203 protein-coding genes, 1 tRNA gene and 1 riboswitch (2 of these 205 running past the window's edge) are annotated in these 229,686 nt (G+C 57.6%); of the genes, 102 read left to right on the top strand and 102 right to left on the bottom strand.

The genetic code is table 11. The annotated features are described in order from the left end of the window. From ORG26_RS05140 to ORG26_RS05120, 5 genes are all read left to right on the top strand, one after another. Positions 1-2,721 carry the 3' portion of a SusC/RagA family TonB-linked outer membrane protein gene (locus ORG26_RS05140; RefSeq protein WP_266367457.1) on the top strand. Its footprint begins 681 nt before the window's first position, so only the last 2,721 of its 3,402 coding nucleotides appear in the window; the start codon falls outside the window, past its left edge; it ends in the stop codon at positions 2,719-2,721. 24 nt (positions 2,722-2,745) lie between these two features. Next, positions 2,746-4,278: a RagB/SusD family nutrient uptake outer membrane protein gene (locus tag ORG26_RS05135; protein WP_266367456.1), complete on the top strand. Its 1,533-nt coding sequence runs from the start codon at positions 2,746-2,748 to the stop codon at positions 4,276-4,278. Between the two features lie 86 nt (positions 4,279-4,364). After that, entirely contained in the window at positions 4,365-5,435 is a 1,071-nt protein-coding gene (locus ORG26_RS05130; RefSeq protein WP_266367455.1) for a glycoside hydrolase family 43 protein, read from the top strand. A gap of 197 nt (positions 5,436-5,632) precedes the next feature. Continuing rightward, positions 5,633-6,802, top strand: coding sequence for a galactokinase (gene galK / locus ORG26_RS05125; protein WP_266367454.1), 1,170 nt, complete (start codon positions 5,633-5,635; stop codon positions 6,800-6,802). A gap of 150 nt (positions 6,803-6,952) precedes the next feature. After that, the gene (locus ORG26_RS05120) at positions 6,953-8,002 is read left to right on the top strand and encodes a glycoside hydrolase family 43 protein (RefSeq protein WP_266367453.1); all 1,050 of its coding nucleotides are present in this window, start codon (positions 6,953-6,955) and stop codon (positions 8,000-8,002) included. 102 nt (positions 8,003-8,104) lie between these two features. Here the strand turns inward: ORG26_RS05120 and glgX are convergent, their stop codons facing one another. The 3 genes from glgX to ORG26_RS05105 form a co-directional block, all read right to left on the bottom strand. Then, complete coding sequence (gene glgX, locus ORG26_RS05115) at positions 8,105-10,201, bottom strand: glycogen debranching protein GlgX (RefSeq protein WP_266367452.1); 2,097 nt, start codon at positions 10,199-10,201, stop codon at positions 8,105-8,107. Between the two features lie 183 nt (positions 10,202-10,384). Further along, positions 10,385-10,840, bottom strand: coding sequence for a ferritin-like domain-containing protein (locus ORG26_RS05110; protein ID WP_266367451.1), 456 nt, complete (start codon positions 10,838-10,840; stop codon positions 10,385-10,387). Between the two features lie 86 nt (positions 10,841-10,926). Next, complete coding sequence (locus ORG26_RS05105; RefSeq protein WP_407704826.1) at positions 10,927-11,634, bottom strand: YiaD family glycine zipper/OmpA-like lipoprotein; 708 nt, start codon at positions 11,632-11,634, stop codon at positions 10,927-10,929. Between the two features lie 770 nt (positions 11,635-12,404). On the opposite strand from ORG26_RS05105, the gene ORG26_RS05100 reads away from it, so the two are divergent. Continuing rightward, positions 12,405-12,692 (top strand): hypothetical protein, encoded by a 288-nt coding sequence (locus tag ORG26_RS05100; RefSeq protein WP_266367449.1) that lies wholly within the window; start codon positions 12,405-12,407, stop codon positions 12,690-12,692. 140 nt (positions 12,693-12,832) lie between these two features. Here ORG26_RS05100 and ORG26_RS05095 read toward each other — a convergent pair whose 3' ends face one another. From ORG26_RS05095 to ORG26_RS05085, 3 genes are all read right to left on the bottom strand, one after another. Next, positions 12,833-14,113 carry a beta-propeller fold lactonase family protein gene (locus ORG26_RS05095; protein WP_266367448.1) on the bottom strand — a complete coding sequence of 427 codons (1,281 nt, stop codon included), beginning with the start codon at positions 14,111-14,113 and terminating at the stop codon, positions 12,833-12,835. Positions 14,114-14,275: 162 nt separating this feature from the next. Further along, positions 14,276-14,971 (bottom strand): response regulator transcription factor, encoded by a 696-nt coding sequence (locus tag ORG26_RS05090; RefSeq protein ID WP_266367447.1) that lies wholly within the window; start codon positions 14,969-14,971, stop codon positions 14,276-14,278. A gap of 4 nt (positions 14,972-14,975) precedes the next feature. Then, positions 14,976-16,214, bottom strand: a complete 1,239-nt coding sequence (locus ORG26_RS05085; protein WP_266367446.1) for a sensor histidine kinase — start codon at positions 16,212-16,214, stop codon at positions 14,976-14,978. A gap of 174 nt (positions 16,215-16,388) precedes the next feature. Between ORG26_RS05085 and ORG26_RS05080 the strand changes: the two genes are divergently transcribed. The 9 genes from ORG26_RS05080 (at position 16,389) to ORG26_RS05040 (ending at position 26,504) form a co-directional block, all read left to right on the top strand. Then, on the top strand, positions 16,389-16,772 hold the full coding sequence (locus tag ORG26_RS05080; protein ID WP_266367445.1) for a DUF1573 domain-containing protein: 384 nt from the start codon (positions 16,389-16,391) through the stop codon (positions 16,770-16,772). A 159-nt stretch (positions 16,773-16,931) separates the two neighbouring features. Next, entirely contained in the window at positions 16,932-17,426 is a 495-nt protein-coding gene (locus tag ORG26_RS05075; RefSeq protein WP_266367444.1) for an Lrp/AsnC family transcriptional regulator, read from the top strand. 78 nt (positions 17,427-17,504) lie between these two features. Next, positions 17,505-18,635 carry an ABC transporter substrate-binding protein gene (locus ORG26_RS05070; protein ID WP_266367443.1) on the top strand — a complete coding sequence of 377 codons (1,131 nt, stop codon included), beginning with the start codon at positions 17,505-17,507 and terminating at the stop codon, positions 18,633-18,635. Between the two features lie 148 nt (positions 18,636-18,783). Then, entirely contained in the window at positions 18,784-19,650 is an 867-nt protein-coding gene (locus ORG26_RS05065) for an ABC transporter permease (RefSeq protein ID WP_266367442.1), read from the top strand. An 11-nt stretch (positions 19,651-19,661) separates the two neighbouring features. Continuing rightward, complete coding sequence (locus ORG26_RS05060) at positions 19,662-20,531, top strand: ABC transporter permease (RefSeq protein ID WP_266367441.1); 870 nt, start codon at positions 19,662-19,664, stop codon at positions 20,529-20,531. Positions 20,532-20,720: 189 nt separating this feature from the next. Then, entirely contained in the window at positions 20,721-21,827 is a 1,107-nt protein-coding gene (locus ORG26_RS05055) for an ABC transporter ATP-binding protein (RefSeq protein ID WP_266367440.1), read from the top strand. 73 nt (positions 21,828-21,900) lie between these two features. Next, a complete protein-coding gene (locus ORG26_RS05050; protein ID WP_266367439.1) occupies positions 21,901-23,436 on the top strand; it encodes an aldehyde dehydrogenase family protein in 1,536 nt (511 codons plus the stop codon). A gap of 45 nt (positions 23,437-23,481) precedes the next feature. Next, positions 23,482-24,840, top strand: a complete 1,359-nt coding sequence (locus ORG26_RS05045) for an NAD-dependent succinate-semialdehyde dehydrogenase (RefSeq protein WP_266367438.1) — start codon at positions 23,482-23,484, stop codon at positions 24,838-24,840. Positions 24,841-25,178: 338 nt separating this feature from the next. Then, a complete protein-coding gene (locus ORG26_RS05040; RefSeq protein ID WP_266367437.1) occupies positions 25,179-26,504 on the top strand; it encodes an aspartate aminotransferase family protein in 1,326 nt (441 codons plus the stop codon). Here the strand turns inward: ORG26_RS05040 and ORG26_RS05035 are convergent. Next, positions 26,421-27,419, bottom strand: a complete 999-nt coding sequence (locus ORG26_RS05035; RefSeq protein WP_323134361.1) for an alpha/beta fold hydrolase — start codon at positions 27,417-27,419, stop codon at positions 26,421-26,423. The genes ORG26_RS05040 and ORG26_RS05035 overlap by 84 nt on opposite strands. Before the next feature lie 187 nt (positions 27,420-27,606). Between ORG26_RS05035 and ORG26_RS05030 the strand changes: the two genes are divergently transcribed. The 3 genes from ORG26_RS05030 to ORG26_RS05020 all read left to right on the top strand — a co-directional run bounded on the left by ORG26_RS05030 (position 27,607) and on the right by ORG26_RS05020 (position 29,204). Further along, positions 27,607-28,431 (top strand): metallophosphoesterase family protein, encoded by an 825-nt coding sequence (locus ORG26_RS05030; protein ID WP_266367435.1) that lies wholly within the window; start codon positions 27,607-27,609, stop codon positions 28,429-28,431. Between the two features lie 117 nt (positions 28,432-28,548). Beyond that, complete coding sequence (locus tag ORG26_RS05025) at positions 28,549-28,761, top strand: hypothetical protein (RefSeq protein WP_266367434.1); 213 nt, start codon at positions 28,549-28,551, stop codon at positions 28,759-28,761. 98 nt (positions 28,762-28,859) lie between these two features. Then, positions 28,860-29,204, top strand: coding sequence for a hypothetical protein (locus tag ORG26_RS05020; RefSeq protein ID WP_266367433.1), 345 nt, complete (start codon positions 28,860-28,862; stop codon positions 29,202-29,204). Positions 29,205-29,267: 63 nt separating this feature from the next. On the opposite strand, the gene ORG26_RS05015 is transcribed toward ORG26_RS05020, so the two are convergent. The 4 genes from ORG26_RS05015 to ORG26_RS05000 form a co-directional block, all read right to left on the bottom strand. Further along, on the bottom strand, positions 29,268-30,641 hold the full coding sequence (locus tag ORG26_RS05015; protein ID WP_266367432.1) for a hypothetical protein: 1,374 nt from the start codon (positions 30,639-30,641) through the stop codon (positions 29,268-29,270). Between the two features lie 204 nt (positions 30,642-30,845). Further along, positions 30,846-31,436 (bottom strand): CAP domain-containing protein, encoded by a 591-nt coding sequence (locus ORG26_RS05010; protein WP_266367431.1) that lies wholly within the window; start codon positions 31,434-31,436, stop codon positions 30,846-30,848. A 161-nt stretch (positions 31,437-31,597) separates the two neighbouring features. Beyond that, entirely contained in the window at positions 31,598-32,209 is a 612-nt protein-coding gene (gene recR / locus ORG26_RS05005) for a recombination mediator RecR (protein ID WP_266367430.1), read from the bottom strand. A 113-nt stretch (positions 32,210-32,322) separates the two neighbouring features. Continuing rightward, positions 32,323-32,601, bottom strand: coding sequence for an ATP-dependent Clp protease adaptor ClpS (locus ORG26_RS05000; protein WP_266367429.1), 279 nt, complete (start codon positions 32,599-32,601; stop codon positions 32,323-32,325). Between the two features lie 112 nt (positions 32,602-32,713). Between ORG26_RS05000 and ORG26_RS04995 the strand changes: the two genes are divergently transcribed. The 6 genes from ORG26_RS04995 to ORG26_RS04970 all read left to right on the top strand — a co-directional run bounded on the left by ORG26_RS04995 (position 32,714) and on the right by ORG26_RS04970 (position 39,475). Beyond that, positions 32,714-34,213, top strand: coding sequence for a sodium:solute symporter (locus ORG26_RS04995; RefSeq protein WP_266367428.1), 1,500 nt, complete (start codon positions 32,714-32,716; stop codon positions 34,211-34,213). Positions 34,214-34,276: 63 nt separating this feature from the next. After that, positions 34,277-35,050: a DUF2490 domain-containing protein gene (locus tag ORG26_RS04990; protein WP_266367427.1), complete on the top strand. Its 774-nt coding sequence runs from the start codon at positions 34,277-34,279 to the stop codon at positions 35,048-35,050. Positions 35,051-35,140: 90 nt separating this feature from the next. Continuing rightward, positions 35,141-35,701: a hypothetical protein gene (locus tag ORG26_RS04985; RefSeq protein ID WP_266367426.1), complete on the top strand. Its 561-nt coding sequence runs from the start codon at positions 35,141-35,143 to the stop codon at positions 35,699-35,701. 105 nt (positions 35,702-35,806) lie between these two features. Beyond that, positions 35,807-36,958 (top strand): hypothetical protein, encoded by a 1,152-nt coding sequence (locus ORG26_RS04980; RefSeq protein ID WP_266367425.1) that lies wholly within the window; start codon positions 35,807-35,809, stop codon positions 36,956-36,958. A gap of 72 nt (positions 36,959-37,030) precedes the next feature. After that, positions 37,031-37,924 (top strand): hypothetical protein, encoded by an 894-nt coding sequence (locus tag ORG26_RS04975; RefSeq protein ID WP_266367424.1) that lies wholly within the window; start codon positions 37,031-37,033, stop codon positions 37,922-37,924. A gap of 3 nt (positions 37,925-37,927) precedes the next feature. Continuing rightward, positions 37,928-39,475: a vanadium-dependent haloperoxidase gene (locus ORG26_RS04970; protein WP_266367423.1), complete on the top strand. Its 1,548-nt coding sequence runs from the start codon at positions 37,928-37,930 to the stop codon at positions 39,473-39,475. Between the two features lie 76 nt (positions 39,476-39,551). Here the strand turns inward: ORG26_RS04970 and ORG26_RS04965 are convergent, their stop codons facing one another. The 3 genes from ORG26_RS04965 to ORG26_RS04955 form a co-directional block, all read right to left on the bottom strand. Further along, the gene (locus ORG26_RS04965) at positions 39,552-39,818 is read right to left on the bottom strand and encodes a hypothetical protein (RefSeq protein WP_266367422.1); all 267 of its coding nucleotides are present in this window, start codon (positions 39,816-39,818) and stop codon (positions 39,552-39,554) included. Positions 39,819-39,875: 57 nt separating this feature from the next. After that, positions 39,876-41,255: a S8 family peptidase gene (locus tag ORG26_RS04960; protein WP_266367421.1), complete on the bottom strand. Its 1,380-nt coding sequence runs from the start codon at positions 41,253-41,255 to the stop codon at positions 39,876-39,878. 194 nt (positions 41,256-41,449) lie between these two features. Next, a complete protein-coding gene (locus ORG26_RS04955) occupies positions 41,450-43,027 on the bottom strand; it encodes a DUF6345 domain-containing protein (RefSeq protein WP_266367420.1) in 1,578 nt (525 codons plus the stop codon). A 271-nt stretch (positions 43,028-43,298) separates the two neighbouring features. Between ORG26_RS04955 and ORG26_RS04950 the strand changes: the two genes are divergently transcribed. The 4 genes from ORG26_RS04950 (at position 43,299) to ORG26_RS04935 (ending at position 50,214) form a co-directional block, all read left to right on the top strand. After that, the gene (locus ORG26_RS04950) at positions 43,299-45,296 is read left to right on the top strand and encodes a maltotransferase domain-containing protein (RefSeq protein ID WP_266367419.1); all 1,998 of its coding nucleotides are present in this window, start codon (positions 43,299-43,301) and stop codon (positions 45,294-45,296) included. Between the two features lie 157 nt (positions 45,297-45,453). Next, positions 45,454-47,106: a putative maltokinase gene (locus tag ORG26_RS04945; protein ID WP_266367418.1), complete on the top strand. Its 1,653-nt coding sequence runs from the start codon at positions 45,454-45,456 to the stop codon at positions 47,104-47,106. A 232-nt stretch (positions 47,107-47,338) separates the two neighbouring features. Further along, on the top strand, positions 47,339-49,255 hold the full coding sequence (gene glgB, locus ORG26_RS04940; protein WP_407704825.1) for a 1,4-alpha-glucan branching protein GlgB: 1,917 nt from the start codon (positions 47,339-47,341) through the stop codon (positions 49,253-49,255). Positions 49,256-49,470: 215 nt separating this feature from the next. Then, positions 49,471-50,214 carry a hypothetical protein gene (locus tag ORG26_RS04935; protein ID WP_266367416.1) on the top strand — a complete coding sequence of 248 codons (744 nt, stop codon included), beginning with the start codon at positions 49,471-49,473 and terminating at the stop codon, positions 50,212-50,214. A 94-nt stretch (positions 50,215-50,308) separates the two neighbouring features. On the opposite strand, the gene ORG26_RS04930 is transcribed toward ORG26_RS04935, so the two are convergent. Then, positions 50,309-51,265: an alpha-E domain-containing protein gene (locus ORG26_RS04930; protein WP_266367415.1), complete on the bottom strand. Its 957-nt coding sequence runs from the start codon at positions 51,263-51,265 to the stop codon at positions 50,309-50,311. A gap of 11 nt (positions 51,266-51,276) precedes the next feature. Next, positions 51,277-51,516: a hypothetical protein gene (locus ORG26_RS04925; RefSeq protein ID WP_266367414.1), complete on the bottom strand. Its 240-nt coding sequence runs from the start codon at positions 51,514-51,516 to the stop codon at positions 51,277-51,279. Between ORG26_RS04925 and ORG26_RS04920 the strand changes: the two genes are divergently transcribed. After that, entirely contained in the window at positions 51,515-52,273 is a 759-nt protein-coding gene (locus ORG26_RS04920) for an NIPSNAP family protein (RefSeq protein WP_266367413.1), read from the top strand. The two genes, ORG26_RS04925 and ORG26_RS04920, sit on opposite strands and share 2 nt — an antisense overlap. A 76-nt stretch (positions 52,274-52,349) precedes the next feature. Here ORG26_RS04920 and ORG26_RS04915 read toward each other — a convergent pair whose 3' ends face one another. The 12 genes from ORG26_RS04915 to ORG26_RS04860 form a co-directional block, all read right to left on the bottom strand. Next, on the bottom strand, positions 52,350-53,738 hold the full coding sequence (locus ORG26_RS04915; RefSeq protein ID WP_266367412.1) for a hypothetical protein: 1,389 nt from the start codon (positions 53,736-53,738) through the stop codon (positions 52,350-52,352). A gap of 94 nt (positions 53,739-53,832) precedes the next feature. After that, positions 53,833-54,918, bottom strand: coding sequence for a hypothetical protein (locus tag ORG26_RS04910; protein ID WP_266367411.1), 1,086 nt, complete (start codon positions 54,916-54,918; stop codon positions 53,833-53,835). A gap of 135 nt (positions 54,919-55,053) precedes the next feature. Continuing rightward, entirely contained in the window at positions 55,054-56,388 is a 1,335-nt protein-coding gene (gene eat, locus ORG26_RS04905) for an ethanolamine permease (RefSeq protein WP_266367410.1), read from the bottom strand. A 90-nt stretch (positions 56,389-56,478) separates the two neighbouring features. Next, complete coding sequence (locus tag ORG26_RS04900; RefSeq protein WP_266367409.1) at positions 56,479-56,766, bottom strand: hypothetical protein; 288 nt, start codon at positions 56,764-56,766, stop codon at positions 56,479-56,481. A gap of 1 nt (position 56,767) precedes the next feature. Next, positions 56,768-57,394: a hypothetical protein gene (locus tag ORG26_RS04895; RefSeq protein WP_266367408.1), complete on the bottom strand. Its 627-nt coding sequence runs from the start codon at positions 57,392-57,394 to the stop codon at positions 56,768-56,770. After that, a complete protein-coding gene (locus ORG26_RS04890) occupies positions 57,391-57,804 on the bottom strand; it encodes a hypothetical protein (protein WP_323134360.1) in 414 nt (137 codons plus the stop codon). Before ORG26_RS04890 ends, ORG26_RS04895 begins: the two co-directional genes overlap by 4 nt. Before the next feature lie 23 nt (positions 57,805-57,827). Continuing rightward, on the bottom strand, positions 57,828-59,054 hold the full coding sequence (locus tag ORG26_RS04885) for a sulfite oxidase (RefSeq protein WP_266367407.1): 1,227 nt from the start codon (positions 59,052-59,054) through the stop codon (positions 57,828-57,830). A gap of 144 nt (positions 59,055-59,198) precedes the next feature. Next, complete coding sequence (locus ORG26_RS04880; protein ID WP_266367406.1) at positions 59,199-60,482, bottom strand: adenylosuccinate synthase; 1,284 nt, start codon at positions 60,480-60,482, stop codon at positions 59,199-59,201. Positions 60,483-60,488: 6 nt separating this feature from the next. Beyond that, a complete protein-coding gene (locus ORG26_RS04875) occupies positions 60,489-60,890 on the bottom strand; it encodes an HNH endonuclease (protein ID WP_266367405.1) in 402 nt (133 codons plus the stop codon). Then, positions 60,874-61,098: a hypothetical protein gene (locus ORG26_RS04870; protein WP_266367404.1), complete on the bottom strand. Its 225-nt coding sequence runs from the start codon at positions 61,096-61,098 to the stop codon at positions 60,874-60,876. The genes ORG26_RS04875 and ORG26_RS04870 overlap by 17 nt, the downstream gene beginning before the upstream one ends. Positions 61,099-61,117: 19 nt before the next feature. Then, a complete protein-coding gene (locus ORG26_RS04865) occupies positions 61,118-61,681 on the bottom strand; it encodes a Fur family transcriptional regulator (protein WP_266367403.1) in 564 nt (187 codons plus the stop codon). Between the two features lie 129 nt (positions 61,682-61,810). After that, complete coding sequence (locus tag ORG26_RS04860; RefSeq protein ID WP_266367402.1) at positions 61,811-64,060, bottom strand: RelA/SpoT family protein; 2,250 nt, start codon at positions 64,058-64,060, stop codon at positions 61,811-61,813. Positions 64,061-64,319: 259 nt separating this feature from the next. On the opposite strand from ORG26_RS04860, the gene ORG26_RS04855 reads away from it, so the two are divergent. Next, positions 64,320-64,401: transfer RNA gene (locus ORG26_RS04855), tRNA-Leu, on the top strand. 113 nt (positions 64,402-64,514) lie between these two features. Next, positions 64,515-65,882 carry a trigger factor gene (gene tig, locus ORG26_RS04850; protein WP_266367401.1) on the top strand — a complete coding sequence of 456 codons (1,368 nt, stop codon included), beginning with the start codon at positions 64,515-64,517 and terminating at the stop codon, positions 65,880-65,882. Positions 65,883-66,026: 144 nt separating this feature from the next. Here the strand turns inward: tig and ORG26_RS04845 are convergent, their stop codons facing one another. Next, on the bottom strand, positions 66,027-66,413 hold the full coding sequence (locus ORG26_RS04845; RefSeq protein WP_323134359.1) for a helix-turn-helix domain-containing protein: 387 nt from the start codon (positions 66,411-66,413) through the stop codon (positions 66,027-66,029). Between the two features lie 206 nt (positions 66,414-66,619). On the opposite strand from ORG26_RS04845, the gene ORG26_RS04840 reads away from it, so the two are divergent. Continuing rightward, the gene (locus ORG26_RS04840; RefSeq protein ID WP_323134358.1) at positions 66,620-67,297 is read left to right on the top strand and encodes a ClpP family protease; all 678 of its coding nucleotides are present in this window, start codon (positions 66,620-66,622) and stop codon (positions 67,295-67,297) included. Between the two features lie 73 nt (positions 67,298-67,370). On the opposite strand, the gene ORG26_RS04835 is transcribed toward ORG26_RS04840, so the two are convergent. Beyond that, a complete protein-coding gene (locus tag ORG26_RS04835; RefSeq protein WP_266367399.1) occupies positions 67,371-69,485 on the bottom strand; it encodes a hypothetical protein in 2,115 nt (704 codons plus the stop codon). Between the two features lie 253 nt (positions 69,486-69,738). Here ORG26_RS04835 and clpX point away from each other — a divergent pair, with 253 nt between their 5' ends. The 6 genes from clpX (at position 69,739) to argB (ending at position 75,799) form a co-directional block, all read left to right on the top strand. Further along, positions 69,739-70,974 (top strand): ATP-dependent Clp protease ATP-binding subunit ClpX, encoded by a 1,236-nt coding sequence (clpX, locus tag ORG26_RS04830; RefSeq protein WP_266367398.1) that lies wholly within the window; start codon positions 69,739-69,741, stop codon positions 70,972-70,974. A 142-nt stretch (positions 70,975-71,116) separates the two neighbouring features. Continuing rightward, positions 71,117-71,743: a hypothetical protein gene (locus ORG26_RS04825; RefSeq protein ID WP_266367397.1), complete on the top strand. Its 627-nt coding sequence runs from the start codon at positions 71,117-71,119 to the stop codon at positions 71,741-71,743. Between the two features lie 124 nt (positions 71,744-71,867). Next, positions 71,868-72,587, top strand: coding sequence for an alpha/beta fold hydrolase (locus ORG26_RS04820; protein ID WP_266367396.1), 720 nt, complete (start codon positions 71,868-71,870; stop codon positions 72,585-72,587). Positions 72,588-72,758: 171 nt separating this feature from the next. Then, positions 72,759-73,886: an aspartate aminotransferase family protein gene (locus ORG26_RS04815; RefSeq protein ID WP_266367395.1), complete on the top strand. Its 1,128-nt coding sequence runs from the start codon at positions 72,759-72,761 to the stop codon at positions 73,884-73,886. Between the two features lie 74 nt (positions 73,887-73,960). Continuing rightward, positions 73,961-74,908, top strand: coding sequence for an N-acetylornithine carbamoyltransferase (locus tag ORG26_RS04810; RefSeq protein WP_266367394.1), 948 nt, complete (start codon positions 73,961-73,963; stop codon positions 74,906-74,908). Between the two features lie 105 nt (positions 74,909-75,013). Next, positions 75,014-75,799: an acetylglutamate kinase gene (gene argB, locus ORG26_RS04805; protein ID WP_266367393.1), complete on the top strand. Its 786-nt coding sequence runs from the start codon at positions 75,014-75,016 to the stop codon at positions 75,797-75,799. A 97-nt stretch (positions 75,800-75,896) separates the two neighbouring features. Here the strand turns inward: argB and ORG26_RS04800 are convergent, their stop codons facing one another. After that, entirely contained in the window at positions 75,897-76,415 is a 519-nt protein-coding gene (locus ORG26_RS04800) for a C40 family peptidase (protein WP_266367392.1), read from the bottom strand. 115 nt (positions 76,416-76,530) lie between these two features. After that, the gene (locus tag ORG26_RS04795; protein WP_266367391.1) at positions 76,531-77,334 is read right to left on the bottom strand and encodes a hypothetical protein; all 804 of its coding nucleotides are present in this window, start codon (positions 77,332-77,334) and stop codon (positions 76,531-76,533) included. Between the two features lie 135 nt (positions 77,335-77,469). On the opposite strand from ORG26_RS04795, the gene ORG26_RS04790 reads away from it, so the two are divergent. Further along, the gene (locus tag ORG26_RS04790) at positions 77,470-78,417 is read left to right on the top strand and encodes an NAD(P)/FAD-dependent oxidoreductase (protein WP_266367390.1); all 948 of its coding nucleotides are present in this window, start codon (positions 77,470-77,472) and stop codon (positions 78,415-78,417) included. Between the two features lie 54 nt (positions 78,418-78,471). On the opposite strand, the gene ORG26_RS04785 is transcribed toward ORG26_RS04790, so the two are convergent. Beyond that, positions 78,472-79,707, bottom strand: a complete 1,236-nt coding sequence (locus ORG26_RS04785; RefSeq protein ID WP_266367389.1) for an NAD(P)/FAD-dependent oxidoreductase — start codon at positions 79,705-79,707, stop codon at positions 78,472-78,474. 65 nt (positions 79,708-79,772) lie between these two features. Between ORG26_RS04785 and ORG26_RS04780 the strand changes: the two genes are divergently transcribed. The 7 genes from ORG26_RS04780 (at position 79,773) to ORG26_RS04750 (ending at position 85,839) form a co-directional block, all read left to right on the top strand. Next, complete coding sequence (locus ORG26_RS04780) at positions 79,773-80,381, top strand: anthranilate synthase component II (RefSeq protein WP_266367388.1); 609 nt, start codon at positions 79,773-79,775, stop codon at positions 80,379-80,381. 52 nt (positions 80,382-80,433) lie between these two features. Next, entirely contained in the window at positions 80,434-81,231 is a 798-nt protein-coding gene (locus ORG26_RS04775) for an alpha/beta fold hydrolase (RefSeq protein WP_266367387.1), read from the top strand. A 159-nt stretch (positions 81,232-81,390) separates the two neighbouring features. Further along, positions 81,391-82,059 carry a CBS domain-containing protein gene (locus ORG26_RS04770; protein ID WP_266367386.1) on the top strand — a complete coding sequence of 223 codons (669 nt, stop codon included), beginning with the start codon at positions 81,391-81,393 and terminating at the stop codon, positions 82,057-82,059. Positions 82,060-82,149: 90 nt separating this feature from the next. Further along, positions 82,150-83,025 (top strand): NAD kinase, encoded by an 876-nt coding sequence (locus ORG26_RS04765; protein ID WP_266367385.1) that lies wholly within the window; start codon positions 82,150-82,152, stop codon positions 83,023-83,025. Positions 83,026-83,244: 219 nt separating this feature from the next. After that, on the top strand, positions 83,245-84,252 hold the full coding sequence (locus ORG26_RS04760) for an outer membrane beta-barrel protein (RefSeq protein WP_266367384.1): 1,008 nt from the start codon (positions 83,245-83,247) through the stop codon (positions 84,250-84,252). 45 nt (positions 84,253-84,297) lie between these two features. After that, positions 84,298-84,969 carry a type IX secretion system protein PorG gene (porG, locus tag ORG26_RS04755; protein ID WP_266367383.1) on the top strand — a complete coding sequence of 224 codons (672 nt, stop codon included), beginning with the start codon at positions 84,298-84,300 and terminating at the stop codon, positions 84,967-84,969. A gap of 54 nt (positions 84,970-85,023) precedes the next feature. Then, positions 85,024-85,839, top strand: a complete 816-nt coding sequence (locus ORG26_RS04750; RefSeq protein ID WP_323134357.1) for a M23 family metallopeptidase — start codon at positions 85,024-85,026, stop codon at positions 85,837-85,839. Between the two features lie 93 nt (positions 85,840-85,932). Here ORG26_RS04750 and ORG26_RS04745 read toward each other — a convergent pair whose 3' ends face one another. Continuing rightward, entirely contained in the window at positions 85,933-86,553 is a 621-nt protein-coding gene (locus ORG26_RS04745) for a hypothetical protein (RefSeq protein WP_266367382.1), read from the bottom strand. A gap of 250 nt (positions 86,554-86,803) precedes the next feature. Between ORG26_RS04745 and ORG26_RS04740 the strand changes: the two genes are divergently transcribed. The 3 genes from ORG26_RS04740 (at position 86,804) to ppk1 (ending at position 93,915) form a co-directional block, all read left to right on the top strand. Beyond that, entirely contained in the window at positions 86,804-89,161 is a 2,358-nt protein-coding gene (locus ORG26_RS04740) for a PAS domain-containing protein (protein ID WP_266367381.1), read from the top strand. Between the two features lie 266 nt (positions 89,162-89,427). Further along, positions 89,428-91,431, top strand: coding sequence for a DNA topoisomerase (ATP-hydrolyzing) subunit B (gene gyrB, locus ORG26_RS04735; protein ID WP_266367380.1), 2,004 nt, complete (start codon positions 89,428-89,430; stop codon positions 91,429-91,431). 168 nt (positions 91,432-91,599) lie between these two features. After that, entirely contained in the window at positions 91,600-93,915 is a 2,316-nt protein-coding gene (ppk1, locus tag ORG26_RS04730) for a polyphosphate kinase 1 (RefSeq protein WP_407704814.1), read from the top strand. A gap of 169 nt (positions 93,916-94,084) precedes the next feature. Here ppk1 and ORG26_RS04725 read toward each other — a convergent pair whose 3' ends face one another. The 6 genes from ORG26_RS04725 to ORG26_RS04700 form a co-directional block, all read right to left on the bottom strand. Then, positions 94,085-95,755, bottom strand: coding sequence for a hypothetical protein (locus tag ORG26_RS04725; RefSeq protein WP_266367378.1), 1,671 nt, complete (start codon positions 95,753-95,755; stop codon positions 94,085-94,087). Further along, complete coding sequence (locus ORG26_RS04720; RefSeq protein ID WP_266367377.1) at positions 95,752-96,783, bottom strand: substrate-binding domain-containing protein; 1,032 nt, start codon at positions 96,781-96,783, stop codon at positions 95,752-95,754. The genes ORG26_RS04725 and ORG26_RS04720 overlap by 4 nt, the downstream gene beginning before the upstream one ends. Then, the gene (locus tag ORG26_RS04715) at positions 96,780-97,781 is read right to left on the bottom strand and encodes an ABC transporter permease (protein ID WP_266367376.1); all 1,002 of its coding nucleotides are present in this window, start codon (positions 97,779-97,781) and stop codon (positions 96,780-96,782) included. The genes ORG26_RS04720 and ORG26_RS04715 overlap by 4 nt, the downstream gene beginning before the upstream one ends. 181 nt (positions 97,782-97,962) lie before the next feature. Further along, positions 97,963-99,426 carry a sugar ABC transporter ATP-binding protein gene (locus ORG26_RS04710; RefSeq protein ID WP_266367375.1) on the bottom strand — a complete coding sequence of 488 codons (1,464 nt, stop codon included), beginning with the start codon at positions 99,424-99,426 and terminating at the stop codon, positions 97,963-97,965. Positions 99,427-99,477: 51 nt separating this feature from the next. Continuing rightward, on the bottom strand, positions 99,478-100,485 hold the full coding sequence (locus ORG26_RS04705; protein WP_266367374.1) for a Gfo/Idh/MocA family protein: 1,008 nt from the start codon (positions 100,483-100,485) through the stop codon (positions 99,478-99,480). A 26-nt stretch (positions 100,486-100,511) separates the two neighbouring features. Beyond that, positions 100,512-102,161, bottom strand: a complete 1,650-nt coding sequence (locus tag ORG26_RS04700; RefSeq protein ID WP_266367373.1) for a phosphogluconate dehydrogenase C-terminal domain-containing protein — start codon at positions 102,159-102,161, stop codon at positions 100,512-100,514. A gap of 219 nt (positions 102,162-102,380) precedes the next feature. Between ORG26_RS04700 and ORG26_RS04695 the strand changes: the two genes are divergently transcribed. Continuing rightward, complete coding sequence (locus ORG26_RS04695; RefSeq protein WP_266367372.1) at positions 102,381-103,622, top strand: NupC/NupG family nucleoside CNT transporter; 1,242 nt, start codon at positions 102,381-102,383, stop codon at positions 103,620-103,622. Between the two features lie 98 nt (positions 103,623-103,720). On the opposite strand, the gene ORG26_RS04690 is transcribed toward ORG26_RS04695, so the two are convergent. From ORG26_RS04690 to ORG26_RS04675, 4 genes are all read right to left on the bottom strand, one after another. Next, complete coding sequence (locus tag ORG26_RS04690) at positions 103,721-104,917, bottom strand: efflux RND transporter periplasmic adaptor subunit (RefSeq protein WP_266367371.1); 1,197 nt, start codon at positions 104,915-104,917, stop codon at positions 103,721-103,723. 18 nt (positions 104,918-104,935) lie between these two features. Further along, on the bottom strand, positions 104,936-106,156 hold the full coding sequence (locus ORG26_RS04685) for a TolC family protein (protein ID WP_266367370.1): 1,221 nt from the start codon (positions 106,154-106,156) through the stop codon (positions 104,936-104,938). After that, positions 106,153-109,332 (bottom strand): efflux RND transporter permease subunit, encoded by a 3,180-nt coding sequence (locus tag ORG26_RS04680; RefSeq protein WP_266367369.1) that lies wholly within the window; start codon positions 109,330-109,332, stop codon positions 106,153-106,155. The genes ORG26_RS04685 and ORG26_RS04680 overlap by 4 nt, the downstream gene beginning before the upstream one ends. A gap of 122 nt (positions 109,333-109,454) precedes the next feature. Then, entirely contained in the window at positions 109,455-109,844 is a 390-nt protein-coding gene (locus ORG26_RS04675) for a hypothetical protein (protein WP_266367368.1), read from the bottom strand. Between the two features lie 174 nt (positions 109,845-110,018). Here ORG26_RS04675 and ORG26_RS04670 point away from each other — a divergent pair, with 174 nt between their 5' ends. Next, positions 110,019-111,701: a fatty acid--CoA ligase gene (locus ORG26_RS04670; RefSeq protein ID WP_266367367.1), complete on the top strand. Its 1,683-nt coding sequence runs from the start codon at positions 110,019-110,021 to the stop codon at positions 111,699-111,701. 130 nt (positions 111,702-111,831) lie between these two features. Continuing rightward, positions 111,832-112,344, top strand: coding sequence for a metallophosphoesterase family protein (locus ORG26_RS04665; protein ID WP_266367366.1), 513 nt, complete (start codon positions 111,832-111,834; stop codon positions 112,342-112,344). Between the two features lie 102 nt (positions 112,345-112,446). On the opposite strand, the gene ORG26_RS04660 is transcribed toward ORG26_RS04665, so the two are convergent. The 10 genes from ORG26_RS04660 to ORG26_RS04615 form a co-directional block, all read right to left on the bottom strand. Continuing rightward, entirely contained in the window at positions 112,447-113,316 is an 870-nt protein-coding gene (locus ORG26_RS04660) for a YDG/SRA domain-containing protein (RefSeq protein WP_266367365.1), read from the bottom strand. A 60-nt stretch (positions 113,317-113,376) separates the two neighbouring features. After that, positions 113,377-114,375, bottom strand: a complete 999-nt coding sequence (gene bioB, locus ORG26_RS04655) for a biotin synthase BioB (RefSeq protein WP_266367364.1) — start codon at positions 114,373-114,375, stop codon at positions 113,377-113,379. Between the two features lie 493 nt (positions 114,376-114,868). Next, entirely contained in the window at positions 114,869-115,306 is a 438-nt protein-coding gene (locus tag ORG26_RS04650) for a hypothetical protein (RefSeq protein WP_266367363.1), read from the bottom strand. Between the two features lie 287 nt (positions 115,307-115,593). Further along, a complete protein-coding gene (locus tag ORG26_RS04645) occupies positions 115,594-116,784 on the bottom strand; it encodes an acyltransferase family protein (RefSeq protein WP_266367362.1) in 1,191 nt (396 codons plus the stop codon). Between the two features lie 63 nt (positions 116,785-116,847). Then, on the bottom strand, positions 116,848-118,068 hold the full coding sequence (locus ORG26_RS04640; protein WP_266367361.1) for a helix-turn-helix domain-containing protein: 1,221 nt from the start codon (positions 118,066-118,068) through the stop codon (positions 116,848-116,850). A gap of 199 nt (positions 118,069-118,267) precedes the next feature. Continuing rightward, positions 118,268-120,034, bottom strand: coding sequence for a signal peptide peptidase SppA (sppA, locus tag ORG26_RS04635; RefSeq protein WP_266367360.1), 1,767 nt, complete (start codon positions 120,032-120,034; stop codon positions 118,268-118,270). 239 nt (positions 120,035-120,273) lie between these two features. Continuing rightward, complete coding sequence (locus ORG26_RS04630; RefSeq protein WP_266367359.1) at positions 120,274-120,903, bottom strand: inorganic pyrophosphatase; 630 nt, start codon at positions 120,901-120,903, stop codon at positions 120,274-120,276. Between the two features lie 90 nt (positions 120,904-120,993). Continuing rightward, the gene (locus tag ORG26_RS04625; protein ID WP_266367358.1) at positions 120,994-121,980 is read right to left on the bottom strand and encodes a glycosyltransferase family 2 protein; all 987 of its coding nucleotides are present in this window, start codon (positions 121,978-121,980) and stop codon (positions 120,994-120,996) included. Between the two features lie 25 nt (positions 121,981-122,005). Next, positions 122,006-122,656 (bottom strand): tRNA1(Val) (adenine(37)-N6)-methyltransferase, encoded by a 651-nt coding sequence (locus ORG26_RS04620; RefSeq protein WP_266369315.1) that lies wholly within the window; start codon positions 122,654-122,656, stop codon positions 122,006-122,008. A 153-nt stretch (positions 122,657-122,809) separates the two neighbouring features. Next, complete coding sequence (locus tag ORG26_RS04615) at positions 122,810-123,439, bottom strand: ribonuclease H family protein (RefSeq protein ID WP_266367357.1); 630 nt, start codon at positions 123,437-123,439, stop codon at positions 122,810-122,812. A 268-nt stretch (positions 123,440-123,707) separates the two neighbouring features. Here ORG26_RS04615 and ORG26_RS04610 point away from each other — a divergent pair, with 268 nt between their 5' ends. The 6 genes from ORG26_RS04610 (at position 123,708) to ORG26_RS04585 (ending at position 127,514) form a co-directional block, all read left to right on the top strand. Further along, positions 123,708-124,235, top strand: a complete 528-nt coding sequence (locus ORG26_RS04610) for an RNA polymerase sigma factor (RefSeq protein WP_407704824.1) — start codon at positions 123,708-123,710, stop codon at positions 124,233-124,235. Between the two features lie 14 nt (positions 124,236-124,249). Then, positions 124,250-124,579 (top strand): hypothetical protein, encoded by a 330-nt coding sequence (locus ORG26_RS04605; RefSeq protein WP_266367356.1) that lies wholly within the window; start codon positions 124,250-124,252, stop codon positions 124,577-124,579. Positions 124,580-124,761: 182 nt separating this feature from the next. After that, positions 124,762-125,100: a hypothetical protein gene (locus ORG26_RS04600; RefSeq protein WP_266367355.1), complete on the top strand. Its 339-nt coding sequence runs from the start codon at positions 124,762-124,764 to the stop codon at positions 125,098-125,100. Positions 125,101-125,151: 51 nt separating this feature from the next. Further along, positions 125,152-125,493, top strand: a complete 342-nt coding sequence (locus ORG26_RS04595; protein ID WP_266367354.1) for a hypothetical protein — start codon at positions 125,152-125,154, stop codon at positions 125,491-125,493. A 310-nt stretch (positions 125,494-125,803) separates the two neighbouring features. Continuing rightward, the gene (locus tag ORG26_RS04590; protein ID WP_266367353.1) at positions 125,804-126,118 is read left to right on the top strand and encodes an Hsp20/alpha crystallin family protein; all 315 of its coding nucleotides are present in this window, start codon (positions 125,804-125,806) and stop codon (positions 126,116-126,118) included. Between the two features lie 148 nt (positions 126,119-126,266). After that, entirely contained in the window at positions 126,267-127,514 is a 1,248-nt protein-coding gene (locus ORG26_RS04585; RefSeq protein ID WP_266367352.1) for a chorismate-binding protein, read from the top strand. A gap of 94 nt (positions 127,515-127,608) precedes the next feature. Here the strand turns inward: ORG26_RS04585 and ORG26_RS04580 are convergent, their stop codons facing one another. Together ORG26_RS04580 and ORG26_RS04575 are read right to left on the bottom strand one after the other, a co-directional pair. Continuing rightward, a complete protein-coding gene (locus tag ORG26_RS04580) occupies positions 127,609-127,773 on the bottom strand; it encodes a hypothetical protein (protein ID WP_266367351.1) in 165 nt (54 codons plus the stop codon). Between the two features lie 15 nt (positions 127,774-127,788). Further along, positions 127,789-128,220: a hypothetical protein gene (locus tag ORG26_RS04575; protein ID WP_266367350.1), complete on the bottom strand. Its 432-nt coding sequence runs from the start codon at positions 128,218-128,220 to the stop codon at positions 127,789-127,791. Positions 128,221-128,295: 75 nt separating this feature from the next. Here ORG26_RS04575 and ORG26_RS04570 point away from each other — a divergent pair, with 75 nt between their 5' ends. Continuing rightward, on the top strand, positions 128,296-129,330 hold the full coding sequence (locus ORG26_RS04570) for an NHL repeat-containing protein (protein WP_266367349.1): 1,035 nt from the start codon (positions 128,296-128,298) through the stop codon (positions 129,328-129,330). 107 nt (positions 129,331-129,437) lie between these two features. On the opposite strand, the gene ORG26_RS04565 is transcribed toward ORG26_RS04570, so the two are convergent. Continuing rightward, complete coding sequence (locus ORG26_RS04565) at positions 129,438-130,304, bottom strand: aldo/keto reductase (RefSeq protein WP_266367348.1); 867 nt, start codon at positions 130,302-130,304, stop codon at positions 129,438-129,440. 123 nt (positions 130,305-130,427) lie between these two features. Beyond that, entirely contained in the window at positions 130,428-135,074 is a 4,647-nt protein-coding gene (locus ORG26_RS04560; protein WP_266367347.1) for a translocation/assembly module TamB domain-containing protein, read from the bottom strand. A 188-nt stretch (positions 135,075-135,262) separates the two neighbouring features. Here ORG26_RS04560 and tsaD point away from each other — a divergent pair, with 188 nt between their 5' ends. Then, positions 135,263-136,261, top strand: a complete 999-nt coding sequence (gene tsaD / locus ORG26_RS04555) for a tRNA (adenosine(37)-N6)-threonylcarbamoyltransferase complex transferase subunit TsaD (RefSeq protein ID WP_266367346.1) — start codon at positions 135,263-135,265, stop codon at positions 136,259-136,261. Positions 136,262-136,348: 87 nt separating this feature from the next. On the opposite strand, the gene ORG26_RS04550 is transcribed toward tsaD, so the two are convergent. Continuing rightward, on the bottom strand, positions 136,349-137,398 hold the full coding sequence (locus ORG26_RS04550) for a hypothetical protein (protein WP_266367345.1): 1,050 nt from the start codon (positions 137,396-137,398) through the stop codon (positions 136,349-136,351). Between the two features lie 225 nt (positions 137,399-137,623). Between ORG26_RS04550 and ORG26_RS04545 the strand changes: the two genes are divergently transcribed. Beyond that, positions 137,624-138,481, top strand: coding sequence for an MOSC domain-containing protein (locus ORG26_RS04545; protein WP_266367344.1), 858 nt, complete (start codon positions 137,624-137,626; stop codon positions 138,479-138,481). A gap of 26 nt (positions 138,482-138,507) precedes the next feature. Continuing rightward, a complete protein-coding gene (locus tag ORG26_RS04540; RefSeq protein WP_266367343.1) occupies positions 138,508-139,356 on the top strand; it encodes a hypothetical protein in 849 nt (282 codons plus the stop codon). Between the two features lie 49 nt (positions 139,357-139,405). On the opposite strand, the gene ORG26_RS04535 is transcribed toward ORG26_RS04540, so the two are convergent. Then, a complete protein-coding gene (locus ORG26_RS04535) occupies positions 139,406-139,630 on the bottom strand; it encodes a helix-turn-helix domain-containing protein (RefSeq protein ID WP_266367342.1) in 225 nt (74 codons plus the stop codon). 3 nt (positions 139,631-139,633) lie between these two features. Next, positions 139,634-140,338 carry a DUF2975 domain-containing protein gene (locus ORG26_RS04530; protein ID WP_266367341.1) on the bottom strand — a complete coding sequence of 235 codons (705 nt, stop codon included), beginning with the start codon at positions 140,336-140,338 and terminating at the stop codon, positions 139,634-139,636. A gap of 241 nt (positions 140,339-140,579) precedes the next feature. Between ORG26_RS04530 and ORG26_RS04525 the strand changes: the two genes are divergently transcribed. The 3 genes from ORG26_RS04525 (at position 140,580) to ORG26_RS04515 (ending at position 147,753) form a co-directional block, all read left to right on the top strand. Beyond that, positions 140,580-142,337, top strand: a complete 1,758-nt coding sequence (locus tag ORG26_RS04525; RefSeq protein ID WP_266367340.1) for a phospho-sugar mutase — start codon at positions 140,580-140,582, stop codon at positions 142,335-142,337. Positions 142,338-142,652: 315 nt separating this feature from the next. After that, positions 142,653-145,892, top strand: coding sequence for a SusC/RagA family TonB-linked outer membrane protein (locus tag ORG26_RS04520; protein WP_266367339.1), 3,240 nt, complete (start codon positions 142,653-142,655; stop codon positions 145,890-145,892). Positions 145,893-146,028: 136 nt separating this feature from the next. Then, on the top strand, positions 146,029-147,753 hold the full coding sequence (locus ORG26_RS04515) for a RagB/SusD family nutrient uptake outer membrane protein (RefSeq protein WP_266367338.1): 1,725 nt from the start codon (positions 146,029-146,031) through the stop codon (positions 147,751-147,753). Positions 147,754-147,892: 139 nt separating this feature from the next. Here ORG26_RS04515 and ORG26_RS04510 read toward each other — a convergent pair whose 3' ends face one another. Then, positions 147,893-150,301, bottom strand: a complete 2,409-nt coding sequence (locus ORG26_RS04510) for a TonB-dependent receptor (RefSeq protein WP_266367337.1) — start codon at positions 150,299-150,301, stop codon at positions 147,893-147,895. Positions 150,302-150,457: 156 nt separating this feature from the next. Next, positions 150,458-150,976, bottom strand: a complete 519-nt coding sequence (locus ORG26_RS04505; protein WP_266367336.1) for a hypothetical protein — start codon at positions 150,974-150,976, stop codon at positions 150,458-150,460. A 138-nt stretch (positions 150,977-151,114) separates the two neighbouring features. Between ORG26_RS04505 and ORG26_RS04500 the strand changes: the two genes are divergently transcribed. Continuing rightward, positions 151,115-151,696 (top strand): hypothetical protein, encoded by a 582-nt coding sequence (locus ORG26_RS04500; protein ID WP_266367335.1) that lies wholly within the window; start codon positions 151,115-151,117, stop codon positions 151,694-151,696. Positions 151,697-151,815: 119 nt separating this feature from the next. Then, positions 151,816-152,235: a hypothetical protein gene (locus ORG26_RS04495; RefSeq protein WP_266367334.1), complete on the top strand. Its 420-nt coding sequence runs from the start codon at positions 151,816-151,818 to the stop codon at positions 152,233-152,235. Between the two features lie 79 nt (positions 152,236-152,314). Here the strand turns inward: ORG26_RS04495 and ORG26_RS04490 are convergent, their stop codons facing one another. After that, positions 152,315-152,728, bottom strand: a complete 414-nt coding sequence (locus tag ORG26_RS04490; RefSeq protein WP_266367333.1) for a DUF4345 domain-containing protein — start codon at positions 152,726-152,728, stop codon at positions 152,315-152,317. Positions 152,729-152,815: 87 nt separating this feature from the next. Between ORG26_RS04490 and ORG26_RS04485 the strand changes: the two genes are divergently transcribed. Beyond that, positions 152,816-153,847, top strand: coding sequence for an AraC family transcriptional regulator ligand-binding domain-containing protein (locus ORG26_RS04485; RefSeq protein WP_266367332.1), 1,032 nt, complete (start codon positions 152,816-152,818; stop codon positions 153,845-153,847). A 4-nt stretch (positions 153,848-153,851) separates the two neighbouring features. Here the strand turns inward: ORG26_RS04485 and ORG26_RS04480 are convergent, their stop codons facing one another. Next, positions 153,852-154,514 (bottom strand): MarR family winged helix-turn-helix transcriptional regulator, encoded by a 663-nt coding sequence (locus ORG26_RS04480; protein ID WP_266367331.1) that lies wholly within the window; start codon positions 154,512-154,514, stop codon positions 153,852-153,854. 132 nt (positions 154,515-154,646) lie between these two features. On the opposite strand from ORG26_RS04480, the gene ORG26_RS04475 reads away from it, so the two are divergent. Beyond that, the gene (locus ORG26_RS04475) at positions 154,647-157,091 is read left to right on the top strand and encodes a TonB-dependent receptor (RefSeq protein WP_266367330.1); all 2,445 of its coding nucleotides are present in this window, start codon (positions 154,647-154,649) and stop codon (positions 157,089-157,091) included. A 63-nt stretch (positions 157,092-157,154) separates the two neighbouring features. Here the strand turns inward: ORG26_RS04475 and ORG26_RS04470 are convergent, their stop codons facing one another. Next, on the bottom strand, positions 157,155-158,819 hold the full coding sequence (locus ORG26_RS04470; RefSeq protein ID WP_266367329.1) for a DUF5060 domain-containing protein: 1,665 nt from the start codon (positions 158,817-158,819) through the stop codon (positions 157,155-157,157). Between the two features lie 249 nt (positions 158,820-159,068). Here ORG26_RS04470 and ORG26_RS04465 point away from each other — a divergent pair, with 249 nt between their 5' ends. The 4 genes from ORG26_RS04465 (at position 159,069) to ORG26_RS04450 (ending at position 163,683) form a co-directional block, all read left to right on the top strand. Then, positions 159,069-160,700 (top strand): ArnT family glycosyltransferase, encoded by a 1,632-nt coding sequence (locus ORG26_RS04465; RefSeq protein ID WP_266367328.1) that lies wholly within the window; start codon positions 159,069-159,071, stop codon positions 160,698-160,700. Positions 160,701-160,800: 100 nt separating this feature from the next. Continuing rightward, positions 160,801-161,775, top strand: coding sequence for a glycosyltransferase family 2 protein (locus ORG26_RS04460; protein WP_266367327.1), 975 nt, complete (start codon positions 160,801-160,803; stop codon positions 161,773-161,775). Between the two features lie 85 nt (positions 161,776-161,860). Next, positions 161,861-162,721, top strand: coding sequence for a lysylphosphatidylglycerol synthase transmembrane domain-containing protein (locus ORG26_RS04455; RefSeq protein WP_266367326.1), 861 nt, complete (start codon positions 161,861-161,863; stop codon positions 162,719-162,721). Next, positions 162,718-163,683 carry an SDR family NAD(P)-dependent oxidoreductase gene (locus ORG26_RS04450; protein ID WP_266367325.1) on the top strand — a complete coding sequence of 322 codons (966 nt, stop codon included), beginning with the start codon at positions 162,718-162,720 and terminating at the stop codon, positions 163,681-163,683. Before ORG26_RS04455 ends, ORG26_RS04450 begins: the two co-directional genes overlap by 4 nt. Before the next feature lie 53 nt (positions 163,684-163,736). Here ORG26_RS04450 and meaB read toward each other — a convergent pair whose 3' ends face one another. From meaB to ORG26_RS04435, 3 genes are all read right to left on the bottom strand, one after another. Beyond that, a complete protein-coding gene (gene meaB, locus ORG26_RS04445) occupies positions 163,737-164,711 on the bottom strand; it encodes a methylmalonyl Co-A mutase-associated GTPase MeaB (RefSeq protein WP_266367324.1) in 975 nt (324 codons plus the stop codon). Positions 164,712-164,726: 15 nt separating this feature from the next. Continuing rightward, on the bottom strand, positions 164,727-165,773 hold the full coding sequence (metX, locus tag ORG26_RS04440) for a homoserine O-acetyltransferase MetX (protein WP_266367323.1): 1,047 nt from the start codon (positions 165,771-165,773) through the stop codon (positions 164,727-164,729). A 128-nt stretch (positions 165,774-165,901) separates the two neighbouring features. Beyond that, on the bottom strand, positions 165,902-167,218 hold the full coding sequence (locus ORG26_RS04435; RefSeq protein ID WP_266367322.1) for an O-acetylhomoserine aminocarboxypropyltransferase/cysteine synthase family protein: 1,317 nt from the start codon (positions 167,216-167,218) through the stop codon (positions 165,902-165,904). Between the two features lie 179 nt (positions 167,219-167,397). Next, positions 167,398-167,527, bottom strand: a riboswitch (SAM riboswitch). A gap of 211 nt (positions 167,528-167,738) precedes the next feature. On the opposite strand from ORG26_RS04435, the gene ORG26_RS04430 reads away from it, so the two are divergent. The 3 genes from ORG26_RS04430 to ORG26_RS04420 all read left to right on the top strand — a co-directional run bounded on the left by ORG26_RS04430 (position 167,739) and on the right by ORG26_RS04420 (position 170,276). Beyond that, positions 167,739-168,065: a DciA family protein gene (locus tag ORG26_RS04430; protein WP_266367321.1), complete on the top strand. Its 327-nt coding sequence runs from the start codon at positions 167,739-167,741 to the stop codon at positions 168,063-168,065. 68 nt (positions 168,066-168,133) lie between these two features. After that, on the top strand, positions 168,134-169,156 hold the full coding sequence (locus tag ORG26_RS04425) for an ion channel (RefSeq protein WP_266367320.1): 1,023 nt from the start codon (positions 168,134-168,136) through the stop codon (positions 169,154-169,156). Between the two features lie 211 nt (positions 169,157-169,367). Continuing rightward, positions 169,368-170,276 carry a S66 peptidase family protein gene (locus tag ORG26_RS04420; protein ID WP_266367319.1) on the top strand — a complete coding sequence of 303 codons (909 nt, stop codon included), beginning with the start codon at positions 169,368-169,370 and terminating at the stop codon, positions 170,274-170,276. Between the two features lie 71 nt (positions 170,277-170,347). Here ORG26_RS04420 and ORG26_RS04415 read toward each other — a convergent pair whose 3' ends face one another. Further along, complete coding sequence (locus ORG26_RS04415; RefSeq protein ID WP_266367318.1) at positions 170,348-171,898, bottom strand: hypothetical protein; 1,551 nt, start codon at positions 171,896-171,898, stop codon at positions 170,348-170,350. Beyond that, positions 171,888-172,496, bottom strand: coding sequence for an RNA polymerase sigma factor (locus ORG26_RS04410; RefSeq protein WP_266367317.1), 609 nt, complete (start codon positions 172,494-172,496; stop codon positions 171,888-171,890). Before ORG26_RS04410 ends, ORG26_RS04415 begins: the two co-directional genes overlap by 11 nt. Positions 172,497-172,644: 148 nt before the next feature. Here ORG26_RS04410 and ORG26_RS04405 point away from each other — a divergent pair, with 148 nt between their 5' ends. Together ORG26_RS04405 and ORG26_RS04400 are read left to right on the top strand one after the other, a co-directional pair. After that, a complete protein-coding gene (locus tag ORG26_RS04405) occupies positions 172,645-173,109 on the top strand; it encodes a QcrA and Rieske domain-containing protein (RefSeq protein ID WP_266367316.1) in 465 nt (154 codons plus the stop codon). Positions 173,110-173,148: 39 nt separating this feature from the next. Continuing rightward, entirely contained in the window at positions 173,149-173,958 is an 810-nt protein-coding gene (locus ORG26_RS04400; RefSeq protein WP_266367315.1) for a PepSY-like domain-containing protein, read from the top strand. 65 nt (positions 173,959-174,023) lie between these two features. Here ORG26_RS04400 and ORG26_RS04395 read toward each other — a convergent pair whose 3' ends face one another. Further along, a complete protein-coding gene (locus tag ORG26_RS04395) occupies positions 174,024-174,899 on the bottom strand; it encodes a diacylglycerol/lipid kinase family protein (RefSeq protein ID WP_266367314.1) in 876 nt (291 codons plus the stop codon). A gap of 182 nt (positions 174,900-175,081) precedes the next feature. Here ORG26_RS04395 and ORG26_RS04390 point away from each other — a divergent pair, with 182 nt between their 5' ends. Next, positions 175,082-175,513 (top strand): YybH family protein, encoded by a 432-nt coding sequence (locus tag ORG26_RS04390; protein WP_266367313.1) that lies wholly within the window; start codon positions 175,082-175,084, stop codon positions 175,511-175,513. 89 nt (positions 175,514-175,602) lie between these two features. After that, the gene (locus ORG26_RS04385) at positions 175,603-176,016 is read left to right on the top strand and encodes a MaoC family dehydratase (RefSeq protein WP_266367312.1); all 414 of its coding nucleotides are present in this window, start codon (positions 175,603-175,605) and stop codon (positions 176,014-176,016) included. Between the two features lie 83 nt (positions 176,017-176,099). Here ORG26_RS04385 and ORG26_RS04380 read toward each other — a convergent pair whose 3' ends face one another. Together ORG26_RS04380 and ORG26_RS04375 are read right to left on the bottom strand one after the other, a co-directional pair. After that, on the bottom strand, positions 176,100-176,285 hold the full coding sequence (locus ORG26_RS04380) for a histone H1 (RefSeq protein ID WP_266367311.1): 186 nt from the start codon (positions 176,283-176,285) through the stop codon (positions 176,100-176,102). A gap of 282 nt (positions 176,286-176,567) precedes the next feature. Continuing rightward, positions 176,568-177,839 carry an aminotransferase class I/II-fold pyridoxal phosphate-dependent enzyme gene (locus ORG26_RS04375; protein WP_266367310.1) on the bottom strand — a complete coding sequence of 424 codons (1,272 nt, stop codon included), beginning with the start codon at positions 177,837-177,839 and terminating at the stop codon, positions 176,568-176,570. A 194-nt stretch (positions 177,840-178,033) separates the two neighbouring features. Here ORG26_RS04375 and ORG26_RS04370 point away from each other — a divergent pair, with 194 nt between their 5' ends. Further along, positions 178,034-179,533, top strand: a complete 1,500-nt coding sequence (locus ORG26_RS04370; RefSeq protein WP_266367309.1) for an acetyl-CoA carboxylase biotin carboxylase subunit — start codon at positions 178,034-178,036, stop codon at positions 179,531-179,533. Positions 179,534-179,725: 192 nt separating this feature from the next. After that, positions 179,726-180,373: a 3-keto-disaccharide hydrolase gene (locus ORG26_RS04365; RefSeq protein WP_266367308.1), complete on the top strand. Its 648-nt coding sequence runs from the start codon at positions 179,726-179,728 to the stop codon at positions 180,371-180,373. A gap of 98 nt (positions 180,374-180,471) precedes the next feature. On the opposite strand, the gene ORG26_RS04360 is transcribed toward ORG26_RS04365, so the two are convergent. Further along, complete coding sequence (locus ORG26_RS04360; protein WP_266367307.1) at positions 180,472-181,446, bottom strand: gluconolaconase; 975 nt, start codon at positions 181,444-181,446, stop codon at positions 180,472-180,474. Positions 181,447-181,641: 195 nt separating this feature from the next. Between ORG26_RS04360 and ORG26_RS04355 the strand changes: the two genes are divergently transcribed. The 3 genes from ORG26_RS04355 to ORG26_RS04345 all read left to right on the top strand — a co-directional run bounded on the left by ORG26_RS04355 (position 181,642) and on the right by ORG26_RS04345 (position 184,018). Then, positions 181,642-182,016: a hypothetical protein gene (locus ORG26_RS04355; RefSeq protein ID WP_266367306.1), complete on the top strand. Its 375-nt coding sequence runs from the start codon at positions 181,642-181,644 to the stop codon at positions 182,014-182,016. A gap of 183 nt (positions 182,017-182,199) precedes the next feature. Beyond that, positions 182,200-183,243: a tRNA preQ1(34) S-adenosylmethionine ribosyltransferase-isomerase QueA gene (gene queA / locus ORG26_RS04350; RefSeq protein ID WP_266367305.1), complete on the top strand. Its 1,044-nt coding sequence runs from the start codon at positions 182,200-182,202 to the stop codon at positions 183,241-183,243. A gap of 100 nt (positions 183,244-183,343) precedes the next feature. Beyond that, positions 183,344-184,018 (top strand): 2-C-methyl-D-erythritol 4-phosphate cytidylyltransferase, encoded by a 675-nt coding sequence (locus tag ORG26_RS04345; protein ID WP_266367304.1) that lies wholly within the window; start codon positions 183,344-183,346, stop codon positions 184,016-184,018. Between the two features lie 36 nt (positions 184,019-184,054). Here the strand turns inward: ORG26_RS04345 and ORG26_RS04340 are convergent, their stop codons facing one another. The 4 genes from ORG26_RS04340 to ORG26_RS04325 form a co-directional block, all read right to left on the bottom strand. Beyond that, the gene (locus tag ORG26_RS04340) at positions 184,055-185,605 is read right to left on the bottom strand and encodes a peptide ligase PGM1-related protein (RefSeq protein WP_266367303.1); all 1,551 of its coding nucleotides are present in this window, start codon (positions 185,603-185,605) and stop codon (positions 184,055-184,057) included. Between the two features lie 81 nt (positions 185,606-185,686). Beyond that, the gene (locus ORG26_RS04335) at positions 185,687-186,103 is read right to left on the bottom strand and encodes an acyl-CoA thioesterase (protein WP_266367302.1); all 417 of its coding nucleotides are present in this window, start codon (positions 186,101-186,103) and stop codon (positions 185,687-185,689) included. 44 nt (positions 186,104-186,147) lie between these two features. Next, positions 186,148-186,981: an ion transporter gene (locus ORG26_RS04330; protein WP_266367301.1), complete on the bottom strand. Its 834-nt coding sequence runs from the start codon at positions 186,979-186,981 to the stop codon at positions 186,148-186,150. 331 nt (positions 186,982-187,312) lie between these two features. After that, positions 187,313-188,950, bottom strand: coding sequence for an amidohydrolase (locus ORG26_RS04325; protein ID WP_266367300.1), 1,638 nt, complete (start codon positions 188,948-188,950; stop codon positions 187,313-187,315). Positions 188,951-189,133: 183 nt separating this feature from the next. On the opposite strand from ORG26_RS04325, the gene ORG26_RS04320 reads away from it, so the two are divergent. From ORG26_RS04320 to ORG26_RS04310, 3 genes are all read left to right on the top strand, one after another. Next, positions 189,134-190,429 (top strand): TolC family protein, encoded by a 1,296-nt coding sequence (locus tag ORG26_RS04320; RefSeq protein ID WP_266367299.1) that lies wholly within the window; start codon positions 189,134-189,136, stop codon positions 190,427-190,429. 111 nt (positions 190,430-190,540) lie between these two features. Further along, positions 190,541-190,783, top strand: coding sequence for a DUF2188 domain-containing protein (locus ORG26_RS04315; RefSeq protein WP_266367298.1), 243 nt, complete (start codon positions 190,541-190,543; stop codon positions 190,781-190,783). Next, positions 190,780-191,496: a DUF421 domain-containing protein gene (locus ORG26_RS04310; RefSeq protein WP_266367297.1), complete on the top strand. Its 717-nt coding sequence runs from the start codon at positions 190,780-190,782 to the stop codon at positions 191,494-191,496. Before ORG26_RS04315 ends, ORG26_RS04310 begins: the two co-directional genes overlap by 4 nt. Before the next feature lie 99 nt (positions 191,497-191,595). Here the strand turns inward: ORG26_RS04310 and ORG26_RS04305 are convergent, their stop codons facing one another. Next, positions 191,596-192,660: a DNA topoisomerase IB gene (locus ORG26_RS04305; RefSeq protein ID WP_266367296.1), complete on the bottom strand. Its 1,065-nt coding sequence runs from the start codon at positions 192,658-192,660 to the stop codon at positions 191,596-191,598. A 156-nt stretch (positions 192,661-192,816) separates the two neighbouring features. Between ORG26_RS04305 and ORG26_RS04300 the strand changes: the two genes are divergently transcribed. Continuing rightward, the gene (locus tag ORG26_RS04300; RefSeq protein ID WP_266367295.1) at positions 192,817-193,503 is read left to right on the top strand and encodes an alpha/beta fold hydrolase; all 687 of its coding nucleotides are present in this window, start codon (positions 192,817-192,819) and stop codon (positions 193,501-193,503) included. Positions 193,504-193,896: 393 nt separating this feature from the next. Here the strand turns inward: ORG26_RS04300 and ORG26_RS04295 are convergent, their stop codons facing one another. The 7 genes from ORG26_RS04295 to ORG26_RS04265 all read right to left on the bottom strand — a co-directional run bounded on the left by ORG26_RS04295 (position 193,897) and on the right by ORG26_RS04265 (position 197,578). After that, the gene (locus tag ORG26_RS04295) at positions 193,897-194,094 is read right to left on the bottom strand and encodes a hypothetical protein (protein ID WP_266367294.1); all 198 of its coding nucleotides are present in this window, start codon (positions 194,092-194,094) and stop codon (positions 193,897-193,899) included. An 84-nt stretch (positions 194,095-194,178) separates the two neighbouring features. After that, positions 194,179-194,637, bottom strand: coding sequence for an OsmC family protein (locus tag ORG26_RS04290; RefSeq protein WP_266367293.1), 459 nt, complete (start codon positions 194,635-194,637; stop codon positions 194,179-194,181). Between the two features lie 153 nt (positions 194,638-194,790). Next, positions 194,791-195,093 (bottom strand): rhodanese-like domain-containing protein, encoded by a 303-nt coding sequence (locus tag ORG26_RS04285; RefSeq protein WP_266367292.1) that lies wholly within the window; start codon positions 195,091-195,093, stop codon positions 194,791-194,793. Between the two features lie 77 nt (positions 195,094-195,170). Continuing rightward, the gene (locus ORG26_RS04280; RefSeq protein WP_266369311.1) at positions 195,171-196,073 is read right to left on the bottom strand and encodes a YitT family protein; all 903 of its coding nucleotides are present in this window, start codon (positions 196,071-196,073) and stop codon (positions 195,171-195,173) included. A gap of 129 nt (positions 196,074-196,202) precedes the next feature. Then, positions 196,203-196,568, bottom strand: a complete 366-nt coding sequence (locus ORG26_RS04275) for a hypothetical protein (protein WP_266367291.1) — start codon at positions 196,566-196,568, stop codon at positions 196,203-196,205. A 75-nt stretch (positions 196,569-196,643) separates the two neighbouring features. Further along, positions 196,644-197,129: a PAS domain-containing protein gene (locus ORG26_RS04270; protein WP_266367290.1), complete on the bottom strand. Its 486-nt coding sequence runs from the start codon at positions 197,127-197,129 to the stop codon at positions 196,644-196,646. Positions 197,130-197,197: 68 nt separating this feature from the next. Beyond that, positions 197,198-197,578 carry a DUF3471 domain-containing protein gene (locus tag ORG26_RS04265; protein ID WP_266367289.1) on the bottom strand — a complete coding sequence of 127 codons (381 nt, stop codon included), beginning with the start codon at positions 197,576-197,578 and terminating at the stop codon, positions 197,198-197,200. 88 nt (positions 197,579-197,666) lie between these two features. On the opposite strand from ORG26_RS04265, the gene ORG26_RS04260 reads away from it, so the two are divergent. The 5 genes from ORG26_RS04260 (at position 197,667) to ORG26_RS04240 (ending at position 201,746) form a co-directional block, all read left to right on the top strand. Beyond that, entirely contained in the window at positions 197,667-198,614 is a 948-nt protein-coding gene (locus tag ORG26_RS04260) for a sugar phosphate isomerase/epimerase family protein (RefSeq protein ID WP_266367288.1), read from the top strand. A 106-nt stretch (positions 198,615-198,720) separates the two neighbouring features. After that, positions 198,721-199,479 carry an OBAP family protein gene (locus tag ORG26_RS04255; RefSeq protein ID WP_266367287.1) on the top strand — a complete coding sequence of 253 codons (759 nt, stop codon included), beginning with the start codon at positions 198,721-198,723 and terminating at the stop codon, positions 199,477-199,479. Between the two features lie 68 nt (positions 199,480-199,547). Continuing rightward, on the top strand, positions 199,548-200,222 hold the full coding sequence (locus ORG26_RS04250; RefSeq protein WP_266367286.1) for an HAD family hydrolase: 675 nt from the start codon (positions 199,548-199,550) through the stop codon (positions 200,220-200,222). Then, on the top strand, positions 200,219-201,109 hold the full coding sequence (locus ORG26_RS04245; RefSeq protein ID WP_266367285.1) for an ROK family protein: 891 nt from the start codon (positions 200,219-200,221) through the stop codon (positions 201,107-201,109). The genes ORG26_RS04250 and ORG26_RS04245 overlap by 4 nt, the downstream gene beginning before the upstream one ends. A gap of 73 nt (positions 201,110-201,182) precedes the next feature. Beyond that, entirely contained in the window at positions 201,183-201,746 is a 564-nt protein-coding gene (locus ORG26_RS04240) for a D-sedoheptulose-7-phosphate isomerase (protein WP_266367284.1), read from the top strand. A gap of 98 nt (positions 201,747-201,844) precedes the next feature. Here ORG26_RS04240 and ORG26_RS04235 read toward each other — a convergent pair whose 3' ends face one another. After that, positions 201,845-202,555 (bottom strand): molybdopterin-dependent oxidoreductase, encoded by a 711-nt coding sequence (locus tag ORG26_RS04235; protein ID WP_266367283.1) that lies wholly within the window; start codon positions 202,553-202,555, stop codon positions 201,845-201,847. A 168-nt stretch (positions 202,556-202,723) separates the two neighbouring features. Between ORG26_RS04235 and ORG26_RS04230 the strand changes: the two genes are divergently transcribed. Further along, a complete protein-coding gene (locus ORG26_RS04230) occupies positions 202,724-204,877 on the top strand; it encodes a patatin-like phospholipase family protein (RefSeq protein ID WP_266367282.1) in 2,154 nt (717 codons plus the stop codon). A 63-nt stretch (positions 204,878-204,940) separates the two neighbouring features. On the opposite strand, the gene ORG26_RS04225 is transcribed toward ORG26_RS04230, so the two are convergent. The 3 genes from ORG26_RS04225 to ORG26_RS04215 all read right to left on the bottom strand — a co-directional run bounded on the left by ORG26_RS04225 (position 204,941) and on the right by ORG26_RS04215 (position 208,641). Continuing rightward, a complete protein-coding gene (locus ORG26_RS04225; RefSeq protein ID WP_266367281.1) occupies positions 204,941-207,472 on the bottom strand; it encodes a YfhO family protein in 2,532 nt (843 codons plus the stop codon). Positions 207,473-207,565: 93 nt separating this feature from the next. Further along, the gene (locus ORG26_RS04220) at positions 207,566-207,730 is read right to left on the bottom strand and encodes a hypothetical protein (protein WP_266367280.1); all 165 of its coding nucleotides are present in this window, start codon (positions 207,728-207,730) and stop codon (positions 207,566-207,568) included. A gap of 8 nt (positions 207,731-207,738) precedes the next feature. After that, a complete protein-coding gene (locus ORG26_RS04215; protein ID WP_266367279.1) occupies positions 207,739-208,641 on the bottom strand; it encodes an LEA/WHy family protein in 903 nt (300 codons plus the stop codon). Between the two features lie 79 nt (positions 208,642-208,720). Here ORG26_RS04215 and ORG26_RS04210 point away from each other — a divergent pair, with 79 nt between their 5' ends. Further along, positions 208,721-209,209: a hypothetical protein gene (locus tag ORG26_RS04210; protein WP_266367278.1), complete on the top strand. Its 489-nt coding sequence runs from the start codon at positions 208,721-208,723 to the stop codon at positions 209,207-209,209. Continuing rightward, entirely contained in the window at positions 209,206-211,023 is a 1,818-nt protein-coding gene (locus ORG26_RS04205) for a M64 family metallopeptidase (protein ID WP_266367277.1), read from the top strand. The genes ORG26_RS04210 and ORG26_RS04205 overlap by 4 nt, the downstream gene beginning before the upstream one ends. Before the next feature lie 71 nt (positions 211,024-211,094). Here ORG26_RS04205 and ORG26_RS04200 read toward each other — a convergent pair whose 3' ends face one another. Further along, positions 211,095-213,506, bottom strand: coding sequence for an endonuclease MutS2 (locus tag ORG26_RS04200; RefSeq protein WP_266367276.1), 2,412 nt, complete (start codon positions 213,504-213,506; stop codon positions 211,095-211,097). Positions 213,507-213,704: 198 nt separating this feature from the next. Here ORG26_RS04200 and ORG26_RS04195 point away from each other — a divergent pair, with 198 nt between their 5' ends. Beyond that, positions 213,705-214,547 carry a hydroxymethylglutaryl-CoA lyase gene (locus ORG26_RS04195; protein ID WP_266367275.1) on the top strand — a complete coding sequence of 281 codons (843 nt, stop codon included), beginning with the start codon at positions 213,705-213,707 and terminating at the stop codon, positions 214,545-214,547. 19 nt (positions 214,548-214,566) lie between these two features. Here the strand turns inward: ORG26_RS04195 and ORG26_RS04190 are convergent, their stop codons facing one another. Beyond that, positions 214,567-215,091 carry a DUF7935 family protein gene (locus tag ORG26_RS04190; protein ID WP_266367274.1) on the bottom strand — a complete coding sequence of 175 codons (525 nt, stop codon included), beginning with the start codon at positions 215,089-215,091 and terminating at the stop codon, positions 214,567-214,569. Positions 215,092-215,152: 61 nt separating this feature from the next. Here ORG26_RS04190 and ORG26_RS04185 point away from each other — a divergent pair, with 61 nt between their 5' ends. Both ORG26_RS04185 and ORG26_RS04180 read left to right on the top strand, forming a co-directional pair. Then, positions 215,153-215,479, top strand: coding sequence for an iron-sulfur cluster assembly accessory protein (locus tag ORG26_RS04185; protein WP_266367273.1), 327 nt, complete (start codon positions 215,153-215,155; stop codon positions 215,477-215,479). A gap of 174 nt (positions 215,480-215,653) precedes the next feature. After that, on the top strand, positions 215,654-219,430 hold the full coding sequence (locus ORG26_RS04180) for a sensor histidine kinase (RefSeq protein ID WP_266367272.1): 3,777 nt from the start codon (positions 215,654-215,656) through the stop codon (positions 219,428-219,430). Positions 219,431-219,485: 55 nt separating this feature from the next. On the opposite strand, the gene ORG26_RS04175 is transcribed toward ORG26_RS04180, so the two are convergent. Next, the gene (locus ORG26_RS04175) at positions 219,486-220,076 is read right to left on the bottom strand and encodes an HNH endonuclease (protein WP_266367271.1); all 591 of its coding nucleotides are present in this window, start codon (positions 220,074-220,076) and stop codon (positions 219,486-219,488) included. A gap of 278 nt (positions 220,077-220,354) precedes the next feature. On the opposite strand from ORG26_RS04175, the gene ORG26_RS04170 reads away from it, so the two are divergent. After that, on the top strand, positions 220,355-220,720 hold the full coding sequence (locus tag ORG26_RS04170) for a CoA-binding protein (RefSeq protein ID WP_266367270.1): 366 nt from the start codon (positions 220,355-220,357) through the stop codon (positions 220,718-220,720). An 80-nt stretch (positions 220,721-220,800) separates the two neighbouring features. Here ORG26_RS04170 and ORG26_RS04165 read toward each other — a convergent pair whose 3' ends face one another. The 8 genes from ORG26_RS04165 to selD all read right to left on the bottom strand — a co-directional run bounded on the left by ORG26_RS04165 (position 220,801) and on the right by selD (position 227,298). Continuing rightward, positions 220,801-221,802, bottom strand: a complete 1,002-nt coding sequence (locus ORG26_RS04165; protein WP_266367269.1) for a 3-oxoacyl-ACP synthase III family protein — start codon at positions 221,800-221,802, stop codon at positions 220,801-220,803. Positions 221,803-221,957: 155 nt separating this feature from the next. Next, positions 221,958-222,206: a phosphoribosylformylglycinamidine synthase subunit PurS gene (gene purS / locus ORG26_RS04160; protein ID WP_266367268.1), complete on the bottom strand. Its 249-nt coding sequence runs from the start codon at positions 222,204-222,206 to the stop codon at positions 221,958-221,960. A gap of 97 nt (positions 222,207-222,303) precedes the next feature. After that, positions 222,304-223,050 carry a CDP-alcohol phosphatidyltransferase family protein gene (locus ORG26_RS04155; RefSeq protein ID WP_266367267.1) on the bottom strand — a complete coding sequence of 249 codons (747 nt, stop codon included), beginning with the start codon at positions 223,048-223,050 and terminating at the stop codon, positions 222,304-222,306. Between the two features lie 3 nt (positions 223,051-223,053). Next, the gene (locus tag ORG26_RS04150; protein ID WP_266367266.1) at positions 223,054-223,791 is read right to left on the bottom strand and encodes a sulfite exporter TauE/SafE family protein; all 738 of its coding nucleotides are present in this window, start codon (positions 223,789-223,791) and stop codon (positions 223,054-223,056) included. Next, complete coding sequence (locus tag ORG26_RS04145) at positions 223,788-224,429, bottom strand: MBL fold metallo-hydrolase (protein ID WP_266367265.1); 642 nt, start codon at positions 224,427-224,429, stop codon at positions 223,788-223,790. Before ORG26_RS04145 ends, ORG26_RS04150 begins: the two co-directional genes overlap by 4 nt. An 86-nt stretch (positions 224,430-224,515) precedes the next feature. Further along, the gene (locus ORG26_RS04140; RefSeq protein ID WP_266367264.1) at positions 224,516-225,238 is read right to left on the bottom strand and encodes an SAM-dependent methyltransferase; all 723 of its coding nucleotides are present in this window, start codon (positions 225,236-225,238) and stop codon (positions 224,516-224,518) included. 136 nt (positions 225,239-225,374) lie between these two features. After that, a complete protein-coding gene (locus tag ORG26_RS04135; protein WP_266367263.1) occupies positions 225,375-226,142 on the bottom strand; it encodes an alpha/beta fold hydrolase in 768 nt (255 codons plus the stop codon). 106 nt (positions 226,143-226,248) lie between these two features. Then, positions 226,249-227,298: a selenide, water dikinase SelD gene (gene selD, locus ORG26_RS04130; RefSeq protein WP_266367262.1), complete on the bottom strand. Its 1,050-nt coding sequence runs from the start codon at positions 227,296-227,298 to the stop codon at positions 226,249-226,251. 233 nt (positions 227,299-227,531) lie between these two features. Between selD and ORG26_RS04125 the strand changes: the two genes are divergently transcribed. Further along, positions 227,532-229,686: the 5' portion of a TonB-dependent receptor gene (locus tag ORG26_RS04125; protein WP_266367261.1), read on the top strand. It continues 1,196 nt past the right edge of the window; 2,155 of the gene's 3,351 nt are visible here — the first part of the coding sequence; it begins with the start codon at positions 227,532-227,534; the stop codon falls past the right edge of the window.

The raw sequence follows: 229,686 nt of genomic DNA, 5'->3' as shown, positions 1-229,686 counted from the left end.
GGCACCCAGCGCCGCGGCGACCTGACCGGCGCCATCGGCATCGTGCAGCCCGAAGAAATCAAGAAAGTGCAGACGGCCACCGTCACCGAACAGTTGCAGGGCCGCATTGCCGGGGTCAACGTGACGACGACCGGACGGCCGGGCGGGCAGGCCGATGTCAAAATTCGGGGAATCGGCTCGTTTGCCAATTCTAACCCGCTGTACGTCATCGACGGATTACAGGTCGGCACGCCCGGTCAGGCGTTCAACCCGGCGGATGTAGAGTCGATTCAGGTGCTGAAAGATGCCTCGGCCACGGCGCTGTACGGCTCGCGGGGCATGAACGGCGTCATCATCATCACGACCAAACGGGGCAAAAGCGGCACGCCGCGCGTCGATTTTGCGACGTACGCGGGCGTGCAGAGCATCCCGAAACGACTCGACCTGATGAACGCCCAGGAATACATCGCCGCCAACCGGGTTGCCTACCAGAACGCCGGTCTCCGGCCCCAGGCGCTGCGGACGGATGTGGATACCGACTGGCAGAACGAGTTTTTCAAAAACGGGCTCATCAACGACAACACCGTGACCGTGTCGGGCGGCGGTACCAACGCCAACTACCTGATTTCGGCCAACTTCTTCAACCAGGACGGAACGGTGGAGGGACCGAATTTCAAACGCTACCAGATTCGGGCCAATACGGGCTTTACCAAAGGCCGCTTCCGGATCGGGCAGACGCTGAACATCGGGCGGACGTACGAAACCCGGCTGAACGGCAACCCGTTCATCGACCTCATGCGCATGCTGCCGACCATTCCGGTGCTGGACCCGACCAACCCCGGCGGCTACGGCATCGGCGACTCCCGCGGACTGGACGGCGCAACGGCCAGCAACGGGAATACCTTCGGGACCAACCCGATTGGAGCCCAGCGCCTCATCACCGACACCCGGCAGGCCAACCAGGTGCAGGGAACGCTGTACGGCGAGGTCGATATTCTGCCGTTCCTGACGTACCGGATTCAGGGCAGCCTCGAATATTATTCGTACTACGATAAATACATCCGCCGGTACGGCCGCCTGAGCCAGAACGCACCGCTGGACCCCAACCAACTGCGCGAACAGCGGGGCGAAATCTTCAATCCGCAGATCGAACACCTGCTGACGTTCAACAAGGATTTCGGCAAACACCATGTGGACGCGCTGGCCGGGTATACCTTCTACACGACCAACGACCGTTACACCCGGGCTACGGTCAGCGGGCTTTCCAACGATTTGTGGGTGCCGCGCCTGGGAACCATCTCGCCCCAGGTCGGCGGGGAGGAATTTGCCAGCACCCTGATTTCGTACCTCGGCCGGGTAAACTATTCGTACGACGGTAGGTATCTGGCGCAGGTCAATTTCCGCCGCGACGGTTCGTCGAATTTCGGGGCGAACAACAAGTACGGGAATTTCCCGTCGGTGTCGCTCGGCTGGCGGTTGTCGCAGGAGCCGTTTTTGCAGAATACCACGGCGGTGAGCGACCTCAAACTACGGGCTTCGTACGGCGTGGTCGGCAACCAGGCCATTCCGCCCTACGAAATCCAACAGTTTATCCGGTCCAACGTCAACTATGTGCTGGGGCCTAACCAGACGATTGTGCCGGGGGCCACGAACCTGCGGCTGACGAACCCGAACCTGCGCTGGGAAAGCAAACAGCAGATCGACTTGGGCGTGGACGCCGCTTTCCTGAGCAACCGTCTGACCGTCACCCTCGATTATTTCTACGCCAAATCGACGGACCTGCTGACCCGCGTGCCCATCCCGATTACGGCGGGCAGCACCGGCGACAACCCGTTTGAAAACATCGCCTCCGTCGAAAACAAGGGCATCGAACTGCAACTGGGGTACACTAACAAAACGACCACCGGCCTGCAATACGGCCTGACAGGAACTCTGGCGGCCGTCCGGAACAAGGTTCTTGGGCTGGTGCCGGCCAACAACAACCAGCCGATTTTTGGCTGGGGCAACGTTACGCGCACGGCGGTCGGGCGGTCCATCGGCGAATTCTTCATGCTGAAACAGGAAGGCGTTTTCCAGACCCAGGCCGAAATCGACAATTCGCCGCAGCGGGGGCAGGGCTTTACGCCGGGCGACATTCGCTGGGCGGACACGAACGGACGGGACGAAAACGGCAACCTGACCGGCCAGCCCGATGGCGTCTTCAACGCCGAAGATGACCGCACGTACGTCGGCAGTCCGTTCCCCAAATTCGAGTATAGCCTCAACGCCACGGCGGCCTGGAAAGGCTTCGATGTGACGGCTTACTTCTACGGCGTGCAGGGCAACTCCATTTTCAGCCCGATGGCGTACTGGCTCGGCCGCTACGACGACAACGGCAACTATTTCGCTGACGAGCCGTTCTGGACCGGAGCGGGCACGTCCACCACGAACCCGAAACCCGTTATCGGCGACCGGACGCCCAACGCCTTCTTCAACACCACGCGTTGGCTGTCGCCCGGATCGTACCTGCGGCTGCGGACTTTCCAACTGGGCTACACCGTTCCGGCGGGCCTGCTGCAAAAGACCCGGGCCATCAGCACGTTGCGGGTGTACGTGGCGGCGCAGAACCTGTTTACCATCAGCAAATACAAGTTCTACAACCCGGAAGTCGTCGGGCCGGATGGCACATTTGGCCGGGGCATCGACGACGGCAGTTATCCCGGTTCCCGCGTGATTACGGGCGGATTGCAGGTAAGTTTTTAGTCGGTTTAAACGTTTTCTATCTGTATGAAACGATTCTGGTATCCCATGACCCTGTTGCTGACCGGTGCGCTCACGCTCGCCTGTTCCGACAAGGCTCTTGATAAAGTAAGTCCCAATGCCCCGACCGTCGAGACGTTCTGGAAAACGGCCGACGACGCGATTCTGGGCGTGAACGCCGCCTACGGCAGCCTGCAGCAGTTCGGCGTAGACCGCTGGACCTTGTTCACGTTCGACATTCGTTCGGACGAAGGCTACAGCCAAAGCCCGTGGACGGAGTTGTCCAACATTTCGAAGTTTGTCACGCCGAATTACAATCTGGACCCGCTGGTGGAAGCCTGGCGCGACCATTACCGGGGCATTCACCGGGCCAACCAGGTGATTGCCTATGTGCCGCAGATTCAGATGGACGAGACGCTCCGCAACCGGATTGTGGGCGAAGCGAAGTTCATCCGGGCGGTGCTGTACTACAATCTGGCCCTGCAATGGGGCAATGTGCCGCTGGTGCTAACGCCGCAGGCCCCGAACGAACGCCCCGACCAGGTTCCCGAAGCGCAGATCTGGGCGCAGGTCGAGAAAGACCTGACCGAGGCCAAAGCCGTCCTGCCCGCGCAATATACCGGCGACAACATCGGCCGGGCTACGAAGGGCGCGGCCACGGCCATGCTCGGCAAAGCCCTGCTCCAGCAGCGCAAATGGCAGGCCGCCGCGGCGCAACTGAAAGAAGTGGTGGACCTCTCGCCCCAGATTTATGATTTGGTGCCGAATTACGCCGACAACTTCACGGCCACCAACGAAAACAACAAGGAGTCGGTCTTCGAGGTGCAGTATTCGAGCGCCAACCGGGGCGATGAGGACGAAGCGGGCGGCACGGAAGGCTCCGAACGGGCGCAGTTCTTCGGGGCCCGGGGCGTCGGCTGGTCGGATGGGCAGCCGACCAAGTGGCTGTATAATCAGTTCCAGAAAGAGAAAACCGTGACCGGTCAGACGGACCCGCGTCTTGACGCGACGATGTGGTACTACCGCCCGAACGACCCGACGAACCTCATCTACGGCCAGTCTTTCGAGCAGCGCGGCTTTGGTGCCGATGATCGTTTCTGGAGAAAATACCAGAACAACTACGCCACCGGCAGCGAAAACTATTTTTCGCCCATCAACAACCGCATGATCCGGTTTGCCGACGTGCTTCTGATGTACGCCGAAGCGCTGAACGAACAGGGACAGACGGCGGCGGCCATTCCGCTGGTCAACCGGGTGCGGGCGCGGGTCAACCTGCCTGCGCTGCCGCTGACGCTCTCGCAGGCCGACGCCCGCGAACGCATCCGCAACGAGCGGGTGCTCGAACTGGCGGGCGAAAGCGTCCGCTGGGCGGATATGAAACGCTACGGCATTCTCGGTCCCGAAATTGCCGGGCCGGATGCGGGCAAGAAACTTCCGGCCAACGTCTCTAACTTCGATACGGAATTTGAAAACTTCGTGAAAGGCAAGTCGGAACTGCTGCCGATTCCAACCCGGGAAATCGACGCGAACCCGAAGATTAAGCAGAACCCGCAGTGGTAAAACGACCTGAACCGCGGCTAGGACGGCACTGATGATACAGACTAATGAATTATAGTGAAGGAAACGACCGGCTTCGGCAATTACGTATGAAAAGAGTGGAATCTGGCCTAAAGCGGACGTTCCTGATTAATCTGTTAATCTGTGTCATCCCGGTTCTGACAGCCTGCCGGGACAGGAAAAGCGATACGCCGACGCCACCGGTGCCGTCGGCCAATACCTTTCTGAACCCGCTGCTCAACAGCGGCCCGGACCCGTGGGTGGTGCGGCATGACGGCTGGTACTACTACTGCCACACGGTCGGCAACGGGGTGCGGCTCTGGAAAACCAGGCGCATCAGCGAGCTGGCGGCGGCTGAGAACCGGCTGGTCTGGCAGCCCGCCGCCGGGGAGGCGTTCAGCCGCAATGTGTGGGCTCCGGAACTGCATCGGCTCGACGGCAAGTGGTACCTCTACGTCACGGCCGGGTCGGGCGACAACAGTACGCAGCGGCTTTGGGTCCTCGAAAATGGGTCCGACGACCCGTTGCAGGGCACCTGGACGATGAAAGGCCAGCTGACGCCGCCCGAGAACCGCTGGGCCATCGACGCAACGGTGGGCGAAGTGGCCGGGCAGCGCTACGTGGTCTGGTCGGGCTGGGAGGGAACCACCAACGTCCGGCAGGACCTGTACATCGCCCGGCTGGCCAATCCCTGGACCATCGACGGGCCGCGCGTGCGGATTGCCCTGCCGGAGTACGAATGGGAAAAAGTCGGCGACCCCGACGTGAACGAAGGACCAGAATTTTTGCAAAAAGGCGGAAAAACGTTTCTGATTTACTCAGCGTCCGGCTGCTGGACCGACGACTACGCGCTGGGTATGCTGTCGCTCCGCGCGGGTGCGGACCCGATGGATGCCCGGTCGTGGCAGAAAGCCGCCCAGCCGGTTTTTTCGAAAGCGCCGGAGTCCCGGGCCTTTGGTCCGGGACACGGCGGATTTTTTTCGTCGCCCGACGGCACCGAGGACTGGATGATCTACCACGCCAATCCGATGCCGGGGCAGGGGTGCAACGATACCCGTTCGCCTCGTATTCAGAAGATTAGCTGGACGACCGACGGCGTACCCCAGTTTGGCCGCCCCGCGCCGGTGCTGGAACGACTGGCGCGGCCGGGAGGGGAGTGATTGAATGACTGAATGACTGATTGACTGAATGACTGATTGACCGAATGACTGATTGACTGAATGTGTGAATCAGCAACCCGTCGCTCAATCAGTCATTCAGTCATTCAATCAATCAGTCATTCATTCAGGAATTGTCTGTTTTTTGAGGAATAAACTTTCTTTTTGTTGTTTTACGGAGACATCCGTATCCAAGTTACATGCAACAGAATCCCTACGTCGACCGCGTCACGGCGCGATTTGCTTCCCAGTTTGGTGCTCAGCCCCAGCTTGTCGTACGCGGCCCGGGCCGTATCAACCTCATTGGCGAACATACCGACTACAACGGCGGCTTTGTAATGCCCGCCAGTATCGACAAAGAACTCATTTTCGCCATTTCTCCGACGGAGGGCAATACCTGCGAAGTTATCGCCGAAAACCTGAACGACTCGTTTACGTTTAGTACCGACCGGCTGGAAAAGTCGCGGAAAGGCTGGCCGAATTACCTGATGGGCGTTGTGGACCAGATGCACAAGGCGGGTCGCCATCCGGGCGCGTTCCGGCTTGTTTTTGGGGGCAACATTCCCACCGGCGCGGGGCTTTCGTCCTCGGCGGCGCTGGAGTGTGGGCTGGCGTTCTGCCTGAACGAGTTGTATCGCCTCGGTCTGACCACGCTCGAAATGGTGAAGCTTTGCCAGGCGGCGGAGAATCAGTTTGTAGGCGTCGCCTGCGGCATTATGGACCAGTTTGCGTCGATGCAAGGTCGCGAAAACTCGGTCATTCAACTGGATTGCCGGTCACTGGATTTTAACTATTTCCCGCTCGAACTGAACGGGTACATGCTGCTGCTCTGCGACACGGCCGTCAAGCACTCGCTCGGCAGCAGTGAATACAACACGCGGCGGCAGGAGTGCGAACAGGGAGTTGCCATTATGCAGAAGAAATACCCGCAGGTACAGCTTCTGCGCGACGCCACGCCCGCGATGGTAGAAGAGTTTCGCTCCGAAATGCCGGCCAATGTGTATGATCGCTGTAAATATGTAACTGAAGAAATCGAACGGGTGCAAGTAGCTTCCGAGCTTCTGAATCAGAACGACCTGAAGGGGTTTGGTCAGAAGATGTACGAAACGCACGATGGCCTGCAGCACCTGTACCTGGTGAGCTGTCCGGAACTGGATTTTCTGGTTGATCAGACGCGTGACGACGAAACCGTACTGGGTGCCCGGATGATGGGCGGCGGCTTCGGCGGCTGTACGATCAACATTGTGCGGGAGGACGCCGCAGAAGCGCTGGTGGCCCGGCTCAGCGAGGCGTACCAGAACCAGTTCGGCATTACGCTCAAAACGTATCCTGTCCGGATTACCAACGGCACCGGCCCTGTCGGCGGATGAAAGCCCCGGCAGCGGCTCTTATAACGCAAGGCTGACACCCGGTCAGTGGCCTGCTTTGCCTTTCTCCTGAACCAAAAACGCTTTCCCTGAATCTTTAACATGGCCAGCCGCTGTCGGGGTCTGCGACCGCCGACAGGGCTTTTCAGATGTATGAAAAAAATCCTTTTTGCGCTTTTCATGGCGACGGCTTCGCTGTCCGCCCCGGCCCAGACAACAGCGCCGCAGTCCGGGACCTTCGCCAACCCCCTGCTGCCTATGGGCCCTGACCCCTGGAATATTTACCGGGACGGTTATTATTACTACACCCACACGACCCAGAACAACATCACGCTCTGGCGGACGAAGTCGCTGGCGGACCTGGCGACGGCGGAGAAGAAAGTCGTGTTTAGGCCCCCGGCCGGAACGGCCTATAGCAAGGAGCTATGGGCACCCGAGCTGCATTTTATCGACAACAAATGGTACCTCATGTTCGCGGCGGATGATGGGCGCAACCGCAACCACCGCCTTTGGGTGCTGGAAAATACCGCCGCTAACCCGCTCGAAGGAACGTGGACCCTGAAAGGGCAGGTGAAAACACCCGATGACAAATGGGCCATCGACGGGTCGCTGTTCTACCACAAAAACAAGCTTTATCTGGTCTGGTCGGGATGGGAGCGGGACGAGAACGGACAGCAGGACATCTACATCTGCCGGATGAAAAACCCCTGGACGGCCAAAGGCAAACGAACCCGCATTTCGACACCTACTCACGAGTGGGAACGCAACGGCACCATTCCGAGGCCCGGTCCGGACGACAAACCGGTGGTGCTGGTCAACGAAGGACCGCAGCCGCTGGTGCGCGACAACCGCCTTTTCATCATCTATTCGGCCTCCGGCTGCTGGACCGACAGCTACGCGCTCGGGATGATTTACACCAAAAAGAATAAAAACCTGCTCAAGGCCAGCTCCTGGACCAAGCATCCCGAACCGGTTTTCAAAGCCGTGAACGTGAAGGGAACGCACGCGGCGGGGCACAACTCATTCTTCAAATCGCCCGACGGCACGGAGGACTGGATTCTTTACCACGCCAACCCGGAATCGGGCCAGGGCTGCGGCATGCAGCGCTCCCCCCGCGCCCAGCGCTTCACCTGGACGGCTGACGGAATGCCGGATTTCGGCAAGCCCATCGCGGCAGGCGTCGCACTGCCGGTACCTAAATAAATGATTGAATGACTGAATTTTGAATGATTGATTGGCTTCGCAGTGCTTAAATCAGCGGAGCCAATCAATCATTCAAAATTCAGTCATTCAATCATTCAATCATTACGCTTTCAGCAGCACCAATGACCGGCCCGGCAGGGGGAATTTCCGTCCGGCGGGCAGGGTTTTGGGGGTGAGCCCTTCGGCGGTGTTTACCATGACTTTCCAGTTGCGGGATTCCGGAATTCTGGGCAGGTGGAACGAGACGGGTTCCCAGAAACTGTTGATGAGTAGCAGCAGGCGCTCGTCTTCCAGCACATGACCCATTTCGTCCTGCTCTTCTACGCGGGTGCCGTCGATGAACAGTCCGAAGCAACGGGTGATGCCGCTGTGCCAGTTCTCTTCGGTCATGACTTCTCCATCCGTGCGGAGCCATTCGATCTCGTCGGTCGTGTAGAACTTTCGGCGGCGGAGCAGTCCCAGGTCTTTCCGGAGGGCAATGACCTGACGGGCAAAGTCAAACAGTTCCTGCTGCTTTTCATCCCAGCTCCAGTTAAACCAGCTGATTTCGTTGTCCTGATTATAGGCGTTGTTGTTGCCGCCCTGAGTCCGGCCGCATTCGTCGCCCATCGTCAGCATCGGGGTGCCCTGGCTCAGGAACAGCGTCGCGAGGAAATTGCGCTTCTGCTGTTCGCGGAGGCTGATGATTTCCGGATCGTCCGTGGGGCCTTCGGCGCCGCAGTTCCAGCTCCGGTTGTCGTCGTGGCCGTCGCGGTTATCTTCGCCGTTGGCTTCGTTGTGCTTGTCGTTGTAACTGACCAGATCGTGCAGCGTGAAGCCGTCGTGCGCCGTAATCAGGTTGACGCTGTTGGCCGGCTGGCGGCCGTCGTTGCCGTACAGGTCCGGACTACCCAGCAGCCGAAGCGCCATTTCGTTCGCCTGTCCCTCGTCGCCTTTCCAGTACGACCGGATACAGTCCCGGTATTTGCCGTTCCATTCCGACCAGCCCACCGGAAAATAGCCCACGTGGTAGCCCTGAATATCCCAGGGTTCGGCGATAAGTTTTACCTGACGAAGAATCGGGTCCTGATGCACGGCATCGAGGAAGGCCGAAATCTGCCCGGCGGCATTGAGGCTATGCGACATGGCCGAAGCCAGGTCAAAGCGGAAGCCATCCACGTGCATTTCCGTCACCCAGTACCGGAGGCTGTCCATCACCAGTTGCAGCGTCCTCGGATGCGTGATGTTGACGGTATTGCCGGTGCCGGTATAATCCATGAAGAATTCGGGGTTCTGCTCCACCAGCCAGTAATAGACCGGGTTGTCAATGCCCTTCATCGACAGCGTCGGGCCGAAACGGTTACCCTCCGCCGTATGGTTGTACACCACGTCCAGGATGACCTCAATGCCCGCCTTGTGCAGGGCTTTCACCATTTCCTTGAACTCGTTCACCTGCTGGCCCCGGGCGCCGCTGGCCGAATACTGGCTGTGCGGAGCAAAGTAACCGATGGAGTTGTAGCCCCAGTAGCTTTCCTGCGTGTACTGGTGAACCGGCATCAGTTCCACGGCCGTAATGCCCAGCGCTGTCAGGTAGTCGATGGCTTCGGGCGAGGCCAGACCGGCGTATGTTCCGCGAATCTTCTTGGGCAGAGTCGGGTGCTGGGCTGTGAAGCCTTTGACGTGCAGTTCGTAGAAAATCGTCCGGTTCAGCGGGATGTCCGGCCGCTGGTCATCTTCCCAGTCGAACGAATTGTCGATGACGATGGACTTGGGCATGTGCGGCCCGCTGTCGGTCGTATCCTGAATGAGGTAGCGGTCGGGCGAATCACTCTTGCTGTTGTAACCGAGCATCGACGGATGGTGCTTCACCGGTCCGCTGATCGCCCGGGCGTAGGGGTCGAGCAGGAGTTTATGTTTATTGAACAGAAAGCCGCTGGCGGGGTCAAACGGGCCGTCGACGCGGTAGCCGTATAACTGGCCGGGCTTGATATCTTCCAGATAAATGTGCCAGACGAATTCGGTATGCTCCGTGAGGTCGATGCAGTGCGTAGGCTCCTTCAGATTGTCGGCATCGTAAAGGCAAAGCGTAACGCCCGTGGCGTGTTCACTGAACAAAGCAAAATTGACGCCTTCCTCATCACAGGTAGCGCCAAGCGGGTAAGGTTTACCGGGCCGCGAGCGGACCGATTCTTCCGTATTGACAGATATATTATTTTCCATAGTTGACAAAAATTGAATGGGGATTTATGGTTTATAGTTGCTCTGCTTTCTAGTATCGTTGTGTAAAGCAGAGCAACTATAAACCATAAACTGTAAACTATTTATTTTCTACAAAACAAGCCCTTGTTCCAGTGGAACAAGGGCTGTTCTCCCCACCTCCATTACTCCTCTGTTTTTTGGTACTTAGACTACGTTTGCCAGGCGCGTCATGGATGCATGCGCGGCCTCGATCCGTTCCTTCTGACGCAGCAGCAGCTCGCGGCTGCTGGCCATCAGGGTAGTGCTTTGCAAAATATCGTTATAGTCGTCGACCGCCACGCCGTCGCCGCGCTTGCATTCTTCCACCACGGCCTTGTCGTCGTTGCTCGAAAAGGACGATTTCAGGTTCAGCCAGGCGCGGTGTAGGTCCGAAGCCAGGCTGGTGCTGTCGTCGGGCTGGCCGCCAAGCGTCCGGATTTCCCGGTCGATTTCCATGGCAAATTCGCTGCGCTGCCGCGACTGAGCCAGAAACAGGCTTTTCAGTTCGGGGTCTTTGACGTTTTCAGAAGCTTCCTGGTAGCCCCGTTCGCCTTCGCGGGTACGGGTCAGCAGCTTGTTCAGCCGGTCTATCAGTTCGCTGTTGCTGTTATTGACGTTCATGATCTTATTTGGTGTGAATTGGTTCGTGTTTTAAAGCGCAACGGCTTTGCGAAGCCGTTGCGCGGACTCGTTCCGGAGAACGAAAGTTATAGATCGCCTTTTTCGGCGGCTTTCTTGAGCTTGTCGTTGGCGAAGATGGCTACCTCGACCCGGCGGTTTTTCGACCGTCCGTTTTCGGTTGAGTTGTCAGCCAGCGGCTGCGACTCGCCGTACCCTTTTTCTTCCAGGCGATTGTTGGCAATGCCTTTGCCCTGCAGGTACTTCACCACTTCTTTGGCGCGGCGCTCGGAAAGCTTCATGTTGTATTCATCCGAACCCTGCGCATCGGCATGGCCTTCGATGACGACGTTGGTGTCGTCGTATTTCTTCAGCGTTTCGGCCAGTTCATCCAGGTTTTTCTTCGTCGTCGGCTGCAAGTCCGATTTATTGACGTCGAAAAGCAGGTCAGAATCAAACGTAATCTTGATGCCTTCACCTACCCGTTCAACGCGGGCATTTTCGAGGCCCCGCCGCAGTTCTTCAGCCTGTTTATCCATCCGACGGCCGATCAAAGCCCCGGCTGCACCGCCCACAGTGGCTCCCAGAATGGCTCCGACGGCCGTGTTACCGGACCGACGACCAATGACGCCGCCCGCTACGGCACCGGCACCGGCACCAATAGCAGCTCCACGCTGGGTTTTATTCGTATTGTTCTTAACCGATTTACAACTTGTCAGCATATCGACCGACAGCATACTGCCGGCTAATGCAATTGCCACTGCCTTCACTTTCAGGGTATGGCTGCTCACTTTCATACGCTTCATAGGTTGGTTGTGTTTAATGACTGCCAAAATTGATACCAGACTGATTCTCAATACGAAAGGTGTTTTTGTAATCGTTTGTCGATCAGTCGGTTATTAGAGTAGGGGCGACAAAAATGGTTTAAAACGCCCTCCCAAATTTGTCTGATAGTGTAGACGCGGCAGCCGCAAAGTGGGGAACAGACTCTACAATCCAGCCTTTTTTCTTCCCGGTGTCAAGCCTGTCATCATCCGAACGAAGCGCTGGATAAATCTTGCTTGACAATCGCCTGTATATCCGGTTTATTTGTTACTATAGTTTGCATATAGGTCACTCGAACTTATAAGGGAATGTTCATAAGTAAGCCTGGTTCGCAAACAAAGCTCGATATTGCCCTGTCAGAAGCGCGCCGGTCCCAGTTCCCGACGCTGCATCAGGCAATCGAGTGCGCCAACCTTCGTTTCAGCACCGGCGAGAACCAGTGGATCGTCATTGGCGATAACGGTGCGTATTGGGTCGTCTCTCCTTCTTCCGCCCGCCAACTGGTTAGCGCGGGATATAGTCTGGCTTTCGGAAATTAACATCCGGCCCGTTTTCGCTCCTGTAGAGAGTACGCTGTACACCAGAAATGGAAAACAGCGCTACCTGCCGGAGCGGAAACGGGCCGAATGCTTTTGGGAATAATTTTTGCCCGAACGGGACTATACAGTAACGTTTCGACTATCCTACTGAACCAGTATAGACTAAGCCCGCTCTCCTGCCGTTTACCAGGAAAATCTGTAGTATGCGTTTACGAATTCTAACCCGGACTCTGGCGACCGTTGGTTGCCTGTATGCGCTCAGCAGTTGCATGGCCCCCAACTGCCCGATCAAAAGCTGTCATGTGCGGAAAGAACACCGGCACGGGGGCGTGGTGTACCGGGGCGTTCTGGTAGGTTCGATGCACGGCCCGGGCTGGTGGCTGTCCAACCGGCGCGGCGAAGGAGTCGCTTCCTCATCCGCCCGCGAAAGCAAAGGACCCAAGCAGAAGAAACCAAAATTCAAAAAGGTATTCGAGTGGGAGAAACAATAAACAGTTAAGAGTTAAAAGTTAAGAGTTAAAAGTTAAGAGTTAAAAGTTAAGAGTTAAAAGTAAGGCTCCGCTCCATCAGATACCTGACGAGGCGGAGCCTTACCGCGGCGGCGGACCGCTCTTAACTCTTAATTCTTAACTCAAAAAACTTTGACGGTGTGGACGCCGCGGGGGACGCTGATTTTGCCCGGCATGCGTTCCAGGGAGGGCTTGTCGCCTTTGTTGACTTTGAAGAATTCGATGCCGCCCATGCGGTCGCCGTAATCGACGTATTCCGATACCCCAACGGCGATGGCGTTGCCGCTCTTGTCGAAATCCACGCTTTGCGGCGCTACGCCTTCCAGCGGATACTCATTGGCCAGCGCCAGTTGTCCGTCTTTGCCGATGCTGTAAACCGAAATGGAGCTTTTGCCCGCCGCCGGATTGCCGTACGGCTGGTACGACTGGTTGGCGTTGACCACCACCAGCGTAGCACCATCCGGGCTGACGGCCAGCGCTTCGGCGCTCTCGCCCGCGGCCGTGGTGCCGACCAGTTTATGTTCACCCGGCGTATCTTCCGTGCTGAACTGCACCACCATGATCTCGCCTTTGCCCGCGCCCTGACCGCTGGCTTCTTTCTTGATGTCCGAAACGATGAAGAAATTCCCGTCCGGGGTAAAGCGGCCCGTAGCGGGCATCGTGCCGACTTTCACGGTTTTGCCGTGCGGCGCCAGGGTCGGCTTTCTGGTCTGGTCCAGCGTCATTTTCAACAGGCCCACTTCGCCGGTACCGGCCACGGTGTAGGCGATGAACTGGCCGCTGGGATGCCAGGCCAGGTCGGTGATTTTTTGTCCGGCAACGGGCGAGGCCGTCGTCAGGTTGCGGGTCGGTTTGCCCGTGTTGTCAAATTCCAGCAGACGGATTTCCTTGCCGGCGTCGCCCGAGCCAATGACGAGCATCGTGCCCTGCGGGTTCATCGACACCGCCGAAGGCGCACTGCTGAACGAGGCTACTTTGACAGCGGGTTTGAGCGGCTGGGTCATGTCCACGATGAACAGGCGGGCGGCGGCGGGATAGTCCTTCATGCCGTTTTTCAGCGTGGTGAGGCTGTCGGAGATTTGTCCGTACCCTTCCAGAACGAACGCAAGGCGCCCGTTGGGAGTGACCGCGGCGGCTTTGTCGTACAGCGCGGCGGAGTTGGATACGCCCAGAGAGGCCATGTTCTGCCCGTTCCGGTTCAGCGGGAACGTCACGATGGTCATCTGGTCGCGGTTGTTTTTCCCGCGGTACAGGTTGTTATCAACAAGGGCCGAAGGCGTCATGTCGGCATCCGACAGGGCCAGAATGCCTTTGGCCTGAAACTGAATCGGACCCTGCTGCGCAAAAGCACCGCCGGTCATTAAAGCCGCCAGAACGGCCGCACTAAAACGGAATTTTTTCATGCTGAAAAGTAAGGATTGTGTTACGTATTGATGTGCTTATCCGGAATTAGGTATCTCGCAAATATAACCGAATTAGGAAAAGAACATAGCACTAAACGCCGCGGGGACAGGCTTTATTTTAGGCAAAAAGCCCGCTTCGCGGCACAAATTGAGGGGAAACGGTCAGCAGAGAAATCGGAAGCCGACGCCGTGGTGATTCTCGATTCGCAGGGCCGGATCGTGGCGCAGGCGCTTGCGGAGCCGCGAGATGAAGACGTCGAGGCTGCGGCCCATGAAGTAATCGTTGTCGCCCCAGATGTCCCGCAGGATATCGTCGCGCCGGACCGTGGTGTTGCGGCGTTCGTAGAGGTACAGCAGCACCTCGGCTTCCCGGTGGGTCATCACCTCGGCCTCGTCGCCGCGGCGGAGGGTCAGGTTGAGCCGGTCGAAGCAATACTGGCCGAGCACAAGGCCGGAGGGCGGGGCCGTGGCCGGGGCGGCCGGTCGGCAGCGGCGGAGGAAAACGTCGATTTTCAGCAGCAGTTCCTCAATGCTGAAGGGCTTGGTCAGGTAGTCGTCGCCGCCCAGCCGGAAGCCTTTCAGTCGGTTGTCTTTATCGGATAAGGCGCTGAGAAACAGGATCGGAACCTGGGTGTCGTTTTCGCGGATGCGGCGGGCCAGCTCGAAGCCGTCCGAGCCGGGAAGCATCACGTCCAGAATGCAGAGGTCGTAGGTGTTCTGCCCGAAAGCCGCCCAGGCTTCGAGTCCGCTGGTGTGGTGCTCCACCTGAAACTGGGCCAGTTCGAGGTTATCTTTCGTAACAAAGCTCAGATTGACGTCGTCTTCCACGTACAGAATGCGGGCTCGGGGTGCGGACATGGTCTTAAATCGAAACAATCACGAATTCACTGCCTTTTCCTTCTTCGCTTTGCAGCCGGATTTGCCAGCGGTGCGCCTGAATCACTTTCCGGACGTAATAAAGCCCGATGCCAAAGCCTTTTACCGTGTGCATCCGGTCGGTCGGAATCCGGAAAAACTGCCGGAACACCTTTTCGTGGTACTCCTGCGCGATACCAATGCCGTTGTCGCGCACCGACCACAGGAGCTGGTTGCCTTCGTTGCGGGTGCGGATGGTGATGCAGGGAGTGCCGGTACAGTACTTGACGGCATTGTCCAGCAGGTTCCGGATGATATTTTCGAGATGATACGGATCGGCCTGAATGACGGGGCTGGGCGCGTCCAGTTGCAGAATGACGTGCGGCTGGTACAGCGCCGCGAGCCGGCGCAGCGTGTCGTGCAGATCGACCTCCTGCGGGTTAAGGGCGAACCGCATCCGTTCGGACCGGGCCAGCTGGAGCACGTCCTGCACCTGTTTCTGGAGCCGCAGACTTTCTTCGTGCAGCACCCGGGCGTACTGTTTCAGCCGCTCGGGCTGTTCGGCGATGCCTTCCGAGCGCAGCACGTCGGCGGCGATCCGAATGGTGGAAACCGGGGTTTGCAGCTCGTGGGTGATGTTGTTGATAAAATCCTGCTGGACATCAGCCAGCCGCCGCTGCCGCAGCACGATGAACAGGGTGTAGCCGAAGAAAAGGACCACCAGCAGCACCGCCACCGTGGAGATGATGAAGTTGTCGAGTCCCGAGGCGATGAACCGGGCCTGGTTCGGAAACCGGATGCCGAAGTGGTAGGTAAACTCCGGCGTTTGGAGCAGGGGCAGGGCCGAGGCCGTCCGCCGCGCATGGACCTGCGGGCTGACGTAGTTGCCGTAGATCATTCGGTTGCTTTCGCAACTGTAAATGCCGTATTCAAAATCCGTAATCAGGTTGTGCTGCCGCAGCGACTGGGTGATGAAGTGTTCCAGCGTAACGGGATCGACCGGCGAGTGGGTATTGACGATAAAATAGTCCGACGAAAGCTGGGAAACGGCGTCGCAGCCCAGCGTGACGCGGTTGAGGCGGGCGACCTGCTCGGCCACATCCTGCAAGGCGATAAAGGCCGTCTGCCGGAACTGCCGTTCGCCCAGGCGATAGGCTTTGACGACCCAGAGCGTCTGCATAGTCAGAATGCCGATGATGGAGATAACAGACAGCACCAGCAGCGTGCGGATTACCCGTCGGGACATGGGAGGTTGGCGGTTTAAGTCTCTGCAAATTTAACCGCCCCCGGCTTTCCGTCAACCCGTTAACATCTCATTAACAATTATTAGCGAGCCGTTAACAAGCCCCCGCAGGGCCAGCCCATACCTTTGTTTCCGTAAACCAAACCGGCTATGGCCGAACCGTTAAACACAAATCCCATGAAACGCATCCTGATCATCACCTCCGTACTCTGGCTCACGGCCGCTGCCCTGCTGCTGGCCGGTTCCATGACCGCCGCTTTCAAATGGACCGAAACCACCCATGATTTTGGCCGGATCAAACTCGGCAAGCCGGTGGTGGCCGAGTTCGTCTTTCAGAACCGGGGGCAGGCCCCGCTCATCATCACCAATGCCAAAGGCTCCTGCGGCTGCACCGGGGTAGAGTTCCCGAAAGAACCGGTCATGCCGGGCCGGGAGGGAAAAATCAAGGCCACTTTCAATGCCGCTTCGCCGGGCGCTTTCAACAAAACCGTCACGGTTGAGTCGAACGCCGAAGGCGGTACTACGTTTCTGACCATCAAAGGCGAAGTGCGGGCCGAGTAACCCAGACGAAAGCCCCGAGACGTCCGTATCCGCTCCCGCCGGGTACGGACTTTTTGTTTTTGCGAAAAATATTTTCAGCAGAGGTCGGCCGGTCGAAAAATTTTCGATATACGTCTTGACAATCGAAAATCTGTTTTTATTCTTTGTGAAAAACAGTTCATGAACGGAGCCGAGGTTCAGCCAGCCGAAACGTACATTCCCGACGAAACGGATTTCCAGATCATGCAGTCGCTGCAGCGCGACGGGCGGGAGTCCTTTTCGGACCTGGCCAAAAAGCTGGGCGTGGCGGTGAGTACGGTCAGCAAGCGGTACATGAACCTGGTGGAAAAAGGTGTGCTGAAGATCATCGGCCGGGTGGACCCCAACAAGGTGGGCTTCAACTCGTACGCGGCCATTTTTGTGCAGGTAGAAAGCGTGGAGGGCGTACCCCGCGTGGCCCGGAAAATCGCCGAACTGCCGGAAGTGAGTTTTCTGGCGATGCGCACGGGCGAATACGACCTGGAAGTCAACGTGATGTGTCGGGACAACAACCACCTGCTCGACCTGATGAATAATACCCTGCACCGGATTGAGGGGGTTCGGAAGACGGAAACGGTGATGTATCTGAAAGTGTATAAGTGGGGGCAGCCGGAGCTGTCGCTGATTCGGAAGTAAGCCCGCGAGGGTGGAAAGTGCCGCGTTTACCTGGATTACGCTTATCTATCCATACATTCCAACAAACCGCTTACCCACATGAAAAAACTCCTCCTTTCCGCGCTGACGGTAGCGCTGGCCGCGTCGTTCTGGAATTGCGGCGGCGAAAAAAAAGCCGACTCCACGGCTTCGACCGGCGACAATGCCGAATTCAAGTTTGCTTCCGATGTCAAAGGCAAAACCCTGAACATCCTCTGCTGGGAGGGGTATGCCGACAAGAAATTCACCAAGGCTTTTGAAGACAAATACGGCGTGACCGTCAAGGGCACGTATTTCGGCTCGTCCGACGAACTGATCGCGAAACTGACGGCCGGCGGCGGGGAGGTGTACGACCTGGTGACGCCCTCGCCCGATATGGCGCAGGCGCTCGTCGAACGCGACCTGGTGCAGCCGATCGACCTGAAAAGAATCAGCGCCTACGACAGTCTGGCCGAAAAGCTCCGGGCCATGCAGGACGTCGTCAAAAACGGCGAAACGTATGGTGTGCCCTTTACCTGGGGGCCGGACTATCTGGTGTACAATGCCGACGTGATCAAAACGGAGCCCAAGAGCTGGAATGAGTTCTTCAAGCCGGAATACAAAGGCAAGGTGGCGCTCTGGGACGATATTTCGAGCCTGTATCTGGCGGGCATGCTGCTGGGTTACGACAAACCCGATAAGGGCGGCATCTACAACATGACCGAACCGCAGCTGGCCGAGGTGAAGAAGAAACTCATGCAGCTGAAACCGCAGGTCCGCAAGTACTGGGTCACGGCCGGGGAGCTCGACAACCTGATGAAAAACAAGGAGGTGGTGCTGGCCGTCGGCTGGCCGCTGACCCCGGCGACGCTCAAAAAAGACGGCATGAACGTCAAGGGCCTCATCCCCGCGGAAGGCGCCACGGGCTGGATCGACCGCCTGATGATCACCAAAAACTCGCCGAACAAGGAACTGGCCGAAGCCTGGATCGACTACATCACCCGTCCGGAAAACATGGCGAAAGTCGGCGAAGTCACCAACTACTCGGTCGCTCACCCCGGTGCCAGACGCTTCATGTCGCCCGAACTGCAGGAGATCACCCAGATGAACAACACCGACTATTACTTCGAAAAACTGAACTTCTGGCAATACGTCAAAAACCGGAAGCGGTACAACGAAGTCTGGAACGAGGTGAAAAGCGGAGCGATGTAAACGAATGACTGAATGATCGATAGGTTGGCTCCGCATGGGGTTTGCATCCGGCAAAGCCAACCTATCAATCATTCAATCATTCAAAGTTTAACCACCACGGCGGCCCGCCTATCAGTCATTCAGTCATTCAATCATTCAAAATTCCCCCATGCTCCGCCTCCCGACCCGTTTCTGGCTCCTCTTCGCTCCGCTGGCGCTGTGGATGGTGGCATTTCTGATGCTGCCGTACGCGCGGGTGCTGGTGCAGAGCTTCTATACCGTGGATGATTTCGGACTGCTGCAACCGGGCTTTTCGCTGGACTCCTACCGGCGTTTTGCGACGGGTCCGCTCTATTACGGCACGCTGGGAAAGACGTTTGCCCTGGCGGCGGCGGTGATGCTGGGTTGTCTGCTGCTGAGTCTGCCGCTGGCCTACTACATCGCTTTCAAGGCGACCCGCAACAAAACGCTGCTGTACACGCTCATTATCCTGCCGCTCTGGGTGAGCTACATTGTGCGGGCGTATGCCTGGAAAATCATCCTGGGGGAGGAGGGCGTCCTGAACTCGGCTCTGCGGTACGTGGGTCTGACAGACGAGCCCATCCGCGTCCTGCTGTACAGCGATGTGGCGGTGTTCATCTGCATGGTCCATATCTACACGCCCTTTGTGCTGATGCCGGTGTATACCGCTTTTGAGCAGATTCCGCGGGCGCTGGTGGAGGCTTCGAAAGACTTGGGGGCGGGCCGCTGGACGACCTTCCGGAAGGTGGTCTTTCCGCTAAGTCTGCCGGGTATCATTGCGGGCGGGACGTTCGCTTTTGTGCTTTCGCTGGGGGATTTTCTCGCGCCGATTCTGCTCGGTGGGCCGGATACGCTGTTTATCTCCACGATTTTTCAGAATATGTTCGGCACGTCGAACGACAAACCGCTGGGGTCGGCCATCGGCATTGTGCTGCTGTTGGTGGTGCTGGCGGTGCTGGAGTTGTCGAGCCGGGCGGAAAAACGGTTTTCGAGTCTGGAATCAGCCCGAGCGTAAAAAAAGAGCGTATGCAAACCAGGATTTCACCGGCAATAGATTCCGAAACGGCGGCGGACGACGTGCGCCTGACGGCTCGGCCGTCTTCGGTCAATCTGCTGAACGGGCTGATCGGCGCGGCGGCGCTGGGGGTAATGACCTTTCTTTACTTTCCGATGGGGATGGTCGTGCTGTATTCGTTCAATCCAGATACGGTCAACTCGTTTCCGATGCGGGGCTTTTCGCTGAAATGGTACGGCATCATGACGCAGAACGAATCCCTGCAGCAGGCGCTGAAAATCAGCTTACTGGTGGCGGTCTGCGGAACGGTCGTGGCGCTGGTGATTGGCGTGACGGGCGCGCTGGCGATGCAGCAATATGACTTCCGGCTGAAACGGTTCTTCGAACGGGTGATGCTACTGCCGATCACGCTGCCGGGCATCCTGACGGGCGTGGCGATGCTGTCGTTTTTTCCGCTGCTGGGCATCCCGATTTCGCTGACCGCCGTGACCATCGGGCACACCACCTTCCTGATCTGCATTGTGCTGACGCAGGTATATGCCCGGCTCAAACGGCTGGACCCTTTTCTGGAAGAAGCCGCCGCCGACCTGGGGGCCACGCCCGTGCAGGCTTTTTTTCGGGTGGTGCTGCCCAATATCCGGACGGCCCTGATCGGCGCGGCGCTGCTGTCGTTCACGCTGTCGCTGGACGAAATTCCGGTGACGTTTTTCCTCATTGCGCGGGACAACACGCTGCCGATTGAAATTTACACGATGATGCGCCGGGGCATTACGCCGGAAGTAAACGCCATTTCGACGGTGATTTTTGCCCTTTCGCTGCTGGCTCTGCTGCTGACGGTGCGGTACGGAGAACGGGAGACGCGGCCGATTGCCGGAGCGTAAACCGTTTTAACGGTTCGCGGAATGACCATCAACCATTTCCAAACCCACGGTTTAAACCGTGGACTGGGGACGAACGGACCACGTAATGATAACCGTTTCCTAGCCTACGGTTTAAACCGTGAGTTAGTGTTCAAAGGTATTGATAACCATGCCATAGCCCACGGTTTAAACCGTGGGCCGGAAACGACGATGAACGCAACCAATCCAACCGTTTCAACGGTTTTGCCTCCCGGCCCGCCCGCGGACTACCTGGTCCGGCTGGAGCGCATTGAAAAATCATTCGGTTCCAACCGGGTGATTCCTTCACTCGATCTGGCGATTCACCGGGGCGAATTCCTGACGCTGCTCGGCCCGAGCGGCTGCGGGAAAACCACGCTGCTGCGGATGATTGCGGGCTTCGAAGCGCCTACGGCCGGGCGGGTGCTGCTCGATGGCGAGGACATCACGGACCGGCCGCCCTACCGTCGGAACGTCAATACCGTTTTTCAGAACTACGCCCTTTTTCCGCATCTGAGCGTCTTCGACAACGTCGCCTTTGGTCTGAAACAGAAAGGGTTGGGCAAAACGGAGATTGCCGGGCTGGTCCGGCAGGGACTGGCAATGGTGCGCATGGAAACCTTCGAAACCCGCAAACCGAAGGAACTCTCCGGCGGGCAGCAGCAGCGGATTGCCCTGGCCCGCGCCATCGTAAACCGGCCTAAAGTCCTGCTGCTGGACGAGCCGCTGGCCGCCCTCGACCTGAAACTGCGAAAGCAGATGCAGCAGGAACTGAAAAACCTGCACCAGCAGTTGGGCATCACGTTCGTCTTTGTCACCCACGACCAGGAGGAGGCGCTGACCATGTCGGACCGGATTGCGGTCATGAACCGGGGCGTCATCGAACAGCTGGACGACCCGCAAACGGTGTACGATCATCCCCGAACGCGCTTTGTGGCCGATTTTATCGGCGAAAACAACACGCTCTCCGGCGACTTCGACGGCCGGCATCTGCGAAAAGGGTCGGTGCCCGTTCCGGTGGCGGAGGCGGCAGTCGTCCCGCCCGGAAAAGCCTTCCTCTTTATCCGTCCGGAGCACGTTCTGATTCATCGACAGCGGCCCGCCGACGGATTTGCCCTGCCCGCCCGGCTGACCGGCCGGACGTTTCTGGGCCATCAGTGGAAAATCCACTGCGAACTGACCGAAACCGGGGATAAGGTAGATGTTTCCGTTCGGCCCGACGCCGTTGGAGCACTGGAAGACTGTTCGGAGGTCTTTTTAAACTGGCCCGTCGAAAAAGCGACCCTGGCGGAAGAATAGCGCCCGACAGGATCAGGCTTTCAACCCAAAATCAATCTGGCTTAACCACGTTGACAATCCCAACAACAAAGTCATGGATACCTTAGAAATTGGCACCGCGGCGGCGGATAGCACTCCCCGCCCGCAATCCGGCCCGGCCTCGTATGCGATGCTCATCAACGGCGAGTGGGTCGGGGCCTCAGACGGCGGCACCCGCACCATCACCGACCCCGGGAACGGCGACGTACTCGCCACGGTCCCCGAAGCCACCGCCGAAGACGTGGACCGGGCCGTGGCCGCCGCCCGGAAAGCGTTCGACGAAGGCACCTGGAAGGCCGACGACAACGCCCAGAACCGGGCAAAACTCCTGCTGGCGCTGGCCGCCTCCATTCGGGAAAACGCCGCCCGCCTGGCCGAACTCGATACCCGCAACAACGGCAAACCGCTGGCCGAAGCCGAAGCCGACGTCAGCGATTCGGCGGCCTGCTTTGAATACTACGCCGGACTGGCTACCAAAGTCATGGGCGAAACCGTGCCCGTGCCGATGAACATGCTGAGTATGGTGGTGCGCGAACCCGTAGGCGTCGCCGCCCAGATCATTCCCTGGAACTACCCGCTCATGATGGCCGCCTGGAAACTGGCTCCGGCCCTGGCGGCGGGCTGTACGGTCGTGCTCAAACCGTCGGAACTGACGCCCCTGAGCGCCCTCGAACTGGGCCGACTCATCACCAGCCTGGATTTTCCGCCGGGGGTCGTCAACATCGTCACCGGCGCTGGCGAGGTGGCCGGGGCGGCGCTGTCGGCCCATCCGGATGTGGACAAGATTGCCTTTACCGGCGGCACCGATACGGGCAGCCTGATTATGCAGGCGGCGGCCCGGAACATCAAGCGGGTCACGCTTGAACTTGGCGGCAAAAATCCGGTTGTCGTTTTTGCCGACGCCGACCTGACTAACGCCGCCGAATGGGTCGCCTTCGCGGCTTTTGCCAACCAGGGCGAAGTCTGCTCGGCGGGCTCGCGGCTGCTGGTCGAACGGTCGGTGCACGACGAATTTGTGGGCCGCGTGGCCGACATTGCCCGGAGCATCAAACTGGGGCACGGTCTTGCGGCCGACGTTCGGATGGGGCCGCTGGTATCAGCCGAGCACCGCGAAAAAGTGGAAAGCTATATCGAAATCGGCAAAGCGGAGGGCGCTACGCTGCTGACCGGTGGCAAACGTCCGGAAGGAGAAACCTTTGCGCAGGGAAATTTCGTGGAGCCGACCATTTTTACCGATGTTACCCCAGACATGAAAATTGCCCGGGAAGAAATCTTCGGACCCGTGCTGGCAGTTATTCCGTTTGATACGGAAGAAGAAGCCGTCAGACTGGCGAATGATACAGAGTATGGGCTGGCCGCGGGCGTCTTTACCAGAGACATCAGCCGGGGGCACCGCGTCATCCGGCAAATCCGGGCGGGCATTACCTGGATCAATAACTACCATCCGACGTTCAACGAACTGCCCTGGGGCGGTTACAAGAAAAGCGGCATCGGTCGGGAGCTAGGCAAGTACGGCATCGACGCCTATCTGGAAACGAAACAAATCAATGTGTATCTCGACGAAGCCCCGCTGGGGTGGTACGTCAGCTGATTTAATGGGGATCGCGACCCGGGTCGCGATCCAACCCCTTTTCTTATGAAGCAATTTAAAAGCATCAATCCTTTTACGCTCGACGTTATTCAGGAATTTACCGAGGAGACGCCGCCGCAGATCGAAACCAAACTGGCGCAGGCGGTTACGGCCCAGAGCCACTGGCGGGAGCTGTCGTTTGCCGACCGGGGCCAGTTCTTCAAAAATCTGGGCGCGTATCTGCGCACGCACAAGGACGAACTCGCCGACCTCATTACCGCCGAAATGGGCAAAATCCGGGCAGAATCGCTGGGAGAAATCGACAAATGCGCCGGTCAGTGCGATTACTACGCCGAGCAGGCCGAGCGATTGCTACAGCCCGAGGATATTCCGACCGATGCCCAGCGGAGCCGGGTCGTGTACGAACCGGTCGGGGTGGTGCTGGCCGTCATGCCCTGGAATTTTCCGTTCTGGCAGGTGTTCCGATACTCGGTGCCGGCGCTGATGGCCGGAAATGTCACCCTGCTGAAACACGCGCCGAACGTGTTTGGCTGCGCGCTGGCGATCGAAAAAGCCTACCGGGCGGCGGGCTTCCCCGAAGGCATTTTTCAGGCGCTCATCGCGGACACCGACGCCGTCGAACGGCTGCTCGCTGACGACCGGGTAGGCATGGTGACGCTCACCGGCAGCGAACGGGCCGGTTCGTCGGTGGCGGCATTGGCCGGAAAAAATATCAAAAAATCGGTGCTGGAACTGGGCGGCAGCGACCCGCTGATTGTGCTGGCCGACGCTGATCTGGACAAGGCCGCGGAGGCCGCCGTACAGTCCCGGATGATGAATGCGGGCCAGGTCTGCATTGCCGCCAAGCGGTTTCTGGTGGAAAAAGCGGTCAAACCGGCCTTCACCGAAAAAGTGAAAGCCCTGATCGCCGGGCTGCAACAGGGCGACCCGACGGCGGCGGAGGTCAAAATGGGGCCGCTGGCCCGGTTGGATCTGGCCGAAAATCTGGAAAAACAGTTGCAAACGGCCCTGTCGGAAGGCGCCACGCTGCTGGTGGGGGGCAAACGGCGGGATTGCAATTTCGAGCCAACGCTGCTGGACAATGTGGGGCCGGATTCGGTGGTGTTTCGGGAAGAAACCTTCGGGCCGATTGCCGCCATCACCGAGGTCGCGGACGAAGAGGAGGCTATCCGGCTTGCCAACCAGTCGCGCTACGGCCTCAGCGCCGCCATCTGGACTGGCGACATTGCCCGCGCCGAACGCCTGAGCCGCCGGCTCGAAGCAGGCAGTGTGTTCATCAACGCTGTCGTTCGTTCGGATTCCCGTCTGCCAATTGGCGGGGTGAAAAAATCGGGCTATGGGCGGGAATTGTCGGAGGCCGGAATCAAGGATTTCTGCACCACCAAAACCGTGTTCGTAGGCTAAGGTCCCAAAACCATTGAACCGGTTCGGCGTTCCGACGGTTCGGCGTTCCGACGGCTCGGTCGCTTCAATGGTCCCGCGGTTGAAACCGCGGGCTGATTCGAAACAACCCATTGACAAAACCATTGAACCGGTTCGGCGTTCCGACGGTTCGGCACCCTGACGGGCTACATGGCCTTTTTGCCCGCGGTGGAAACCGTGGGCTGATTGGATACCGAACCCTCAACCGGAATTGCTGAAACGCCGGATAGGGTCGTTTTAACCCCTTGCCCACGGTTTAAACCGTGGGTTCATTGAATTCCCAACCATCAACCAAAACCGTTTTAACGGTTTCGCAGGTCATGACTTCCCAGGAATTGTTACACCGCCGCAACGCCGTCGTTCCCAGGGCGATGGCTATGAGCCAGCCGCTCGACGCGGCCTATGCCAAAGGAGCCGTGTTTGTCAGCCACGACGGCCGCGAGTTTATCGACTTTTCGGGCGGCATCGGCGTGCTGAACGCGGGCCACTGTCCCGAACCCGTCGTGCAGGCCATTGCCGAGCAGGCCGGAAAACTGATGCATACGTTTTTCAACCTGCTGACGCACGAGCCGTACGTGCGGCTGGCCGAGAAACTGGTCGAACTCCTGCCGCACGGGCCGCAGACAAAGGTGATGCTGGTCAGCAGCGGGGCCGAAGCGGTGGAAAACGCCGTTAAGATCGCCCGGCAGGCCACCGGCAGGCAGGGCATTATCTGCTACACGGGCGGCTTCCACGGCCGGACGCTGATGGGCATGACGCTGACGTCCAAAGTGAGCTATAAAATTGGCTGCGGCCCCTTTGCGCCGGAGGTGTACCGCATTCCGTTCCCCGATTATTTTCACAACGGCGGCGGGCTCGATTTCGACGAATTTGTGGAGCAGGAGCTGAAAAACTTCCGGAAATACCTCAGTAGCGTGGTGGCTCCCGAAAATGTGGCGGCCGTGATTCTGGAACCCGTTCAGGGCGAAGGCGGCTTTTACGTCACCCCCAAACGCTACCTACAGGGACTGCGGCAGTTGTGCGACGAGTACGGCATTCTGCTCATCCTGGACGAGGTACAGTCGGGCTTCGGCCGAACCGGGCGGTGGGCGGCCTACGAACACTACGGGGTGGTGCCCGACCTCTCGACCTGGGCCAAATCGATGGGCTCGGGCATTCCCATCGCCTGCGTCATGGGCAAAGCGGACGTGATGGACAGAGCCCGCCCGGGGACCATCGGCGGTACCTACGCCGGAAACCCTGTCGCCTGCGCCGGTGCGCTGGCTACCCTTGAGTACATGCAGGCGATCGACATCAACCGCCTGGGCGAACGGGTCGGCAAAACGGTGTTTTCATTCTTTAAAACGCTACAGAACGAGTGCGCGGCCATCGGCGACGTGCGCGGACTGGGCGCCATGATCGGGATTGAACTGGTCCGGAACGGGGACCCCGACCAGCCCGACGCCGCCCTGACCCAGCAGCTGGTGGCCGCCTGCGCCGCGCGGGGGCTGTTTCTGATCAGCGCCGGAATCTACGGCAACGTCATTCGGGTGCTGTGTCCGCTGGTTATCGACGACGCGCTGCTAGAAAAGGGGCTGCAAATCATGCGGGAGGAGCTGCTGCGGCTCGTGGTAAAGGAGGTGGAGCAACCCTCCAAAACTGTGTAGATTGCGGCTTTCTGCCGAACTGAGGGCTTCCTGCAACAGCGACAGCCGAACCGCTTTTTTGTGCGAATTGGCAATCGGGCTGGCGTACGAAACCAGCACGTCCAGAATAACCTTTGTCATATACTCCCGTTTGTTGAAAACAATGTCGTGCCGGTTTTCGGGCAGCAGGTATTCTTTCACCCGGGCGTTGACGAGGCGTTTGCGGGCAAATTCGACATTCGAAGGATACACCAGATCGTCTTTCTGTCCGTGCAGAAACGTGACCCCCGCCGTAATCCTGTCCCAGTCGGGGGCGATTTCCTCCAGGGCTTTTTTGTGGGAAAGCTTCTCGTCGTTGGCGTTGAGCAGAATCTGCGGCACCATCCAGCGGAACAGCGGTTTATCGACCAGATAGCTGATGTCGTAGACCCGTTCCAGACCCGGCCCCAGGGCGGACGAAACAAAAACCACATGGTCGACCACGCCGGGGTTGTTCATGGCCAGCCGCGCCGCCAGCGGTCCGCCGTACGACGACCCGACCAGCACCAGAAACGGGGCGTCGCGGTAGCGATTGATGACCGGCTGAAGCAATTCGGCCTGCCGGGCAATGGACGGTTCTATTTTCCCAAAATCCGAAAAGCCGTATCCGGGCCGGTCAACGGCGACCAGCCGGGCGTGTTTCAGCAGAATAGGATCTTTGAAGAATTTCTCGAAAAAGGAAAGCGAACTGGGCGCACCGTGGAAGAACACAATGACCGGCAGCGAGTCGGAATCCGGGCGCGCCGATTCGATGTAGCGGATTGTACGCCCATCCTGTTGGTACCGAAAAACAACGGGCCTGACCGGCTCACCGCGGAACGCTTCGGCAATCTCCTGATCGCTTTTGCGCAGTTCGACAAACTGGGCGGCGATCAGCAATCCAACGATTAAAGTCAACAAACTAAAAAAAGCCCACTGCAATACTCTCCCAAGCGCTCTCATGTCCATATAACGGACTCAGCGATTGTGTGGTTTGGGAAAATGAGCCCCCGCCCGGTCGGGCGTAACAAAAAGACAATGAGGCTTAGTATCCGAAAAACGCCCCAGATACTTAGTTTTACGCCAAAACTACCGAACCAATGGCATGAATACTACCCGGCGTACTTTTCTGAAAAAATCCGGCGGAGCCGCGGCTCTGGTCGCCTCGCCCGCCATCCTGCTGGCCCATCCGCCCGCACCCGCCAAAGCCTCCCGCCGCGTCCTCCGGTTTGCGGTGGCCTCCGACGGCCACTTCGGCCAGCCAGATACGGAATATGCCCGCTTTTTTGCCGCGGTGACCGACAGCCTGAATGCCGAACGCGACCGCAGCGGGCTGGATGCGGCTTTCTTCAACGGCGACCTGATTCACGACCGGGGCGAGTTTATGCCCCAGGCAAAAGCCGCTTTTGACAAGCTGACGATGCCCTACTACGTGACCCGCGGCAACCACGACATGGTCAGCCCGCAGGAGTGGGAACGCATCTGGGGCTATTCCGAAAACCACGTGGTCGAACTGGGCGATACGGCCTTTCTGCTCGGCAGCACGGCAACGCCCGAGGGCAAATACGTCTGCGCCGACCTGCGCTGGCTCAAAAAATCGCTCGACAGCCAGAAGCGGAAGAAGCACGTGTTTGTCCTCCTGCACATCTCCCAGCGCAAATGGACGACCCACGGCATCGATTGCCCGGAGGTCATGTCCACCATCGAAAGCTACGCCAACGTCCGGGCTATTTTTCACGGACACGATCACGACGAAGACAACGTCAAGATGTCCGGCGGCAAGCCTTATCTCTACGACGGTCATTTCGGCGGCAACTGGGGAGCCAACTACCGCGGTTACCGGATCGTGGAAGTGTTTGAGGACGGCCGCATTTCGACCTATCAGGTCAATCTGGAACTGAACCCGGTGGTGAACGTGCGGGTGCTGTAGGAAGGGACGGGTGCACGACCGCGGGGCGGGTTCTTGCGGTCGCGTCACCCGAAACGGCGCGGTAAACATTCCCCGCTTCGGGCGGGTTAAGAAGGTATTCATCAACCTTCAGACCTTATGAAAAACAATCAGAAAACGACCCGGTCGGGGGCCAGTCAGGCCAGTACACTCAACCACCCCGGTTTTGAAGAAGACCATCCGGAAGGAAACCCCGTTCGCTACCGGACCACCGGCACGTCCGTCGGCAGCGAGGACATGGACGACCCCGCCCAGCCCCACACCGCCGGCGGCACCTCTTCGGCACATCCGAGGCGCGTGGATAATCAATAAAGGTTGAAGGTTTAAGTTGTAACGTGGCGCTGCAAGGCTACCGCTTCGCCACGTTAAACTTTCAACTTTACACGTATTTCAACCAATTTCAGCAACGTATGGAAAATCAGAAACTGAACAAAGGCGCGGAGCAGTATCCGAGCATGGACGATGCGGCGGCCGATATGGATTCCTCGACGGCGATGGATGCCGATCCGAACGTAGAGAAACCGGCAGGGGCCGCCGAACTGATGACGCCCGACACGGCTCCCGGCCCCGAAGATGATCCCAATAACCCGATGAATGCGGCGTCGAACCGCGACCAGAATCTGCCCCGCGACCACACCACCAGCGACCAGCTGCGCGACGTCCGGATGAAGAGCAGCCAGCCGGGCAGTGTCGATACCAACCACGGCGAAGGTGCCGGAACCGGAGACGGCACCGGGGCCAGTGAGGCGGGCTGAGGCCCAACCAAAAAAGGAACCCCGGACGGAGTTCCTTTTTTTATACCTGTGGGAATCGCCCGCTTACGGGTTGTTGTTCTGAATAACGGTTGCCGAATGGCCGCTGCCCGTCTGTTCGATCTGGATGAGGCCTTCCACGCCGGTCTGGAGGAGGTTCATTGAGTGCCCATCGCCAATCTGGCGAGTCGGTGACAGCGGCCCGTTCAGCCCTTCGATCACGTTCCCTTCACCGTTTTGCTCGATGGTAACATACCCGTTGGTGCCGTTCTGGCGCAGTTCGAAGTAGTTTTCTTCACCGGTCTGGGTCGCCGTGGCGTTCATGTTGTCGCCGCGCTGGCGGAACGAAGCGTAGTTGCCGCTGCCCGTACCGTTCTGAGTCAGGTTAACGTCATGGTTCGCTCCCCGCTGGTCAACGTAAGCGTCGTTGTTGCGGCCGGTCTGGATGACGTAGGCTTCGTTTTCTACAGAACCACCCTGCACGATGTTTACGTACTGGTTGCGGCCCGACTGATCGACACCGGCATTGTGGTCGCGGCCCGTCTGGTTAATGTCGGCCAGGTTGTTCCGGTTTTGCTGGAAGACTTCGGCCGAAAGGTTGTTGCCGTCCTGAGCGATGTACGTATCGTTGTCGTTGCCGCGCTGGTACACCGCAACGTCATTGCGGTTACCGATCTGATCGACATAGGCGTTCATGTTGTCGCCGCGCTGGCGGAAGAGGGCTTCGTTGCGGTTGCCGTCCTGGAGGAGGTTGATGTCGTGGTTGCCGCCGTCCTGCAGGGCGTTCACGCGGTTGCGGTTACCGAGCTGCTGCACGTAGGCTTCGTTCTGCACTTCGCCGTACTGCGTGATCTGGGCGGTGTTGCGGTCGCCGATCTGTTCTACATCCGCACTGTGGCTGACGCCTTCCTGAGTGACGGTGGCCTCGTTCAGCTCGCCCCGCTGGCGGAGTTCTGCATCCAGAAAATAGCCGCTCTGGTTGATGGTTGCGGTACTTCCGGCTCCGGCGCCGCCCTGCTTGATGCGGGCTTCGCTTTCTACCGCCCCAAGCTGGTTGATGTTGCCCGTGTGGTTCTCGCCGTTCTGACGGATGACGGCGCGGGAAGACTCCGTATAAGAACTGGACTGGTCAACATTCGCCGATCCGCCGTTGCCGTTCTGCTCCACACGGATGACGTTGCCCGGTCCGGCATTGTCGTCCTGTTTCAGATCAGCGGCGTTACCGTTGCCGTTCTGATCGACAAAGATACGCTGCTGGTAAACGCTGGTCTGGGAGGTGATAACGGAGTTGTCGTCGCCGGGCTGGCTGATGGTTACTTCCTGGTTCTGACCGGACTGGGAGACACTGGCCCCGTTGCCAACGCCGGGCTGGGAAATGGTGGTACTGTTGGTCTGGGCGTAGGCAGCCGTCAAAAACAGCAGCGCTGCACCCGTAAGCATGCATTTCTTCATGGTTTTGTAAAATGGTGAACAGAGAATTTATGGGTAACAGAGTATTCAAACCGGGCTTTCGTTGTCACCGGCTGTAAATTAAAGCGTGAATATATGAACTTATTATAAATTATTTAGAATAATTGAGGAAGCGTGCAGAGCGCAAAAAAAAGACGCTCATCGGAGCGTCCTGAAGGGGTAAAAAGTTTGTGCTTAACGGGTGCCGAAGTCTGTCACCCAGTAGTGTTTATACGTGCTGGCGGCCGAATAGGCGTACCCCAGACCCACTTCTTTGAAATTGGCACTCATCATGTTGGCGCAATGCCCCGGCGAGTTGCGCCACTGGTTGAAGGTAGCTAGCACCGTCGCGTTGCCAGCGGCGATGTTCTCCCCGGCATACCGCCAGACGTAGCCTTCCCGGCTCATGCGGTCCCAGGGTTTGGAACCGTCGCGGCCGGTATGGCTGAAGTAGTTATAATTGGCCATGTCGGCGGCGTGTTTGCGCGAAGCTTCGTTCAGCAGGGCGTTCAGTTGCAGCGGCGCGGCGGCCGGATAGGTCGTGGTGCCGCACTGGCAGGGCTTGGAACGCAGGTTGTTGATGTAGCCGAGCAGTTCGAGCTGCTGGGTCGAAAACGTGACCGTGGCCGTGGTGGAGGAAGTCGCCGTGACGCCCGAGCCGTCGGCTTCCGGAGCCGTGGAGACAGGTTCCGGCGTGATGACTTTATCCGTTTCGGTTTTACAGCCGGTAATCAGTCCGACCAGCAGAGTGGCCTGGAGCAGGTAAGATAAAAAGCGGTTTGCCATAGCGGTGAGTACAATGAATCAAATGTCTGATAAATAACAAAAATTGTGCTGGTTTATTGCTTGTGTCGTTTCATATGAATTAAAATTTGTAACCCGGTTGTCTGAAAACAAAAAGGCACTTCCGGAGAAGTGCCTAAAGATTCGGTCAAACGGACCGGCGATTAATCGTACGCAATCCGGCTCAGGATGCTGCGGCCGAGCGTTACTTCGTCGGCGTATTCGAGGTCGCCGCCGATGGGCACACCCCGGGCGATGGTGGACATTTTGACCTTGAACGGGCGCAGTTTTTTCTGAAGATAGAAGGCCGTAGTGTCGCCTTCCATGTTTGGGCTGAGGGCCAGAATGATTTCCCGGACCCGGCCGTCCTCGTCGCCGCGCAGCCGTTCGACCAGCGACTCGATGTTGAGGTCGCTGGGGCCGATGCCTTCGACGGGCGAGATGATGCCGCCCAGCACATGATACAGACCTTTGTACTGAGCCGTGTTTTCGATGGCCAGTACGTCGCGGATGTCTTCGACTACGCAGACCAGCGAGGCGTCCCGTTTGGGATTGGCGCAGATCGAGCACAGTTCTTCGTCCGAGAGGTTATGGCATTTCCGGCAGTACTGGACCTGCGTCCGCATCGCCTGAAGCGTTTCGGCCAGCCGCTGGGTTTGTTCTTCATCCCGTTTGAGCAGGTGCAGCACCAGCCGCAGGGCGGTTTTCTTCCCGATGCCCGGCAGTTTGGCTACCTCCTCCACCGCGTTTTCTATCAGTTTGGAAGGAAAATCCAACGTTAGTTGAGAGTTATGAGTTAAGAATTATGAGTTAAGAGTTATAAGTTGAAAGCGGGTAAGGCTGTAACCCCACTTTTCCAAACTCATAACTCATAACTCATAACTCATAATTATTTTAACACTTCGGCCGAGATACCGCGTCGGCAGATTTCGTTGCGCATCGGGACGAGGTCTTCCCAGGAACCGTTTTTGACGGTGCACTTGCCTTTATAGTGGATGATCAGCGTACACTGTTCCGCCTGTTCGGGTGTGTGTTCACAAACCTCGACCAGCGTATCGATTACGTAATCGAACGTGTTCACGTCATCATTGAAAACGACGAGGTTAAAAACGTCGGTTTCAATTACTTCCTCCAGTACCTCTACATCGTTTTCCCAGAACGGTTGCATCCCAGCTTATTTTAACTTTATTTAGCAAATTTACGAAAATCTGGCGTCTTCTGAAAGCGTCCCGGCACGTAGTAAGAACCACCATCAACCATTAAAAGTTGCCTTTTTCTGCATGAATCCTTCGATTGCGCTCTCCATTCTTGTCGCTTATTTTGCCATGCTGATTATCGTGTCCTGGTACACGGCGCGGGGGGCAGATACGAATACGTTTTTTACCGCCAACCGGCAGTCGCCCTGGTATCTGGTGGCTTTTGCCATGATCGGCACGTCGCTGTCGGGGGTCACGTTTATTTCGGTGCCGGGGGCCGTGGGCGGAGCCGTAAAGGGCTTTGAAGGCTTCAAGGCGTTCAGCTATTTTCAGGTGGTGCTGGGCTACATCGTCGGGTACTACGTCATCGGCACGGTCCTGATGCCGCTGTACTACCGGATGAACCTGATTTCCATTTACGGGTATCTCGAAAAACGCTTCGGATTCTGGTCCTACAAGGCCGGGGCGGGCTTTTTCCTGCTGGCCCGGACGGTCGGCTCGGCGGTGCGGCTCTACGTGGCGGCGGGCGTGCTGCAACTGGCGGTTTTCAACAGTCTGGGTATTCCGTTTGAAGTGTCGGTAGCCATCACGATTCTGCTGATCTGGCTGTATACGTTCAAAGGCGGCGTCAAAACCATCATCATCACCGATACGCTGCAGACCACTTTTCTGGTCACGGCGGTGATCCTGACCATCATCCTCATTTCCAGGGAGCTGGGCTTTACGTTCGGAGAAATGGTGTCGACGGTGAGCAAAAGCGACTATTCACAGATTTTCTTCTGGGACGGCAACGACCCGCGGAACTTCTTCAAGCAGTTTATCTCCGGAGCCTTTATCGCCATCGTGATGACGGGCCTCGATCAGGACCTGATGCAGAAAAACCTGACCTGCAAGAACATCGGCGAAGCGCAGAAGAACATGTTCTGGTTTACCATCACGCTGACCATCGTGAACCTGCTGTTTCTGGCGCTGGGTACGCTGCTGTACCTGTACGCCAACGAAAAAGGCATCACCATTCCAGCCAAAACCGACGATCTGTACCCGACGCTGGCCCTCAATCACTTCGGCACCGTGGTCGGAATTACGTTCCTGCTGGGCATTACGGCGGCAACCTACGCCTCTTCCGATTCGGCCCTGACGGCCCTGACCACCTCGTTCTGCATCGACTTCATGAACGTGGAAGGCCGCCCCGAGACCGAACGGGCCAAAATCAAGCACTGGGTTCACATCGGTTTCTCCGTGCTGTTTTACGTGGTGATCATCATTTTCAACAAGGTCAACAGCCAGGATGTGGTCACGGCCGTTTTCGATCTGGCGGGGTACACCTACGGTCCGCTGCTGGGGCTGTACGCCTTCGGGCTGTTTTCCAAACGGCCCGTGCGCGACGCCGTGGTGCCGTTTATCTGCATCGCTTCGCCTTTTATCACGCTGTACATCAATGACCATTCGGCCGAATGGTTCAACGGCTACAAGTTCGGTTTTGAGCGCCTGGTCCTGAACGGGCTGATTACCTACCTGGGCCTCTGGGCGGTATCGCGGAAAAAGACACCTGCGCAGGCGTACGAAGTTCCCGAAACAGTGTGAAAGCCTGAATAACAACTGGCACAATGATTGCTTATACAAATGAAGCAAGCGACATTTTAGCCAATGAAAAATGGGTTTCTTTTGCTACTGGGATTGATACTGGCCCGGCAAGGTACAGCGCAGCCGCTGCACTTTGCCGGGCTTTTTCCGGCTTACTCGCAGACGGGCATTCTGCATAAGAAACTGCTGTACAATTTTTACCTCTCCTCGACGATCGACGCCTTCAGCCAGACGGTGGAAAACGTGCATTACCCGGCCACCAACCTCCAGGTGTACCTGCAGCCGGGCCTGATCTACCGGCTGAAACCACATCTGCAAGTGGGGGCGGCCTACGCGTTTGTGAAGCACAATCTGTTTGGCCTGCGGGTGAACGAAAACCGACTCTTTGTGCAGGGCATTTATACGCATCGGCTTCCGTCCGGGACGCTGGCGCACCGCCTGCGGTATGAGGAACGCTACCCCTTCAACCTGAAGACGCAGCGGGGCTCGAAAGCCAGCCTGTTTCGCTACCAACTGGGGTATAACCTGCCTCTTTACGACCCGAAAACCCGGAAACACGGTTTCTACGCCTCGGCTTCGCACGAGTTTTTCCTCTGTCTGACGGGGGCTACCAACAGTCCTATCAGTTCAAAGAATGCGTTTAACGGGGAAAACTGGTCGTACGTGGGAGCGGGCTATACGTTCCGGAAAGCAGGCCGGCTTGAACTGGGGTATATGCTGCAGAATCTGGTGCGAAATGCCAGAAAAGAGCACCGGTACCTGCATCTGCTTCAGGTGTCGTACAACACTACGTTCAACCTGGAGGACTTTATGGTCTGGCTGTATACGCCCTACTGATTGTTCTTAAAAGACTGAAAAATTCGGGGAAAGAGTTGTCCTATTTTGGCAAATCCCTATCTTTGAGTAGAATTTACCAATACGTTCGTCGTGAAGCGGTTCGTCTCCATCGGATTGTGTCTGTTGCTGCTTTACCACGCGCTGGGTTCGCTCTTTGTGCTGCTCAGCGTTCGGGTACAGGAACAGTATGCCCTGTCGGAGCGGCTGCTGCTGTATCCTTCCACGGACAGCATGGTGGAATTTCACATTCCGCTTTACCAGCACCCCAACGAGGCCATCCTCACCCAGAAGCGCCCCGAGGGCTTCAACTACCGGAGTAACTATTACGAGATTGTCAGCCTGAACGTATCCGGCGATACGTTACACATCACGGGCTACCAGAGCACCGACCCTACGCTCTGGAAACAGGACCTGCTGTCGCTGCTTAAAACGCAGTTCGGGCACGCCTCAGACAACCAGAAACGAACCAGCGACCTGCTGAAATTACTCGGGAAAGAGTATTCTCAGTTCAACCGGGCGCGGCTCGTCTTTTTTCGCTACGAATGGATGCTGGCTGCCGCCTCCATTCGTTCCGTTACCCCGTCCGTGCTAACCCGGCACCTGCCGGTCTTCTCGCCCCCGCCCGAAGCGTCTGAACCGGGATTATGCTGACTACCGGATTCTGGATGATTGGATAAATCATCGAGCGGTAAGTCGTGCCTGATCCTGACCTCATTGCATAGTCCATTTTTCTTACACTGTGTAACTGACGTTCAGATGAAAACGCTATACCGTTTCTCACTGGTACTGCTTTGCCTTACCACCATTTCCTATCACCGGGTGTCGGCCCAGGGCTGCGTGGCCGTTCGGCACATGAGCTGCACCTCGCCCCTCGAAGCCCTGTCCGTTGGCCCGTCGGCCGGAACGGCTTCCACCAATTTTTTCAAACAACGTTCCGGCCACTGGCAGGTCAACGTTGGCTACCGGTATTTCCGCTCGTTCCGGCATTTCAAGGGAGATGTCGAGCAGAAGGAACGCCTCGAGCAGCATACCGAAGTGGTCAATATTTCGCACGGGGTCGATCTGGGACTTACCTACCTGGCGACGACGCGCCTCTCGTTTTCGATCAACCTGCCCGTTCAGTACAACGACCGTTCGTCGCTGTACGAGCATTACGGCAACAGCACCACGGCCAATCCTGAGCAGAGACGGTTTCATACCGGCTCACAGGGCATCGGCGACCTGCGCCTTTCGGGCAGTTACTGGCTGCGGAATCCGACCAAAGGAGCGAAGGCCAATTTTGCGCTGGGCGCGGGCATCAAACTGCCCACCGGCAATCCCGGCGTAGAAGACAACTTTCATAAGCTGAACCGGGAAGGGCAGGATTACATCGTGCGCAAGCCGGTTGACCAGTCGATCCAGCTGGGCGACGGCGGGGTCGGCTTCAGCCTGGAAGGGCAGGGCTACGCCCAACTGACCAGGGGCCTGTCGGCCTACGTGTCCGGCTTCTACCTCTTCAATCCGCGCGAAACCAACCGGGTGCTGCGGAGCCCGGAAGCCACAACGATCGACCTCGTAACGGGCTACTTCTCCGTAGCCGACCAGTTTGCCGCCCGGCTGGGCCTGAGCCAGACGCTGCCAATCGTATCCGGACTGTCCGTGATGCTGGGAGGCCGCGTGGAGGGAGTGCCGGCCAACGATGCCCTGGGCGGCAGCAAAGGCTTCCGGCGGCCCGGTTACATCGTATCCGTAGAACCCGGATTGAGCTACATGCGGGGCAAGTTTTCGGGGACGCTGTCCGTTCCGGTGGCGCTCTACCGCAACCGCATCAAGAGCTACTCCGACCGGCTCGACCCGTTGGGGCAGCGCCACGGCGACGCGGCCTTTGCCGACTACCTTGTCTCGCTGAACGTGAGCCGGTGGTTCTGAGTCAGTGAATGGTGATCTCGTTCGGTTTCGGGGCGGGATCACCCCTTTACCACTTATTTTCATTTCTTTTCTATGAAACTTTCCTTCATCCGGCTGCTGCTGCTGGGCCTGCTTCTGTCGACGGGAGCGAAGGCGCAGATGCCGCACGATGCCATTTATATGTCCAAAGGCCAGGTTTGCGTAGCGGCCCTGTACGGACAAAGCTCCTGGAATCAGTATTGGGAGGGCACCCTGAAGCGGCCCAACCTGAACATTGGTACCCACACCACCCACAACGTCATGCTGATGCCCGCCATCGGCCTTTCCAACCGCTTTAACCTGATTCTGTCGCTGCCCTACGTCTGGACCCAGACCAGCGCCGGTAACCTGATGGGCCAGCGGGGTATTCAGGATTTGGCCGTCTGGGGTAAGTACCGGGCCGTGGCGGTAGGCGGCTTTTCGCTGCACGCTGTCGCGGGAGCTTCCCTTCCGCTGGGCAATTATGTGCCGGATTTTCTGCCCATGTCCATCGGTCTGCAATGCCGGACGGCAACCGGGCGGCTCATCGCCAGCTACCGGCACCGCCCGTCCGGCCTTTACCTGACCGGCCACGGCAGCTACACCTGGCGCAGCAACATCCGGGTGGACCGCGACGCCTATCAGGCCGACGGCCGGGTCTACAACACCAACGAGGTCCGCGTTCCGAACGCCTTTGACTGGGGTGCCCGGCTGGGGGTTCTGCGTTCCAAATGGCAAACCGAGGTGTGGGCCGAGCACAACGCCTGCACCAGCGGCGACAATATCCGCCGCAACGACATGCCGTTTCCGACCAACAACATGCAGGCCACGATGGTGGGTTGGTACGGAAAAGTTCAGCCCCGCAACATCGGCGTCAACGCCCGCATCGGCTACGTGGTCGATGGGCTGAACATGGGACAGAGTACGAGCTATATGGTAGGAGTGTTGTATCAGTTTAAAGTGAAGTAACCGATGAAATTGTCATTTACATCCATAAAATCGGGTCTGACCGTAGCGGCCCTGGCCGTATCGTTCTGGTCCTGCAACAAGACCCTTGAAGAACCGCAACGGGTCGGCTATACGCCCGCCAGCACCGACGAAAAAGCCGGAACCTGGAAAACCTACGTTCTGACGTCTCCGACGGAAGTGACGATAGCTGCTCCGAAAATGCCCAATACCGCCGAATACGCGGCCGAACTGGCCGATTTGAAAGCCAAAGCCACCAATCTGTCTCCGCAGCAGCAGGAAGCCGTTGTGTACTGGGGGGCCGGAGCCGTTTACCGCTGGAACGAAATCGCGCGTGAGCTGGCCGCCCGCTACAACCTGGCCCCGGCCTCCAACGCGGAAGGCAAGTACCCCGTGCCCGATCCGGCCAATCCGCTGGCTGATCCGCGCTTCCCGTTTGCCAACCCGCCCTACACGGCCCGGATGCTGGCCTACCTGAACGTAGCCCAGTACGACGCCCTGGTCACGACCTGGCATTACAAATACCAGTTCAAACGGAATGCACCCTCGAAATACGATGCCGGGATTCGGGTGGCACTGCCCGTATCGACCATTCCGGCCTATCCGTCGGAGGACGCCGTGGTGGCGGCCGCTTCGGTGGCGGTGCTGAAAGCCATGTTCCCCGGCGAAGTGCCCTATCTGGAGCAGAAACTGAAAGAACACCGCGACAGCCGCCTCTGGGCCGGGATGAACGTGGAGAGTGACCTGCTGGCCGGAGCTGAACTGGGCACCGCCGTGGCGGCCAAAGTGATGGCCCGCAGCCGGACCGATGGCATGTCGGCCGCCAATAACCAGGTGCTGACGGCCGCCATGATCGAAGGGGCCAAAAAACTGGGCATGACGGACGTGTGGCTCAGCCAGGAATCGCCGGCCCGTCCGCCGATGCTGCCCAACTACGGGGCGGTTAAAAACTGGAATTTTGACGAGGCGACCAAAGTAAAGCTGCGCCCCGGCCCGCCGCCGGTTGCCGGAAGTGCGCAGTTTGAGAAGGAACTGGAGGAGTTGCGGACGATTCAGAAGGGCCAGACCCGCGAGCAGGCCCGCATCGCCAATTACTGGGCCGACGGGGCGGGAAGCTACACCCCGCCCGGCCACTGGAACCGCACCGCCGCCAACACGGCGCACGAGGAGCGGTACAGCGAAGTGCGCATGGCCCGGACGCTGGCGCTGGTGAGCACGGCGCTCATGGACGCTGGCGTGTGCTGCTGGGAAACCAAGTTTTACTACTACTCGCCCCGCCCGCAGCAGTATGGCGTGAAAACGTCGGTGGGGCTGCCGAATTTCCCGTCCTACACCTCGGGGCACTCCACGTTCTCCGGTGCGGCGGCCACCGTGCTAGGCTACGTTTTCCCGGGCCGGGCTGCCACGTTTGACAAGCTCGCCCAGGAAGCTTCCGTATCCCGGATGTACGGCCTGATCCACTTCCGCTCGGACTGCGAAGTCGGGCTCAGATGCGGCAAAAACATCGGCGCCTACGCCGTAGACCGCGGGAAAGCCGACGGCTCAGGGCTGTAGGACTGAGCGAATGGCATTGAATCAATGGGTGGGTCACGACGTGTTCACCACCCAGGGTTGGCTTTTCCGGTTCTGGTTAATTCAGGGCGTGGAAATCCTGATCGTCCGGGTCGATTGACTGCACCTGGGCGTCCTCGTTGAGCCGCAGGATGTCCTGGCCCGATAACGTGGCTTTGTAAAAACCTTCCAGTCCTTCGATAGGCTGAACATTGTCCGAACCCGCGAGCCGCCGGATGGTCCTTTCCGTTTCGGCGGCGTTGGGGCCCAGCGTGATGACGACGGTGTAAAAACCGTCCGGATTGGTGGCAAGCTGTTGCTGGAATTCAGAAGATAAGGTGGCCATAACGATTTGGGTTTAACCCCGGCCGGACGGTCCGGCCGGGGCTTTTTTTGACATTAATTAAAGAGTGGCAGCGTCGCAGTTGAGCAATCCGGAGCCATACACCGGGTCGTTGCCCGGTACGCCCAGATCGGAGGTGGTGCTGACCAGTTTGGTCCGGATCTGGCTCGGAGTGAAAGCCGGGAAGCGTTGTTTGATGAGCGCAACCGCCCCCGCCACGGCCGGACAGGCCATGCTCGTTCCCGACAGCACCCGGTACGAATTCGCCGGAGAATGGAAGGTCGAATTGATGCTGACGCCCGGAGCCGAGAGGGTCACCGGGTTGCAGGCGCCGCCCCGCGACGAGAAGGTCGCCACCTGACCGGACTGATCGACCGCCGCCACGGCAATGACGCCGGGGATACTGCCCGGAACGTTCACCAGCCGGTTCTGCGGATTCGGGTCGAGGAAGGAGTTTCCCGCCGCGGCCACGACCGTACAGCCCGCGGCGCGGAGCCGGTTGATGGCCGTCACCAGGGCCGCCGGGGCGTTCTGGCAGGGCATTACCGCGCCCAGACTCATCGAAACAACGTCCATTTTATTGGCCAGCGCCCAGCCAAGACCCGCCACGATGCCGCTGAACGGACCCGAACCGGCCGCGTTCAGCACTTTCACGGCAAACAGGCTGCAGCGTGGCGCCACCCCGACGACCCCGACCGTGTTGTTGCGCGCGCCGATGATGCCGGCGCAGTGCGTCCCGTGTCCGTTGTCGTCGTTGAAGCTCGCCACGCCCGAGATGAACGAGGCGCCGCCCGAAACAATCAGGTCGGTGTGGTTGGCAATGCCCGTGTCCAGCACGGCCACTTTAATGCCGAATCCGGTGATGCCCCGCCGCCACGCGGCCGGGGCTTTCACCATCTGGATATGCCACGGAATCGGCTGGGCAACGGCCTGAGCCGGCACCGGCTGCTCGGGCTGGAATTTGTCTTTTACGTCGCCGGGCTGGAGGTTGGGCAATTCCAGAAACGCGCGGATTTTTTCGGCCAGACTGTCCTGAGCGGCTTTCTGACCGGCCTTGAACCCGAGCATGTACATCTGGTCGCCGCTCATCTGATCTTTACTTTGCGGCAGCAGGCCCAGAATCGTTTCGGAGTCAAGGATTGGCGCGGCGCCATCCGTTTCCGGCATGTCGAGCGCGTACATTTCGAAATCTTCCACGACTTCCAGCACATCGCCGCGCTGTTCCAGTTCGACTTTCTGCTCGTCGGTCAGCGTGGCTACCGACACGTCCAGATTGTCGAAGTGCAGCACGTCGGCCTCGGTGATGCTCCGTTCGCTGGCCATTACGCTGATGCCGTCCTCGATGCTGCTGGTCGAGATGTGCAGCACGTCGCTGAGGACTTCTTTGGCGGAGGTATGATTGCTGTACGTGATGACGTACTTTTTGGGTGACTGATCCATGTTTGTGTGTGGAATTTAGAGTGGTCTCAGGACCGGACGCCGGGCACCCGACGCTTGACTTTTTTTGGGTTTAAAATCCAATGGAGCCGCTGAAGGGCCGGATGTTTTATCAAAAGTCAAACGTCAGGTGTCCAGTGTCCGGCACGGAGAAAATTGGTAAGGGAAAAAGCCTTTCTGCGCTGCCTGCGTTGGGATTACGCTACGGGAATCGGAACCCGGATGATGAACTGTTTCCGGATGTTCTGTCCGAAATCCGCCTCGAAGGTGCCCTGAGCGACCAGATTGCCGCTTTTGCCGGAATAATCGTAACCCACCCGGACGGTATCCGAAAGCAGCGTGATCCGGCTTTTGCCGTAGCGCCCTTTGGCGGCCGTTTTCAGCATTTTTTCGACATCCGTATTGGGCTTGGTCGTGCGCGGGCCGTTGTAGAGCTTGGCTTCCCGAATGTTTTCCACGGGCCGGGTGGTGTCGCGGATGGTCGTGATGCTGCCGTCGTTGTCCACCGTGACGCTGAAGTTGCCGTGGTCGTGGTTCACGTTGGAAACGCCCTCAATGACCGGCCGGAAGAGGACCGTGATGTCCGTGGCGTACTCCTTGTCCATCTTCCCGGAGCCTTCCTGCGTTCCGCCGCAGGTATAGCCAACCCGGTAGGTATCGACGCTGAGCTGCTGGCGGGAAGTGAGGTTAAGGTCGTTAAGGGCCTTCTGGGCGATGTCGATGGCCCGGTCAACGGAGATCGCCTTCCGGTTTTCGGTGTTGATGGATTTCAGCAAAAACTCCCGCCGTCCGTCCGAGCCGATAAAGGCGCGGCGGCCTTCCGATTCAACGATCAGATTCCCGGCCGGGTCGATGCCGACGTTGTTGAAGCTGTCGCGGGTGAAACCCAACTGGTAGGCCATTTCCTGCGCCCCGTCCGTGCGGCCGATCATGGGCGCAAATTCGAGTTTCGACAGCTTCTCCGGAATGCGGTTCATGGCCAGCGCGGTCCCGGCGGCCCGCTGCGCGTTGTACCACCGCCACTGGAACCAGTTGCGGGTGACCGCCTGGCGATTGAGGAAGCGTTCGTTGTAAAGCCGGTCGGTGGCTTCCGCCTGGTTGGCGCCCACGGCGACCACAGACGGTGCCTGCCCGTGCGAAATCCGCCAGCTGGCATCCAGCCAAGCCTGCCCCAGCGACTTGTTCTTGTTCCATTCTTCCCAGAAAAACTTTCCGTAATTGGGATTGTCGACGCTCACCGTTTCAAAACCGAACAGCATCCGGAAACCGAGGCAACGGTTCCACCACGTCCGGATGGGACTGTGGCCTTCCAGCACCCGCAACGAGAAGCAGGTGGACAGAAAAACGTACCGGGCCTCCTCGTTGCCCAGAGCCATCTGGTTGGAATTGGCCCAGGTTTCACTGCCCCAGGCGGAGCCCATCGGCATGAAAAACACGCCGTTGGCGTCCATACCGCCGTGGCCCGAGTGGTAAAAAGCCGTCACGGCGTCGGCGCCGAACGTGTCCAGATAGTTGTCGAAGGTTTCGCCGTACATCCAGGACTGGACGGCGGCATCCTTGTACCAGAAGTTGGCAGTACGGAAGCGGGTTGGATAATCTAAAAACCCGTAGGCGTCTTCGTGAGTTGCAAATAAATTACCGACGCCCGGCAGGAAGGTTTCAATGCTACAGGCTCCATACCAGTCGTCGGAGCCGCCAAGCTGGGGGGCGAGGATGGTGGGTTGCTGCGCGGCGGCAAACGGATTCTGGTTGGTCAGCAATCTGACATTTTCCATAACGAATCAGGATTGAGTGTGGATAAAAAAGAGCAGAAAACAAGAGACTGGCCGCAAAAGCCGTCTCCGGGGGCAGAGCAGAAAGACCTGACAAAGGTACAGGTTGTTGCCGCGAAGAAAGTAGAGTAGAACTACTGAAAATAAAGGATAAGTATAAAAACAAATAGTTTAAGTACAAATCCTTGACTGGGTGAACGGACGGTAATTTTATCAAAAGGTTCATCCCGCCCGGGCACCCGCTTACTTTGGATTTTCGTATTATTGCCGCACTATGAAAAGGTCAGTAAAGACGCAGAACGAGAAAAGCCGCGTGGTGAGAATACCAGCCCAGCTCGACGGGCAGGCGCGCACGGTCATCGAACGGGTAAGTCCGGAGGTGGACGGCGGTCGGTTTCCCATCAAGGCGGTTCCCGGTGAGGTCATCACCGTAGAAGCCGATATCATTACCGACGGGCATGACAAGATTGCCGCCCGTCTTCTGTATAAAGCCGCCGAAGCCGACGCCTGGCAGGAAGTGCCGATGCAACTGATCATCAACGATCGGTGGACGGCTTCTTTTCCGGTCGAAACCCAGGGCCGGTATCGGTACACCATCGAAGCCTGGGTGGACCACCTCGCTTCCTGGCGGCACGAAATTGAACTCAAAATCAGGGACGGGCAGCGGATCACCAGCGAACTGCTGGCCGGGGCGGTTCTGGTCGAGGGCATGGCCGCCCGGGCAGAAGGGGAGGCCCGGCAGGCGCTGGAATACATGACGGCCCTGTTCCGGGACGAGTCCCGCTACGACGAAGCCATCGGGCAGGCGCTGAGTCCGCAGTTTGTCCATTTTCTGAATCAATACCCCGAGCGCCAGCACCCGACGCGCTACCACCGCGAACTGGAGGTGGACGTGGATCGGGTCCGGGCCGGGTTCAGCACCTGGTACTGCCTCTTTCCGCGGTCGGCGTCCGAGGAGCCGGGCCGTCATGGCACGTTCAAGGATGTCGAACGGCTGCTGCCCCGGCTGGCGTCGATGGGCTTCGATGTGCTGTACCTGCCGCCCATTCACCCCATCGGGCACCAGTTCCGGAAGGGGAAAAACAACAACGTCATCTCGCAGCCGGGCGAACCGGGTGTGCCCTACGGCATCGGTTCCGAGCTGGGCGGCCACACGGCCATTCACCCCGAGCTGGGGACGCTGGAGGACTTCCGGCACCTGATCGAAATCTGCAAAAACTACGACATGGAAGTGGCGATGGACCTGGCGATTCAGTGCTCGCCCGACCATCCGTGGGCCAAAGACCATCCCGAATGGTTCAAACACCGGCCCGACGGCACCATCCAGTACGCCGAAAACCCGCCCAAAAAGTACCAGGACATTTACCCGGTTTACTTCGAAAACAGCAACTGGCCGAGCCTTTGGGAAGAACTGCGGCAGGTGATCACGACCTGGGCGTCGTGGGGCGTGCGCATGATTCGGGTGGACAATCCCCACACCAAGCCTTACTCGTTCTGGGAATGGGTCATTGCCGAGGTGCGACGCGAATATCCGGACATGATTTTTCTGTCGGAAGCCTTCACCAAGCCGAAGGTGATGCAGCAACTGGCGAAACTGGGCTTTGCGCAGTCGTACACGTATTACACCTGGCGGAACAACAAGCACGAACTTCAGGAATACCTGACCGAGCTGACCCAGAGCGAGATGCGGCACTATTACCGCCCGAATTTCTGGCCGACCACGCACGACATCAACCCGTACATCCTCCAGTCCGGGCACGAGCCGCAGTTTCTGATCCGGTATTTCATGGCCGCGACGCTCTCGTCCAACTACGGAATTTTCGGACCTTCCTTCGAGCTGATGGAGCATGTGCCGATTCCCGGCAAGGAAGAGTTTCTGAATTCGGAAAAATACGAAATCCGGCACTGGGACTGGAACCGGACCAACAAACTGACGTACCTGATCACGCTGGTGAACCGGCTCCGGAAGGAAAATGCCGCGTTGCAAAAAACCAACAACCTGACGTTCTGCCGCATCGACGACGATTTTCTGATGGGCTACCTGAAAGTAACGGGCGAAAACCGGGTGCTGGCCGTGGTCAATACCGACGCCTACAACCGCCGGGCGGCGATGGTGCAGGTGCCGATCTGGCAGCTGGGCCTCCGCGACGACCAGCCCTATACCGTCCGCGATCTGCTGACGGGGGCCGAGTACACCTGGCGCGGCGAGTGGAATTACGTCGAACTGGACCCGTACGTTCTGCCCATGCACCTCTTCAAGATTGAATTTTAAGCGTTCGGGCGGCATCCGGTCTTTCGGATGCCGCTTTTTGCTGCTCCCACCTAACCATTCCCTCGTCTTCTGCTTTTTTTGCCGTCTTTTGGCTTATCTCCCCAATCACTTTGTATTATTACAGGGTTAACCCTGTACCTAATCACTCAGCATCCGTATGACTGAAGCAGCCGTCCTCAATCTGGCGAATCTCCCGGATTGGGAAGACATAAAAAATAAAGCAGAATTGATTCAGCGCCTGGAAACGGAGGTTTTGCCGCCTTACGTGAATACCTGTCGCTGGTTTGCCGGGAAGGCCCGCCAGCCTATCCGGTTCCAGTTGCGGCAGATTCACCCCGTGCCGGTAGGGTCGTCCGTAGCGTACCTGACCATTCTTGGGGTGGAGTATTCCGAAGGGGATGCCGAAAACTACCTGCTGCCGCTGGGGCTGCTGGAAAGCGACCAGCCGGAAGCGCGCGATATTCCGCCCAAAGGCATCATGGCGAAGGTAAAGCTGGGCAACGGGCGCGGGCTGCTGATCGATGCGATGTACGATGAACGCTTCCGCGAAATGCTCTACGGCTTCATGGCTTCGCAGCATACGCTGGCCGGGCCGGATGGCGATCTGCAGTTCCTGCGCGGGCGCGGTCTGGCAGAAGAGGACCTGAACACCCGGCTGCCGAGTCGCGTGCTGCCCGTCGATTCCAGCAATTCGGCGCTGGTTTTCGGGAATAAATATTTTGTGAAGCTGTACCGGAAGCTGTTCAGCGAGACCAACCCGGAGGTCGAAACGGTCAGTTTTATCACCGAACACAGCAATTTTGACCATATTCCGGCCTATGCCGGCAGCGTAGTGCTGAAGCAGGAAGGTGCCCCCGACGTGACGCTCGTGATGATGCAGCTCATGGTCGAAAACCGGAAAGACAGCTGGGACCTGACGGGCGATTACCTCAACGATTTTCTTTACCAGGTGCCGCAGCGGATGTTCTCCATTCGGGAGGAGGTGTTCGACATGGTCGAGCTGCTGGGCCAGCGGACGGGCGAACTGCACTGCGCCCTCTACAACCAGCATGCCGGTCCGGAGTTTGCCCCGGAGCCGTTCACCGACGAATACCGGGAGTTTATCATCGGCCGCATCGAACACCTGCTCGAAGGCCGCTACAACCTGCTGATCGACAATTACACTCGCCTCGACCCGCTCGCCCAGCGGCTGGCCTGGGTGTTTATGGAAGCCAAAGAACTCATTGATGATTTCGTGGCCGATTTCCGCTGTCGCCCGATCGAGTCCCTGCGCATCCGCATTCACGGCGATTACCACCTGGGGCAAGTCCTGGCTACGCAGAACGATTTTGTCATCATTGATTTTGAAGGCGAACCGGAAAGCAGCATCACCGAGCGGAAAATCAAACATTCGCCGCTGAAAGACGTGGCGGGCATGGTCCGGTCGTATCATTACGCCGTGAGTGCCAAGCTGTTTGGCAGCGCCGAAACCGCCGGAATCGAGGCGGACCAGTTGCAGCGGGTGTCCGACCGCTGGTTCAAACTCATCCGGGATACGTTTATGGATGCGTATCTGGAAACCATCGGGAGTCCGCATCCCTTGTTCAAAGACAACGCCGAAATAAACTTTTTGCTCCTGATTTACTTATTGGAAAAGGCAGTATACGAACTGGGTTACGAAATCAGTTATCGTCCGCACTGGGTAAAGATTCCGCTGAAAGGCATTGTGGACGTGATTCGGGAGATTGAAAAAATCCGGATTGCCGACGGAAATCTGACCAACGAAGGCCGAGGGCTGCCCACCGGACTGCTGCAGACCAAAAAAGCGTAACTTCGTTTTTCTGACCTGACCATATAATTTGCAGGAATTTATTGACAATTAGCCTATGGCAAAGCGCAAAAGCACCACCGACAACCTTTCGGAAGAGGTAACCCCAGTGAACCAAACACCGCGGCGGGGTGTCGCGAAGACGGTAATCACGCCGGAACCTGCCGCGACGACTGAACTTGTTTCGCCCGAAGCTCCGGCCACCGCCGCCACGCCCGGACCCCTTCCGCTCGACATGAGCAAGCCGGTCTGGGGATACAGCCGCCTGACGGAGTTCGATATTTACCTGTTCCGCGCCGGCAAACATAGCCGACTGTACGAGAAGCTGGGCTCGCATGTGGTGGAAGTCAACGGCGTGGTAGGCACCTACTTTGCCGTATGGGCCCCCTCGGCCCGGCAGGTGGCGGTCATGGGGAACTTCAACGGCTGGAACCGGGAAAGCCACGCGCTTTTTGTCCGCTGGGACAGCTCCGGAATCTGGGAAGGCTTCATTCCGCACGTGGGCCGGGGCGAGGTCTACAAGTACGCCATCGCCGCGCAGAACGGCCGTCAGCTGGAAAAAGGCGACCCGTTTGCGCTGATGTGGGAAACGCCGCCGCAGACCGCTTCCATTGTCTGGGACACCTGGTACGAATGGAAGGACAAAAGCTGGATGAACACCCGGCACAACCATAACGGGCTGGATAAGCCCATTTCGGTCTACGAAGTGCACCTCGGCTCCTGGCAGCGCGACTCCGAAGACCCCAAACGCAACCTGACCTACGGCGAAATTGCGGACCGGCTCGTGCCGTACGTGAAGGAAATGGGCTTTACGCACATCGAGTTCATGCCCGTCATGGAGCATCCGTACGCCCCGTCGTGGGGTTACCAGATTACGGGTTACTTTGCCCCGAGCAGCCGGTTTGGGACGCCGCAGGAGTTTATGGCGCTCGTCGAACGGCTCCACTGCGAAGGCATCGGCGTCTACCTTGACTGGGTTCCGTCGCACTTCCCGTACGACGCGCACGGCCTGTACATGTTCGACGGCTCGCACCTCTACGAGCACCCGGACATGCGCAAAGGCTACCATCCGGACTGGAAAAGCTATATTTTCAATTATGGCCGCAACGAGGTTCGGGCGTTTCTGCTTTCCAACGCGCTGTTCTGGCTCGACCGTTTTCACGTGGACGGCCTGCGGGTGGATGCCGTGGCGTCCATGCTGTACCTCGATTACTCCCGGAATCATGGCGAGTGGGAGCCGAACGTCTTCGGCGGGCGCGAAAACCTGGAGGCTATTTCGCTCTTCAAGGAACTGAACGAGATCGTTTACAAGGAATTTCCGGATGTGCAGACGGTCGCCGAGGAATCCACGGCTTTTCCGGGCGTGTCGCGGCCGGTCTTCACGGGCGGACTGGGCTTCGGCATGAAGTGGATGATGGGCTGGATGAACGACACCCTGCGGTATTTCCAGCGCGACGCGTTCTACCGCCGCTGGCACCAGGACGAAATCACGTTCAGCACGGTATACGCCTTCACCGAAAACTTCATGCTGCCGCTTTCGCACGACGAGGTGGTATACGGCAAAAAATCGCTGGTGGGTAAAATGCCGGGCGACGAATGGCAGCGCTTCGCCAATCTGCGGCTGCTGTTTACGTACATGTTTACCCATCCCGGCACCAAGCTGCTGTTCATGGGCGGCGAATTCGGGCAGACCTCGGAATGGAACTTTGCGGCTAGTCTGGAATGGCACCTGCTCGAATTTGCCCCACATAAGGGCATGAAGGAATGCGTGAAGGCGCTGAACGGCCTTTACCGCAGCGAACCGGCCCTGTACGAACTCAACTTCTCGGCCGAAGGCTTCGAGTGGATCGACACCACGGACCGCGAAAACAGCATCATTGTCTATACCCGACGCGGCAAAAATCCCCAGGATTCGGTGCTGATAGTGATGAACATGACCCCCATTCCGCGGCAGAATTACCGTATCGGCGTCCCGACCGAAGGGACCTGGACCGAAATTTTCAACAGCGACCGAACGGAGTTCCACGGCAGCGGCATGGGAAATCCCGCACCTTTGGCTACGGAAAAGGAAAAATGGCACGGCCGCCCGGATTCCCTTCGGGTGACGATCCCACCGCTGGGCGCGGTGGTGCTGAAGGCAACCACCGTTTAAAAACAAATGCCATATCCCGGAGATATGGCATTTGTTTTTAAACGAATTTTTTTTGACCATAGTTGCCGCCGGGCTTCCGCAGCAACGCCTTCATAATGAGTGAAGAGCGGAATAATCCAATGGAAGACCGGAGCGCTGAATCAGTTTTTTGTCAGGAGGCCTTGCCGTCTTGTTTTTGCCACTAACTTTGCGTTACAAAGTACAACCTGTCTGGTATGAAGAAATTGCTTGCCGGTGTATTGTTTCTGTACACCGCCACTGCCTTTGCACAAACACCCGTTTCCACTCGTCTGAGCGGCGGAATTGATCTCGGTGCCGCCTTCGATTCGAAAATCATTTCGCCTTCGTTTACTTACTTTCAGATGCTGCACCTCGACCAGCGGAAGATTTTCCAAATCGGCTGGACGTTTAAGTTTCAGACTTTTTACGGTCAGAACAGCGTCGATTATTACACGGCTCCAGCCAAATTTACGCGCGAAAAAACCGGCTTCGCGGCCCTCTCGGCCCCGATTATCCCCGCTAACATCGACACGCTGACCATGCCTAAAACGTCGTTTACATCCGGCAACTTCGGGCTGCGGGTTCAGGTGCATCTGGGCGTCGTGGATCTGGGCGCTTCGGCTGATATTCTCGGCATTGGCGTCGGCAAAGGCCGGTACGGGTTCTACCGGGCTTCGACCGGCTTTAATTCGGCCGACAGCCTGAATCTGCACCGCACCAACCAGTACGCCCAGCCGCAACGGATCAACGTCCGGCTGCTGGGGGACAACGACATGGGTTTTCTGGCCACGGAGGTCTACGCCCGCCTGAACTTCAGCCGGCGACTGGCGGCCAAGATCGGCTACCAGTGGCTCACCACAGAATACCGGGCCAACAACCGCCTCGTGGAAGACAACCGCCGCTTCCGCCACCGCTTCGCCATGCCGTACGTCGCGCTGACGTTTCCGTTCTTCCGGTAAAAGGTAATGATAGAATGATTGATAGGTTGATTGGCTCCGCAAATTTTAACGCTGCGGAGCCAATCAACCTATCAATCATTCTATCATTCAATCACTATACTTCCACCGGCTTCAAACTGAAATACGTCTCATAAAGCGCGTGGTCGGCTTCGTTGCCGCGGATCTGGAGGCTGTCGAGGAAGCGGTGCAGGCCGGTGCGGAAGATGTCGGCCGTGTCGGTGAATTCGATGTCCGAGCGGAGTTTGCTGAGGGTCTTTTCGGCTTCGTTGCTGAATCCGTTGGCGACCGAAGAACCCGAAATTTCGTATAGGGAAAGCTCCGCCTGCCGGATGCAGTGCGCGATGGAGCGCGGGAAACGCTTGTCCAGAATCAGAAACTCGACGATCGTCGAGGGAGTAATCATCCGATATTGCTGCCGGTACATGTTATACGCGCTGACGGACTTCAGCACGGCCGTCCACAGCATCAATTCCAGCGTAGAGCCCATACCCTCAGAGGCGGGCAGGAGCGTAAAATACTTCACATCCAGGAAGCGCGACGTTTTGTCGGCCCGCTCGACAAACCGGCCCATCCGTCCGAAATGCCAGGCTTCGTTGCGGGTGATGGTCGCGTCGATGACCCCGTAGAACAACTGCGAGCCGGTTTTGACATGATCCAGAAATTCCTGTAAGTGATTCAGGTCTGTTTTGGGAGAGGCGTCCCGCACGTCGAGGTACAACTCGTTCAGCTTCTCCCACATTTCCTTCGAGATCGTTTCCCGAACCGTTCGGGCGTTTTCCCGGGCATTGTTGAGGCAGCTGACGATCGAGTTCGGATTCCGCTTGTCGAAGGCCATGAAGTCAATGACGTTCTCCCGCGTGGGCTGGTCGTAGTGGTTGTAAAACAGGTAATTATCGGCGGTCGCGATCAGCAGCGGTTCCCATTGCTCATCGACATTCGGCGGCAAGTCCAGTGCCAGATTGAAGTTGACACTCATAAAGCGGGCGTAATTTTCGGCCCGTTCAATGTATCGGTTCATCCAGTAGATGGAATTGGCGACGCGGCTAAGCATAGGGTTACGTTTTATATTGAAATATTGCAAAAAGAAGAAAGTTCCTGCCAGTTTAAGAGCGGTAATTCCGAAGATAAAGCGCAAAAAATCATTTTTTGCCAATTCTTCAGGATTTTTCTCGCAGTTTTTTCGGACCCGCAGATTTCCGGCAAGTTCCTGCCCGCTTCGGTGGACAGATATGAGTAGTTTTTTGCCGGATTGCCATTTGTGAGCAAAGAGGTATAATCTTTTCCAAAGTAACCCGTACTCATGAAAAAACAGTTTCTGCTGCTTCTTTTAATGACCACCAGTCTTTTTGCTGCTGTTGCCAAACCGGGCCGTAAACCCGATCCCCGTCTCTTCGAACTGCGCGTGTACTATGCCCCGCCGGGCAAGTTTGAGAACATTGTGGACCGATTCCGGCAACACACGCTCAAGCTTTTTGAAAAGCACGGCATGGAAAACGTCGGCTATTGGGTGCCCACCGACACGACGAAGCACATCATCTACTACATTCTCGCTTATCCCAACCGGGAGGCGCGCGACGCTTCGTGGAAAGCGTTTGGCAGCGACCCGGCCTGGAAGGAAGTCGTGGCCAAAACCGAAGCCAACGGCAAGATTGTGCAAAAAGTGGAAACCTATTTCATGACGACTACGGACTTTTCCCCGGCGTTGAAACTGAAGAAAAAATCCCCCGAACGGACGTTCGAACTCCGGACGTATACGGGCACGCCGGGTCATATCGAAGACGTGCTGGCCCGTTTCCGGAATCATACGACGAAGCTGTTCGAAAAGCACGGGATGGAAAACATTGTGTATTTCACGACCGTAGAGAAGGACGGAGCCCAGTCGAAACTGATCTATCTGCTGGCCCACAAGAGCGAACAGGCCGGAAAAGAATCGTTTGACAGCTTCCGGAAAGACCCCAACTGGATCAAGGTCCGCGACGAGTCGGAAAAGGCCGGCAAGATTGTAGAAAAAGTAGAATCGGTCTACCTGAAACCGACGGATTATTCACCGATGAAATAAGTCGTAAGTCAGTAAGTGGCTCCGCCGTTTCCTAACCTAGCGGAGCCACTTACGACTTACTGACTTACGACTTATTTTATTCTAATTCATCCGACAGATACTTCCGAACTGCCTGATGCGGACGGAGGCCGTCCTGGCGGACCCGGGAGTTGGTCGTCGAGCCCGGCCGTTCCGAAGCCGCCGAGCGGGCTTTGGCCGCCAGATTGGCGTTGGTAAACAGCCCGTTGCGGAACTGGTTGTATTCTTCTTCCGACATCGCCTGCCGGGCCACCTGCCCTTTTTCGTACCCATCGTTGTATGCCGCAATCCGGCTGTCGGTATGCGCCAGTTTGGCTTCGTAGAGCAGCTGGTCAATTTCGGCGTTCAGCTGGTCTTTCCGCTTTCTGAGGTCTTCGACCGGCGGGAGGCTTTCCAGATCATGTTCCAGAATGGCTTTCTGCGTCAGCTGTTTAGCCAGTTCGACCTGCGCTTCCCGGTGAATGTTATCCAACCTTTTGCGCCGACGTTTCAGCCGCCACAACTTGGGATCGGCCTGTAGCCAGCGAAACCAGTAGCTTTGCAGCACCGGCAGCGCGATACCCAGACAGACCGCCCCGGCCAGGGCAAAAAGCAGTCCGCTCAGCACGAATGACAAAAGCGCCATCGGGCTGTCGACCAGTTGCAGGTTCAGCTCGTCGGACTGCTGCAACTGCTGTTCGATCTTCCGCAAGGTCGCGGCGTCGGCTACCGGGTTCGGATTGGCGGGGTCCAGCGCATTCAGTTGGATGTTCTTGATGCTTTTGTTGATCGCCTCTTTCAGCTTGTCCGTCCGGTACGCCTCGTAGCGGAACCAGCCCAGCACCAGCAGGGTAATCACCGAAAGGGCGGCCAGACCCGTTTTGAACCAGCCGTAGCGACGCACGGCCTGCGGAGAAGCTTCCGTCAGGTAAGGCTCTTCAATCAGGCGGTCGTAAGCCGGTTTCAGCAGAATGGACACCATCGCCAGACCGACCGCAAACATCCACGCTTCCGTGTTGTTGCGGATGTTGAGGGCGTAGGCCACAATCTCGTGCGAAATGATCAGATCGCCGGCCACAAAGCTGACGCCCGCCGCGAAGAAAATCAGCCCGGCCAGGAGCGAGTACTCCGAAGCTTTCCGGGTGCGGCGCTCCCGCAGCTGTTCGCGTTCGCCTTCGACATCAGCAATGTCCTTTTCGATTTTCTGCGCTTCCTGTACGGCCAGGTTCGTACTCAGCAGGTGTTCCTGCAGGCGGTCGTAGGCGGCTTTGCGCGTCGTAGCCGCTTCGGTCAGGGTCTGGTCGATCTGTCGGATCTCGTCCTTCTTATCCTGCACCCGTTCCGCAAGCCATGTATCGTTGACGTGGCTGGACAGGTAGCCCTCGTAGGACTGCCGGTCGATGCCTTCCACGCCACTGGTATATCCGTGTTGAAAATCAGCACCCTGATTTGGCTGTTGCTCGTTCATTGAATTGTTCATCTGGTCGTGATGGACAGGTTCCTCATGCAAAGGGTGTTGGTGTACAATAGACTATAAACGAATTTGGCCCGAAAAAGATTTCCTAATCCCCCCGGATCAGGCGCCGCTGGCCCTCGGTGAGCCGGTTTTTCAGGCTCCGGGCAAGGCTGTACTCACTTTCAAAAATGTTGATCAGCATGTCGCGCCGGGCGTGCAGGGCGTGCAGTTCGGCCTCCAGCCGGGTCAGCTGCGGAAGCACCTGCCACTTCTGAACGCGCAGCCCGTCGATTTCCGTATTCAGCCGGGCTTTTTCCGTTTCCCATTCCACCGACCGGGTTAATTTTTCACGCTGCAGGGCGCGGCTGGCGGTCAGAAACCGCAGGTCGTTACGCAGAACGGTCAGCGTGCCGAGCAGCAGTTTTCCGCCAAGTAGAAACAGGAAAAAGAGAAAGATAAACAGCGCGGCCGCCCGAAGCGGCGGTTGCGTACCCAGCGCCTGAACAAACACAAACAGCGAGGCGGCAAACGGCAGAGCGACTTCTTCCAGCATCCGCCGGAAGGTCAGGCGGGTGTCGGCGTCATGAAAAACGGAAACCCGCCCGAAAAGGCTGAACATCCCGGCCAGAAACACGCCGATGGAAATCATGCGGCTTTCCTGAAAAGCCGGGCGAAGCGTTTCTTCCAGCAAGTAATACGTTCCGGTGCACATAACACCGGACAGCAGCAGGCCGGCAATCGTGCGGGGTAGCTGGTGTTCTCCGGGCGGTTGCCGGGCCGCGAGTTCGGCTTGCCGGGCGGCCCCTTCGCTGATGCGCTGTTCGCGTTCGCCGATGAACAGATTCAGTTCGCCGATCAGTTCGTTATGCTGTTCCACCTGCCGGTCGAGTGGGGCCGACAGCCGCTGGAAATAGTGCCGGATAGCGAGGATTTTCTCCTCCGGCCGGGATTCCGAAAGGCCGTAAAGCACGCCTTCGTCCCGGAGCAGGTCGAGGTCGGTAAGCCATCCCGGAACCGGTTCGTCGGTGAAGTGGGAGAACTGGGTGTCAATGTCGGGCAAGAGGGCGAGGGACGGCTGGATGGCTTCGGAACTACGAACCGTCGGCGCTTCCGGTTCCGCCGCGGGCATCGATTCCGAACGGGCCGGAGGGGTGGACGAACTAGCGGATGTAAACCGTTCAGATAAACGCATAAAAGCAAAAATGGACTAGGTAGGACGAGCCCGGAGCCCTTCGGCCACGATAGGGCACGGGCTTCCGGCTGGTTAATATGACAAAACCTTTGTTTAGTCGCAAATCGGAGACTGTTTTCCGGACCTGAATTGTGCTTAATTAAGGCGCGAGGCGGAAGGCGAGTCGATAAACCGGATGCCTATCTTCCAGAAAAAGAAGAGCGAAAGAGCCAGCAGTCCGGTAAATAGTAAACTAAGCAGCGGATTATAATACACGATGGCCAGCAGACAGACGAACGACAGAAACAGCGCCAGCAGGGGAACGAACGGGTAGAGCGGCGCCCTGAAAGGCCGGTCGAGACTTGGTTCTTTCCGGCGGAGGGCAAACAGGCTGAGCAGGCTGACGATGTACATCACAAGGGCACCCAGCGCCGAAAAAATGATAATTTCGTCGGTGGTACCGGAGAAAAGCGCCACAAAGCCCACCAGCCCGCCGACGATGAGCGCCCAGTGCGGAGTCTGGAACCGGGTGTTGACCTCCGCCAGAAATTCCGGCAGATACCCGCTCCGGGCCAGCGCATACACCTGCCGGGAATAACCGATGGTGTTGCAGTGGAAGGAAGCAATCAGTCCAAACAGGCCCAGACTGGCAAACGCTTTGGACCAGACGCTGTTTTTACCCAGCACCATCCCCAGCGTTTCGGGCAGCGGGTGGTCGATCTCGGTCAGTTGCCGCCAGTCGCCGACGCCGGCGCTCAGCACCATGATTCCCAGAGTCAGCAGAACCAGCGTGGCGATACTCAGCAGATAACCCCTGGGAATGGTCCGGGCGGGGTCTTTCACCTCTTCCGCTACCATAGCTACGCCTTCAATCGCCAGATAAAACCAGATGGCAAAGGGAATGGCGGCAAAAATGCCACTGGCCCGGAACGGCTCGTTATGGGCCAGAAAATTTTCGGTTTTGTAAGCAGGAACAATCAGCGCCATGAACACCAGCAGCTCCGCCACCGAAAGCAGCGTGACTACCATCGAAAAATTGGCAGACTCCTTTATTCCCAACAGATTAATGCCAATGAAGACCACATAACTGCCGACGGCTACCCACAGGACCGGCCAGTCGGGATTGAGGAAGTGGGCATACGCGCCCAGCGCGGCGGCAATGGCCGGAGGGGCCATCAGAAAATCGACCAGTGTGGCAAATCCGGCAATGAATCCACCCGTTGGTCCGAAGGCGCGCGAAGCGTAGGCAAACGGGCCACCCGCGTGGGGGATGGAGGTGGTCAGTTCCGTGTAACTGAAGATGAAGGCAATGTAAAAAACGGTGACCAGAAGCGTGGCGAGCAGAAAGCCCGTCGTTCCGGCTACGGCCCAGCCCTTGTTCCAGCCAAAATAAACGCCCGAGATGACCATCCCGACGGCGATGGACCAAAGCTGGGCGGTGTTGATTACTTTCCGAAGACCCGGACCGGTGCCGTCAGGGGGTTCTGCCATTACTCGTTTCCTGAAAAAAGCGATGAATTGAACGGCAAAAATAAGGAAAAGATTGTTGACAGAGCCCGCCCGGGCAACCGGAAGCCGAAATCATTTGAGCTTTTCCCTGAGCAGGTCGATGATGACTTGCTGGCCTTCCTCAAGGCGCTCCATTCGGGTCTCCAGCCGGTCCATTCTGGTTTCGATTTTATCGATTCTGCCATCCAGCCGGGTAATATCAGCTCTTACAAGACGAAAGTTCTCCCGGTTTCCTCCCGGAAATCGTTGAGGCTGGCCACCGCTCGGGAAGTGATTTCCACTTCCTTTTCCAGTTTTTCGACTCGTTCTTCCAAATACATAGTCATGAAGATAGGAAAAAGTAAGTTGGTTTCGAACCATCTCAGACGTTGAGGAAGATACTTTGTAACGTGAGCCACAACTGTTTTTTCAGCGCCCGGTCGGCTTCAATGGCGGAGAGCGGGTCGGAAAGCATGAAGTTGATGCCAGCGAGGTTGCGGATTTCGTACCGGTTGAGGGCAATGTTCAGATTGAGTTTTGTAAACGGTACGCCAAACGAAATAAAATGGTGCACCCGCTTGCTGGCCAGCACCGGCCGAACGTTCACCAGCCCCGAACCGGCCAGATTCAGCACATCGACGCCGTCCATGTTCAAGTTCACAGCCTTCAGGATGTTTTCCAGCAGAATCAGTTCGCTCGGGGTCAGTTCGTCGTCGAACAGCAGCAGAACCTTCTGATTAATCTGCGGGATGACCGGCTTAGGCGGCTCCGGGACCGGTTCGGGTCGGGCGGCGGAGAGGGGCGGAACGGGCTCGACGACAAGGGGCGGCCGGTCAACAGGCGTTTCGGCCGGGGTGGACACGACCGGAGCCGGGTCCGCTACCGTTTCGACCACCAGTTCGGGTTGCCGAACGACCGGCGGCCCGGCAACGTCCACGACCGGCTCCGGCTCCGGAACCCGGTAGAGCGTCTCTTCTCCGAATAAAAACTGATACGCGTTTTTGCTCATTGCAGTTTGTACCACTGTACGTTTTGAACGGGTTTCCGCCGCCCGTCGAAGGCTTTTTTCTCCGGTCCGTAGTGCTGAACCAGGTAATCCAGAACGGTCGGTTCGGATTCCCCGAGGTCCCACAGATTCTGAGTGCGCTGCATCCAGCGGATCTTTTCCTTCCAGCCGTCGCGGGTGAAGCGGTTCTGCAAAATCAGTTTGCTGGAGTGGCAGGCCGTACAGTGCGCCTTCACGAGCGCGAGTCGGCTGTCGGCCACAAGACCCGTTTCCGGATCGCGCTTCACGGTATCGCCGACCATCGCACGGCCGGGCGTACCGGCAGGTCTGTCCGCCGGGAACGCCGCCGCCACGGCCAGCCACCCCGCCAGAAGGGCACCCACAACCCCGATTATCCGTTCGTTATTCATCATTCCTTATTCATTAAGTCCGCCCCTCATCCTACTTTGACCGCAATCCGGTGGCAGGCGTTGTTGCAATAGCCTTCCGGGTTCCACTGCGGCATTACCATCGGCTGCGAAATACCGGCCTCGTCGGTAGCCCGCGCCCAGATTTCGTAATAGCCTTTCTGCGGCAGTTTTAGTTCAGCCGTCCAATGCTGCCAGGCCAGGCGGTTTTTGGGCTTTTTCAGGTTTGCCGATTGCCAGGTGGCTCCGTAATCAAACGAAAGCTGCAGGTCCCGAACGGCCCGGTCGCCGGCCCAGGCGTGCCCGCGTACGGAAAGCGTCTTTCCGGCCTCCAGCACAGCGCCCGTTCGGGGGGCCGTAATCAGGGATTTCACCGGCATGGATTCGATGATTTTGAATTCGCTTTCCGGCGGATCAACGCCCGGCTCGACCGGGTTGATGGGAACTCGGTAGCTTTTGCCGGTCATCTTCGCCCCGTCGTGCACTTTGTTGCGAACCGAAATCGTGTGCAGCCATTTGCCGGACACCGAGGCGGGCCAGCCGCCCACCACCAGCCGCAACGGAAATCCGTGCGCTAGCGGAATGTCCTGCCCGTTCATGGACCAGGCCAGCAGCGTTTCGTCCTCCAGAGCCTTGCGCATCGGCACCCCGCGCGAAATGACGGCCTTGGTCGGGTCCTGGCTGATGTGCAGGTCTTTTCCGTAATAACCGATGTACACGGCATCGTCTTTCAGACCCACGTCCGCCAGCACGTCTTTCAGCCGCACACCCGTCCATTCGGCGCAGCTGACGGCTCCGTCGGTCCACTGGTTTCCGGCGGTCTGCGGATAATAACCGGCACGGCCATTCCCGGCGCATTCCAGCACAAGCTGGTAGGTGTAGGGTTTGAAGCGTTTCTTCAGATCGGCCAGTTTGTAGGTTTTGGAGGCTTTTACCGACTCGCCGTTGATGGTCAGCGTCCAGGCAGCCGGGTCGATTTTCTCGGGCATCAGCCCGTTGTTCCGGATAAACATCCGGTCGGCGGGCGTCACGGCATCGTCGAGCAGGTGGGCGGGCGCCTCCACATTCCAGGGCTTATCGTTCAGGACCACCATGTCCTTGTGTTTGGACGTCATGGGGTTGAGGTCGAACGCCAGGGGAAGGTAGTTCCGGGGCATCCGGTCCGCGAAGGCCAGTTCGGTGCCGAGCAACCCGGCCATGGTGGCAAGGGCACTTTTTTTGAGAAAGCCACGGCGGTCGAAAAGCGAATCGTTCATGGAGTAAAGGGTTGGGCTTTATTCAAAATTAATAAAAAAAGCCCTGTGGAGGGCTATAAATTGTATCGCAGTGCTGGGTAGCTTAGAGCGGAGAAAACGCGCGGGTTACGCCGGTCTTCTCCGCTTTCCGCTGCGACAAAGTCGCTAGACGACCGCTTCCCGGTGAATGACGGCTTGCCGGTCCGGGCCGGTGGAAATAAAGCTGATCGGCAGGTTCAGTTCGGCTTCGAGGAAGTCGATGTAGGCGGCCAGTTCGGCCGGCACTTCGTCGAACGTCCGGAAGTTGTCCAGGGCCGTATGCCATCCTTTGAATTCCTTGTAGACCGGCGTAACGTCCGTGTCGCAGAGGTCGTAGGGGAACTGCTCGGTGGTTGAACCATCGGGCAGCTGGTAGTGGGTGCAGACTTTAATGGTCTCGAAAATGTTCAGCACGTCCACTTTCATCATGATGAGCTGCGTGACGCCGTTGATCATGATGGCGTATTTCAGGGCAGGCAGATCGAGCCAGCCGCAGCGGCGCGGGCGACCCGTAGTCGAGCCGAATTCGCGGCCTTCCTGACGCATCCGTTCGCCTTCCTCATCGAGGAGTTCGGTCGGGAAAGGGCCGCTGCCAACGCGGGTGCAGTACGCCTTGAAAATGCCGTACACCTCGCCGATCTGACGCGGAGCCACCCCCAGGCCCGTACAGGCCCCGGCGGCCATAGTGCTGGAACTGGTCACGAACGGGTAGGAGCCAAAGTCGATGTCGAGCAGAGAACCCTGGGCTCCTTCGGCCAGCACTTTCTGCCCGGCCTTGAGGGCGTTGTTGACTTCGTATTCGCTGTCTACCAGCCGGAACTGCTTCATGAAGTCCACCGCCGCGAAGAACTCTTCTTCCAGTTGCGGCAGCGTCGAAGCGTAATCAAACCCGTGGTGGTCGAGCGTAACTTTATGAGCCGTTACGAGGGTGGTGTATTTCTGCCGGAAGTTCGGCGACAGCACGTCGCCCACGCGAAGGCCCTGGCGGGCTACTTTGTCCTGATAGGTGGGGCCGATACCGCGCAGGGTCGAGCCGATCTTGGCCGCGCCTTTGGCCTGTTCGTAGGCGGCGTCGAGGAGCCGGTGCGTAGGCAGGATAATGGACGCTTTCTTGGAAATGAACAGGTTCTGGCCGAGGTCCAGATTGTATTTGGCGAGACCGTCGATTTCGCGTTTGAACACGATCGGGTCCAGCACGACCCCGTTCCCGATGATGTTTTTAGCCTCCGCCCGGAAGATGCCCGACGGAATCTGGTGCAGAACGTGCTTAAATCCGTCGAATTCCAGCGTGTGACCGGCGTTGGGGCCGCCCTGAAAACGGGCTACCACCTGGTACTGCGGGGCCAGTACATCCACAATCTTGCCCTTGCCTTCGTCGCCCCATTGAAGGCCGAGTAATACGTCTACCATACTTATTTAGAATAATGCCTTTCGTTCTTCAATCCGTTCCGGGTCATTGAACCGAAAGATGGCTGCGGTTACCGCCCCGATTGAAGAAAGGGGATCAATAACCAGCTGGTTTAGTTTAAAATGTTCAGACCAGACATCGACCCGTGGGTTGTAGAATCGAAACAGCTGGCCGTTCGACCAATCAATCGAGGCGATGTCAGAGCCTTTGAAACTGTTGCAAAGCCAGCACGAATAGGCCAGATTAGCGAACTCCGAAGTCCCTCCGTGTTTCAGGCTGATAATGTGATCGACCTGGTGGCGAAAAAACGTATTTTCTTCCGGGAAAAGACAATACACACACTGAAAGAATGCCCGCTCGGCAACCCGCTGACGCAGTACCGGAGAAATATAATCACCGATTCTGGACATGCTGACGGGCGCGTGCTTTGGCCATTCGAACCAGGTGTTCCATTTCCCGAAAATGATTCAACTCCTGCTCTTCCTGACTTGTCAGGGCCGCATTTTTCGATTTCCAGAGCAGCTCTTCCAGCCGTTCCTGAGCCTTTGGAGTGGGTTTAAAGACAATAATCTGCTCTGGTGTCACCCCTGCCGCGATAAAATCCAGGTAGGCAGTCATGATCAAATCCGTTCAAATCTTAATACCTGCCCCGGCTTTCTTCCTGCGTCCGGACCTCGACGGTCTGTTCGGTGATCGGCTGGCCGCCGTGGGCCTGCTGTTCCTTTTCTTCTTCGGCTTTGCTGCGGTTTTCGCAGTTCTCGCGCTGGCAGCTTCCGTAGAAAATCAGGGAGTGGTGCATGACGTTGAATTTCAGCAGGTCGCCCACCATGTTCTGAATGGTCTGCACCCTCGGGTCGCAGAATTCCATCACCTGATGACAGTCCGTGCAGATCAGGTGGTCGTGTTGCTTGTAGCCGTACGACTTCTCATACTGCGCCAGATTCCGGCCAAACTGGTGCTTCGTCACCAAGTCGCATTCCACCAGCACATCCAGCGTGTTGTATACGGTGGCGCGGCTGACCTGGTATTTTTTATTCTTCATCGAAATGTAGAGTTCATCTACATCGAAATGATCCTGACGGTTATAGATTTCCTCAAGGATAGCGAACCGCTCCGGGGTTTTCCGGAGGCCCTTGCTTTCCAGATACGCCGTGAAAATGGTGCGGGCGGCTTCGAGGTTGGCTTGTTTCGCTGTAGGCATAATTATTTAGTCGTAAGTGGTAAGTAGTAAGTGGGAAGCCGCAGGACCCTGCCCGTTTCGCACTTGGGGCGGAGCACTGACGACTTAGGACTTACTGACTGACGACTTTTTCACAAAAGTACGATATTTTTAGTCAAACCGGGCGACTTTCACAACGCCTTCCACTTTTTCCAGCTTCCGGATAAGGTCGTCCAGGTGCTGGGTGTTCTGAACGTATAACTTCAGCGTGCCCTCGAAAATTCCGTCCCGCGAGTCGATTGTAATCGACCGGATGTTGATGTGCAGGTCGTTGCTGATGACCTTCGTCACGTCGTTGACCAGCCCGACGCGGTCCGTGCCCGTGATGCGCAGCCCGGCCAGAAAAGCCAGATCCCGCTGCGAAGTCCATTTGGCCTTGATAATCCGGTTGCCGTGGTTCGACATCAGCTCGACCGCGTTGGGGCAGGTCGTCCGGTGAATCTTGATGCCTTCGTTGACGGTCACAAAGCCAAAAACATCGTCGCCCGAAATCGGATTGCAGCAGCGGGCCAGGGTGTAGTCGATGCGGTCCATGTCCTCGCCGATGAGCAGCATGTCGGCATCGGCCCGTTCGCCGTGGAGCCGCTTCAGCTCCTTGGTAAACGTCTTGCCGTCCTGAATGAGGTCCGTGTTGAGCTTGTTGGCGCGGTTTTCCTTGGCTTCCTTGTCGGCCTTGAACTTCTTCAGTTCCTGAACGTCGATATGCGCCTTGCCAACCCGGTAGAAGAAGTCCGTAACGGTTTTGGAATTGAAATAGGCCCGCAGCTGGTTCAGCGTTTCGTTGGTCATATCGACCCGGAGCGTCTTCAGCTTTTTGGCCACCGCATCCCGGCCGTCGGTGATGTACCGCTTGTTGTCTTCCTTGATTAAATCCTTGATCTTGGTTTTGGCCTTCGACGTCACCACGAACCGAAGCCAGTCTTCGCTGGGCTTCTGCTTGTTGGAGGTGATGATTTCGACCTGGTCGCCGTTGTTGAGCACGTGGCTGAGCGGCACCAGCAACGAATTGACCTTGGCGGCCATGCAGCGGGCTCCGACCTGCGTGTGAATCTCGAAGGCAAAATCCAGGGCCGTAGCGCCGCGCTGCAGTACTTTCAGGTCGCCTTTGGGCGTAAAGACGAAAACTTCCTCGCTGTAGAGGTTGCTCCGGAAATCGTCCAGAAACTCGATGGCCCCGGTTTTGTCCGAAGTGCTGGCCGTTTCGAGCATGTCGCGTACCTGACTGATCCAGGTTTCGATACCGCGGCCGGTCTGGGTTTCGTTGCCTTTGTATTTCCAGTGGGCGGCGTAGCCCTTCTCGGCGATCTCGTCCATCCGCTGCGTCCGGATCTGCACTTCCACCCACTGCCCGGCCTTGCTCATGACGGTCGTGTGCAGCGATTCGTAGCCGTTGGCCCGCGGCGTGCTGATCCAGTCTTTCAGGCGGTCGGGGTTGGGCTTGTAATGGTCCGTCACAATGGAGTACGCCCGCCAGCAGGCCGCCTTTTCCTGTTCGAGCGGAACGTTGAGAATCACCCGGACGGCAAACAGGTCGTAGATTTCCTCGAACGGCCGCTTCTGCTTGTTGAGCTTGTTCCAGATGGAATAAATGGATTTCGGACGACCCTTGACCACAAACGGGTAGGGCGTATTTTTCATGTCGTCTTCAATCGGCCGGATAAACTGGCTGATGAAGCGGTCGCGGGAGGTCTTGGTTTCGCGGAGTTTGCGGGCAATATCTTTGTAGGCTACCGGGTCGGTGTATTTCAGGTACAGATCTTCCAGTTCCGATTTGATGGCGTACAGACCGAGGCGGTGGGCCAGCGGCGCGTAGATATAAATCGTTTCGGAGGCAATCTTGAGTTGCTTGTCGCGGGGCATGGAGTCCAGCGTGCGCATGTTGTGGAGGCGGTCGGCGAGTTTGACCAGAATGACCCGGACGTCATCGGAAAGCGTCAGCAGCATCTTCCGGAAGTTCTCGGCCTGCTGGGAAGTTCCGTACTCGAAAATCCCGGAAATCTTCGTCAGTCCGTCGATAATCCGGGCGACTTTGGGGCCAAACAGCCGGTCGATGTCGGCGATGGTCGTGTCGGTATCTTCCACCACGTCGTGGAGCAGGGCGGCCACGATGGAGGTGGTGCCGAGCCCGATTTCCTCCACCGCGATCTGGGCTACGGCCAGCGGGTGGTAGATGTACGGTTCTCCCGAGCGCCGCCGCATTTCCTTATGCGCTTCGAGGGAGGTGTTAAAGGCTTTCTTGATTAATTTGGCGTCGTTGTCTTTTAAAAGGGGTTTGGCAGCCCGTAAGAGCCGCCGGTATCGCTTCAAGATCTCTTTTCGTTCCTGCTCTAAATCGATCACAGGCTCCACGGTAGCGTTCATAGGGATTCTTCAGTGTTGTACTCGGGTAATTGGGACGTTATGACTAATTTAACAAATGCAGCGCCGGATTCAAAAAGCATTTGCCAAAAAATAACGCGATGAGCGTAAGCATTTGCGCAAACGAAAATGATTCGTACCTTTGCGGCCTGAAAACAGTTTTGTGTTGGCAGTTTTCGGTTTTCTGTTTCGGCAGTAAGGCCGGCATTTCGGCCCTGGGTGAACCACGGAAACAGCAGACGGACAACGAAAAACTGCACCTGCGGGCGTGGCGAAATTGGTAGACGTGCCAGACTTAGGATCTGGTGCCGCAAGGCGTGGGGGTTCGAGTCCCTCCGCCCGTACGAAACAATTGTGAATGAGTGAATTAGTGAATGAGTGAATGGCGCCGCCAATTCAGGAACCCTCATCATTAATTCACTCATTCGCTCATTCACTAATTCACTCATTAGATATCGTGGAAATCGCATTAGAGAAATCGACGGAAACCAACGCTTCGCTGACGATCAAACTGACGAAGGAAGATTATCAGCCGGAGGTAAATAAAAAGCTGAAGGAATACAGCAAGAAGGTGAGCATCAAGGGCTTCCGCCCGGGCCATGTGCCGGCTTCGCTCGTGCAGAAAATGTACGGCAAAAGCCTGATGGTTGACGAAATCAACAACCTGCTGAGCAAAACCATCAGCAACTACATCCGCGAAAACAAACTGCAGGTGGTTGGCGATCCGCTGCCCGACCGGGATAAAGCGCAGGCTATTGACTGGGATAACCAGACGGATTTTGAATTTGTCTATAACCTCGGCCTGGCCTCTGATTTCGACGTGGATTTTGCTTCCCTGCCGGCCCTCAGCAGCTACACCATCGAAGCGGGTGACAAAGAACTGGAAGAAACGATCGAGAACCTCCGCAAGCAGTTCCACGGTCACGCCCATGCCGAGGTATCGGAGGAAGGCGATATGCTGTACGGCGAACTGAAGCAGGTGAGCGGCGTGGCCGAAGGAGCCGAGCCGTTTGAAACCAAAACGGCCCTGCCGACGGCCCAGATTCAGGCGGATGCCCTGCCGCAGTTTGTCGGGGTGAACAAAGGCGACACGATTACCTTCGATATCCGCCAGGCATTTGCCGACGACAAGGCCATCGCCCACGCTACGGGTCTGAAAGCCGAAGAGGCCGCCAACCTGTCCGGCGAATTCTCGTTCGTGGTGGACGACATCACGCGCAACGAACCGGCCGAAGTGAATCAGGAGTTTTTCGACAAAGTCCTGGGCAAAGAAGCCGTTGAAACGGAAGAGCAGTTCCGCGCGAAGGTGCTGGAAATCATCCAGACCAACTACAAGCGCGAAACCGACGCCCTGCTCCGCCTCGACATCGAAAAGTCGCTGATGGAAAACATCAACATCGCCCTGCCGGACGAATTCCTGAAAGAATGGTTGCTGACGACCAACGAAGGCAAAGTATCGACCCAGGAAGTGGACGAGCAGTACGAGCAGTTCTCGCGTTCCGTGAAGCTGCAGCTGATCAAGAATAAGGTGGCTGAGCAGAACGAAATCAAGGTGGAATTCGCCGACGTGCTGGAAGCGACCAAAGGACTCGTTCGCGAGCAGTTCGGCTTCTACGGCGAAAACGAGCAGATGGACCAGACCGTCGACCGGATCGCTCAGAACTACCTCATGGACGAGAAGCAGGAAAACTACTCGAAGATGTTCAACCGGGTGTTCGACGACAAAGTCCTGCAACTGATCGAAAGCAAAGTAACCATCGAGCCGAAAACCATCACGCTGGACGAGTTCAAGACCCTCGCGCAGGGAGTTGGCGTACAGGCGTAAGGAATAGATCGATTGGCGGTCCGCCGCTGCGGTCGATTGATAGATAGACTGATTGAGGCTGTGGGAGCGGGAAGACCGTCACCACAGCCTTTTCTTTTTATCAACCTATCCTTCATTCAACCGCAGCGGCGGACCGCCCATCAATCATTTAAAGCCGATCCGTTCGCGCTCGACGGTGCGGGCCGACAGCCACTGGGTCATTTCATCGACGCGGCGTTTCCAGTAAGCCGTTTCCAGACGCAGCTTTTCGAGTTCGATTTCCTGCTTTTCCCGTTCGAGCTGCAGCTTCTCCAGCTGGTGCATCAGCTCCGGGTACAATTCCTGCGGTTGCGGCTGGGCTTCGGACAGCAATTCGGGAACGGTGACGCCGAGTGCCGTGGCGATCTGCTGCAGGCGCGACACCGTCAGGTCCGTCTTGCCGCGCTCGATATCGCCGTACGCGGTGGTCGAAAGCCCGAGCATATCCGCCATATTTTCCTGCGAAAAGCCCTTTTGTTGCCGCCGTAAACGTATTTGTGTGCCGATGTTCATGGTGTTCTCAAGTATTTCCGATAAAATCGCAACCCAAACCGAGACGACTTTTCGGAAGGAAAGTTAAAATTTGTAGTCGACAGTCGGCCGACCATCCGTAGTTAGTTTTTGACTCCGCAGGGAAGCCCGACCGACTGATGACTGGCTGACTTTATTTAAACCATGCCTTTCGTATTTTCGTTGCACTATTCAGAAACCAGATCTCTATGAATTTCGGACAAGAATTCCGCAAGTTTGCGGTACACCACATGGGCCTGAACGGCCTGACCGTTGACGGATACGTAAACCACACCGTCGAAAACATGACGCGCTCGGTAATCGAAGAGCGCCCGATGAACTTCCGCGAAGTTGACGTTTTCTCGCGTCTGATGGCCGACCGGATCATTTTCATGGGCATGGGCGTAGACGATAACATTGCCAACATCATCGTCGCCCAGCTGCTGTTCCTCGAATCGGCGGACCCGCGCAAAGACATTCTGATGTATATCAACAGCCCGGGTGGCTCGGTCTACGCCGGTCTGGGCATTTACGATACGATGCAGTACGTCCGCCCCGACGTGGCTACGGTCTGCACCAGCCTCGCGGCTTCGATGGGTGCCGTTCTGCTCTGCGGTGGTGCCGCCGGTAAGCGTTCGGCTCTTCCGCACGCCCGGGTCATGATTCACCAGCCGTCGGGCGGCGCCCAGGGCCAGTCGGTGGATATTGAGATTACGGCCCGCGAGATCGTCAAACTCCGCGACGAACTGTACACCATCATCGCCGACCATACGGGCAAAACCAAGGAAGTAATCGAAAAAGATTCGGACCGCGACAAGTGGTTCACCGCCGAAGAAGCCCGCGAATACGGTCTGATCGACGAAGTACTGCGCCGCACAGCCGCGTAAACTTTTGGGCCGGGCCGCGCAGGCCGCGCCGGTCAAATTGCAGAAAGCCTCCCCGTCGGGGAGGCTTTCTGCGTTAAAAGACGTAGGTCTGGCAGGCTGGCTTTTTCAGACGAATCACGAACAGCGGTCCCGAGCAGTGGACTTCCGCAATCGAGGCAGGCGGCAGCAGATTTCGGAACAGCTGCGGATTGTCCGTAAACACGTACTCGTAGTCGAACGGCCGGGTGTTTGACCGGCCTGCAAACGGTTCTTTGTAACGAATGTACGCCATTCTGGGCGGCTGTTCGGTCTGACAAGCCAGCGCGCTCCAGTAATGATAAAAGCCCAGTTCGTTCTGCATCAGCACGCCGATGGACCGGGCCCGGCGCAGATGCGGCAGCAGCGGGGCAAAAGCCCGGTAGTCGGCCGGGTGGCTGGCAAAATAAGCCTGGGCTCGCCCGGTGGCGAAAACAAAATTCTCTTGATCCACCCGGAAATAATCCAGCGAGTCCAGTTTGTCGAAGAGCACCCGGCATTCAGAGTAGGACAAAACCCGTTTCAGCGGGAAACAGGCGGCTTTCTGGTCGGTCGCGTAATAGCTGCTGAGAGCCAGGCGGAAGCGGCGCAGGTCGGCCTCGCTGGCCGGGCAAATATCGCGCGGGACGTGCGCCGTCGCTTTTTTGGCCAGATACCGGAGCGGCAGGAGCATTTTGTTCGGATTGCCGTAAACGCATCCGACCGCCACCAGCAGCGGCGGCAGCAGCAGCGCCCCGGTGAAGCGGGGAAGCCGGTGGGGCAGAACAAGGCCGGTCAGCACACAGCCCACCGCAAAGAACAGCATACACGGCCGGGAAGCCCAGAGCTGAAACTTCAGAAACGTGCTGAACAGCAGCAACCCGGCTACTGCCAGCGCCAGCAGCAGTTTGAGGTCCGGGTTACCCCGCCGCGCCAAAAGAAGCCCGGCCGTCAGCAGCAGGAGCAGAAAATGGAACGTGTTGGGGGCCATGTCTTCCTGCATCGAAAACCGCGTGTGGTAGTGGTCGATGCTCAGGCAGGGGTCGTCGGGAGCAATGCCGATGAGGCGATGAAAACCGGTCACGGCCGCATCCACCGCGCGGTTGTATCCCCCGTGCGGCAGCGCCAGATGCAGACCCACGTTTTTGGAGAACGTCGACAGGGTGGAGGCGGGGCCGAAGCGGTCCACCGGAATTTTCTCGGAAAACAGCGGATGGCCCGGCTGGGGCGAGAGCGGATGCTGAAACAGGGCGTAGTTGCGGGCAAAAAAAGGCCCGAAAACAAAGGCAAACACCAGCAGCGCCCCGACGCTGGTTTTCAGCCCGAACGCAGGCCCGTGCTGGCGCAGCAGCCGAAACCCGAAATACAGCGCAAACGGCAGCGCAAAAAACAGGGCCGGATATTTGGCGAACCCGGCCAGACTGAGCGAAAAGAGCCACCAGACCGCGTCGGATGTCCGCCACTGCGCCAGCAGCCGGTACCCCAGCAGCACAAACGTCAGGAAGAAAAAACAGGCGGTGTAGTCGTTCTGCGTGGTGGTGCTTTCCAGAATGCCGATGGGCAGCAGCAGTTGCAGAAGGGCGGCCACCAACTGCCTGCGCGGCCCCGCCCCGAAGTGGCGGGCCAGCAGACTCACCGCCGCTACCGACCCCAGCATGGCCCCAAACTGAACCAGATTGACCCACTGGTCGCCGCCCGCCAGCAAGAACGGATGCAGCATCAGGTATTCGGCGCCCACGTTATGATACAACTGCTGGATGTGCAGCGTCGGGAAGTGGTCCACGTTGGCGTTTTGCCCCCAGAGCAGAATGCGGTTGAGGTGGTAATTGTGCGAATCCAGGTTGCTGGGCGGCGCGTACACGGCCAGCAAAAAGAGCGGCAGCAACAGCGTGAGCAGGACGCCGTACAGAAGCCAGCGGTCGGAGGCCCGAAGTCCGTCAAGGCGGAAAAGCGCCGGAAAGAGCCGCAGAAACTCGTGGGTGGAGCCGGTCTGCCGCAGCCGCAGCACCAGCGCGGCCGTCTGCCCGACCGTCAGCAGGCCCCAGAATAAACGGGCGTTTGCCGCCGTTAACTGGCTGACCGGCGACAGGATTTCGTTGAAAAGAAAAACAAGCAGGGCCTGCGTTACCAGCGTTTGCAGCAGCGCTAGCCGAAAGGCCGTATAAAGGCCCTCAAATTGACGGTTGTACCTCAAAAAAAGACTAAATTGGCTAAGAAAAGCCGTGAAGAACAGGACGATCATAGGATGGGCGGTAGGACATCGTAATGATAGCACTGTTGTCCTATAACATGATCATGTTTTTATTAATCGGCAGACTGGATGGCGGCCCGTTCCGGGAAGCGATGGAATTTGCCACTATTTTCTGACGGAAGCGGTTAGCGTGTCAGTACGTGGCGTAAAATTTGTACTTTTGTTTTACCGCAATAAATAAAGATAGACCACCCACATGCCACATATTAGTTGCTCGTTCTGCGGACGGAGAAAGAATGAAGTCATGCTGCTCCTGTCGGGTATCGACGCGCATATCTGCAATTTCTGCATTGAGGAAGGCTACCGGGTCGTGCTTGAGGAAAGCCGGCCGAAGCGCTCGAATCCGGAGGAACGTCCGAATTTCAACCTGATTAAGCCGGTCGAGATGAAAAAATACCTCGACCAGTACGTCATCGGGCAGGACGAAGCCAAAAAGGTGATGACCGTGGCCGTCTACAACCACTACAAACGCCTGATGCAGCCGCCTTCGGCCGATGAGGTGCAGATCGAGAAATCGAACATCATCATGGTCGGCGAAACCGGCACGGGCAAAACCTACCTCGCCCGCACCATCGCCAAACTGCTGGAAGTGCCGTTCTGCATCGCGGACGCGACGGTGATCACCGAAGCGGGCTATGTGGGCGAAGACGTGGAAACGATCCTGACCCGGCTGCTCCAGGCGGCCGATTACAACATCGAGGCGGCCGAGCGCGGCATCGTCTACATTGACGAGATTGACAAAATCGCCCGGAAGTCGGATAATCCGTCGATTACCCGCGACGTGAGCGGCGAAGGCGTTCAGCAGGCGCTGCTGAAACTGCTGGAAGGCTCGGTGGTCAACGTGCCCCCCCAGGGCGGCCGCAAGCACCCGGACCAGAAGATGATTGCGCTCAATACGGAGAACATCCTGTTCATCTGCGGCGGCGCTTTCGACGGCATCGACCGGCACATCGCCAAGCGGATCAACACCCGGCCCATCGGCTTCTCGGGCACCCGGCCGCTGCACGATTCGCTCGAAAGAGCACACCTGATGCGGTACGTGTCGGCCCACGACCTGAAATCGTTCGGACTGATTCCGGAGCTGATCGGCCGTCTGCCGGTGCTGACCCACCTCGAACCGCTGAGCCGCGAAGCCCTGCGCCGCATCCTGACCGAACCCAAAAACGCCCTGACCAAGCAGTACGAAAAGCTGTTTGAAATGGAAAAGATCCAGCTGGTCTGGGACGATACGGCCCTGGATTATATCGTCGATCAGGCGATGGAATACAAGCTCGGTGCCCGCGGCCTTCGGTCCATCTGCGAATCCATCATCACGGACGCCATGTTTGAACTGCCGTCGGATACGAAGGTGAAAAAGCTTGTGGTGACGCTCGATTATGCCCAGCAGAAATTTGGCAAGTCTTCGTACCAGCTGTTCCGTTCGGTCGCGTAAAGTGGATTTTAAATAATTTTTGGCCAACAAAGCCCCGGTTTTCGATAAGAAACCGGGGCTTTGTGCTTGAACGGCCCTAACAAACTGCAACCTTAGGACGTTAGTGCATCGAATACGATTGTTTCATATAATTCTTCCACACATGAAAACGCTTACCAAAGTTTCAGTTTACGCCCTTTTTGCGACGACCTTCTTTACTTCCTGCAGCCGCCAGACGGCGATGTACCAGCGTCAGCCGGTTGAACGATTTGTGAGCGAGCAGCCCGCCGTCCGGACGGAAACTCCGGCCGTGGCCGAAACGCCCGTGGCTCCGGTAGCCGAGACCAGCGTGGCTGTAGCTGAAGCGGTAACGCCTGCGCCCGCCGCCCAGATCAAAGCCGTGGAAACCCAGTTCAACGAAGCCGTAGCCAGCGCCCGTCGGGAAGGCAAACTGGCCGAGAGCAAGAAGCTGGAAAAGCGGATCGCCCGGGTGCAGACCATGCTGGCAGAAGCCTCGGCCAACCCCGAGAAGCTGACGGCCGCCGCCGCCAAAAAACCGAACTTCGCGCAGCGGATGATGGTGAAGAAGATGAATAACAAAATTGCCAAGAAGCTGGCTCCGCAGGACACCGATGCTACCAACGCCACTTCCGGCCTGCTGCGTCTGGGGGTGATTATCGCCATCATCGGTCTGATCCTGATCTTCATCCCGGGGCTGGGCTGGCTGGGCTCGATCGGGATTATCGTCGGTCTGGTCCTGATTCTGCTGGACCTGCTGGATGTAGCCTAATGGTTTAAGTTTTTTTCTCGCAGATTTACGCTGATTTTCGACGCCGATGACCGCAGATGCTTTCTGCGGAAATCTGGCCACAAAATCGGCGCAAATCTGCGAGAACTTTTTTAACCCCTCCTGTATGAAACCAACTCTTGTCCTCATTCACGGCCACGGCGTCGATTCTTCCGTCTGGGATACGGTCTACGAACCGCTCTCCCGGCAGTTCAGCATCATCAAACCGGATTTCTCCCGACTGGACGGGCACGAAAGCATTGAAGCCTATGCCGAGCGGCTTTATTCATTAATGGAGCAGGCACAGGTCGAAAAGGCCATCCTCGCGGGCCATTCGATGGGCGGCTACATCGCACTGGCCTTTGCAGAACGTCATCCCGAAATGGTTGCCGGACTGGCGCTGGTGCATTCGACGGCCTTTGCCGACGACGAAACCAAAAAAGAGCAGCGGCAAAAGGCCCTGCAATCGCTTCAGGAATACGGCTCGGAGGCGTTTATCCGAAACACCGTGCCAAACATGTTCGGCGACGCTTTCCGCCAGCAGCAGCCGGAGGCGGTCGATGAACTGGTCAAAAAATCGAGTCAACTGCCGGCGGAGGCGCTTTCGGCCGGGGTGCGGGCCATCGCCGGTCGGCCGGACCGGACGCAGGTGCTGAAGGCCGCGGCTTTTCCGGTCGTGATCATTGCCGGTCGCCAGGACAAAATCATTCCTTTCGAGAAAAGTGAAGCCCTCTTCGGCATGCCGTCGCAGGGCCAGCCGGTCGTGCTTGACGAAGCGGGTCACCTCGGAATGCTGGAAACCCCCGGGCCGCTGGTCGAGGCGCTCAGCCGGATGGCCGCCGTCTGAAGCCGGACGGGGCGCGTTCCGGGATTTATCAGGATGGAAAAACGGAGGACGTTTATTTGACGTTTTTGCAAACTATTTCCTTAAAAAGTGCGTAAACTTGCACAATTTTCCGGTAAATCCTGAAAATCGTTCAATGGGTCGCCCCGGCGTCCGGTAATCCAACTTCAGACAATGCTTTTTAACGTATATCCGCTGTACGACATCGAGCCGGTTCGGGCGCAGGGCAGTTATTTGTGGGACACGAAAGGCGACCGCTACCTTGATCTGTACGGCGGCCATGCCGTTATTTCGGTCGGACACACGCACCCCCGGTACGTGGCCGCCCTGACCGACCAGCTCCAGAAAATTTCCTTTTACTCGAATTCCGTTAAGGTTTCCCTTCAGGATGAACTGTCCGAGAAACTCGGCCGCCTGTCGGGTTACCCGGACTACGCGCTGTTTCTCTGCAATTCCGGCGCGGAAGCGAACGAAAATGCCCTGAAACTGGCCTCGTTTCACAACGGCCGGACCAAGGTTGTCGCTTTCAAAAAAGCCTTTCACGGCCGGACGGCGGGTGCAGTGGCGGCGACGGATAACGCCTCCATCGTGGCTCCGGTCAACTATAACCAGCACGTCACATTCCTGCCCTTCAACGATGCCGCGGCCGCCGTGAGCGGGATCACCGACGAAACCTGCGCCGTCATTGTCGAAGGCATTCAGGGTGTCGGCGGGATTCACGTCGCTTCGGACGAGTTTCTGCAAACCCTGCGCCGCCGCTGCGACGAAACGGGCGCGGTCCTGATTCTGGATTCGGTCCAGTGCGGATACGGTCGTTCGGGCAAGTTCTTTTCGCACCAGCACAGCGGCATCCACCCCGATCTGATGACGATGGCGAAGGGCATGGGCAACGGCTTTCCCATCGGCGGCGTGCTCATTTCACCGAAATTCGAGGCGACCTACGGCATGCTGGGCACCACCTTCGGCGGCAACCATCTGGCCTGCCGGGCCGGTATCGCCGTTCTGGACATCATGCAGGACGAGGCGCTGATCGAAAACGCGGCCCGTCTGGGCGATTACCTGGCGGACGGCATCCGGCAGATCGGCGGGTATAAGGAACTGCGCGGCCGGGGACTGATGATCGGCATTGAGTTCGACTTTCCGGTGGAACCCCTGCGCAACGCCCTGCTCTTCGACCACCATATTTTCACGGGGGTGGCGGGCAAAAACACGCTGCGGCTGCTGCCTTCGCTGGCGCTGGGCGTCGCCGAGGCCGATACTTTCCTCGAAGCCCTGGCGAAAGAGGTAAAAGTTGTTTCCTAACCGGGTTGGAAGCCCGGCAAACCGTTGCCGACCGCTTCCAGGCCGGTGTTCCATTTCGTTTTCCTGCGTTTAAAATGACCAATTTCCTTTCTCTAAACGACGTCACCGATCTTGATGCGCTCATCCAGTCCGGTCTGGATGCCAAGCAACACCCTTTTGCCGACCAGCAACTGGGCCGAAACAAGACCATGGGCCTGATTTTCTTCAATTCAAGCCTGCGTACGCGCCTGAGCACGCAAAAGGCCGCCCAGAATCTTGGCATGCAGACGATGGTCATGAACGTGGGACAGGATAGCTGGGGACTTGAAATGGAGGAGGGCATCGTCATGAACGGCGACAAGGCCGAGCACGTGAAGGAAGCCGCCGCCGTCATCGGTAAATACTGCGACGTGATTGGCATCCGGGCTTTTGCCGGTTTGCAGGACCGGGAGAAGGATTATGCTGAAATTGTGCTGAATCAGTTTAAAAAATACGCGGGTGTCCCCATCGTCAACCTCGAATCGGCCACCCGTCACCCGCTGCAATCGCTGGCCGACTGCATCACGCTGGAGGAGTTTAAGGTCAAACGCCGCCCGAAAGTGGTGCTGACCTGGCTGCCGCATTTCAAGCCGCTTCCGCAGGCCGTGGCCAACTCCTTTTGCGAATGGATGAACGCCCGCGACGTCGAATTTGTGGTCACGCATCCCGAAGGCTACGAACTCGCTCCGGAATTTGTCGGAAATGCCCGGGTGCTGCACAACCAGAACGAAGCGTTTGAAGGGGCCGATTTCATTTACGGAAAAAACTGGTCGTCGTACCAGCAGTACGGCCAGGTGCTGACCCAGGACCCATCGTGGATGGTGACGATGGATAAAATGCGCCTGACCGACAACGGGAAATTCATGCACTGCCTGCCCGTTCGGCGCAACATGAAGGTGACCGACGAAGTCCTCGACAGCCCGCAGTCTCTGGTCATCGAACAGGCGGGCAACCGGGAATGGTCGGCGCAGGCGGTTCTGAAAGAAATTCTGAAAACGATTTAAACGCAGAGGACACGAACGCAAACCCGGAGGTCGCGAAGTTTTCCTGATAAACTCTGCCTTCTCCGGGTTTGCTTCCGTGTCTTCTGCGTTTCTACTTTTACGTCTATGAACTCCCTCACAGTCATTAAGATCGGTGGCAACGTCATCGACAATCCCGAGGCGCTCAGCCGCTTCCTGACGGCCTTTGCCAGCCTTCCCGACGATAAAATCCTGATCCACGGCGGTGGTAAAATTGCCACGCAGGTGGCCGCTAAGCTGGGCGTGGAGACCAAAATGGTCGATGGTCGCCGCATTACGGACGGGGCCATGCTGGATGTCGTGACGATGGTTTACGGCGGGTTGGTCAACAAGCAGATTGTGGCGCAGCTTCAGGCCCGGCATACCAACGCCATTGGCCTCACGGGCGCCGATGCGGGAATTGTCCGCTCGGTCAAACGGCCGGTAAAGGACATTGACTATGGCTTTGTGGGGGATGTGGAAGAAGTGAATGCCGGGCAGCTCCAGTATTTTCTGCGCCAGAACCTGACGCCGGTTTTTGCGCCGCTGACCTTCGACCGCTCGGGCTCCATGCTGAACACCAATGCCGACACGATGGCCTCAGCCATTGCCGTCGATCTGGTCGGTCACAACGACGTTACGCTCGTTTATTGCTTCGAGAAAAAAGGAGTCCTATCGAATCCGGACGACGACAACAGCGTCATTCCGGAGCTGACCCCTTCCCGGTACGCCGAATATAAAGCCTCCGGAGCCATCAACAAAGGCATGATTCCCAAACTCGACAATGCTTTTGCCGCCCTCGAAAAAGGCGTAAAGCGCGTCATCATCTGCCACGCCGACGAAGTAGCCGCAGCGGTGGGGCAGGGCGCGGGAACGGTCCTGAAAAATGACTGAATGACTGAATGATCGAATGACTGATAGGTTGATTAGCTACGCAGCATTATCAGTCATTCAGTCATTCGATCATTCAGTCATTCGACCCATCAACCTATCAATCAATCAACTTATCCACTCTCCTTACCCCCGCAAACCTCGCCCGGTAGTACCCGGCGTGGAGCCAGTCGTAGCGGACGCCGCCGTTCCAGGCGGAGTGGATGAACTTGATGCGGTCGCCGATAACTTCTACGATTAGTCCAACATGACCGATCCGGCTGCCCTTCTGGCTGTGGCCTTTGAAAAAAATAAGGTCGCCGGGACGAGCCTCTTTTCTGTCCACGCGGTCGCCGACGCCGTGCTGGGCGGCGCTGGAATGCGGCAGACGGATTCCGAATTGGCTGAAACAGAAGCGGGTAAAGCCGGAGCAGTCGAAGCCCCGGGGCGAGGAGCCGCCGGAGCGATAGCGGGCATGCAGGTATTTTCGGGAGTAGGAAATCAACTCATCGACCAGCGAAGGCGTTTCAGACCGGGTAGAGGTACCGATGGAGTCGGAAACAACGGGAAAAGCGGCGGGTTTGGCACTTACAAAGGCCGCCCAGACAGCAAAGAACGCCGTCAGGAGCACTTTTTTCATCTCTTCTCAGGTTAAGTTTCGGTACGGTGGCAACCGCTGAACTAACCTAAAAATAGCCCTCGATACCCGGCGGAGCAAGTTAGACCAGGCAGGTTCCCCGAATTGTACAACTTCGTCAGCGGAGTTTTTTCGCCCGTTGGCGGGCTTTTGCTTCCAGCGTCTGGTAAGTGGTGCCGAAGTCGTTTCCGGCGGCGACCGCGTCGGTCAGTTGCTGCAATCCCGGTCGGCCCACGATGCTCAGCCAGCGGGCAACTTCCCGACCCGCCGTCATGTACGCCAGCATGACGTGCTGCGGTCCACCGCCAAAAAAATCCCGCATAGACTCCATTTCTTCGAGTTCCAGAACGAACTGCTGGCCGCGGGTGAGGTACTGCCATTCGTCGTGGTAATCCCGGAAACGCTGGAGGCTGTCGCGGGCGGTGGTGAACCGGTGATCGAGCATGAGGGCAAGTCCTTCGTTAAACCATTGCGGAATCTGGCGCTGGGAGGTGAGCCAGCCGAGGCGCTGGTACAATTCGTCGTGGCACATCTCATGGGCCAGCACGTCCGGATTGCGGCCGTAGGGATTGATGACGATCCAGGCGTCGCCCCAAGGCGTTCCCAGACTGCAGCCGGCCCCTTCGCTGCCCCGGCAATAGCGTTCGTACTGTTCGGGCGTCTGGCAGAAAATCACCGCCGCCCGGCCCCGACGCGGACTTTGCCAGAGCGAAGCGAGCCGCCGTTCGGCCTGGCGGATTTCGAACAACAGAAAAGCCCGCTGCCGCGGCGGCGTGTCCCGGCTGACATAAACGCCGGGAGCAATGCGCTGAAAATCGGGGGCGTAACCAATGAACTGACACCGGATAATGTGGGGAAACACGGCCAGCACCGCCAGCGGAATGATCAGGAAAAATAAAAAAACACGTACCCAGCGTCGCATGAAGAGTCTAACAATTCCGGAGCAGCCGAAGTTTTGAAGAGAAAGGCCGTACGTTCCGTGGCCGACAAGTTAAGTTTTTTCCGTAATTCGCCGTAATTCATCAATAAGATCACGGGCCTGAGCCTGTGTGCACCTATGCCCACTGCATTGATCCTCGGGGCCGGTTTGGCCGGCCTGACTGCCGCCCGGGAACTGACCCGCGCAGGCTGGAACGTAACGGTTGTCGATAAAGGCCGTGGTGTCGGCGGCCGACTGGCTACCCGACGCCTCGAAAATGCCCGTGCTGACCACGGAGCTCAGTATTTTACCGTTCGAACGCCCGAATTTCAACAGGTGGTCAGCGAAATGCTCGGCCACCAGATTATCCGGAAATGGTATTTGCCGGACAGCGCCCACCCGCGTTATGTCGGCCTTGGCGGCATGAGCAGCGTCGCCAAATACCTGGCTAAAGACCTGCCCGTCGTCACGGGCGAACGGATTGTTCGCCTGAGCCAGACGAACGGTCGGGTGGTGGCCGAGTCGGAAAAAGGGACTGCCTACCGGGCCGACGCGGTGCTGATTACGGCCCCGGCCCCGCAGGCGCTGGCGCTGCTGGCCGATAGCGGCCTGTCGGTGCCGGAAGCGGAGTCGGCCCTGAACCAGATTCATTTCGAACCCTGTATTGCGACGATGGTGCTGCTCCGGGAACCGGTCAGCCTGCCCGAGCCGGGCGCGATGCGGTTCACGGAAGGCCCGATTGCCTGGGTGGCCGACAACCAGCAGAAAGGCGTATCGCCCGACCAGCCTTCCCTGACCATTCACGCCACGCCCGCCTTCAGCCGGGAGCATCTGGAGGAAGACATGGCCGCCGTTGGCGATCAGCTTATCCGGCAGCTTTCCGAAATTCTTTCTCCGGAAAACATCCAGCAGCAGCAGACCCACCGCTGGCGCTACGCCCTCGCCAGCCAGCGGTTTCCCGAACCCTGCCTCCTGGTAAAAACTCCTTTTCCGATGGTCTTCGGCGGCGACGGTTTCGGCCCGCGGGGCAACGTCGAAGGCGCATTCCTATCCGGCCTCGCCATGAGCGAAAGAATTAAAAATTAAGAATTAAGAATAGGCTCCGCCTGGTCAGGATTCCTGATTGAGCGAAGCTTATTTTTAATTCTTAATTATTTGTTGGGCAACTTCCCGGCCGGTTTGCATGGCGGCGTTGAGGGAGGGGTAGGAGGTCTGGTCGCCGCACTGGTAGAGGTTTTCGGCCAGTTTGAGGGGGGCGGGGCGTGCATCGGCGTTGTACTGCGGCAGGGCTTCGGGCAGGTGGTAGGTCCGGAGCCAGCGCCAGGCTTTCACTTCCTCCCCAAACCAGTCGGTCAGTTCCCGGCGGATGCGTTCGGTCAAGCCCTCCTGATTGACCGCGTCGAGGCCCTGGGTGCTGACCGAAATGAGTGTTTGTCCGGCTGGCGCGTAGTCCCGGGCGACATCGCTCATGATGGCTACGTTGTGGACCGCCGCCTGCCGGTGCGGATTTAGCATCAGAAGCTTTTCGGGTTTGGGCGAAGCCGGGGCGGCAAAGTAGGTGCAGGTCGTTTTGTTGAAGCGGGGCTCCGTCGGCGTTCCCAGAAGTCGCTGGGCGGCGTGGGCATCCACGGCCAGCACAATGGTATCGGCCTGAATGGTTTCTCCGTTGGCAAGCCGCAGGGTCTGGCCTTCAATGGCCTCAACGGGCGTATTCAGCCGGATCTGGGACGCGTCCAGACGGGCCGCGAGCTGGTCGGGAATCGCTTGCATGCCGAGCGCCGGAACCGCCGCGTCGCCGGAGTAGAACGTTTTGAAACAAAATTCGAAAAAGTTACTCGACGTCCGGAGGCTGTCTTCCAGAAAAACCCCGCCGAAAAACGGCCGGAAAAACAGGTTGATGATGCGGTCGGAATAGCCGAAATCCTCCAGGAACGATTGGGTACTGGTTGCCTGTTGTCGGAACAGATCGTACGTCGGAATGCCGGACACCCGCCCCATCAGCTCAACCACCCGCAGTTTATCGGCAAACGTTCCGACCGGGGAAAAGAGCGTCGGGAAGATACCCGTGGGTTCCTGAAGCGGATTGATAAAAAGCATCCAGCGGTCTTCGTCGCGGATGAGCGCTCCCGACCGAAACGATTGTAACCGTAAAGCTGTATAGTCCAGCAGGCGTTTGGTCTCCGGATAAGCCGTCAGCAGAATCTGGAAACCCCGGTCGAGGCGGAAACCGTCCACCCTGTCCGTCCGGACCCGGCCACCTACGCCGTCGGAAGCTTCCACGATCAGGGCATCAAGGCCGGCCTGTTTGAGATACACAGCACAGGTAAGTCCGGCCATGCCGGCACCCACAATCACCACAGACGGTCGAACTGGCATACGGTTTGGGATAGTTTATGCAAAAATAGATGTTCCTGCGGACTCTGTTTAATTTTCGTTGAACAATGAAGCTTTTGGTACTGGATAATATAGACTCTTTCACCTACATGCTGGTGGATTACCTCAAGCAGGCGGGTGCCGACTGCCGGGTGGTGCGCAACACCGCTTCGCTGGACGACCTGACCGGAGAGAGCTACGACGGTATTGTGCTGTCGCCCGGCCCCGGCACGCCCCGGCAGGCGGGGAGTCTGATGGCAGTCATCGGGCACTACTTTCAGACCGTCCCGATGCTGGGCGTTTGCCTCGGGCATCAGGCACTGGGCGAGTTTTTCGGCGCCCGGCTGGAACGGGCCGACCGGCCCATGCACGGCAAGCGGTCGGAGGTCCGGCAGGTGACCGACGACCCGCTTTTTGCCGGTTTGCCCGCCACCTTTACGGTAACGCGCTATCATTCGCTTATAGTAAATAGTCTGCCCGCCGAACTTGTACCGTTAGCGGAAGTTATTATACCAGATTCGGGAGAAAATTTTAGGGCGCAAAAGGCTGAAAATATGGCTTTTCGTCACCAAAAGTTACCAATTTACGGCGTTCAGTTTCACCCGGAGGCCGTCCTCACCGATTTTGGACTGGAAATTTTAAGAAATTGGATTACCTTTGCAAAAACAGCGAAATAGTTGCCAATTAGTTGTACTTAACTAATAAATCTACGACAAAACCAAGACAGCTATGAACTATCGGGTTAAGGAAGAGAGCGAATTTCGGTATATAGATGAAGGACAGGGCGAAACCCTGCTGCTGCTGCACGGTTTGTTTGGCGCACTCAGCAACTGGGACGGCGTCATCAACGGCTTTTCAGAAAAATACCGGGTGATCATTCCCGTAATGCCGATTTACGATATGCCGATCCGGGAAGCGGGGCTGGAAGGACTGGTGGCGTTTATCGAGCGTTTCATCGCGTTTAAAAAGCTCTCCGATCTGACGCTGCTCGGCAACTCCCTGGGCGGTCACGTGGGACTGCTGTACACGCTCAAGCATCCGGACATGGTCCGGCGGCTGGTGCTGACGGGCAGTTCAGGGCTGTTCGAAAACTCGATGGGCGGCTCGTATCCCAAGCGGGGCAGCTACGAGTACATCGCCGAGCGGGTGGCCTACACGTTTTACGACCCCAAAGTAGCCACCAAAGAGCTGATCGACGAGGTGTTCGACATCACCAACAGCATTCCCAAATGCATGCGGATTGTAGCCATTGCCAAATCGGCGCAGCGCAACAACGTAGCGAGGGAACTCCAGAACATTTCGGTCCCGACGCTGCTGATCTGGGGGCTGAACGATACCATTACGCCGCCCGAAGTCGGGCATGAGTTCAACCGGCTCATCGCCGGTTCGGAGCTGCATTTTATCGACAAATGCTGCCATGCGCCCATGATGGAGCATCCCGAACGCTTCAACCAGCTGCTGATCGACTGGCTGGCCCGGCAGCCGCTCAGCCGGAAAGCCGTCGCCGCCGCCTCGGCCGTTTTGTAAAAAGCTGTTTCAGAGCGGCTAAGGGGATTTTTGGCGAAATGTTGTAAACTTCAGCAGAAAATTAGTAGTTTTCTGCATAGACGGAGATCAAACCGTACGGAAGACTGGCTCAATAGTTGGCCTTTCTTTTGCGTTTAAAACAGGAAAAGCCCCGATACGATGCTTGCTTCCGAATTAATAGACCCTATGCTGCCGTCCCTGAAACCGACGGATACCGTCGGCCAGGCACTCGACTGGATGCAGGAGCATCGCGTCGGGCAACTGGCGGTGGTTGACCAGGGAGAATACAAAGGTTTGGTCAACGAAGACCTGCTGATGGATGTGCCTGACGATGAGCGGCCGCTGAGTGAGGTCATGCGGATGTTTGAACACATCTATGTGTACGATTCGCAACACCTGTACGAACTGCTCCACCTGATTCTGGAACACCGGCTCCAGGTGCTCGCGGTGGTCAACGATGTCCGCGAATTTATGGGCACCGTTTCGACCGGCGAACTTCTGAAACAGTACGCCCAGCTGCTGGGTTTGCAGGAGCCGGGAGCCATTCTGGTCCTCAATATCAGCGAACGGGACTACAGCATGGCCGAAATCAGCCGCCTCATCGAATCCAACAACGTCCGGATCATCGGCAGCCACTTCTCCGGGTCGGCGTACGGCACCATCGACAAATCGCGGCTTACGCTCAAACTGAACCGGAAAGACATCACGGCCGTGGTGGCTACTCTGGAGCGGTTTGGCTACCACATCGAAGCGGCCTTTGCCAATACCCCGATTGAAAGCATCGATCAGGAACGGCTGGATTCGCTGCTGCGCTATCTGAACACCTGATCGGGTTTACGGGCTGGCGTTTACAGTAAACTTCGCACCATTTTGACGGTTCGGTTTTAAACTGTAAGCGATATCCCTTAAACTTGCCCCATGAAAATTGCCATTCACGGCCGAAACTTCACCGAGCAGACAAAACCCTACATCCAGGCCATGTTCGACGAACTGGCCCTGCGGCAGGTGGAGGTGCAGCTGTCGGAGCCCTACCGAGCGCTGCTGGAAGGGGCGGGCGTCAACCACCACAGTGTATCCATCTACAACTCGTTCCGGGATGTTTTCGCGGCGGACTTTGCCTTCAGTCTGGGAGGCGACGGGACGCTGCTCGAAGCCGTTACGCATGTCGGTCCGCACCACGTTCCGATTGTGGGCATCAACATCGGCCGTCTGGGCTTTCTGGCGACGGTATCGCCCCGCGCGATCTCGGCCATGCTGGAGGCGCTCTTTGCCGGGAATTTTCACATCGACGAACGAACCCTCATTACGCTGGACGCTGAGGTAGACCTGTTCGACGGCGTGCCGTTTGGCCTCAACGACGTCACGATTACCAAAACGGAAACGTCCTCCATGATTACGGTCCACACCTACATCGACGGCGAATTTCTGAACTCCTACTGGGCCGACGGGCTGATCGTGTCTACGCCTTCGGGCTCCACGGGTTACTCGCTCAGCTGCGGCGGGCCGGTCCTGCTTCCCCACAACGAAAACTTCATTGTCACGCCCGTCAGCCCGCACAACCTGAACGTGCGGCCGATGGTGGTTCCGGATTCGTGCAGCCTTTCCTTCGAGGTCGAAAGCCGAAGCGGCGCTTTTCTGGTCTCGGTGGACTCCCGCTTCCGGACGGTCGATCTGTCCACCCGGCTGAGCGTCCGGAAAGAACTGTTCAAAGCCCGCCTCGTTAAATTGCCGGAAGACAATTTCCTGAACACACTCCGCAGTAAACTCAACTGGGGCTGGGATATACGGAATTGATGAACCGCGGCGGATTGCAATGAAGAATGAATAATGAAGAAAGCGTACCGGCTCCTCAACACATCGTTCATCTTCTTCATTATTCATTACAAACTCGCCTCAACGTCGAAATATAGTTTACGGCTCAATAAAAAGAGCGGGGTTGCCGTTTGACAGGAAGAACCAGTAATGCACGATTTGCTGGAAGGAGTCAGAGGAACGCAGTAAGTATAGCAAAGCATGAAGAATCACCTACTGATTACAGGCGCGCTGGCGACAGCAGCCCTGAGTGTACTTGCGCCATCGGATAGCTTGGCCCAAAGTCGCAATAAGAATTTCCTGCCCTATTCTACCGTTGGGCTCGGAATCGGAACCGCCAGTTATTACGGCGAGCTTTCCGGGTACCGCAGGCCCCTCCGTTCGACCTTTATGATGATGCGCTGGAATGCCAATCTGGCGTACACGCGGCATTTCACGCCCCGACTCGCGGCCCGGGCTTCCTTCACCTACGCCCGGATTGCCGGCGACGATTACACCTACAACAAGGGGGATCTGAACCGGGGCATCGTCCAGTACGTACGAAACCTGCACTTCCGCAACGATCTGAAGGAATTTGCGCTGACGGGGATTTACCAGTTCCGGCCCGACGGGCGCAACACCAACTACCGCGTCAAGTTCTCGCCCTACATCTTCGCCGGTCTGGCACTGGTGGCGCACAGCCCCGAAGCAAAGACCCCGGTTGGCTACACGCCGCCGGGCGGACAGGGCGACCAGCCGCAGAACTGGGTGAAACTGCAACCGCTGGGCACCGAAGGACAGGGCCAGCCGGGCGCTCCGAAACAGTATTCGCTCGTAACCATTGCCGTTCCGGTAGGTTTTGGGGTGCGGTACAAGCTCAACGACCGCTTTGACCTGGGCGCCGAAGTCGGCCTGCGGCTGACCACCACGGACTACCTGGACGATGTAGGCGGACCGACGCCTCCGGACCCGAGCGTGCTGAAAGACGACCTGTCCCGGGCCATGTCCGACCGGTCGCTGGAGCCCGTTGCCGCCCGCAAGGGAGGCGACCGCCGCCAGCAACTGACCGACTACCTGAATGGTCAGGACCCGTTTGCCAGCAACGGCGCCGCCCTGCCCGGTATCGACGCCCGCGGTTCATCGGACTTTCCCAAAGATGGCTACCTGATCGGGACCATTCAACTGCGGTACGTCCTGTTGCCGAAAATCAAATGTCCGCCCGTTAAGTAATGGCCCGTTTTTGTGGAGTTAACGCTGAATAATACCAAAAATCTGATGCTAACGCGCCTGTGCACCATTCTGCTGGTTCTGCTGGCAATGGGCACGGGCGCGCGGGCGCAGTCCTGGGAGGTCGGGCTGGGCGGGGGCGTCATGGTCTACAAAGGCGACATTGCCCCCAATTTCAATTTCCGGGACCCCCGGCCGGCCGGCAACCTCATTGTGCGGCGTAACCTGAGCCAGCCGCTGACCCTTCGGCTCAATCTCGGCATCGGCAGTATTGCGGGCCGCGACAGCAGTTTCAGCGATCCCTTCCAGCAGGCCCGCAACACCTCGTTCCGGTCCAGTCTTCGGGAGGTAAGCATGCTCTTCGAATACAACTTTCTCAATTATTCGCAGCTCCGTCGGGTGAAAAACTGGACGCCCTACCTTTTTGGCGGGGTGGGCGTGCATTCGGCGGGACTACAGAATTCGGTGGAGCGGAGCCCGTACCGCCAGATTCATTTTCCGCTGGGTGTCGGCATCAAATATGAGTTTAAACGGCCCTGGAGCCTCGGACTGGAGTTCGGAACCCGCTTCACGACGACCGATTACCTCGACAGCTACGGCCCTGAAACCTTCAGCGGAACGCAGAAGCTGCGGCAGGGAAACCCGTCAGACAAAGACCGTTATACCTTTATCGGGCTGTCGCTGACGTATACCTTCTACAAAATTGTGTGCCCTGAGTAGTCGGAACGGGCATTCCTTCGTAATTTCGGGCATTGTACACTCTGTACTTGACTCGTGAAAGTAACACTCTGGCAAATGACGCGGTGGGTCGGTTTTCTGGCGGCTTTGTGGCTGGGTCTGGCGAATACGGCCTCTTCGCAGACGGTTTTTTTATCGGACAGCACGGCCCCGCGCGTGGACTCGCTCTGCCTCCAGTTTCAGCAGCTTTATATTCAGATTCGGGAAGAAACCATCGAGCCCGACTCGGCCCGGCTGACTTTTCAGCAAATCATGAACGGCCTGCGCAGCCGTTTCCGGATGACCGAACCGCTCCGGCTCGACAGTGTGGCGAAGGCCGAATTTGTGAGCCAGTTCGGCTACTTCAACTTTCCGCTGCGGGGATACGGCCCCAATGCCATCGGCGGCGTCCGCGGCAATGGCTATCGTGGCGTGGGCTTCGACCTGTTTGATTATCAGGTTCGCGGCAGTCACCCCGCCCAGGACATCTTCATCCGTGACCGCAATCAGGACAGCGTGGACGACAACACCGGCCAGCCGACGGACGTTCTGGCCATGTCCAACGGCGTGGTGATTGGCATCGAAACAGCCTGGAACCCGGGCCAGGAGTACCGGGGCGGCAACTGGATCTGGATTTACGATCCCGTTCTGGACGGGCTTTTCTACTACGCCCACAACAACGCCGTGTTTGTCAAACCGGGCGACTGGGTCCTGCCCGGCCAGAAGATTGCCGAAGTGGGCCGCACCGGCTTCAACGCCTACAAAACCCGCTCCCCGACGCACCTCCACCTCATGTACCTCCAGCTCCGCCCCGACGGCCTTCCCGAACCCCGAAACACATACCGCTGGCTGATAGGCGCCAGAATGAATTAAGAGTTAAAAGTTAAAAGTAAGGCTTCGCTGGATTAGTACACCTGAATCAGCGAAGCTTACTTTTAATTCTTAACTCTTAATTTTTAATTTCCCTTATTGTCCCAGCAGAATCTTCTGCGTCACGTCCTGGTCGATGGTGATGTAGCCGGGGTAATTGATTTTTTTGTTGCCCAGCGCCAGCGTCGGCCGAATCCGGATGGTGAGTTTGGAAGGCTTGGCGTCGTCGGCGCCGCTGAGGTTCTGAATCAGCTCCACAAAAGCATCCCGGGTTTTGTCGTCCGTCAGGAGCTTGTAGGCGTTGGTGCGCAGCCGAATGGGAATCCGCGCCTCGCCGCCGCCCGCCGGTACTTCGATACGCTGGTTGACAAAGCCCGTAAAAATCTCCTCGTTGGCCAGCAGCACTTTGTATTCCAGTTCATTCAGCCCGGCGTTGCGATTGGTCGGGTTGTAAATGTTCAGCGACAGCCGGGCCGAAAGCGGAACACTTTTGGCCAGAATACCGGCCGCCAGCTGCGGGTACCGGGCCGGGTTGATGTCTTCCAGCTTTTTGAAACGCCGGACATCAATACCGGACAGGTAGATGCTGTCGGCCGACGCAACGGTATACTTGCAGTCGCCCAGCGTTTTGGCTTCGGTCAGTTGCCGGTTGACACCGCACCGGCTCAGGGTAAAAAGGACGGCCAGAGCCGACAGAATAAGCGCAAATTTTTTCATGAAAAATAACCGTTTCGTGTTAGTAACGTCAACGGACCCCGATGGTCTGTCAAACTTACTGAGCAGCCCGTTGTTTAGTTCCTTAGAGGCACCGGATGGCTGTTAGTTTAACGCAGTTGCTACGGAAATTGGCGTCAATAACCAGCAGGCGGCCCTTTGATTTGAAAGATTTTTGCGTAATTACCGAATAGAATATTACGGCCTGCCGGGTGAAGAAAGAGGAAGTGGTGACAGCAGGACTCAGGAGCTTATGAACCCGTCTACATCAGGAAGTACCGCACATCAGGTTGGCACGGAAACGCCGGTTGAGGCCCTGCGGCAGGAAAATGCCCTTCTGCGCAGCATGCTGGAGGCGACGCCCCTGGGCGTTTGTGCGCTTCAACCGGTTCTGGACAGCACGGGACAAGCCATCGATTTCGTGGTTCTGGCGTTCAACCAGGCGTCCCTCCGCTACGTGGCCGCTACCCCGTTTCCGCTGGCGAAGGGTTTTTCGTTCAGCCAGCTTGTTCCCGGAGCCAGAGAGACCGGCCTGTTTGACCGGCTCCGGCAGGTTTTCGAAACGGGCGAACCGCAGCAGGCAGAAATACCTCATTTTCTGGAAAATACCCCCGGCTGGTACCTGATCCGGTTTCAGAAGCAGGGCGAACACCTGCTGGCGACCTTTCACGACCTTTCGCAGCCGCTTCTGGCCCGTCAGACGCCGAAAGAAAAGGGTTCCCTGCTGCAAAATGTGCTGAACACCATTCAGGCGGGTGTCTTTGTCTCCGAAGCCGTACGAAACGAGGCGGGTGAGGTCATCGACTTCCGCGTGATCGAAGCCAATCCGGTCGCCCTGCGCACCATCGGGCTTACGCTGGAAGAGGTCATTGGGCAGCTTACCTCCAAAATCTTTCCCTACAGCCATTCTTCCGGCGTGTTCAACCGGTACCTGACGGTGCTGGAAACGGGCGAAGCGCAGCAGTACGAGATACCCTATTTTGGCGATGGCCTCTCGGCCTGGTTCAGCGTCCGGCTGGTACCGGACGGGACCGAGCGGGTTATTTCCAGTACACTGGACATTACCAGCATCAAGGAGGCGCAGCTTTCGCAGCAGCGACAAACGCAGACGCTGCAGGGCATTCTGGAGAATATTCCGTCGGGCCTTTTCATTACGGAAGCGGTCCGTAACGCCGAAGGCACCATCGTCGATTTCCGCCTGATTGAAGCCAACCGGGTGGGGCTCTCGGCTTACGGACTGAGCCGGGACGCCGCGGTGGGCCAACTGACTTCGGTGCTTTTTCCCTGGGATCATCAGAACGGCATCTTTGAGCGGTACCGCCGCGTCATCGAAGTGCGGGAGCCTGATTTCTTCACTTTTTCGTTTAGTGAAAACGAGATGCCGGGCTGGATTGACGTTCGGCTGACTCCCCACCGGGATAACTGGGTCATCGCGTCGAGCCTCGACATTACGGCCATCAAGGAAGCCGAACGGGTGCAGTTTCAGCAGGCCGAACTGCTGCAGGGCGTCCTGGATTCTTCCCAGCATTCCATTGTGTTTCTGGAAGCCATCCGGGATGGGAACAACCGGGTTGTGGACTTCTGGTACGCCATGCAGAATGCCGCCAACGCCCGCAACATTGGCCTTTCGGACGAAGAAATCCGGGGACGGACGCTGCTCGAACTGTTTCCGGGGACGGGCCTTTCCGGGCTGTTCGACCGGTACGTGGAGGTCGCCGAAACCGGCGTTTCGCAGCGGCTCGAAGAGTTTTATGAAGGACAGGGCCTGAAAGGGTGGTTTGATATTTCGGTGGCCAAACGGGGCGACGGGGTCGTTGTGACCATTGTCGATATTACCGAAACCCGGCAGTTTCGCCAGCAGCTGGAAGTGGCCAATGCCGAACTGCGCCGGTCGAACGACAACCTGCAGCAGTTTGCCTACGTGGCCTCGCACGATCTGCAGGAGCCGCTCCGGAAGATTCAGGCGTTTGGCGAAATTCTGGTGAAAGAGTACGGGATGGCGCTCGACGAATCCGGCGCCGATCTGGTCCGACGGATGCAGAGCGCCGCCGACCGGATGTCCGTGCTCATTCGCGACCTGTTGTCTTATTCCCGCATCACCACGCACCGCGAGCCGTTCCAGGAAGTAGACCTGAACGGGCTGCTGACGGAAGTGCTGAACGATCTTGATCTGCTGATCCGGGACAAAAGCGCCCGGATCGAGCGCGGCCCTCTGCCCGTCACGCACGGCGACCGTTCGCAGCTGGGGCAGCTGTTCCAGAATCTGATTTCGAATGCGCTCAAATTTGGCAAACCGGGCGAGATTTCCCGCATTTCGATCAGCAGCCGTCGCGTTCTGCGCCGTGACCTGCCGCCGGTTCTGCTTGCCACGGAAAGGACGCATTACCACGAGATTTCGATTGAAGACAATGGCGTCGGGTTCGACGAAAAATACACCGAACGCATTTTCCAGGTTTTCCAGCGGCTTCACGGAAAAAGCCAGTTTCCCGGCACCGGCATCGGGCTGGCCATCTGCCGGAAAGTTGTCGAAAACCACCACGGCACCATTACCGCCGCCAGCAAACCCGGCGAGGGCGCCACATTTCGGGTGTATCTGCCGGAGGTTGAATGAATGGTTGAAGGGTTGAATGATTGATCGGTTGACTTCGCCTTAAGTAAAAAGTGGGGAGCCAGGCAATCGCAGTGCTGGATCGCCGGACCCCGGACTGCCGGACTGCCGGACCGTTCAACAACGATTCCGTTCATCAACCTATCAATCATTCAACATTTCCCTAGGATTCCACCCAATTTTTTTGTATTTTTACTATCTCAAAACCCGCCTTTCAGACTAGTTTTTATAACAATTCCGCAAAAGGGTAATACACAGGTTACTGATTTATGACGAACGAAATAGTTGAAGCCGACATCAGGGCCGAAGACAACGGACAACCCAAGTACGGGGCGAGCACCATCCGGGTTCTGGAAGGCCTTGAGGCCGTCCGCCTGCGTCCGGCGATGTACATTGGCGATGTGGGAATCAAGGGGTTACACCACCTCATCTGGGAAGTTGTCGATAACTCGATTGACGAAGCGCTCGCCGGTTACTGCGATACGATTCGGGTAACCATCAACGAAGACAATTCCATTACGGTGCAGGACAACGGCCGGGGCATCCCGACCGATATGCACGAAACCGGCAAGTCGGCACTCGAAGTCGTTATGACGGTGCTGCACGCCGGTGGTAAATTCGATAAAGACAACTACAAGGTCTCCGGCGGTCTGCACGGGGTAGGGGTGTCCTGCGTGAACGCGCTTTCGACCCACCTGCGCGTGGAAGTACACCGCGAAGGAAAAAAATACGAACAGGAATACAGCATCGGGATTCCGCAGTACGACGTCCGCGAAATCGGCACGACGGACAGCCGGGGTACGATGGTGACTTTCAAACCGGATGAGTCGATCTTTACCGAGACGGTTTATCGCTACGATACGGTGGCGGGCCGCCTGCGCGAGCTGGCTTTCCTCAACAAAGGCATCCGCATTTTCCTGACCGATCTGCGCGAACTGAATGAAGACGGCACGCCGAAGTTCAGCCAGGAGTTTTACTCGGAAGGCGGTCTGGTGGAGTTTGTGAAGTATCTGGACGAAAGCCGGCCGTCGCTGGCGGGCATGGAGCCGATGTACATGGAGTCCGACAAAGGGTCGACGCCGGTACAGGTGGCTATGGTTTACAACCTGGAAGGCAGCGAGAACATTTTCTCCTACGTCAACAACATCAACACCCACGAGGGCGGTACACACGTGCAGGGCTTCCGCTCGGCCATCTCGCGGGTGCTCAAAAAATACGCCGAAGAAAATAACCTGCTCGGTAAAAAAACCGGTAAAATCGAGTTCGACGGCTCCGACTTCCGGAAGGGTCTGACGGCCGTGGTATCGGTGAAAGTGGCTGAACCGCAGTTCGAAGGGCAAACCAAGACCAAACTGGGTAACCAGGAAGTCGTCAGCGCGGTCAGCGGCGTGGTGGCCGAGATTCTGCGGACATGGCTGGAAGAGCATCCCAAAGAGGCGAAGCAAATTGTCGAAAAGGTTCTGCTTTCGGCCCAGGCCCGGATTGCCGCCGCTGCCATCTACGAAAAAATGCTCACGGGTCGTAAGGACTTCATGAGCGGGATGGGGCTGCCCGGCAAACTCGCCGACTGCTCGGATACGAATCCCGAAAAGTGCGAAATCTACCTCGTAGAGGGCGACTCGGCCGGTGGTTCTGCCAAACAGGGCCGTAACCGGGCGTATCAGGCCATTCTGCCGCTGCGCGGTAAAATCCTGAACGTCGAAAAGGCGCTCGAACACAAGATTTACGAAAACGAAGAGATCAAGAACATCATCACGGCGCTCGGCATCCGGTTTGAAAAAGACCGCGAAACCGACGAGACCCGGATGAACCTCGATAAACTGCGTTACCACAAGGTCATCATCATGACCGACGCCGACGTGGACGGCAGCCACATCCGGACGCTGATCCTGACGCTGTTCTTCCGGAACATGCGCTCGCTGATCGAAAACGGCTTTGTCTACATCGCCCAGCCGCCGCTGTACCTCGTCAAGAAAGGCAAGGAAGAGCGCTACTGCTGGACCGAAGCCCAACGCGAACAGGCCGTCCGTGACCTGGCCGGTTCGGGCCGCGAGGAGAACGTGAACGTCCAGCGTTACAAAGGGCTGGGTGAAATGAACCCCGAGCAGTTGTGGAAAACCACGATGGACCCCGAAACGCGCAGCCTCAAGCAGGTGACCATCGAGTCGGCCGCCGAAGCGGACCACGTGTTCTCGATGCTCATGGGCGACGATGTGGCCCCGCGCCGCGAGTTCATCGAACGCAACGCCAAGTACGCACGGGTAGACGTATAACCTGCCTGTTGCAACGAAAAAGCCGGACCCGCCAAGTCCGGCTTTTTTATGCCCTACAGCCTGCTCAGCACGGTAACCCGAAAGGAGACACCATTTTACCGAAAACTAAACCTGCCGTACGGCGGTTGCATAAATGAGCGTTATATTGCGAAAATAAGCTTGGCAGTCATGAGTACCAAAAATCCTTCCAACCCCGATAAAACAGCGAAGCGAGGTTCTTTCGGGAATCTTTTTTCGTTTTTTTCGAATCGAAAACCAACCCCTTCCCCCGACGGAGACGATATGAAAGCGGTGAAAATGAGTGAGAAGCTGGCGAACGTGATCGACCAGAGCAACTACATCAGCCGTGATCTAAGCTGGCTGAAATTCAATGACCGTGTGCTCGACCAGGCCAAAAACCCGGAGCGAAACCTGTTTGACCGCCTGAAGTTTCTGGCCATCACGGCGTCTAACCTGGACGAGTTTTTCACCATCCGCGTCGGCAGCCTGTACAACTACCTGGACTACGGCCGGGAACGGACGGACTACTCCGGACTGCGCGAAATACCCTTTCGCAAGGCCCTGATGACCGCAGCCCAGCTGTTCAGCCAGGAGCAGAGCCAGATTTTTACGGAACTGAAAGAAGGCTTTCCCGAATACGACTTTCGGCTGGTCAAATTTGCCGACCTCACCGCCGAGGAGCAGAAACAGGCCACCGCGTACTTCGACCGGACGATCTACCCCATGCTGACGCCGATGGTGTACGACTACACGCACACCTTCCCGGTGCTGCTGGCGAAAGTCCTGATCTTCGGCGTCGTGACGCAGGGGCCCGACAAGCCCGTCAAGCCGCACGAGGAGGACGAGAGCCAGCGCCTGTCGTTTGTGCAGATTCCGGCCAACCTGCCGCGGTTCATGCGGTTCGAACGGGACGAAGAAGTGCTCTTTATGCCGATTGAGGAAGTGGTCCGGCAGGAAATCAAGAAGCTGTACCGGAACGTGGAACTGCTGTCGGTGACGCTGTTCCGCATTACCCGGAACGGCGATTTTACGCTGGAAGAAAGCGACGACATCGAAGCCAATTTTGTCGATGAGATCAAGCAGAAAATCAAAAACCGTCGCCTGGGCCGCGTAGTGCGGGTCGAAATGGAGTCCGGTGGACTGGACTGGATGATTAATCTGCTGAAAAAACGGTGGGAAATCGACGATTACAACCTGTTTGAAAACGACCAGTTGATTGACTACAGCAGTCTCTGGCAGCTGATTCGTCACCCGGATTTCCGGGATTTTCTGCCTTCGCCGCCGCCGCCGGTCCCGGCAATGGGCTTCGGACGGGAGAAGAACTTCGACATCTTCGAAGCCATGAAGGAGCGGGACATTCTGCTGCACCATCCGTTCAACAACTTCGAGCCGGTGCTGTCGCTGCTCGAAGCCGCCGCCGAAGACCCGAACGTGCTGGCCATCAAGCTGACCATTTACCGCCTCGCCAAACACTCCCGCGTCACGGATGCCCTGCTGAAAGCGGCCGAGAACGGGAAGCACGTGTCCGTTCTGTTTGAAGTAAAAGCCCGTTTCGACGAAGAAAACAACATCCGGGAAGCCCAGCGGCTGCAAAAAGCGGGCTGCTTCGTTATTTACGGCATCAGCAAGTACAAAACCCACACGAAGCTGCTGCTCGTGGTGCGCAACGAAGGCAACCGCGTGGTCCGCTACGCCCACCTGTCGAGCGGGAACTACAACGAGGATACGGCCAAACTCTACACCGACATCGGCCTGCTGACGACCGACGAGGTGTACACCCACGATATTTCCGAGTTTTTCAACGTCATCACGGGCCATTCGCTGCCCAATCACTACCAGTACCTCATCACGGCCCCGCGCGACATGCGCAAAGGGCTCATCAAGCTCATTCAGGATGAGGCGAAAAACGCCCGGGAAGGACTGTCGAGCGGCATCTGCATCAAGCTGAACTCGCTGGAAGACAAGGACGTAATTGATGAACTTTACAAAGCGTCGCAGGCCGGAGTGCCTATCCGCCTGATTGTCCGGGGAATCTGCTGTCTGCGTCCGGGTCGGCAGGGGCTGAGCGAAAATATTACCGTTCGCTCACTGGTAGGCGATTTTCTGGAACACACCCGGCTGTTCTATTTTCACAACAACGGCGATCCGAAAATCTACGGCGGCAGCGCGGATGTTATGGTGCGGAGCTTCGACCGGCGCATTGAATCCATGTTCCTGCTGGTCGACAAATACGTGAAGCAGGAGGCGATTATGATTCTGGATTTCAACCTCCGCGACAATGTAAATGCCTACGAACTGCACGAGGACGGGAATTATGTCCGCTGCTGCATCAACGAAAAGCTGGAGCAGCCCATCAATATTCACCGGAAATTCTTCGAAGTGACGGAAGAGGATGTCATGCAGGCCCGCCTGTTTGCCGACGAACCCAAAGAAAGTCCGGCAGAACCCGAGGAGCAGCACGAGCCAGAAGAAGAAGTCCATTGACGCCGGACCGCCGGGTCGCCGGACCGTTCGCTCAGGTTTCTGGCCTTTTTTAATATGTTGGAGTTTTTATATTGAAACGACCCAAGCCGATACAAGGGTTTTCGTCCAATTCACTAACCAAATCAACCCAACTAAATCCCGGAGGCACTTGCTTCCGGGATTTGTTTTTTCAGGCCGAGAGGTGCAGCGAGCCTTTTTCCCAGTCGATTCGGACGTTCAGGCGCTTCCCCTGCCCGTTTTCGACCGCGAAGCCGTCGGTTTGGAGAGGGTTTTCGGCTTCGGGATGCAGCACCGTTACGGGCCGGAAATCCATCAGCTGCCTGAGCGCCTCGTACACCGGATACCGGGTTTGTCCGTCTTCCTGCATCAGTCCGCGGGGGCCGGTTGCTTCGTAGTACGTCACCTGGTCGGCTTCGCTGAGATACGCGAGACTGAGCAGGGTAAACGCGGCGGCCAGCTCGGTCGTCTGGCGCGGGTCGATGTTGCGCGGGGGTTCGCCGGGCGGCTGCGGCGGAAAATACCTCGGTTTCAGCGTCACGGGAGTAACGTGCACCGGCTTGCCCCGGGAAAACGTCCGGGCGGTCCGGACGGTGTCGCGCTGGGCCTGAATATTTTCGATCAGGGTGCGGGTGTCGCTGGCGTGTACCTGCGGATTGAGCGAAAAAGCCAGAAAATCGAAGAGAACCCCGGACGGACGGTGGCGGTTCAGTTCGGCAAAAAAGCCGTCGGTGCCGTAACCAATGAGCAAATCGGGCAGCAACGCCCGGGTCTCGCTGTACACGAACCGGTGCAGCAGAGGCGGCACCACGGGCTCTCCGTGCCGAAGCGGAAGCAGGCTATGCAGGAGCGACCCCACCGGGCTAAGCACGTCGAGCAGATCGAGGGCCTCCGTCCGCCAGTTTTCCGAAAAATAAGCCGCAATTTCCAGCTTTGTCTCCAGCGCCTGCGCCTCCAGCAGGGCCGCCCGAAAGCGGGGCCGCCAGTCGGTTTCCAGCTCCAGTTCTACCCGGTAATGGTCGGGACGGAGCCGCCGCAGCGCTTTGAGGGCCGTCCGGTTCAGAGGCTGGGCGGCATTCCGGCCGAAACCCAGCCGCGGAAACTGCCGCTCTCCCGGCGGGGGGCTGGCGACGGGTTCGGTCGCCCGAACGTGGTCGGGAAACGTGGTCTGGAGCGTCAGGTGCTGCTGCACGGTATCGCCCGCCAGAAGCTGCACCGGAAACGGACGTTCCAGCGGCGTACTGTAGGTTTTGTACGAAGCGTCGCTCCAGTTGCGCTGGTCTTCGGTCTCGAACACGTCGCCGGCAAACCGCAGCGTGACCGTCAGTCCGTCGAGTGGCTGCCAGCCCATTTCCTGGATGTTCCGGAACGGCTGGTGTGGACTGATTCGCGCCGGGAAAGCGCCGCCGTACATAATGCCGTCGGGCTGCGTGACCTCGACCGGCTTGCCGATGCACTCGCGGAGGGGATGGTGCACGCAGAGGCCGATGCGGTTCCGCCAGAATGTCGAAAGCGCCCGTCCCTCAAACGCAACCGAAATCGTCCCGTCTGGCGAACCTTCCAGCGTCAGGTCGGCCCGGAAGTGAATGTCTTCCAGGCGGTAAACGGCCGTGTAGGTGATGCGAAAGCCGTCGGGCCGCTCGTCGATGGTTTCGTTTTCAAGCTGATAAGGAGCCGTCAGCCAGTTCCGGTCGCGGACGGCGGCGTAGATCATCCGCAGAATTTCGTGGTTTCCGAAACGAATGTAACGCAGATTGCCCCGTTCGTAGAGCATGGTCAGACGGCCCGCCCGCAGCGTCCGGGTGGGGGGCAGGGGTTCACGGGTGCCAAAATAGGGGGTCACGGACGGATTGTTTTGCTCAGAAAATTATCCACGTTGGTCCGGTCGATTTCGATGGAGCCGGTACTGATGGTGCTGGGAATGGGCACTACGCCCGCGCGGGCATCGTCGGCGGAAAGGGCCACGGTTTTGTGCCGCATGTCGAACAGCAGCTGCGCCCCGAGCCAGGTAAACACTTCCCGTTTCTGCCCGACGAGGTAATCGATCACGCCTTCCTTCACCAGCCGGAGGTGTTCCGGCTCGGCGTCCACGGTCGTAATCTTCACCCTGCCGACCTTCCCGGACTCTTTGACCGAAAGCGCGATGCCCGGTCCGGAATTGGAATCAAAACCGCCGATTCCCGCCAGATCGGGGTGGGCGGCGATGAGGTCGGCGGCGAGTTTAGCGGCCGTTTCGACATTGGCCTTGTCGTCGTATTTACCAATAAAATCAATGCCCGGGTGTTTTTTCAGCGCGTCCTGAAAGCCGCGAAAGCCAGCTTCCATGTTTTCCATGCCCAGAATGCCCATGCAGGCCACCTTGCCTTTGCCGCCGATGAGCTGCGCCATGCGTTCGCCCTGCAACCGGCCCATTTCGTACCAGTTGCTGCCGATGAAGCAGTGCCGCCGGGTGTTCGGAATCTCCGAGTCGTAGACGACGGTCGGAATGCCCGCCGCGACGGCTTTGTTGACGGCCTGGGCAATGCCGGGGTCGGTACCGTTGATGAGCAGCCCGGCCGGTTTGGTCGGGATGACCTGTTCGAGGGTGGCGATCTGGGCCGGAACGTCCCATTCCGCCGGTCCCAGAATGCTGGCGCGCACGCCCATTTTCTCCGCCCACTGCCTGAAGGCGGCCTGGTCATGATTGACGTACAGCGGCATGTTGACGGCGGTGGTCACCATCACGTATTCTTCCGTGGGCGACACTTCGTCCGCCGTCACAAAGGCCGCTTCGGATTTTACCTGCGTGGTCCGGGTAAGGTCGGTCCGGGGCGGCGGTTCACAGGCCAGAAATACGGCCGTTGAGACGAGTACAGCAATCGTCTTTTTCATACGGGAAGTTCGTTTTTGGCGGCTTTGGGGGTAATTTCGGAGATGGTCCGGACGGCGGACTGTTTCTGTAGCCACTGGTCGAGCCCCACGGCGGCGATCAGAATCAAACCCAGAATGACTTCCTGCCAATAGCCCGACACCCGCCCGATGATGAGGGCGTTGTTGACCAGTCCCATGAAGGCCGAACCGAGGAAAGCGCCCCAGATGCGGCCCTGCCCGCCCGACAGGCTGGCCCCGCCCAGAATGACGGCGGTGATAACCCGGAGTTCGAGTCCCCGCCCGGAGGTGGACAGCGCCGCGCCGAGCCGCGACGAAAGCAGAATGCCCGCAATGCCCGCCAGCAGCGCCGTCAGCACAAACGCCCACTGCTTCATCCGTTCGACCCGGATGCCGGCCAGTGTGGCGGCCTTTTCGTTGCCCCCGATGTAATAGTAGCGTCGGAAGAAAACGGTGTTGTTGACCAGATAATTGAAAATCAGCACGACCGCCAGCATGTACCAGATCGGGGCCTGCAGGCTCAGCAGTTTCGACTGGCCGATGTAAATGAATTCGTAGGGAAAATTCTGGATGCCCGCCCCGCTCAGCATCAGGGCAAAGCCCCGGACAATGCCCATCATCGCCAGCGTCTGAATCATGGGGTTGATGCCGACGCGCGTAATCAGGTAGCCGTTAATCCAGCCGATCAGCAGCGAACCCGCCAGACCGGCCCCGATGGCGACCATAAAATTCACGTCGTAAAAGTACATCAGGTGCCCGGCCAGTCCGCCCGAAAAGGCGACCACCGAGCCGACCGAGAGGTCGAAGGCGCCCGCAATGAGCAGGACCATCATCCCCACGGCCACGATGGTATCAATGGACAGGTTCAGCAGAATCTGCGAAAAATTTTCGCGGGTGGGAAAGGTGTCCGGGTAGATAGCCGCCATCACCACGCACAACAGCGCAATCATCAGCGACAGCGTCACAATCCGGTCTTTGAGATAAGGAAGGTAGGTTTTCACGGCAAGGTCAAGGTTGAGTGGTGATGTTGCAGATGGCGAGGCGGGGGGAATGATTGAATTTTGAATGATTGAGTGAGTGAATGACTGAATGACTGATAGGTGGTTCGCCGCTGTGGCTTAAGGTCGTTGTACAGGTAGCCTTTGCGGAGCTATCATTCAGCCATTCAATCATTCAAAATTCTCACGTCGCTAGTTCCATGATTCGTTCTTCGGTACAGTCCGGTCGTTCCAGAACGCCCGCCAGCTGGCCGGTGCGCATGACGCCGACGCGGTCGCAGAGCAGCAGGAGTTCGGGCAGTTCGGACGAAATCAGCACGATACCGACGCCCTGGGCGGCCAGCTTCCGGAGCAGTTCGTAGATTTCGGCCTTGGCGCCTACGTCCACGCCATGCGTCGGTTCGTCGGCAATCAGCAGGCGCGGATGGCTGTGGAGCCAGCGCGCCAGAATTACTTTCTGCTGGTTGCCGCCGCTGAGCAGTCCCACGGGTTGCGAGACGGACGGCGTTTTGATGTTTAGCTGTCGGATAAAGCGGGCGGCGACGCCCAGAATGCGGCCCCGGCTGAGACGCCCGCTTTCGGAAACGGCCTCCAGATCGCTGACCACCATGTTTTCGGCCACGCTTTTTTCGGGAAAAAGAGCCCAGGCTTTTCGGTCTTCCGGCAGGTAGGCCACGCCCTGCGCCACGGCTTCCGCCGGATGGGTCAGCTTCACGGACTGTTGTTCCAGAAAAACCGCTCCCGAGGAAGGGTCGGCGCCGAAAATAGCTCTGGCCAGTTCCGTGCGGCCCGCCCCGACCAGCCCCGCCAGCCCGAAGATTTCTCCTTTCTGAACCGAAAAACTAACGTCCGAAAATCCGTGGCCGCTCAGTTGCTGAACCGTCAGCAGCGTGTCGGCCTGCCGGTTCGAGACAAAGGACTGCTCCTGTAACTGCCGTCCGACCATCCGGCTGATGAGCGCATCGACCGTGGTCCGGCGGGCATCGAACGTTCCCTGATGCCGCCCATCTTTCAGCACCGTCACCCGGTCGGCAATGCGGCCGATTTCCTTCATGCGGTGCGAAATGTACAGAATCAGCTTTCCCTGCTGCCGCAGATCATCGATCAGGTCAAAGAGGACGTCGGTGTCTTTTTCCGAAATGGAAGCCGTGGGTTCGTCCAGAATGAGGATGCGCGGCGAAGCGGCCAGCGCCCGGGCAATTTCCACCATCTGCTGCTGACCGGCCGACAACTCGGCCACCAGGCGATGGGTTGGCAGACGCTGCAATTTCAGGCTTTGCAGGAGGCTGGCGGCCCGGCGGTGCAGCTCCGGAAAATCGATCCGGCCCCAGCGGGTCCGGGGCTGGTTGTCGGGAAACAGGTTTTCGGCCACACTCAAATTGCCGAACAGGCTCCGGTGCTGGTGCACGAGCGCGATGCCGAGCGCGCGGGCCTGCTCGGGACTGCGCATCTGGACGGGCTGGCCGTCAAGCAGCATTTCTCCGTCATCCGGCTGCATCGTTCCGGCGATCAGGTGCATGAGCGTACTTTTTCCCGCGCCGTTTTCGCCGCAGATGGCGTGAATCTCTCCCCGACAAAAAGCCAGAGAAACGTCATCCAGGGCCTTCACGCCGGGAAATGTTTTGGTGATATGCCGGATTTCAAGCATGGGCGTGGTTTAGGATCGTGCGCCTACCGGCAATCCGGTCAGCGGTATGTTTTAAAACCTGACAAGTTCCTGATGCTCCGCCGACTGGTAACTGGCCCAGACCAGCCGGACCGTCCGCAGGTTGTCCTCGCCGGTCGTTTCGGCCCGTCCGCCCCGCAGCCCGTGCAGAATGTCGCGGTTGCAGTCTACGATGCTGGAATGTACCACGGCATAGTCGGGGTCGAGCCAGTCGTACAGGACGGGTCGGATGGTCTCCGCCGTGGTGCCCTGCCGCGTGGTCGTTTTCAGGACAAAATCGTAGGTCAGATGCAGCGAACCGCGTTCGCCTTCCACCAGCACGAGGGTTTGCGGAAACGACTCTTTTTCCAGAATCGAGGCGTAGGACATCTCGGCGTAGCAGTGCAGACCGCTTTCCATTTCCATGAACACATTCGCCACGTCCTCGCCCTGAATGGTCGGGTTGACCCGCCGCGTCAGGCAATACAGGCTGCGCGCCTCACCGAACAGAAAGCGGCAGACGTCGAGCACGTGCGAGCCGATATCGGTCAGGATGAACCGCTCCAGTTCGGCCAGAAACGGCTGGTTGTCGAAGACCGGAAAACCTGAGCAGAACGACACCCGGGCTTTGAACGGCTGTCCGATAACGCCCGAGTCCAGCGCCTGTTTGAGCGCCCGGATGGGCGCCTGCCACCGGAAGTTCTCGTGGATAAAAAGCGGCACCCCGGCCGTCCGGCAGACCTGCACCATCTCCTCCGCCAGCGGGAGCGAAGGGGCCATCGGCTTCTGGCAAATGACCCCGATTCCGCGTTCGGCGGCCATTCGGGTGAACAACGGGTGGGTATCCACGTCGGTGATGATGTCCACAAAATCCAGCGTTTCGGCATCCAGCAGTTGCTGCGGGTTATCGAAGACGCGGGGCACCCCAAACCGCGCCGCCACGTCCTCCGCCCGGCTGCGCGTCCGGTTGTAGACGGCCACAAGCTCCACCCCGTCCAGTTCCTGCCAGGCGGGAATCTGGTAATTCGACCAGAAACCAGTTCCGAAAACGGAAAAGCGCATAAGACGTTTAAAGTTGAACGATCAAGTTACTTCGTCGTAATATCCCTCACCTGCTCGCGGATGTCGTCCATGTCGAAGATGCGTTCCCAGTTGTCGCGGAACAGCAGGGGTTTGGCCCGTTTGCTGATTTTGTAGGCGGCATCCGAGAACGAGCCGTTGACCTCTTTGAACAGCACCGCAATCTGGATGCGGAGGTGGCCCAGCACAAAATCCCGCGCGGCCGCCTCCGGAACACCGAGGGCGACAATCCGGTCGTAGCCTTCCCTGACGACCTCCATGCAGGTCTGCGCCAGCGTCTCGACCATCGCCGGTTCGAGAATGGCCATCTGTTCGAGCGTAATCCGGTGGGTGTCCCTGATGGGCGCGTACATGTCCTGCGACACTTTTTCGCCCAGCTGATAGTGCTCTTCCGTGCCGTGCATCAGCGCTACGACGATGGACTGTTTCGCCGAAATGCCGCCGTAGAAATCCCGGAACGCCGCTTCGGTCGGCTCCCAGTTGAAAATGGACGGGTGGCAGGGATGGGCGATGACGTAACCCAGGTCGTCGCGGTGGGCGATCACGCCGTCGAGCGGAGCGGCCGGGTCGAGGGTCAGCACCAGCGCACCGGGTTTCATGTGCGGAATGATGCCCTCCGAAATCGAGCCGATGGTGACGTCCGGTACGGCCAGAATCACTACGTCGGAGAGCGGAATGACGTCTTTCTGCCGACTCACCGTCACGCCCCGAGAAGCCAGGTTATCAATGCCGCGCTCGCTCACTTCCAGATAATGAACCTGATAATGGCTGTACTTCAGAAAATTATCGGTCAGCCGGCAACCCATTTTGCCCCCTGCTCCGACGAGCGTAATCGTGGTCATATTTTTTTGGTCAAATAGTGGTTTCAGGTACTCCAGACTTTGCTGCACCCAGCGCGTTTCTCGGGCTACGGTGGCCTCGATGGTCGGCTCCGGATTGGACCAGACTTCGAGCGTGGCGGTTCGGCAGCGGCCGTGGCGGGCCAGTTCGGCGAGGGTTTCTGGAATGTCCAGCAGGCCCTGTCCGGCCGGACAGCCTTCCACCACGAAGCCCATTTTATGTTCGACGCGCCGGATGGTGAAGTCCTTGACGTGGAAATTAACCGTGTATGGGGCCAGAATCCGCAGCACCTCCCGGCTTCCTTCGTCGGCTCCCAGCGAATTCACCGAATCGAGGCAGATGCCCACCCCGTCGGGGTCGGTCGCCCGGATGATGCGTTCGAGCGAAGCGGCCGGGAAGCGGTCGTGGTTCTCCAGGGCCAGAATAATCTGCTGCTCCCGGAGCGCCGGAAGGCACTCGTTGATCGTCCGGATGACTTCGTTTTCGCCGGGATGGTAGTCGGCATCGTCGATCACCATCCGCAGAAAAGGAGAGCCCAGCTGCCGGGCAATGGACAGGTACGCATTCAGGTTGTCCGGCGTCAGGCGCCGCGTGCCCACTTCCAGCCGGAGGCCAAGTTGGCGGGCCTGCCGGGAAAGGGCCGCCCGCTCGTCGGCCGACAGAGTATGCAGCGGCAGATTATCGCCGAACTGGACAACCCGGAGCCCGGCTTCGGCGGCTTTCTGCAGCAAATCAAAGGCAGAGAGCGGCGTCTGGGGCCGAAAACCCGGCACTCCGACCGCCCAGGGAAATGAATACGAACTAAGGCCCAGGTGCACTTTTCCTTTTTATTCGGAAAGCAGCCGCTGGCGGGAATCTCCTTTTGCCAGAGGCCGGTTTTGTAATTTCCTGCCAAATGAAAAAGGGAGTAACCATTAAAACTTGGTGAATCTTTGGACGAAAGACCATTTGTAACCAGCGGTGGCTCTCGTTTGTAGGAAAACCTTTGTATCTTCGCAGGCTTTTCAAACTTTGTACTTCACCAATATAACTTTTTAATGAGCCGTTTCACCGGACTGATTGGAGTCGTTCTGATTCTGGGTATTGCTTATGCAATGTCCAACAACCGTAAAGCCATAAATCTTCGTACTGTCCTTGTAGGGTTGGGCCTTCAGTTCGGGCTGGCCGTTTTTGTATTGAAGACAGATGCCGGGCAAAAAACCTTCGGCTGGCTGGGAAATATTGTCGCCAAACTGCTTTCGTATGCCGATGCCGGTGCGGGCTTTGTTTTCGGCTCGCTGGTGAATAAAGCCGTGCTCGACCGGGCTTTCGGCGCGGGGAATGATTTCATTTTCTTCTTCCGGGTCATTCCGACCATTATTTTCGTCGCGGTGCTGGTCAATATCTTCTACCACCTCGGTGTCATGCAGCGGGTGGTCGCCGTGATGGCGCGTGTGATGAAATGGCTGATGGGCGTGAGCGGGGCCGAGGCGCTGTCGAACGTGTCCAGCACTTTTGTCGGACAGGTAGAGGCCCAGATCATGATCAAGCCGTACCTGAAAGGGATGACCAATTCGGAGCTGCTGGCGTCGATGGCGGGAAGCTTTGCCTGCATTGCCGGCGGCGTACTGGCCGTCTACATTTCGCTGGGCGTGCCGGCTCCTTACCTGCTGGCGGCCAGCATCATGGCCGCACCGGGGGCGCTGGTCATCAGTAAAATCGTGTTCCCGGAAACGCAGGTGTCCGAAACGTCCGGAACGGTCAAACTGGAGATCAAAAAGACGCACGCCAACCTCCTCGACGCCATTGCGGCCGGAGCCAGCGAGGGTCTGAAGGTAGGCTTCAACGTGATTGCCATGCTGATCGGGTTCATCGCCCTCATCGGCCTGCTGGATGCCATTCTGTTCAAAATCGGCTACAACGGCTTCGGCGTGACGTTCCTGAGTCTGAACTTCCTGCTGGGTAAGCTGTTCTCGATCTTTGCCTGGGCAATGGGCGTTCCGACGCAGGACATCCAGACGGCGGGCGCCCTGATGGGGACCAAGATGGTGGTCAACGAGTTTGTCGCCTACCTCGATCTGGTGAAGGTGAAGGAAACGCTTGACCCCAAGACGGTAGCCATCACCAGCTTCGCGCTTTGCGGTTTTGCCAACTTCTCCTCCATCGCCATTCAGGTCGGCGGCATTGGCGAACTGGCCCCCAACCGCCGCCGCGATCTCGCCAAACTCGGTTTCAAAGCCCTCATCTGCGGCACGCTGGCAAGTTATATGTCGGCTACGCTGGCGGGGCTTCTTCTTTAAATTGCGAATTAGTGAATAGCGAATTGGCGAATAGACTCCGCTTGGTCAGAATGCTGATTTAGCGGAGCTTATTCGCCAATTCGCTATTCACTAATTCGCTATTCCAATTTCTTCCGTTCCGCTTCCAGCGCCAGCACGTTGTTGTTGGCGACCTTCACAGCGGCGGGGACTTTGCCGACCGGGCGGACTTCCACGAAGCTTTCGCCCTGGCTCACAATCTCCACTTTCTGCTTTTTCAGGGGAATCGTATCGTTCTCCCAGCGGCTGGTCAGGAAGATGAACTTGGCCTCCCCGTCGTCCAGAATGGCCGTGCGCGGCAGGGTGTTCTGGCTGGTCCGCGTGCCGACGCCAATCAGCCGCGCCTGCACGTTCATGTCCGCCAGCATCAGGTTGCTGGTTTTGGGACGTTCGTAAGTGACGTGCAGCGTAATGGCCCGGTTTTCGGCGTCCAGGGAGCGGGAAATGTAGGCCACTTTACCCCGTACCGGCGCTGACGAATGGTTCACAAAGCGCAGCTCGACGGGCTGGCCTTCGCGCACGTAGTCCGCGTCTTTTTCGTAAACGTAAATGTCCGCCTGCGTGCGGTTGGGGTTGATGACCTCGGCCAGCAGCGTTTCCGGCTGGACGGTCGAACCGATGTTTTCGTGAAATTTGAAGATAAACCCGTCAATCGGTGAACGGACGACCAGCGAAGACGTCATGCGCACGTCTTTTGTCCGGATGAGGCTGGCCGTGGGTACGCCGATGATGTCGAGCTTGTTCTTCAACGCCCGTTCGCGGGCGAGGGCGGCTTTCAGCTTGGCGTCCACGGATTGGTAGTCAGCTAGTACGCCGATGTTGCTTTTGCGGAGTTCGTCCTGCCGTTTGTATTCCACTTCCAGATATTCCACTTCGCTGTGGGCGGCGGCATAGTCGTTCTGCAATTCCAGCAGCTGAAAGCTCGAAATCCGGGCCAGCGGCTGGCCTTTCTTCACGCTCTGGCCCTCGCGCACGAAAATCTGCTCGATTTTGCCGTCGATATGGCTGCTGACCTCCGCCTTGCTGTCCGGAAGGAGCGTAATGACCCCGTTGGCGTAAATGATGGGCTGCAGCGTCCGGTCTTCGAACTGCACGAGGTTGACGTTGGCGGACTCCAGTTGCCGGGGCGTCAGCCGGATGACATCGACCACGGCATTGGCGGCATTGGCGGACGCGGCGGCCGGCTCTTCGGTGTCTTTCCCGTTGGAATCGTGGCAGGCATTCAGGCCCGTCAGGACCGCAGCCGCGCTTAGAAAAAGAATGAGGTATCGGTTCATGGTGATATTTTTTAAGATTTACTCGCCTTTGAGGTATTGAAGCGTAATGACGGCCTGATTGAAATTCCGCAGGGCTTCGAGGTAGCCGAGCCGGATTTTGAACGCCTGCTGAATGTTCAGCAAGTAGTCGTAATAGCCGATGCTGCCGAGCCGGTAACCGTCCTGGGCTGCCTTGACAATCTCGTTCGCTTCGAGCAGGCCAATCGTTTCAAAATAGTCCAGAGCTTCCTGGTATTGCAGGTAGTCGGCAAAGGCTTTGTCGTAGCTTCCCTGCAACTCGTACTGATTCAGCGAAATCTGCGTCCGGGCGATGGCGACATCCGTCTGCGCCGCCTTGATCCGCGAACTGGCTACCCAGCCCCAGACCGGCAGCGACATCCCGAAGCGGAAGCGGTAGAGCCAGGGCGATTCGGCCGTTCCCTGGTTGAGGTATCCGACAATGATGTTCGGCAGGCGGCGTTTCTGCTCCAGCGTCAGATTGGCCTCGCTGAGGCGCTGGTTCTGGCGGTAAAAACCGCTCAGCGGGTTGCGCGTAAACGTTGAATCGCTTGACAGAAAAGGCGTCGAATACGCCAGCTTTCCGAAGGTTCCGGCTGCTTGCAGGGTTGTATCGTTGGGCATCCCGACCAGCAGACCGAGCTGAATCCGGGCACTCCGGACCCGGGCGCGCGTCTGGTCGAGCAGGTAGCGAATCTCGCGTTGCTGCGACTGGGCGTTCAGGACTTCAATCCGCGAGATCTGGCCCACCCGCTGGCGCACGCCCGTCACCCGCGCAAAATCCAGCAGCAGACTGTCCTGACGGCGGTAGTTGGCGATGCTTTCCCGCAGGTACAGAATTTCGTTAAAAATCGTCCGGACATTGTACCGCAGGGTATTGGTCGTTACCTGCTTTTCCGTCTGGCTCAGCTGCACCTGCTGTTCCTGCACCTTCCGCTGGTTTCGGTAAACGGTCGGCAGCGAAAACGGCATTAGAAGGCCGGGTTCAAAATGCCGGGTGGTCGGCGCTTCAAAAATGAGTTCCGGCCCGGTAAGGCTGAGCGCGCTGGGCAGCAGGGCGCGCTGCTTATCGACCCGCAAATTGGCCACTTTGACCTGCGGGTTATTTTCCAGAGCCATGTTGATGGCCTCCGGCAGACTCAGCAGCCGTTGCGCCTGAACGGCCGGTACGGTCAGCAAACCCGCCGCCAGCGACAGGGCCGCTATTCGGTTTATTCGAAATGTTCTATGTGATTCGATCATGCGACTTCCTCTTCAAGTTTTTTCGGTTGGGGGACAGATTTTTTGGCAAACAGGGCGTACAGCACCGGCAGGATGATGAGCGTCAGGACCGTAGCCGTCAGCAGGCCGCCGATGACGACCGTCGCGAGCGGTTTCTGCACTTCGGCCCCCATGCTGGTTGAGAGGGCCATCGGCATGAAGCCCAGTGCGGCCACGAACGAGGTCATCAGCACCGGCCGGATGCGTTCTTCCAGTCCGCGCAAAACCCGCTGGTCGGGGTCCGTCACACCCTGACGACCCAGTTCGTTGAAGTGGCTCACGAGCAGAATCCCGTTCAAAACCGCCACCCCGAAGAGTGCGATGAACCCGACTCCGGCCGAGATACTGAAGTTCATGTCGCGCAGCAGGAGCGAGAACACCCCACCCACGGCTGACAGCGGCACCACGGCGTAGATCAGCAGGCTGTCGCGGAAATTGCCAAACGACAGGTAGAGCAGGCCGAAGATGATGAGCAGCGAAATCGGCACGACGATGGCCAGCCGGTCTTTGGCGCGGCTGAAGTTTTCGAATTCGCCGCCGTAGGTGATTTTGTAATCCTTCGAAACCGGCACGGCGCGGCTCACCTCCCGAATCACATCGTTGACCACCGATTCGAGGTCCCGTTCGCGCACGTTGAAGCCGACGTTGACCACCCGCTTCAGGTCCTTGTGCATGATTTCGGACGGGCCGACATCCTCGGTGATCACCGCCAGTTCGCGCAGCGGAATGGGGTTGTTGTCGGGGTCGTTGACCAGCAGGTTTTCGATGTTTTCGGGGCGCACGCGGTCGTCGCCGGTCAGCCGGAAGGTCAGGTCGAAGCGTTTATCCTGTTCGTAGACCACCCCGGCCGTTGCGCCGCCGAAGGCCATCTGCACGGTCCGGTTAATCTGCTCCACCTGGATGCCGTGGACGGCGAGCCGCTGCCGGTCGTACTTGATGTTAAGCTGCGGAAGCCCGTACACTTTCGCCGCCTTCACGTCCACCGCCCCCGGCACGCGCCGGATGATCTGGATCACCTGCTTCATCTTGGTGACCAGCGTGTCGAGGTCCGGGCCGTAGAGCTGCACGACCACGTCCGTCCGGGCGCCGCTCATCATGTCGTTCACCCGGCTTTCGATGGGCTGCGAAATGGCGTAAACCGGCCCCGGAAACTGCGCCATGTAGTTGTTGAACAGCACCGAAAGCTCTTCCTGCGTCTTCGCCTTTTTCCAGGTCTTCTTGTCGGTGAGCGACACGTACAGTTCCTGCGATTCCAGCGGCAGCGGGTCCACCTTGACCTCCGAGGTACCGATCTTGGAAACCGCGCTTTCGATTTCATCCGGAAATGCCTTCATCAGCCCTTCCTGAAACAGCTTGCTTTGCCGGATCGACTCGGTCAGGGGCGTCCCGACGGGCAGGTCCATGTCCACGACGATATCGCCTTCCTGCAGTTTCGGGATAAATTCACCACCGATGCGGCTGAAGCCCAGCACCCCGGCCAGCAGCACGCCGATGGCCATGGCCACCACTACGGGCTTGGCTTTCAGGCCGCCCCGCACGAGCGGGCGCAGTCCTTTCCAGAAGAAATCGACGATTTTCTGCGAAAAACCGTGGTCGTGCGGGTCTTTGGGCGGCCGCAGGATCAGGGCGCTCATCATCGGCACGTAGGTCAGTGAAAGCAGCAGAGCCCCGAGGATGGCAAAGCCTACCGTTTTGGCCATCGGCGAGAACATCTTGCCTTCCACGCCTTCCAGCGTCAGAATCGGGAAGTACACGATGAGGATGATCAGCCCGCCGAACACGACCGACTGTTTCACTTCCGAAACCGCCGAAATGATGGTTTCCTGCCGGTCTTTGTAGGTCAGCACCGTAGACTTGCCGTTCTGCTGGGCCAGCTGCTGCCGTTTTTGAAACGCAACGGCCAGAAAGAGCACGACGGATTCCACGACGATGATGGCCGGATCGACCAGCAGGCCGAAGTCGATGGCGCCGAGACTCATGATGTTGCCGACGACGCCGAACTGCCCCATCCAGATAAAGGCAAACAGCATCGCCAGCGGAATCACCGAGGCGGCCAGCAGACTCGCCCGCCAGTTGCCCAGCAGAACCAGAATCACGAAAACGACGATGATGGCCCCTTCGATCAGGTTGGTCGCCACGGTTTTGATGGCCGCGTTGACGATCTTCGAACGGTCGAGGAACGGTTCGATGACCAGCCCGTTGGGCAGTCCCCGCTGAATTTCGGCGAACTTGTCTTTCAGCCGCCCGATGACTTCGTTGCCGTTGGCTCCTTTCATCATCAGCACCGAGCCGCCGACCACTTCGCCGCGGCCGTCCATCGTCAGCGCCCCGAACCGCAGGGCGTGGCCGAACTCCACGTCCGCCACGTCGCGGACCAGCACGGGCGTGGGGCCGTTTTTCCGGATGACCGTCCGGCCGATGTCCTCCAGGTTCTGCACCAGACCGATGCCGCGGATGGTGTAGGCTTTGTTGTCCTTCTCGATGTAGGCCCCGCCCGTGTTGCTGTTGCCGCCCGACAGCGCGCCGTACAGATCGTCGATGGTCACGCCCAAAGCCCGCATCCGGTCCAGTTTGAGCTTGGCCTGGTACTCCTTGCTGTACCCGCCGTAGCCGCTGACGTCGGCAACCCCGGCCATACCCAGCAGTTGGCGGCGCACGTACCAGTCCTGCACGGTCCGGATTTCGGTTAATGTATAGTTTGGATTATCCGGGTCCTCGTTCCGGATAACGTACTGATAAATCTCCCCCAGGCCCGTCGAAACCGGTCCGAGAATCGGCGTTCCGGCTCCTTCGGGAATTTCGGACTTGACCCCTTCGAGGCGTTCGAACACCTGCTGGCGCGCCCAGTAAATGTCCGTTTCGTCCGTAAAAATCAGCTTGACCACCGCCGAACCGAACTTGGAAGTCGAGCGGACTTCGATCAGGCCCGGAATGTTGGCCATCGCCATTTCGATCGGCGTAGTGATGAATTTTTCAATTTCCAGCGACGACAGGTTCGGCGAGTTCGTAATGACGTCTACCTGCTGGTTGGTCACGTCGGGCACCGCGTCGATCGGTAGGTTTTTGAGCGAAAAGCTTCCCCAGATCATCAGCCCAAGCATCAAAAGGCCGACCGTCCAGGGGCTGCGGACGCTCCAGGCAATCAGTTTATCTATCATGAAATACGGTATCTGAATGGTTAATCAGGAAAATAGGGACATAGCAATGCCCATTTCGCGGCCGACGTATACACGAAAGCCCGAAACGGAACGCACTGGCCGCGGAGAGGCGGCATCACCAGTCAGACCGTCAGTTGGGGAGGGGGAGAATCGGGCGTAAGGACACAACCTTTCCAGCGCCTCTGGATGTCGGCCCAGCGAAGGGTATTTTGCCCGGAAAGAGATGGAAACGAAAGATGGGAGAAAAGCCGGTCTCCGGATTGGAACGGCGCTACTTCTTCGCCGCCGCCAGCCTTGTTTTCGCTGCTGTCGTCGCTCTGGGCATGCACAGGCGATGCGAAGTCCTTCTTTTTGCGCAGCGGCTCCTGCTTTTTCTTCCTGTAAAATTCGAAGGTGTGGGACTGAACCGTCACCGTTTTACGGGCCGGTCCCGTCGGAATAGGGGCATACGTCGAGCAAAAGGCGGTTTCGAACGCCAGCAGAAGAAGTACGATGGCTACTATTCCCCGCATTGCCCAGTTGTTAATTCACAAGAGACGTATTACCTGTCAAAAGTAATAAGCGAATAAATCCAATAGTTCCGTACCCCGCAAAAACTAATAGCAAAAATGTTTTTATAACTAAAAAATAGTGTTTTATGTTGGAAAAAGATAATTTGAGAATCTGACATTTCTGGTTGCCCCGCTATGCTGAACACAAAGCTCATTCCCCGCACACCATCGGCTCACGAACCGGGCCTGCTTCTGAAGAACATTCTGGCCCAGTCTCTCCAATACGAACCCGAACGGGAAATTGTCTACCGCGACCTGTTCCGAATGAATTACGTTGCGTTCAACCGGCGCGTCCGGCAACTGGCCAATCTGCTCACCAGCCTGGGCGTCGAAGCCGGAGACACCGTCGCCGTGCTGGACTGGGACAGCCACCGTTACCTGGAATGTTTTTTTGCGGTTCCGGGCATCGGGGCCATTCTGCATACGATCAACGTGCGGCTCTCTCCGGCGCAGGTGCTGTATACGATGAATCATGCCGAGGACAAGCTGGTGCTGGTTCACGAAGATTTTCTGCCGCTGCTCAACGCCGTTAAAAACCAGCTGACAACCGTAGCGAAGTACGTCGTTATTTCCGACAAAGTTTACCAGGACGAAGCGGCGGTGACGGTTCCCGAAGGCTTTGCCGGGGAATACGAAACCCTGCTGAAAGCCGCTCCGGCCGACTTCGACTTCCCGGATTTCGACGAAGACACCTGGGCGACGACTTTTTACACCACCGGCACCACGGGCAATCCGAAAGGCGTTTACTTCTCGCACCGGCAGCTTTTTATACACACGATGGGCCTGCTGACCTATGTTTCGGGTTACGAAGCGGTGCCGTTCAAATCGGGTCAGGATGTGTACATGCCCATCACGCCCATGTTTCACGTCCACGCCTGGGGCTTCCCGTTTCTGGCGACGATGCTCTCGGCGAAGCAGATTTACCCCGGCCGCTACGAGCCCGAAATGCTGCTGAAACTCTTGCTGAAAGAGGGCGTGACGCTCTCACACTGCGTCCCGACCATCCTGAATATGCTCGTCAGCAGCCCGGCGGCCCAGCAGTTCCGCGCCCAGCTGAGCCGCTGGAAAGTGATTATCGGCGGCTCGGCCCTGACGCGCGGGCTGGCGCAGGCGGCTACCGACCTGGGTATTCAGGTGTACGCAGGGTACGGCATGTCCGAAACGGCCCCGGTGATGTCGATTACGTACCTCAACGATACCGAGCGCAGTCTGCCGCCGGACGAGCAGGTCGATCTGCGGACGCGGGCGGGCCGGATTGCGCCGTTTGTCGAGCTGAAGCTGATTGACGACAACGGGCATGAGGTGCCCCGGGACGGCCATTCGGTCGGCGAACTGGTGGCGCGCGGCCCCTGGATGACGCAGGGCTATTACAAGGAAGCCGAACAGAGTGAGAATCTGTGGCGCGACGGCTGGCTGCATACGGGCGACGTGGCCAGTATTTCTCCCGACAACTGGGTGCAGATTGCCGACCGCACCAAGGATGTCATCAAAACCGGCGGCGAATGGGTGTCTTCTCTGGCGATTGAAGACCTGCTTTCGCGTGTGGAGGGCGTGGCCGAATCCGCCGTTATCGGCCTGCCCGACGAACGCTGGGGCGAACGGCCGCACGCGCTCATTGTCCTCAAACCCGACGCGGCGGGAAAAGTAACGCCGGAGGGAGTGAAGGCCGCCTTGCAGCAGCAGGTCGATTCCGGCGATCTGAACAAGTGGTACGTGCCCGACCGCATCGTGCTGGTGCCCGAAATTCCGAAAACGAGTGTGGGAAAAATCGACAAGAAGAAAATTCGGAGTGAGATGCGGGAGGTGATTCTCGGATAACGTTCGTCTGGATTTGGTTAACCACCGAGTTTCTCAGAGTTTTACACCGAGTTTAGGGGAGTACTTAGCGTTTGAATCTACTCCGTGCGACTCTGTGCTAACCTCTGTGCCACTCGGTGGTTGAATGTTTATGCTTAAAATAGGACTCCTTTCCGACACCCACGGCTACCTCGACCCGGCCATTTTCGACCATTTCAAAGACTGCGATGAGGTCTGGCATGCGGGCGACATCGGCACGGTCGAGGTCTTTACCCAACTCGAAAATTTCAGGCCTTTCCGCGCCGTTTGGGGCAATATCGACGGGGCCGACCTGCGCGTCCGCTGCCCCGAACACCAGCGGTTTGAATGCGAAGGGCTCCGTATCTGGATGACGCACATTGGCGGGGCGCCGCCGCGCTACAACCCGGAGGTTCGCCCGGTGTTGCAGCGCGAACGTCCGGATCTGTTCATCTGCGGCCATTCGCACATCCTGCGTGTGCAGCGCGACGCGGCGCTCGGCCGGACGCTCTACGTCAACCCCGGGGCGGCGGGCCAGCACGGTTTCCACCGCATGCGCACCTGCGTACGCTTCGGTTTGGACGCTGGGAAAGTGGTGAATTTTGAGGTGATTGAATTGGGGCGGCGCGGCCTGATCGAGAAGTAGGGGCGACGGTAGGGCCAGCAAACCCGCCTAACAGGCACCATTGAAGTCGTGTGAGGTGAAGGCAAAAAGCGGAAATGCCGAAAACAGAGCCGCTAACAGCTTCTATTCCCAGAAGTGTTGCCGGTGGTAGCGGATACAGGCAAGGTCAAGCCGGTGGTTGCGGTGGACGGTCAGCTTGCCTTCGAGGTCCAGCAGGGTAAAATCGTCGTCAATGGCAAAGCCGCCAAAATCAAACTGGACGTGGTGATTGGGACACAGGCACAACACATTGCTTAGCTCGTCCGGACCGTCGTGCGGGGCACCGAGCGGGCGAATGTGAGCCGCTTCGGCGTAAAACCCGGCGCTCGTCACGATTCGTTCGTGGCAAACCTGACACCTCAAATCGTACAACTGCTTCACCCGGCGACCAACTTCCGTATCCCGGACAATCCGTTGAATGGTCGTTTCCCTGCGGACGGGCTTTTTACGGCCATAACTGCCCGGCTCCTCTTCTACGCTAAACGGGGCCGAGTCCTGTTCCGGAAGTTTAACCAGCCGGAAGCGCCAGATTGCGTACCCGGATTTGCCTTTTTCCTTCCAATACGATTCTACCTGATAAAGACCGTCGTACCGATAACCACTTACGGGCGAATGAGGCGTCCGGTGCTGATAGCCGCGAATGACCCGCACGGGCAGGCCGGTTTGACAATTTTTTGCCAAAGCCAGATTCTGGCGGGCTAATAGCTGGTCGGTAATCTGCTTGCCGGTGTCGAGGTCTCTGCCGCCATGACCCGTGTAAATGATGACATCCCCGTAGTCCTTATCATCTTCATATCCTCCGGAAAGCACAATCGAATCCGCGCCTTCGAGTTGAGAGCCGCTGATGCCCGCCTGCGTGGGGGCGTGAACGCCGGACATTGCCAGTTCGAGGCGGTGACTGTAGCAGGTGCCTTCTACCTGCCCGGGAATATGACCAAAAATGCGGCTGGACATAGCGAGGAGTGTTGGCACAACCGCCGGGCGGCCCGTTGCGATCGTGCCAATACGTTCAGGTTACAGCGGAATCTGTTCCAGTTTGAGCGCCGGTTCGCCGTTTTTGAACGACGGGCGGGGCTTGATGTTCAGGGTCTGGAAAAGCTCCTTGTCGGCGTCCACCTCAGGGTTGGGCGTCGTCAGGAGTTTGTCCCCGGCGAAGATGGAGTTGGCGCCGGCCAGGAAACACAGGGCCTGCTCTTCCATGTTCATCCGGACGCGGCCGGCCGAGAGGCGGACCATCGCTTTCGGCATGATGATCCGGGCGGTGGCAATCATCCGTACCATTTCCCAGACCGACACGCGGGGCTGGTCTTCCAGCGGCGTGCCTTCTACCGGCACCAGCGCGTTGACGGGCACCGATTCGGGGTGTTCGGGCAGGGTGGACAGCGTGTGCAGCATGCCGATGCGGTCGCCGTGCGATTCGCCCATGCCGATGATGCCGCCCGAGCAGACCGAAATACCCGCCTGCCGGACGTTCCCGAGGGTGTCGAGCCGGTCGTCATAGGTCCGGGTGCTGATGATGTCGCCGTAGTATTCTTCGCTGGTGTCGAGGTTATGGTTGTAGGCGTACAGACCGGCGGCTTTCAGCTTGTGCGCCTGTTCGTCGGTCAGCATGCCCAGCGTGCAGCAAACTTCCATGCCCATGCCGTTGACGCCTTTGACCATCTCCAGCACCTTGTCGAAATCCCGGTTGTCGCGGACTTCCCGCCAGGCGGCTCCCATGCAGAACCGCGTGCTGCCGGATTCTTTGGCGCGCGAAGCAGCTTCGATGACCTCGTCCACCTCCATCAGCTTGTGCACCTTCACGGCCGTGTGGTAGCGGGCCGCCTGCGGACAGTAGGCACAGTCTTCGGGACAGCCGCCCGTTTTGACCGAAAGCAGCGTGCAGACCTGCACTTCCTGCGGGTCGTTGTACTCACGGTGCACGGTGGCGGCGCGGTAGATAAGGTCCAGAATTGGGGAATTATAGATGTCGGCGATTTCCGCCCGGGTCCAGTCCGTACGAATGGGAGTCATAGAGAAGTCGTAAGTCAGTAAGTCCGTCCGTCGTAAGTCCGCTTGCGCAAGCTACGTATACGGACGCCAAAGATACGGGCGGGGCGCTTTGGGTGCAAATGTTCCGGGGCGGACACGGCTTTCCGATCGATCGGGGAAGCGCTCGGGCTGTTCATACGCCGGCTATTTTCGGCGAAACCCAACCACCATATAGTCTCCTTTCGCTGTGATGCGCCTCCAGCCTTCTTCCCAATCACTGACCCGATAGGTTCCTCTACGGTCAAGGGTAATCCAATAACCGGTCGGCTGACGGGTCTGCAACTGGTGAAAGCAGGCGAGCGCCTCTTCTAACGTGTCGAAAGCTTCCGTTTCCAAATGTATGTCCTGCAATGCTACATTGAGTGTAAGAGAGACATACGTAATTGAGGAGGAAACGGATTTTTAATTTACATTAAAATTTTTGGCCCCGTCTGACAATTTTGCTTTTATTTTCTGAAAACAGGGACCCGGCAGACTAGCGGACATCATTTCTGGCAAAGGCCACCCTGCTTACCTGGGTCTGTATTTCAAAGGGTTTGGTCACCGCGTCGGCTCCCATGAGAATTTCCAGCGCATAGTTGCCATCGGATAATTGAGAAAGGTCGAAGGCAAACTCCTTTAGTTCGTAATAATAAAAGGTATGCCTGAAAAGCGGACGGTTGGTGTCCTTGTCCAGCAGGGAGACCATAACCAGTTCGTACGAATAAACGACCGGTTTGGAGAGAGCCAGCCGGAACCGCAGACTGCTCATCTCTTCCATCCCGACGCTGAGTTGTGCCGAGACGGCCACGGATGAGCTATCCGGAAACTGGGAATAGGACTGGGCCTGTACTTTACCAGCGTACAGCGACCCGGTCAGGACCAGCGTCGCCATCCCGGTTTTCAAAGTAGGAAGTATAGTTTCGTTCCTCATGGTTGTATTTTTATGTAAGGCATGAGATAAGTGCAATAAACGGCCGGAGGGGTCTTCCGATCTCCATGCGCTAGTCAATATGTAAATAATTATTAAGACGTTCAAAAACAATAACTTACAAGTAAGAATCTTGTTGAGGTGTTGTCGGATTGGTTATTTTAAAAAGTAGAATAGTACAGCAAATGGGAGAAAGTTTCTATTAATACTTCAAAAGTTGAAATGAGGTTTTTCGGTATAAAAAAGCCCCTCCTTGCGGGAGGGGCCTGACTGATTGGCAAACGCTCGAATCACTTCAACCCAAACAGAGGCCGGATGAGCCGGAAGGGGCGAATGAGCAGCAGATAAATGCCGACGGAAGTGAGCAGGGAAAGCAGACTGACGGTCAGATAGCCGCCCAGAATACCCAGGTTCGCCCGGAGCAGGTAAAAGCCGATCGCGACGATAACGGTCTGATGCAGAATGTAAAAAGGATAGACCGCCTCGGTCAGATGGGGGAGGATAGGCCGGTTGACGTTCAGATACCGATGTCCGTACGCGACAGTGGCCAGCACCGAAAACCACATCAGGCAGTTTTCGTTGGCATCGTAAAGCAGGTTGGCCATCAGGTTTTCTTCCAGTTCGGGATACCGGTCGGCCAGGGCCCGCAGGGTGTACAGCAGAATGGTGCAGAAAAGGGTGGCAATCCCCAGAATCCGCCGCTGTTGGGTCAGCTCCCCGGCAAAGTTCGGGCGACTCACCAGCACATAGCCCGTCCAGAACAGGAGCAGATTGGCAACAAAATAAGCCCAGTCGTTGCGCAGGTCATGGGTTTCTTCGGGCCAGAAATGCCCCAGGGTCAGGTCGTTCACGATGAACAGCAGAACCAGAAGCATGACGCCTCCCGGCTGCCGCACCAGCCGCCCCACGCGGTCGACAAGCCGCTGGCCCGTGCCGGAGCGGATAAATTTGGCAAACGGAATCGTCAGCAGCGAATACAGGAACAGGTAGGCCACAAACCAGAGGTGGTGCCAGCTGAAAGCCCCGCCCGTGCCGCCGTCATGATAAGGCTCGAAGCCGAAGACGTTCGGATAAAAGTCAGCGTACGAACCCGAAAACCGTCCGCGGAACAGCCACTCGAAGTAAATCTGGGGCGGCACGATCACAAACATTCCAAAAACGAGCGGAATAAAGAGCCGCCTGAACCGCTCCCCGGCATAAGCGCCGTAGGTCCGCTTGCGGAGGGCGTAGTACGTACCGGCCCCGGAGATGAAAAAGAGCAGCGGCATCCGCCAGTGGTGCAGCCAGCGCATGACGTCTTCCAGCAGCGGGCTGGTTTCCCGGCTCTGGATGTGCCAGCCCCAGCTGACGTAGATCATGCCGGTATGGTAAAACAGGAGAATGACGATGGCGATGACCCGCAGCCAGTCGAGGTCGTAGCGGCGCGGCGAGGGGCCGGTCTGCGGTCCGGCGGCGGGGGTTTGTTGCAAAATCGGTTGCATGACGGTTGATCGTTGATTGAGCCAAAGATGGCCGGTCAGGCAGCCAAAATGGCCATTTCCCGATCAGGACGAAGTTCGTGCCGATGGGGGCGAAGCCGGAGAATCCCGAAACTGGGCCGGTGTCTGGCCGGTCAGCCGCTTAAAGGCCGTGTGAAACGCCGAGGTGGAATTGTAGCCGACCCGCCCGGCAATCTCATCGATCTTCAGTCCGGCCGTGGCCGGGTTTTGCAGCAGCTCCTGCGCCACCCGGACGCGGTAGGTCGCCAGCAGATCAAAAAAGCTTTGGTTCAGCCGGTCGTTCAGAAGCTGGGAGAGGTGGTGAGGCGTGGTGTTGAGGCGCTGCGCCAGTTTGGGCAGGGAGAGATCGGCTTCAAGGTACGGCCTTTCTTCCTCAAAAAGCTGGTTAAGTCGGGTCAGCAGGGCTTCTTCCAGTTCGTCCGGCAGCGCCGATTTCCCGTATTTCGGCCGGAGCGCACCGGGAGGGGTTTCTTCGGACCCGGCCGGAACGGGCGTCGGCGCTTCATCCCGGAAAAAATCCGAGCCGCTCATCACCAGCAGCGTCGTGGCGTAGATGGTGAAGGTAATGTAACACGCTAGCAGGTAGTCGCCCAGATCTTCCTTGAACTGCGGCTTCACCACCACGATCAGCACCGGAAACAGCACAAAGAACAAGGTCAGATTGCGCAGCTGGGCCAGCCGGTGGGGGAGCGCCCCCAGCAGCGGACGGCCTTCGTGTCGGACCGCCTGCGCAATGACCCACAGAGACCCGACGCTGTACAGCAGACAGCTCAGCAGCGTCATTTCGTTGATGTAATCCCGCAGGCCCGTAAAATCCGTGTCGTGGTACATCTTCCAGGGCAGAAATGGCATCTCCGGGTGGATCGACTCGATGTAGGAATTGTACTTGTACGTCAGCGGCTGGTGATGCCAACTGATGGAATTGAGCACCCAGATGCCGAACGGAATCAGGTGCAGGTACCAGAAACGGGGAGGCTCCCGGTGAATCCGGCTGTACACAAAAAGGAACAGCAGCGGCCCCGGCAGAAAGTTGAACGGCTCGGCAAAGTCCACGAGCCAGAGAACCCGGAAGGTGTAGTTGGTATAATCCAGAAAAATTTCCGCCACAATGGCCGCCTGGGCGAGCATGGCCCAGCCGATGCAGCGGTTGGCAATGACCCGACCTCGCTGGCCGCTCAGAAAAAAGATGCCCAGAAACAGGCCCTGGGCCACGCCGAGGAGCATGATGAGCGCAAACAGGTCAATGCGAAGGGGTAATGACGGCATAAGCGGCGGACAAATCAGAAGGGAAGTTACAAAAAAGACCCGCATGGCTTAAAAAACCGTACGGGTCCTGCAACTCTACAGTAAGAGACTTTGTGTACGTTGAAGGTTAAAGGTTGAAAGGTTAACGTGCTCTGCTCAACCGGGATGTGTAGAAAGGCGGAGCCACGTTAAACCTTAAACTTTCAACCTTAAACGACACTTATTTTATGTCCAGTTCAAACGGCATCCGGGCCTGTACGCCCTGCATGTTCTTCAGTTTCTTCAGATACTGGAGGTACGGAGCAAGGTCGCCGAGCTGGGCGGACAGGCGCGCTTCTTCATCCCCGCCCGTAAACTCTTTCATCAGTTCTTCAATGGCGTTTTTCTTTTCCGGTGTATACCGTACACGGTAATCGCCTTCTTTCAGCTTCGCGGCCTGGGCGGCCAGCTTAACGGCGTCTTCCAGGCCGCCGAGCTTATCGACCAGACCGTTGGCTTTGGCCTGTGAACCCGTCCAGACGCGGCCGGAGGCCAGTTTGCGCAGGCTGTCAACCGGCATTTTCCGGCCCTGAGCGGCTTTGGTCGTGAAGATCGCATAACCCCGTTCCACGCTCTGCTGCAGCACGCCTTTTTCGAAATCAGACATTTCGCGCGTCAGAGAGGGGAAATCGGCGTACTGGTTGGTCTCCACCCGGTCGTAGGTCATGCCCAGTTTATCCCGGAAAAAGCCTTCGGTGTTGAACAGCATCCCGAAAATGCCGATGGAACCCGTGATGGTGTTCGGCTGGGCCACGATCTGGTTACAGCCCATCGCCATGTAGTACCCGCCCGAGGCCGCGTAATCGGACATGGATGCAATGACCGGCTTGGCCTGACGGGCCAACTGGATTTCCCGCCACATCACGTCCGAAGCCAGCGCCGAACCGCCCGGGGAGTTGATGCGCAGCACAATCGCTTTCACTTTGTCGTCCAGACGGGCTTTGCGGATTTGCTCGGCTACCCGGTCGGAGGCAATGTTGTCGTCATCTTTGCCGGACACGATTTCGCCCTGCGTGATGATGACGGCAATGCGGTTTTTGAGGCTGCCCTCTTCGACGTATTTCTTCGCTTTCTCGTATTTACCGAGCGCGACAAAGTCAATTTTTTTCTTCTCTTCGATGCCCAGCTTCTTGCGCATGTCGCTTTCCACCTGGTCGTAATAGGCTACGTTGGTCACCAGTTTGGCTTTCAGGGCGTCGGCCGGGGTGCGGATGGTCAGGTCGTCGGCCAGCTTTTTGAGCGTGGCGGCGTCGAGGTTGCGGCTGGCGGCTACTTTCGCTATGAAATGGTCGTTCACCGAGTTCAGGAACGAAGCGGTTTGTTTCTTGCTGGCTTCGCTCATTTTGTCGAGAATGAACGGCTCCACGGCGCTTTTGAACTCACCGACCCGGAAGATGACGGGTTTGATGTTGAGCTTGTCGAGGGTGCCTTTGAAGAAGGTGTATTCGGCCTCCAGACCGTTCCATTCCAGCGCCCCGGCGGGGTTGAGGTAGATGTTATCCGCCGCCGAAGCGAGGTAGTAGCCTTTTTCGGTCATCACTTCGCCGTAGGCATACACAAATTTCTTCGACTTGCGGAATTCCAGCAGGGCGTTGCGGACCTCTTCGAGCGTGGCCCAGCCAGCCTGCGGGTATTCCGCCTGGAAGTAGATGCCCTTGATGTTGGGGTCGAGGGCGGCGTTGGCCAGTGCTTCCTTAAGCCCGATCAGGCCAATGACGTCGCCGGTCGAGTTGAACGGGCCAAACCCTTCAAACGGATTTTCCACGCCTACTTCCTGAATCGGATTGTTCAGGTTCAGCTTGAGGACGGATTTTTCCTTCACGGCCGTCTCATTGTCGGACGCTGCTCCAATGGCCGAAATAATTCCGACAAAGAGGAAGAACGAAACGACACTGAACAGCAGAAGCCCGACGATCGTAGCGAGTACGTATTTAAAAAATTGACGCATTTATTGTTTCCGTTTCTATTGCTTAGGTTACACAAAGAACAAAAATAAAAAAGGGACTATTCCAGTCCCTAAAAAAAATGTCGAAAGAAAGTTGAAGGCGGATGAAAGGTGAAAAAGTCGGTAAGTCAGAAAGTCGTAAGTGGTCCGCCGCTGCGGTGGCTCCGCCAGGTTAGGAAACGGCGGAGCCACCGCAGCGGCGGACCGCTTACGACTTTCTGACTTACAACTTACAACTTTTTTTACAAACTCATCGTCGCCTGGGCGCGTACCAGATGCCAGTAGTCTTCCACCGAGCGGCGGATCACTTCGTGGGCCTCCTCGCGGCCGTATACGTTCGTGATTTCGCAGGTCATGGGTTCGCCGGGCAGGTTTTTGTACGTCAGGAAGTAGTGCTGCAGACGCATCACCACCGACTTCGGCAGTTCTTTCAGGTCGCGGTAAACCGAGTACATGGCGTCGCCTTTCAGGACGGCGATGATTTTGTCGTCGGCTTCTCCTTTGTCGAGCAGGCGGAATCCCCCGATGGGGATGGCCTGCAGGATGATGTTTCCGTGCGTGATGGCGTGTTCGCTCAGGACGCAGATGTCCAGCGGGTCACCATCGCCTTTTTCAATCTCACGGCCAGACCGTTCGCGGGCCAGCGAGGCCACTTCTTCATCGCAGTACGTCTGCGGAACAAAGCCGTAAAGAGCCGGAACGATGTTGGAATACTTCTGGGGGCGGTCGATTTTCAGGTAGCCTGTCTCCTTGTCCACTTCGTATTTTACCGTATCCGTCGGTACAATTTCAATAAAGGCGGTCACCAGATCCGGTGCGTTTTCGCCAATGGGAATCCCATGCCAGGGATGTGCTTTAAATTGTTGATTCATAACCAATTAGAATTGACTGAATGATTGAATGACTGAGTGACTGATCTGCGGAGCGCCATTCAATCATTCGGTCATTCAATCAATCAGTCATTATACATTAAGCCCTTCGAAGCCGATTTTTTCGGCAATCAATAAATCGTTCGTCTTATTACCAGACGACTGCCTGATTAGCAACTCTCCCAAAAAGCCCGCCAAAAATAACTGAACGCCAAGAATTATCGCGACTAAAGCGAGAAAAAACAGCGGATTATCCGTCACGTTTCGGTATTTGAGCCGGTTGGCAATGTTGTAAATTTTTTCGCCAATCAGGAAAACGGTAATCAGCGAACCGACGAAAAAGGAAAGCGTACCAAAGCTACCGAAAAAATGCATGGGACGCTTGCCAAACTTATGCACGAACGTAATCACGAGCAGATCGAGGAAGCCGTTGATAAACCGTTCGAGTCCAAACTTGGTCGTGCCGTACTTGCGGGCCTGGTGCTGCACGGCTTTTTCGCCGATTTTCCGGAAGCCGTTCCAGTTGGCCACGACCGGAATGTAGCGGTGCATTTCGCCGTAAAGCGTCAGACTTTTGACCACCCGCTGCCGATAGGACTTCAGGCCGCAGTTGAAGTCGTGCAGGTGAACGCCGGAAATCCAGCGGGTCGCGGCATTGAAAAGCTTGGTGGGCAGCGTTTTGCTGGGCGGGTCGTAGCGTTTCTGCTTCCAGCCCGAAACGAGGTCGTATTTTTCCTCCACAATCAGCCGGTACAATTCCGGAATTTCGTCCGGGCTGTCCTGCAGATCGGCGTCCATCGTGATGACGACCTTACCCCGGCAGGCCTGAAAGCCCGTTTGCAGGGCGGCCGTTTTGCCATTATTCCGGTTGAACCGGATCCCGCGCACCTGCGGATTCCGCTCGGCCAACTGCGTAATCACCTCCCAGGAATTGTCCGTACTGCCGTCGTCGATAAACAGGATTTCGTACGAAAACCGGTTTTCGGTCACCACGCGAACAATCCAGTCGTGAAGTTCGGGCAGCGACTCATCTTCGTTCAGCAGGGGGATAATTATGGAAAGTTGCAGAGTGTCGGTCATATTCACCGCAAAGTTCGGAAGTATTTCAGAATATCAGATAATACGCACCTAATAAACGACGAAAAGGTTCGGTATAGGTACGGTTATCGGTTTCATAAATTGCCAGTTCTTCGGTTGCGGCAGGTAGGTTCGCAAAGGAAAAGCCGCAGATGTGCCGAAAAACCGGTTTCTGGGCGTGATGCCGGAGCCGTAGTTCCCGAAAGATGGACAGACCCCGTCCGGCCGCTTCGGCTACCAGCCGTTCCATCTCAAACGGCGGCAGCAGGACCCAGAGCTGCCCGTCCGGCTTCAGCAGGCGCCCTGCCGCCTCCAGCAGTTCCGAAAACGGAAGCTCGTCGTTGTGCAGTGCCCGGGCTACCTGACGGTCCGGGGAGCGGAGGTGGGCCGTGTAAAACGGCGGATTGGTAAGGATGCGGTCGTAAGGAGCCGCCGAGTCGTACGCCTGAATCCGGCCGTGGTGGACACGCACCCGGTCGGCAAACGGACTGGCCGCCACGTTTTCGAGCGCCTGCCCGAACGCCGCTTCGTCCACTTCCACGGCATCGACGACCGCCTGCGGGTTGCGCTGGGCGGCCATCAGCGCCAGCAGACCCGTGCCCGTGCCGATGTCCAGCACGCGCTGCCCCGCGACGTCCGCGTAGGCGCCGAGCGTACAGGCATCCGTGCAGACTTTCATCGCCGCCCGCTCCTGCCGGATGGTGAATTGCTTGAAACGAAACAAAACCTAATTTTAGTTAAGAGTTAATAGTTAAGAGTTAAAAGTAAGTGCTGCCCCTCGACCAGCGGACCTTACTATTACACCCTTAACTTGTAAGTTCGTTCCGCCGGGCTACTTTCGGCCGAAGTCGGCGGGATTTTCGCCCCAGTGCTCGGTTTCCCACTTCAGGATGCGGTTCGGGTAGGTGTTGCTCTGGAGCCAGGTTTCCGCGCGTTCGAGCAGTTTGAAGAGCTCGGCATTGCGGGGCGTTTCCTCCAGTTTAGTATTCGCTTTTTTCTTCTGAACCCAGCCGATGGCCGTGCGGGAGTCCGAGTAGATGGGCATGGTGCTGCCGCGCTGCTTCAGCCAGGCCAGCGCGTGGACAATGGCCAGAAATTCGCCGATGTTGTTGGTGCCGTCGGGAAACGGGCCCTGGTGAAACAGCAGTTGTTTGTTGCCCGTGTACACGCCCTGGTATTCCATGTCGCCGGAGGCGGTGTTCCAGGCGGCATCGACCGAGACGCTGTCGGTATCGGGCTTGCCCACAAAGCCGAGTTTGCCCTGCGGAGCCGGTTTCTGGGTGGCGCCGATGTGCAAATGAGGCTTTTCCCGGAAGGCTTTGACGGCCGCCGCCTTCGAATCAAACGACTTGTACAGCGCCCCGGCATAGCCCTGAATCTGCTGCTGGCATTCGGCCCACGAATCGTAAACGCCGGGCTGGTGGCCTTTCCAGACGGTATAATATTTCGGCGACTTCGCCATAAAGAGGAATCGGAATTTTTGGCAAAAATAGGAGATTGCTCCCGACTTTTCTGCTTTTACGGCCACCGGCGGCGGATGGCTTGTCCGCCGGACCCGAAGCAGTTGTGAATGTTGTCCAAAAAGAGTTGCTTGCTCCCGAAAACGAACTGCTGACGTGACCGAACTCCGACAAACCCCGGTTTCCGATCCTGATCCTGGCAAAGCCGGTCAGCCGGGCGGAGGCGTGCCGGAGCGGAGCGGGGCGGCTTCGGGCCGGTCGCGGTCGGGGCTGATTCAGACGGTGAACGAATACGGCAAGCGGCTTTTTGGCTTCATCCGCAACCGGGTCAGGAGCGAAGAGGACGCCGAGGACATCTTGCAGGACGTCTGGTTTCAGCTCAGCAGCGTGGTCGATCTGGAGCAGATTGAGCAGATGGGAGCCTGGCTGTTCCGGGTGGCCCGCAACAAAATCACCGACCGGTACCGCAAACAGACCACCGAGTCGCTCGAAGACCTCGCTTACGAGGACGACGAAGGCGAACTGAATTTCAAGGACATCCTGCTCTCCGAAGACGCCACGCCCGAGACGGAGTTTGTGCGCGAGGCGTTCTGGCAGGAACTGATGACCGCCCTGAACGAACTGCCGCCCGAACAGCGCGACGTTTTTATCTGGAACGAACTGGAGGACCAGACCTTTCAGGAAATTGCCGACCGAACCGGCGAGAATCCGAAAACCCTCATCTCCCGAAAACGATACGCGGTACAGGCCCTGCGAAAACGGCTGGATGCGCTCTACCGGGATTTTATGAATTACTGAACCGACCGTCACACATGAAACGATTTTCTTTTTTTCTGCTGATTGGGGCGGCGGCCCTCCTGGCTCTGGGCGGGGCCGTCATGCTGCTCTGGAACGCGGTCCTGCCGGAAGTGCTGGGCGTGAAGGCCCTCAATTACGGGCAGGCGCTCGGACTGCTGGTGCTGGCGCGGATTCTGTTCGGCGGATTTCGGGGCGGGCCGCCCCGGGGACGGAAGCCGCCTTTTGCCGATCCGGAGATGCGCCAGAAATGGATGAAGATGAACCCCGACGAGCGGGCGCGCTTTCGGGAGGAATGGAAAAAGCGCTGCGCGTCGCCGCCGGATGCGACCGATACCAAGCCCTGAGCCACTGATTTTCAGTGGCTTTTTCTTTTTGCGAAAAATAAGTTGAAAAAAAATCGATTCGGCTTAAAGTATTTCGCCCGCTCATCCGTCTGCCCCTCTGTAAGTCGGTTATCCGCAAAAAAGCGGAGGCCGATTTACAGGAATCATGTTTAACCAAGCAATAAATACTAAACACAAAAGCCATGATTATTTTTTGGATTCTTGGCGGCATTGCCGTCTTTCTGCTGCTCACCTTCGTCGTGATGCGCCTCTGGAACTGGCTGGTTCCCGCGCTGTTCAAAGGGCCGGTGATCCAATTCAGACACGCCCTGGGGCTGGTGGTTCTGAGCAAACTGCTGTTCGGCGGCTTCGGGCGGCCGGGCTTCGGAGGCCCCGGATTCGCGGGTCGGTTCTACGGCCCCGGACCTTACCCGAACCGGATGTGGAATGACTCCACCGACCACTGGCGCAAACGCAGCCCGTTTGCTCCCTTCGCCCCTCCCGAATCCGAGAAGAAAACGACCGTTCAGGCGGCCATCTAAACGCACTTTCAAAAACCGTCAATCAATAACCAGTCAAACACAGAAAACACCATGAGACGCCGCTTTCGATTTTTGTTTTTCCTCATTCCCATCGCTTTTCTTTCGCTCGGCAGTCTGGCCGTGATGGGCCTCTGGAACTGGCTGATGCCCGCCCTCTTCAGCGTAGGAACCGTCACCTTTTGGCAGGCCGCTGCCCTGCTGATTCTGGGCCGTCTGCTGCTGGGCGGCTACGGCCGACCGGGTTACGGCCGATCGGGATTCAGAGGCCGTTTTTGGAGCCGACGATTTGCGTATGCCGATCCGGGAGAAGCCATGCGGACCCGGTGGGAAAACCTGACGCCGGAACAACAAGCCCGGTTCGCCGCCCGCTGCGGCTGGAAAAGGAATGATTGAATTTTGAATGATTGATAGGTTGAATGGATTGATTGGTCGAATGAATGATAGGTTGCCTAAGCGCAAAATGCCGTTCCCCAGATTTAGTCAGTTGCCTATCAATTCCCCTATCACTCATTTCCACCATCAACCTATCAATCATTCAAAATTCAACCATTCAAAATTCAATCAATCAATAATTCAAAGTCTTATGCATTCAAAAACAGTAAGTTATGGTCCCGGCTGTGGCGGGGGCCGTATGCGGGACCGCCATTTCGGGTATTATCGAAATTTCGGTAATCATTATGGCAGACGCCCGTTTCAGGTTCCGGTGAATATTGAGGAAACACCAGACACCTTTGACGTGTATGTGGCGGCTCCGGGCCGGGCAAAAGAGGCTTTCGGGATTTCGGTTCAGGACGATGTGCTGACTATTTCGTTTCAGCCGGTTGAAAACGAAGCCGAACCGCCCCGGAACTGGCGGCAGCGCGAATTTGCCAAGGCGCCGTTCGAGCGAAGCTTTTTCCTCAACGGCAAAGTAGACTCCGCCGGCATAACTGCCACCTATCAGGACGGCATTCTGCACGTGACCCTGCCCAAGTCTCCGGCGGCCAACGAACCACCGCAGCAAATAACGATCGCCTGACCCGATACGGAAGCCTCGCGCGAGGCTTCCGTTTTTGTTTTATTCGATTGCCGGATTGACCTGCACCTGGAATCTGAGAAAAGTTGGAAAATTTCGGGACAAAGCGGATGCACATTTCGTTACTTTGCTGTACGGATTTTCCCACTGTATGAATACAACGCAATCGGTAGAAGAGTCACTCATTTCGGGCCGGACGCCCCTGCGGAGTCTGGCGTCCCGTTGGAAAGCGGCCTGTTCATCCGGCTTTTCGGCGGCCCTCTGGCGGCTTCCCAACCAGTCGTTCCGGGAATTGCTGGTCGATACGTCCGGCCGGGTCGAAACGGCAAGAATGGATTTTGACGAGTTGCCGCCCGGCTTTGCCGTGAGCCCTTTTTTCAATCCCGACAATCAGCATACGCTTTTTCTGAATGCCGATCTGTACTGGCGCTTTGCCGAAGACGGCGAAATTGAGGCGGAAATTTTCCGTCAGTCGTCCGACCATCCGGCCGTGCGTCGCTTCCTTGCGGAGATTGGCGACGGGCAAATGGAGCCGCCGGTCTCCTTTGACGTTTCACCGCTGCTGAACGGGCAGGCCCAGGAGCAGTACGAAAAGATGGTCGAACGGGCCATCCGGCACATCAGCCGGGGCGAGATGCGCAAGGTGGTGCTTTCGCGGACCAAAACCGTGGATTTTGCCGACTTTCCGGACGTGCTTACCCTTTTCGACCGGCTTTGCCACGCTTACCCGACCGCTTTCGTTTCGGCCGTGTACCTGCCCGATCGCCAGCAGATCTGGCTCGGGGCCACGCCCGAACGTCTGGTCAGCCAGGATGCGTCCGGTCTTTTCCGGACGGTCGCGCTGGCGGGCACACAGTCGGCCTTTGATTCGGAAGGGCAGCCCAAACGCACCGGCGATGCCCAGTGGACCGAAAAGGAAATTGAAGAGCAGGCGCTGGTGTGCCGGTACATCATCAGTTGCTTCAAGAAAATTCGCCTGCGGGAGTATACCGAAGAAGGCCCGCGGACGGTTGTAGCCGGAAACCTGATGCACCTGCGCACGGATTTTTCGGTGAATACGCAGGATGTTAATTTTCCGCAACTGGCGACCGTGATGCTGCAGCTTCTGCACCCGACCTCCGCCGTATGCGGTATGCCCAAGGAAACGGCGACCGACTTTATCCTGCAACAGGAGGGCTACGACCGTGAACTATACAGCGGTTATCTCGGCCCGGTTAATATCGCTTCCACCGGCAACGGCCCGGACACCAATCTGTTTGTCAACCTCCGCTGTATGAAGCTGGAGGGCAAAAAAGGCACCCTCTACGCCGGAGCCGGTATCACCGAAGACTCCGTTCCCGCCCGGGAATGGCGGGAAACCGAACTCAAATGCCAGACCCTACTGGGAATTATGAATTAAAAATCAAGAGTTAAAAGTAGGCTCCGCTTGCCAGAATCCTGGTTCAGCGGAGCCTACTTTTAACTCTTAACTCATAACTCTTAACTTTTAACTCCTACTCCTGTCCTTCTGCCGGTTCGTTCGGGTTCAGGTGTTCTTCGGTTTGGCGCGTGCCGCGGGAGCTGCTGGCGGAGGAATCGGTTTCGCTGTCGGGAGCGGTGCCGTCCGGCCCTTTGAAATCTTCCTGGTTCTGTTCGTTTGTTTCTCTTTCGGGATTCATGCGTGTGGTGTTAAGTTAAACCGTATCGTCGTCTTCATTCGCGAGATCTTCGTCTTCAGCAAGAGTGTCGTCTTCATCATCGAGGGCGTCTTCGTCGTCCAGAACTGCGTCGTCTTCCAGATCGTCATCCATGTTTTCGGAGCCGCCATAGCCGCCGGTACTCATTCGGCCGGGGTAATCAGCATCGTCGTCGGATGATTCCATGTTGCGAGCGGCCGCCGTAGTCGAAAAATCCAGGTCCGAGGCCAACTGTCCGTTGGTGCTCATGATGTCATCATTCTGCATGATGCTGCCGTTTCGGTTTTCCATAGTGTTTGCGCTGAGCATAGTGATTTGATTGCTTAAACCGGGCAAACGGCGGAAAGTTTTTGAAGTCTGTCTGGCGGGAAACATTTTGAACAACGGGCGGCCAAAGTCCGCAGAAGTCCGCCGTTTTCCGGATTCCATTCTCCTTTCACTAAATCAATTGCGGAAAATTGACGGCGGGAAGTTTATATTTGATGTAAACCTTAAAATAGTATCATGTATCAATACAAAAAGGCAGGATTCGCCCTGTTTGCGTGTGCGGGAGCCTTGCTGGCGTCCTGTAAATCATCGGATGTCGCACCCGTCAAAGAGCCTGACCAATACAAGTATACGTACAGCAAATTGACCGGCGGGCAGTCCGGTGGCGTCGATGGGAACCTGGCCGAAGCTCGATTCAACAAACCAACCGCGCTCGCTCTGGATGCCCAGGATAACCTGTACGTCCTCGACAAAGGCAATTACGCCATCCGGGTTATAAGCAAACAGGGCGTCGTCAGTACGCTGAAAACCAGCGCCGGCAAGAAAGTGGACATCAATTCACAGAGCGGAAGTCTGGTGGTGGCCAAAGACGGAACCATCTACCTGGCCGAGTACACCAGCGTCGCCAAAATCAGCAAGGACGGCGTCAAGACCACGTTGTGCGGAACAATCACCGGCACCAGCCCCGACGGATACAAGGACGATGTGGGCGAGAAGGCCCGGTTCCGGACGCTCAGCGGCATTGCTCTTTTTGGCGAGGATTTGCTGGTGGCCGACAAGTTCAACCACGTCATCCGCAAGATCAAACTGGACGGTACTGTGACCACCTTTGCAGGCATTGCCAACAAAAGCGGCTATCTGGATGGCAGCGTGGACAAAGCGACGCTGTACTACCCGACCCGGATTGCCGCGGACGCGGCCAAAAACGTCTACATCAGCGAAGATTTTGGCAATACCATCCGGCAGGTTACGCCCGACGGCCAGGTGAAAATCTTCGCCGGCAGCGGGGCGGCAGGCGGCAGCGACGGCACGGGTAAGGCCGCATCGTTCAGCCTGCCGACGGGCATCTGGTCTACGCCGAAAGGGTATCTGATTGTGGCGGATGTGGTCAACAGCAGCATCCGGCTAGTATCGCCCAAAGGCGTCGTTACGACACTGTACAAAGGAAAATACGGCATTGATGCGCTGAACGACGTGGCGGTCGATTCAAAAAGCAATATCTATTTCACCGAACCGGGAAGCCATACCATTAGTAAGTTAACGGCTGAATGAAAATCTGTTTAAAGTTTAGGGTTTATGGTTTATAGTTGCTTCGCCGAATCTGGAGCCTGCGGAGCAACTATAAACCATAAGCCCTAAACTTTAAACCCTAAACTAATTCACAACTGGTTCTTAATGGATTCAATGGCCTGCATTTCCTCCTCCGAAAGCTTGATGGTGGCCGAGGCCGTATTTTCCTCCAGGTGACTCACAGTCGAGGTGCCCGGAATCGGCAGCATTACAGGCGAGTGCTGGAGCAGCCACGCCAGCGCAATCTGGTGAACGGTGGCGTTGTGCGTCTGGGCGATGCCCTGTAACGTTTCGTTTTCCAGCACCCCCGCCGAAAGCGGATACCAGGGCAGAAACGCGATGTTCTGCTGTTCGCAGATGTCCAGAACGCCTTCCCAGACCCGGTCCAGGAGATTGTAGCGGTTCTGCACCGAAACCACCTCAAAATACTGCTGCGCCTGCTGCAACTGCTGTTCGTCCACCTCCGAAACACCCAGGTGGCGGATCAGACCTTTCTGCTGCATTTCTTTCAGAAAGCCCAATGTTTCATCCGCCGGAACCTTGGAGTCGAAGCGGTGGAGCTGGTAGAGGTCGATCCGGTCGAGCTTCAGGCGGCGAAGGCTGCCTTCCAGGGCTTCCTGCAAATGCTTCGGGCTCGAATCGACCGGCCACTGGTTCGGGCCGGTGCGGAGCAGACCGCCTTTGGTGCCAATGATCAGGTCGGAAGGGTAGGGATGAAGGGCTTCGGCGATCAGCTCTTCCGAAATGTGTGGTCCGTACGAGTCGGCGGTGTCAATGAAGTTGATGCCGAGGTCTACTGAACGTTTCAGAACGCGGATGGCTTCGGCTTTGTCTTTGGGCGGTCCCCAGATGCCGTTGCCGGTGATGCGCATGGCACCGTACCCCATGCGATTGACGGTCATGTCGCCGAGCGTAATCGTGCCGGCAGCGGTGGCCGGACGGGATTGTGTTTGCATAAATTGTGTGGTAAGGATGTTCGGCGGGGTAACGCAGCCAGGCGGGGCGTTGGTTCAGGAAACCGGAATTCTTATTTAACCGGTAAAAAGAAATGGCATATCTCCGAGATATGCCATTTCTTTTTACCGGTCTGGATCGATGGAAGAAGCGGTCGTCGTACCCGTAGGCACAACCGCCGGAATGGTTTTCTCGTCGGGTTGTACCGGCCGCAGTCCGGGGTTTGGTTTTTCCGCGGGCTTCCCAAACAGGGTGTTGAACGAACGGGTGTACTGCACGCTCATGCCGCCGCCCGTGGTGAAGGTCCCCACGCCGGTCGAAACAATCGACCCGAGCAGGTTCATCTGGTTGCGGTTGTACATTTTCAGCTTCAGCCGCCCGTCCTGCGTTACCCAGTATTCAAGTGTCCATTCGCCGAGCAGACTGGCCGTGTTGGTCTGGTTGTTTCCGTAGGTAAAACCACCGTCGCGGCTGATGCGGAAGCGGTCGTTGAAGCGGTACGACAGCCGGACCTGCAGGTTGTTGACCATATTCTGATCCAGCCCCAGGCCATTGAGCGACAGGCCCACATCCAGGTTCTTGTTGATGGTAGAAGCCAGTCGGCTAAGCTGGTTGGACAGCAGTTCGCTCAGGCTGTTGGTTACCCCCACACCGATGCCGCCGCCCGAGGCGTTCGGATCGAAAAATCCGCCGTCCGGAGGAAGTAACTGGCTGAAAAGGAGAATGCTGCTGACCTGTCGGCCCAGTTCCTGATCGTTGCTCTTGATGCGGGATTCAAAGGCCGTTACCTGCTGGCGGAACTCCGGCAGCTGCGGGTATTCCCTGACCTTCAGATCGTAGGTGATTTCGGGCTTCAGCAGGCGGCCTTTCAGGTCGATGAGCAGGTCCACGGGGTAGCGGCGGTTCTGGTCAACGGCGTTCAGCTGACTGGTCGAGCCCTGAAAAAGCGGACGGAGCGAGGCGTACTGCGTGTAAGCCGTCTTCACGTCCACCATCGCTTCGTACGGGTCGCCGGTCCAGGTAATGCGGCTGTCGGGCAGCATCTGGAACTTCTTGTTGATGACGTTCTCGAACGTAAAGGTGTATTCCCCCCGCTGAATTTCGTACGTCCCCGTCATCGTGAAGTCGCCTTTGGTGTCGATCCGCATCGCAATCTGGCCGCTGCCGTTGGCCTTGATGATGTCGCCGGTCTGCCGGTCCAGCTGAATTTCGCAGTAGGCATCCGGCGTGATGCTCAGGTTGAAATCCATGTTGATGCCCGACAGATCAACCTGCGGTTCGTTTGGCGGCGTCGTGACGCCGGGTGTCGCCACGCCGGGGGAAGTACGGGCGGTTACATTGGGGGTGGCCGCGCTGGGCTTGGTGTTGATGAAACGGATTACGTCTTCGTCCGTGACGGTGGCGGCCTGGTCGAGTGGAATGAAGATGCGCGTGCCGCGATTGCTGGCCACATCGGCGCGGATGTTAAGGTTGTCAATCGGGCCGTAGAGGTTGACTTTTCCGGTCGCCACGGCGGTGCCGTAAAACAGGTCGTTGTCCTTGGCCGTCGTGTTCAGAATCCGGAAATTGTTCATGTCGGCCGTCAGGTCGAGCACAAAGTAGCGGTAATCGGGGAAGAAGACCCCGCCGCGCAGCGTTGCCTTGTTGCCTTCCGGGTCGGTCAGCACCATGCGCTGGGTCCGGATTTCGTTTTCCTCGAAATAAATCTTGTCGGCAAACGTCATGTCGGCCTTCAGGTAATCGATCCGCAGCCGCCCGTCTTTTACGTCAACGGTTCCTTTCAGTTCCGGGCTGTTGAGGTTGCCGGTCACGTCCACGGTGCCCGTAGCGGTTCCGTTCAGGTTCGAAATATAGCCTTTGGCAAACGGCTCAAGCAGCCGCAGACTGGCCCCGTTCAGCCGCGCTTTCAGGTCGAGCGGACTTTCGGCGGACTGGCCGGGGTCGTACGCGCCCGTAACGGTCAGCACGTCGCGGCGGTCACGGCTCACCCGGGTGTCGATCAGCACGCCCCGCGAAGGGTCAAGGGTACTGCGGTTGAAGAGGTTGCCGATGAGGTAATTCTGGTATTTCAGGGAGTCGATCTGCAGCGAGCCGTCGAACAGTTTTAAGCCGTACAGGTCGCGCAGGGAAGCTTCACCGTTGGCGGTGCCCGAAATGCTCGTGTTCAGAACCGGATTCAGCGATTGCAGCAGGAAATTGCGGGCCTCAACTTTCAGCACCTGCGAGGTGTCCGACGAGACCCTTCCGTTGGCGGCAATGAGCTGGCTATGGTTGGAGAGGCTCAGGTTCCGGATGGTTACGTCGTTGCCGACCACACGGATCAGGTTGTCGGGAGCGACGCGCCACAGGCTGTCCAGCAGGCGGAACCGGGAGTTGCGTAGTTCGATGTCCATGGCATCCCCTTTGAACGTCAGGGAGCCGTTCAGGTTCGCGCGGTTGGTGCTGTTGACTTGTTTGAGACTGCTCGTAAAATCAATGTGATTGATGTCCCAGGATGCTTCCGCATCGAGCTGTTCGGTCGGAGCCAGGCCGCCGAGTTGTTGCCGTTTGGAGTTCAGAATCAGCGCGGCAATAACTTCCGGCGAATTGACAAACTTGGAAGTCGTCAAGTCGAGCGAACTTTTGTAGAACGAATAATCGCCGATGCGCAGGGTGTCCACAAAGCCATTGACCGAAATCAGCGAAGTCCGGTCGATGGTGAACCGGCCGAATAGCTGCGTGTTCGGGGAGATGTACAGGCTCGGGGCCAGAAAAGCCGTCAGCGGCTGCATATTCTTCAGCAGCAGGGCGTAATCGATGCTGTAAGGGGCGCCGGTAGACGGGCGTTTGCGGCGGTAATAAGCGGCCATGCCGGCGGCGTCCCCGGCAAAATTGAGCCGGTATTCCTGCGCCAGCCGCTGAATGTCGTCAATGGCCTGCGTAATCTGGTAATTGCCCAGCAGCGTGCCCCGCATGATGTCCGATTCAATGGTCAGCGAACGTTCCCGGCCTTCCAGTTCGGAATGCATTACGAGCGTGTCCAGCACGAGGCTGCGGCGGCCCAGCGTCAGGTAGCTGTTGTAAAAACGGGCCGAACCGACCAGTTCGTCGAGCCGGTTGCCGGTCAGCTGCGCGTTCAGGTCGGAGTGAATGACCAGCGAATCGCCGGAGAGGTTGAGCGCCAGCAGGTCAGCCCGGCGCACGATGCCGCGCAGGTCGAAGAAGTTTTTCTGCCCCCGCAGGTTGAATTCTCCGTCCAGGTTCACATTCAGGTTGGTATCCCGGACGCTGATCTGCCCGTCGAAGTATTTCTGTTGCAGATTGCCCCGCACGATGAGGTTCCGGTAATTGTACTGCCGGAAGCCGAGGCGATTAATGCGGGCGTCGATGTCGAGCTGGGCCGTGTTGATGGCCAGCCCGCGGCCGTTGAAGCGGGCCGTGCCGTCTACCCGCTGCACCTGCTCCGACTGGTCGAAAAGGGTTCCCGCGTCGAAATTCGAAACGCGCAGGTTGCCGCGGTAGGTGGTGCCGTTGTCGCCGTCCATCTTCAGGGCAAAATCCCCGGCCACGCCGCCCAGCGCCGTATTGAACGTTCCCACGGTGCGGAAATCCAGGAAGCGCCCGGCAAACGTCGCGTTGAAGCGCAGTTCCTGCAACTTGCCCATCATCCGGTCAAAAGCCGGGTCCGAGTAGTAGGGCCTGAGGTCCGAAAGCTGGACCGACGACGGGCCAAACCGGAAATCGACCAGCGGGTCCGTGCTCGGGAGGCCCTTAAACGCCAGATCGCCGACGAGCCGACTGTTCCGGCCGAAACGAATGTCCGCTTTGGTGGTCCGAAAATTCCGGACCGTCCCGGCATAGTCCAGCGTCGCCCGGGCGACGTCGTAATTTTTCTCGAAATAATCCGTAAACGGCACCAGATCCTGCGCCCGGATGGTAGCGTTCCGCAGGTTGATGCGCATGACGACCTTGTCGTTGAAGGCGCCGAACTCCGAAAAACTGTTGTAGTCAAAAATGATCCGGTTGCGGACCGTCGAGCCGTTGATGCTGGCGTACAGTTCGTCGAGCCGCATCTGTTTGGCGCAGTAAAGGAAGCGCGTATCCAGCCGGTTGATCTTCAGCTGCGCTTTTTTGTCCACCCCTTTCAGGCGGTTGATGTCCATCCGGATGGTATCGCCCAGGAGCAGAAAGTCCCGGAGTCCGGCATTCAGGTTGTTGACCGTGAAGTGGTTGTAATCAAAGACCCGCCGCCCCCGCATGCGGCCCGTCCGGTTGTCGTCGTACGAAAGTTTGCCGTCGATGAGGGTGGCCTTGCCGATGGTGAACGGAATGTTCTGGTTCGGAATGGAAGGTTTGGTGGTGTCGCGCAGCAGTTCGTTGATGCGGGCGAGGAAGTCGTCGAAGTTCAGATCCCCCGTTTTGGCACTTTTGACCAGCTTCACGTCGGGCCGGTAGAGCAGGACTTCATCGAGGTGAATGTTGGTGGCCGAACTATCGATCAGGTTTTTGAGGTCGAAATTCACTTCAATCCGCCCCACATCGACCATCGGATTCAGGTCCCGGTTGCGGATGCTGACACCTTCCAGACTGACCGTATCGAACCAGCGAATGGCGACCTTCCGGACATCGACCGGAAACTGCAGTTTGGCCGAGATTTTTTTGGCCGCGTACTGGACGATCTTTGTCTGCACCGACGGCATTTGCAGCCCAATTACCAGACTTCCGAGGACCAGCACCAGCACGAGGACCGTGTAGAGCAGGGTTTTCAGAAGTATGGTGAAGAATGAGCGCATTTATGAATGAATAACGAAAAATGAATAATGAACGATTAATCGATTTGGGGTCGGGCTTTAGACGCGATTATGGGAGTAACGTTTAACTTTTATTTGAAATATACAATAGCAGACGGATTTATACCGAATAACTGCAATTTCTGGTCATTATTCCTGATTCCTTACTTATTGAGCGTTAAATTTGTTAAATGGTAATTTTAGCAATTGAATCTTCCTGCGATGAAACCTCGGCGTCGGTCTGCGCTCACGGCAAAATCGAATCCAATATTGTAGCAACCCAACTGGTCCACCAGCAGTACGGCGGCGTAGTCCCCGAACTGGCTTCCCGGGCCCATCAGCAGCATATCGTGCCGGTGGTCGAACAGGCCTTAAAACAGGCAAATGTACAAAAAAAAGAGCTGAAAGCCGTCGCTTTTACCCGGGGGCCGGGCCTGTTGGGCGCTTTGCTCGTCGGCGCTTCTTTTGCCAAAGCCCTGGCCCTGGCTCTGGACGTTCCACTGATCGAAGTGCACCATATGCAGGCCCACGTGCTGGCGCATTTTATCGGAGAAAATAAGCCAGACTTCCCGTTTCTGTGCCTCACCGTCAGCGGCGGACATACGCAGATCGTCCGGGTGAACGACCACCTGGAGATGGAAATAATCGGACAGACGCAGGATGATGCCGTAGGGGAGGCGTTCGACAAAACGGCCAAACTGCTCAACCTGCCGTATCCCGGCGGACCGCTCATCGACCGGTACGCCAAAGAGGGCAATCCGCTGGCGTACAAATTTCCAATGACGGAAATGCCCGGACTCGATTATTCGTTCAGCGGCATCAAAACGGCCATTCTATATTTCCTGCGGGACCAGACGAAGGTCAATCCAGCCTTCATCGAAGAGAACCTGCCGGACATCTGCGCCAGTGTGCAGCATACGCTGGTGCAGATGCTGCTGACCAAACTGCGCCGCGCCGCCCGCGAGACCGGCATCCGCGAAATTGCCCTGGCCGGCGGGGTATCGGCCAATTCCGGCCTGCGCAAGGCCCTGACCGAACTGGGCGAAAAAGAAGGCTGGAACGTGTACATCCCCGCCTTCGAATACTGCACCGACAATGCCGCCATGATTGCGATGGCGGCGCATTACAAATACCTCCGGGGCGAGTTTACGTCTCAGGAAGTAAGCCCGCTGCCCCGCATGGAGTTTTAAAAAGTCGTAAGTGCAAAAGTCGCAAGTGGCTTCGCCTCAATTTAAAACTGGCGAAGCCGCTTACGACTTTTGCACTTACGACTTTTTTTACGATTGAATCGGCTCGTCGAGGCGGTTGTAATCGTCCTTCGAGTCGCCGCCTTTTTTGGCTCCAAAACCGGCCGCACCGGCTCCGATCAGCAGACTGAAGAAGGCAGCGATGGAAGCCGTTGACGTGGCGTCGGCGGCTTTGTCGGCGGTTTCTTTAGCCTGTACTTTCGCCTGTTGCGTGGCCTGCTGCACCTGCTGGCGTCCCTGGTTGTAGGTACGAATCCAGTTGTCGGCAATCTGACCCGCTTCGGCGCGACTCTTGCCGGTCCGGGCGACAATCACGTTGACGACCGCTTCGCGATCCACCTGCTGAGCCGTGCCACGAACCTGTCCGAACAACTGATCGATGGCGCTGTCGAAGGTCGTGTTGGCCGCCTGCGGATTCTGAGCGGCGGCTCCGGCCGACGACTGGGCCTGACCGGCCGCCTGATCGGCCTTGCGTTCCAGCGCTTCGGGCTGGAGGCCGGGCTTGCCCGTCTGGCGTAGCAGTTCGTTGGCTTCGGTTTTCAGCTGGCTAAGGTCAATGTCCGCGTTTTGAATCTGGTCCTGAATGGCCGGGGCCGCGGCGACCAGTCCGGCCCCGGCGGCATTACCGACAATGTTGAACGCATTGCCCACGAGGCTCGAAACGCCCCCAATGATGCGGCCGACGACCGTCGTCAGCAGATAAAAAGTCAGCAGCGTAACCAGACACCACGTCAGGATGCCGTGGATGATGCTGTCGAACGTGCGCGGAGCCGAAGCCAGCCGACCGGCTACCCAGCCGCCGATAAAAAGGGCCACCAGCGTCTGCACGGCGTACCAGATGGCCGAACCGATGCCGAGACCGGCGGCCGGATTGGCCTCCTCCGTTACATCCAGCGTGCTTAAGCCAATGCCGAGCCCCAGCAGGCTGAGGGTCAGCTGCACCAGAACCGCCACCAGCACTCCGGCAAAAACGGCTCCCCAGGAAATGCGTTTCAACGGCACCCATTCCCTCACAGACGTCAGCGCTGATGCGCTCCGGCGTCCGTACTCATCATCCCCATACGTTGAGCGTGTTTCCATAACGTTTTACCTGGATTAATAAATGAACAAGAAAGTATTCCAATCATTAACCAGAAACGCACTATAATGTTGTAATACAGATATTTGTGTTCGTGCGCCTTGAAATTAAACGAAAACTGACCTGCCGGTGCTGCCCGGGGGCGCGCGGTTAAAATAAGGCGGATGGGACGGAAACGCGCTGAAAGCCGCCAAAACCGTTACTTTTGCGGCCTAAACTGAAGCCTTATGGCCTTACCCGTTTTACAGGAAATCCGTATTTATCCGATAAAATCGCTGGGATGCATCCGCCTTCAGGAAGCCGTGGCCGAAGAACGCGGTTTCCGGTACGACCGCCGGTGGATGCTGGTGGTCCCGGACCCGAATGGCGGACCGTGGCAGTTCGTAACCCAGCGGACTATTTTCCCGATGGCCCTGCTCGACGTAGCCCTCACCGAAACCACCCTCCAGGTCTGGCATCGGCACCGGCCGGAAGACGGACTGGAGATACCGCTGACGCTGGAAAGTGAGGAAACGCTGCTGGCCACGGTCTGGGACGATACCATGCCCGTCCGGACGGTCAGTGCGGAGGCGGACCGCTGGTTTAGCCGGACGCTGGGCTTCCCCTGCCGACTCGTGCGGATGCCGGATTCAACCCGTCGGGAAGCGGATTCCAGATACGCCCGACCGGGCGATGTGGTCAGTTTCGCGGATGGTTACCCGTTTCTGCTCATCGGGCAGGCGTCGCTCGACGAACTGAACGGCCGTCTGACGGAGCCCGTAGCGATGGCGCGTTTCCGGCCGAATCTGGTCGTGAGCGGCTCGCTGCCGTATGCCGAGGATGCCTGGTCCCGGTTTATCATCGGGGATCTGCCTTTTCGGGGGGTAAAACCCTGTGCCCGCTGCGTTCTGACCACCATCCATCCCGAAACCGGCGAGCGCGGACAGGAACCTTTGAAAACCCTGGCCGCCTATCGCACGTTCAACCGGAAAGTCCTGTTTGGGCAAAACGTCATTCCCGATGCGACCGGTCTGGTGCGCGTTGGCGATGCCGTTCGGGTTCTGGAGGAAAAAGTAATGGTGCCGGGCAGCAAGGCTACGGCATAAAAGTGATTCGTGCGGATTCTATGCGGGTGATTTCCCTTCTTCAACAGCGGGTACAGGCGGCTCACTGGTTAAGTATCGACGTGGTGATTGGAGCCGTGTTTACGCACCGGATGGTGTCGCGGTTTCCCGATGGACAGGAAGCCGGCTCCTGGTCGGTGACGCTGACGCTGGCGCTCTGTATTTTTCTTATTTACGCCGCCGACCGGCTGATCGACGGACTGCGGTTCAAGGCCAGCGGGCAGGCGCTTCCCGACCGGCACTGGTTCCATGCCGCCAACCGGCGCATGCTCGTGCTGACGATGGCCGTTTGTGTGGGGCTGAGTCTGCTGCTGCTGTTCTGGCTGCCGGCTTCGGTCGTTCGCTTCGGCTTGATTCTGGCCCTCCTCTGCGCGGTTTACCTCTTCGGCGTGTCGCGTCTGCCGCAGGATCATCCCCTTCTGGCGTTCAAGGAGCCGCTGGTCGCCCTGCTTTATACGGTCGGAATCTGGGGTAGTATTTTTGTGCAGAGAGAAACGATCGGCTGGACGGAATGGGCGCTGGTCGGCCTATTTCTGGGCGTCGCGTTTCAGAATATTCTACTTTTTTCGCTCATGGAGCATTACGAAGGCGAGGAGCACGGTCTGTCGCTGGCTTCGCTCTGGGGCCCTTCGCAGTGCGACTGGGTGCTTCGGTCGCTGACGGGCGTGCTGGTGCTGCTGGCGCTGGCGGTGTTCATGTTCGGCGGGCCGCGTTACGTCCAGCGGGCGGCGGTCGTGGAAGGGCTGATGAGCCTGGGACTGTACATCATCCAGCGTTATCCGGAGTATTTTCTGGAAAACGGCCGCTATCGCTGGGTCGGCGACGGCGTGTTCTGGCTGCCGGGCTTAATTCTTTAAAACGAGAAATGCCATATCTGCGAGATATGGCATTTCTCGTTTTAAAGAATTAAGGCATCGCCGGTTCTTCAGAAGGCACATACTCCAGCAAATCCCCCGGCTGGCAGTTCAGCGCGGCGCACAGGGCTTCCAGGGTCTCGAAGCGGACGGCTTTGGCCTTTCCGGTTTTGAGGATGGACAGATTCGCCATGGTGATTCCCACTTTTTCGGACAATTCGGTCAGCGACATCTTTCGCTTCGCCATCATCACATCGACGTTTACGACTATAGGCATGGGTCAGATGGTGAGGTCGTGTTCTTCCCGGAGCGATAATCCGTATTGGAAAACATGGCTGAGAATAATCAGAAACACCCCGGCTACCGCAAAGCTCCAGTCGGCCGGAAAGAAAAACGAGCCGTCGTACTGGGGTTCGAAGCGGAAATTCAATTGCTCCAGATAGCGCACAGTGAAATAATGCCGCAGGTGATGGAGGATTAAAACCAGAACGTAATAACTCAGCAGGAGCCAGCCCACCCGGTTCAGGTGGCTGATTTGCCAGGGGCTGAAGATGTCGTCCCTGCTAAAGCCTTCAAACAGCGCCTTTAATCGCCAGGTAATCGCTAATCCAAGCAGGACGAGCAGAAGCATGCCTGAATACGTCAGCAACAGGAGGTGTAGCGGAAACTGCCGGAATTCTTTCCAGGAACGAAACGTAAAATTAAGTTTTAAGGTCCCAAAGTCGTTGGGCGATTGCACATAAAGGGGCGGCTGTCGGCTTATTTCTTTCGAAAACACCGGAGGCCGTACCCAATACGAGTTGATGGGCTGAATGACCCCGTGCAGCGCAATATACACGCCCATGCCGAGGCCGTCTTTGTCCCGACCTTCGTCCCTGGTCGCCAAAATACTTCCAAAAGCCAGTAGATAAACCAGGACAAGAGCCCCCTGCCCGTAAAAAAGAAAAGCAAAAAGTTTGCTCATGCCCGATGCGAGTGGTTTCATAGCGATTCGTCCAGTCAAGGTTGGAAAACGGAATGCGTGAGTTGAGTCTTGGTCAGGAAGGGCGCAGGTTTCGGTAAAGATATATTTTACTTTTATTCAGAAGCAATATTTTTTTATTGATTAACAATAAAATTTTTCTGTTACTGGTTTGTTTCCCCGCCCGCTTTACCGTATGGATTTGGCAACCCGACGGAAGAATGTAATTTTGGCAGAACATCCTGATAACAACTATATTTTAAAAATGACAACATCCATCGATTCCTCTACTCAGCAGAAAATAGACCGCTGGCTGGCTGGCAATTACGACGCCGATACCAAAGCCGCCATTCAGAAAATGATGAGCAGCAGCGAAACCACCGAACTGGTGGACGCTTTTTATAAAGACCTCGAATTTGGCACGGGCGGGCTGCGCGGCCTCATCGGCGTCGGCTCCAACCGCATGAACCGCTACACCGTGGGCGCCGCCACACAGGGGCTGGCCAACTACCTCCTGCAGGCGTTTCCGGAGGGCGGCATCAAAGTGGCCATTGCCCACGACAGCCGCCGCATGAGCCCCGAATTTGCCCGGCTGGCCGCCGAAATCTTCTCGGCCAACGGCATCGAAGTGTACCTGTTCTCCGAGCTGCGCCCCACGCCCGAACTGTCGTTTGCCATCCGCCAGCTCGGCTGCCAGTCGGGCGTGGTCGTGACGGCCTCGCACAACCCGCCGGAATACAACGGCTACAAAGTGTACTGGAACGACGGCGGCCAGGTGGTGGCCCCGCACGACAAAAACATCATCGGCGAGGTGACCAAGATCACGTCCATCGACGACATCAAATTTGACGGCGACGTTTCCCGAATCCACGAAGTGCTGGAAGAAGTAGACTCGGTTTATGTGGACAAAATCGTCCAGAACGCCGTGAATGCCGACGTGATTGCCCGCCAGAAAGACCTCAGCATCGTCTATACGCCAATTCACGGCACGGGCATTACGCTCGTTCCGCGGACGCTGAAGGCGCTCGGTTTCGAGAATGTGCACATTGTGGAAGAACAGGCGACGCCGGACGGCAACTTCCCGACGGTTTCATACCCGAACCCCGAGGAAAAAGAAGCCATGCAACTGGCCCTGAACCTGGCCCAGTCGCTGAACGCCGACCTCGTGATGGCGACCGACCCGGATTCGGACCGCGTCGGGGCGGGTGCCCGCAACCACCACGGCGAGTTCGAACTGCTGAACGGCAACCAGATGGCCAGCCTCATTATCTACTACCTGCTGCGCGCCTGGAAAGAAGCCGGGAAGCTGACAGGCAAGGAGTTTGTCGCCAAAACCATCGTAACCACGGACCTCATCGACAAAATGTGCGCTTCGTCGGGCGTTCCCTGCTACAACACGCTGACGGGCTTCAAATACATCGCTCAGGTTATCCGCGAACTGGAAGGCCAGCAGCAGTTTATCGGCGGCGGCGAAGAAAGCTACGGATACCTGATCGGCGATTTCGTCCGGGACAAGGACGCCATCGCTTCCTGCGCCATGATTGCCGAACTGACCGCTTACGCCAAAGACAAGGGCCTGAGCCTGTTCGACCTGCTGATGGAAATGTACCAGGAGTACGGGTTCTATTACGAAGGACTGATTTCGCTGACGAAAAAAGGCAAAACGGGCGCGGAGGAAATCCAGCAGATGATGGCCGATTTCCGCGCTAATCCGCCGAAGCAGATCGCCGGTTCGGCCGTGGTTCGGATGGACGATTACAAGGAACTGACCCGCACGGATGTCCGGACGGGCGAGAAGACACCGATTGAAGCCGGAAAAATGGGCATCGAAGCCTCGAACGTACTCCAGTTTTTCACGGAAGACGGAACCAAGGTGTCGGCCCGCCCCAGCGGAACCGAGCCGAAGATCAAGTTCTACGTCGGCGTGAACGAACCGCTGTCCAGCCGGGAGGAGTTCGACGCCGTTTACGCCCAGCTGAAAGAAAAAGTAAAAACGGTTGCGGCAGATATGAACCTAGTTTAATAGGAGTAGTTTTTCAGTAATTATCACTAGGTAGGAAGCCCCGGCATACGTCCGGGGCTTTTGTGTTATTACTAGGTTTGACAGGGAAAAGTTTCCTCGCTATAGATGGAATAAAAATTATTGACTTTCAGTTAGTTGTCTTTTTGCGAATTGTATACGTAAAACATAGACTTTATTTTAATATTTAAATATTCTAACAAAAAGTTGCAATAATTTATACCTGAGAAGTCGAATTTTTATTAGTTTCGACCCGTCCTGAGTAGGGAAAGTACTCAAGGGTTTATACTAGTCTACTTTAACTTATCCTTAACACTTATGAATCATTGCTACCAGCGAAAGCTTCGCCTGGTCGGGACGGTTATGCTTGCATGGCTGCTGACCGCTTTGGCGTGGGCACAGGATCGAAAAGTATCGGGGCGCATCACCGACGGCACAGACCAGACGCCGCTCCCGGGCGTCAACGTCGTTGTGAAAGGAACGCAGATCGGCGTCACTACGGACGCCCAGGGGCGCTTCACCCTCGCCGTTCCCCGCGACAGGGATGTCATTTCGGTTTCCGCCATCGGATTCGCCGGACAGGAAATCGCCATCGGCAACCGCAGTGAGGTGCTTGTGCAACTCGTCAGCGACATCAAAACCCTCAACGAAGTCGTCGTGACGGGATACGGTTCGCAGCGTAAAAAGGACATTACGGGCGCTGTGACGGTCGTGAAGGCCAACGAACTGACGGCCGTACCCGTTCCCAACCTGACGCAGGCACTCCAGGGCCGCGCCGCCGGGGTGATGGTCGGCAACGACAACTCGCCGGGCGGGGGAACGATGGTCCGGATACGCGGTTTCGGCACCATCAACAACAACTCACCGCTCTACATCATCGACGGCGTCCCGACGACGGGCTCGCTCAACAACATCAACCCCAACGATGTGGAGTCGATGCAGATTCTGAAAGACGCGTCGGCGGCATCCATCTACGGAGCCCGCGCCGCCAACGGGGTGGTCATCATCACCACCAAAAAAGGAAAAGCCGGCGAGCCGAAAATCACCTTCGATATGTACTTCGGTACGCAGCGGCCGGGCAGGTTTCTCGATCTGCTGAACTCGCAGGAACTGGGCGATCTGATCTGGGAATCAGAAAAGAATGTGGGCCGCACACCCAACAACGCCCAGTACGGCAGCGGCGCCACGCCCCGCATTCCGGATTACATCTGGCCATCGGGCGTGATGGAAGGCGACCCGCGCGTGGCCCGCGATGCCAACGGGAATTTCATCAACTACACCGGCGACATCAACGACCCCGAACTGGGCCGCTCCCGCTGGAACATCACCCGCGCCAACAAGGATGGAACCGACTGGCAGGACGTGATCTTCAACCCGGCACCCATCCAGAACTACCAGATTGGAGCCAGCGGCGCGACCGACAAGGCCAATTATGCCATCTCCTTCAACCATTTCAACCAGAAGGGGATTATGATTCATACGAATTACAAGCGCTATACGATGCGGGCCAATACGGAGTTCAAGTTCCGGAACCGCTTCCGAATTGGCGAAAACTTCTCGGTTTCGTACGACGAACGGGTAGGCCAGCCCAACGGCAACAACAACGAATCCAACCCGATCATGTTTGCCGTGCGGATGCACCCGCTGGTACCGGCTTATGACGTGGCCGGAAACTTCGGTGGGGCCAAAGGCTCAAACCTCGGCAACGCCCGCAGCCCGCTGGCCGAACTGGCCCGCAGCAAAGACAACGTAACGCGCGGCGTGATGCTCTTCGGCAATGCGTATGCTGAGGCGGACCTTGCCAAAGGGCTCACGTTCCGGACGAGCTTCGGTCTGGAGTACAATCTGTTCAATACCAACGCCTTCACGATGCGGGATATTGAGTCGGCCGAGTCGCGGAACGCCAACAGCCTGACGGTCACGCACAGCTACAACAACTCCTGGACCTGGTTTAACACGCTGACGTACAACAAGTCGATTGGAAAACACAACGTCAACGTCCTGGGCGGGACGGAGGCTGTGGCGACCTTTTCGCAGGGTTTCAACGCCACCCGTTCCAACTTCGCCTTCGATGATCTGGATTACCGTTTTCTGAACGCCGGCAGTCCGCTGGGTCTACAAAACAGCGGCGGCGGGGCCGTTCGGACGCGCCTGTTTTCGCTGTTCGGGAAGGTCAACTACTCGTTCAACGACTTTCTGCTGGCCGATTTCACGCTCCGCCGGGATGGCTCGTCGCGCTTCGGGGCGGGCAACCGGTACGCGGTGTTCCCGGCGGCCAGCATTGGGCTGCGCCTGACGGAACTGAGCTTCCTGAAGTCGGTGACTTTCCTGTCCGATCTGAAACTGCGGGCGGGCTGGGGGCAGACGGGCAACCAGAACATTCCGAACGTGTACAACGCCTATACGCTCTTTGAGCCGCGTCCGGAGCAGAACCACTACGACATCAACGGCTCACGCTCGTCCATCGTGCCGGGCTTCGACATCGTGCAGTTTGGAAACCCGAACGGGAAGTGGGAAACCACCACCTCGACCAACATCGGTTTCGACGCCAGCCTGCTCAACAACAAACTGGAAGTGGTCTTCGACTGGTACGTTCGCAAAACGAGCGACATGCTGAACCAGATCGACATTCCGCGGACGCAGGGCATTGCCACGGTGCCGTTTGTGAACATCGGCGATATGCAGAACAAGGGGGTCGATCTGGCCATCAACTACAACGGCCGCAGCGGCAACGGGAACTTCCGCTACTCGGTGGGGGCTAACTTCTCGACTTACCGCAACAAGGTCCTGAAAATCAACGACGACCCGAACTCCATTCGCTTTGGCTTCGCCACCCGCATCCCGGCCATGAGCGCCACCAAGGTAGGCATGCCGATCGGGTCGTTTTACGGCTTTTTCGTGGATGGCATCTTCCAGACCGAAGAAGAGGCCCGGAATGCCCCGCAGTTCGGGACCTACAACCGCGCCGGTTCGTTCATCTTCCGGGATGTCAACGGCGACGGCCGCGTGACCACCGCCGACCGCGATTTCATGGGCAATCCGCACCCCGACTTTACCTACGGTCTGAATGTGAACCTCGGCTACAAAAACTGGGATCTGACCTTGTTCGGACAGGGCGTGTACGGCAACCAGATTTTCAACTACGTCCGGTACTGGACCGACTTCCAGGTGTTTCAGGGCAACCGCAGCCGCCGGATGCTGGAGGATTCGTGGCGGCCGGGTAAGACCGATGCCAAGCTGCCGCAGCTCCGCTCGACCGACGCCACCAGCCAGCAGGTATCGTCTTATTTCCTCGAAAACGGCTCTTACCTGCGCCTGCGCAACATCCAGCTGGGCTACAACCTACCCGCCAACCTGCTCCGGAGGCTGGGACTGGGTCAGACGCAAATCTACGTGCAGGGGCAGAACCTGCTGACCTTCACCAAATACACCGGTCTGGATCCTGACATCAACCTGCGCTCGTCGGGGACCGACAACCAGGACATTCACATGGGTGTCGATGAAGGCGCGTACCCCGTGGCCCGGACGTTCCTCGGTGGTCTGCGGCTGAGCTTTTAATTAATTGAGCGATTGAGTGATTTGGCGGTGGCGTGGTTTCCGGAAAGCGAGATTTTCTGAAGGCACTCAATCTCCGGAGGGGTAATCCACTCCATCACTCAATCGCTCCATCACTCAATAAAAAGAGACAAAGTCAATGAAAAAGACGCTCATTATATCTTCAATGCTGGCGCTGGGGATGGTGTCCTCGTGCAGCGAAAGTTTTCTGGACGTAAAGCCTACGGGCGTGGCGTCGCTGGAGCAGGTTACCAACAAAAGCGGCGTGAACGCCCTGCTGATCGGAGCGTATTCGCTGCTGGATGGCATTGGTTCCGGCACTACCAACTGGCACGCGGCCATTTCCAACTGGGTGTATGGCGGGGTGGCTTCCGACGATGCCTACAAAGGCACCGATGCCGGTGACCAGCCCGAAATTTCGTTCATCGAACGCTACGAAGCCTTACCCAACATGGTCCACATGCGCGGCAAATGGACCCATAGCTATGACGGCGTGGCCCGCAGCAACGACGTGCTGCAGGCGCTTCCGCAGGTCAAGGACATGACGGAGGCCGAAAAAGTGCAGGCCACGGCCGAAGCCCGTTTCCTCCGCGGCCATTACCACTTCGAAGCCAAGCGGATGTGGAACATGGTGCCCTACATCGATGAAAAAACCTACGACCCGAGTAATCCGAATTCGACCAAGCTCACTAACGACAAAAACATCTGGCCGAACATCGAAGCGGACTTCAAATTTGCGATGGACAATCTGCCCGTGACGCAGTCGCAGCGGGGGCGGGCGACGCGCTTTGCGGCTATGGCTTACCTGGCCCGGACGTATCTGCATCAGCAGAAATACGCCGACGCGAAGCCCCTGCTCGATGCCATCGTAAACAGCGGCCGGTTCCGGCTGGTGGATTTTCACGACAACTTCCGCGCCGCGACCAACAACAACGCCGAGTCCGTTTTTGAGGTACAGTTTTCGGTGAACGACGGCACCAACGGCGGCAACGGCAATGCCGGCGACGAGCTGAACTGGCCTTATTTCTCCAGTGCGCCGGGTGGCGGCTGCTGCGGCTTTTACCAGCCTTCGCACAATCTCGTCAACGCTTTCAAGACTGACGCCAACGGCCTGCCGCTGTTTGATACCTTCGACAACGTGGACCTGAAAAACGACATGGGCGTGGCCGCTTCGGCCGCCTTTGACCCCGACCGCACCACGCCGCTCGACCCGCGCCTGGACTGGACGGTGGGCCGCCGGGGCGTTCCGTTTCTGGACTGGGGCATTATGCCGGGCGTAACCTGGATTCGCGACCAGCAGTACGCCGGGCCGTATACGGGTAAAAAGTGGATGTACTACCGTTCGGAGGAGGGCACCAACACCCATTCAACCAACAAGCGTCGCCTGGCCAACAACTTCCGCCTCATCCGCTACGCCTCGGTGCTGCTCTGGCTGGCCGAGTGCGAAGTGGAGGTAGGCAGCCTGCAACGCGCTCGCGAACTGGTAAACATGATCCGCAAGCGGGCCAAAGAAAGCCGCCCGGTGACGCTCGCCGACGGTACGCCCGCGGCCAACTACGTCATCAACGAATACCCGGCCAACTCGCCCCTGTTTGCGGCCAAAGACGCCGCCCGGTCGGCGGTGCGGTTTGAAACCCGGCTGGAGTTCGCGATGGAAGGCCACCGTTTCTTCGACCTCGTGCGCTGGGGTGTCGCCGACCAGGTCCTGAACGCATACCTGCGCTCGGAAAGCCGCCGCCGCCAGTATCTGAACGGAGCCGTGTTCACAAAAGGGAAAAGCGAGTATTTCCCGCTGCCGATCGACGAAATCACCAACAGCTTCGTCAACGGCCAGCCCACGTTGAAACAGAACCCCGGATACTAATCAGTTAAGAGTTAAGAGTTAAAAGTTAAGAGCGGTCCGCCGCCGCGGTAAGGCTCCGCTCCATCAGATACCTGACGAGGCGGAGCCTTACCGCGGCGGCGGACCGCTTTTAACTCTTAACTTTTAATTTTTAACTCCCTTAAAGGTTCCCTCGCACCGTCAGGACCAGGTTCCGGCCTGGGGCGCTGATGCCGGAGGCAAAAACGCGGTAATTGCGGTCGAGGAGGTTTTCCAGAGCGGCCTGAAGCTGAAGGTGGCGGTTCAACTGGTAGCTCGTCCGGAGGTTGATCGTCTGCCACGAAGGCATGCCCTGTGGAGTGGCGTAAACGATGTTGTCTTCGCCAATCAGGTTGTAATCCCTGAGCCGCTTCCAGCCGTTGAAAAGCACATTCGCTTCGGCCCGGAACCGCTTCACGGTGAGGCGGAGGCCGCCCCGGCCGAAGACCGGCGGAATGTGGTCGAGCGGGTAAGCCGTCGAGTCCGTTCGGATGCGGCCGTAGGTGTACGTCACCGTGCCGAAGGCTTCCAGCGCGTTCGTCAGTCGCGCCGAAAGCTGACCGCTGAAGCCATACAGGTACGCTTCGGCGGCGTTGGCCTGGGTAACCACGCGGCTCAGCCGACCGTTGTACTGCACCTGCGTCTGCCCGTTGATCGTGCTGGGCTGGGTCGTGATCGCGTTGTTATAAAGGGTGTAAAACCCTTCGGCCTCCACGGTCACGCGCTCGCCGAACGTCTTGCGGATGCCGGCATCGGCGCTGTAGGTACGTTCGGGTTCCAGATCGGGGTTCGGCACAATGAGCGTTCCGGCGACCGATTCAAACACTTTCGCCAGATCGTCCACGTTCGGAACCCGGTAGCCCGACGACAGCGAAGCCGACAGCCGCAGGTCTTTTTTCAGCCGCATCGTCCAGCCCAGACTGCCCGTAAACGCGCCGTTTTTCTGAGTCACCTCATCGAAAGGAAAGGGGAAAAACGTCTTGTCGTTGAACCGGGCATAGAGCCGGTTCCAGGCATACCGCGCCCCGTAGCTGAACGTCGAGCGGCGCACGTCGAGGGTGCCCGACACGTAGCCCGCCAACGATTGCGTCTGCGCGCCGCCGTCCGGATAACGGGTGTCGAGCGACGACTCCGCGCCGGTCCGGAGGTTGGTCAGAAAGGCCCGTGAGGCCACGTCGTTGTACGTGCCTTCCAGGCCGTAACGAATTTCGTGAACCGGCAAAAGGGCTTTCCGCAAATCCGCATTCAGCGTCCAGACATCCACCTGTTCGAGGCGGTTCTGGAGCGAATAATTGCCAAACCGGCGATTATGACGGCTTTCCCGCACATCCTGATACGCCGCCGTCAGCTTCAGGTCGTCGGCGAGGCGGTGGTTCAGCGACTGGTTGAGGTGATAGGCCAGCATCGTCCGGCGCTGCGGCCCGTAATACCATTCGGCAAAGCGGAGATTGCCCTGATTGTCGGTTTCGGTCAGGCGGTCGTAGCGCGGAAAATCGGTGGTGGTCGAAAGCTGGAAGTTCAGCATATGGCTCGTCCGGGCAGACGGGCGGAACAGCACTTTCTGCATCACGTCCAGCTGCCGGTAGCCCGAAGGGGTCTGCACGTTCGGGTCGGGGTTGCGGACCTGAATGTCCACGCCATTTTCCTGCCCGACATACGTGGGACGCAGGCCAAGGTTGCCAATGGCACTGTTGCGCCGGGCGCCCTGCCGCAGGTCGTCGAAGTCCGAAGCCGTCACGCTGCTGAGGAAAGCCCATTTTTTGAAACCAATGTTCCAGTCGAGGTGGCCGGTTTTTTCCTGCATGGCCGAGCCGTAGCGAAAAGCCGCGTTGGCCGTGGTGCGGGGCGTCGTCGAATCGCTGAGTTTGGGCGAAAGCGTCTGCATATAGATGACGCCGCCGAGGGCATCGCTGCCGTACAGCACCGAGTTCGGGCCGAGGGCAATTTCGGTGCGTTCGACCACGGCATTGTCGAGCGTCAGGATATTTTGCAGGTGACCGCCGCGGAAAATGGCCGTGTTCATCCGCACGCCATCGACCACCAGCAGCACTTTGTTGGCCTCAAAACCGCGCAGAATGGGGCTTCCGCCGCCGAGCTGGCTTTTCTGGACCAGCACCTGGCCGCTTTGCTGAAGGACGTCGGCCATTGTCGGTTGGTTCAGAAACTGCACTTCTTTCTGGCTCAGCACCCGCACCGACTGGGCGACCCGGTTCTGGTTTTCGGGCTGGCGACTGGCCGAGACCACAACTTCGTTCAGTTCATGCTGTTTTTCGGAAAGCAGAATCGTATAATTGGCCGCTGACAACTGCCCGGGCTTTAGTTTGAGTGTCTGATAACCTACGCGGCGGATGAGCAGCGTTTCACTTGAGCCGGTCAGGATTGCCTTGCCGGTTTTATCCGTAAAAAGCGGGGTCGTATTGGGGCCTGCGGGCCGTATTTCGGCGTTTTCAACGGGGAACAAAGTAGCTTTGTCCAGAACCGTCAGTACCTGGGCGGAGGCCGATAGGGTACAAACGGTCAGGCAAAGCAGGAGTCGGTAACGAAAACTCATGCTGTCGTTTGGCTGATTAAATACTTTTAAGAGAAATCAATTGAAGCGGGTTTCTCGCAGATTTACACAGATTTCAGACGCAGATTCACACAGATTCTTCTGCGAAAATCTGCGTTTCAAATCTGCGTAAATCGGCGAGGAACCTTCCCGGAACAATCAGCCAATCGGCGGCGGCGTGAGCACCTGGCCCGCCCGGTCGGCAAACCGCGACGGCGGCGAAAAAAAGCAGACTTCGGGCCGCAGAAGTCGGGGAGAAAAACGAAAGGTCGGGGTCGAAGCAGCCCACTGATCGCCCGGGAGTCCGGACTTTTTCTTTCGCACGGGTTCGGGGGCCGTCCCGCCTTCGTCTTCATCAAACAGCCAGGGCGCCATTTCCCGGAACGCGGTTTCGGCCGTGTCGGCATACCCGATGATGATGAGCGAATCGCCCACGGTCCGGCGTTCGAGCACGTCCACCATCACGCCCTGCCACTCAAATTCAGGCTGTTCCCGCAGAAAGCCGGGGGCCTCGTTGCGGTGCAGGGCAATGCGGACCTTTTCTTCCGGAGCAAAAAACGTTTTGAGCGCCGACGCCTGCCGGATAACCGCCAGTTCTCCCGCCCGGTAGGCATACACCCCGGCCAGCGCGGCAGCGCAGAGCAGCAGGACGGACCGGATCAGCAGGGAAACGGGCATAGACGGCGACGAAGTGAGGGATAAAAGTAGGCAAAAAAAGCCAGAAACCGGTTTGCTCTCGCCCGGGCGTACCCGCGGATTTCAATAACCTTTTTGGCCTGTCGGGGTTATAAAGAGAGGATTAGACAACGAAACGTTATGAATAAGGAAGATTTTCAGGGACATAGAGCCAACCGGGAAGGTGAACTGCGGGAGGAGAGCGATGAGCAGAGCGTTCGTCGCGACGGCGCGCAGATTACCGGCCGCACGGATGGTCCGTACGCCAGCGATGGCACCGATATGGACCGGGCTTTGAAAGACAATAAAAACCGGGACGTGATCGAAGATTCGGCCAACGGCCTCGACAGTGTGCAGGAACGGGGCGGTCAGGACGGCCGCAACATCCGGGGGTTTGGCGGAATTGACATGGACAGCAAGAACGGCGTTATCCGTTTCAACGACATCAATTCCAACATGGCCGACGACATCACGGAGGAAGGTCTGAATCAGGTTCCCAAGTCGGACACCTCTACGGTGAGCGTGACGACCCACGGCCCGGATGATTACGCCTCGGACAGCGACGTGCCCGTTCCGAATGCGCAGGAACGCGCTAAAGAGCAGGACACCGACGAAGGAACCGATGCCAACGATTCCAGCACCAATTCCACGGAATCCAAGGAAAAACAAAGTGAAGACATTGGTCGCACGGGCACCAGCACGACGCACCAACCCGCTTATTAATAATTAGTTAGGAGTTAAGAATTATGAGTTATGAGTTGATGAATTCCGGTTTGACCGCGGTTTCTTAAAACTTGATAACTCATAATTCTTAACTCCTAACTCTTAACTAAATCAACGTTATGAGTCTGACAAGCAAATCCAGAAAAGAAAGCAGCGAGTCGAATGCGGCTCAGCGCATGGGCAATACGATGGGTCAGCACCCCGAAACCGGCCAGTTATACGACCGCGACCTTCGCGCCGACCTGACTTCCAAACGGGCCGATTCGAGCGATGTGGACCCGCAGGACGTTCAGCCGATTGATGATGAGCCGACTAATCAGGTCGCGAACGACCGGGGCGACAGCGACCGGGTGGAAGCCGTTCGCCGGGATACCGTCGAGGATGCGGAAATGACCCGTGACCGGGACAGCCTGGCCGAGGGCAACATCACGCATGTGAAAACCATTACGGCCAGCGACGTGGTCCACAAGGATTTCGACGGGCAAGACAGTCTCCGCCGCAACCCTGACGGACCAATAGACGAACTGGGGCACTCGTAGAAACAAACAGCAGGCGGCATGGCGGCATTTAACGGGGACCTGACTTCGGGTCGTGGCCCTGTTAAATGCCGCCATGTTTTTAAGCCACTACGAGCCGACCGGCCCGCTGCCACAGAGCCAGCACAAGCAGGGAAAGGACGCAGATTGCCCCTTCAATGACGATCCACTGCTGCCCGAATGCGCCCAGCGGTCCTTCCACCTGGGCCGTTATCCAGCGTGAAAGGGCGTACAGCCCGGTAATCAACGCCACAAAAGCCAGCCCTTCCTTGGGGCGGCGAATGCCCAGATAGACCAGCATTACACTGATCGAGAGTCCGGCCCCGCCGTACACGCCCCGGATGGAGCTGTAGGCGTCGGTCGTGGTCAGTTTTACCTGCACCAGATCCATAACGGCCTGCGGACTTTGGAAGGCCATCACGGCTACCATAAAAATGCCCAGCGTGGCGAGGCCAATCAGAAAGCGGGCGGCGAATCGAAGAAATGTCGTGTTCATGGCGGTTGTCGTTTATTTTTGCAAAAAAAGCGAACCGCCCCGCCACCGACGGCGCATTTTGCGACAAAGTAGTAGCCAGTCTGCGCCATGCACGTACACAGCGAAATCGTCCGGACCATTGCCCGCAACTGCGCCGCCTTCGGAGTAGCCGAAGAAGCGGTCTATCGTCAGGCCGGCATCACGCCCGAAATCCTCGCCGTCGCCGATGGAATGGTCGATTGGAAAATCGGCATTCGCATGTGGGAAAGCGCCCTCGAACTGACCCGCTACCGCTATATCAGCCTGAATTTCGGCAAAAACATCACCTTCTCGGTCCTGGGCTGGATTGCGCCCGTCACGGCCAGCAGCCGAAATCTGGCGATGGCCTGGCGCAGTTTCGCCGACTTTTTCCCGCTCATGGGCGATATGTTTTCGTACGAGGTGGAAGAAGGAACCAACGGGACCGTCGTGGTGCGCTACGAGCCAAATCCCGTCTGGCAGGAAGCCAGCCCGCTCACGGCCGCCCTTGCCGCCGAGCACGCCATGAGCCTGACGCTTTCCCTTTCGGGCTATCTCTGCGGACGGATCGTTTTCCCGCTGCTGGCGCGGTTCGGCCATAAAGTCCCGAAGGAAGAGGAGGCCCTTTTTCGCAGCCAGTTCGGGCAGGTGCAGTTTGGCGCGCCGCAGTACGAACTGGTGTTCGACGCCGCCACGGCCGCCCTGCCGCTGGTGTCGGCCAATACGCTGTTGTACGACAACATGCGCAGTTTGTGTCTGGAAAAACTGCGCCAGCTTGAGCAGCAGACAGGCGTGTCGAGCCGGGTGCTCCAGCTGATGACGCAGAAACAGGCCTACTACGCTCCCCGGCTCGAAGACGTGGCGGCGATGCTCGGCCTGAGCCCCCGGACGCTGCAACGGAAGCTCCGCGAGGAAGGCCGGACGTTTCAGGAATTGCTGGAAGAGCACCAGATCGAACTGGCCTCGCAACTGCTCCGCCGCCCGGATGTGCGGGTGCAGGAGGTGGCGTTTCAGCTGGGATTCAACAGTTTGCAGAGTTTTAGCCGGGCCTTCAAGCGGAAAACGGGTCGGACGCCTTCGGAGGTTCAGCGGTTGCTCGGCCCTAATCCGGTTGCGGAGTAGCGGATCAGGATTTTTTCACAAATTCTTTCAGCGCGTCGAGGCTGGCGTCGTGGTGATCCAGAAAAAGCGGTTCGTGGAAGTGATTGAGCTTGCGCAGCAGGTCCACCAGCGTCCGTTTTTCCGACTCGGTGAGGTTGCCCGCTACCAGTTGAGACACAGCCAGCATGGGCTCAAAAACGCCGTAAATCGTCTGGCGACCTTTCGCGGTAAGGCGCACCCGTTTGCTGCGGCGGTCCTGCGGGTCGTCGAACTGCTCGATCAGCCCCGCACCCAGCAGCCGCTTGATTACCTCAATGCCCGACGTTTTTTCCTGCTTATGAACCTGAATCAGCTCGGTTTTGGTCAGGCTTTCCGTCGCCATGAGCTTGGCGAGGTAGCTGAAATCATCCATCGTCGTCAGCGGGGAGCCGTCGAGGGCTTTCTTGGTGTAATGCCGGGCGTAGCGGTTGAGGTACACCACGTACATCCCGATATCCTTTTCCGGGGCGGTCATCTGGGCCTCCCAACGCTTCTGGGGTGCCTGGCTGGGGTCGTCCCGCACGGCTTCCGGGGCCGAATGCCCCAGCAACCAGCGGGCAAAATCGTCCAGAGCCGGGCCGGATTCGCCCTTCTCTTTCTCGTACACTTCAAGCTGTTCTAGAATTTCCTTTAACAAACGGTAGTTCATGGCGCAGGCTGTCTACTGCAAATATAGTACGATTACATACTTTAAAACTATTTTTTCGTCTTTTTTGACGTATAGTCTTGCGGTTTATGTACGTCTTCGTACTAAATTTGCCGAAAATAAAAACGAGGTCGTATGAATTGGAAGCACTATCTCCTAATCCTTTTTTCGGTTCTGTTTTCTTCGTGGGCCTGCGGGCAAGCGCCAACGGGGGTTATTACCGGACTGGTGCGGGACAAAAACACGCAGGAACCGCTAATCGGCGTGACGGTCCAACTGGAAGGCAAAAACATTGGTGGAGTGACAGATGCCGAAGGCCGTTTTCGCCTGACGGCCCCGGTGGGTAGCTACAACCTGAAAGCGTCGTACGTCGGCTACCGGGCCGAGACCAAATTCAACCTGAACCTGACTTCCGGCAACGCCCTGACGGTCAATTTTGAACTGCTGTCCGACGAAACTACGCTGAGCGAAGTGTCCGTGAAAGCCCAGCGGGCCACCGCCGCCGTCACGACGCTCGAAACGCCGAACTCCATCCAGCGCCTGTCCACCGAAGAAATCCGGTCGAATCCGGGCGGCAACTTCGACATTTCACGGGTCATCCAGTCCCTGCCGGGCGTGGGCGGAACGGGCGGTTCGGTGGGCGGCTTCCGAAACGACATCATCATCCGCGGCGGCGCGCCCAACGAAAACGTCTATTACCTGGACGGCATCGAGATTCCGGTCATCAATCACTTCGCCACGCAGGGGTCGGCGGGCGGCCCGACGGGCATTCTGAATGTGTCCTTCATCGAGGACGTAACCTTGTCTTCCAGCAGTTTTGACGCCCGCTACGACAACGCGCTGGCGTCGGTCTTTCAGTTTAAACAGCGGGAGGGAAACCCCGAGCGGTTCCAGGGCAACGTCCGGCTAAGCGGAACGGAACTGGCGGGCACGGTGGAAGGGCCGTTGTCCGACAAAACGACGTTCATCGCGTCGGCGCGGCGGTCTTATCTGCAACTGCTGTTTTCGGCTCTCGACCTGCCGATTCGTCCGAGTTACTGGGATTTTCAGTACAAAGTCACCCATAAACTGAACGCCAAAACGACCCTGACGGCATTGGGCGTAGGGGCCATCGACGACTTCTCATTTGCGGTCCCGCGGGAAACAACGCCCGAGAACGAATACACGCTCCGGGCCGTGCCCACCATTAAACAGTGGAACTACACGGTCGGATTCTCGCTGAAACGGCTAATTGCCAACGGGTATCTGAACGTTGCCCTGAGCCGGAACATGTTCGACAATTCGCTCGACCGTTTTGAAGATAGCCGCGATCCGGTGGAGAGTCGCCGGATTCTGCGTTCCCGTTCGCAGGAAATCGAAAACAAACTTCGGGTGGATGTCAACAAATTCATCAACGGCTGGAAGTTTTCCTACGGCGGTCTGGCGCAGTACGTGGGCTACAACAACGATTTTTTCAGCCGCATCCGCAACGAACTCCGCAATCCGGACGGCTCGCTGCTGCAACCGGCCGTTCGGGTCAATTTCAACACCGACCTGACGTTCTGGCGTTTTGGGGCGTTCGGCCAGGTGTCTAAAACCTTTGGTCCCCTGAGCGTATCAGGTGGCGTCCGGACCGACATGAATACCTTTTTGAACGACGGCATGAACCCGCTCCGGACGCTCTCGCCCCGGCTGGCGCTGAGTTATGCACTGTCCGACAAATGGAACCTGAACGCTTCGGTGGGCCGGTATTTCAAGCTCCCGATCTACACGGTGCTGGGCTTCCGCAATCCCGAAACGGGCGAGTTTGCCAACAAAAACAACCGCTACATCAACTCCAATCATTTTGTGCTGGGGACAGAATTCCTGCCGCGGCCATCGACCCGCTTCACGCTGGAAGGCTTTTACAAACGCTACAACGATTACCCGGTTTCGGTCCGCGACGGCATTTCGCTGGCCAACCAGGGCGGCGAGTTCGGGGCCATTGGCAACGAGCGGGTAGAAAGCACAGGCAAGGGGCGGGCCTACGGACTGGAGGCTCTTTTTCAGCAGAAACTGACGAAAAACATCTTTGCCGTGCTGTCGTACACCTTTGTGCGGAGCGAGTTTTCGGGCCGGAATGGGGTCCTGATTCCGTCGGCCTGGGACAACCGGCACCTGTTTTCGGGGTTGTTCGGGCGGAAATTCGGGCGGGGCTGGGAGATGGGGCTTCGCTACCGGTATGCGGGCGGCGCGCCGTACACGCCCTTCGATCTGGAGGCTTCGCAGCGCAACTATCTGTCGGTCGGAACGGGCATTCTGGATTATACCCGCGTGAATGCGCAGCGACTCGGCCGGTTCAGCCAGTTCGATTTCCGGCTGGATAAAAAGTGGAACTTCCGCCGCGCTACCTTCGACCTGTTTTTCGACGTTTCGAACGCCTTCGTTACGGCCAATCCGGCTTACCCGCAATACACGTTTCAGCGCACACCCGACAACAGCGCCTTTGTCACAACCGACGGGCAGCCCCTGCGCGCCGACGGTTCCAACGCCGTGCCGTTCATTCTGGACAATAACGAAGCGAGCGTAGTGCCGACCATCGGGTTTATCGTGGAATTCTAGTGGCTTTCAGGGGTGGCCCGACTCCGGCGAATCGTTCCGGCGGTGGTGCCACCCCTAACCCAGCTATTTCCGTTTCAGGATGAACACCCAGTCGTCCACCAGCGATTTCTGATAGCGCCAGGTGGTGTTTTTTTCCGTATCGAAATCCGGCAGGTCCGTTTTTTCGCCGGTGCGGGGGTTCCACATGGCTACGGAAAAGGTCTGTCCTTTCGGCAGCGCAACCTGGCAATGGTGCAGGCGGCTGTACACGAGGTACTGGTTGCCGACATCGGCCAGGCAGAGGTTGCCGTAATCGACGAGGCTGTTGTTGGGCGACAATTTCCAGAAATGGGTTTGCTGGAAGATAGTTTTCAGGTGGTTATAATAGGGCAGCATCGTCATTTTGTCGTTGCCGCGCCCGTTGATCCAGCCACCGCCGCTGTCTTCGCCTTTGCCGGTGCCGAAGTCGGCGCGCTCGCCGGTGGTCTGGTACGAGCCGGTCATGCAGATCTCCCAGGCGAGCCGGCGGCGGTTGTCGGCCGAGCGGCCGTCCGGGAACTTGGTGCCGCAACCCCATTGCGGGTAGTGCTCTTCGTAGCCGTATTCTTCGTTGATCTGGGGCAGAATCCGGCCGGTTTCGGCCTGTTTGCGGCGGCATTCGGTCATAAACTGGTACCCGCCGCACTCGTCCCAGCTCTGAAACATCACCACATCCACCCAGGGCGATTTCCGGAACGGAAAATCCGCGTTGCCGTGCACCGAGATCAGGTGCCTGACCGGGTCCGAAGCGCGGAGCAGCGTGCCCATCTTCTCGGCCCAGTCGGGCGTGCGGAACAGGTGGTATTCGTTGGCGATGTCCCACATGATGTTCTCAAAACCGCTGTAGCGGGCGGCGGCGTAGCGGTAATACAGCTGCTCGTTTTCGTCGCCCATGCGCTCTTTCTTAAACGGGTCGGTGGCGTGGTCGAGGCCGTCGACGTAGAAAATGAGCGACACGATCAGGCCCCGGTCGCGGGCGCGGGCCACCAGCCGGTCGAGTTTCTGCCAGTGCGCCACGTTCATGCGCGTCACGTCGAAGCCCGGATTGTCGAGGTCGTTGGGGCGCTGGGCCACCCACGGATTCAGCAGAAAGGTGAAATTCGGCGATTCAACCACGTTCGGTTCCGACCAGCGGTCGCCGCCGTGGGCGCGGCCGTTGATGGCTACCCGGATGCGGTTGATGCCCAGCCGGGCGAGCCGGTCGATGGATTCGTTGATGATTTTTTCGTCCTTCCAGCCCATCAGCCAGTAGGTGGTGGTGCTGTTCCAGAAGTAATGTTCACCCGTATTTTCAAAGACAAAATGCCAGGGATTTTCTTTGTCGAGCCGCAGCGGTCCTTTCCGGCTGGACTTTTGAACGGTAAATTTGCCGGATGCCTGCTGGCTCTTTCCGTTCTGTGCGAGCTTGAGCGCATACGTCCACGTGCCGGGCGTGGAGGGCATGAATCGGATTTTGTAAACGGTACCGTCCGGCGAATCGCAGAACCCCTCGGCCGTGACGGGCTGGCCGTTTTCGGCCGTGAACGTAGCCGTCAGCTTCACGTCTTTGAACGGATTGACGGCTGCCGCCGGTTTTTTAACGTTCACCGTAATTTCCTGATAATCGTAGGCTTCCAGTTGCGTTTTGGCCAGAACGGGGGTGAGTTTCTGGGCGGCGGCGGTGAGGCCAAACAGCAGGCCAGCAAGGCCCAAAAGAATCGTTTTCATCATTATATCACAGCCCACGGTTAAAACCGTGGGTCCAAACGGTTTTAATCGTGGGCCCAAACGGTTTAATTCGTGGGTCTACACAGTTTCAATCGAGAATTCAACCGGTATGATCCGGAAAGCCAGCAAGGTCAAAACGACCCGGCTAACCGGTTAGCCGGTTTGGCTTGGGGATTGACCGGCTCCCGACTTAAAGGCATCCGGGCTTTTTTTATACCTTTGCCGCGCTACTTCCGCCGTGAAACAACTCAAATGAACGATTCTTTTCTGCGCAGGCCGCTTTTCTGGCAACTGCTGGCTGTGCTGCTGCTGATTCCCGCCCTGTTTACCCACCTCGGTCTGCTGCCCCTCGATACCGGCTCCGACGAACCCCGCCGGGCGCTGGTTGCTCTCGAAATGATTTTCTCCGGGGATTACATCACGCCGACCCTCAACGGAGAGCCGTATTTCAACAAACCGCCGGGCTACAACTGGCTGATTGCGCTGTCGTATACCGCTTTCGGCAACTTCTCGTCCTTTGCGCTGCGTTTCCCGATGGCCGTTTCGCTGGTGCTCTACGGACTGACCATCTTTCTGCTGGTCCGGAAAGAACTGGGCAGCCGGGTGGGCTTTGCGGCGGCGCTTATGCTGGTCACCAACGCCCGGATTCTGCTCTACGATTCGCTGCTGGGCCTGATCGACATTGCCTTTTCGTGGCTCACCTTCGCCGCCTTTATTCTGGTTTACCAGTTCGACCGAAAGAAAAACTACTGGGCGCTGTTCCTGACTACGTACCTTCTGACGGCCGTCGGCTACATGATGAAAGGCCTGCCGTCACTGGTGTTTCAGGGCCTGACGCTGGGGAGCTATTTTCTGTACACTCGCCAGTTCCGCAGGCTTTTTCACCCGGCGCATTTTGCGGGCGTGGCCCTTTTTCTGCTGCTGGTGGGCAGTTACTACGTTGCCTATTTCACCCGAAATAACATCCCGCCTGAGAAGATCGCCGCCGTGCTGTTCGACGAAAGCGCCAAACGGACGGTGGTGCAGTTTGGCATTACGGAGACGCTGCTGCATCTGGTGACGTTTCCTTTCCAGATGCTGTATTTCTACGCGCCCTGGATGCTGATGGTGGTGTTTCTGCTCCGGAAGCCGAAAGCCGACTCGTCCGGAATGCCGTTTTTCCAGAAAATAACGTCCTGGGCGGCCACGCTGCACCCGTTCATCCTGTTCAACGCGGTGACGTTTGCGGTCAACTTCGTCATTTACTGGTCGTCGCCGCAGGTATACGCGCGGTATCTGTTCATGCTGCTGCCGCTCTTGTTCACCATTTTTGCTTATTCCTACTACGAAAGCCGCCCCACGGACTGGCGCCGCCGGGGCTGGGACGGGCTGATGGGCATCGTGTTGACCGTGGTGACCATCGGCTGCTGGACGCCTTTTTTTATGCCGGAAACAAAAGACATGCCCGACCTCTGGTGGCAGGTGCCGCTGATTTTTGTGGCGCTGGCCTTCGTCACCTGGCAGTACTGGCGGCAACCGGCCAACCGGCTCGTCATTCTGTTCGCGTTTCTGGGCGTGGTCCGGATTGGGTTCAACTGGTTTGTATTGCCGCCTCGCATCGAACACCGGCAGTTTTACAAGGATTCTTCGGAGAAAGTAGCCCGACTGTCGCTCGGCAAACCGCTTTACGGCTACAAGGAAACCATCGGCCGGGACGGCTCCACGGACGTGAACAGCTGCCACATTGAGGTCGTCCGGGGCGAGGTGCTGAAACGGACGGATCAGAAAATTCCCGGCGCGCTCTACATCGCGGATTCGGCCAGTCTGGCGGGCGAGCGTTACCGGGTCCTGCACGAGTTCTTGCTCTTCGATCAATGGCCCGCCAAATTGGTACAATTCGAATAATCGGCGGTAGTTCGTCGGCAATAAGCTGTATTTTTCGGGTATCAATTCACGAACTTGCCTACCTTTGCCGGACGGAAGTCACTCTTTTCCGCAAAAACGTATGAAACCATATGTTTCCGTTGTCATCTGCGTCTATAACGAGGAGGGCAATATTTTTCCGATGATTGAAGCCGTTGACCGGGCGATGTCCGTCTACGAATACGAAACCATCTTTGTCAACGACGGCTCGAAAGACAACACGCTGGGCGAACTGAAGTCCGTTCACAACGACCGGCTGGTGATTATCGACCTGCAAAAGAACTACGGGCAGAGCATGGCCCTTGCGGCGGGTATCGAAAAGGCCCGGGGCGAGTACATCGTGACGATGGACGGCGATCTGCAGAACGACCCGTCCGACATTCCGGCCATGCTGCGCCGCGCCGAAGAAGGGGATTTCGACCTGGTAGCGGGCATCCGGGCCAACCGGCAGGACGGTATGTTCCTCCGCAAAATTCCGAGCCGCATCGCCAACTGGATGATCCGGCAGGCGTCGGATGTGCACCTGAAAGATTACGGCTGCGCCCTGAAAGTGATCCGGGCGGACCTGGCCAAAAGCCTCGGCCTGTACGGCGAACTCCACCGTTTTATCCTGCTGCTGGCGGCGCTCGAAGGGGCGCGAATGTCGCAGATGGACGTCAAGCACCACCCGCGGCTGGTCGGCCAGTCGAAATACGGGTTGGGCCGCACGCTGAAGGTGATGAGCGACCTCATTCTGATGCTGTTCCTGAAAAAGTACCTGCGGAAGCCGATGCACCTCTTTGGCAACTGGGGTATCCTGTCGCTGCTGGTGGGGCTGCTCATCAATGGTTATCTGCTGGTCGAAAAACTGCTCGGCAACGACATCTGGGGCCGCCCGCTGCTGATTCTGGGCGTTATGCTGGTCATCGCGGGTATCCAGCTCATCATGTTCGGCATCATGACCGAACTGCAAATGCGGACCTACTACGAATCGCAGGACAAGAAACCGTACAAAATCCGGCGCATCTACCGGGCGGAAGAAACCCTGTTCAATGAAGAATTAAAAATGAAAAATTAAAAGTAAGACCTACACCAGTAGAGTTGCCGCTGTTTCAAAAGCGGATAATTCTTCATTTTTCATTTTTAATTCTTAACTAAAAACTGTGCCCGGCTACGTCAAAACCATCCTCAAAATCGCCCTTTCGGCTTTGTCGCTCTGGCTGGTGTTCCGGAAGATCGACGTGGACGAGGTGTGGGCGGTGATTCGGCGGACGGCTCCGGGCGGGCTGGCTCTGGCGACCGGCTTTTACCTGATTTCGCGGGTGCTGGGGGCCGAGCGGCTGCGTAGTCTGTTCGGGCAGGTGGGTCTGCGGCTGGGCGTGGGGCCGAGCCTCAAGCTGTACTGGCTGGGCATGTATTACAACCTGTTTCTGCCGGGCGGTATCGGCGGCGACGGCTATAAAGTGTATCTGCTCAACCGCCTGACCGGCACGCCCGTGAAGCCGCTGGTGCAGGCCACGGTGCTCGACCGGGTGATTGGCATTCTGCCGCTGGGATACGGGCTGCTGCTGCTGTTTCCGGACCTTCCGCAGGGGCCGGTGCCGTTCTGGGTGGCCCTGCCGCTGATTGCCCTGTCGCATTGGGTGGCCGCCGTCCTGATTCAGCGATTCCTGCCGACCTTCCGGCCTGTGTTCCTCCGGGCCACGGTGCAGTCGGTTGGGGTGCAGGTGTCGCAGATGATTCAGATGGTGGTGCTGCTCTACGCCATCGATGCGCAGGGGTCGGTGCCGGGTTACCTGTTTATCTTTCTGCTCTCGTCGATCGTTTCCATTCTCCCGTTTACCATCGGGGGAGCCGGAGCGCGGGAGCTGACATTTTTGTTCGGGGCGCAGGTATTAGGACTGCCTCAGGAAACTGCCGTCGCGGTAAGCTTGTTGTTCTACCTGATAACGGCTTTTGTCTCGCTGACCGGCGTTTTCTTCAGCTTTCGTCCCGTTCTATCCACTAACGACTTAACTACGTGATTATCCTATTAACTGGCGGTGCCGGCTTTATCGGTTCGCATCTGGCCGAAAAATTACTGACAGAAGGACATTCGGTAGTCTGTCTGGACAACCTGGATGCCTATTACGACCCCGCGATCAAGCGGAAAAATCTGGCCGAAGCCCGCCAGAACAGCCGGTACACGTTTGTGGAAGGCGACATTCGGGACGGGGCGCTGGTGGGCTCGCTGTTTGCGGCCTACCCCTTCGACGCCGTCATTCACCTGGCGGCGCGGGCGGGCGTCCGGCCGTCGGTGCAGGACCCGGCGCTGTATTTCGACGTGAATGTGCAGGGCACGCTGACCCTGTTGCAGGCCATGCAGACGGCGGGGGTGCGGAAAATGGTTTTTGCGTCTTCCTCGTCGGTATACGGCGATTCGGCCGTGGTGCCTTTCTCTGAACGGGAGGCCTGCGACCGGCCGCTTTCTCCTTACGCCGCTTCCAAACGGGCCGCGGAGCTGCTTTGCCACACGTTTCACCACCTGTACGGATTTGATATTTTCTGCCTGCGGTTCTTTACGGTCTACGGTCCCCGGCAGCGGCCCGAAATGGCCATCAGCCAGTTTACCGACCAGATTCTCCACGGAAAGCCCATTCCGGTATTCGGCGACGGCTCCACCTCACGGGATTATACTTTTGTCGAGGACATTGTGAAAGGCATCATGCAGTCGCTGTACAGCGTCAAAGGTTACGAAGTGCTGAACATCGGCGGCTCGGACCCGATTTCGCTCAGCGGACTCATCAGTACGCTGGAAAAGGCCGTCGGAAAGTCGGCGTTGCTGAACCATCTGCCTATGCAGCCCGGCGACGTGCAGCGGACCTTTGCGGACATCAGCAAGGCCCGGACTCTCATCGGTTACGAGCCCACCGTTTCGGTTCAGGAAGGCGTCCGGCGGTTTGTGGAGTGGTACTGCGGAGAAGCCCGGCCCCAGACGGTGAACTGAGCCGCTGTCGGACCCGAAGAATTGGAAGGCGTTTGAGCTATCAGACGCCTTTTTTATTGGTTATCCAGCAACGCCTCCACCGCCTGCACGGGCAGCAGCTCCCCGGCCCGTACTTTCCTTTCGACGGCTTCCAGCCGCTCCCGGATGCCCGGCTGGCTGTAGAAACGCTCTTCCAGTTGCTGCCGCAGGTAATTCCGCATCCAGTCCAGATTCTGCGCCTGCCGCAGCCGGTCGCGGTGGCCGGTTCGGGTTAGCTGTTCCTGATGTTTTGTGATGATCTGCCAGAGGTCGGCGATGCCCCGGTTTTCGGTGGCCGAGCAGGTCAGCACGGGCGGCATCCAGCCGGTAGGAGCGGGCGGAAAAAGGTGCAGGGCGTTCGCGTAGTCGATTCGGGCGCGGTCGGCGGCGGCCCGGTTGTCGCCGTCGGCTTTGGTGATGGCGATGGCGTCGGCGAGTTCCATGATGCCGCGTTTCATGCCTTGCAGTTCGTCACCGGCCCCGGCCAGCATCAGCAGCAGAAAAAAATCGACCATGCCGTGCACCAGCGTTTCGGACTGGCCCACGCCCACGGTTTCGATCAGAATGACGTCAAAGCCCGCCGCTTCGCAGAGGAGCATCGTTTCGCGGGTGCGGTGCGCCACGCCGCCCAGCGAGTCGCCCGCCGGGGAAGGCCGGATGTAGGCCTGCGGGTCCACCGACAGGGTTTCCATCCGTGTTTTGTCGCCCAGAATACTGCCTTTCGAACGCTGGCTGCTGGGATCGATGGCGAGCACGGCCAGTCGCCTGCCCAGGCCCGTCAGGTGTTTGCCGAAGGATTCGATAAAGGTACTTTTGCCGACGCCCGGAACGCCCGTAATGCCCAGCCGCACGGCGTTGCCCGTATGCGGCAGAATCCGTGCGAGCACCTGCCCGGCCAGTTCGCGGTCGCTCGGCAGGCGGCTTTCAATGAGCGTGATGGCCCGGCTCAGCACGAGCCGGTCGTGGGCAAGAACTCCGGAAACGTATTGGTCGGCGGTCAGTCGGCGCATGCACAAAGAAAAGCATTACACCCGAACGGCGGCATCCTGCCGGGCGCTTTCTTCCATCCAGCGGCGGATGATCTGCGTCAGCGGCTTGGCTTCGATCAGAAAGCCGTCGTGGCCGTAGAGCGAGTCAATTTCCTCGTACCGGGCGTCGGGGATGTGCCGGGCCAGAAACTGCTGCTCACCCGGCGGAAACAGGATGTCGGAGCGGATGCCGACCACCAGTGTCCGGGCTTTGACGCGGTTGAGGGCATTGATAATGCTGCCCCGGTTGCGGCCCACGTTATGCGAATCCATCGCCTTCGACAGGTGCCAGTAGGTGTAGGCGTTGAAGCGTTTGACGAGTTTATCGCCCTGGTATTGCTGGTAGCTCGACGCTTTGTACTGGTCCAGTTGTTCGTTGTGGTCGAGCGCCTGCGTAAAGCCGTAGGTGTCGTAGTTGCGGTAGGAGAGGAGGGCCACCGAGCGGGCCGCTTTCATCCCAGCTGCCCCGGCATCGTCGCGGCTTTCGGTCCAGGTTGGGTCAGCCGAAATGGCCATCCGCTGCGATTCGTTGAAGGCGATTCCCCAGGGCGAGTGCACGGCGTTGGTGGCAATCAGAATCAGATTTTTGATTAGTTCCGGCTGCTGGATTCCCCATTCGACGGCCTGCTGCCCGCCCAGCGAACCGCCGATGCAGGTGTGAATCCGGTCGATGCCCAGTTCCTGCCGCAGCAAATCCAGCGCCCCGACCATGTCGCGGATGGTGACCATCGGAAAATCGTGGTAAAACGCCTTGCCCGTGCGGGGGTTCACCGACAGCGGACCCGTGGAGCCGTAGCAGGAACTCAGCACGTTGGCGCAGATGATGAATTGCCGCGTCGGGTCGAAATACTTGCCGGGGCCGACCATGCCGTCCCACCAGTCGGCCGCGTCGGCGCTGCCGGTCAGGGCATGGCAAATCCAGACGACATTCGAGCCGTCGTCGTTCCGTTCGCCCCAGGTCTGATAGGCCAGCCGGAACCCCGGAAGTTCTTCTCCGCTTTCGAGCGGAAAGGAAAATTTGTAATCGAAGTAATGCAGATTCAAAATGATGCTAGTTTTCTGTTTTCCGTTTTGTGTTTTCGGTTGTCTGTTTTCGGTTGCATCATGGCAGAGAATCACACCCAGCGAAGCAACGGAAAACACAAAACAGAAAACACAAAACGGAGAACTGATTAACTCAATACCGCCTCAGCCACCGCCGCAAACGCCTGTTCGAGGTCGGCTTTGATGTCGTCGATATGCTCGATGCCCGCCGAAATGCGCAGCAGGCCCGGTTCTACGCCCGCCGATTCCTGCTCCAGTTCCGACAACTGCTGGTGCGTGGTCGAAGCCGGGTGGATGATGAGCGTTTTGGAGTCGCCGACGTTGGCGAGGTGGCTCACTAATTTCAGCTTGTTGACAAATGTGTCGGCTACTTCCCGGCCGCCTTTAATCTTGAACATAAAGACGCCGCCGAAGCCCCGTTTCAGGTATTTCTGGGCCAGTTCGTGGTACTTGCTGCTGGGCAGGCCGGGGTAGTTGACAAATTCGACCTGCTCGTGCTGCTCCAGCCACTGGGCCAGGGCGAGCGCATTTTCCACCGTCCGGTCGACGCGCAGCGACAGGGTTTCGAGGCCCTGAAGCAGCAGGAACGAGTTGAACGGGCTGATGGCCGGCCCCCAGTCGCGCAGCCCTTCCACCCGGGCGCGGATGATGAACTGGATGTTGCCGAACGGGCCGTTGACGCCGAAAACGTCGCTGAACACCAGTCCGTGATACCCCGGCGACGGTTCCGAAAACTGCGGAAACTTGCCGTTTCCCCAGTTGTATTTGCCGCTGTCGACGATCACGCCGCCGATGCTCGTGCCGTGGCCGCCGATCCACTTGGTAGCCGATTCGACCACCACCGCCGCGCCGTGTTCGATGGGCCGGAAGAGGTAGCCGCCCGCCCCGAAGGTGTTGTCCACGATCAGCGGGATGTCGTATTTCTGCGCCAGGGCCGCAAAGGCTTCCCAGTCCGGAATGTTGAAGCCGGGGTTACCGATGGTTTCCAGGTACAGCGCCTTCGTGTTTTCGTCGATCAGTTTTTCGAAGCTTTCGACCTTATCGCCTTCCGCAAAGCGAACGTCTACACCCAGCCGTTTGAAGGAAACCTTGAACTGGTTGTAAGTGCCGCCGTAGAGGTAGGAGGTGGTTACAAAGTTGTCGCCCGCGTTCAGGATGTTGTTGAGCGCGATGAACTGCGCCGCCTGTCCGGAGGCCACGGCCAGGGCCGCCACGCCGCCTTCGAGTGCTGCCACCCGCTTCTCGAACACGTCGGTGGTCGGGTTCATGATGCGGGTGTAAATATTGCCAAACGCTTTCAGGGCGAACAGGTCGGCGCCGTGGGCCGAGTCGTTGAAAACGTAGGAGGTTGTCTGGTAAATGGGGACCGCCCGGGAGTTGGTGGCCGGGTCTACTTCCTGCCCGGCATGGAGCTGAAGCGTTTCAAAATGCAGTGGATTTGCCATTGGTGGTTTACGAATTAGCCTGTATAGACAGATGGATATGAATGGATGACATGGAAAGAACCGGGCATGAGGATGCGCCGGAGCACACGGAGATCGTCCTGAAATCCGCAGCGACAGGTAGAATTGTTCAACGGCCCGCGTGGGGCATACAACATCGGATGTAGTACATGCTAATCAGTGATTTATAGTTCCTAACGGTCCGCCATCGAATATGCGCTGACGGGTGCTTAGGCAGGATGTAGCACCTTGCCGTGCGGCAGGTTGCCAGAGGTTCGCAGAGCCTGGTCTCTCCCCCCTTCTGTATAAATCCGTCGTGCCGGTTACCCGGGCTGGGCCAAAAACCGGCCCGAACGAAGAATTGATATGCAAGTATAAACAACAAACCCGTTCGGTGCAATTCGGAGGCTGGTTTTTTGGCAAAGTGGTTCCTGCCGCTTCGTAAAAGGGGTAAAATAATCTGCCGGGGGCCTTTTGCCGATACGTACTGCGTGTTACTTTTGTGCCAGGACTCTCCGTATTTATGTCACAGACTTACCGCTTCGACAAAGACAACGCCACCCGGAAGCCGGGCGTTACCTCGCTCAAGGACGCTATCGGGCTGATGCTGAGGTCCTACCAGTTGCAGACCCGCTTCAACGAAACCTACCTGGAGGCTTTCTGGGAAAAGATGATGGGTAAGTCCATCGCCTCCCGGACCAACCGCCTCTACGTCAAAGACCGCATTCTGTACATCGAAATCTCCTCCGCCCCGCTGCGCAGCGAACTCGTCATTGCCAAGCAGAAAATGATTCAGCTCATCAACCGGGATATGGGAACGGACGTGATCGATGACGTTGTATTCATCTAAGCCGCTTCGGAATTTATTTCGGCGAAGCCTTGTAGTAGAAGCACTCTCTTACCGCAACGGCTGCATGTATGGCCCACGTTTCCAGAAAAACGAATTCTTCAAACCGACTGACCTCTTTTCGCCTGGGTGGCCGGCAGGCCAGTAAACTGGTCGAAGAGGAAGAACAACGCCCCGACCTCGGTTTCGGAACCCGCTTCAACGACACCAAAGTCCGGCTCCTCAACAAGGATGGTTCCTTCAACGTCCGGCACGTAAACGCTTCTTTTCTGGCGGAACTGAATTTGTTTCACCGCCTGATCGTAATGCCGTGGCCGAAGTTTTTCGGTATGGTCATTCTGGCCTTTGTGCTGACCAACTTCATTTTTGCCGGCGTGTACTCGCTGCTGGGCTACGAACACCTGATGGGCATTCGGGGCAAATCCGCCTGGGACCTGTTCTGGGAAGCTTATTTTTTCAGCGTTCAGACGCTGACCACCGTCGGCTACGGCCGCATCAGTCCGGTGGGTTTCTGGGCCAGTGCCTTCGCCGCGCTGGAGTCGCTGACGGGCCTGCTGACCTTTGCGCTCGCCACCGGTTTGCTCTACGCCCGCTTTTCGCGCCCGACGCCCCGCATCCGCTTCAGCGAAACGGCCGTGTTTGCGCCCTACCTCGATGTCAATGCCTTCATGTTCCGGATCGTCAACGAGCGGAGCAACCAGCTCATCGACGTGGAAATCGACGTGACGATGTCCCGGCTGGAACCGGCCGCCGACGGCTCCCTCGCCCGGAAGTACTTCAATCTGACGCTTGAGCGCCGCAAGGTCGCGTTTTTCCCGACGAACTGGACGCTCGTGCATCCGATCACGGCCGAGAGTCCGCTGGTGGGCTGTACTCCCGAAAAACTGGAAGAGTCCGATACCGAATTCCTGATTATCCTGCATGCCGTGGACGACACCTTCTCGCAGCAGGTCCACCTCCGGTATTCTTACCGATATGACGAAATCCGCTGGGGGCATAAGTTTGTGCCCATGTTCAACCAGGCCAAACGGGGCATGGTCGTACTGGATGTCGAGAAGCTGAGCGAGACGCGGGAAGCACCGCTAAATCTTTGAACCGGGATTACGCAGATTCGAGAATTAACTCTGATGGATGGAGGTTAGGGATGAAGGGATTTTTTGGGTTTTGTCTGGGAGATGAAACCCTTGTTTGTGCGAATGGGTCCTTTCGAAAAATTCCGGGCCCGGTCTGGAATGCTGAATTGCCGCCGGTGCCCTACTTTTGCCGAAAGCTTTTCTTGCAGCACTCAGCATTTAACAATACCTCATGCGCGTTCCCCCATTTCTCAGGCCCGGCGATACCGTTGGCCTCGTTGCCCTGGCCAGCCGCCTCGATTACGATACCCTCGAACCTGCTTTCCGAATTCTCCGCGACGAGTGGAAGCTGAACGTGCTGGAAGGCCAGTCCCTGACCAGCAGCCACTTTCAGTTTGCCGGGGACGATGCCCTGCGGCTCCACGACTTCCAGCACATGCTCGACAATCCGGACGTTCGGGCCGTTTTCTCCGTCCGGGGCGGGTACGGAAGCTACCGGCTGCTCGACGGGCTGGATTTTACCGGTTTTCAAAACCATCCGAAATGGGTCGTGGGTTTCAGCGACATTACAGCGGTCCACTACCATTTGCAGACCCTGGGCGTCGAAAGTCTGCATGCCGTTATGCCCAAACTGTTCGGGCAGGAGGGCGGCGGCCCGGCCGTTGAAACGCTCCGGCAATGGCTTTTTGGCGAGAAGGTCGCTCCGTACGCCACCGCGCCGCACCCGCTGAACCGCCCGGGAAAGGCCACCGGCCCGCTGCTGGGCGGCAACCTGACCATGCTGACCAACATGCTGGCAACCCCCTCGGACGTGGACTATCGCGGCAGAATTCTGTTTATCGAAGACATCGACGAGACGTATTTCTCCCTCGACCGGATGCTGCTGCAACTGCGGCGCGCCGGGCGACTGGAAAAGCTGGCGGGGCTGTTGGTCGGTCAGTTTTCGGACATGCGGATCAACGAAACGGCCCCTTTTGGCAAAACAACGGACGAAATCATCGCGGAACACGTAGCCGGTTACGATTACCCGGTCTGCTTTAATTTTCCGGTCGGACACGTGGCCCTGAATCTGGCCCTGCCGGTTGGCCACGAGGCGACCCTAGAGGTACTGGACTCCGGTGCCCGGCTGATTTTTTCCTAAAGCGCCAAAAGAAACGGCCCGGCTTGTTCAATTCTGACAGAACAAGCCGGGCCGTCTCTTTTTTGGCTAATCTAAAACTGGTACAAAACGCGGGCCCGGACGCCGCCGGTGAAGGTGTTGAAGCCGTTCGGAGCCGTTTTGAACGGTACATTAATCAGCGGCCCGACCTGCAGCGCAATCCGGTCCCACTGTTTTTCGATGGGCATCGACACCGCCCAGGTCGTGTACCAGTCGTTGGGGCGGCGGACGCCGATAAGTTTCTGGTTAAAATCGCCCGGTCCGCGGCGGTAGGTGAACGTAATGCGCTCGTCCGCCTGAAGGCTGAACGTGGCTCCGGCCGAAGGAATCGCCGTAAACCCGTTGCCGATCGGCAGGCGTACCCCGACCGATACCGGGACCTGCCACAAAACCGTCTTCCGGTCAATGTTGGTGATGTCGTGGCGGGGGTCGATGCCGGGAACGTAGTCACGCCGGAAGTCTTTAAGGGTTTTCCGGTTGAATTCGATGTCCGTCAGGAAGTCGCCGCCGATGAGCACACTGCGGTTGATTCCGGCACTGACCACCAGATGCCGACCGAGCAGCACTTCTCCGGCAAAGCCGACACTGCGCTGCCCAATCGCCAGATCGCCGCCGAGTCCGGCCCGTACCCGGAAAAGGGGCACCGGTTCTTCGATGGTGGGCTTGCTCAGCAGGGCCGGATTGGTCTGGAACCGTACCCGCCGGGAGCGGCGCGCGTATCGGTCGACAAAATAGGCCGAGTCCGGACGAATCGGGAGGCTTTTCATCAGCTCAAGAGCGGCCAGACCGGTAGGGGCGGAACCCGCTTCCGAGCCGCTGGCCGACGGAGCAGGACTGTCCATCGCCCCGCTGCCGCCCCGGTTGCCGGAGGTCCCGGAAGGCGTGGAATACGTCGGCCCCAAAGGCTGGTTCCCGCCCGTGCGGCGACCCGCGTAAGAGTCATTTTTGCGGAAATCACCGCTTCGTCTGTTGCTTCCGCCAGCCTCTTCCGCTGTGTTCTGCAAGGAATTGCCCGACCGGGAGGTAACCCGGCGGCTGTCCGGACGGGTGCCGGTACGGAGCCGGTTTTCCGAAGCGTTGCCGTTTGACTCATCCGGGTTGGACGGAACCGCCTCCCGGTCCGGCGCCGTGCCGGTTTCCGCTTTCGTGTCCCGGTCAGCGGCCGAAAGCGCCTCATTCCGGTCAGATTGAACCCGGTCTGCCAGCGCTTCTTCAGTGCCCGGACGCTGGCCGTCCGGTGTCAGATAAACCGGTTTTTCGACGTACCGGGTAATGTAAACCGTATCCACTTCCCGGACAGGTGTGGGCAGCGCCGCCGAACCCGTGGGTTGTTGTTTCTTCTTCAACGCAGCCACCTGAGACCGCAGCACTTCGATGGCCGCCGCCTTTTGCTGGTTGGCCTGGTAGAGCCAGAAGGACCCGGCCAGCAGCACCGTCGCCACGGAGGCCGCGGCCGCTGTCAGCCCCCACCGCAGCTGCCACATCGGTTTCACAACCGGAGCGGGTAGCCGGGACTGCAAACGGGTCCACGCAGATTCCTGATAATCAGGATCGACGCTTTCCAGTTTGCGGCGGATGGATTCGTTGAACTTATCAGTTTTCATACAATTTTGTATTCGTCAACGTGTCACTCGAAAAAAAAACCGGGTAGGCCGCGCGGATCATCTCCTGCAAGCGGAGCCGCGCCCGCAGAAAATGCGACCGGACCGTGGCTTCGTTGCTGTCCAGCATCCCGGCAATTTCGCGGAGGCTGTAGCCATCGACTACATGCAGCGAAAACACCGTGCGGTGCGAGGGCGGCAACTGCTGAACCATCGCCAGAATCTCGTCGGCGGCAATGCGGTCGACCACACTCTCGTCGAAGGTCGCGTCCATGCCCGCCTCCAGACCCGCCACCGTGTCCAGCTTGTGGTATTTTCGGTGATAACTGATGGCCGTGTTGATAACGATGGCCCGCAGCCAGCCCTTGAAGGCGTGTGCGCGGTCGTACTGGTGCAGCCGCTGGAAGACTTTCAGGAAGCTGTCATTGAGAATCTCTTCGGCCTCTTCGGTGGAAGCGGCGTAGCGCAGGCAGACGCTCTTGGCGTAGCTGTAGAACTGCCGGAAGAGGGTACGCTGGGCCTGCGCTTCCCCCGCCAGGCAAGCCGTCAGGACGCTGTCCAGGTCCTGTTCCGAGAAAGAAGAGCGTTTACGAAAAAACAAAGGCCTTTGTCGATTATCGTTACAGAGACAAATACGTGGTTCGGCAACGAATCGTTGCGGCCTGTCGTATAATTTTTCATAAAAATAAAATTCCGAAAATTTTTTAATCCCGCTGCAACACAGCTTTTGAGCCCCGGCGTATTTACCCATGAACAGAAGCAAACCCGGCCTGATTGCCACCGACGAACGGGTATTCTGTCGAGGAAGCATGAATCGAAATGAATTTTTAAAATCAATGGGTTTCCGGGGGGCTGCGCTTTGGGCTCTGCTGGCGTCCTGTCAGAACAGCCAGGAGGTGACTCCCATTGGTCCGGTGGATTTCGATCTGGACCTGAGCGAGCCCGCCAATGCGCTGCTTCTGAAACCGGGCGGCTACGTGGTGCGAAACAGCGTTGTCGTGGCCCGCACGCTGACCGGGGCGCTGGTGGCGGCTTCCCAGGTATGCAGCCACGAAGGACAGCGGCAGATCACGTTTCGCAACAATGAATTTTACTGTACCGCCCACGGTGCCCGCTTCGATACCGGCGGCAACGGGCTCAATGCCAACGGACGACGCGGTCTGACCGTCTACAAAGTGGACCAGAAAGGGCCAATCGTCCGGGTGTATTCCTAAGTTTTAACTACAATTTTCCCAAATCAAACGTACAAAACCATGAAAAAAGGAGTGCTGTACCTGGGGGCCGTTGCCCTTGTTAGTGTGGCCTTATGGTCATGTGATCAGAATCAGACCGCTGTTGAGCCGGAAACGGCCGATACCGCCGTCAATAGCACCGCCCGCCTGGCGGGAGATACCACCGGCTTTCACAGCAAAAAGAAACTGACCAAGATCGCCGCAACGGAACTGCCTGCCACGGTTTCCAGCTACGTTTCGACGAATTATTCCGGTGCCACGATCGCTTATGCGGCAAAGGACGATTCCGGCAATATTCTGGTGGCCCTGACGCAGAACAACGAGCGCAAAACGCTGCTTTTCAATTCGGATGGGACATTCAACCGGGAGGTAGCTCGTCCGGAAGGCCGTAAACCGGGTCCGAGAGGCGGACGCGACAGCCTGCAGACGGTTGCGGAAGCGGATCTGCCCGCCAACATCAAGTCGTACATCGCCGCGACCTACGCCGGCGCGACCATCCATCTGGCCGCCAAAGATGCCAGCCGCGGTTATTTCGTGATGATTACGGTCAACAACGAGAAGAAGACGCTGGTCTTCAACACCGACGGGACGTTCAAGGAAGAGCTGGTCCGCAAACCGAAAGAGAAGTTTGAACGGATCGACGTGGCTACCCTGCCGACGGCCGTAACGGAATACGTCTCGAAGAACTACGCCGGTTCGACGATTGAAGTAGCGGGCAAAAATGCATCCGGCCAGTTTCTGGTGTGGGTGAAACCGGCCACGGGTCGTCCGGTGGCGCTGGTTTTCGCGGCTGACGGCACCTTTGTGCAGAAGCTCGAACACCGCCGATAGGAGAGAATGATTGGGTTGACAACCGGAAAGGCTGACGCGGGGCACCACCCGGCTGTCAGCCTTTTTTATAAAATGACCAGAAGGCTGTTCGGCACGACCTGCACCCGCATGGTGTCGGTAAGTAGTTCTACCGGCTCGCCGTCGATGTGAATGGAAAGCGGTCCCTCGCCCGAAATCGTGACAGACCGGAATCGCTGGGTTTGCAGGTAGGGCGACTGATGCAGCGTTTTGCGGAAAAGCCGCCAGGCCAGTATCCCGGCCGCCTGCTTCGGGAACGGCTGAAGCGCGCAGAGATCGAGCTGTCCGTCCGCAATGTTGGCCTGCGGCGCAATCCAGGCGTTGTTGCCGAACTGCCCGGCATTGGCGACGGTCAGCGAGAAAAGCGTGTGGGGCTGTCCGTCGATGCGGTAGGTCTGGGGGCGGTAGGTCTGAAACGCGCCGAAGGCTGTGCGGATGTAGGAAGGCAATCCCCGGGTAGGCTGCCGGGCGAACAAATGCGCCACGTGTGCGTCGAAGCCGACGCCCGCCGTGCAGAAAAACGGCAGTTCGTTGATCCGCCCGCTGTCGATCACGACCGGTCTGCCGGAAACGGCCCGTGCCGCCGCCTGCCGGGGCGAAAGCGGAATGCCGAGGTGCCGCGCCAGGCCGTTGCCCGACCCGACGGGCACCATGCCGAGGGCCGTTCGGGTGTGGAGCAGCGCGTTGGCCGTTTCGTTCAGGGTGCCGTCACCGCCGATGGCGATGACCCGCCCCAATCCGGCATCGACGGCTGTGCGGGCCAGTTCGGTGGCGTGGCCGGGACGTTCGGTGAAGACGGCCTCCGGCGTGAAGCCTTCCCGGGCGGCCAGTTTCTGCAGATCAGCCACCAGTCGCTGCTTGGCCGGGAGGGAAGCCGTTCCCGATAAGGGGTTAATAATGAGCAGTAAATCCGGTCGGGCCACGTTCAGGAGAAGAAAACGAACAGAAGGAGGATGAAGAGGATAATGAAGACGTAATACCAGCCGTCGGAAAAGATGTAAGGTTTATAGTCTTCGTAAAATTTGCGAATTCGGTTCATTTTGTAAGTTTGGGCTGCAAGCCAGCCTTTTCACCGGCCTAAAGTTCCAACTATTTCCCCACAAAAATGAAACGAATCGCCTGTCTTTTCCTTTGTCTTTTCACTTTTTACACCGCCCTGGCGCAGTCGCCACAAGACCGGAAAGCCATTCTGGGCATTTTGAACCGGCAGATTGCTGACTGGAACGCCGGCAACGTCGACGCCTTCATGAACGGCTACTGGAAGTCGGACTCCCTGACGTTTGTGGGCAAGGTCGGCGTGACCTACGGGTACGACGCCACGCTTTCCAACTACCGCAAGCGCTATCCCGACCGGGCTTCGATGGGTACGCTCAAGTTTGACATTCTCCGCCTGACGTTTCCGGCCAAAGGTGCGGCCTACGTCATTGGCCGCTGGCACCTGACCCGGCCCCAGATCGGCGATGTCGGCGGTTCGTTTACGCTGCTCTGGCAGAAAATCGGTGGGAAATGGGTGATTGTAAGCGATCATTCCAGCTGACGGGTACGGGTGAACCCTTTTCCGTCGCACCGCCAGCAGAACCAGAATTACCGGCAAACCTGTATTTTTGCCGTTTCAACTCCAGATTCATGACGCCAATTTCTGTCAATGCCGTGCACACGCACCGCTTCCGGTTTTCACAGGCCGATGTAGAAGAGTTCGCCCGCGTGACCGGCGATAATAACCCGCTTCACCTCGATGCCGAATACGCGGCCCAGACGCCCTTCAAACGACCGATCATCCACGGTATGCTGGGCGCCAGCATTTTTACGAAAGTACTGGGAACCGAATTTCCGGGATATGGATCGGTCTACCTGAAGCAGACGCTGGAATTTCTGCGGCCGATGTTCGTCGATACGGATTACGAAGCGGTTTTTACGGTGATTTCCATTAATTCCGACAAGCACACGGCCGACATCCAGGGCGAACTGAAGGACCTGCAAACGGGAAAGGTCACTACGCGGGGTATCGCGACGCTGATGCACCGGGAAAAGATTCAATAACCCCGTCAGCGGTCACAGACCCTGACCGGGGAAAATCAAAAAGGCGACCCGAGCGGGTCGCCTTTTTGATTGAGTCGGGAGGATTAGGCTTTCTCCGTAGAGTTTTTCTTATCCTGAACTTCCGAACGGATTTCCTGAGCAAGGGTCTTCAGGTCCTGCATGCCTTTGCGAACGCGGGTGCCCGCAGCCTGGTTGCCTTTCTCGTAGAATTTTTCAAAATCTGATTCCAGTGACATTACCAGATTCTTGATCTCATCGAAACGTGCCATATCGATACGTATGGGTTTAAGTGAATGAAAAAACGCCTTAAAACGCCTAAAAATCGCGCTTTTTGCGAAATATACGCATTATATGAAACAGCGCAAGTAGACAGGTAAAAAAATCAAAGGAAAAGTCCAAAAAAAAGCTTTTTCATTAGGCAGTGGTCAACGAGTGGGCTTTTTTAGCGGAATTTGCGGATTTTTTGGGCCTGACCGATAAAAAAAAGGTGGCTCGCACCGGAATCCGAATCCCGGGTGCGAGCCACCGGCTCAATCTTTGTTTTGTCCTAATCAGGCGGTCGGGGCCGTGGCTAGTTCGGTCTGGCGGTAGAAGCCTTCCGAAAGCTTCCGGGCTACGTCCGAGAAGGCGTTCAGCGTGAATTCGACGTCTTCCAGGGTGTGCGCGGCCGTCGGAATGATCCGCAGCATCACCACGCCTTTCGGAACCACCGGGTACACCACGATCGAACAGAAAATGCCGTGGTTTTCGCGCATGTCCCGTACCAGCGCCGTCACTTCCGGAACGCCGCCGTCGCTTTGCATCAGCACCGGCGTGACCGGCGAAGTGGTATCGCCGATGTTGAAACCCCGCTCACGCAGACCGTTCTGCAGGGCGCGTACGTTCTCCCACAGCTTTTCGCGCAGTTCGGGGCGGGTTTTGATCAGTTCCAGGCGTTTCAGGCCACCGACCACATACGGCATCGGCAGGGCCTTGGCGTAGGTCTGCGAGCGCATGTTGTACTTCAGGTACATGATGATGTCGTGGTCGCCGGCGATGAAAGCACCGATGGCGGCCATCGACTTGGCGAAGGTCGAGAAGTACAGGTCGATGCCGTCCTGACAACCCTGCATTTCGCCGACACCCGCGCCGGTTGCGCCCATCGTACCGAAGCCGTGCGCGTCGTCGACCAGCAGCTTGAATTCGTATTTCTGTTTCAGGTCCACGATTTCTTTCAGCGCGCCGACTTTGCCCGACATGCCGAACACCCCTTCCGTAATCACCAGAATGCCGCCGCCTTTTTCTTCGGCTTTCTTAGTGGCCCGGATCAGGTTCTTTTCGAGGCTTTCGATATCGTTGTGGTTGAATTTATAATATTCGCCCATCTTCGCTTTGTGGAGGCGAATACCGTCGATCAGACAGGCGTGGCATTCGGCATCGTACACAATGACGTCGCGGTGGTCAACGACCGCCTCAATGGCCGACATGACGCCCTGGTAGCCGTAGTTCAGCAGGAAGGCGTCTTCTTTGCCGACGAATTCGGCGAGTTCTTTTTCGAAATGCTCGTGCAGGTCGGAGTTCCCGGACATCATGCGGGCACCCATCGGATAGGCCAGACCCCACTGCGCTGACGCTTCCGCGTCTACCTGACGGACTTCCGGATGATTGGCGAGACCAAGGTAGTTGTTCAGACTCCAGTTGAGAACTTCCCGTCCCCGAAAGGTCATATGCGGTCCCAATTCGCCTTCCAGCTTCGGAAATGCGAAATAATGGTGTCCTTTGAGTGCCTGAGAATAAGAGCCGATAGGGCCTAAATTGCTGCGTAATTTCTCGAATAAATCCACTTTATAGCCTGTTTTATCGGTTTATAATGAGAATTTTATTGTGATAAGTGCAAAAGTAAGTGAAATTCACTTAAGGGCAAATCTACAGACTCGAATTGAAATTCCGGGGATGAAAGTTATTTTTGACGACATTAAAATTTTTGGCTGATTCCGGGCCCCTTTCGCCTGCGGTAACCGGGCCAGACCCCAAACCCATGACCAAAATCAGGAAACTTCTCGTCGCCAACCGGGGCGAAATTGCGCTGCGCGTGATGCGTACGGCCCGCGAAATGGGCATCCGGACCGTTGCCATTTACAGCGAAGCCGACCGGCTGTCGCCCCACGTCCGGTACGCCGACGAAGCGGTGTGTGTCGGTCCGGCACCTTCCGCAGAGTCGTATCTGAAAGCCGACGTCATCATCGACGTGTGCCGCAAACTCAACGTCGACGCGATTCATCCCGGGTACGGCTTTTTGTCCGAAAATGCGGCTTTTGCCCGGCTGGTCCGCGAGGCGGGACTGATCTTTGTCGGCCCGTCGCCCGAAGCCATCGAAATCATGGGCAGCAAGCTCGGCGCCAAGGCGGCCGTGGCGGCGTACAACATTCCGATGGTGCCCGGCACGCCGGATGCCATCATGGACCGCGGGGAGGCCAAACGGACGGCGGCCCAGATCGGTTACCCGATTCTGATCAAGGCCAGCGCGGGCGGCGGCGGCAAAGGCATGCGGATCGTCGAGCGGGAAGAAGAGTTCGACGAAGGCATGGACCGGGCCGTCAGCGAAGCCATTTCCGCTTTCGGCGACGGGTCGGTGTTTATCGAAAAGTACGTTACCTCGCCCCGGCACGTGGAGATTCAGGTGCTTGGCGACCAGCACGGCAACATCATTCACCTCTTCGAGCGGGAATGTTCGGTGCAGCGGCGGCACCAGAAAGTGGTCGAAGAAGCCCCCTCGGCCATCCTGACGCCCCAGATCCGGGCCGAAATGGGCCGCTGCGCGGTGGACGTGGCCCGTGCCTGTGGTTACTACGGGGCCGGGACCGTCGAATTTATCGTGGACGACCAACTGAATTTTTATTTCCTGGAAATGAACACCCGCCTCCAGGTCGAGCACCCTGTCACCGAGCAGATTACGGGCATTGACCTGGTGAAGCAGATGATTTACATTGCCGAAGGCAAGCCACTGGAAATCAGACAGGAGGCGCTGGAAATCAAAGGCCATGCCGTGGAGGTCCGCGTCTACGCCGAAGACCCGGCCAACAACTTCCTGCCCGACGTCGGGACGCTGCACACGTATGTCCGGCCGCAGGGCAACGGCGTTCGTCTGGACGACGGCTTTGAGGAAGGCATGACCATCCCGATCTTCTACGACCCGATGATCGCCAAACTCATCACCTACGGAGCCACCCGCGAGGAAGCCATCGAAAAAATGATCCGGGCGATCGACGAATACCAGATTTCCGGGGTGCAGACGACCCTGCCGTTCTGCCGCTTTGTGATGGAGCACGAAGCCTTCCGCAGCGGCCAGTTCGACACGCATTTTGTGCAGCGGTATTTCACGCCCGAAATGCTGCAGCAAACGGGGGATGCTACCGAAACCCGACTGGCGGCGGCTCTGGCGGCCTACCTGCTCGAAACCGGCAAGCCGAAAGGAAAAGCCGCGGCGGGGGAAGTGGTGACGCAAAAGAGCAAATGGCGCGAGCGGCGGCTCGGTTAACCGGGGCTATCAACCTGAACGGCTGTGCAGAACGCAATTGCTCCTGGCTTATCAACGGCAACCCCGCGATCCCGAACGAATCAGAACGCACTTTCAGGTCGTAAGAAGGTCGCCGGATTGAGGCCGCGGATTGAGTATAATCGACGGTCCTGTTCCTTCCTATCGGCAGATGACAAAACAATTCCGTATCCCATGAAACGCCTGTTTACCTTCCTGATGGCAACCGCCCTGCTGGCCGGTTGCGCCGGTTCCAAAAACACAAACTCGTCGGCTACCAAAGACGGCTGGGTTCGCATATTTGACGGCAAGACCTTTACCGGCTGGAAAGCCGCCGAAAATCCGTCCACCTTCACCATTCAGGACGGCGCGCTGGTCGTTTACGGCGAACGGGCCCACCTGTTCTACGAAGGCCCTATCGGTAACCACGATTTCAAGAATTTTGAGTGGAAAGCGACCATCAAAACGGCACCCGGGGCCAACTCCGGCATGTTCATTCACACGGCTTACCAGGAAAAAGGCTGGCCGAACGTCGGGCACGAAATTCAGGTGAACCAGACCCACGAAGACTGGCGGAAAACGGGCAGCGTTTACGCTTTTCAGGACGTGCGGGACGTGTTTGTAAAAGACAACGAGTGGTACACCCAGCACATCATCGTGAAAGACAACAAGGTGACGATCAAGGTCAACGACAAAGTCATTAACGAATACACCGAAGCCACCAACCCCGACCGCAAAGGAGGCAGCGTCCGGAAAGTGCTGAACCACGGCACCATCGCCATCCAGGGCCACGACCCGGCCAGCAAGGTGCTTTATAAGGATATTATGGTGAAGGTTTTGTAAATGATTGAATTTTGAACGATTGAATAATTGATTGGCTCCGCATCAATGCAGAAACTGGCGGAGCCAATCAATCATTCAATCATTCAAAATTCAATCATTCACTTAAACGCCTGAATGCTGTAGTTATTCGATTGCAGCAGCGCGGGGTTACCCATTGCCTGCTGGATTTCGCCGATGCGGGCGTTGAGCGTGTAGATGCGACCGTTCACGGGCGTGTTGGTGGTCGCCTGGAAATAGCCCTGGGTGTCGTTTTTCACGAGCGAGGCCGACTGCCAGTTGTTGGTGCTGCGGACCTGCGAAACCTGGCTGCCGCTGCCGGTGACGATGTACAGGTCATTGCCGACCAGCGTCATGCCGTCGCCGCCCTGAAGAGTAACGCCGCTCACTTCCGAGATGGCGTTGTTGTTCTGAAGGTCAATTTTGAAGAGCTTGCCTTCGCTCGTTTTCACCACGATCAGATAGCCGTTCGGGTGGTACACGATGCCGTTCAGACCAAAACTGGTGCTGGCAAACCGGGAATCGTTGACCAGAATGCTCGCCTGCCCGTCGCGGGTAACGCGGTAGACCACCGGCGCGAAGGAATCGGTGACGTAAACGGTGCCATCAGGAGCGATGGCGAGGTCGTTGGCGAAGTGGTTGACGTTCGGCAGCAGGTTGTCGAGGTCAACCCGGCGTTCCAACTGGCGGGAGCCGATGTTGATCACCAGCAGTTCGGCCGTTTTGGTGGCCGTTTGTGGCGAACTTTTGGTCGAAACGCCGTTGTCGCTGTTGCAGACCAGAATCCGCCCGTCGGCAACTTTAACGCCCACCCCGCTGATGAGTTCGGGCGGGGCAATCAGGTCTTCATACTTGCCGTTGACATCCACGGTGCCCAGCTTTCCCTGCGTCAGCGACGTAATGACAAACCGGTTCAGCTGGGCCGAATAGGCAATGCCTTCGGGGTACTGGCGCGGTGCCACAAATTCGATTCGCTCCGGAAAACCGGCGTTGGGGCTGGCCGGATGGTCTTCGCAGGCGGTAAGGCCGGAGATTGCCGTGACGAGTAAGGCCGTGGAGTACCAGGTTCTTTTCATACGCTGTGTAAGTTTGGAGTGGAGAAGATATGGTCAGGCGAGGCCGCCGGGAGAGCGGCGGCCCGTGCATAAAAGATGTTGTTACCTCTTTTGTTTGCTTAATTTTACAGAACGGCCTCCAAACACCGACTTTGTGCCGAAACATCTCCCTGCTTTCCCGGTTTCACAGTATACACCGACTCTATTTTGTTCGTTATGAAACATTTTGAAACCCTCACGGAAGCCATGGAAGACCTGCGGGAACGCGGGTATACGGCCGAATTTGCCCCCAAAGGCGATTTTCTGGAAGAAACCGGCAGCAGCAAGCAGTTTAAAAGTGACGAATTTCACGTGGATGAATTCCACCGTTTTGAAGGCACCTCCGACCCCGGCGATGAAATGACGTTGTTCGGCATCTCGACCAGCAACGGACTCAAGGGCGTCTTTGTGTTTGGCATGGGAGCCTACGCCAACGAAGCTTCGGCGGCGCTCATGCAGAAATTCTCCATCTCCGACCGGCCCGACGTCAACACGGAAGGGGCCGTCCAGCCCATCAAAGCCGTTGGTCTGGCAGAGAATGGTGAGCAATAAGTTTCTGCGGGTAGCGGACGGGGGACGCCTGAATTGGATTTTGCCAATTTTGTCCGTTACCATTAAAAGAAATAGGTGCATGTTTTTGCTTAATTGCAAAAATCTATTAGTCATTCACCATCAACTGCCTACTTTTTTCCTATTTTTGCGCTCCTTTAGGAACACTCGTTCTTTTCTGACTGTATGAAACTGTCCGAATTCAAGTTTGACTTGCCCCAAAGTCTTGTTGCACTATACCCGCCGGACCGTGGGGAGGCCCGGCTGATGGTGGTTGATCGTAAGACCAAGACCATTGAACATAAGCAATTCTCGGATATCCTGTCGTACTTCGACGACGGTGATGTCATGGTCATCAACAACACCAAAGTTTTTCCGGCGCGCCTGTACGGAAACAAGGAAAAAACCGGTGCCAAAATCGAGGTTTTCCTGCTTCGCGAACTGAACCGGGAAATGCGTCTGTGGGATGTGCTGGTTGATCCCGCCCGGAAAATCCGTGTCGGCAACAAATTGTATTTCGGTGACAGTGACCTGGTTGCGGAAGTGATCGACAACACGACCTCGCGCGGCCGGACCATACGGTTCCTTTTCGAAGGCTCGCATGAGGAATTCATGAAGGCTGTCGATGAACTGGGTGAAACCCCGCTGCCCCGCGAAATCCGCCGCAAAACGGAGGACGCCGACCGCGACCGGTACCAGACTATCTTCGCCGAACACATCGGAGCCGTGGCCGCACCGACCGCCGGGATGCACTTCACGAAAGCCATCATGAAGCGCATGGAAATCAAAGGCATCCACTTCGCGCCCATCACTCTGCACGTCGGACTCGGCACCTTCCGCCCGGTGGATGTGGAGGACCTGACCAAGCACAAGACGGATTCGGAGAATTACATCATCACGGACCCTTCGGCCAAACTCGTCAACGACGCGCTGGACAACGGCCGACGGGTCTGCGCCGTAGGCACAACGTCCCTGAAAGCGGTGGAGTCTTCGGTTTCGGCCAACAGCCGCCTGAAAGGGGTGGAGGGCTGGACGGACAAGTTCATCTTCCCGCCTTACGAATTTAAAATTGCCAACTCGCTGCTGACCAACTTCCACCTTCCGGAGTCTATTCTCATCATGATGACCTGCGCCTTTGGCGGATACGATCTGGTGATGAAAGCCTACGAGGAAGCCATCCGGGAGAAATACCGCTTCTTCAGCTACGGAGACGCGATGTTGATTCTTTAGGAGGAAAGGAGGAAGGGGAGGAAAAGAGCAAGGTATAGCCATTCGGATAACCTTGCTCTTTTCCTCCCCTTCCTCCTTTCCTCCCTTTCCTCCTTTTTCCATGAATCAATTCGTCATAATTGTTGCCGGAGGAAGCGGCAGCCGGATGGGGAGCGAGATGCCCAAGCAGTTTCTGCCGGTGGGCGGACTGCCCATTCTGATGCACACCATCCGGCGTTTTCGGCTGTATTCGGCCGATCTGAAGCCCATTCTGGTACTGCCCGAAGCCCAGATTCCGGTTTGGGAAGACCTTTGCCGAACGCATCAGTTTGCCGAGCCGGTCGAGGTGACGCCCGGCGGCGCATCCCGTTTCCAGTCCGTGCGGAACGGCCTCTCCCGCATCCCGTCGGAAGAGGGGCTGGTGGCCGTGCACGACGGGGTCCGTCCGTTCGTGACGACCGACATGATCCGGAACGGTTTTGAAACGGCCGCCCGCACCGGCTCGGCCGTTACCTGTGTTCCGCTGAAAGATTCCGCCCGGCTGCTCCACCCCGATGGCCGCAGCGAAGCCGTCGACCGCACGCAGTACCGCCTGATCCAGACGCCGCAGACTTTCCAGCTCGCTCTTTTCCGCAACGCTTTCCTGACGCCCGAACAGCCCTTCTTCACCGATTGCGCCTCCGTCGTCGAATACGCCGGCTTCCCCATCACCCTCATCGACGGCGCCTACGAAAACATCAAAATCACCACCCCGGAAGACCTGGTGTGGGCGGAAAGCTTTTTGGTTGAACGTTGAACGTATAATGGTGAGAAGCGGAGCTACGTTAAATCTTTAATCCAAAACCTCCCCATTCAGCACTTCTACAACCCGTTCGTAGAGTGCGTAGGCGCGTTCGGGCGTGTGGGCGATAGCCGTGACGCCGAGCTTGCCAAATTCGGAGAGTGCACCCATCATGTGGAAAACGACGCCCTCCTGCACGGTGCTGTCGTAGTGCAGGGCGTGGAGGACCAGAATGTCCATCAGGTCGTCGGGGGTCAGGCCGCGGTAGCGTTCGCTGTGCAGATTGTCGGAAGCGAAATAGTGAAGATGGCCGCCCTTCGGAAGTTCAAACTCGCCCTTTTCCGGGTTGTACTGCCCGTCGGTCAGGAACTGGAGCAGCAGAAACGGGTGCGTGGTCCCGCCTTTTCGCAGGTTGATTTCAATGGCAAACGACTTCCAGCTTCCGTCAGCCTGCTGGACCGACATGAAATCGACGCCAAACCGGCCCAGCACGCCGCGTTCCCGCAGGCGGGAGGCAATCCGGTGACCAGCCTCAGCCAGATCGCGGTGGTACGCCGCATCCGCCGGAAACCGGCAGCCGAGGTATTCCTGCCCCGTTTCTTCGTCCAGAATCTGATCGTGGGTCGAAATGACGGAGACCCCGCCCAGCGGGTCAATGCGGCACTGCACGGAGGGGGACGTTTTGCGACCGCCGTCGATGAAGGCTTCGACAATGCCGCCCATGCTTTTCAACTGCGCAAAAAACGTTTCGTAAGTCAGTTCGTGGTCCACCAGCCGCAGGCGGTGGGGGAGTTCCTGCCGGAGCCAGTCGGTCAGCTGTTCATCGGTCGGCGCATCGCTCAGGGAAACGGTGGCGTTGCCTTTGCCGGAAAACCCTTCGTTCAGTTTGACAACGGCCTTTCGGAGCGTTGGCTGGCGGCGTTTTAGGGCGGCGAGCGCATCAATCACTTCGTTTTCGGAGAAAAGATCCTCAGAACCGTCCGGCAGCGGAACGCCGGCCTCCCGGAAAAGCTGGCGACTGCCGCTTTTGGACCCCAGCGGGAGCAGCGCGGGGTCGCAGCCGTACAGCGGAATGCCCAGTTCTACCGACAACTGGGCTTCCAGCTCGGTCACATTGTAGCAGGTCAGGTGGGCCGGGGCTTCCTCCGAAAGCTCCTGCCGGATTCGCTCCATGAGGCGGGGCCGTTCCAGAATCTTGCGGGTCAGCGGCCGGGCGGAAGTGTCGTGGCAGTTTAGCAGTGTCAGCCGTTTGCGGGCGTGCGCCCCCGGAACGCCGGGCAGCAGGTGCAGGTAATAATCGACGATGGCCGGGGCGATGGGCAGACTGCTCACGTAAATCAGCCGCGTGCGGGGCTGCCGCAGCAGCATCAGGAGACACAACAGCCGTTCTTCGTAGTGAATATCGCCGGGCAGGTGCGCGCTTAGCGTTTCATCCAGCGTGATGCTGGGAACCACCACCACCACCCGGGGCCGCAGCGGGTCTGTCCATAAATCGCGAAACTGCGCGCTCATCTGGCGCTGGAGCCGCTGAAAGGGCGTCTGGGCAGAAAACGCGGAAACCGTTTCCGAACGGGTTGGGGAGGTCGTCGTAAAATCCAGCATGGGAATAGGAATAATCAGGCCGGAAATTAACGCCGCAAAGGCAGGCAGGTGATGACGCCGGTCATGCCCGGGACTTGATTTTCAGTCGGATGGGTTCTCAAAAGCCTCGATTCGCTGACGCAGGGACGGGGACACGGGAGCGGCGGTCCGGGTGGCGGGGTCGGTGTTGACGTAAATGATTTCGCCGGAAACCAGCAGTTCACCGTTCCGCGTGATGAGCAGCAGCAACTGGAGACTGCTGTTGCCGATCCGGCCGCACCGGACCTGAATGTCCAGCAAATCGTCGAAACGGGCGGGGCCGTGATATTCCAGCGTGGCCTTGCGGACGTAAAACTCGCCGCCGATGGCTTCGGGATTGGTGAACTGAAGGCCCAGATTCCGGAAGTATTCGGTAATCGCCACGTCGAAATAATTCAGGTAGTTTCCGTTGAAAACAACCCCGTAGGCATCGACCTCGGACCAGCGAACGCGCAGAGAGTGAGAGAAGGAAGAAGGCATCGAACGGTTGACAAATGCGTTTAAAAGAATAAAAGGCCGGACCGTCAGTATTCTTTTCCGCAATGCGGGCAGCGATGTTTGGTGGGGGCTTTCTGCGTGCGAATCTGCTCCGTAAAGCCCGACACCAGAATACCGGTCGGGAGGGCGAAAAGGCCGATGCCGAGAATAGCCGCCAGACCGCCGAGCACTTTTCCCAGCGGCGTAATCGGGTGCATATCGCCGTAGCCGACCGTCGTCATGGCGCTGATGCCCCACCACATGGTAGCAGGAATGCTCGAAAACTTGTCGGGCTGGGCCGAGTGCTCGACGTAATACATCAGGCTGGACACAATGATGAGCATGAACAGCACAAACACCAGGCTTAGAATCAGTTCCTCCTTCTTGTCCTCCACCGCATTCCGAATCACCTTGAAGGCGTGCGAATACCGCGTAACCCGAAAGAGCCGGAAAATCCGGAACAGCCGAAGAATCCGGACAATGGCCAGATCGGTAGCAAACAGGGTGAAGTAAAACGGAAAAATGGCCAGAAAGTCGATGATGGCGGCCGTCGAAAACAGGTAGCGGACCCGGCCCCAGACCGGATGGCTGTATCGGTCATTTTCGACGCAGACCCAGACCCGGAGCAGATACTCAAGAGTAAAAAAGGTAACCGAAAACAGTTCGAAGTCGTAAAAGACCTGCTCGTACCGCTGGTTCAGCTCCGGTACGGTATGCAGCACAATGGCAACGGAATTCAGCGAGATAATGGTGATCAGAAGCCCGTTGAAGACCTGACTCCAGCCCCGCCGATGCCCCGCCGACGTTTCCAGAATCCGGTAAAACGTCTTCCGCAAAGGCGTTCGAACAGAGGTCTTGGGACGGCGGGCGACGGTGGGCATTTTGAGTTAAGAGTTAGGAGTTAGGAGTTATGAGTTAAGAGTTGTGTGCGGAGGTTGTAAGGTATTCAAAAATAGCGGTGCTGACTCAAAACTCATAACGCTTAATTTATAACGGCTTTTCGTAATTCTTACCGGCTTTGTTGCTCGGTTTTTTGGGTTCGTTCGTCGCCTTCGAGGGCCCGGTGACCTTTCGCGTGAAGGTAGCGTACCTACGGCACGCTCAACGCCACCCATTTGAAGGCTACAAACATTGGGGCGCTACGCGACAAAAAGGGGCTTGGCGTTTCCGGGTCCAGGCAACAAAGCCCTGTTCACCCCAAAAAGCGTTGACTCATAACTCAAAAAGCTTTTCCCCGCCGATCCAGGTCTGCGCCGTCTTTACGTTGCGGAGTTGCGGGACGGGAATTTTCATGATGTCCTGCTGGAGAACGACGAAATCGGCCTGTTTGCCCGGTTCGATGGAGCCGCGCAGGTGGTCTTCAAAGCAGGCGAAAGCGGCCCAGCGAGTCATGGCTTTCAGGGCCGAGGCGCGGTCTACGGCATTTTCCATCTGGTAGCCGCCTTTCGGGTATTCTTTGGCATCGACGCGAGCCACAGCGGAGTGAAAACCAAACAGCGGGTTGGGAGCCTCCACCGGAAAATCACTGCCGAACGAAACCAGCCCGTTTTGCTTCATCAAATCTTTGAAAGCATAGGCTCCCTTGACCCGCACTGGACCGAGCCGTTCTTCGGCCCAGTACATATCCGAGGTGGCGTGGGTCGGCTGCACGGACGGGATGACGCTGTACCGGCCAAATTTCCAGAAATCTTCCGGCGACACCACCTGCGCGTGTTCAATTCGCCAGCGCCGGTCGTTCTTCCCTTTCAGCAGCTTTCCGTACAGGTCCAGAATGAGGTGGTTGGCCGAATCGCCGATGCAGTGGGTGTTGGCCTGAAACGAACTGTTGGCCAGCAGCGTCAGAATCCGTTCCAGTTCCTGCGGACTCAGCAGCAGAAAACCCGCCGTTTCGGGGCGGTCGGTGTACGGCTGGCGCAGACAGGCCCCGCGCGACCCCAGCGCCCCGTCGGCGTAGAGCTTGAAGGACCGGACCGTCAGCCGGTCGGTCTGGAACGGGCCACGTTTGAGGTAGTAGTCAATATTCGGCTCACCGAGGCTGATCATGACATAATCCCGAATTTTGAGCCGCCCGTCTTTCTGCATTTTTTCGACCAGTTCGATATCCGGCCGGTTCAGGCCCGCGTCGGAAACCGTCGTCAGGCCCAGCGACAGGCAGACTTTCTGCGCGGCCAGCAGCATCCGTTCCCGGTCTTGTTCCTCCGGCTGCGGAATCACCCGGCGGACCATCTGCATGGCATTGTCGATCAGGACGCCCGTGGGCTGGCCGTTTTCAAGCAGCACATCGCCGCCGGTCATTTTGGTCCCGGCCGTTATCTGCGCCAGCCGCAGGGCTTTGGAGTTGACCAGCAGGGCGTGTCCGTCCACGCGGGTCAGGGCGACGGGAATGTTCGGGAACGCGGCGTCCAGTTTTTCTTTTGTCGGAAAACGCTTGTCCGGCCAGTCGTTCTGGTCCCAGCCCCGGCCGATGATCCACATGGCGTCCGGGTGGGCGGCGTGGTACGTTTTGAGGCGCGAAATAACCTCTTCGTAGGAGGCTGCGCCCACGAGGTCCGCCTGGTCGAGCATCTGGCCCAGGCCCATAAAATGTGCGTGTGGGTCGTAGAAACCGGGATAAACCGGTTTACCGCCGAGGTCGGCGACGCTGTCGGCCTCGTAGGCGTTCAGAATGTCGGCTGACGAACCCACTTCGATAAATTTTCCGTCTTTGACCGCAAAGGCCTGAGCCGTGGAAAAAGTCGAATCGACCGTATAAACGGTGGCGTTGTGAACAATCAGGTCCGCTTTTCTCTTAAAAGAGCAGCTTTGCACCAGAAGAGCAAGTACAATAAACGGGTAAAATGCCTTTTTCATGCAGATGGGTTTTCCGGTAACAAACATAATAGTTCGGGGAAAACCTTCGCTTAACTTTTCAACTATTCATCCACTCTCGTAATTTTGGGTTTCTTCCTTCCAATCCTTCTCTCAATGAAAGTAGCTATTGGTCTTTTAATTTCCCTGATTCCGTTTTCCGCCTATTGTCAGCAACCTACGAACATGCAGCGTGCGTTGCAGCGTACGCTGACGGTGGCGACGATTCCTCAGCCGGGGGAGCAGATTTCCCTCCAGCAGGCCGTGCAAACGGCGATTGAAAAGAATTACCAGATTCAGATCACGCGGGCCGAGCAGGAGATCGCCCGCAACAACTACGACCGGGGAGCGGCCGGCTATCTGCCCATCGTCACCGGGAACTTCACCAGCAACGGTTCGCTGCAGAACATTAACCAGACCTTTTTGCAAAACCTCCGGCCGCCCCAGGAAATCCGGGGCGCTTTCAACCGGACCAACACGGTCGGGCTCAACGCCACGTACAATATTCTGGATTTTGACCGGGGCCTGAACTACAACCGGCTCGGCGAACTGGTGCGGTTCAGCGAAGTGACGACCCGCGCCAACATGGAAGCTACGGCCGCCAGCGTAACCTCGACGTACTACGACGTGATCCGGCAGCTGCAGCGCCTGATTGCCTTCCGGCAGGCCCTCAGTATTTCCCGCGAACGCCTCGAACTGGCCCGCGCCAACTACGAAGTGGGCACCCGCTCGCGGGTGGATTACCTGAGCGCCCAGGTGGACTACAACGCCGACAGCGCCGCGCTGGTTGCGCAGGAACAGAGTCTGCGAAACGCCAAAATTGTCCTCAATACGCTGATGGTGCGGGAGCCGCTGACCGAGTTTGCCGTCCGGGATACGATTCTGGTCCGGACCGATCTGCAACTGGAACCGCTCCGGCAGGCCGTCAGCAACAACCCGCTGCTGGTGCAGGCCGTTCTGAACCGTCGGCTGGCGGATATCGACGTGCGCATTGCCCGTGCCCAGCAGCTGCCGCAGGTTGGGATCACAACCGGATACAACCAGACGTTCATCAACAACCAGGGCGGATTTGGCGTGGCTACGGCCCACAACCGCGGCCTGACGTACTCGCTGACCGCCGCCGTGCCTATTTTCAACGGCTACAACCTGCGTCGCCAGATCAACAACGCGAAGATCAACACCCAGATTGCCGAGCGGCAGGAACTCGACCAGCGCCTGCAACTGGTGTCGGCCCTCGAACAGACCTTCACGCAGTACCAGAACAGCCTGACCCTGCTGAATCTGGAGGTGCAGAACTTCAACATCGCCCGGCAGAACGTCGATATCGCTTTCGAACGCTACCGGGTCGGCAACTCCACCGCCGTTGAATTCCGCGATGTGCAGCGCAACGCCGTAGCGGCCGAAACCCGCCTCATCGATGCCGAATACAACGCCAAAGTAGCCGAAATCGAACTCCTCCGCCTGACCAGCACCATTTTTTAGTTATGAATTAAGAGTTATGAATTAAGAGTTATGAGTTAAGAGTTAGCGTACGTACAAACATTCAGTTTCTATTCCTGTTCAGACTCATAACTCATAACTCATAACTGCTTTATGCCCTGGAACACAAAGGAGTATCCGGCCTCTTTGAAAAATTTTATGGCGCCGGTACGGAATAAAGCCATCGAGATCGCCAACGCGCTGCTTGAGGAAGGAATGGAAGAAGGACGGGCCATTGCCATCGCCACGGCCCGGGCGGAGGAATGGGCCGCCAACCGCGATATGAAAGTTCGGAAAGACCACGCGCCGGAGAAAAAAGACCATTCGGACAGCGGGCATGGCGGGAAGGCGTCATGAGCGCTCCCGGTCAGGCTGATTTGCAGCCGTTCGACTGGCACCGCATGCTGATTGACAACTTTCCCTGGCTTTATCTGGGGGAAGTGGCCCTGCGGACGCTGGTTATGTTCAGCGTGATTCTGTTTTCGCTCAAATTATCCGGGAAACGCGAAGTGCGGCAACTGTCCGTCTTCGAACTGGTGCTGATTGTCGGCCTCGGCTCTGCCGCCGGCGACCCGATGCTGTACCACGATGTGCCGCTGCTGTCGGCGCTGGTGGTTTTCGTCGTCATGATTTCCTGTTACCGATTGGTCACCGCCCTCATCCTGAAGCAGCAGAAGGTAGAGGAATTTCTGCTTGGCAAGCCCGTTTACATCATCAAGGAAGGCCAGTTTTCCATCGAGGATTTTGACTCGGAAGACCTGAGCCTGGACGAGTTTTTCAGTGAACTCCGCCAGTCGGGCGTGGAGCATCTGGGGCAGGTGCGCTCGGCCATTCGCGAACCCAACGGCGAGATGAGCGTCTATTTCTACCCCAACCCGGAAACCCGCTACGGCCTGCCGATCCTCCCCGACGACTTCCGGATGCAGATGCAGCAAATCGGTTGCGACGGTTATTTCGCCTGCTGTTTCTGCGGCAACGTCAAAGCCCTCCGCAAAGACCAGATCTGCACCTGCGAACGCTGCAAAAACCACACCTGGGTCATGGCCCGGCGGACGGAGAGGGTAACGTAGTGATTGAATGTTGAATGACTGAATGATTGATTGACTGAATGACTGAATAGTTTGGCAGTGTCAAAATTTGCAAAGCTATTCAGTCATTCAACCATTCAGTCATTCAACCTTAACTCTGTCCTTCAAAAACGCCAGCAGCAGCTTTTCTACTGAGTCGAGGCCGTACTGGCTGGTTTGGCGGAAGCGGGACATGCGTTTGAAATAGGGGTTGAGGTCCTGGCACTCGTAGGCTTCGAGCACCTGCGGATGGACGTAGTATTTGCGGCAAACGGTCCGGGTATTGCCCAGCTTGTGCGCCACGTTTTCAAGGACGGTATTGACGTTCTTTTTCAGCTCCTTTTCCGTTTCGCAGGGTTCCAGTTCCGACAGCATGCGCAGGGCGTTGACCGTGCCGGCCCAGGTCCGGAAGTCTTTGGCCGAAAACTCCTCCCCGGTGGTTTCGCGCAGGTAGTCGTTCACCATACCGGAGTCGATGCTGCGGTGTTCGCCGTTCTCGTCGTAGTACTGAAAAAGCTCCTTGCCGGGAATATCGCGGCAGGCTTTCACCAGCCGGGCGAGCCGCCGGTCCTGTAGTTTGATGTCGTGGAAGATGCCTTTCTTTCCTTTGAAGCGAAACTTGATGGCTTCCGTCCCGACCTGCACGTGTTTATCCTTAAGGGTCGTCAGGCCGTAGGAGCCGTACTCCTTTTCGTAGGCCGCATTGCCGATCCGGATCAGCGTCTGTTCCATCACGCTCAGGGCAATGGCGATGACTTTCTCTTTCGTCAGTTCCCGTTGTTTCAGGTCCTTGTAGAGCCGTTCGCGGAGCTGGGGCAGTCGTTCGCCGAAAGCGATCATGCGGAAAAACTTCGTTTCGCTGCGAATGGCGTTCCAGGAAGCGTGGTAGCGGTACTGTTTCCGGTTTTTGGTGTCAATACCCGTCGCCTGCAGGTGTCCGTTTGGTTTTGGGCAAATCCAGACCCGTTCCCAGGCTGGCGGCAGGGCCATCTGGCGAATGCGTTCCAGCGTGGCTTCGTCCGTTATTTCTTCCCCTTTCGGGTCGTGGTAGACAAATCGGTCGCCTTCCGGCTGGCGCGTGATGCCCGGCATGGAATCGCTGACGTATTGCAATTTAACTGCTTTGGCGACCTTCACGGGGTCCTGAGCAAGTTCGAGTAAATCCATTGCGTTGAGTTATTTCCTACATAACTCCGAAGGGATGGGTTTGGGTTAGCAGGTTGCCGTGCCGAATCCGGCAAAGTTTTTCTACGACCGGCGTTTTTCGTTTGGATAAACGAGGCGATATATCCTAAATTCCCTTTCAGAAACATTCCGGCCTTTATGCCCCGCGTCTTCTTCATTCCCGGTTTTGGCGAAAGCGAGCTTGTGTTCAGCAAAATAGCGCCTGAACTTCCCGGCGACCATACCTTTGTTGACGTCTGGTCGCTACTGGGCGATCAGCCCCGTCCAACGACGACCGTTCCTGATTTTGCCCGAGAACTTATTGACCAGTACGCCCTCACGCCGGACGATCTGCTGATTGGGCATTCGATGGGCGGCTGGATCGCCTACCACATCAAGCAGTGCGTCGGCTGTCCTATTGTGCAGATTGCGTCCTGGACGGAGGCCGACCGGGTGGCCTTTCCGCTGAAAAATCTGGCCGTTGTGGCGCCGCTGGTACGGGCCGGGGTGGTGTTTACGCCCCTGTACAAATGGATGACCGTCCAGCTCGAATACAAAAAGAAGCCGTCGCGTTCCATATTTGAAGATGCGTTCGATCGGCTGATAAACAGTCCCAAAGAAGCCGTAGTGAACCAGCTGCGCCTGATTCTGACGCCGGTCAAGCCCCTAAAGCCGGTGGTGCCCGACCTCCGGATTCACGCCCGCGCCGACACGATCATCAAACCGCCCAAAGAGCCGTTCCACGAAGTCCCCGGCGACCACTTCACGCTCTTCACCCATCCCGAAACGGTAGTAGCCCCCATCCGGGCGCTGCTGGCGAAAGCGGAGCATCGGCAGGTGGACTGAGGCCGGTTGAAGGGGGAAGTCTGGGGATCGGGGGCGACTTGATTGCCTGACTATCAGGGTCTATTCGTCGCGTAGCGACCCAATGTTTGTAGCCCTAAATGGAGGGGGCGTTGAGTGTGCCGTAGGTACGCCACCTTTGTAAGCGTAGGGTGGCGTACCCACGGCACGCCGGGTACCTTCCTGCCTGTTTTTCTACAAACATTGGGTCGCAACGCGACAGAAACGGCTTTGCGCTGCCCAGCCGCTTTATTCATCCTAGACGTAAGTGTGAGGAGACTACACGGCCAGAATAAAGTGTGTATAGTCAAAGACAAGTAACTTCAATAAATGGCTGGCAACAAAAAGCGGAACCGCCACCAGGCCGATTCCGCTTTACGCTTTTGTATAATTCCCTCACGCCGCCTTTCGCCCTACCTGGTTCACCAGCAGCTTCCGGACCTTCTCGGCGGCCTGGATATCTTTCAGGCTCACCTTTGCCCGTTCGCGCAGGGCCATGCTGGTCGTCAGATGCTCGGCGCCGATGCGGATCAGAAAGCTTAGGGTCTCCACTTCTGCGGGGGAAAGTTCCAGGACAATATTTTGCTTTTTCATGGCTTGATCAGACACAGTTCCTTGGCCGGAATACCAGCTGAATAATTAACAAAATCCAGAAAAAAGCCGTTCCAGTTAATTGATTTATAATGGGTTGGAGTCGGAAAGCACGGCTGTCTGAAAGACGGGATTCATCGTTATCTGCGAGCGGACCGAATTGGATATCAGACAGGCTTTCTCCGCTTTGGCCAGCACCCGACCCGCCTTTTCGAGGTCGTTCGGATGGGCCACAACAACCGTGGGAAACAACCGGACTTCGCTGACCATCCACCGGCCTTCGACCGTTTCGAGCGTGCCGACCGCCCGGCAATCGAACTGCTCAAAGGCCAGCTTTGAATTTTCGGCAATTGCCAGAAAGGTTGTCATCAGGCAACTGCTGACGGCCGCTACCAGCAGGTGCTCGGGCGACCAGATGCCGGGCATGCCTTTGGGAAATTCGGGAGGCGTGGCTACTTCCAGCGTTTGCCGGAGAACAGGAGAACTGAGCTTTCCCAGCCGGTCATGCTGCCAAGCAAGGTCAACCTCATAGGTATGGGCTTCCATAGGGGAGCAGTTTTTGGTTTGAAGTGGAAGGGGTTGGAGAAGAGTTTAGGGTTTATGGTTTAGAGTTTATAGTTAAATGCGTGATAGCCAATTGGTCACCCTTTGTCCGTCTGTCAAAAGCTCCAAACTATAAACCTTAAACTCTTCCCGCTTTCACAGCTTTCGCCAGCTTCCGGCGTCGTGAACGTCTGTGATGCCGTTTTGGGCCAGCAGGGATTTGGCGCGGGCGCTGCGCATGCCGGACGCGCAGCAGACCACCACGGGCTTCTGCTGCGCGCGAATGAACGCGATTTTGCGGGGTAGCTCGTCCAGCGGAATGTTGATGGCCCGGGGCGCGTGTCCGCCGCTGAATTCGGCCGGAGTCCGAACGTCGATGATGACGGAGTCCTTGGCGAGCACTTCCTGAAGCGTGGCGTCTTCGGAGCCGCCAAAGATGGTTTTTATGAAGCTGAGCATAGTTTTGACTTGGTTTACAGCTCAAAACTATGCTCAGACGGTCTTTCGGTCTGTGACTTTTGTCCCAAACCGGAATGTTAATGCAGCGGGCGGCCTTTCACCAGTCCGCCGCGGGCGTCGTCGATGCCGTGCTGGATGATGAACGCATTTTCGTCAATCTGTTCCACCTTGTCTTTCAGCCGCGTGACTTCCAGGCGCGTCACAATCGTGTACAGAACATCGATGTCGAGCGGCCCCTGTTCCCGGCCGCGTTTGCCGTAGCCTTTTTCTCCTTTCAGGATCGTAACGCCCCGATTCATATCTTCGGCAATCATCGTCCGCACCGCTTCGTGCTCGTCCGAGACAATGACCACGGCGGTGTATTCTTCAATCCCGTGAATCAGGAAGTCGATGGTTTTGGAAGCCGCCAGGTACGTCAGCATCGCGTAGAGGGCCGTTTCGATGTTGATCAGAATGGCCGCCGAGCCGAAAATAAGGACGTTGATGATCATAATGACGTCGCCGACGGTCAGGGGAGAGCGGCGGCTGATGTAAATGGCCAGCACTTCCGTACCGTCCAGCACGCTGCCACCCCGCATGGCCAGACCGATGCCGGCGCCGAGGAAAAAGCCGCCGAAAACGGCGATTAGCAGCTTATCCGTCGTCACGACCGGGTAGGGCACCAGCACCAGGCACAGCGCCAGCAGACTGATGGCCAGCAACGTTTTCAGGGCGAACGTCCCGGACATCTGCCGGTAGCCCATCCAGATGAACGGAATATTGACCAGCACGACCAGCAGCGCCAGATTGATTTCGGTCTTCAGTTCGAGCAGCAGCGAAATACCCATCGCGCCGCCGTCGAGAAAATTATTGGGCAGCAGAAAGCCTTTCAGGCCCATTCCGGCGCTCAGCACACCGGCGATAATCAGGAAAAAATCTTTGAAATAACGTCTGAAACGGGTTTCAACCCGTGGAGCGGCAACGGCCGCGGGGGGAGTCATGGTATTCATGGAAAAGCCGATTGGGAGCGCCCGAAATCAGGGGGCGCCGGATGATAAAATGGACTGGAAGCCGGAATAGAGGAGCGTGGTCGCCCTGTTTCGGCCCGAAAAAAGAAGAAAAAGCCCGCCTTACGGGGCGTTGATGGAAATGCCGTGCCGGAAAAGATGCCTGAAATAGGCCAGACGCACCGGAACCGGCCGGGGATTGGCGACCGGGAAGAGGGCATAAACCTTCCGCCAGTCGGCGTACAGCACCGACGAAACGGCTTTACCGAAGGAATGCGGAAGCGGGTGAAACGCCGGAGCGTGAACGTGGGAGAGGCTCAGCGCGGGCAGAACGGCTTCGGCGGACGGCGCTTTCGGGACCAGTTGCCGGGCTGCCGACGGTGTCTGCACCCGCGCGGGTACCGACGCCGTCGGGCCGGTTGCCAGCCATGCAGCCAGCAGTCCGGTCAGCCAGAAACTGAGAAAGTATGTATACCACCGTTTTGCCATGCCTCCCTACCTTATTTTGTACGTTGCTCTATTTAAAGATAGGGAATGATAGACAATTAAGTTCCCGGCGGCCGGTTATTGCACGGATTTGAGTTTTTCCAGAAGCCGCCGCTGCTCCGTCACGTCCGTATAACGCCAGAGGTGCCCGAGGTAGTAGCCGTCCAGAAAAAGCGGAATATAATCGCGTTCGAGGATGCGGCCATCGGCCATGTCGAGGGATTCGCCCGTCACCAGTTCGCGCCGGTGCAGGATTTCTTCAATGCGGCGGACAAACGTTTCGGGTTCGCGGAACAGATGTTTGCTGTATTCGGCCGACTGCGAACAGTCGATGCCGATCAGTTCGTCCGGCTGCTGAGGCATGCCGAAAAGGTTGCAGAAAAGCTGGTTGACCTGGATAATGCCCCGGTTTTCGTCTTCAAGCAGGACGCCGGCGGGCATACTCACCAGCAGGGTTCGGTATTGCAGATCGTTGCGGCGCAGTTTGACAAGCTCTTGCTCCATTTCCCGGATTTTGGCCGGGTCGTAGGCGAAAGAAACCGGTGGACTTTGTTCGGGTGACATAAGACAAAGGATAGCGGGTGGTCGAATAAAAGGCTGCTGGACAGAGCGTTTGAGACGGCAAAGATAACTTACTTCTCTTTTTTGCCGCTAATCTCGTTGCCCTGAATCTGCATCGTGAATCCCGTTACCTGTCTGGAAGCGGCGTCGCGGGTAAACGTGAACAGCGAACCGTAGGAACTGGTCGATTTGAACGCGTCGGGGTTTGTCTGACGAACGTATTCGTATTTTTCGTTTTCGTCCACCTGGCCGTAGAGCTTGCCGTTCTCAACCGTCAGGGTCAGTTTGGTGAAGTACCCGTTGTCCGAAAACTTGTAGGTTCCGGCATACTCCGTCAGGGCGGGAGCGGGGGCCGGTTCGGATCGCTGCTGGGCAACCGGCTGCTGGGCAAAGGCCGCCGGAACAGCGGTTAAAAGAGCAAAGGTGAACAGCGTGGAAAGCAATTTTTTCATGGCATAGGAAGTTGTGAAGTAAACATACTATTTTTTCAGTAATTCGTGCCGTACCTGATCTTCTGTGGATATACAACCGCTTCCTGCTATGTCTGAAACTTCCCTGCCTCGCCGCGACGTGCTGAAAGGTCTGCTGGCTACCGGCCTTGCGGCGGCCCTGCCCCAACCGGCCGAAGCCGCTCCCCGGGCCGTGAAACCGTTCGGAGTGCATGTTTTTTCCAAACACCTGCAATTTCTCAATTTTACCGAACTGGCAGCCGTCGCCTCGGATATCGGCTTTGACGGCGTGGACCTGACCGTTCGGCCCGGCGGACACGTGGAACCCGCACTGGCAAAACAGATGCTGCCGCGCGCCGCCGAGGCTCTCCAGCAACGGAATCTGCCGCTGCTGATGATGACCACGGCCATCACCGCCGCCGACCATTCGGCCACCCGCCCCATTCTGGAAACGGCGGCCCAGACAGGCGTGCGCTGCTACCGGACGGGCTGGCTGCCTTACCCGCCCAACCAACCCGTGGCGGCGACGATCTGGAACTACCAGCAGCAACTGACCGAACTGGCCCGACTGAACGAGGCGTACGGACTGGCCGGTGCGTATCAGAATCATGCCGGAACAAACTTCGGCGCGGCGGTCTGGGATCTGGCCCAGGTGCTTACGGCCATCAAAAGCCCGAATATGGGCGTTCAGTACGACATCCGGCACGCGACCGTCGAAGGCGGCATGAGCTGGTCGAATGGGCTGAAGCTGATCATGCCGCACATCCGGTTTCTGGCCATCAAGGATTTCGTCTGGGAAAAACGGGACGGTAAATGGCAGGTCGTCAACGTGCCGCTGGGCGAAGGCATGGTCGATTTTAAATCGTTTTTTGCCCTCCTGAAAGCGGCCAACTTCCACGCCCCCATTTCGCTGCACCTCGAATACCCGCTCGGCGGCGCAGAACACGGCAACAAAACCCTCACCATTCCAAAGGAAAAAGTATACGAAGCCATGCGCCGTGACCTGGAAACCCTCCGCAAAATGCTGCCCGTTAGCTAAAGAAAGAAAGGGAAAAACGTTGAAAGTTGAAGGTTGAAGGTTTAACGTTGGACGCTGCGCGGCTATGCCTTCCACGTTAAACCTTCAACGTTAAACCATAAACAGAATGAAGCCAACCTACGGGCTGTTTCTCTGGCTGGCGCTGGCCTGCGGGGGGAAGAATACGTCGTCTAATGTGCAATCGCCGGGAGCCGAAAAATCGACCAAAACGAAGGTGCTGGAGGCCGGGGCGGCGGCGCTGCAGGACAAGACACCCCTGCGCCGGATGGAGATCTACCTCAACGGCTTCCACTTTTACAACGGACATCTCGACGGCCAGATGGAAGCCCACCACTACTGCACCAAGCTGAACGAGGACCTGACGCAGTGCGTCATTTTCGACGGCAACGGCAAAGACGCCAAAATCATGGGTGTGGAGTACATCGTGTCCGAACGGGTCTACCGGATGCTGCCCGAAGACGAGAAAAAACTCTGGCACAGCCACCACCATGAAGTGAAAAGCGGAACGCTGATTGCCCCCGGTCTGCCCGCCGCGGCCGAGCATAAGCTCATGGAAACCATCGTGACGACCTACGGCAAAACCTGGCATACCTGGCATACGGATCAGGATTTGAAGCTGCCGATGGGTAGTCCGGCCCTGATGATGGGCTTTACGAAGGACGGACAGATCAAACCCGGCCTGGTGCAGGACCGCGACAGGCGTTTCGGCGTCTCGACACCCGAAAAACGGGAACAGCGTCGCGACATTCCCAACCCGCCGGTAATTCCCGGCGCGAATTCCTGGGAAAAGGGCGAGATTATCCAACTGCCGGCGCTGAGCGGCAAAGGCCACCAGCACGTAAACCAGCAGAGTTTTAAGAAATAAGTATTCCGAAACGGCCCGTCTTTGCCGACTCCGGCCAGTTTCTGAGGAGAACTTTTATTTTTGCCCGAATGAGCGGATTCTCTTTTGCCGCGCTGTTTGACATGGACGGCGTTCTGGTCGATAACCTGAATTACCATGTCCAGGCGTGGCGCACTTTTGCCCACCACCACGGGCGCACCCTGACGCTGGAAGATTATTTCCGGCACGTCAACGGACGGGTCGCGGCCGATGCGCTGCCGTTTGTCCTCGGGCGCGACCTGAGCCGCGATGAGATCGTGGCGTTTACCGAAGAAAAAGAAGCCACCTACCGGCAGCTTTACGGCCCGGACCTTCAGCCGACGCCCGGCCTGATTCCGTTTTTGCAGACCCTCAAAACTTCCGGAACGGGGCTGGCCGTGGGGACTTCTGCCCCGTTCAGCAACATCGGTTTTACCCTCGACGGCCTCCGCATCCGGTCGTATTTCGACGCCGTTGTCGATGCTTCCATGATTTCCCGCGGGAAGCCGGACCCCGAAATCTACCTCCAGGCCGCCGAACGGCTGGGAGTGCCGCCATCCCGCTGCGTGGTTTTTGAAGATGCCTACTCGGGCATCGAAGCGGGGCTGCGGGCCGGGATGAAAGTGGTTGCGCTCGCCACCACGCACACGCCCGGCGAACTGGCCGGCTGCGGGGCGCATCACATCATCCCGAACTTTGAGGCCGGTCTGGAACGGGGTTTACACCGATTGGACAACTGGCTATGAACGTAGGCATCGAAATTGGCGGCACCAAACTGCAGGTGGTGTCGGGCAACGGGCAGATCGAACAGCGTTTCCGGTTTGCCGTGGATAAGGCCCAGGGCGCAACGGGCATTCTGGAACAGATCGAACGTGCCTTGACGCAGGTGAACGGGCAAATCGACGCCGTGGGCGTCGGCTTCGGCGGACCCGTGGACGGACAGACGGGCCGGATCACCACCTCGCACCAGATTGACGGCTGGACCGGATTCGGCCTCGCCGACTGGCTCCGCGAACGGACCCGCTGCCCGCAGATTCGGGTGGAAAACGATGCCAACGTGGCCGCTCTCGGCGAGGCCCTGCACGGAGCCGGGCGCGGTTTCAGGCACGTTTTTTACGTAACGCTGGGCAGCGGCGTCGGCGGAGGCATGGTCGTCGGCGGCCAGATTTACCGGGGAGCCATGCCCGGCGAGGCCGAAATCGGGCACCTCCGGCTGGATCGGTACGGCAAGACTCTGGAGTCCGTCTGTTCGGGCTGGGCCGTGGACCGCGAAATCCGCCGGGCGCTGGATGAACTGCCCAGCGAATCCCTGCTGAAACGGCTCGTGGGTGAGCAGACCAGCGGTGAGGCCCGCTTTCTGGGAGAAGCCTGGGCGCGGGGCGACGGCACGGCCCGCCGGATTCTGCACCGGCTCTGCGATGACCTTGCCTTTGGACTGTCGCACGTGGTTCACCTTTTTCATCCGGAGGTGATCATTCTCGGCGGCGGGCTTTCGCTCATCGGCGAACCCCTGCGGGCGGGCGTCGAGAAAATCCTGCCGGACTACGTCATGCAGGCGTTCCAGCCGCCCTCGGCCATCCGGCTCGCCAAACTGGGGGAAGATGTGGTGCCGATGGGGGCCCTTTCGTTGTAAACAGTCAAATCCGCCGCGTAACGGCGAAATATCACCCCGTTTTTCTGCGGGCCATCACTTTCAAAAAAACAGCATGAACTACTTCCGAACCTACCTCGACCAGCATCACCGCACCCTCGAATCCATTCCGACCGACCGGGTGGCCCAACTGGCCGACATCCTGAAAAAATGCTGGTCCGAAGACCGCCAGCTTTTCGCTTTTGGCAACGGCGGGAGCGGCACCAACGCGTCCCATTTCATTACCGATCTCGGGAAAAGTGCTTCCGACAAACAGGCCGGACAGAACGGCCTTCGCCGGTTTCGCTGCTTTTCGCTGAGCGATAATGTGTCGTGGATCACGGCGCTGGGCAACGATTATGCCTACGAAGACGTGTTTTTCGGCCAGCTGCAAAACTACGGCCGTCCGGGCGACGTGGTGCTCACCATGAGCGTTAGCGGCAACTCGCCCAACGTCGTTAAAGCCGTTGAATGGGCCAACGAAAACGGCCTGATCACCATTGCCCTCGTCGGCGGCAAACGCGGTCGCCTCGCCGAAATCGCCCAGGAATCCATCGTCATCGAAGACACCCACTACGGCCGCGTCGAAGACGCACACATGGCGATCTGCCATATGCTGTGCTATTGCTTTATTGAATGACTGAATGATTGATTGACTGAATGACTGAATAGCTTCGCAAATCATAACTTGGCGGAGCTATTCAGTCATTCAATCATTCAACATTCAATCATTCTTTCTCAACTGTACCGGTCATTCCGCCACGGGTATGCCGTGTTGGAGTAGCCGCGTTCTTCCCAGAAACCTTTGCGGTCGCCGGCCAGGAATTCGATGCGTTTGATCCATTTGGAGCCTTTCCAGGCGTAGAGCTGGGGCGTAATCATGCGGACGGGTCCGCCATGTTCGAGCGGCAGCGGGGCGCCGTTGAAGGTATGGACGAGCAGCACGTCGGGCTTGAGGGCTTCGGCCAGTGAGAGGTTGGTGCAGTAACCGTCGTAGCCGTAGCACATGACGTGCGTAGCCGTTTCTTTGGGCATCACCAGCGCCGCCAGATCCATAAACCGAACGCCCACCCAGGGCATATCCAGCTGCGACCACGTCGTCACGCAGTGGAAATCGCTGACGTCCTCCGTCTGCGGCAGGGCCATGAAGTCCGGCCACTTGAGCCGGGTCGGATTCTCCACTTCCCCGTCCAGATTCAGCTGCCACTTGTCTGTCGGGATGTTGGGATGATAGCCCAGGTCGAGGACGGGCCATTTTTTAGTGACCGTCTGACTTTTGGGAATTTGGGGCATGCCGTGGCGGTTTGGCGGGCCGGAGCCAAGCGGCTTATCGTCGGTCATGGACGGCGTGCTGGCCATCTGTTCTTCAAAACGGCGCTTGAGTTTCATCCGCGCCTCGATGATGCGGTCGAGTTTGGCCGTTTGTTCGGGAGACTGATTGGGTTCCATGAGGATAATCAGGTTGTGTAACCGTTATACAACCGCCGATGGAAGCGATATGTTGACGATCGCGCAGCATGAAGCGGAAGTCGTCATAAACGAGCGAATTACTGAGGAACGAAGTAAAGACAAGTTACCCCAAAACATAGTTTAGTAATTCACTTTCTATCCTGCCGTATGAACTCTTTGAACCTAAACGCGCTGAAAGACAGACTTACCCTGCTGTGGGCGAGGTCCGTATTTCCCCGATTGTACCCTTCGTTCAAATGGCTGCAGGCGGTGCTGAGCATCACTTCTGTCCTGGGAGTGGGCCTGCTGCTGATTCTGCTGGCGACGGTCCTCTTCAACGCCTCCGATCAGTTTACGGACCTGCTGATTGCCATGCGCCTTGACTGGAAAGCCCTGATTACCCGCGAAAATACCGTTTTTTCTCAATGGTGGCGGATCATCTTTCGGGATTCTGCATTCGTTTTTGCCCTGCTGGTCTGGTCGCTGTCGCTGGCGTTTACCTCCCGCTGGTGCCTTTTTGTGGCCAATGTACAGCCTGTGCCCGTCCGGAAAGAATACCCGGCGCTGGCGGACCGGGTTCACGGACTGCAATTGTGGCTGATGGTCAAAATGCCGCGTCTGATGGGCGCATTTCCTTATTTCATCATGCTGGTTTCGATGACGGCGGTGGTTGTGCAGGCCGAAAACAGGCACTGGTCCGACTGGTTCTGGCCCGCCATTTTCCTGCTTTTTATCGGCCTTGACGCCCTGCTGCTGCAAGCCATCTACCGACGGCTGATCCGTAGCGATAAATCGGCTTCCGGGGAGTTTGTGAAGGACATTAACCAATTCGGGCCGCAGGACCCGGGCGTGTACCCGCTTTTCAAAAAATGGGTGCATCTGCTGATCTGGCTTAACCTGGGACTTCTGCTCGTTTTCGGACTGCTGGATTACAATTTTTTTGTAAAAGACCTGCGGCTCAACTGGGCTGCTCTGCCGGGATTTGGCAGCCTGTTCGTTTTCGCTCTGGGAGGATATACCCTGCTGTTGATGTGGATTCGTCACCAGTTGCGGGCCCGCCAGATCTCCTTTCTGGGAGCCATTGTGTGTCTGGCGGGGCTTATTTACGTTTTCGGTTTCAACGTGTACCGCCGGACGATTCGCCTTGCCAAACCGCCGCTGCCGGAACGGGTGCAGGACATCCGGTATGTCGATAACTGGCTGCTGGATACCAGCAAGGGCAATGAGCAGATCCTTCCCGTTTTCATCGTTGCGGCGGAAGGAGGCGGCAGCCGGTCGGCCTACTGGACGGCCGCCGTACTGGCAAAGCTGGACAGCATTCCCCGCTTTCGGGAACACCTGCTGGCTATTTCCGGCGTGTCTGGCGGCAACGTCGGAGGTTCGTTCTTTATCTCCGCGCTTGAAGATGTGCCTGACCGGAAGGAGGTGCCGGGGAAGCTTGCCAAAATTGCCGGAAGTGATTTTCTGTCCGGTCTGGTCGGGGCGTTCTGCTACCCGGACGCCTTGTCCGGCCTTTTCTTTCCGTTCATCCCCGCGCTGGACCGGGCCCGGCGGCTGGAGGACAGCTTCTCGGACGCTTACTACAACGTGACCGGCGCGGCGACGCTGGATTCGGGTTTTGTTGCCCTGTACCGGAACGAGGACGGTCGGAGTCCCGCCAGGCCCCTGTTACTGCTGAATTCAACGGTGGTGGAAACGGGCAAGAAAGCGGTATTTGCGCCGGTAAAGCTGAGTCCGCGCTTTTTTTATGACGCCCGCGACGTTTTTGCGGACACCCGGAAAGACATTCCCCTCAAAACGGTCATGGGCCTTTGCTCGCGGTTTCCCGTGGTGACGCCCGCGGGAACCGTTCCGTTATACCCGAAAGGCTCGTATCGCCTGGTGGACGGCGGCTATTATGAAAACACCGGATTGCATACCGCTTACCAGCTACTCCAACTGGTGCAAAGCCGCAAATCGGCGCTGAAGGCGAAACTCGGGAATAAGATCATCAAACCTGTGGTGCTGTTCATTCAGAACGGCGACTACGAACCGGAAAAGGACAGCCGGGCCAAAACCGATTTTGCGCCTGCCTCGGCCTTCCTGAACGCGTGGAGCAATCGGGGACCGGCCACCATCGGGGATTTTAACGCCTACCTGGCCGCCGATACCAGCAACGCGGAACTACAGGTTTTTCGGTTGGTGAGAAAAGACCGCCAGATCATTCCGCTGGGCTGGTATCTGTCCCGGGCGGCGCAGGAAACCATGACCCGGCAGGCGGCCGACCTCCGGCAGTCCGGACTTAATCAGAAAGCGTACGAGACGGTAAGGAAGGCGCTTTGATTAAAGTGACTCAACAAAAAAGCCCCGGAGCGTTCCGGGGCTTTTTTGTTTGTTATCCGACAATCAGGACAATTGGCGTTCCTTCACGTCTGCGCTTTTGCGGCGACGGTTTTCGGCAAAAAACGCCAGCCCGATAAACGCCACCAGCAGAATGGAAGCTACCAGGTCGATGGTCTTCCCGGCCGAAATCGAAACCGGGTCGAAGCGGAAGACGATGGTGTGTTTTCCGGCGGGGACGCGCAGAGCCCGCAGCACGTAATCGGCCCGCAGGTGCGGTACTTCCTTACCATCGATGGTCACTTTCCAGTCATCGCGGACGTTATAGTAGATTTCGGAGAAAACCGCTAACTGCTCGGTACGGGCGTTGCTCTCGTAGGTCAGTTCGTTGGGCTTGTATTTCGTCAGGCGGATGGTGTTGGCGGCGGAATCCGGCTGGATGGTCAGGCCCTGCAACTGGTCGGCGAACCGTTGATCGACCACGGCCGTGCGGCGCGGGTCGAGCGCATCCATCGCTTTCATCTCGGCATTGGCATCGGGCACCAGCCGGTACTCGTTCACAAACCAGGCGTTTCCGTACGCGCCGGGGTTAAGCTGGGCGGTGGGCGCACCGGGCTGCCCCTGCGCTCCCTGTCCCTGGCCGAGGATGTACCGGGTGTTCAGCATGTCCACGACTTTCTGGTTGTTGCGCCCCGCTACCTGATATTCAATCAGTTCCTGATACCGCCGCATTTTGGCCGCGTGATAACCGCCCAGCGATTTGTGGAAATAGGAAGCCCGGGCGTCACTCATGAAACTGGTGGTCAGGTCCAGAACGCGGAAATTCGGGTCTTTGTCGGCCAGAATCTGCTCGTCGGCCGGAGAGGGGGCCAGGGTCTGCTGAATGGCGCTTTTGCTGATAAAATCATCGTTGTTCAAATACCGCTTGTCCACGCCAAACAGGTCGAAAATCACCAGCAGGAGCAGGGCGGGGTAGAGGACGCCCGTTTTCAGCTTGTCGCGCAGATACAGCCACAGCAGCCCGCCCGGCAGCAGAATGAGCACGGCCGAACGGAAAGCATCGGAGCGGAACAGGCCAATCCGGTCGTCGATCAGCGCCGCCATCACCTGATTGGCCAGCTCGCGGTTCTGGAAGCCCTGTTCCAGACTGGCCACAAACTGCTCGTCGTTCACTCCGCGGAAGGAAGCAAAGACCGTCGGCACCAGCGCCATCAGCAACGAAAGCCCCCCCGTGACGCCCAGACTGATGAGCAGACTGCGGTTGATCTCGGCCAGCGGCTGTTTTTTCTCCAGCAGCTGTTTCAGCCCGACCATGCCCAGCACCACCATCGGAATCTGCGCCAGCGAAAGCACCATCGTCACCGCCCGGAATTTGTTGAAACCGGGGAAGTAGTCGAAGAAGAAATAGTTGACCGCTTCGAAGTTTTTACCCCAGGACCAGACCACGTACAGCACAAAGGTCGCCAGCGCCCACCATTTGAGCGGGCCGCGAACCGTCAGCAGACCGAGCACAAACAGGAACACGACGATCGCCCCGGCATAAGCAGGCCCGCCGGTCGCGTAGATAACGCCGTGGTAAAGCGGAATCTGCTGGATAAACTGCTGCGCCATTCCGGCATCCACGCCGATGGACGTCAGCTTTTTGTAGGTTTCGGAGTCGGTTGTCAGCGAGCCCACGGAGGCGCCGCCCGCGAAGTTGGGCACCAGCAGCGTGAAGGTCTCGCCTTTTCCGTAGCTGTATTGAAAAGCGTAATCCTTGTCCAATCCGCTTTTGGGGCTGGATACCTTTCCGGCCGCGTCGCCGGGGGCGTTGGGCGGGGCAATCGTCAGCTCCGACTTCCCGCGGGTGGTCACCGTTGAATAATCGGCGGCGCTCCACAGACGGGTCGTGTGCGTACCGACGGCGATCAGCGCGGCGACGGCCAGCGAACTGCCCGCCAGCAGCAGGTGCCGGATGCGGCCTTCCCGGATGGCTTTGACGCTTTCGAGGGCAATAAAAATGAGAATGCCTACCGCCAGATAATACGTGATCTGGATGTGGTTGGCGTAGAGTTCAAGTCCGAGGAAGAGGGCCGTCAGGGCTGCTCCGGCCAGATAACGACCCCGCAGAGCCAGAATGATGCCCGCCAGCACGCCGGGGGCGTAGGCGATGGCCAGTACTTTGGAGACGTGTCCGGCTTCCAGGCTCAGCAGGTGGTACGACGCAAAGCCGTAGGCCACGGCCCCCAGCGCCGAGAGCCAGACGCCCATGCCCAGCGAAACCATCAGGATGTATCCGCCGAGCATGATGAGCCAGAGGTAGTTGGCCGGGTCGGGGAGGAGAAGATTGATATATTGGCCGAGTTTGGTGGTCAGGCTGGTGGGATAATCCCCGGCAATCATGTACGTCGGCATCCCGCCGAACATGGAGTTGGTCCACCACGACCGTTCGCCGGTCTGTTTATGAAACTCGACTACCTCGCGGGCGGCCGACACGGATTGAATGATGTCGTGCTGGTTGAGCCGTTTGCCGTTCAGGACGGGCGAAGCGTAAAGGATAGCCAGAACCGCAAACCCGATGACGGCGAACAGGTGCGGCAAAAAACGTTTAAAATTCATAAAAGCTCGTTATTCGGTCAGGCCGAGGAGGCTGGTTTTGGAAATAACGAGTAAAGAAACACTTTTTTTACCAATGTGCCCGAATTTAAGTGCTCAGAGGCCCTTGCGGTTCCGGACGTAATCCGACACTTCGTCCAGTACGCGGTCTGCTTTGCGCAGCACCCGGATCAGGAGGAAAAGTCCGTAAACGAGCAGGACGGTAAGGGCCAGGCTAAGCAATTGGGCGGCCAGAAGGGCCCAGTCGGAATGGGAAAACATAAGCGGTCTTATTTTTTTGCGCCTTTGAGGTCTTCCAGCGTCCCCGAAATCCGGGTTTTGAAGGGACTGTTTTTGAAGCTGTTGTCTTCGCTGATGAGTTTGCAGTCCAGAATTACCTCGTAGGGCGTGTTTTTCTTTTCAAAAAGGGCTTTCCAGACCACGTTATCCAGCTTGTTGGGCCGCATCGTTACCGGAAAAACGACGGGGGTTACGGCGTCCTTGGCAATCCGGATGTCGTCGGACTGGGTGCCTTCCGCAATGACCTCACCGTCTATGCTGACGGTGTATTTGGTGTCCCGGAATTTGAAGGGAAACTGATTTTTGTTGGTAATGTCCACTTTCACGGCCAGATCGGTCCGCTTCAGGCCCAGCTTCCCGAGGTCTATTTCTTCAATTTTGACCTTCGGAATGTAGTAGACGGGCAGTTTTTTGCTCGTGTTGACGCTGAAGGTCCGCTCGCCCATGATCGGCACGTCCATGTCGAAGGTGGACTGAATGCGGTAATCGACGCTGTCGACGCCCTTGTTTTCCAGCGTTTTCAGCACTTCCGTCATTTTTTTGAGATACACCTTGACCGGCATCTGGACCAGTGTGCTGTCGTCGGACTCCACCTGAATCGTCTTCCGGTAGGCGTCCTCGGCCACTAGCGCGTCGCCGATATAGACTTTGTAATCGACTCCCTTCGCCTTGAAAGCGACCGGCAGCGGGTTATCGATGAGCATTTTCATGGTCATGTCCGCCCGTTCGCTGGTGATGTTCGTAAACTCGAACGAACTCATTTCGAGGCGCGGTTTCAGGGCCGTTCCGTACGGTTCGTCGTCGGCCCGGTTCTTCTGCTTCTGATACCAGAAATAAGCTCCGCCTAAACCGATTAATAACAAGCCCACAACAATCCAACTTCCTTTTCTCATAATGAATAGCTTAGGTACTTGTAAACTGTCCGGACTGCCCGGCTGTTCGACGCCGCGGGCCGCGTAATGACAAAAAAAGATGAAAGGATTCGGCGGGCTGGTTTTGATGATGCTTCTGGCGGGCTGCACCGCCGGGCGGACCATCCGTATGGAGCAGGTGCGAAATTTTGCGCCGGACCGCCCGCAGCAGTTGCTGTTTCTGGACCTGTTGATTACGCGGGAAGGCGCCGCCGGACCCGAAATGGTGCAGATAATCAACGCGGTAGCGGCGGAAGGACTGTGCCGGGAATGCGGGCAGGCGGCCTTTCACGGCGGTTACCGGCTGCTGTGTACCTACCAGTACAGCGACGGCCGGCCGCCCGTGACCGAAACCTATGAGCACCCCCTGCTGCGTACGGTAGAACTTTTTGACCCGGACGGTAGTCTGGACCGGCGTCCGGTTTCGGCCCGGGAGGGACACCTTTCGCTGCGTATTCAGTACGACCGTTCGCTAACTCGGGTGGAATTGTTCAGCCAGACACCCGACCGGGGACCGCATCGCATCCACTCCATTCGTATAAAACCATGAAGTACTACGTTACCAGTCTGCTTTTTCTGTGGCTGGTGGAAGCCACGCAGGCGCAGCGGTTTCCGGTTGATACGCTGCAAAAAACAGGGCCGTTACCGAACCGAGTCAACATTGTCATCGTCGGCGACGGGTTTACGGCCCAGGAAATGAACGCCTTTTCGGAGGCGGCCCGCCGCTTCATGAACGCCTTTCTGGAGTCGGCTCCTTACCGGAATTACCAGCAGTACTTTAATTTTTTTGCGATTCAGGTGCCCTCGAAGGAAAGCGGAGCGACCAATCCCGGCACCGCCCCCGACGCCTATCCGGACCAGCCCGTCGAAACGAAGGACACCTATTTCGGCGCGTCGTTTGGTGCCCTGAATATTCACCGGCTGGTGGTCGTTCAAAAATATTCGGCGCTTACGAATGTTCTGGCCGAAAACTTTCCGGCCTACAGTCAGGTGGTGGTTATCGTCAACTCGCCCTGGTACGGCGGTTCGGGCGGACCGCATACCGTGTTCACGCTCCACTCCACGGCGTACCTGATTGCCCTGCACGAAATGGGGCACTCGTTTGGCTTTCTGAAAGATGAGTATTGGGCCGGTGAGCAATTTGCCGCCGAAGCGCCCAACATGACCCGCAACAGCAATCCGGCGACCGTCGTCTGGAAGGCCTGGCTCCAGACGTTCAATATCGGCGTTTTCGGCCACGGAACGGGCTGGTATAAACCCACCAGCCAGCAGTGCCTGATGGAGCGGCTGGACCAGCAGCTGTGCGCGGTTTGCCGGGAGGCTACCGTGCGCCGCATCCTGCAGCGGGTCAATCCGGTGGAAGGCTACAACCCTGCCACCAGCGGCCCGGTCGTCGTCCGAAAGCCCGAAACCTTCCGGCTGAACCTGCTCAGGCCGTTCCCCAACACGCTGCGCGTGGAGTGGCGCCTCGACGGCGCGCTGGTGGGCCGCAACACGGACGAGGTGACGCTTTCGCCCGCTCAGATACCCAATCGCACCGGGCGGCTGACGGCTACCGTGGCGGACACAACGGACCTGATCCGGATGGAGGGAGGCCGCCCGTACCTGACTTACAACCGGGACTGGAATCTGGACCGACCGCTGGACACGCTTCGGGTACGGGTAGCGGCCGCCCGCAATCCGGTTTGCCTCGGGAGTCAGACGGTGCTCACCGCCGAAGGTTGCCTGCAGGGAACCGTTGTCTGGTCAACGGGGCAGAGCGGCCCGACCATCGCCGTGCAGCCGACCGCACCGACCACCTACACGGCCACCTGCTCCGTCGGCGGGGCGTTCGTCGTGATTCCGGGCCAAATTACGATGAACGTGAGCCCACGACCGGACATCCGGGCGACCAACAGCGGCCCGGCCCTGGAAGGCGAAACGGTAACGCTGACCGCCACGGGAGGGATTTCCTACGCCTGGACGGGCCCCGATGGCTTTGTGTCGGCGGCGGAAAGTCCCCGGCTTTCGAACATCCGGATGCGGCAGGCGGGTCAATACGTGGTGGAAGGGATAAACGCGGACGGATGTCAGGACACGGCCCGCACGACGGTCGTAGTGTCGCCCCTGCTTCAGCTGGAAGAGCGGCTGCCCGTGGGCGTTATCCGAGTGTATCCCAACCCGGCCCGCGACCTGTTAACGGTTGAAACGTCGCTTTCCGGCGAAGTCCGGTTTCAGCTCTTTGACCTGAGCGGAAGACTGAGAATAGCCCGGACCTTTGAAAGCAACCTTACGATGCCGCTGGCCGATCTGGCAAAGGGCGTTTACTTCTACCGGATCACCCAACAGGGGCGACAGACCACCGGCAAGGTAATGGTGGAATAACCGCGAACGCCCCTTTTTGTCCGCATTGGGAAAAAGGGGCATTCGCAGCCGGAAGGCGTTTGGCCGCAGCCTTACTTCATTTTCACAATCGTCACGCCCGCGCCGCCCCGGTCGGCATGTTCGTCGTGCATGCCCGCCACCTGCGGGAACGTGCGCAGCTGCTGGCGGATGAGATTGCGGAGAATCCCGTCGCCTTTGCCGTGCACAATGCGCAGTTCGGGATAGCCCAGCATGATGGCGTTGTTCATGAAATTGTCCAGTTCTACCATCGCCTCCTCGCCGCGTTTGCCGCGAATGTCGAGGTTGAAGCTGAACGTCATCATTTTCTCGTTCAGGTCAATGCCCGTCATTTTCGGCTTCGCGGACTCGCCCGTGGCATCGCGGTACGCTTTCCGGCTTACTTTTTCGAGTCGGGCTAGCTTGATGTTCGATTTGAGGTCGCCAATCCGGATTTCAACGTCCTTGCCTTTCAGCGCGAGCACTTCGCCCACCGCCGTCTGGCCCTTGATGCGGACGTAGCTGCCGATCGTAATGGCCCCCGATTCGAGCGTATATTCCTCTTCGGCCTGCGGTTTGGGTTCATCGACCAGCACCTCGGTTCTCAGCGCCTGTTTCTCAAACTTCTCCAGCTGCTGCCGGACCTGCTTCGTCTGCTCGCGTTCCGCGCCTTTCTCCTTGATTTCGCGGATGGTGTTCTCGATCCGCTGGTTCGCTTCGGCCACCAGCGCCTTCGCTTTCTGCTTGGCGTCGTTCAGGATGCGCTTCTGCTCGTTGTCGAGGCGGGTTTGGAGGGCGGTCGTTTCGGCCAGCTGCTGCGCCAGTTTGCGCTGGTTGATGCTGACTTCCATGTTTTTCTCCGAAAAGACCCGTTTTTCGATGTCCAGCTCTTTCAGCAGTTTCTCGAAATTCACCTGCTGGGTGCCGAGTTTCTCTTTCGCCCGTTCGATAACGGCTTTCGGCAGACCTATTTTGGTGGAAATTTCGAAGGCAAACGAACTCCCCGGCCGACCGATTTCCAGCTCGTACAGGGGTTCGAGGTGTTCGCCGTCGAAGCGCATGGCTCCGTTGACCAGCCCCGGCGTTTTGTCCGCAAACATCTTCAGGTTGGTGTAGTGCGTGTTGATGACGCCGTATGCGCCTGATGCATTCAGCTGCTCCAGAATGGCTTCCGCAATGGCACCGCCCAGACTCGGCTCCGTCCCCGTCCCGAACTCGTCGATCAGAAACAGCGTCCGTTTGTTCGACAGCGTCAGGAACGACTTCATGCTCATCAGGTGCGAACTGTAGGTGCTGAGGTCGTTCTCCAGCGATTGCTCGTCGCCGATGTCGATGAACAGGTTCTGGAAAATGCCCGCCGTCGAGCCTTCGTAGACCGGAATCAGCAGGCCGCACTGCACCATGTACTGCAGCAGCCCGATGGTTTTCAGCGAGACGGACTTCCCGCCCGCATTCGGCCCCGAAATGAGCAGAATCCGCTGTTTGGAGTCCAGGCGAATGGTCAGCGGCACCACCTTTTTGCCCTGTTTTTCGAACGAAAGGTGCAACAGCGGATGGCGTGCGCCCTGCCAGTCGACCATCGGCTGGTTGACCAGCGCGGGCAGTTCGGCGTTCAGTTGCAGCGCCAGTTTCGCTTTGGCCCGGAAAAAGTCGATCAGGCCCAGAAACGTCGTTGCGCGGTGCAGGTCCGGCAAAGAGGGCCGCAGCGTATCCGTCAGTTCGCGCAGGATGCGGTGGACTTCGCGGCGTTCCTCGTACTCCAGTTCGCGGATTTCGTTGTTGGTATCGAACACTTCGGCGGGTTCGATGAAGACCGTCTGTCCCGTTGCCGATTCGTCGTGGATGAAGCCTTTGAGCCGCCGTTTGTGCTCGGCCGCCACCGGAATCACCATGCGCCCGTTCCGGATGGTCAGCGACACGTCGTCGGCCACCCAGCCCTGCTGTTTGGCGTTTCGGAGCAGTCCGTCGAGTTTTTTGCGCAGTCCGGCCTGTTCCGAAATAATGCGGCGGCGCAGGTCGGCCAGCGTGGGGGAGGCGGAGTCGCGGACCTTGCCCCGGTCGTCGATGACGCGCTCGATGGCATCGGTCAGTTTTTTATCGACCGAAATAATGCCCGCCTGCTCGGCCAGATACGGGTACGACTGCCGCCGGTCGTCGTCCAGAAAGCGCAGGCACTGCTGGATGGTCCGCAGGGTGAGTTTGAGGTCAAAAAACTCCTCTTCCGTCAGCATAAAACCCTCGATGCGGGCTTTTTCGAGTTGCGGGCGGATGTCGAGGTAGTTGGTCGACGGGAAGTCCGTTTCGTACTGCACGATGGTTTTGAACTCCGCCGTCTGCCGCAGCATTTTTTCAATGAGCTGGAAATTCTCCGAAAACCGGATTTTTTCCACGTACGTCTGTCCCAGCGGGCTCAGGCAGGCCTGCCGCAACAGTTCGCGTATTTTATCGAAACCTAGTTTCTGTTCGAATGACTCAGGATAAAGCATTTAGTCAGTATAGCAAAGGCAGGGTTGACGTTGCTGCCGTAATGAATAACGTTTTTGGACAAAAGCCGGTTCTTTATGCGTTAAAAGAAACGAAAGGCCAAATCAGGCCGCAAAGGTACGGCTTTGTCCTATTTTTGATTCTTAATTTATTGAGGTGATATTGCCGTACAGGGCGCCCAACCACACTCCGTTTTTCCCATGAAACTCATTGAATGCCCGCGCGACGCCATGCAGGGCCTGCCGCACTTTATTCCGACCGGGGAGAAAATCCGTTATCTCAATACCCTGCTGAAAGTGGGCTTCGACACGCTGGACTTCGGCTCGTTTGTTTCGCCGAAGGCCATCCCGCAGATGCGCGACACGGCCGACGTGCTGGCCGGACTGGATTTAACGGACACCCGCACCCAACTGCTGGCCATTGTAGCCAACGGGCGCGGAGCCGAGGATGCCGTGCGCCACGAAGCCATCCGCTACCTGGGCTTTCCGCTCTCCGTTTCCGAAACTTTCCAGTTGCGTAACACGAATAAGACCATCGGGCAGGCGTTTGCGGAGGTGGAAACCATAAACAGACTTTGTCGGGAAGCGGGCAGGGAACTGGTGGTGTACCTGTCGATGGGCTTCGGCAATCCGTACGGCGACCCGTACAGCCCGGAGATTGTCGGACAGTTCTCCGAACGGCTGATCGATTTGGGCGTCCGCATCATCGCGCCTTCCGACACGGTGGGGTCGTCGACGCCGGAGGGCATCGAATCGCTGTTCCGGCACCTGATTAGCCGCTATCCGGAGGTTGAGTTCGGGGCGCACCTGCACGCCCGTCCCGGCGAAACGGCCGAGAAAGTCCGGGCGGCCTGGCGGGCGGGCGTCCGCCGCATGGACGGTGCGCTGAAAGGCTTCGGCGGCTGCCCGATGGCCAAAGACGATCTGACTGGAAACCTGGCGACCGAGGAAATGATTGCCGTGCTGGAGCAGGAAGGCGCGGACATGAACCTCAACAAAGCCGCCCTGGCCGAAGGCGAACGGCTGGCTTCCGAAATCCTGTAAGACGGCTTTCCGGCGGTGGTTACATGAAGGTCTGCTGAACTTCTTCCTTCACGGCGCGCAGGGCCGGGCCAACGGGCTGGGCGTTCTGCTGGATGACCTTGTCGAAAATCCGTTTGGACAGATCAATCGCCGGGGCTTCGGGGGGCACTTCGGCGGCCGCCTGGTTGATCAGCGCCATCACTTCGTTCATGGCCGAGGTGATCAGGTCCCAGGTCGGCTGGCTCATGTAGATTTGCTGCGAAAGGTTGTGGTTGAACTCTTCCCGGATGTCGCGCAGCAGCAGTTGCTGCAGGTCGAGGGCGGTGGGTGCCCCGTTGGCCAGCCGGAGCAGCAGGTTGTTGGGGCTGATCCGTTCCAGAAAAAGCGTCATACGCTCGTACGCCTGCAGTCGGATGGGCGTTATGGCTTCGCTGTTGCGGGAGCGTACCTCTTCCTGTTTCTGTCTGAACTCGCGGTCAATCATCACCCGGACCGTCAGGTACATGCCGTAGAGGACAAGCCCGGCGGGAATCAGCAGTTTGAGCAATTCGGCAATCACACTCATGGACAGAAGGAATTAAACAGGGGCAAATTTTGTAAATTAGCCGTGCAAATGAAAATGGTATATGGTTTCTGAGGGACTGGAGCGTCCGATATTGATAACGTCCGAGGCGCATAAACAGATTACCGAAACGCTGAAAGCGAATAAAATTCCGGAAACGTACGGGCTTCGGGTGGGCGTACGGGGCGGCGGGTGCGGCTCGTCGTGGCAACTCGGCTTCGACGAACCGGGGCCGGCCGATCAGGTCTATGTTATTGACGGTGTGCGCGTTATTATTGATGTCAAACACCTTCTGTACGTCCTGGGAGCGCAGGTCGGCTATGAAGCTTCGGAAGACTGGCGGGGCTTTACCATCACGAAGGCATCCGAGCTGGAAAAGAACCCGCAGTAACTGACTAATTTTTTCTGCTGTCTGATATTGTCTGGAACGGTTGCCCAAACGGTCCTTTAATCGCTTTTTCATCCCGTTCGTCTCTTTTCGGTATGTCTGATAATGCGGCCGGGGCCGGAGTCGGCCGGTCTATTTTCTACTTTTTTCCAGTTCTTGGCACGATTTTAGAAAAATATGCGAAGTGAACCCACCAAACATAATCCGCTCGTGCGCTTTCTGAACAGGCATATTTTTTTACTGTTGTCGATTCTGGCCCTGTGTTCCTCGCTGTTTTCGTACTTGGTACTGGAACGGGGAGCTATCAGCGCCACCGATGAGCAGTATTTAAGGACTGTGCAGGAACGTGTCCGGCAGGAGCTGGCCCGCTCGGCGGCCGATCTGGATGCGGTGGGCCACCACCTGAACGAAGCGAATCCCGCCTTTGCCCGGCTGAAAACGGAGACGGCCTACCCGTACTACATTTTCCGCAACCAACAGCTGTTTTACTGGTCCGACCACCGGTTTATTCCCGATTACGACTGCCTGCGCGGCCTGAGTGCCACCCGACTGGTGACGCTTCCGCAGGGCACTTTTCTGGTTAGCGTCCGGCAGGTGAAAACGACGTCCGGCCAGTACGAAATTTTCTCGATGGTGGACCTCTACCGGAGCTTCCAGAATGAGAACAACTACCTCCGCTCGGGCTACAACACCAGCCTGTTTTCGATGGACCCCCGGCGCATCGACTCCCGGCAGGCGGCGGAAACCTACCATAATATTTTTGATGCCACTCCGGCTTTTCTGTTTTCGGTAGACCCGCCGGTGGTGGACGCGCGGAGCCAGAGCCTGCCGGTCAACTCGGTCTTTTCGGGAACGCTGGCCCTGTTTTTTCTGGGACTCTACGTTTTTCAGTACATCCTTTCTTCCGCCCGTCGGCAGAAGCCGGGCCTGGGTCTGCTGCTGCTGCTGAGCTATCTGGTGCTGCTGCGGGGCGTCATGCTGTACTTCCGGGTCCCGTTTCTTTTCTTTGAAATCGACGTATTCAATCCGCGGCATTACGGTTCGTCGGTGCTGGCTCCGTCGCTGGGCGACCTGCTTTTGAATATTCTGTGCGTGGCGATTGTCGCTTTTTACATTGCCAACACGTTTCACCGCGCCGGTTTTTACTACTGGATGCTCCGGCAGCCCCGCTGGGTCAAAGTGCCGCTTTCGATTGCCATCGCGGCGGGCGGTTACGGCGTGTTTTACGCCTGCCTGCTCGAACTGAACAGCATCTACGAAAAGTCGCAGTTTACGCTCGACATCACGCTGAGCATTACGTTCCCGACGCTGAAGATTGCCTGCCTGCTGATTTTCGTTCTTATTTCCACGACCTATTTTCTGGTGCTGCACGTGCTGGCGAGCCTGTTCATTCGCCTGAACGTGACCTTTGGCTGGGGGCTGCTGTGGTTTCTGCTGGGCACGGCGCTGGCGGGAGCGGGGATGTGGACCTACGACCCGCACGTCGACTACGTGTTTGCTCTGCACGGCCTGTACTTCCTGATTCTGTACAGCAGCCGTTTCCCGCGGACGCTGTATTCGTTCCGGTACAAAACGACGATTTACCTGTCGCTGGGCGCCCTGACCTGCGCGGCCCTGTCTACCTACGTTGTCTTCAATCAGGAAAACCAGAAGGACATTGTCAACAAAAAGCTGTTTGGAAAGCAGTTGCTGGCCGAAAACGACGACCTCGGGGAGTTTCTGCTGAACAAAATTCACCGGTCCATCGCCGCCGACAGCGTTTTGCGCGGGTCGCTTTCGTCCGACACGCTGCTGGCCCGGGAGCGGATTCAGCAGCGCATCAAGTCGGTTCATATCGATAAGTACTTCGACCGCTACGATGTGGAAGTGCTGTCGTTCGACGCCAACGGGCTGACGCTGGACAATCAGCTTTTTGCTTCCGAATACAGCTATTTCGCCGGTCTTTTCCGGCATAAACGGTACCAGACCCGCTACGAGGACCTGTATTTCATCAACGACGCGGAGAATAACTTTGCTACCCAGTACGTCACGTTTGTAGACATTCCGGGCAAAGGCCATATCATTCTGAACATGAAACTGCGGCCGGAGCGGATGCGGGGACTTTATCCGGATATGCTCGTCGGACGGCAGTTCAACCAGGCACCTGAAACGCGGGCGTACAGCTTTGCGCTTTACAACCGGCAGCAGCGGGTGCTGCACAGCTCGGGCGATTACAACTACCAGCGCCGCCTCCCCGTCGAACTGCTGGCCGACTCGACGCTGTACCGCGAAGGCGTTCTGTACAATGCCTACAAGCATGTCGCCCAGCGAGGCCGCGACGGGCGGATGGTGGTGGTTTCTTCCAAAGAATACCCGCTTACCTATCTGGTTTCAAACTTTTCGTTCCTGTATCTGGTCCTGATCGTATACGTGCTGGCGGTCATTCTGGCTTATGCCGTGCGCTACCGGTTCTCGCACAGCCGGCTGAATTACGCGACGAAAACCCAGATTCTGCTCAATATTGCTTTCTTCCTGCCGCTGCTGCTGATCGTGGTCATTACCCTGAGTGTCATCAGTTCCAACTTCGACAGCAATCAGGAGCGGAACTACGTGGACTCTTCAAAAAACATCGGTTCCAACTTCCTGCCGTACCTGCAGGCCTTCCTGAACGGCCACACCAGCAAGGCGTACATGGAGGACGAACTGCGAAAAATGGCCCGGAGCTACGGAGTGGACATCAACCTGTATACGCCGGCCGGCAAGCTCTGGACGTCTACCCAGCCGCTGGTTTTTGAAAGCGGTCATTTGTCCAAATTCATCAATCCGGACGCGTATGCCCACCTGATTGAAGACAAAGAAAACCAGATTCTGCTGAACGAATCGCTGGGAACCAAACAGTTCAGGACGGCCTATGCCGCCGTGAAGACCTTCGACGGGCAGTTGCTGGCCGTCATCGGCGTACCGCATTACGATTCGATTCTGGAACTGGACCGGCAGCTGATCGAGATCATCGCCACCGTGCTGAGCGTCTTCACCGTGCTGCTGCTGATCTTCGTGTTCGTGTCGTACTGGGCTTCCACCATCCTGACCAAGCCGCTGCGGATGCTGACGCACAAACTGCGCCGCACGAACCTGGACAAGCTCAACGAGCCGATTCAATGGCAGTCGGATGACGAAATCGGCCTGCTGATCGGGGAATACAACCGGATGCTGATTAAACTGGAGGAAAACAAACGCGCGCTGTCGCAGAGCGAAAAACAGTCGGCCTGGCGGGAAATGGCCAAACAGGTGGCGCACGAAATCAAGAACCCGCTGACGCCGATGAAACTGACCCTTCAGCATCTGCAACGGACGCTTCCGCCCGACAATACACCGTCCCGGCGGGTCATCCAGCGGGCGCTGAACTCCCTTCTCGACCAGATCGACAACCTGAGCGACATCGCCACGTCGTTTTCGGACTTTGCCAAAATGCCGCTGCCGAAAAACGAACTGTTCGAGATCACGACGGTCATCAACAAGGCCGCCGATCTGTACGCCGACGACGGGAAAATCTCCCTCCTCCGCGAAGTGGCCCCGTATCCGGTCATGGTGGTGGGCGACCGCCAGCTCATCGGCCGGATTCTGACCAACCTGATCATCAACGGCATTCAGTCGGTACCGACCGACCGGAAGCCGATGATCCGTCTGCGGCTGGTAGTGAGCGAAGGGAACGTCAATATCGAAGTGAGTGATAACGGCTCCGGCATCCCGGAGATGATTCGGGCGAAGGTCTTTCTGCCCAATTTCAGTACTAAGCAGGGAGGCTCCGGCCTGGGACTGGCCATTGCCAAACGGGGCGTCGAGCACGCCGGGGGTAGTATCTGGTTCGAAACCGAAGAAGGTGAGGGCACTACGTTCTTCGTGTCAATTCCCGTCGCCGACGCTACCGATTCGGTGGGCCTGCTCAACGGGAAATCGAAGACGATAACGGTATAAAGAAACCTGCTGGCTTCGGCCGTTTGTGCCCGGCTAAAGCCAGCAGGGGTACAAGTTATGCACTGATTACGGTGAGGGGTTCGTCTTCAAGGGTCACGTGTTTCCAGTTTTCTCCCGAACGAATGCGGTTCAACTGGGTGTGGGTGATCCCAAACTGCTTAGCGATCATCTTCAGGCGGTTTTTTTCGTTACGCAGCAATTTCTTGATCATGCGCACCTTCGATTCCGTCAGCTTGTAATTCCGGGTGCGGCGCGGCATTTCGCGGTTTTTCAAAGCCGGATTGTTCCGGTTGTGTTCGATCATCTCCTCTTTCGTCACCCATTTCAGGTTTTCGTGGAAGTTGTTCTTCTTGTCGTGATCCAGGTGAATCACAAAAGAAGCTTCGGAGCCGGGGCGGTCTACAAAGCGCTCGGCGACCAGCTTGTGAACGTACCGATTGATGGTTTTGCCGCCGGTCCGGATGTTCAGTGAACGGTAGCCCTGGATAACAGATCCTTTGATGATGGTACCGAGGCGGGGGTCGGACTGGAAGCTTTTGAGCCGGCCGTAGTTGGAAACCTCGTAACGGGGGGGATTTTCAACGTCGTTAAACAGAATTGGAACCCACTTCTCGTTCCAGTAACTGCTGTTTCTTTTGTCGCTCATGGTTCAGGACGGTTTTCGGATGGAGGTTAGTTTGTTTAATAGAAGTAGGGGTTGATTAAACAGGCAGGTAAGTGCCGATAACGCTATGCGACCAATTTGAAACGGGATAGTTTTTGTAAGCCTCTAATACTGTGCTTCGTAAATGTACGTATATAACGGTGAAATGTTTACACTTGTTTAACAAAAGTTAAACAAAAATTTTTTGAAAATTCGGGAAACGTCAAATTTTGAACCGGAGAGGCTCCGGGGCCGTTATTCGGTTATAATCAGAATGGACGATGAGTAGAGGAAAAACGTTGATTATTGGGGCATCCGAGAAGCCTGACCGGTACGCCAACCGGGCGGCGCACAGTCTGGTGCGGCACGGCCACGCGATTGAACAGGTGGGACTGCGGGAAGGAAGTGTGGCCGGAAACCCGATTCAGAAAGGACTGCCCGAACTGACGGACGTCGATACTGTGACGTTATACGTTTCGGCAAAGAACCAGCCGGGCTACTACGAGTACATTAAAAACCTGAAGCCGCGCCGGGTCATTTTCAACCCCGGAACGGAAAATCCGCAATTTGAGCAGGAACTGAAACAAGAAGGCATCGAACCCATTGAAGCCTGCACGCTGGTGATGCTGTCGATTGGGAATTATTGAATTTTGAATGATAGATAGGTTGGCTTCGCTAATCCTGGTACTGCGAAGCCAACCTATCTATCATTCAAAATTCAACCATTCTACCACTTAATAAGCGCTGACGCCCACGTGAATCCGCTGCCGAAGGCGGCGAGGCAGACCAGGTCGCCGGGTTTGACGCGGCCCTGTTCCCAGGCTTCCGTGAGGGCGATGGGGATAGATGCGGCCGTAGTATTGCCGTATTTGTGAATATTGCTGATGACGCGGTCTTCGGGGAGGCCAAGCTGATTGCGCACGTATTCCGAGATCCGGACGTTGGCCTGGTGGGGCACCAGCAGCGAAATATCTTCGGGCGAGAAGCCGTTGGCCTGCAAACCCTCGTGAATAACTTCGGTAAAGCGCACGACAGCGTGTTTGAACACGGCGTTGCCGTTCATCACCACATCGAAGCCGCCTTCGTCCACCATCTGCTTCGTGGCGGCGCGGTCCGGGCGGCTGCTGCCGGGGTCTTTAACGTACAAATCCTCCGCAAAGCGCCCGTCTGCATGAAGGTGGGTGGACAAAATGCGGTGTTCGGCGTCATCGGTGGCCCGGACAACGGCGGCCCCGGCTCCGTCGCCGAAGATCACCGCTACGCCGCGGCCTTCCGTGCTTTTATTGATCCAGGTAGACTGAATCTCGGCTCCGACCACCAGAATGGTTTTGTACATGCCGGATTTGATGAACTGGTCGGCAATCGAGAGGGCATACACGAAGCCCGAGCACTGGTCACGGATGTCGATCACGCCGATGCCTTCCATGCCCAGTTCGCGCTGCATCAGAAAGCCGGAACCCGGAAAAAAGTAGTCCGGCGTGATGGTCGCATAAACGATCAGGTCCACTTCTTTGGCCGTTACTTCGGCCCGTTCCAGGGCCATGCGTGAGGCCGCGGCGGCCATACTGGCATTGGTTTCTTTTCCGTAGGTAAAGTAGCGGCGTTCCTGAATTCCCGTCCGTTCCCGAATCCATTCGTCCGAGGTTTCCATATAACTCGTCAGGTCCTCGTTCGTGACGACATGTTCCGGGACATAATACCCCAGCCCCGTTATGGTTGAATAAATCATCTTGATGGTCAATAAAAAAGCCCACAAAAGTAGCATTTTTTTGTGGGCAATTGGACGGAAGGAAGAAAATGACTGAATGATTGAATGACTGGCTCCGCTGTTTCACGCACTGGAGCGGAGTCAGTCATTCAGTCATTCAGTCATTCAATCATTCCCTACTGGTGAATCGTGTACTCGTATGACTCCATGATCAGGTTGGCGAGCAGCTGCTTGCAGGCGGCTTCGACGGTTTCGCGGGCGGCGGATTCGGATTCCGCTTCCACTTCCAGGCGGATGTGCTTGCCAATGCGGACGTCGCCGACGTTGTCGATGTGAAGGTTGTGCAGGCCCAGTTTCACGGCCTTGCCCTGCGGGTCCAGAATCTCCTTCTGGGGCATTACGTTGATTTCAGCGATATAAGTCATCTTACTATTGAATGATTGAATGTTGAATGACTGAATGACTGGCTTCGCTGTTTCATGCACCGGGGCGGAGCCAGTCATTCAGTCATTCAACATTCAATCATTTTGAAAAAAGTGAAAGTGCGATGTACAGGAAAATCACCAGCGGTACGGCTGCGAACTGCAAAAATAAGAGAAGCAGCGCGGAAAATAGCAGAAAAATGTATTTAATGCGGTTCTCCGACCAGCCGAACGTCTTGAACTTAAGCGCAAACAAGGGCAGTTCGGAGGTCAGCAGGTACGACATGACCACGACATACCCGAGCTGCACCAGCGGGTGAAGAATCAGTCCGGCAAAAGCGGGGTTGTAAGCGACAATGAACGGCATCGCCGCAACGACCAGCGCGTTGGCCGGGGTCGGAACGCCGATGAACGAGTCGGTCTGCCGCGTATCGACGTTGAACTTGGCCAGCCGGAGCGCCGAAAAAATGGCCAGCAGAAACGCCAGGTACGCAGCGGAATAGCCTCCGGGCAAAAGCAGGGTGGAATAGGTTTCACTTGCGGCGCCGGACACCTGCCGAAGCCGTTGGATCGCTTCGGTATCCGGCACCAGAAAGGCATACACGATGAACGCGGGCAGTACGCCGAAGGTGACGCAGTCGGCCAGCGAATCCAGTTCTTTGCCGATGGCCGACTGTGCTCTGACCAGACGCGCCACGAACCCGTCCCCGAAATCCAGGGCGGCGGCCAGAAAAATGAGCAGGGACGCCCGCATCAGATCGTGTTCAAAAACGGCCAGAATTCCCAGACACCCGCACAGCAGATTGCCGCAGGTCATGGCGTTGGGCAGGTGACGGAGCAGTTTCATTGGTTACCAAATCCAGTTTTTACGAATTAAATCCAGCCCGATACCCAGCAGCAGCAACCACACCAGGGTTTGAAACTGCCGCTGCGAGAGCCGGTTGAGGAGCAACTTGCCCGCGTAGGAACCGCCAAAGGCCGCCCCGAACAGGAGCGGAATTACCAGCAGATGGCGGCTGTCGAGGTAGTCGTTTTCCAGATAAATGACCGTCCGGCTGGCATCCACCCCGAAGTCGATGGCCGCCGAGGTCGCCACAAAGATATTCTTTTCCAGATTGAGCGAGGCGAGGACAATGCCGCGAATGGCCCCGCCCGTTCCGATAAAGCCCGCCAGAAAACCCGCCACGCCACCGCCAACCACCTGATTCAGCGCACTTACCGAAAGCCGGACTTCCGGTTTCAGCAGAAAAAAAATACTGACCGCCGCCACAAAAAGACCCAGCGTCAGGGCGGCCAGCGACAGGTCCGCGTCCTTGTTGAGGTAAGCGCCCAGAATGACCAGCAGCACGCTGGGAATGCCCATCCGGATGGTAACCGGCCAGTCGATATGCCTGCGAAATAGCATGAGCTTGGCCGTGTTGCTGAACACGTGCTGCAGGCCGGTCATGCCCAGCACGACCCGGTAATCAAAGAAATACAGCGCGACCGGTACAAAAAATACCGATGACCCGAAGCCCGCCACTGTTCCCGCTACTTCCGCCAGCAGGCCGGCCAGAAAAAAGAGAACGTAGTCGGCGGCGGAGTTCATGCTTTTACGAACGGGTTGGAAAGCTTCTCGCGGCCGATGGTGGTCGGGTCCATGTGACCGGGGTAAACCGTGTAATCGTCCGGCAGGGTGTAAAACTGCGTCCGGATGCTGTGCGCCAGCGTGTCAAAGTCCGAAAACGGGAAATCGGTGCGCCCGATGCTGCCCCGAAACAGGACATCGCCACCGATCACGAAGCGGGCCTCGTGGTTGACAAACGCCACGTGCCCCGGTGCGTGCCCCGGCACAAAACGTACTTCCAGCACCGTATGGCCGAATTCGACGGACTTGCCTTCTTCCAGAAAGTGATCGACGTCCGCTTCCTCGTACTGCGCAAACCCGTAGTTGGGGGCCATGACCTTGGCTGCCTTCAGAATCGGAACGTCCTTTTCGTGCAGGTATAGCTCAATGCCGTACTTCCGCTTGACAAAAGCGTTGCCAAGCACGTGGTCGATGTGCGCGTGGGTGTTGAGCAGCTTGACCGGCTTGAGGCCGTTCTGCTCGACGAAACGGGTAAGTTCGTCCTGTTCGGCGCGGGTGTAGCAGCCGGGATCGATGATGACGGCCTCGCGGGAGTCGTCGTACAGGACGTACGTATTTTCCTGAAAAGGCGAAAACGTAAAAGAATGAATGCGTATCATAAGTAACCACGGGGTTTAACCCGTGAGCTTGTTGCAGTTAAGAGTCCCCGGCGTTTTAGTGCCAGATTGCGGGGGTAAGATACGGGCTAAAGCCGCGCGGCGGCCTGTCCGTTGAGACAAAATACCGTCGGCTTTTTGTGCAGATCGGGCGGCTGGCTTTTCCATTCCCGCACCGTCAGCGTCCGAATAAATTCGTCGGGCGCGGTCACGTTGCAGGCCACGCAGAGCCGGGTGTCGGCTTGGCAATGGGCCAGAATATCGGCAAAAAGGGCGTTGTTGCGGTACGGCGTTTCCATAAAAATCTGCGTCTGCTGCCGCTGGATGGCTTCTTTTTCCAGATGCTTCAGTATGCGGGCCCGGTCGTGGCGGTCGATGGGCAGATAGCCGTGAAAAACAAACGACTGCCCGCTCATGCCCGAGGCCATCAGCACCAGCAGAATGGACGACGGTCCCACCAGCGGCGATACCTTCCAGTCCAGCTGGTGCGCTATCTTTACGGCCACGGCCCCCGGATCGGCCACGCCGGGGCAACCGGCTTCCGACAACACACCGACCGACCGGTCGGGGCCGGTGATTTCCTTCATCTGGCGGCGGGTATCCGCTTCCGGCGTGTCTTTATTGAGTTCAAAAAAAGTCAGTTCGTCAATTGCGCGTCCGGTTTTCAGGCTGCTGATGAAGCGCCGGGCCGTCCGGAGTTCCTCGGCAAAAAAGATGTCCGTCCGGCTGACCACCTCGCGAATTTGCGGCGACAGCACCTGGTCGGCTGTACCGTCGGCGAGGGGGCAGGGGAGGAGGTAAAGTGTAGGCATGGTGAGTTGGGAAGCGGTTAGGGCTTATCGTTTAAGGTTTAATGTTTAAGGTTTAAAGTTGCGTTGCCTCAATGAAAATAAAGGGCGAAGCAAGCGCAGCGGCAAACTCTGAACCATAAACTTTAAACCATAATCCTTAAACGATAAAGTTAATCAGCGCCTCGACAAAGAGTTCCGGCTGTTCGGCCTGCACCCAGTGGCCGGCATCGGGAATGGTTTCGACCTTGACGTTGGGGAATAATTTCTGAATGCCCGGAATGTCTTCGTCCCGGATATAACCCGAATTGACGCCCCGGATAAACAGCGTCGGCTCCGTGACGGTACGCGGGTGACTCAGTTCTTCGCCCACCCCGTGAATCTCACGTTCGATGACGGGCAGATTCAGCCGCCAGTCGAACTGCCCCTGCTCGTTGCGGTAAAGGTTTTTCAGCAGAAATTGCCGGACGGTGGCCGAAGGCTCGTACTCCTTCAGAATCGCGTCGGCTTCGTTGCGACTTTTGAGCGTCGCCAGCGGAATGGCGGAAAGCCCGCGCAGGATTTCGCCGTGATGAACCGGGTAAAATTTGGGGGCAATATCGACAATGACGAGCTTGCTGAACTGGTCCGGATGGTCCATTGCGAACTGCATGACCACTTTTCCGCCCATCGAATGGCCGATGAGAATGGGCTTATCCAACTGGTGCTTCTGAATAAATTCCAGCAGGTCGAGGCCCATCGATTCGTAATCAAACACCTCGCTGCGGGGCGAACGGCCGTGATTGCGCTGGTCGAGCAGAAAAACCCGGTAGCCCTGGTCGGCAATGGTTTTGGAAATGGTCAGCCAGTTGTCCGACGAACCGAAGACGCCGTGAAGAATCAGGATGGCCGGGCCGGTGTCGCCGACCTGGCGGTAGTATAATTCCATATTGATTTTTTAAACCCACGGAAGTACGCGGAGGAAGTCTTGCTGACCCCTAAACGCGGCAATACGCCGCTGCGGGGCCATCCTCCGCGTACTCCGTGGATATCCGTTATTGTACATAAACAACTTTCTCCCGTTTGGCGACCAATTGCCCGAACGATTGCAGGCTGAAGCCGTGTTCGGCCGCCAGTTGTTCAAATTCCGCCGCGGCATCGGGCTTGACGGCAATCAGCAGCCCGCCGCTGGTCTGCGGGTCGGCGAGCAGAAAACGCTGCTGGTCGGGCAGGTCGGCAATCTTGTGGCCGTAGCTGTCCCAGTTGCGGTGCGTGCCGCCCGGAATGCTTTTCTGGGCCAAATACTCATCCACGACGGGCAGTTTCGGAACGTTTGCAAAGTCCACCTCGGCGCTTAGTCCGCTGCCCTCGGCCATTTCGGTCAGGTGGCCCAGCAGCCCGAAGCCGGTGACGTCGGTCAGGGCTTTGACGTACGGCAGTTTTCCCAGCACCGCGCCGAACTTGTTGAGCTGCGCCATCTGGCGGGGGGCCAGTTCGGCATGTTCCGGCTTAAGAATGCCCTTTTTCTGCGCGGTCGTCAGAATGCCAACGCCCAGCGGTTTGGTCAGGTAAAGGCGGCAGCCCGCCGTGGCGGTGTTGTTCTGTTTCAGATTTTCGACCCGCACGCGGCCCGTCACGGCCAGTCCAAAAATCGGCTCCGGACTGTCGATGCTGTGGCCGCCCGCCAGCGGAATACCCGCCTCGGCGCAGACGGCCCGACTGCCGGCCAGAACTTCCCCGGCTACTTCAGGCGGCAGTTTGTCGATCGGCCAGCCCAGAACGGCGATGGCCATCAGGGGTTCGCCGCCCATGGCGTACACGTCGCTGATGGCGTTGGCGGAGGCAATGCGGCCAAAATCAAACGCATCGTCGACGATGGGCATGAAAAAGTCGGTGGTGCTGATGATGGCTTCGCCGTTGCCCAGGTCCATCACGGCCGCGTCGTCCCGGCTGTCGTTGCCGACCAGCAGGTTCAGCGACTGAATGACGGTCTGGCCGGTCTGGTTGTGGTGGAGAATCTTGTCCAGCACTTTGGGCGCAATCTTGCAGCCGCAGCCGGCTCCGTGGCTGTATTGAGTAAGGCGGTATGTTTCGGATTGAGTCATGATAAAACAACGGTCACAGCCTGGTGATTTGGGCTGTTAACAAAAAAATAACATTCCATTCCGGCATAAATCGATGCGATTTAGGAATTTTTTTTGGAAACCCGCCGATAAAATTGGTTATGTAGGTAAAAGACAGGAGGTTACGTATGATCAGTCTATCAAATAAAGATGGGTTGACCCGCTCCTGACCGGTGTATGCACTTCTATTCAACTTTACCTAACCACACACAATTATGAGCAAAAAGCTACTGTGGCTTCACGTAGTGCTGCTGTTGAGCGGATGCTTTGGCCTCAGCCCGAATCATGCGCTCGCCCAGGGGGTGACTACTTCGTCCATCAACGGGGTAGTGACTGACACCAAAAATGAACCGCTGCCGGGCGCGACCGTTATCGCGATTCACACGCCATCGGGTACCCGTTATGGCACCACCACCAATCCGCAGGGGCGATTCAGTCTCCCGGCCGTCCGGATTGGCGGACCGTATCGTATAACCGTCACGTTCATCGGCTTTCAGGAACAATCCCGCGAAATTGTTTCGGCCGAGCTGAATACGCCCGTCGTGGCCGATTTCCGGCTGGCGGAAGAAGGGCAGGAACTGACCGAAGTGGTTATTACCTCCCAGCGGGGCGGCGTGATCGACTCCGAACGGACGGGCGCCTCGACCAACCTGCGGCGCGAAAACTTCGAACGGCTGCCCACCATCACCCGTAGTTTTACGGACTTTAGTACTCTCACGCCCCAAGCCGGACCCGGTTTTTCGTTCGGCGGCCGCAGTAACCTGTACAATAACTTCTCCATCGACGGCTCAACGGCCAACAACGTCTTCGGGCTGTCGGCGCTGCCGGGAGGCGCGGCCGGAACGCCGGTCAGCATCGACGCCATCGACCAGCTCAACGTGTCGCTTTCGCCCTATGACGTCAGCCAGGGCTCCTTTACCGGGGCGGGCGTCAATGCCGTAACCCGCAGCGGCACCAACGAGTTTCAGGGTTCGGTATACGGTTTCTACCGGAACCAGAGCTTTGTCGGCCGGAAGGTAGAAGGGCAGGAGCAGCAGCAGCTGAATTTTAACTTTTACAACGTCGGTGCCCGGTTAGGAGGCCCGATCATCAAAAACAAGCTGTTTTTCTTCGTCAATGTCGAACAGGAGCGGCGGGCAGACCCGGCGGTGCTGTTCCCGGCGGGCGGTTCAGACGCCAACGGGCGGCCTTACCAGCAGCGGACGGAAGACTTGCAGCGCCTGCGCGAATTCCTGATCAATACGGGTCCCAACAAAACGTGGACCTTCGATCCGGGCTCGTTCGACACCTTCGACCAGCTGACGCAGAACTTCAAGTTTCTGGCGAAAATTAACTGGAACATCAGCGACCAGCATAAACTGACGGTGCGCTACAACCAGCTGAACGCCTTTCGCGATACGCCGCCGAGCAACTCGGGGGGCTTCACATCGGCGCCTCCGGGCGGTCGCCAGAACAGCAACAACGCGTTGCCGTTCCAGTATTCGTGGTACCGGACCAACAACAACCTCAAATCGGTCATTGCCGAGCTGAACTCCACGTTCGGCAATAAATTCGCCAACAACCTCCAGGTGGGGTACACCGCTTTCCGCGACTTCCGGGAGGCGGGCGGCGGAGCCGAAACGCCCAATTTCCCGACCGTGGACATTTTAGGACCCAACGGCAATACCGTGACGAGCTTCGGCCCCGACCCGTTCACCCCGAACAACATCCTGAATCAGGACGTCACCCAGATCAATGACCGGTTTGATATTTTTCTGGGAAAACACACGGTTTCGGTCGGAACGGCGAATGAGTTCTACAAATTCTACAACGGCTTTACGCCACAGATTCGGGGCGTGTATCAGTACAACAGCATCGACGATTTTATCCAGAACGTGAGCAACCCGTCGGCCGCCAACGCCCCAACGCAGTACGCCCTGCAATATTCCGCCGTGCCGGGAACGCCCGTGCCCGTCGCCGAGTTTACAGCCGCTCAATTGGGTTTTTATGCTCAGGATGCCTTTAACGTGACCAAAAACCTGCGGCTGACGGCGGGCATTCGCCTCGACATTCCGACCTACGACGATTCGCGGCTGCTCAACAACGCCGTGACCGACACCATGCGGTTTGCCGGGGGCGAACGGATTCAGGTAAGCCAACTGCCGCGGACCAACTTCCTGTGGTCGCCCAGGCTGGGCTTCAACTGGGACGTGCTCGGCGACCGTTCGCTGCAGGTCCGGGGCGGAACGGGGATCTTTACCGGCCGCGTACCGTTCGTATGGCTGTCGAATCAGGTGAGCAACAACGGGGTTTTCTTCGGGACCGTCCTCCGGCAGACCCAGGCCAACAACGCCGACTTTCCGTTCAGGCCGGACCCCAACGCCTACGTGC

It is taken from the genome of Tellurirhabdus rosea (assembly GCF_026278345.1).
GTDB lineage: Bacteria > Bacteroidota > Bacteroidia > Cytophagales > Spirosomataceae > Tellurirhabdus > Tellurirhabdus rosea.
This window is presented reverse-complemented; position numbering and strand designations above follow the sequence as displayed.

What these genes read in the sequence shown, in the direction of transcription:
- ORG26_RS05135 (WP_266367456.1), top strand. Translation starts at nt 2,746, where the DNA reads ATGAAACGATTCTGGTATCCCATGACCCTGTTGCTGACCGGTGCGCTC.
- ORG26_RS05130 (WP_266367455.1), top strand. Translation starts at nt 4,365, where the DNA reads ATGAAAAGAGTGGAATCTGGCCTAAAGCGGACGTTCCTGATTAATCTG.
- galK (WP_266367454.1), top strand. Translation starts at nt 5,633, where the DNA reads ATGCAACAGAATCCCTACGTCGACCGCGTCACGGCGCGATTTGCTTCC.
- ORG26_RS05120 (WP_266367453.1), top strand. Translation starts at nt 6,953, where the DNA reads ATGAAAAAAATCCTTTTTGCGCTTTTCATGGCGACGGCTTCGCTGTCC.
- glgX (WP_266367452.1), bottom strand. Translation starts at nt 10,201, where the DNA reads ATGGAAAATAATATATCTGTCAATACGGAAGAATCGGTCCGCTCGCGG.
- ORG26_RS05110 (WP_266367451.1), bottom strand. Translation starts at nt 10,840, where the DNA reads ATGAACGTCAATAACAGCAACAGCGAACTGATAGACCGGCTGAACAAG.
- ORG26_RS05105 (WP_407704826.1), bottom strand. Translation starts at nt 11,634, where the DNA reads ATGAAAGTGAGCAGCCATACCCTGAAAGTGAAGGCAGTGGCAATTGCA.
- ORG26_RS05100 (WP_266367449.1), top strand. Translation starts at nt 12,405, where the DNA reads ATGCGTTTACGAATTCTAACCCGGACTCTGGCGACCGTTGGTTGCCTG.
- ORG26_RS05095 (WP_266367448.1), bottom strand. Translation starts at nt 14,113, where the DNA reads ATGAAAAAATTCCGTTTTAGTGCGGCCGTTCTGGCGGCTTTAATGACC.
- ORG26_RS05090 (WP_266367447.1), bottom strand. Translation starts at nt 14,971, where the DNA reads ATGTCCGCACCCCGAGCCCGCATTCTGTACGTGGAAGACGACGTCAAT.
- ORG26_RS05085 (WP_266367446.1), bottom strand. Translation starts at nt 16,214, where the DNA reads ATGTCCCGACGGGTAATCCGCACGCTGCTGGTGCTGTCTGTTATCTCC.
- ORG26_RS05080 (WP_266367445.1), top strand. Translation starts at nt 16,389, where the DNA reads ATGAAACGCATCCTGATCATCACCTCCGTACTCTGGCTCACGGCCGCT.
- ORG26_RS05075 (WP_266367444.1), top strand. Translation starts at nt 16,932, where the DNA reads ATGAACGGAGCCGAGGTTCAGCCAGCCGAAACGTACATTCCCGACGAA.
- ORG26_RS05070 (WP_266367443.1), top strand. Translation starts at nt 17,505, where the DNA reads ATGAAAAAACTCCTCCTTTCCGCGCTGACGGTAGCGCTGGCCGCGTCG.
- ORG26_RS05065 (WP_266367442.1), top strand. Translation starts at nt 18,784, where the DNA reads ATGCTCCGCCTCCCGACCCGTTTCTGGCTCCTCTTCGCTCCGCTGGCG.
- ORG26_RS05060 (WP_266367441.1), top strand. Translation starts at nt 19,662, where the DNA reads ATGCAAACCAGGATTTCACCGGCAATAGATTCCGAAACGGCGGCGGAC.
- ORG26_RS05055 (WP_266367440.1), top strand. Translation starts at nt 20,721, where the DNA reads ATGAACGCAACCAATCCAACCGTTTCAACGGTTTTGCCTCCCGGCCCG.
- ORG26_RS05050 (WP_266367439.1), top strand. Translation starts at nt 21,901, where the DNA reads ATGGATACCTTAGAAATTGGCACCGCGGCGGCGGATAGCACTCCCCGC.
- ORG26_RS05045 (WP_266367438.1), top strand. Translation starts at nt 23,482, where the DNA reads ATGAAGCAATTTAAAAGCATCAATCCTTTTACGCTCGACGTTATTCAG.
- ORG26_RS05040 (WP_266367437.1), top strand. Translation starts at nt 25,179, where the DNA reads ATGACTTCCCAGGAATTGTTACACCGCCGCAACGCCGTCGTTCCCAGG.
- ORG26_RS05030 (WP_266367435.1), top strand. Translation starts at nt 27,607, where the DNA reads ATGAATACTACCCGGCGTACTTTTCTGAAAAAATCCGGCGGAGCCGCG.
- ORG26_RS05025 (WP_266367434.1), top strand. Translation starts at nt 28,549, where the DNA reads ATGAAAAACAATCAGAAAACGACCCGGTCGGGGGCCAGTCAGGCCAGT.
- ORG26_RS05020 (WP_266367433.1), top strand. Translation starts at nt 28,860, where the DNA reads ATGGAAAATCAGAAACTGAACAAAGGCGCGGAGCAGTATCCGAGCATG.
- ORG26_RS05015 (WP_266367432.1), bottom strand. Translation starts at nt 30,641, where the DNA reads ATGCTTACGGGTGCAGCGCTGCTGTTTTTGACGGCTGCCTACGCCCAG.
- ORG26_RS05010 (WP_266367431.1), bottom strand. Translation starts at nt 31,436, where the DNA reads ATGGCAAACCGCTTTTTATCTTACCTGCTCCAGGCCACTCTGCTGGTC.
- ORG26_RS05000 (WP_266367429.1), bottom strand. Translation starts at nt 32,601, where the DNA reads ATGCAACCGTTCTGGGAAAACGATGTAGAGGTACTGGAGGAAGTAATT.
- ORG26_RS04995 (WP_266367428.1), top strand. Translation starts at nt 32,714, where the DNA reads ATGAATCCTTCGATTGCGCTCTCCATTCTTGTCGCTTATTTTGCCATG.
- ORG26_RS04990 (WP_266367427.1), top strand. Translation starts at nt 34,277, where the DNA reads ATGAAAAATGGGTTTCTTTTGCTACTGGGATTGATACTGGCCCGGCAA.
- ORG26_RS04980 (WP_266367425.1), top strand. Translation starts at nt 35,807, where the DNA reads ATGAAAACGCTATACCGTTTCTCACTGGTACTGCTTTGCCTTACCACC.
- ORG26_RS04975 (WP_266367424.1), top strand. Translation starts at nt 37,031, where the DNA reads ATGAAACTTTCCTTCATCCGGCTGCTGCTGCTGGGCCTGCTTCTGTCG.
- ORG26_RS04970 (WP_266367423.1), top strand. Translation starts at nt 37,928, where the DNA reads ATGAAATTGTCATTTACATCCATAAAATCGGGTCTGACCGTAGCGGCC.
- ORG26_RS04965 (WP_266367422.1), bottom strand. Translation starts at nt 39,818, where the DNA reads ATGGCCACCTTATCTTCTGAATTCCAGCAACAGCTTGCCACCAATCCG.
- ORG26_RS04960 (WP_266367421.1), bottom strand. Translation starts at nt 41,255, where the DNA reads ATGGATCAGTCACCCAAAAAGTACGTCATCACGTACAGCAATCATACC.
- ORG26_RS04955 (WP_266367420.1), bottom strand. Translation starts at nt 43,027, where the DNA reads ATGGAAAATGTCAGATTGCTGACCAACCAGAATCCGTTTGCCGCCGCG.
- ORG26_RS04950 (WP_266367419.1), top strand. Translation starts at nt 43,299, where the DNA reads ATGAAAAGGTCAGTAAAGACGCAGAACGAGAAAAGCCGCGTGGTGAGA.
- ORG26_RS04945 (WP_266367418.1), top strand. Translation starts at nt 45,454, where the DNA reads ATGACTGAAGCAGCCGTCCTCAATCTGGCGAATCTCCCGGATTGGGAA.
- glgB (WP_407704825.1), top strand. Translation starts at nt 47,339, where the DNA reads ATGAGCAAGCCGGTCTGGGGATACAGCCGCCTGACGGAGTTCGATATT.
- ORG26_RS04935 (WP_266367416.1), top strand. Translation starts at nt 49,471, where the DNA reads ATGAAGAAATTGCTTGCCGGTGTATTGTTTCTGTACACCGCCACTGCC.
- ORG26_RS04930 (WP_266367415.1), bottom strand. Translation starts at nt 51,265, where the DNA reads ATGCTTAGCCGCGTCGCCAATTCCATCTACTGGATGAACCGATACATT.
- ORG26_RS04920 (WP_266367413.1), top strand. Translation starts at nt 51,515, where the DNA reads ATGAAAAAACAGTTTCTGCTGCTTCTTTTAATGACCACCAGTCTTTTT.
- ORG26_RS04925 (WP_266367414.1), bottom strand. Translation starts at nt 51,516, where the DNA reads ATGAGTACGGGTTACTTTGGAAAAGATTATACCTCTTTGCTCACAAAT.
- ORG26_RS04915 (WP_266367412.1), bottom strand. Translation starts at nt 53,738, where the DNA reads ATGAACGAGCAACAGCCAAATCAGGGTGCTGATTTTCAACACGGATAT.
- ORG26_RS04910 (WP_266367411.1), bottom strand. Translation starts at nt 54,918, where the DNA reads ATGCGTTTATCTGAACGGTTTACATCCGCTAGTTCGTCCACCCCTCCG.
- eat (WP_266367410.1), bottom strand. Translation starts at nt 56,388, where the DNA reads ATGGCAGAACCCCCTGACGGCACCGGTCCGGGTCTTCGGAAAGTAATC.
- ORG26_RS04900 (WP_266367409.1), bottom strand. Translation starts at nt 56,766, where the DNA reads ATGGTTCGAAACCAACTTACTTTTTCCTATCTTCATGACTATGTATTT.
- ORG26_RS04895 (WP_266367408.1), bottom strand. Translation starts at nt 57,394, where the DNA reads ATGAGCAAAAACGCGTATCAGTTTTTATTCGGAGAAGAGACGCTCTAC.
- ORG26_RS04890 (WP_323134360.1), bottom strand. Translation starts at nt 57,804, where the DNA reads ATGATGAATAACGAACGGATAATCGGGGTTGTGGGTGCCCTTCTGGCG.
- ORG26_RS04885 (WP_266367407.1), bottom strand. Translation starts at nt 59,054, where the DNA reads ATGAACGATTCGCTTTTCGACCGCCGTGGCTTTCTCAAAAAAAGTGCC.
- ORG26_RS04880 (WP_266367406.1), bottom strand. Translation starts at nt 60,482, where the DNA reads ATGGTAGACGTATTACTCGGCCTTCAATGGGGCGACGAAGGCAAGGGC.
- ORG26_RS04875 (WP_266367405.1), bottom strand. Translation starts at nt 60,890, where the DNA reads ATGTCCAGAATCGGTGATTATATTTCTCCGGTACTGCGTCAGCGGGTT.
- ORG26_RS04870 (WP_266367404.1), bottom strand. Translation starts at nt 61,098, where the DNA reads ATGACTGCCTACCTGGATTTTATCGCGGCAGGGGTGACACCAGAGCAG.
- ORG26_RS04865 (WP_266367403.1), bottom strand. Translation starts at nt 61,681, where the DNA reads ATGCCTACAGCGAAACAAGCCAACCTCGAAGCCGCCCGCACCATTTTC.
- ORG26_RS04860 (WP_266367402.1), bottom strand. Translation starts at nt 64,060, where the DNA reads ATGAACGCTACCGTGGAGCCTGTGATCGATTTAGAGCAGGAACGAAAA.
- ORG26_RS04845 (WP_323134359.1), bottom strand. Translation starts at nt 66,413, where the DNA reads ATGAACATCGGCACACAAATACGTTTACGGCGGCAACAAAAGGGCTTT.
- ORG26_RS04840 (WP_323134358.1), top strand. Translation starts at nt 66,620, where the DNA reads ATGAATTTCGGACAAGAATTCCGCAAGTTTGCGGTACACCACATGGGC.
- clpX (WP_266367398.1), top strand. Translation starts at nt 69,739, where the DNA reads ATGCCACATATTAGTTGCTCGTTCTGCGGACGGAGAAAGAATGAAGTC.
- ORG26_RS04825 (WP_266367397.1), top strand. Translation starts at nt 71,117, where the DNA reads ATGAAAACGCTTACCAAAGTTTCAGTTTACGCCCTTTTTGCGACGACC.
- ORG26_RS04820 (WP_266367396.1), top strand. Translation starts at nt 71,868, where the DNA reads ATGAAACCAACTCTTGTCCTCATTCACGGCCACGGCGTCGATTCTTCC.
- ORG26_RS04815 (WP_266367395.1), top strand. Translation starts at nt 72,759, where the DNA reads ATGCTTTTTAACGTATATCCGCTGTACGACATCGAGCCGGTTCGGGCG.
- ORG26_RS04810 (WP_266367394.1), top strand. Translation starts at nt 73,961, where the DNA reads ATGACCAATTTCCTTTCTCTAAACGACGTCACCGATCTTGATGCGCTC.
- argB (WP_266367393.1), top strand. Translation starts at nt 75,014, where the DNA reads ATGAACTCCCTCACAGTCATTAAGATCGGTGGCAACGTCATCGACAAT.
- ORG26_RS04800 (WP_266367392.1), bottom strand. Translation starts at nt 76,415, where the DNA reads ATGAAAAAAGTGCTCCTGACGGCGTTCTTTGCTGTCTGGGCGGCCTTT.
- ORG26_RS04795 (WP_266367391.1), bottom strand. Translation starts at nt 77,334, where the DNA reads ATGCGACGCTGGGTACGTGTTTTTTTATTTTTCCTGATCATTCCGCTG.
- ORG26_RS04790 (WP_266367390.1), top strand. Translation starts at nt 77,470, where the DNA reads ATGCCCACTGCATTGATCCTCGGGGCCGGTTTGGCCGGCCTGACTGCC.
- ORG26_RS04785 (WP_266367389.1), bottom strand. Translation starts at nt 79,707, where the DNA reads ATGCCAGTTCGACCGTCTGTGGTGATTGTGGGTGCCGGCATGGCCGGA.
- ORG26_RS04780 (WP_266367388.1), top strand. Translation starts at nt 79,773, where the DNA reads ATGAAGCTTTTGGTACTGGATAATATAGACTCTTTCACCTACATGCTG.
- ORG26_RS04775 (WP_266367387.1), top strand. Translation starts at nt 80,434, where the DNA reads ATGAACTATCGGGTTAAGGAAGAGAGCGAATTTCGGTATATAGATGAA.
- ORG26_RS04770 (WP_266367386.1), top strand. Translation starts at nt 81,391, where the DNA reads ATGCTTGCTTCCGAATTAATAGACCCTATGCTGCCGTCCCTGAAACCG.
- ORG26_RS04765 (WP_266367385.1), top strand. Translation starts at nt 82,150, where the DNA reads ATGAAAATTGCCATTCACGGCCGAAACTTCACCGAGCAGACAAAACCC.
- ORG26_RS04760 (WP_266367384.1), top strand. Translation starts at nt 83,245, where the DNA reads ATGAAGAATCACCTACTGATTACAGGCGCGCTGGCGACAGCAGCCCTG.
- porG (WP_266367383.1), top strand. Translation starts at nt 84,298, where the DNA reads ATGCTAACGCGCCTGTGCACCATTCTGCTGGTTCTGCTGGCAATGGGC.
- ORG26_RS04745 (WP_266367382.1), bottom strand. Translation starts at nt 86,553, where the DNA reads ATGAAAAAATTTGCGCTTATTCTGTCGGCTCTGGCCGTCCTTTTTACC.
- ORG26_RS04740 (WP_266367381.1), top strand. Translation starts at nt 86,804, where the DNA reads ATGAACCCGTCTACATCAGGAAGTACCGCACATCAGGTTGGCACGGAA.
- gyrB (WP_266367380.1), top strand. Translation starts at nt 89,428, where the DNA reads ATGACGAACGAAATAGTTGAAGCCGACATCAGGGCCGAAGACAACGGA.
- ppk1 (WP_407704814.1), top strand. Translation starts at nt 91,600, where the DNA reads ATGAGTACCAAAAATCCTTCCAACCCCGATAAAACAGCGAAGCGAGGT.
- ORG26_RS04720 (WP_266367377.1), bottom strand. Translation starts at nt 96,783, where the DNA reads ATGAAAAAGACGATTGCTGTACTCGTCTCAACGGCCGTATTTCTGGCC.
- ORG26_RS04710 (WP_266367375.1), bottom strand. Translation starts at nt 99,426, where the DNA reads ATGCTTGAAATCCGGCATATCACCAAAACATTTCCCGGCGTGAAGGCC.
- ORG26_RS04705 (WP_266367374.1), bottom strand. Translation starts at nt 100,485, where the DNA reads ATGCGCTTTTCCGTTTTCGGAACTGGTTTCTGGTCGAATTACCAGATT.
- ORG26_RS04695 (WP_266367372.1), top strand. Translation starts at nt 102,381, where the DNA reads ATGAGCCGTTTCACCGGACTGATTGGAGTCGTTCTGATTCTGGGTATT.
- ORG26_RS04690 (WP_266367371.1), bottom strand. Translation starts at nt 104,917, where the DNA reads ATGAACCGATACCTCATTCTTTTTCTAAGCGCGGCTGCGGTCCTGACG.
- ORG26_RS04685 (WP_266367370.1), bottom strand. Translation starts at nt 106,156, where the DNA reads ATGATCGAATCACATAGAACATTTCGAATAAACCGAATAGCGGCCCTG.
- ORG26_RS04680 (WP_266367369.1), bottom strand. Translation starts at nt 109,332, where the DNA reads ATGATAGATAAACTGATTGCCTGGAGCGTCCGCAGCCCCTGGACGGTC.
- ORG26_RS04675 (WP_266367368.1), bottom strand. Translation starts at nt 109,844, where the DNA reads ATGCGGGGAATAGTAGCCATCGTACTTCTTCTGCTGGCGTTCGAAACC.
- ORG26_RS04670 (WP_266367367.1), top strand. Translation starts at nt 110,019, where the DNA reads ATGCTGAACACAAAGCTCATTCCCCGCACACCATCGGCTCACGAACCG.
- ORG26_RS04665 (WP_266367366.1), top strand. Translation starts at nt 111,832, where the DNA reads ATGCTTAAAATAGGACTCCTTTCCGACACCCACGGCTACCTCGACCCG.
- ORG26_RS04660 (WP_266367365.1), bottom strand. Translation starts at nt 113,316, where the DNA reads ATGTCCAGCCGCATTTTTGGTCATATTCCCGGGCAGGTAGAAGGCACC.
- bioB (WP_266367364.1), bottom strand. Translation starts at nt 114,375, where the DNA reads ATGACTCCCATTCGTACGGACTGGACCCGGGCGGAAATCGCCGACATC.
- ORG26_RS04650 (WP_266367363.1), bottom strand. Translation starts at nt 115,306, where the DNA reads ATGAGGAACGAAACTATACTTCCTACTTTGAAAACCGGGATGGCGACG.
- ORG26_RS04645 (WP_266367362.1), bottom strand. Translation starts at nt 116,784, where the DNA reads ATGCAACCGATTTTGCAACAAACCCCCGCCGCCGGACCGCAGACCGGC.
- ORG26_RS04640 (WP_266367361.1), bottom strand. Translation starts at nt 118,068, where the DNA reads ATGCCGTCATTACCCCTTCGCATTGACCTGTTTGCGCTCATCATGCTC.
- sppA (WP_266367360.1), bottom strand. Translation starts at nt 120,034, where the DNA reads ATGCGTCAATTTTTTAAATACGTACTCGCTACGATCGTCGGGCTTCTG.
- ORG26_RS04630 (WP_266367359.1), bottom strand. Translation starts at nt 120,903, where the DNA reads ATGAATCAACAATTTAAAGCACATCCCTGGCATGGGATTCCCATTGGC.
- ORG26_RS04625 (WP_266367358.1), bottom strand. Translation starts at nt 121,980, where the DNA reads ATGACCGACACTCTGCAACTTTCCATAATTATCCCCCTGCTGAACGAA.
- ORG26_RS04620 (WP_266369315.1), bottom strand. Translation starts at nt 122,656, where the DNA reads ATGAAAGTCTGCACGGATGCCTGTACGCTCGGCGCCTACGCGGACGTC.
- ORG26_RS04615 (WP_266367357.1), bottom strand. Translation starts at nt 123,439, where the DNA reads ATGGCGAAGTCGCCGAAATATTATACCGTCTGGAAAGGCCACCAGCCC.
- ORG26_RS04605 (WP_266367356.1), top strand. Translation starts at nt 124,250, where the DNA reads ATGAAACGATTTTCTTTTTTTCTGCTGATTGGGGCGGCGGCCCTCCTG.
- ORG26_RS04600 (WP_266367355.1), top strand. Translation starts at nt 124,762, where the DNA reads ATGATTATTTTTTGGATTCTTGGCGGCATTGCCGTCTTTCTGCTGCTC.
- ORG26_RS04595 (WP_266367354.1), top strand. Translation starts at nt 125,152, where the DNA reads ATGAGACGCCGCTTTCGATTTTTGTTTTTCCTCATTCCCATCGCTTTT.
- ORG26_RS04585 (WP_266367352.1), top strand. Translation starts at nt 126,267, where the DNA reads ATGAATACAACGCAATCGGTAGAAGAGTCACTCATTTCGGGCCGGACG.
- ORG26_RS04580 (WP_266367351.1), bottom strand. Translation starts at nt 127,773, where the DNA reads ATGAATCCCGAAAGAGAAACAAACGAACAGAACCAGGAAGATTTCAAA.
- ORG26_RS04575 (WP_266367350.1), bottom strand. Translation starts at nt 128,220, where the DNA reads ATGGAATCCGGAAAACGGCGGACTTCTGCGGACTTTGGCCGCCCGTTG.
- ORG26_RS04570 (WP_266367349.1), top strand. Translation starts at nt 128,296, where the DNA reads ATGTATCAATACAAAAAGGCAGGATTCGCCCTGTTTGCGTGTGCGGGA.
- ORG26_RS04565 (WP_266367348.1), bottom strand. Translation starts at nt 130,304, where the DNA reads ATGCAAACACAATCCCGTCCGGCCACCGCTGCCGGCACGATTACGCTC.
- ORG26_RS04560 (WP_266367347.1), bottom strand. Translation starts at nt 135,074, where the DNA reads ATGCGCTCATTCTTCACCATACTTCTGAAAACCCTGCTCTACACGGTC.
- tsaD (WP_266367346.1), top strand. Translation starts at nt 135,263, where the DNA reads ATGGTAATTTTAGCAATTGAATCTTCCTGCGATGAAACCTCGGCGTCG.
- ORG26_RS04550 (WP_266367345.1), bottom strand. Translation starts at nt 137,398, where the DNA reads ATGGAAACACGCTCAACGTATGGGGATGATGAGTACGGACGCCGGAGC.
- ORG26_RS04545 (WP_266367344.1), top strand. Translation starts at nt 137,624, where the DNA reads ATGGCCTTACCCGTTTTACAGGAAATCCGTATTTATCCGATAAAATCG.
- ORG26_RS04535 (WP_266367342.1), bottom strand. Translation starts at nt 139,630, where the DNA reads ATGCCTATAGTCGTAAACGTCGATGTGATGATGGCGAAGCGAAAGATG.
- ORG26_RS04530 (WP_266367341.1), bottom strand. Translation starts at nt 140,338, where the DNA reads ATGAAACCACTCGCATCGGGCATGAGCAAACTTTTTGCTTTTCTTTTT.
- ORG26_RS04525 (WP_266367340.1), top strand. Translation starts at nt 140,580, where the DNA reads ATGACAACATCCATCGATTCCTCTACTCAGCAGAAAATAGACCGCTGG.
- ORG26_RS04520 (WP_266367339.1), top strand. Translation starts at nt 142,653, where the DNA reads ATGAATCATTGCTACCAGCGAAAGCTTCGCCTGGTCGGGACGGTTATG.
- ORG26_RS04515 (WP_266367338.1), top strand. Translation starts at nt 146,029, where the DNA reads ATGAAAAAGACGCTCATTATATCTTCAATGCTGGCGCTGGGGATGGTG.
- ORG26_RS04510 (WP_266367337.1), bottom strand. Translation starts at nt 150,301, where the DNA reads ATGAGTTTTCGTTACCGACTCCTGCTTTGCCTGACCGTTTGTACCCTA.
- ORG26_RS04505 (WP_266367336.1), bottom strand. Translation starts at nt 150,976, where the DNA reads ATGCCCGTTTCCCTGCTGATCCGGTCCGTCCTGCTGCTCTGCGCTGCC.
- ORG26_RS04500 (WP_266367335.1), top strand. Translation starts at nt 151,115, where the DNA reads ATGAATAAGGAAGATTTTCAGGGACATAGAGCCAACCGGGAAGGTGAA.
- ORG26_RS04495 (WP_266367334.1), top strand. Translation starts at nt 151,816, where the DNA reads ATGAGTCTGACAAGCAAATCCAGAAAAGAAAGCAGCGAGTCGAATGCG.
- ORG26_RS04490 (WP_266367333.1), bottom strand. Translation starts at nt 152,728, where the DNA reads ATGAACACGACATTTCTTCGATTCGCCGCCCGCTTTCTGATTGGCCTC.
- ORG26_RS04485 (WP_266367332.1), top strand. Translation starts at nt 152,816, where the DNA reads ATGCACGTACACAGCGAAATCGTCCGGACCATTGCCCGCAACTGCGCC.
- ORG26_RS04480 (WP_266367331.1), bottom strand. Translation starts at nt 154,514, where the DNA reads ATGAACTACCGTTTGTTAAAGGAAATTCTAGAACAGCTTGAAGTGTAC.
- ORG26_RS04475 (WP_266367330.1), top strand. Translation starts at nt 154,647, where the DNA reads ATGAATTGGAAGCACTATCTCCTAATCCTTTTTTCGGTTCTGTTTTCT.
- ORG26_RS04470 (WP_266367329.1), bottom strand. Translation starts at nt 158,819, where the DNA reads ATGATGAAAACGATTCTTTTGGGCCTTGCTGGCCTGCTGTTTGGCCTC.
- ORG26_RS04465 (WP_266367328.1), top strand. Translation starts at nt 159,069, where the DNA reads ATGAACGATTCTTTTCTGCGCAGGCCGCTTTTCTGGCAACTGCTGGCT.
- ORG26_RS04460 (WP_266367327.1), top strand. Translation starts at nt 160,801, where the DNA reads ATGAAACCATATGTTTCCGTTGTCATCTGCGTCTATAACGAGGAGGGC.
- meaB (WP_266367324.1), bottom strand. Translation starts at nt 164,711, where the DNA reads ATGCGCCGACTGACCGCCGACCAATACGTTTCCGGAGTTCTTGCCCAC.
- ORG26_RS04435 (WP_266367322.1), bottom strand. Translation starts at nt 167,218, where the DNA reads ATGGCAAATCCACTGCATTTTGAAACGCTTCAGCTCCATGCCGGGCAG.
- ORG26_RS04430 (WP_266367321.1), top strand. Translation starts at nt 167,739, where the DNA reads ATGTCACAGACTTACCGCTTCGACAAAGACAACGCCACCCGGAAGCCG.
- ORG26_RS04425 (WP_266367320.1), top strand. Translation starts at nt 168,134, where the DNA reads ATGGCCCACGTTTCCAGAAAAACGAATTCTTCAAACCGACTGACCTCT.
- ORG26_RS04420 (WP_266367319.1), top strand. Translation starts at nt 169,368, where the DNA reads ATGCGCGTTCCCCCATTTCTCAGGCCCGGCGATACCGTTGGCCTCGTT.
- ORG26_RS04415 (WP_266367318.1), bottom strand. Translation starts at nt 171,898, where the DNA reads ATGAAAACTGATAAGTTCAACGAATCCATCCGCCGCAAACTGGAAAGC.
- ORG26_RS04405 (WP_266367316.1), top strand. Translation starts at nt 172,645, where the DNA reads ATGAACAGAAGCAAACCCGGCCTGATTGCCACCGACGAACGGGTATTC.
- ORG26_RS04400 (WP_266367315.1), top strand. Translation starts at nt 173,149, where the DNA reads ATGAAAAAAGGAGTGCTGTACCTGGGGGCCGTTGCCCTTGTTAGTGTG.
- ORG26_RS04390 (WP_266367313.1), top strand. Translation starts at nt 175,082, where the DNA reads ATGAAACGAATCGCCTGTCTTTTCCTTTGTCTTTTCACTTTTTACACC.
- ORG26_RS04385 (WP_266367312.1), top strand. Translation starts at nt 175,603, where the DNA reads ATGACGCCAATTTCTGTCAATGCCGTGCACACGCACCGCTTCCGGTTT.
- ORG26_RS04380 (WP_266367311.1), bottom strand. Translation starts at nt 176,285, where the DNA reads ATGGCACGTTTCGATGAGATCAAGAATCTGGTAATGTCACTGGAATCA.
- ORG26_RS04370 (WP_266367309.1), top strand. Translation starts at nt 178,034, where the DNA reads ATGACCAAAATCAGGAAACTTCTCGTCGCCAACCGGGGCGAAATTGCG.
- ORG26_RS04365 (WP_266367308.1), top strand. Translation starts at nt 179,726, where the DNA reads ATGAAACGCCTGTTTACCTTCCTGATGGCAACCGCCCTGCTGGCCGGT.
- ORG26_RS04360 (WP_266367307.1), bottom strand. Translation starts at nt 181,446, where the DNA reads ATGAAAAGAACCTGGTACTCCACGGCCTTACTCGTCACGGCAATCTCC.
- ORG26_RS04355 (WP_266367306.1), top strand. Translation starts at nt 181,642, where the DNA reads ATGAAACATTTTGAAACCCTCACGGAAGCCATGGAAGACCTGCGGGAA.
- queA (WP_266367305.1), top strand. Translation starts at nt 182,200, where the DNA reads ATGAAACTGTCCGAATTCAAGTTTGACTTGCCCCAAAGTCTTGTTGCA.
- ORG26_RS04345 (WP_266367304.1), top strand. Translation starts at nt 183,344, where the DNA reads ATGAATCAATTCGTCATAATTGTTGCCGGAGGAAGCGGCAGCCGGATG.
- ORG26_RS04340 (WP_266367303.1), bottom strand. Translation starts at nt 185,605, where the DNA reads ATGCTGGATTTTACGACGACCTCCCCAACCCGTTCGGAAACGGTTTCC.
- ORG26_RS04335 (WP_266367302.1), bottom strand. Translation starts at nt 186,103, where the DNA reads ATGCCTTCTTCCTTCTCTCACTCTCTGCGCGTTCGCTGGTCCGAGGTC.
- ORG26_RS04330 (WP_266367301.1), bottom strand. Translation starts at nt 186,981, where the DNA reads ATGCCCACCGTCGCCCGCCGTCCCAAGACCTCTGTTCGAACGCCTTTG.
- ORG26_RS04325 (WP_266367300.1), bottom strand. Translation starts at nt 188,950, where the DNA reads ATGAAAAAGGCATTTTACCCGTTTATTGTACTTGCTCTTCTGGTGCAA.
- ORG26_RS04320 (WP_266367299.1), top strand. Translation starts at nt 189,134, where the DNA reads ATGCAGCGTGCGTTGCAGCGTACGCTGACGGTGGCGACGATTCCTCAG.
- ORG26_RS04315 (WP_266367298.1), top strand. Translation starts at nt 190,541, where the DNA reads ATGCCCTGGAACACAAAGGAGTATCCGGCCTCTTTGAAAAATTTTATG.
- ORG26_RS04310 (WP_266367297.1), top strand. Translation starts at nt 190,780, where the DNA reads ATGAGCGCTCCCGGTCAGGCTGATTTGCAGCCGTTCGACTGGCACCGC.
- ORG26_RS04305 (WP_266367296.1), bottom strand. Translation starts at nt 192,660, where the DNA reads ATGGATTTACTCGAACTTGCTCAGGACCCCGTGAAGGTCGCCAAAGCA.
- ORG26_RS04300 (WP_266367295.1), top strand. Translation starts at nt 192,817, where the DNA reads ATGCCCCGCGTCTTCTTCATTCCCGGTTTTGGCGAAAGCGAGCTTGTG.
- ORG26_RS04295 (WP_266367294.1), bottom strand. Translation starts at nt 194,094, where the DNA reads ATGAAAAAGCAAAATATTGTCCTGGAACTTTCCCCCGCAGAAGTGGAG.
- ORG26_RS04290 (WP_266367293.1), bottom strand. Translation starts at nt 194,637, where the DNA reads ATGGAAGCCCATACCTATGAGGTTGACCTTGCTTGGCAGCATGACCGG.
- ORG26_RS04285 (WP_266367292.1), bottom strand. Translation starts at nt 195,093, where the DNA reads ATGCTCAGCTTCATAAAAACCATCTTTGGCGGCTCCGAAGACGCCACG.
- ORG26_RS04280 (WP_266369311.1), bottom strand. Translation starts at nt 196,073, where the DNA reads ATGACTCCCCCCGCGGCCGTTGCCGCTCCACGGGTTGAAACCCGTTTC.
- ORG26_RS04275 (WP_266367291.1), bottom strand. Translation starts at nt 196,568, where the DNA reads ATGGCAAAACGGTGGTATACATACTTTCTCAGTTTCTGGCTGACCGGA.
- ORG26_RS04270 (WP_266367290.1), bottom strand. Translation starts at nt 197,129, where the DNA reads ATGTCACCCGAACAAAGTCCACCGGTTTCTTTCGCCTACGACCCGGCC.
- ORG26_RS04265 (WP_266367289.1), bottom strand. Translation starts at nt 197,578, where the DNA reads ATGAAAAAATTGCTTTCCACGCTGTTCACCTTTGCTCTTTTAACCGCT.
- ORG26_RS04260 (WP_266367288.1), top strand. Translation starts at nt 197,667, where the DNA reads ATGTCTGAAACTTCCCTGCCTCGCCGCGACGTGCTGAAAGGTCTGCTG.
- ORG26_RS04255 (WP_266367287.1), top strand. Translation starts at nt 198,721, where the DNA reads ATGAAGCCAACCTACGGGCTGTTTCTCTGGCTGGCGCTGGCCTGCGGG.
- ORG26_RS04250 (WP_266367286.1), top strand. Translation starts at nt 199,548, where the DNA reads ATGAGCGGATTCTCTTTTGCCGCGCTGTTTGACATGGACGGCGTTCTG.
- ORG26_RS04245 (WP_266367285.1), top strand. Translation starts at nt 200,219, where the DNA reads ATGAACGTAGGCATCGAAATTGGCGGCACCAAACTGCAGGTGGTGTCG.
- ORG26_RS04240 (WP_266367284.1), top strand. Translation starts at nt 201,183, where the DNA reads ATGAACTACTTCCGAACCTACCTCGACCAGCATCACCGCACCCTCGAA.
- ORG26_RS04235 (WP_266367283.1), bottom strand. Translation starts at nt 202,555, where the DNA reads ATGGAACCCAATCAGTCTCCCGAACAAACGGCCAAACTCGACCGCATC.
- ORG26_RS04230 (WP_266367282.1), top strand. Translation starts at nt 202,724, where the DNA reads ATGAACTCTTTGAACCTAAACGCGCTGAAAGACAGACTTACCCTGCTG.
- ORG26_RS04225 (WP_266367281.1), bottom strand. Translation starts at nt 207,472, where the DNA reads ATGAATTTTAAACGTTTTTTGCCGCACCTGTTCGCCGTCATCGGGTTT.
- ORG26_RS04220 (WP_266367280.1), bottom strand. Translation starts at nt 207,730, where the DNA reads ATGTTTTCCCATTCCGACTGGGCCCTTCTGGCCGCCCAATTGCTTAGC.
- ORG26_RS04215 (WP_266367279.1), bottom strand. Translation starts at nt 208,641, where the DNA reads ATGAGAAAAGGAAGTTGGATTGTTGTGGGCTTGTTATTAATCGGTTTA.
- ORG26_RS04210 (WP_266367278.1), top strand. Translation starts at nt 208,721, where the DNA reads ATGAAAGGATTCGGCGGGCTGGTTTTGATGATGCTTCTGGCGGGCTGC.
- ORG26_RS04205 (WP_266367277.1), top strand. Translation starts at nt 209,206, where the DNA reads ATGAAGTACTACGTTACCAGTCTGCTTTTTCTGTGGCTGGTGGAAGCC.
- ORG26_RS04200 (WP_266367276.1), bottom strand. Translation starts at nt 213,506, where the DNA reads ATGCTTTATCCTGAGTCATTCGAACAGAAACTAGGTTTCGATAAAATA.
- ORG26_RS04195 (WP_266367275.1), top strand. Translation starts at nt 213,705, where the DNA reads ATGAAACTCATTGAATGCCCGCGCGACGCCATGCAGGGCCTGCCGCAC.
- ORG26_RS04190 (WP_266367274.1), bottom strand. Translation starts at nt 215,091, where the DNA reads ATGAGTGTGATTGCCGAATTGCTCAAACTGCTGATTCCCGCCGGGCTT.
- ORG26_RS04185 (WP_266367273.1), top strand. Translation starts at nt 215,153, where the DNA reads ATGGTTTCTGAGGGACTGGAGCGTCCGATATTGATAACGTCCGAGGCG.
- ORG26_RS04180 (WP_266367272.1), top strand. Translation starts at nt 215,654, where the DNA reads ATGCGAAGTGAACCCACCAAACATAATCCGCTCGTGCGCTTTCTGAAC.
- ORG26_RS04175 (WP_266367271.1), bottom strand. Translation starts at nt 220,076, where the DNA reads ATGAGCGACAAAAGAAACAGCAGTTACTGGAACGAGAAGTGGGTTCCA.
- ORG26_RS04170 (WP_266367270.1), top strand. Translation starts at nt 220,355, where the DNA reads ATGAGTAGAGGAAAAACGTTGATTATTGGGGCATCCGAGAAGCCTGAC.
- ORG26_RS04165 (WP_266367269.1), bottom strand. Translation starts at nt 221,802, where the DNA reads ATGATTTATTCAACCATAACGGGGCTGGGGTATTATGTCCCGGAACAT.
- purS (WP_266367268.1), bottom strand. Translation starts at nt 222,206, where the DNA reads ATGACTTATATCGCTGAAATCAACGTAATGCCCCAGAAGGAGATTCTG.
- ORG26_RS04155 (WP_266367267.1), bottom strand. Translation starts at nt 223,050, where the DNA reads ATGAAACTGCTCCGTCACCTGCCCAACGCCATGACCTGCGGCAATCTG.
- ORG26_RS04150 (WP_266367266.1), bottom strand. Translation starts at nt 223,791, where the DNA reads ATGAACTCCGCCGCCGACTACGTTCTCTTTTTTCTGGCCGGCCTGCTG.
- ORG26_RS04145 (WP_266367265.1), bottom strand. Translation starts at nt 224,429, where the DNA reads ATGATACGCATTCATTCTTTTACGTTTTCGCCTTTTCAGGAAAATACG.
- ORG26_RS04140 (WP_266367264.1), bottom strand. Translation starts at nt 225,238, where the DNA reads ATGCCTACACTTTACCTCCTCCCCTGCCCCCTCGCCGACGGTACAGCC.
- ORG26_RS04135 (WP_266367263.1), bottom strand. Translation starts at nt 226,142, where the DNA reads ATGGAATTATACTACCGCCAGGTCGGCGACACCGGCCCGGCCATCCTG.
- selD (WP_266367262.1), bottom strand. Translation starts at nt 227,298, where the DNA reads ATGACTCAATCCGAAACATACCGCCTTACTCAATACAGCCACGGAGCC.